Raw genomic sequence first — 230,686 nt, forward strand, 5'->3', positions numbered from 1 at the left:
GAACTGTGGTCCCGGTGAATTCTTCGGAGCGGGACCAAGCCAAACATCTCCTGCCCCTCGTGCCTGAGGGAAGTGTCTTGCTCCTGGATCGAGGTTACCCAGGATATGAATTTCTCAGCTACCTTTTGGACAAGTTCAAAGGCTATTTCGTGATACGTTGCCCCGCAACGTCCACCTTCGCCACAGTAAAGGAATTCATTCGGAGCGGGAAGAGCGAAGCCGAAATCGTGATTCCTCCGACATCGAACTATCTCAGCCAGGTGACGGCTGAACAACGAAAGGCCGCCAAGCCCATCAGAGTGAGAGTCATCAGACTGTCCAATCCTGACGGAACCCTCTCGGTTCTCCTGACGAATCTTTACGACAAGGTGGAGTTTCCGAGACAGGAGATCACTGACCTCTATTTCAGGCGATGGGAAATCGAGAGCTATTTCCGGGATGAAAAGATTGGGCTCGAAATCGAAAAATTTCATGGCAAAACCTGCAACAGCGTCCTGCAAGAACTCTTTGCAGCTGCGATCATGGCTGTGATCTCAAGAACTCTCATGGCCATTTCCACCCAGTTACTCGGTGGAGAGCTCGGAGAACCTCAGTTCAAGAATGCGGTCATGACGCTCGCGTCTGAAGCCGCCGTGCTCGCCGCAGACGATCCTGAAAGAGCCATCGAAATCTTTCAGGATATTCTCAAAGAAATCTATCGTGTCAAATACTATCGACCAAACAGTCAGCGACCACCCCAACCAAGGGTGAACAAGCAAAGCAAAAACAAATGGCTTTACCGCAGGTACAAAAATGTCCCCGCAGCTTAAGTCAACAGCATTGGGAGGCCGGTGCTACCAATTGCTGGGATCTGTTCTTCACAATCCGTGATTACTTTCGAGAATCGGTATAGGCTACTCAATCGCAGGAGGTTCGTGGAATTTTCGTTGCAAGCGCAATTGTTAAGCTGCATCGTGAGACAATTATTTCTTACAGCGATGCTTCATCGCCCCTTCATCCCATAGCTGAGACTCACTGGGACCACAAAAGAAAAGCCTTGACCGAACTTACTTATTACTGCTATTGCAATATCAAACTTCCTACCGTTAGGCACTTGAGTTAAATCTTCTAACATTGCTTATTCTTATGTGGGAGTATGGCATGAGAAAAAAAACTGTTCTTGTGGCACTCTTCTGCCTCTTGGCACTCGCTCAAAATCCAGCCTACACCTGGGAATTCAGTATGAAAGGGGAAAATGTTGTCCGTTACCGTTATTGGTCCAGGGCTGGAGATGAGGACATTTTTGGTCGCATGAATTCCGGCGTCAATTTGGGTGTTAATCATCTTGTTACACATCCATCGCCGAGTCGTGATAATCCTCCTACATCATTTCGCGGTGTTTTGGCCGGTGAAAATCGTTTCGGTTCGGATATGAACTATACCGATATGCGTGTTACTTTTATTCCAAAAGTAACAGTAAACCCAGCAATTACTCTGGAAGGCTCTTTGAATTTAACCTCGCTAGGACTGCACGAAGGGGGACGTCCTATCGGTAATTGGGGGTTGCCGGGAGAAGTGAATCAGTTGTATGTGCCCATAAGTAACAGGCCTGCAGCAATCGATGTTCCCAATACCATGGTGACAGTGCAGTGGTGGAAAATACAGCTTCAGTTCCCAATTTTCACTCTCACACTCGGCTATAGGCCCAGCGCGCTTGGAATGGGACTGTGGAAAAATCCCTGTCAGAGATCTTCCTCGTCAATCAGTATGGTTGTACCATATGGGCCGCTTACAATTGGGATCACCCCATATCTCGGAAGATCGGCAACAAATTGGAATCAGTATCCCCGTGACTCAGGCACTGCTGCAACATATCGTAAAGATGATGACCGTAATTATTTCGGAGGAGTATATGGAGATATTGTATACAGAAATGGTCCCCTGGTAGTCGATTTAAGTTCTACGGCTTACCGGGACAATTCCTCCCAACTTGTCGACATGCGTAATGCTGCAACCGGCGTTCCAGCTACGCTGACTCCTGTGATCACACCGATACCGGATCGTCTGGTTTATGAGTTGACTCTCGCAGTAAAGTATTTCAACGGGCGCTTTTTCTTCAATGTCGAGGGCGACTATTACTCGCATTACAGATCGGGACTTGGGGCAACAGAATTGCGAGGTGGTACGCGCTATCAACTTCTCGATTCCGACGTTAAAGCTTGGATTTATGGAATCGAAACGGGAATATTGGTCGGACCGGCAAAATTATCCTTCTCATATGCGAGGGCCACAGGAGACGATCCTAACACGAGGAATGACGATGAAGATGTTGCAAGAGGTTCGACAGGCCTTAATAATTGTGCCATGAGGTACTGGGCTTTTCTGATGTACCACATGTATGGAACAGGAACAAATTGGAATGCTTCTGGCGACGGTCAGCCCACGAATGTTCATCATGTGGGAGCGAGACTTGATTATGCAGTGGCTTCGAACCTCAATGCTTTCGTCACAAACTCATGGGCGTGGCGAGATCAGCCCAATGCGTTCATACTGGGCGGCAATTATTCGCACACCCTTGCACGTTTTACCAATGACACGATGGCTCAACAACAAGGGATTCCCGGTTTTGGAGCGCCTGTGCCCGGCCTGCAAGCCGTGCCCGATCATGCGCGAGATGTGGGTTGGGAAGTGGATTTCGGCTGGAACTGGAAGGTCCTGGAGAATCTTACGTGGAACAGTGTTCTGGCCTTTTGGCAACCAGGAACATGGTGGTCGTACGCCTACCCGAATACTGCCGAGATCTACCGTAGAAACGGAGGTACAGTCCCGCAAGCACCATTGGATCAAGTGGGAGCAACTTCCGGTGTCGGTCGCAAAATCGATCCATTGATTGGATTCGAGAGCAGTCTAATTGTCGATTTTTGATTCCCATTCATGAACCCGTCGGAACATTTTTCTTGACCCAATTAGTAAACTAGTATCTAATGGAATTCAGGAGACTTGTTGGCACGGCAATATCGCCCTTTCTTTGCCGATCTCCCACCTTGACGAAACATTTGTGAGTAGAAGAGTGTAAAACTCTTCTGAAGTCGTCAACGGGAGCCAATATGTGCTCCCCACAATCCTAGTCCGTAAGGACTTTTTTTCTCTCATCACTGAAAAATCGTTCTGGATGCAATTCGCGGGAACCCCCATCTTCTCGTGGCATCCGGCACTCAGATCCGTCGAATAAGAAAAGTCGCTCTGTGGATGGCACGCCTCTCTCTCTACCCTATGGGATGGTGAGTGAGAATGATCAAGCGGTCCCGTGCTTCGAACAATCCTTTGGGAAACCTGTCCTCTCATTGGGCCAAGTGTAGGGCTGTAATCTTGTTCTTATTTCTCGTGTTTTCATGGATCCCATCATCCGCTGCCCTTCCCGAAATTCTCGGACTGCAAATGAACATGACGAGGTCTGCGGTGGAAGAAATTTTCAAAAAGAACAGCATTCCTGCTGCGGAGTTGGATCGGCAGAAGATTACTGCCGCTAGGCTGCCGGTTTCATTGGAAGGCATCCGTGAAGTGAAGCTTTCCTTTGATGGAGACAGCTTGAAGAAAATCGTCATTGTCTTTGAGATACCGCCGTATGAATCCACCGCCGACACGCTTGTCGCAAATTATCGAAGGGAAAAAGAAAGAGTGAAGAAACTATTCGGCACTCCAGCGGGGGATGTGGCCGAACTCAAGTCACCGACTCCTGAAGAACGTTACCAATGGCTTGCCCGGGGACGCGGCTATTGCCGAACGATCTGGAAGATTCCCGAAGCCACCATAACCCTGTGGCTTTACGCTGAAGATGATGGACTGGTTTTTCAAGAAATATACGAGAGTCAGTAATCAAGCTCATGTCTTAGAGGTCAACTTTGCCCCGCAACTTCACGAGACCAAAGAGGAGGATCGAAATGGCACGCAGATGGATCTGGATTATGGCGATCTTGGCTGTATGCATTCTCGTCAGCACTGGTCTTGTTTCATGTGACAAAGGAAAGCCGCTCTCCCAAATGGGCCCGGCAAAATATGTGGGATCTGACAAGTGCGCTGAATGCCACAGCAGGATCGCTATCACCTTTCGTAACACACTACATCAAAAGGTCATACAGGATACAAGAAAGAATCCAAGGGCCATTCAGGGCAATTTCGTACACCCCGATCCTTTAGTGGATTTCAAGCCTGATGACGTTGTCATGACTCACGGGGTCCAGTGGAAGCAACGCTATGTAGATAAAGACTGGCGTACGCGTGTTGCTCAATGGAATTTCGAGACTGAGAAATGGTCCCCTTACAATGCCGCTGGTTGGAAAGAAGCGGACTGGCGCAAAAAATGTGGCTATTGCCACGTGGTGGGATTTGACTATGACAAACTCACCTGGAGTGAACTGAGCGTCGGATGCGAAGCGTGTCACGGTCCTGCCAGCAACCATATTGACTCCAAGTTGGAAGACAAGATCAAGACCATAGTAAATCCTGCCACGCTGCCGTTCCGTGCAGCTTCAGACATTTGCGGCCAGTGTCATACGCGAGGCAAAAGTCCAGATAAGAAATGGGATTCTCCTGTAGGCTTCAGAGTGGGAGATTATCTGGGGCCGCAACATTTCACCGTCGCGGAAAAGTCAGATATGTCGGCCTGGTGGCCCAGCGGACATGTAAAACAGCACCGTCAACAGTACCCGGAATGGAAAGGAAGTCAACACGCCAAGGCAGGTATTGGTTGCAGCACATGTCACAGTGTTCATGAGGCAAGAACGAAGTTCGCAACAACCATGAATCCCAATAATTTGTGCCAGAGTTGCCACGGAAATGTAAGTACCGATTCCATCAGGGGACATGCTCCAATCGCAGGAGCACCTCAACATTCCGATTGTATCGGCTGCCACATGCCTCCAACCGGAGCCAGTTCAACCCGTGGCGATGAAAGAAGCCACCAGTTTAGGACCATTCCGCCGAAAGTTACTGTGGAACTCGGAGCCGGAGATCCTGCCAAACAGCCCAATTCTTGTAATCATTGCCATTCGCACAAAAATCAGAAACCCGAACAACTTCAGAAGGCCTTGGATGACGGCAAAAAATTGTTGGAAAAGATCACGATCACGAGTGTGACTCAACAATGAAAGAGGCTGTGAAATGGCAATAGCGAAAACTCTCAGCATAATAATCATTGTTGGGATTCTGATCTTCATTGGGGCAGTCACTTTGGGCGGGATGGCGGTTTATTCCAAACAATCGAGCTTCTGTGCCAGTTGCAAGATCATGCAGACTCGCTATGTTGCTTGGGAGAGATCGACCCATGCGCGTTCTGTCCACGCGAAAGCCGACTGCATAACTTGCCACTCCGAACCCGGCATTATTGGCGAATTCAAAGCACATCTAAACGGTGCCCGTTACGTTTTCGAACGCGTGACGGGCGCGCACAAGGGTGCAATTCTCGGTGCCAAAGTGTACACGAGATCCTGTCAGGAATGTCACAATGTACGCGAAATCAGAACCAAGAATGCAGGACATGAAGTGAATCATGTGGCACATTTGGGTCATAACGTGCAATGCGTCCAATGCCATCCGGACCTGGCCCACGGCACTCTTGTTGGAGACCCGTCTATTCACCCTATGCGAACGTGTGTTGCATGCCATCGCCAGCAGCAATACCAAATGGCCAACTGCGTAGTATGTCATCCAAAGATTATGATCACTAACCTGTTTCTTTCAGCAAAGCCTATGCGGAATCCTTTGTGACGCCGGGAGGAGTTCTCATACCGATTCGCTTTTGCTCTTATAATCTGGCAGGCTTGAGGTATCCTTCGCTCCGGACGACGCAAGGCCGTCCAATCACTCCGCTCAGAACACCTCAGCCTTCGCCATCTTATATGCACAATTGCGAAATGGTATCAGTACCATACATTCCATGCAGGAACACAGGCTGAATAATACACAACATTGTTTCCTGAAGGAGCACTTGCCGCTTGTGCCGGCTGGTTCCACGTAGAATTTTGCGTCCCCTGCTGCACTGGTTGATTCGAGGCTGCGGATCCCGCTGCGGCGGGAACTCCCCATTGAGTCCAGCATTGGGGTGCAGGGTTGTAACACACTGTATTGGGATAGTAAAAACACATCGGTTGAGTCGCTACGGACCCAGTTTGCGGAGTCTGCATCGTTTGGCTCTGCACGGGAGGAACCGGCGGGTATCGTCCCGTATTATCGCTCCCCGCACCGGCAGATGTACCCCACGAATTGCCGTTTGCGCCGGGAAGATAACAAACCGTTCCCGGAACAGAGTACACAATCTGCGAGGTCGTCTGGGGCGCAGGCTGAGTGACAGCAACTCTCGTGCTAGGTGCAGGCTTTACCATTGAATGCCTTACTGGCGTAATATTCGTCTTTTTTCGGTTGGCTGCATGCACCGGCGAACTCCAGACAGTGGCGCTCACAATAGAGGCGACGAGGAGAAGAACTAAGTAACAGATTTTCATAATTAAAACTCCTTCTGCTCATTCTGTATCAAACAACGACGCATCAGTGATTCGATCATAAAATCTGAGCATTATGTACATAAGATGCTCATGGATATATCAAGATTCCAAAGCCGTAAAGTGAGCGTATGAGCGTATTTTTTTGCACAATGTATGTTTGTCGTTCCGTATGTTGGACTTGCAGATTTCCTTCGATTGAGCAATAATTCGGGTCCTGTCAACATTTGATTCGTCCGTAGTCTGAGTCCCTCGTTTTGTTAATGCAACCAAGTTTACTCTTTGCAAGGCTCTTGTTCCTACGGACTTCTTTGGGAGGCGCTATGTTACGTCTTTATCTGCAAAAAGTTCTGCCAGTCTATTGTATGGTGATTTTGCTGAATATGAGCGTTTCGGCTGAAGCTCGAGCTCCAATATATTGGGAAGTCATGCTCTGGCCGACTCCTCAGGAAATTACCGTCAAAGTAGTTCCACGAACTCGGGTCAGAGAAGTAACATTCCAAGTGGAATTTTTCGATGAATCAGGTAAGTCAATTGCTGTGCAGACATTGCCGTTCACGGATTCGGAGCAGGCCGAATTGGATTCAGGGAAGCAGTATTCGAAAAAGTTCTCTCATTCGGTGAGCAATGCGAAGGAAGTGAAAGGAAAACTTATGTTTGGAAAAGCCGCCCTGAGTTCTCCGAAAGCAGCAGCCGATTCTGCAGTGAACGAACTTGATAAAGGAATACCACCCTTATCTGAATAGATCCCCGTGGTGAATTCACAAAAATGGCCTCGCACCAGGACGAGGCCATTCTTGTATCCATCTTTTATAGTCAGTGCCAAAAATTCTGTCGTTTATCCCTCGTGTGAATTACAGGATATTGGTAGGGACCGGCGTCCCTGCCGGTCCATTCTATCGATATCATTGATCATATTGAAGATGTGCCGGCACGGAGGCACGGCACCCACCAATATTCCTAATCTTCAATCGGTCACTAATTTTGGTAACTTATATGATAGATATAAGGTGTTGCTCTTTTCAGAAATTGTAACCGGCTTCACCATGAATCGCCGTGTCCAGGCCCTCCTCTTCTTGATCTCGAGGAACACGCATGTACAGGAATAAATTGAGCACGAACATCAGTATAAAAGTTGCCGAGAAGGCGTAGATCGATGTGCCTACCACCGCAATAATCTGTGTGGTGAACTGTCCCACGTTTCCGTAGACAAGTCCGTCCACGCCGCCGATTTCTTTTGCCGCAAAAATTCCGGTGGCAATGGCACCCCATGCGCCTCCCACAGCATGGATTCCAAAAACGTCCAAAGAATCGTCATATCCCAGGAATTTTTTGGAGTAGCAGGCGAAGAAACAGAGTGCTCCCGCGACCAGCCCCAGGACCAGAGCGGAGACCGGACCCACGTACCCGGCCGCGGGTGTGATGGCAACCAGCCCCCCAACAGCTCCGGAAGCCATACCGAGAGTTGTCGGCCTGCCTTGAACGATCCATTCCGAGCAAACCCACGACAGGACAGCAGCCGATGCAGCGATCTGGGTCACCAGAAAGGCCATCGCAGCACTTTCATTAGCTTTCAGCGCACTACCGGAGTTGAAGCCGTACCATCCTATCCACAGTAATCCGGCGCCGACCAGGGTGAGCGTCAGATTGTGCGGCATAATGGGTTTTTCTCCGTAGCCGTCACGTTTGCCCAAACTCAAGGCACATGCCAACCCGGCCATACCCGCGCTGATATGGACTACGGTCCCTCCCGCAAAATCGAGAGCACCCATATTGGAGAGCCAGCCATCGGGTCCCCACACCCAGTGCGCCAATGGACAGTAAACGAAAGTTGACCATAACGCGATAAAGATGAGGAACGGGCCGAAGTTCATTCTTTCTGCAAAAGCACCGGTAATAAGTGCCGGAGTGATGACTGCGAATCCGCACTGGAATACTACGAACGTAGCCGCGGCAATGGTAGAGCCCGTCCACAATTCACCGGCTATATGATTCAACCCGAAGTACTTCGTTCCCCCGAGAAACCCATGAAATACATCCGGGCCGAATGCCAGGCTAAATCCCCAGAGCATCCATACTACGGATACCAATCCCATGACAATAAAGCTTTGCATAATGGTTGCGAGCACGTTTTTCGTTCTCGTCATGCCTCCATAGAACAATGCCACTGCAGGAGTCATCAAGAAAACCAGCGCAGCGGAAGCCAAAACCCAGGCATTATCTCCGGTATTCATATCGCTGTACCTCTCTCACCTGACATAAAATTGAACACGATTTCTACGAGCAAGAGATGTACCAGCAGAACCAGCCCCTGATGCGGCTTCGATCAATCCCCACAATATTGAAGAATTGCACAAGATATAAGAACAGTCGAAGCTTCAGAAATGTATGTATTAAATGTAAAACGTACATACTTGTACTAGTCTTCCTTTATCTGAGTGACTCTTTACAAAAGGACCTTTATGCCTCAGCCATAAGGTGTAAGCACTGAAATGAGATAGCAGATTATAGTTTCTATTACTGAAATATGAGTATTATGCAAAGAAGCCAACCATAGAATTTGGTTGACAAGTAAAAGCTGCTTTGGCAGGGTTTATTGTTGGGGATATTTATTTCTCTAGAGCTTTGTATTGGTTACTGAGGGGGACTCCGTCAGAATCCAAAGAAGGTAACTGGTGCCGACGATATCAAGGCTCAAGCACCTATAGTGCTCGCTTGGGGGATGGTGCGTTCTCTTTTCGCCTTGCCGAAATTGCATTTGAATGGAGGTTTATATGTTTCAGGGACAATTCATGCTCGAACAGTTGGAAGAACGGATTGTCTTGGACGGAGCAGTCGCAGACGTGCAGGATGTTCAAGACCAAACATCGGATGCGAATTCCGTAGATAGCCTCGGTTGGGTCTATGTTAATGACGGGTGGTGGTACGAGGACACGGGTTCGGGCTGGTGGTTCAACGAGAATTCCGGTTGGTGGTGGAATGAGAATGATGGATGGTGGCTCAAATCAGAAAACGGGTTCGATTTCTGGTACCGCGGCGAGCACCAGTACTGGGCCAATGAGATTTCCACGGGGTTGTGGTTCTGGTGGGATGACATAGACGAACAGTACTGGGAACCTGCATTTAAGTGGTTCGCCGATCAAATCAATTCGGAGTGGACATGGGTCTATAACGACTGGAACGGAACTTTTTATCAAACGAATATTGAACATTATTATTATGAGGACCATGCGACGGGTGATCGCTGGCAGTGGAATAGTCTAAGTTCCATCTGGAAACCTATACCGAGCCTCGTGGCTGACATCAACGCGGGTGATTATAATTCTTTTCCTGAGTACATGACCGTCTATAATGGTCAACTCTATTTTGCAGCCGATGGCGATTCTCATGGAGAGGAGTTGTGGAGATACGATTCAGCGACAAATACGGTAAGCCTTGTGGCTGACCTCTACGCGGGATACATTGACTCCGATCCGCATGAGTTGACCGTGTACAATGGTGAACTCTATTTTGCTGCTGACAGGGGGCTTTACGAGACAGAGTTATGGAAATACAACTCAGTTTCAAATACTCTGACCTTCGTGGCTGATATTCACCCTAACTATGGGTCTAATCCACAGTTCTTAACTGTGTACAATGGCGCACTCTATTTCGCTGCTACTGATGGCGTCCACGGGAACGAATTATGGAAATATGATTCAACTTCAAATACGGCAAGCCTGGTGGCTGACATACGGCCTAATTCGGACTCTGACCCCGCGCATCTTACTGTTTACAACGGCCAACTGTATTTCATTGCTAATGATGGCACTCACGGAGATTCTCTGTGGAGATATGATTCCGCATCGAATGTCACGACTCTCGTGACCGATCATCTCTGGAGGGGCGGTGGCCTGATCGTCTACCACAATCAACTTTATTTTTCCGCTTATGATGCAGGACCATACTGGAAATACGATCTCTGGCGATACGATTCAGTATCAGGATCAGTTCTTGCTGCTGGTCGCAACCCGTCCTTTCTATTTCCCTGTAATCTGACTGTGTGTAATGACCAACTCTATTTTCAAGCGACAGGCGCTCTAGGGGACGAGCTATGGAAATATGATTGGGTAACTCAGTCAGCAAGCCTGGTAGCTGACATTTATCCTGGAGACGGCCACTCAAACCCAGGTAGTTCGGATTATTGGCAAGGCATGGTGGAATATAGGGGGCAGTTGTATTTTCCCGCTGATGACGGGGCTCATGGAATCGAATTGTGGAAATACGATCCTCAATCAAATACAGCTACTCTTGTATACGACTTGCGCGAAGGCATGTACGGCTCGTATCTCTTGCACCTCGTCGTATATGATGACGAACTTTATTTTTGTGCTTACGACGACATTCACGGCCGGGAGTTATGGAAATACCACGCCTAGATCTAAACGGGGCAAAGGCGGATTCGGATTAGCTCATTGTCCGAATCCGTTTCTGTTCAAGATCATGAAATATCGGCCCCACAGAGGTAATCTTTACTGTGGATGTGGAGTCCAAAAATCGTGTTACACATACAGGTTGTCACCTCAGTGGTTTGAGATTTTCAGTCTCATCATGCGAAAGCAGACATTGGCATTCACTTGTCTCATGGACGCTTTGTAGTTGAAATTTACCCTGGCTGACTGTTTTTCAAGACATGCTCGATTCCACTCCAAAAATTACCGGCTGCAGAGCAGGACAGGCGATAGAAGGGGATAGTTTTGGCCAAGCCAATTGCAGCGTTCAAGAGTTCATTGCGTACTTCAGCGATGCGGGATTGAGATCCTGAGAATCCCTGCAACGAGACGTATGCTGCAGACTGGGCGAGGGCGACCGCTCCCCGGGACCGATCCAGAGGAACAATCTCGTCCGCATCTCCCTGGACAAGAACCGCGACAGCGCAGAGCGGGACGGAGCGGCTGATATCCCAGCTTTTATCGAGATTTCGGAGCACGAGATCGCTCCAGGTGGGCAACGGATGAGCCTCAAAGCCAGCCGCGGATACCGGCAGAATGAGTGCCTGATCGTCAGAATATACAGTCCACGAGCCGGGCAGCCGGGTACAGCAAGTGGTCTTGCCTGCTCCGCTGCTTCCCATGAGGAGCACTCCTTTTCCTTTCCATGCTACGAACGCTGCATGCACCGGCATGCCACCGATCCTGCGAAGCACATAGTACACCGTCGAAAGAGCCTGATTCATCGACAGAAGGATCTCTGTTCGGTCAGAAGACGGATCGATTTCACACCACAGTTCGCTGGCTCTCGGATGAAACCAGAGCTGCACGCGCCCGAATCGATCGGTTCCCCAACCTTTCTTTGGAAGACGATCGCTGTCGATCGCTGAGCAACTCGATACAACTTTTTGCCAGCACTGAAAAAAAGAACTCTGGACAAAATGGATACGATACTGGAAATACGGGTGATTCTCCTCATGCAGCATCATAATCCGGCTGAATTCTTGGAGCCAGCGGGACATTTCCGGAGCTGCCGACAGCCCAATTGCCAAATTGCCGGGAAAAGTAAGCGAATACGTCATTGGCAAGGCGCTTTAAGAACAGGATGGGGAAGAGGGGCAAGGAACATATAGTGTTTCTCAAAAGCTTTGAAGCAATCCGATACCAGCACTGAAGAGTATCAGTAGCGCCCGGCGTCGCTGCCGGGCAAAACTAGTTGATTTGTTTGCATATTGTCCACCGGCACGGAGGCCGGTGGCTACCAAATTCGAGGAATCGCTCTTCGCGATTACTTTTGAGAATCAGTATAAGCGCCAACTTTGTCCAATTCTTTGTCCCAAAGGGACTAAAGAAAATAGCCCGGTAATTCATTGCCGGGAATTTGTATATCAGTCGTCCCTCCAGGACTCTAAAATCACTAAGTTTTTCCTTAACCGGCGATGAATCGCCGGCCTATTTCCAGTTGTTCCTTCAGAACAACGACTCTAAGTTAGCACCTGGAGGGCAGGGAAACACCTTGCTGGAAGGTTCTCCCATTCCGGTCAACCCTTCCTGAGAATAAGGCATCCGTATGGGGGCAGTGTGAGTTCCAGGAATTGGCCGTACCCGTGCTGTCGGCCTGAAATGGTACCAATTCTGCCGGAATTGCCTATGTTGGTGCCTCCGTAAAATTCCGAATCGGAGTTGATTACTTCAACATAATCTCCCGGTTCGGGCACTCCCACTCGATATCCGTTTCGTTGGACGGGAGTGAAATTCAAGGCAATTACCAGAAAACCTTCAGGTCCTCTCCGGATGTACGCCAACACGCTGCTCATGTAATCGTTGCAGTCTATCCAGGAGAAGCCCTCGTGTTTGGCATCCCATTTCCACAGGGAACTGTCTTCCAAATACAATTTTCCGAGATCCGAAAGAAAACGCGAAATCCCTTCATGAACGCTATATTGCAACAGATGTCTTTCCAGGGAAGATTCGTGATCCCATTCATTCCACGTGCCAAATTCTGCACCCGCCATGAGCAGTTTCTTTCCGGTATGCGTGAACATGTACCCGTACAAGAGACGAAGATTCGCGAATTTCTGGAGATCGTCACCGGGCATTTTTCTCAAAAGGGACCCTTTGCCGTATACCACCTCATCATGGGACAACGGAAGAATGAAGTTTTCACTGTAAGCGTACATCATCGAAAACGTGAGATCGTTATGATGAAAGCTCCTGTGGATAGGATCTTTTGAAAAATACTTCAAAGTATCGTGCATCCAGCCCATGTCCCACTTGAAACCGAATCCCAGTCCACCGAGGTACGTAGGAGTCGTCACTCCAGTCCATGCGGTGGATTCTTCGGCTACCGTAAAGCAACCGGGAAATCGACCGTACACTGTCTCGTTAAATTCTTTAATAAATTCAATAGCCTCAAGATTTTCATTGCCGCCGTACTTGTTTGGAATCCATTCCCCTTCGTTCTTGCTGTAATCCAGGTAAAGCATGGATGCAACCGCATCCACTCGTAATCCGTCTATGTGGTACTTGTCCAGCCAGAACAGTGCATTCCCCAGGAGGAAATTGCGCACCTCGTTTCTTCCGTAATTAAAGATCAGCGTTCCCCAATCCCGGTGTTCGCCTTGCCGAGGGTCCGCGTGTTCGTACAGCGCGGTCCCGTCGAAAAAACGCAAGCTGAAATCATCCCTGGGGAAATGGGCTGGAACCCAATCCAGAATAACGCCTATTCCGTGCTGGTGAAGAAAATCTACGAAGAATTTAAAATCGTCCGGAGTGCCGAATCGACTCGTGGGAGCAAAGTATCCGGTCACTTGATAGCCCCAGGAAGCATCGAAGGGGTGTTCCATAATCGGCATCAGTTCGACGTGAGTAAACCCGTACGTTTTCATGTGCTCTACAAGAAGCGGCGCGATCTCTTTGTACGTGCCCCATCGGTTGTTTTCCTCATGGAATCGGAGCCACGATCCGAGATGTACTTCGTAGATATTCATGGGAGAATTGATCAAGTCTTTGGCTTTTCGTTCTTCCATCCACGCGTCGTCGGACCAGGAATATGCATTCATGTCCCAAGTGACGCTCGCCGTCCCGGGCCGTAGTTCCATGTAGAACGCATACGGATCGGTTTTGGTTCGTAAATGGCCTTCCGCGGTCTTGATCTCGAATTTATACAGCTCGTCAGCATCCAGGTTAGGAATAAACAATTCCCACACACCGGAAACACCCATACTTCTCATGGGGTACAGCCGGCCGTCCCAAAAATTGAAATTACCAATCACACTCACGCGTTTTGCATTTGGGGCCCAGACTGCAAACGACACCCCCTTGACTCCATCGACCTCTCGAAGATGAGCCCCCAATTTTTCATACAAATGTAAGTGCCTGCCTTCGGCAAAGTAATAGAGATCCTGCTCCCCCAGAGTGGGCATGAAGCGATATGGGGTATCGGATTCCCATATTGTGCCGTCAGAAAAGTGAAAAGCGACCCGATAGGTGAGGGGAGGCTTCAGTTCGGGTAAGAAACACCAAAATATTCCGAGAGCTTCTGAATTGTGCATTGCAACGCGGCGATCTTCAAAAACAATTTCCGCGGAGGTAGCATCCGGATGGAAGGCCCTGAAAATAGTGCCATCCTCGTTACCAATGTTGGCCGGATGTGCCCCCAAAACACTATGAGGGTCGGAGTGTTCGGTGTTGATAATTCGATCGATATCATTTGAAACGATACCGAAGAGCAATTCCTTGGAATATTTTTGCTTTTGATCTGACATGAGAATCCTCGGCAACGCTGTCACTATACGTATTGCGTGATACTGGCAGATTACCGGGCGGGCCGTCAATAGTCCGACCCCCGAGAGTCTCCCCAAAAGTCACAGAGATTTTCCGCGATTATCTCGTCGAACGAGAATGCATCCCCCGGAGGGTAAGGGGTCTTTCCAGAGCAGACCCCGGGAAACAGAATTCTTACGATTCTAACCGATTGGAAGTCGGGATATTTTCCGGTTTCACGTACAATATTCGATGACAATTCGGGCATGCGATCATCTCTTCCTGCTTCAGCAATCGAATATGCAACTGCGGTGGTATCGCTATATGACACCCTGAACATGACCCGTTCTGCAGCTCGGCAACGGCATACCCTTTGGCTCTCTTTACGATCTGATATTTCTTGAACAGATCAGGGTCGAGAGATACCACCAGGGTTTCCTTTTCCGCTTTTAGTTGCTCTAAGACTTGATTGGCTTCTTCTGTGGAGGCTTCCGATTCTGCCTTTTTTTCGACAAGTACCTGTTCTGCTTCCTGGTATTCCTTTTCTTTTCTGTCAGAGATCTTCTTGAGAGTCTCAATCTCTGTCATAAATCCGAGAATCGCATCTTCGATCTCGCCTGCGACTTTTTTTCCGAGTTTCACTTCTCTCGAAAGGGCATTGTATTCCTTTTGATTTTTGATGCTGAGAAGCCGACGTTCGGATTTCTTGATCTTTTCCTGCTCTGTGGCAAGATCCTGTTCTTTACGACGAAGATCCTTCTGCAGAGTCTCGTTTCGTTCCGCGGCGTCCGACATTTCTCTTCTGAGTACCACCAGGTTTCTGGCGATTTCCTGTATCTGCAACGGCAGGCGGGCCAGGTTTTGCTCATGGCGATCGATCTGGCCATCGATTTCCTGAAGCCGTTCAAGAAGCAGAAGTTGTTCTTTCAAGGTGAAAACCTCCTGGGGTTGTATATGTTTGAAATGGGTCGGCTTCCATCGGACAAGCCACACATCGGACCGCAAGACCCATTTGCGTAAATTCCCGATCGAATGCGGATCGCATAATGCTGACCGCATCCTTTTCCAAACCGAAATGCCCTGCATCAATGACGGGTAAGTCCAATTCCAGAGCTTCTCTTGCCGCATGGTACCGGACATCTCCCGTGATCATGAGATCGGCTTTCCAAGCAAGCGCATCTTTGAGGTAACCCATGCCGCTGCCGGAGACGCAGAAAACCGTCTTCACAAGCCTGTCTTCCCTTGCTATTATCCGCAGAGAACGAACATTCAGCTTCTCAGCCAATCGATCGGCCACCTGTGAAATTCTGAGGGAGCCCGATAAAATACCCAGCCGCGCAGCTCGAGCAGGAACAGGAATTCTTACTGTCTCCAGACCGAGCACCTCTGCCAACCAGTCGTTCAACCCGCCTTCAGCGCAATCCAGGTTGGTGTGCAGACTCAGTATTCCTACATTACTTCTCGCTGCATGTAATAGGGTACGGCCTACCAGGGATTCCGGGGTGATTCTACGGATCGGCTCCAGGATTGCAGGGTGGTGAGTGATGAGAAGCCCGCAGGCATTTTCCGCGGCAAAGGCAATGGTTTCAGGAAGAGGATCGAGACTGAATGCGATGCCATCTACAGTTTGGGAAGGATCTCCTATCTGTATGCCGCAGTTATCCCAGTTCTCGCACTCGGAAAAGGGGAACAGCCTATCCGCAATCTCAACGATCTCTGCTAACGTAACATGTTTCACCCGATCTTCACTCCGGCCGTGCCTATCCCCGCTGTGCCGGCTCTCAGGCCCTTTTCGGTCTGTTCGAAACAATTACGGGGAGCCTCGTGAAGCTCCCCGTGAAGAACGTGCATCGTGGTATGTGTTACAAGGGGGGGTTGCATGGCCTTACTCACAGAATGGTGGGCCCACCTGGATTCGAACCAGGGACCAACCGGTTATGAGCCGGGAGCTCTACCAGCTGAGCTATGGGCCCCCTCTTTTCGCCGACAGCATGAGTATCACGCATGTACCGGACTTATTTCCGGAAGATACACTGCGGCTTCCAATAACTTTTCATCCTAATGCGATTACAAAAATCTGTCAAGAGGAGGCAAGAAATATACGGTTTATTGACCCCACCATCTCCTGTACATCTGCTGATAATTCTGCCAATAATTATTCACGCTTCTCGCATAGGGATCCTGATCTCTCATGGCTTCCGAATAAGGAATCGCAGTGTCCTTGCCTTCCACTTCCTGAACTTCGGCCAATGATACCTGGACCTTGTCTATGAACGACTGACGTTTCTTCGCCAAGGCCTTCATCTCTTTTTCCTTCAATTGGCCGGATTGTACGCATTCCTGAAACTGTCCGAACACTCGTTCTTCCGAAGCCGCAAGATCTCGGCATTCTCTTCGCTTGGTATTGAGTAATTCATCTTTCTGCTGAAGCGCCTCAAATACCTGTCTGGCTATGGATTTGTTCTCTCCTTTGTCCACAAGCGGCCTTTGGATGATCTTCTCCACATGCGTCTGCTGGAGCCCCTGAAATTCCTGGAGCCTGATTTTCAGCTCCTGGAGCATGCTTTCCCACTCAGTCTTTATGGCTGAGCAGTCGGAGACGCCGGCTGACCATCCCGGCACTACGTACGAGAAACAAAGGAGAAACAGCATGAACCCGCAAAATAGGTATCGAGACCCTAATCGTCTACTGACCAATTTTCTCTCCTTTCAGCAACAGAAGCGTACCAGCTTTCTTATTATAAACCAATTAATAAGATTACTCCATTAAATATTCTGGATCAAACACTAATCCAGCTAGATCAGCTATGTCGAGAGGCAACCTCATCCATTATGGCGGAAATCTTCTCCGCCAGAAGATAATTAATGCCGCCTTTCTCAAAGGAATCCCTGACGAGCTCGATAAACTCGTCGAAAACCCCCGGCTTTTCCAGAATCAACCGGGCATTTCGAGCCTCTTCTTCGGAATAACCTTCGCTGTTCCGGGCCATTTCCTCGAAAGTCTCTCGATATTCTCGTTTGCCTCCCCAGAAGACGATCACGTTATCCAGGTACTCATTCATCTCTCGAATATAAGCAATCAGCTCCTCACGGCTCATTGTATCCAAGTCCATTTCAGCCTCCATGAATGTTCCCGAATTATCCTCCGCAAATCGTCTACGGTCAAAAAGCCAGAGGAAGCTTCTTGATTTCCCGCATGTCCTCGCTTTCCAGGTTCCGTGACATAGTTTGTTCCCACCTGAAAAACTTTTTCGAAAGATGTTCCACGCGAGACAGTACGTCTTCCAGTTCCGCGATCAACTCACGGTTTTTGTCACGCTGTGCTCGCTTCAACTGGTCCTGCAAGTGCTGAATCAGTTTCCGCGCCTGCTCGGGCGTCTCAAGGAAAAGCACAGGGTCATAGTTGCTCCCGCGTTTCTCCCTGGGATTCCACCTGATCCGTATATCATTCAAGTGCTCTCGTAGCATTGTGAAAACTATCCAATCAAGAATAACCCAACTCGCTCGCATCAAGAGGGGTTTGCCTCGTGAGAGGCGGGATCCAATCCAAACCGGAAATTTCTCCCCAAATCAAAGGAGTACTTGTAGGCCACTATACAAGAGTAAGAGCCGAAATTCAATGGTGAGAAGTCGTTCTCCGGCCGATACCTTAAAACTTATAATAATCATGAGAGCACAGCTAGGTCGTGTGAGAATAACATTCGTTATCTACTTGATTTACAATAACTTATTAGATCTACAACAAAGATATTTCCAAAAATCAAGAAATTAAAGCAAACAAGCTCAAAATTACTTTCTGATTATGATTGACTAGATTGATTTAATTATGTTATTATTGCAGCACAGTCAGCCCCAGGAGGTTCAAGGCTAACAATGAATAGGTTGCGTAAACTGACTCTATCCTTCGGGATCGTATCTTTATGTATTTTGCTCCTTGCCAACGTCGCAAGTTGTTGGCAGGCTCCTCCCATGACCCCTATGGGACCACCCATGGGACCCCCTATGGGGCCTCCAATGATGGGACCGCCTATGGGACCGGGAGGTGTCAATGCGAGCAGTTGTGCTCCTCCGTGTCCACCCCCTGCCTGCGGTCCGCCGCTCTCGTGTGCTCCTCCGGCCTGCGGCCCTCAGGAATGCCAATTCACTTGGGAATTGGGGTCTCGTCTCATCTATTTCGATAATGCATTCAAGGTGAAGTTCTCTGACACCAGGCAAGATATTGATTTTGTCAGGGATCTGAATTTTTCACCCAGTTTTCTTACTGGAGAAGTGTATGCAGCGCTCAGAGTTGCACCGAGATTCGCTCTGACGTACACGTTTATGATTCCTCGCACGGACGGTGGCTGGGGGGTCTTACCTTCAACCTTGAATTTCAATGGAACTACAATCCTTGCCGGTTCAACGACTAATTGGAAGGTTACCCCTTACATCATCAGGCAAGAGGCAGAGTACTATTGTTTCACGGGATGCAATTACCGAGTTGGGCCGATTTTGGCGGGTGAAGTAGTCATAAGCGATACTAAAGTGGATTATTTGGATCCGCAGGGACTCGCGCATCATAGAAAAAGCACCGAGGTTGTCGGCTGGCCGTCCGTTGGCGGTATTGGAGAATTCTCTCCGGCAAATGGGGCTTTTCTGAGATTCAAAGGGCTCTACAACTTCATTCCCAGCAAGCTTAGCGGATTTACGCTTGAAGGCGATATTCGCTTCTTCCCGGATCTCGGATCTTCATGCGACGGGGCTCCGCCAAGCCAGTTCCGTCCGTACCTTGGTGTGGGGTATCGGTACACGAACATCTGGGCCAACATAAGTGATAACGAAGATGTTACACACTCTCTCTACGGACCCTTTGGAGAGTTCGGCGTAATCTTCTAGTCCAACCAACCCACCTTACGCGAACCACAGGACCTCCGGAACCTCTCCGGGGTGGCAGGCCCGCTCTCTTTACGAGGGAGCGGGTCCAATTGGCTCGCTATCATCGCATCGCTCGTGGAAAACAGAGGTTACTTCTATATCCAGGCTTTTTCTTCGGTTCCATTCGTGATAATTTACGATCGGATAGCGGGATTATCGTTTGGAAGAACGAGTAAATACTGGATCGGCTGATGATCATTCCTAATGAAGACGCCTGTTTCAGGCTTCTGGAAAAATACGGAACTCCTCATCATATAGTCCTCCACTCCGAAAAGGTGTGGCAGGTGGCCAGAATACTGGCTGAAGCCTTGCTCCGCAGAAATCATGCTCTCGAACTGGATCTTCTCAAAGCATCCTGTCTGTTGCACGACATCGGTAAATATCCTTGCATAGTCGACGGCTCGAAATTTCACGATATTCGAGGCGAGGAAATTCTGATTTCAGAAGGCTACCCTGCAGTGGCCCGCATCGTCGTGCAGCACGTGATTTTAAGAACGGAGATTCCTCCGATAGCTGAAGAGCACGTGCTTTTTTATGCTGATAAAAGAGTCGTACACGATGAGGTCGTGACTTTAGAGAACCGCTTTCAATACCTGCAGGATACGTACGGAAAAACAGCGAAAGCCGTTGAGCGCCTCATGATCATGAAGCAAAACACGGTTCAACTTGAATCCGAAATCTTTAATCTTCTGGATTTTGCTCCTCAAGACATTCCGCAGTTGCTTGAGGAATACTCTCGGAAATAGATTATCATCGCGCAAACTGGCAATAGCTTTGTTGAGCTTGTTTCCTCAGACAATGGTTGTATTTCTGTCGCTTGTCTGCTATAATGCTTTCGTAAATCTGTTTTTTATTAGTTATTTCAGCTTGTTAAGCTGTGTTTGGCCATTTTGGTTGAATTCAAATTCGGACCGAACAGCAAGTGGTCCGGGTTGATGCCGATTCGCAATCAAAGAAGCAGTATTTTTAATTCTTGCCGATTTGCCTGCGTATTGGTATGACGTGCGGATTCCGCCGTAATGAAGATTTGGTTTGGAGTTACAATGTTTTCGGGTATGTGGAAACGTGTTTCTTTTCTGGTTGGCTTAGTTCTCGTCTTCTCAACCCCAGGATTCACACGGGATTTATCTTCTCCCCTTTCCGTTCACGCTCGCATTTCCGATTATGCAGTAGAAGAATCCGGATCCGACAGCAGGCAATCCGAACCCAGCCTGAAATGGTTGGAAGAGCTGTTGACACGAGTGCCTGAATACGAGACGCCTGAAAACGTCCGGAGTGAAGCTGGTACGGCCGTAGATGCTGGTACGGTTACGGATGCCGATAAGGTCGTGGACGCGGATATCATTGAACCCGCCGAGGTAATGCAAACGGAGATCGCCGCACCACCCGGTCAATTGCGGCTCAATCGAATTCCGCCGCTCTACACGTCGCCCGTAATCGAAGGCGAGGGAGAGTGGATCTCGGAAGACATGCCTCATTCACCAGACGGTCAGCCTCTTGTGTACAAGACGGTGTACCGGCCGAGTCTGGAATTTCCCAATGCGATCGCGTACATGGCCGTTTTCAATATGGATCGCTTGAAAACGCGCTTGTTTATAGGACAGACAGAGCCGGGAATCTATCAGATTTCACACAACCCGGATCGAGAAAGCCTCAATAAAATCGTGGCGATAACCAATGCCATGTGGATGCAGCAACACGCTCGGGGTGCAGGAGCGATCTTCAGAGGCCAGGTTGTGTATCCGATGGTTCCGGGTATGGCCACGCTGGTGGTGTACAACGATGATTCCGTGGACATCCTGGAATGGACCGATGAGATTCCGTTGTCTCTCATCAAGGATGCGCGGCAGCTCCGTCATCTTATGGTAAAGGACGGCAAAGTCGTTGAGGAGGTTGTCAAACACGGGAAAATAGAGGACGCGGAAATCGGGCTCGGAGGGTTCCTCATTGACAATCAGGGCCGCAGCACCATGGGAAACAAATTTTGGTTTCTTGCAAACAGGACGGCATTCGGCATCCGTGAAGATGGAAATCTCGTTTTTGCCATGGGCCACCATATAAGCACAAAGGATCTGGCCAAAGCGCTTGTCCTCGCCGGATGTAAACGGGCAATTCACGGGGATGCGAACATCCACAATATCGTCTGTAACTTTTATTTCAGGAATGAGGGCGACAAAATTGTGCGACGGGACCGGCTTTCCCCTGAGCAGCTCCAGTACACCATGAAGCGTTACGACCAGGGTTATGCCAAAGATTTTTTTGCCTTTTATGAAAAATAGCTAAAGAGCTGGGAGAGAAAAGGGAGGTGCTGGTCTGGTGAGCATCTCCCTTTTTCGTTCTATGATTTGCCCTGAGTCACTCTGAAACTCAATCAATGACCCTGAATTACTGGATTTGTCCGGATTCCACCACGCAATTTGAGGCAGGCCTTCTTAGCGAGAGCACGCCACGTTTTGCCGTTGACGCCCCAATCATGATTCTCGTAGTAAAGTTTCCCTTGATGAGGAGGAACATTGAAATCGTAGCCAGGTGCGAACCGGAAACGCTCCAATTGCAGAGGAAACACTTTGAGAAAACTCTTTTGTGAAACAAACGATTCAACCATGCGCCGTTTTTTCTCAAGTTCCGCAGGGCTCAGCGTTTTGACCAATTCTTGAAAGCCTGGTACAGGCAAAAACTCAAGAAAAGAAGCATGACCGGAGTGATTGTTGTAGGATGGGAATTCGATCAGAGTGGGACCATACCCATCGTTGTGCTTCAGCATACGCAGTGCCATGTGAATTCCGAATGCAGTGGAATCGTGATCGGGATGGCCCCCTTCGTATGAATGCGAAAGCACGAGATCGGGTCTGACTGTCTCAACAATATCCAACACTTTTCTGGTGATTTCGCTCAGATTGAAAGCCGCTTCTTGATCTACATAGCCGAGACACGAGCAATCAAGAGACTCTCCTCTCGCCAAGCGCAACGCCTGAAACAGTTCCATTCTTCTGGCATTCGCATAACCGCTGCGGCTGCAATAGCCCGCATGGAAAGCATCTTTCATGTCTCGCGGGGCGCCATCGGTAACATGCACAATGGAAAGTCGCCGAAATGTGGGCATGAGACTACCCGCACCTACTGTTTCGTCATCCGGGTGGGCGGCGACTATAAGTGCGGTCATATTCGATAGTGTTTTTGGATTCAACAAATCTTTCAGATGCTTTATCAATCCTTAGGGTCCTCATGGTTACTTCGATCTTAACGCTCGTCATTGCGAGCGAAGCGAAGCAATCGCCTTAGATTAAGCGCCTGATCCCAGGCGATTGTCCCCCGAAACGCGGGATCGCTTCTCTCCTCGCAATGGCAATATTTGGTGGAACTGCTGAATGGACAATCGCGATACTCTTTCCGAACACATGCTCAAACCTGTGCGCGTGCCCGATGCGTGGCAGTCACGGCGACGCCTTGAATACATAAATCCTGGATCGATATTCTGAGACACTTTCTCTCTACCAGTCCATTCTACTGATGCAATTACTATTTTTGAAGATGTGCCGGCACGGAGGCCAGCAGCTACCAATACCTCTTCTTCAAATCGGACACTAATTTCGGCAATTACTCTACCTGCATAAACAGTTACCTGTACGAGACAAATTTTCTTGACACCTGAATACGACCCATCATAACATTCAAGCCTCTACCTTGCTTTTCTTCCCGGCTGATTAGGTTTGCGGGCACAAAAGCAAGTTATTCAAGAGTTCAGGGTACCACCGCTCGTGCCTCAGTTGCTCGTGTTTTTCTTTCCGTTTCTTCCCCAGGGACAATCAGTTGTTTCGCTTTCGTACCACTTGTTACCGGCAAGGGTATTACTACCAAAGGAGTGATGAAAGTGGCTTCTATCAACATCTATGTAGGCAACTTGTCCTTTCAGACCAGTGAGGACCAACTCAAAGAATTGTTCGAATCATTTGGCCAGGTTGAATCTGCGACTATCATTTCTGATAAAACGACGGGCCGTCCCAGGGGTTTTGGATTTGTGAAAATGCCGGAACGCGAAGAAGGTCTCAAAGCAATTCAGGAATTGGATGCCAGAGATTTTATGGGACGAAATTTGAAGGTAAACGAGGCTCGCCCCAAGACAGATCGGCCGGGCGGCGGCGGTGGAGGAGGAGGAAGACAAGGATTCGGAGGAGCGGGAAGAAATCAGCGCTGGCGCTGAGCCTTTCCTGCATATTCAGTCACTTCAAAGAGATGGCAATCCATGGGCGGGGAATGTATACCGCCCGTGGTATGACTAAGCATGCCCTTTGGAACCAGCCCGGGATGACTGTTGGGGATGTTGCTGTCCCACCATTGTCCACATCGTTTAAATTCCCTCCAAGTAATTACCTGGAAAAAAACGTATGATAATCCTCATGACTGGTGCCGAGATGTTTTTACATTCTGTAAAAAAGGCCGACATACTCATTTCAGTAATGCATTTTTCGTCGAACTATGAAAACCTTTCATACTTCTGTATGTAATCGCGTGCTATAGAAGTGAGATCTGGCACAATGCTTGCGTATGCTTTGTCTTTGGCCGGATTCCGGGTTTACTTCTGTTCAAAATTCGGAATCACCAGAATTTCTGGAGTTAGAAATGCTTGATGAAATCGAAGATTTCGTGCGCGCCGCCGGGGCGGGAAATTCGGAAGCAGTAGAACGATACCTCTCTCGAGGCATGGATGTGAACGTGCAAACCGATTATGGGGTCACGGCGCTTATCGAAGCATGTCGTCACGGTCACGCAAAGCTCATCAAAATGCTACTGGAAAAAGGAGCGGACGTTCGACTTGCCGATAAGAAATTGAGGAACCCTCTACTCGTGATTTCTTCTCTCGGCTATGAGGACGTAGCAGAACAGTTGATCGAAGCGGGTATCGATATCGAATCTCGGACAATCGAGGGGGAGACGTCTCTTATTATCGCTTCCCGTATGGGGCAGATCGGTATTGTAGATGTGCTCTTATCTGCGGGAGCCGACGTTAATGCTCGAGACCATGCGGGGAGAACTGCTCTGATCAGGGCATCCGAGACCGGGCGTGCTGAAGTGGTGAAGCGGCTTCTCGAATCCGGAGCTGATCCTGAATCCCGCTGCGATGAAGGGTACACTCCGCTCATCTGGGCATGTCGAGAGAACCACAAGTACACTCTGAAACAACTCATAGAAAAGGGAGCTGACGTAAACGCACGAAGCAAGGCCGGCTGGACCGGATTGCTCTGGGTATGCTCCATGGGGTATGAGTCGGCAGCAAGAATACTCCTGGAAAACGGAGCCGATCATGGGGCAAGAGATCCATACGGAGCCACCCCTCTTATGAAGGCCAGCAGACGTGAACATTTCGATCTCGTTGAGTTACTGCTCGACTATGGCGCAGACGTGAACGCCCGGGACGAATTCGGATGGACCCCTTTAATGAGGGCCTGTCGAAAAGGCTCGAGGAGAATAGTGGAATTGCTTCTGGCCAAGGGAGCCGATATGGATGCCGTCGATCTCTATGGTGCTACGGCGTTGATCATAGCCGCTTCAGAGAGAGATGTGAGCACCGTGGAGTTGCTCTTGAAAAAAGGAGCGAATGTGCATGCAAAGGACAAGAACGGCTGGACGGCTCTCATGTGGGCGTCATCCACCGGACACACGGAACTGATGGAGATTCTTGCCTCGTACGGCGCGAAATAATTCTGAGAAATCTGCATTTCACTGACCTGAATGTCGGAGGAAAGTCATGAATAGCAAGCTTCTCGATGCAGCAGCTTCTGGGGAATTATCGGAGATTCAGTTACTTTTGGATGCAGGTGCGGACCCTGACAGCAAAGATGCATTCGGATGGTCTGCGCTTATGTGGGCGGCCTCAATGGGCTTTCCCGATGCGGTCAAACTACTGTTGGATCATGGCGCCAACCCGGATGCACGGGATCAGTATGCAGCGACGGCTCTCATGAAAGCATGCAGGAGAGGATTCGGTCACGTAGCAAAACACCTGTTGGAATCGGGTGCACAGGTTAATGCGAAAGATGAATTCGGTTGGACGGCGCTCATGCGCGCGTCACGTAGAGGATATGTGGATTTGGTGCAACTGCTCCTGGCTCATTCAGCCGATATGGAGGCTGGCGACCAGTACGGAGCTACGGCTTTGATCGTAGCAGCGGCTGAAGGCCATACAAACGTAGTCAAGGAACTGCTCGACAACGGAGCAGATCCGGAAGCCCGAGATAGAAATGGCTGGACAGCGCTGATGTGGGCATCGTCGATGAGGCATGTGGCCGTGGTAGATCTGCTCAAATCCGCACACATAAATCGAAGGAATGAAAATTAATATGGATTTTTTCGTTCTCGCGACTGACGAGAACCCACAGCATTCTTTGTCGGACTTCTTACCGAAGTAATCCACATTCTGATAGTCTTTTTCGCGGTTATAAGCGATTACCAAAAATTCTGACGTTTATCCCATGCTCCAATACAAGATACTAGTGGGGACCGGCGTCCCTGCCGGTTCATTCTATCGATATCATTGATCATATTGAAGATGTGCCGGCACGGAGGCACGGCACCCACCAATATTCCTATTTTCAATCGGACACTAATTTTGGCAATTGCTCTCACGCAAATGCAGTTCCGCGGAGGCATTTTCGGCTTCCTTGACAATTTCAGCTCCCGGTGGAACAGTAGATCTTAAGGAGGCTTCACTATCACAGAGAGCTGGACTGTCATAAATTACTGTGGATGCTGCATATCGAGGCTCTTGTTCGAGCAAACCCGTAAGCAAAACCAGACAATCAAGGGGGTGTTGTCATGAAAAAACTGGCTATCGTCTTGACGATCATTGGAGTCACTGCGGCCTTTGCAACGCTTGCCACCGGTTTTGGATGGGCGCCGTACACGTACTGGGGTAGCGGCTGGGGTAGCGGCTCCAGCAGCTCGGGGCTGTATTATGGGAGTTCGGGAGGATATTACGGCAGTTCCGGCGGTTATCTCAGCAGCACAAGGATGTCCTATTGGCCAAGCAGCTCCAGTGGATATTCAGGCTACATGCCGAGCTCCACAACAGGGGTTTACGTGGTTCCCGTAGGTTATTGCGGCAGTTCTTTCTATCCGAGCAGCGGATCGTATTATTGGCCTTCGAGTTCTCGTAGACGCTTGATGAGACGCACTTATTGGTAAAAAAGGCACTTGTGAAAATTGGGTGAATAAATCGGAAATTTCCTTTTTACTCGTCCTTTCAGCTAAATGAACTCGATGGCGGTCTTGAATTCTTGCCGCCTTTTTCTTTGTACTCGCTTCGGAATTATGACGATGTGCTTTCATGGAGGGAATATTGAGAGATCTGTTTTTGGCCGGTCCCGTCAAATCTCCTCCGCTACAAACGGCACGGCCTGACTTCGCGTCGGAGACATGCCGGGACCGGATTTGCTCCCGCCGGTAGCGGGATTACTTCTTTGAACGCACATCGGTATTAGTCATGAGCTCATGGATACAAGAAATCCGGCACTCAGGATCGCGATCGACACCAGGCCGCAGCACAGTCCTAATGGCAACAGTAGTGCTGCTATGGCTCTGCCGTTCGAGATCCCATGTACCTCTCTCAAACCCACCACAGTTATATACAGTTTCCAGATCAATGAAATTATGCCACCAATTACCGGAATGATTCCAAATAATTCTGGTCCAGATGTGTAACAAACGATACGAAATGTTGCCTCGAAATCCCTCTGAGCCCCGCCTACCAAAAAGAGTGAGGCGTGAAGTATCACTCCCCAAAGGAATAATCCCAAGAAGACGAATAACGGTATGAGCAAAGCAAAGAGAATCGGAGTCTTTGACGAGAATTCAAAAAGTCCCTGACCGCCTACTGCTGTCGACCACAGGTATGCCGCCATGCTCCCCACGGTTTCAACGATAATTCCAAAAAGCAACGGCAGGAGAACCCCACCGCGTACGGGCATTTTTGAGAAAAACTGGGCCGGAGAAAACATACTTGCTTTAATCGTCTGGACCAATGCAGTCCCGAACCCGAGATTCTCCTGGTCTTCCCAGGGACAGTAGCCGCTTTGCTCCTGCTCGAAATCGCTTTCGAAGCGAATGTCCGGTTCATCCGGGCTGTCATCATATCCTGTGTAGGAAGAGTCGCCGAGCGCTCTTCCACAGAACGGACAGAAACGTTGCTCCGGATCCTGCCCAATTTCTCTCCTGCAATGCGGGCACTCCACAATCGACTCCTTTCATAAGAGACCCGGGGAAGCGTTCCTATCAATTTGCATTAAAATCCCCCCATTCCCCCCTTTAATAAAGGGGGGGTAGAGGGGATTTTTGTCTAACTTTGAAAGCAAATTGATATCACAGGTCCTCCAAGGTTCCATTCTCTGAGGCACATTACATTAAATCAGGTGCTCGGATAGCCATTCCTCGGAAGGCAATCCCGAGGCTTGTATAATTTCGGTTTCGCACTGCGGCCGTTGTAGAGTGAACATATCACCACGACGGATTGGTTTCGCGTACCGCCTGATCACTCGGCAGACCAGTTCCTTTTCTCCCTCGTCCGGATTGCCCAGCACCAGTACTGCCGGACCTGGGAAAACGAAAGGCATTATGAAGTTCCTGCTCTGTGCCAATTCTTGCAGTTGATTATTCTCTTCTTCACTTCTTCCCACAACGATTTTCAGACCGGGGCGTACGCGGAAATGTCGCCCGATCCGCAGGGCTGCCAATTCCTCACAGGAAACGTGCTCTGAAGATGTGAGGAGATCTTTCAATCTTCGTGAGAAATTCCGGTCCGTGAGAAGACAACCTCCTGCGGGAGAAGAAAACCCTCTGAGATTGAGGTCGGCAGCCAGATCCAGTTGCATCTTTCTCCCGCGTCCCGCAACGCCCAGCAGCAGGTCGCGATCGAGGATTCCGGCTTCCTCAGGCCCGGTCGGAGGTAGTACTTTCGCGGAAAGCGGTCTAAGGACTATCCCTCTGCAGTCAGCCTGTTTTTCGATAAGCCGCAGGGTATGGCGGCGCTGCGACATGGGGCGTTGTCCAACCACTTCGCCGGTAACGAGAAACGATGCTCCGATGGATTTCATATATTCCCGGGCTTTTACAAGCGTGTAGATGCGGCAGTCGATACAAGGATTGAGATTCTTGCCGTACCCGTATCGGGGATTCCTCAGGAGTTGAATGAAATCTTCTCCCCGTTGGATAAACTTCACTGGGACGTCAAGTTGCTCGGCAGTCACGCGGACCGAAGAATCCTTCGCCTCCGGATCGTCAATTGAAAAAAAAGAAGTAAAATGGATCGCTGTGACATCGATTCCCTGCTGTTTGACCAAATGTATGGCCAATGCTGAATCCAATCCTCCGGAGATCAGCGCAACTGCTTTCTTATTGAAGACGGTCCCGGTTGCTGGTTCAGAAAACGTCAGCCGAAAAGACATAAATTTTGGTCTCCTTGTCTTGCCACGCGCTTCTTGATAAGCCCGCCTTCTTGCACGTTTCCTCCAAGAAAGTGATGGTATCCCAATTCCTGTCGGCGGCTACCTGGGGAAGCAACAGTCCGGAATAATTACCTTTGCGTATCATGAGGCCGTGAATGCCAATCTGAATATCTGCCGTATCTTCAATTTCCACGAATGGAGTCAATACGGATATTTCCAGTTCCAAGTGCGGCAATTCCTCTGTTTGCACAGGCGTGAAACGAGGATCGCGAAAGGCTGCCGCTTCAGCCATTTCTTCCACTGTCCGGTGGAGAGCATCGTCAGCAGTGAGACACCCGATGCAGCCTCTCAGCATTCCTCTCTTGTGAATGCTCACAAAGGCTCCGAACTTCTCTGCAAGTCTCGGAAAAGCCGGAACGATGCGCGGCACAGGTTTCCCGGCGGCTCTCGATTCGATCACTGTTCTGGCGATTCTGTGGAGTTCTCTCTTTTCTTCGTCCTGGAGTCCCAGATCGGTTCCCACACTCCTTTTTGCAGATTTCATTTCTCTCGCTCCCTCATTGACAAAAGGTTCCGTCAGGAATCATGGAAACAAGGGCAGTCCGGACAAACCCGAACTTTCCTCCAGTCCGGTCATGAGATTCGCATTCTGCACTGCGGCTCCGGAAGCTCCTTTGACCAGATTGTCAATCGCGGACATGACAATAAGCCATCCTGTGCGCTCGTCAACTTCGATTGCCAGGTGGCACTGATTCGACCCGCGCACGAATGCGGTATCCGGAAATTTTCCTGCAGGCAACACTTTTACGAACGGTTCCGATCGGTAATGCTCAATGTACAGCTCTCTGATTGACACGGCTGAGAGGGGTTGGATGAGGCGGACGTGTATAGTGCTCACCATCCCTCTGCTCACCGGTATGAGATGCGGAGTAAACCGGACTTTCACCGGTTTACCTGCAACCTTGGAGAGTTCCTGTTCCATTTCCGGTATGTGCCGGTGACGAATCACTCCATACGGTTTGAAGCTCTCTCCGGCTTCACAGAAACTGGTATTGAGCTTCGCCCCTCTTCCGGCTCCGGAGATTCCGGATTTGGAATCCACCACGGGACAGCTTGTATCCACTTCCGAAAGTTTCATCAAGGGAACCAGGGCAAGAATCACCGAAGTAGGATAACATCCGGGATTTGCCACAAGGTCGGCCTTTCTGATTTCTTCACGATAAAGCTCCGGCAATCCGTACACCGCGCGGGGAATTAACTCAGGATCTTTATGAGGCCCATACCAATCCTGGTATACCTCGGCATCGTTGAGACGCAAATCCGCAGAGAGGTCTACGACTTTGAGACCCGCCTCCAGGAGCGGACGGATCACCGCCATGGATTCGCCATGTGGAAGAGCCAGGAAAGCTATGTCCGCCTGTGGATCTTCAAGCAAATCTTCGAGAGTGCGAAGTGGAAAATCCTTTGCGCGATTAACAAATGGGAGCGCTTCCGATGCCCTCTTTCCTGCCCACGTTCGGGAGCTTCCGGCCACTATGAAGATCTCCGGGTGTGTCGAAAGTAGGCGGACAAGCTCAAGGCCCGTGTACCCGGTCACGCCGAAAACGAGTGCTCGTATCATGATCGTTGTATCCTTCGGAAGAGCGCAGCGCAGTTGACGCACACTTCCGGATAGTGTCTTTTGCGAATCAAACGCCGAAGTGGGACACCGTCATGCACAAAGGGTCCCATGTTTGTTCTATTTCGATGCGAATCGGGATGGGCGGCTGACCTGTGCGACGGCCGCGCCCCTCGAGTACTCACATGGACCTCGGAATCTTCACACAGGAGAGTATTGTCCATGTGAAGAATCCGAATGGACGGTTCCATTTGTCAACGAGGTTCCAACCGATAGTTGGGGGCTTCCTTCGTGATGACAACGTCATGCACATGAGATTCCTTCAAGCCTGCAGCGGTTATTCTCAAGAAGCGCGCCTTTGCTCGAAGCTCCTCGAGATTATGGGCCCCCAGATACCCCATGCCAGCCTTGAGACCGCCGATAAGCTGATTGATGGAATGCGCCAGAGGACCTTTTGCAGGGACCATGCCCACGATGCCCTCAGGGACAAGTTTATTCTCCGAGACTCCCTCATGCTGGCCGTATCGGTCTTTCGATCCCTCGCGCATTGCTTCCAGAGACCCCATGCCTCTATAGGATTTGTATGAGCGCCCCTGGTAGAGCACCATTTCTCCGGGACTCTCATCCGTGCCTGCAAGCAAACCGCCGATCATGATCGTGTGAGCGCCTGCAGCAAGAGCTTTCGTAATATCGCCGGAAAACTTTATTCCTCCGTCAGCGATCAGCGGGACACCCAATTTATTGGCAGCCTTCGCACAGTCTAAAATGGCGCTTATCTGCGGCACGCCCACTCCTGCAACAATCCGAGTGGTGCAGATGGAGCCCGGTCCGACACCGATTTTTATCCCGTCCGCCCCGGCCTTCACCAGATCCGTTACCGCTTCCCCGGACGCGACATTGCCCGCCACGACCTGAACGTCGCTGTAGCGTTTCTTTATGAGCTTCACGGTTTCAATGACATTCTTCGAATGCCCGTGGGATGTATCCACAACAATGACGTCAACCCCTCTCTTTGTCAGAGCGGATACCCTTTCGTCACGATCCGGCCCGACCCCCACTGCTGCGCCAACCCGAAGTCGACCCAGCGGGTCTTTTGCAGAATCAGGAAACATGATGGCTTTTTGAATATCCTTAATAGTGATCAAGCCCTTTAGACGATTATTCTTGTCCACTACCAAAAGCTTCTCGATTCTGTGTTTGTGGAGAAGAGCTTTGCATGTTTCTATATCGATTCTTTCGTCCACGGTGATCAGGTTTTCTTTGGTCATGACCTCTTCAACTTTGAGATCGAGATTTTCCACAAACCTGAGATCGCGGTTTGTCAAAATACCTTTCAAATACCCGTTGACCGTCACAGGAACACCGGAGATATGATATTTCTTCATGATCTGCAGTGCGTCGGAAATGCGTTGATCCGGGTTAATAGTAATAGGATCCACAATCATTCCGGATTCCGACCGTTTCACCCGGTCAACCTCTTTCGCCTGATCCTTCACCGCGAGATTGCGATGAATGATGCCGATGCCACCCTGCCGAGCCATGCTAATAGCCATTTCGGACCCGGTAACGGTATCCATGGCAGCACTGACCAACGGGATATTCAATGTAATTTCTCTGGTAAGTTTCGTTTGGACATCTACTTCGGTGGGCAAAATTTCTGAATAGCACGGTTGAAGTAACACGTCGTCAAACGTAAGAGATTCTTTGATCTCCATAAGGCCTTTCTCCGTTCAATGTATGGTGATTATTTCACGAGAACCGATATTGTTCTCCGTTTGACGGATTAGTGTTTCCCGTGAATAAAAAAACGGTTCATTGAATCGTCGGTGCTTGTAATGCCCGTGTGCGTTCCACCACCTTTACGACGGCTGAAGCCGCTGATTCCATGAACACGTCCAGGAGGTTATCCCATTTTTTCTTGGGATAGACAAGTTCGGGCTCTGTTTTTATCTTACCTAATTTCGCGGCGACTTTCACTGCATCATAGAAGTTGCCGATATCATCGACAAGCCCCCATTCTTTTGCTTTTTCCCCCGTGAAAAATCTTCCGTCCGCTATCTCTCTGAGCTTCTGTTCTTCTATTTTACCTTTGCGTCCTCGGGCTACATCCGAAATGAACTGTTCGTGGATTTCAGCCGCGAATCCGTTGAGAATTCCACGTTCCTCTTCAGTAAGCGGTCTGGTGATCGAACCGATGTCTTTGTATTTTCCCGCCTTAATTATATTCACATCCGCTCCGACTCTTTGGATGATCTGGTGAATTTCGGGCAGAATCATTATGACCCCGATGCTGCCGGTTATGGTTCCCTGGGAACACACGATGGCATCGGCGTTACTTGATATATAATATGCTGCCGAAGCCGCAACGGTTTCCATAGAAACGACAACGGGTTTCTTTTCCCGCAGACGAGCTATTTCCCGGTATATTTCCTGAGCCGGCGCTACGCTTCCCCCCGGAGAATTCACTCGCAACAGCACTGCCTTGATCGATGACTTCTTCCGGTATTTTCTCAATTGCTTCAAGATGTCATCCGAAGACATGATAGTGCCTTCAATAGTTACGATTCCGATTTTGTTACCACCCTCGAGAATGCTGGACCAGGTGCCCGTTTCCTCTTTTTCATTGGATAACATAGACAGAGTCATTATCAGGGCGACAAACGCCACTATGAGAAAACCTATAAAAAGGACTGCAACTCCGGTCCTGGACTTCTTCATAGAGATACTCCCGAGACAGGTACATGGAATTTATGCATACACTGCACATCCAATTCCTTGGATAATATTACAACGTAACAGAATTCCAGTTCCCCCGCAAGGTTGGCTCCAGCCATTCTGACAAACCGCTCGCACGAGTCGTCCGTTGGAGAATGAGGGAGTCTGTACCTGAATTCCAATGCGACCTTCCTGTGTTCGAACAAGGATTTCGAATAATGTACGGCTTTTCCGACCAAAAATCAAAAAGTCATCTCAAAATCGTCTCTCAATTCGGTGATATGTAAGGCATAGGATTAGGCATGGGAGAAAGAGGTGATCATTCATTCAGCGATATTGAACGACAAAATCTGATAATGGGTTGTAGGAAAAGATCCGACAACCCATTTGGAATCTACTTTAATTTTCGTTTCCTAGGTTTCATCTCAAGATCCTTTATACGATCCAATAGCGGGCGCTTCGCCACATGGAACCTAGCTATCTTGCCCTCTGTAGTTCGTACCGCAATTGTCACCATATTAGGGCTATCTCCAGCGGAAATGTCTTCTAGCCAGTTTCCGGAATGAAGAGCGCTATAATCTCTCATAGCGTTTCCTCCTTGTTGATGCGATCGTCCATTTCCTTCAGCAGGACGTACAGAGTGTCGGCGACGGCCGCTCCGATAGGAAAATCCGAGTCTATCACAAAAACGTGTGGCCGTATACTGTCAATGCAGAGAAATCCCCACGTGTCGTGGTCTCCTCCCTCCAGGATCTTACGAATAGGCCATACAATGGTGGATCTATAGCTGTTATCGAAAGTCTTGACGGAATCCAATGCCTGCAATGGGAAGAATCAGTAGCGCCGGCGTCCCTGCCGGCGATAACTTATTGCTTTGTTTGGTGAATTGTTCGCCGGCACGGAGGCCGGCGCTACCAATTGCTGGGAACTGCTCTTCACAATCCGTGATTACTTTCGAGAATCGGTATATAGTCAAATTTCCCCTCTCTGATTCTTTCAGGAGTCCAGTGAGAATTCCGGTATCCCTTCTCTCCTAAGAGATTGTTGGAATAGAAATAGTTTCCAGGGGTCTGTCGAAACAGAACAAGGAAGTCAGTATTGTCGGAGACATAATCTTGTTCATGGTTAAGTCCTGGATCCGGTGTGCTGGGGAATCGACAGAATGTGGTAACCTGCACTGACCGTGGGTTATGTTCACCAGCCCTCCCCGTACATGACACCTGCTTAATGCACGCTCGGCATGGTGATCCAGCTAACAGGCTGAAAATATTTGCGAAGCTTGCAAGAGATTCCCTGATATGTTCCATCACAGTTGTGGGTGTATCTTGTGTCGCAAGGGAAAAGTAGGCATCTCTTATTTTGTGAAAAGTATTATGAATGCTCAGGCCAGCCGAGGCCAACCGAGCTTCCCTGCTCTTGAGAAACGCCAAAGCTAGAGCAAAAACCAACAATATGCATAACCATATTGTCAAGAGGATCTGATGAATGTTGCTATTAGGGGCATTCAAGGAAGCCCACAATATTCCGATAATAGTAATCGTACCGGCGCCGCCCGTGATCAGTTTGTGAATCGACAGCCATCGCGTTATTTGAAAACCAAGATTTATTAATCGTGGGAATGCCACCGCTGCCAAAACCTCCTGAATCACAAGATGCGCAAACATATCGTCGTTTACTGTAGAAAGCAAATGCAATCTTCAAAGAAACAAAATAGCTAAAGGACCTATTATCCAATAATTATGTGTGCTTGCCCACAATGTAAACGTGTGTTTAGAGAGACTTCGTTGCCATTCTTCACCCAATATTTGCCAGACCCAGACTTCCTTTGAGGCCATCCACTTCGTCATGCCCGGTAAGCTTAAGAAAAGCTTTTTCCAGGTTACCCCCGGAAATTTCAAGCGTACTTTTTATCCCTTGTGGAGTATCGGACGCAATGAGTTTGCCCTTGTGGATGATAGTGATGAACGAGCATATTTCCTCTGCAACTGCCAGGGTGTGCGTGGAAAGGAATACGGCCATCCCCCTGGATTTTGCCATTTCGGTAAACAAATTTTTCACCAGTCTCACGCCTCTAGGATCGAGACCGACCATAGGTTCATCTATAATAAATACCTTTGGTTTGTGAAGCAGAGCGGAACTGATGATCAGGCGCTGCTTCATTCCATGTGAATAACCTTCTATGAGCTCGTCCTTCCAATCCAGCAACTCGAACAATTCCAGATAGTACATGCCGAGCCGATCCAGCTCTTTGCCATTCACCCTGTAAAGGCCCGCGCTGAACTGCAGAAACTCCCATCCCGTGAGCTTTTCGTACAGATACGGTCGATCCGGAACGAATCCCACCATTGCTTTGGCTTTTTCAGGCTCATTTCCAAGATCGACCCCGCCTATCCTGATCGTGCCGGTATCAGGCCTCATAAGTCCTGCCAGCATGCGAATCGTCGTTGTCTTGCCGGCTCCGTTGGGCCCGAGAAAACCCATTATCTCGCCTGCCGGAACATCCAAATTGATGTGATCGACTGCCAGTACTTTGTTAAATTGCTTGGAAAGATTCTCAATGTGAATCATCTGCTTAGAGACACCTCTTTACCCGGCATAACCGTGATATCCAGTACCTTTAATTTTAACTCCCCTAAAAACGCCATAACGTTAACGTGCTTGTCCACGTCTCCATGAAGGAGCGCAATGTAAAGAGGAGGAATAGGGGCTTTATCCATCAATGGATCGGCAGCAAGCCACGAGCTTCCGGTCCAGTATTCCACCCACGCATGGTAGAAGAACCCGCCTTCCGAGTAGATCAGCCCGACAGCTATCTGAGCAGGCAGACCTATTGCCCGGGCGAATGATGCAGCAAGTACCGCATGTTCGTTGCAATCGCCCTGACCCATCTGCAGCACGCTGAATGCGTCGGGAACAGCAGGAGTGGGGACTTTCTTGAGATTCTTAAACACCCAGGAATTAACGAGCAATGCAGCCTTGACAGGATCTGTTTCATTTCCGACGATTTCCTGGGCCTTGCGGATAATTTCCGGTGAATCGCTCCTGATGAATCTGGACGGCATGAGATATCTGCCCATTCTGGGATCTTTATTCGGGAGCGCATAACTTGATACGGGCAAGTCTTGTCGGGTCAGCTCGATTTCTGTGCCGGAAATCTTCTGTCTCGAATCGGAAGGCAGAGCAACGCCGGTAATTCCTTGTATTTGCAATTTAATCCGCTGAAGCTTATCGGGTTCCGGAATTGTGCCCTCCAGAGGAACCGATGTCATTGCGACAAGGTCCGGGAGGTCGCGGGAAGCTCTCAGTTCACGCTGAATTTCGTTTTTGTCGGAGCGGACTACCATAATATTGAGCGGCATTCTGCCTTTCAGGAGTCGACCCTGATCGTCGATCCACATAATGACCTCCACAGATCTGAAGGTTGCCCGAACTCTCCATGCGGGAATCTTCTTGTCTCCGATTTCCACGTCCGCTTTCTCGAGAACTTTTATAGCAGCATCCCATTTGTTCCCGTCCAAAGGATCGAAAATCGGCAGTCGTATGTCATCACCCACCTGCAATCCGGTGAGTGGGACAGGCAGTCCGAGGGAACGCGACATTCTGGGGACCTCTGCAAGTTTGATCTTCTTTGTGCCCCCACCCTGGAACTTCGGAATATCGATGATGAGATCTCGTCCGGACATGTAGCCTTTTTGATCGAACGATACAATTCCCGACGACACTCTGAGACGAAAGGATATCAATCTGAAATCCTGGTCCACTTCAGCTTCGTTGCTTATGCGAACGGGTTTGACCTGACCCTGCAAATTGAGAGAGATATTCAAGTCATCGCGTATACGCCATCCTGAATCGCCTTTGAACTGCCTGGACCGACCGAAGCCGCCGAACGCGCCGGCGATCCGTATGATGAACCAATCATCTGTTTCTACCGTGGAAAAACGGAAAGAATCCGATACCGTTGCGCTTGCCTCGAGAAACTGGTCTTTCACCAGATATCCAACGAGAATAAGCCAGCACGCTACGATAATACCGGTAACATATGGATTAAAACGATTGCTGGGCCGCATTGAGAAAAAAGGCATGCGTCACTGATCCATGAAATGAGGTCGAATCGTCACGACAATCTTTGTTTGAGGGTTTCGAGGAACTGTTCGTTATTGTTGAAAGACGCTCCGGCCTGAGCCTCGGTCATACCGGCTCCAATCAAAACCTGCATCGCTCTTGCGCGGGTTATCATGTCTCCGGGAGCATGAGCATCCGTGTTGATCACGAGTCGCGCTCCGGAAACCGACGCGATTCTGGCAACATGGCCGTTCGTGAGATTATGACCGGATCGGGCGGTTATTTCCAGGAAGACACCGAGTTCCGCTGCCAGTCTCGCCTCATCGGGAGTTATGAATCCGGGATGCGCGAGGATATCCGCTCCTGATTCTATGCCCGCACGGTTCGTCCCCGGAGCCACAGGTTCAGCCGGGGTTTCTCCATGCACAACCACCAGAACTGCGCCCAACTTTTTCGCAGCTTGTACCAGCTCGCGTATCTGTCCAGGCGGAGCATGGGTGATTTCCGCACCGGGAATAGTGAGCACTTCTTGAAAGCGGTTTAGTTCTTTCGCCACCTTTGCGATTCGCGGGACTACATCTTCCAGATTCGAACCGTCCACATGATCCGTAAGTCCTATCGCTCTATAACCAATGTGGGCTGCTCTCCGTACCTGTTCACTCGGTATGAGTACTCCGTCGCTCAGCAGCGTGTGTGTATGAAAATCGATCACGAGGGCCTCCCATGCATCGGCAGTCCATCAACATCTCTGTTTAACATACATATGCTTTCGAAAAAGTCCAAGTGAGGAATTGCTTAAATCGGGTCACAAAAATTGCTTTCCATAATTGGGCGTTTGTTGGTAACATCTGTTTCGGAAAAATTCGAAACTGAGTCGTATTGCGGGATTTCAGATTGTTCTTTGTCGTTTCAGCTATACGACTCCGTTTTGCGCTCTAAGGAACGTGCGGGAGAATCATGGAAAAAAAAGAGGCCAGAATTAAATGTAGCGGCTGCGGGACCTCCTTCAAATTGAGAATTCCCGTCACGGACAAGCCGGTGAGCTTCAAGTGCAAGAAATGCGGAAAAGTGCTCAAGATCAAAGTTGTATCAAACGAAGAACCTCCTCCTCCTCCGGAAAAGCTTGAATTCGAAACCTCACAATTGCCTGAACTTGAAAATTACCATGATACCCCGTCACCACCTACTAATCTCCGTCCGCCCAGCTTAGTGGAAAGCCATTTCTTCGCTCAGGCCGTCGAACATCCACCGCCATCCGCGGATTCAAAACGCCGTTGGTTGATGCTTGCCGATGAAATGGTCAAAGGTCCGTTCACTGACGAGGAAATCCTCGACATGATCAGGGAAGGCGAGATAATTGCCGAGACATCTCTGCGTTTGGGCGAACGTCCCTGGGTGAAGGCGATCGAAATTTCCAATTTCAGAGAGTTGTTTCCTCCGAGTCAAAGAGGATTGCGTCCACCACTGACTGCTATTACACTCCTGGATCAAGAAAAAATCTCCTCCTCCTCGCCCGCGCAGTCCTTTTCCATAGATTTTCAGAAACTCCTGGGATATCCCGTGTCTGAGGGAAAATGGCAAGGCATAGTTGTGTTTGCCGGAATTGCATTCGTCCTTGCATCGGTCCTGTCGTTTAATTTTCTGATTGGCGTACCACTCAACCTGATCGGTTGGAGTATTTTATTCGGGTACCTTTTTACTGTGATGGAACAAAGCAAAACTGCTCCTACAACTCCTCCGCCTGCATGGGATTTCAAAAAAGCCAAAGACCTGATACTCTCGGGTGCGAGAGTATTGGCGGTTTTTGCAGTGTACTCGCTTGTGCCTTTGACAGTGCTCGTTTCTCTTATGATAGCCTTTTTCCTGAACGATATGGCATTATTCGGTTACCTGTCCTTTGTTGTCCTGGTATTGGTGTATTCAGGAACGCTCCTTATCGTTCCCGCCGCGCTCCTGGAATTAGGCAACTCGAAACAGTTGGTTACGGCACTGAATCCAATGAAAGCGATAACTCTGATCAAGAAATCCGGAAAGCCATATCAGGCAATTGCTCTCGTCTCTTTGGCTGCGGGTCTGGCATGCATGATTGCGTCTCTGGCTGCAGTATTTTTGACGGATGTTCCTGTAGCAGGTTTTCTTGTAGCAGGTCTCATTATGGCAGCGGTTTTCTCATACGGTCATTTCATATGGTTTCATATGCTTGGGCGTTTTCTCAATGAGAATTCCAAAATGCTTGTCAGTACGCCTGCTTCTGCATAGCGCATTTCAAAGAATCGGTTGGATTAATGAGGTTCTCCTGCAGATATAGATTATTGGTTACTCCCGTTTTCTTGTGCTCGATTTTCCTTTTCGGACTGGCTGTCCACTGCCGTGCCGAAGGATTTGAGGTATTCGATCTCGTAACCGGCGTGATCGATTCGCCCCACTTCAAAGGCAAAGACCCATTGACAAAATTACGATTGGCAGCAGATCTGCTCCGCAATAAAAAATTGAGACATTCGGATATGACGTTCCTGGTCCTGGACTGGGGCGATCGATATCTTCGAGAGCCCTCCGATCCCATGGAGCGGCTGAGACGGTGGGCGGAGCTCAACAGTGACGACCAGTTGAGTCACCTTCGTATCCCGAGAGACGTGCTCAACCGCATTCTTCTGGCGGAATATCTGGTGGGCCAACCGCAATATATGAATGGCGGTCCGCTTCAGAGACTGGAGATCCTGAAGCAGTTGTCTGAAAGCAATCTGGTGGATTGGTCCGTTTCCCTCGCGTACGCGCGTTTGTACGCCGGAGGTCTCATCAGTGGTGGAAAAACGTACCAGCCCGTCACGCCTCTGGAAGGGCTCACGGCTTTGAAGCAACTCAAAGATAACGGCCTGGTGGGATGGCATTACAAAGTGCCGACCGAGGCAATCCTCGTGGCCGAAGCATTGGCTATGGATAAGGGTTTTCAACAAGCCTCTCCTTACGATCAGCTTTTGAAACTGCGGGATCTCGAACGTAAAGGGCTCATAACCATGCTGACGAAGAAGGAGTTGGAGAAGCTTCCCGCATGGCGAATGTTAATTTCCGAAACGCAATTTCTCAAATCCGATCCAGCAGTGAAAAAGACACGTTTGTCCGAGCTGAAATCTGAAGGGCTCCTTTCTGCATCGACATGGTCCGACCTCGCCACCATTTTTCGACCTGTTCCCCTTGCTACCAACAACGAACATCGGCCAATGCCCCTCCCGGAAAAAACACAGATTCCCGCGAATTAATACTGCACACACTTCCGAACTCAGAGTATAAAGCTGGCGGGCCCACGAAACGGGGACTTGCACTATTCTCTGAATTGAACCTCAGAGCGGAGTTGCTATTTTTGGTCAAACTCGCCAGAATGAAAGAACTCCGTTGGTTTGCAAGCGGGCTCTTAATTATGAGAAAAGGATTATGAGAAAGGAGTCTGAAAGTGTGCGGAATTGCCGGATTTGTCAGTAATCATGAATGGCAGCAGCCGTCAGATTCGTCGTGGCTCGATTCCATTTCACGAGAAATTGAACAATCAGTAGCAGCTCAAAATTGGGAAAACTTTTCTAAGCCGTTGAAGCATATGCTCGATCGATTCGATCAATTGATGTCTTTCGGAATTCATATGCAACTCGTCGAGCAATCACCCGCTCTGCAAAAATGCCGACAGTTGGCCGAAACCCTCGAAAAGGCCTTAAAGGGTATTGAGAGTGTAATGGAACTGAGCGGTCGCTCGGATTTCCTGGAACAAAGGGCAGAAGAAACAAGAGATCTGCTGTGGCAAATTAAGCACGAATTGCTGAACAATGTGGAACGTACTGTCAATTTGCTTCCGGACGATGTGCGATCTTCGGCTCCCCAACGCGCGACTCACTTTGTAGCCTGGGCGATAGAACAGGTCATGGAAAACCTTGACCGTTTGGAAGTCCGGGGCAGGGATTCGGCTGGAATCTCCATACAATGCACTGTGCTCACAGACACGGTCTTGCCTTTTGTTTCCGGACCGTACGCGGGCGACCAGAATAAGGTGAAGAGAACCGTTGAATCCATGTTTTCAGGGGACGGGCGCTTCGTATGCACGTTCATCTACAAAGTTGCAAATTTGGTCGGCAGACTCGGAGACAATACTGCAGGACTGAGAGACGCTATCCGCAACGACACGGATCTCTGGAATATCGCTTCCTTAACCGATCAGGTGAACATCATAGCTCACACCCGATGGGCGTCAAATGGGATCATCAGCATTTCCAACTGTCATCCCGCTGATGGGGTGCTGTGCGGAAAGGAACACCAGGCAACAGTCCGCGACGCGGCGGCTCAATTCGTTCTGAACGGAGACGTAGACAATTACAAAACTCTCGTGGAACAGGTAGTCACTTGCAGAGGATACCAAATAGAGTCTTCAATAACGACAGATGCAAAAATTCTCCCGGTTCTGTACAGACTCGGTACGGATTGGCGTCAAGAGCCTGATAGCCGGTTCGCAGAGGTGATCAACACGTGTGACGGATCGCTCGCCATTGCCATGCAACACCCCCTTCACCCGGAAAATTTGTTCCTGGCACAAAAAGGCAGCGGTCAAAGCCTGTTTCTCGGTAAAGTTGAGGATGGATTGATCCTGGCTTCCGAAGTGTACGGCCTCGCTGCTCGAACAAGACAATCCTATGCGCTTTCCGGAACGGAGAGAGGGGGAACTCTCGTTACCGTCTCTGTCGAAAACCGAGACAACGGAATCGGAGCAGGACGTTTTCTCGATGACGGCAGTCCTTTTATGCTTTCTGCCGAACCCATCTATATTCACAGTAGAGACATATTCCGTGGTTCCTTCAACCACTATTTTGAAAAAGAGATTCATGATGCGCCTTCCAGTGTTCGTAAGACGATCAAGGACAAATACCGAAAAACAGCCAATCGGATAGATTTTGAAATGGACGGTCGAGGAAGCTTCAACCGGCTCCTTTCAAGACTGCGGGACCCGGGTCTTCCTTTGATACGCAGAATTCAGGTTATCGGACAGGGTACTGCTTCTGTTGCAGCCAAAGGCGTGGCATATCTCATCGAACGCGCTCTGGCAAAAACGAGAGTAACCGTCGGCTCGTGCAAGGCCTCGGAAATGTCGGGGTTTCTCTCGGAAGAGCCTCTTGCGGACATGCTGCTGATCGCCATTTCCCAGAGCGGCACAACGACCGATACCAACCGGACCGTTGATGTCGCCGGCGCTCAAGGCGCGTGGATTCATGCGATCGTCAACAGGAGAAACTCTCCACTGGTCTCGAAATCCAACAGCCATCTGTATACGAGCGACGGACGCGATGTGGAAATGGCTGTGGCATCCACAAAAGCATTCTATTCTCAAATTGCCGCGGGGAAACTCACCGCTCTGCTATTGGCTCAGGAATTCGGGAGCATGCCTGAAGAGGACATCTTTCAGGAAATACTCGAACTCGAGAGACTTCCGTTGGAAATCGAATGGGTGCTCAAACAAACGGATTTCATCCGAGACTGCGCCGAAAAATATGGTCCCAGCAGCCGGAACTGGGCACTCGTGGGGAATGGACCGAATAAGATCGCGGCTGATGAGATTCGTATAAAGCTGAGCGAACTCTGCTACAAATCCATACCCTGCGACTACACAGAAGATAAAAAACATATCGATCTCTCGACAGAACCACTCACCCTGGTGGTCGCCAACGATTTGCCGGACCGACTGGTCCAGGATACTGCGAAAGAAGTGGCTATTTTCAAGGCACACAACGGTAAACCCATCGTGCTTGCCGCAAAGGGTGAGGGACGATTCAACTCCTATGCAGAGAGGGTCATTGAAGTTCCCACAATGGATGCAGGTCTGGCCTTCGTCCCCGCAACGGTTGCGGGCCATCTCTGGGGATTCCACGCAGCCCGGGCGATCGATTCCAGAGCCGACGAACTCAGACAGGTGCGCTCTTTGCTCACGGAATTTCTGGAGCAACCGGAATCGTGGAATCTGGCTTCGCTCCGTTCCAGGATGAATAAAATATTGGCACTTATCGCATCCGAGGAGATGAATGCTGCACTGCCGGCTTCATCTGTCGCTGGTCTGGCTGCATACATGGCCAGGTTGGATCCGCTGACCCAGTCCGGTGAATATGTGCGGGAAGAAATCGAAAACGGTATCCTCATCCTCAACAAAGCTATAGAAGAATTAACCCGGCCTGTTGACACTATTCGGCATCAGGCAAAAACGGTTACTGTTGGTATTTCAAGACCATTGGAATTGCTGCCGAGATTGATAACCAAAGCTTTGGACAAACTGGCTGCATTGCCGGATCAAATTCGTGAGCAGGATCGTCGGATTTTACGCCTCGTATCCCCCATGATTTCCCAGATTATCGGGGGAATGCATTACAAAATCGTAAAGACGATCGATGGCGCGCCGGTGGGGCTGGCAGGGAGTGCTCCGTGGATTCAGGCAATGGAAAAATTCGGTTTTTGCAGTGGAAGATCTTCCAGGTACGATACTCCCCGCGCTATCGGTGGTAGCAAGAGAACCACCCTGCGAATGGAGCGTTTGATCTGGAACTCGGGCTCCGACGGTCAGGAGAATCTTCTGCTCTTGCCCTTGTTCAATGAAGAACTCGGGGATTGCACAGGGATTCTGCTGTTCCATCTGGATTTTGTGCCTCAGGCTTCTGTGAAGCAAAAGCTTGCCGTTCTTCAGGGCATGGGAAATCGATATCACGACTTTATCGAACGCTTGGAAGAATTGTCTTCGCCTGCAGATCTGGAAGACGTGCTTGAAAAGATTTCTCCTCGAGACCTGATACTTGCACCCGTTGAAAAGGTGCTCGGTCCTATGACGATTCCTCATGTGAAAGTTTTGACCTGATACAAGGTAATCAGAGAATAAAATCGGGGATGAATTTCTTGTACGAAGTTCGTCCCCGAACCCATCTGCAGAACTTTTCTCACTCGCCTGAACCCAATTACCGCATAATTGGCCAACTAGTACAAATGCACAATTCCTCCGTAAAGAAGTAGTCCCGTCCAATCCTGAGCTTTGAAAGCGCATTCCTACGAATTGATTTCTTCCTTCTTGTCTTTGCTTTATGGGGTTGATGTCTGCGGGTAAAACGCTTGACAATTTTATGAAAAAAATATATAAGAAACTAGTAGCTTAATGAACAACCTTCAACCATTTTATAGAAAATAGGTTGCGGAGGCCGTTGATGCTGAATAAATTCAGATTCCTGACACTGTCGGCCGTCGTCGCGCTCTCACTTACCCTGGGATACAGCGCTCAGGCTTTCGAGATCTTTCCGCGGCCAGAAGATCAATATACTGTCCAAAGAGGCGATACTCTTTACGGACTGGCCGAAGGCTTCTACGGAAATTCGGCATTGTGGCCCTTCCTGTGGAATCAAAATCCGGCAATCCACATACGGGAAGGCAGCGCCGCGCCTGAGAATCAGGCCCTGGTCCCGGGAACAAAGGTGAATCTTTTCCACAAGAGATATCCCTACGGAGCCATGAATCAAACGTATAATCCACCAACCGGTGTGCCGGAAGAAGTGAGATTTGTCATCCGAAAAGTACCACTGGAAGGTATTCCGTACGACAAGAAGTATTTTCGGTACAAGCTCAGCCCTCGGCCCATCCAGTTATGGGGATATATTGTCACATCTCCGGACGAAAACAAAACCTGGTACCTGGAGCGAGATCTTGTTTACATCCGTTTCCGTCCCAGCAAGAAGCAGGCTATTCTCGTAGGAGATAGGTTCGGGGTGTATCGTGATACAGGGCCCATAACTCATCCCATCAACACGGAGCGGAACATCGGGTGGCTAACCCAGTTGGTGGGCGAGGTCGAAGTCATCAGCACGGGCCATGATCTTGTCACTGCGATCATTCTCGAGAGCTATATGGAACTCGCCAAGGGAGACAAGATTTGTCTGTTCACCCCTCGTGACCGCCAGATCGTACCCTCAAAAACTCACCGGTTGCTAACGGGAACCATTCTAACTCTCGCAAGGCACGAAACCTGTTCGCTTATGGTACCCGGCGGATTGGAAAACGATGTGGTGTTCATCGATCGAGGCGAATGCGACGGAATGAAAGAAGGCATGCTTTTAAGCATTTATCGTCCAGCATTGCCGGTTCCAGATCCCTATTTTCCCAATCGGCGTGTCACTACTCCGGACGCATTTGTCGGAGAGGGAATGGTCCTCAAAGCTTTCGAGAAGAACTCCACTGTTCTGATTACCCGTTCGAGAGAAGAAATCTGGCCGGGACAAATCATCAAAACTGTTTCAGACTGAAAAATCCCTCGAATCTCGTCTAATACCGATTTGGTTTCAAAGTTAGACAAAAATCCCCTCTAACCCCCCTTTAATAAAGGGGGGAATGGGGGGATTTTGAATGCAAATTGATATAACATCAGGATTCCTGAGACCCATGAGGGTTTGAGGAATCCTTTTGTTTTTAATGCCGGATCGAGTAGGGGTCCCGCGACACGCGGGATGGGTGCCTCGTAGCGACCGGCCTCCGTGCCGGTGATTCCGGGCGAGCTACAATTTAATCCTAGTTCTCACGGTTTTACCTCTTTATTTGAGGCAAGAGGGCTTTTTCATATACTCTGTAAAGCTTTGTCTTGGAGATTCCGTGGTCGACCGTGTCCCACGGGAAAATCTCGCCCGATTCGCGTTCTCTGAATGCAAGAAAGTCCAGTTCCGTGCCACGTCCGATGTTTTTCATGACCGGTCTTTCCGATGACTCTGCCAACAGCATATCAGCAATACGCCTATCTCCTCTGGAAAGGATAGCCTGAATACGGGCATCACGGACAGATTCCTGCCGCAGCACCACATTGGGCACTTTCGCAAGGGCTTTCCGGAGGCTGTCGATTCGTTTCTTGAGCACCGATACTGGAGCCATTGCCGCCCATTGAAATGGAGTCCAGGGTTTGGGCACGAATGGATTCACTTGTACCGCGATGGTACCGATCCTTTTGAGAGGTTTGGAAGCCTCGACGAACACTTTTCGGCATTCAAGCACAAAATCGGAAATGAAATCAACATCTTCATCAGTTTCCGTCGGCAATCCGATCATAAAATAAAACCGGATATTGGGAATACCGGCCGATACCAAAAGCTCTACCAGCTCCAGAAAACGTTCGGACGGGATTTCTTTACCTATTACGCTCTTTAGTCTCGGAGAAGCCGTCTCGGGTGCAAGTGTCGCTGTCTTTTGTCCGGTACGGGCCATAAGTTCCGCTATTTCACGTGAAACACCCTCAGGTCGTATGGAAGATAAAGAAAATCTGCCGCCGGCATCCACTATGGTTCGCAGCATGTGTTTCAGCCTCGGATGGCCGGCCAAATCCGATCCGACAAGGCCGATTCCTTTCCCTGTCGCAAGGGCTTCATCAATTTGATTTTTCAATGGGGTAAGTTCTGCATAGCGGACAGGAAGATGAATCCATCCGGACGCGCAGAACCGGCATCCTCTTCCGCACCCTCGGTTAGTTTCAATCAACAGATCGTTTCCAAATTCCGCTTCAGGCGAGAATAGCACCGACACCGGCACAGAGGATTCTTTGCCTCTACGCTTCACGGCTGCAACTCGTTCGGGAAATCCGGATTCGACCACGATTTCTTCTATCGATCCGTCGTTGCGAAAGCGATAGTGATAAGCCTCCGGCACATAAGCTCCCGGAACAGTGCGAAATACCTCACGAAATTCCCGTGCGTCGGGAATACCATTGGTGAAGAGATCTGCTATTGCGGATGCCAAGCCATTTTCCTGTACGGTCTCGTCCGGTATCTCACCTATGAAGGCCATATCCAGGAACTCTGCCAACGGCTCCGGATTCATGGACACTGACACTCCGCCGGCAATCACAAGAGGATCGCCTCGAGTTCGATCTTTGCGCAACGGTGGAATCCCGGAAGCACGCAGCATATACGGAACATATGGATAATCGTTTTCAAACGGCACACTAAACGCTATCAAGGGATAATCCCTCAGAGGTCTGCCGGTTTCTTCAGATAGGATGCGAGACTCGGGCTTTCTGCTGTCCGGCGGATCAGGGACAAAGAAGCGCTCCGCAGCAATCAGCGGGTGCGCATTCATCACGTGATATACATGCTGAAACCCGAGATTACCCATGCCCACCCGGTATGAATTCGGATACACGAGCGCAACAGGGATTGCCTTCCCTCTCGGTTTGCGTACGGCTCCTCGTTCTTGTGATCTGGTCATGCTTGAAGTGTAAACCAAACAGTTAGCGTGTTAAAGCTCAAGAGATGGTCTAAAGTCTACCTGGCTCAAGATATCACGGGAACCATGCAATCTGTTTGCCGATCAGCTTGTTTTTGGTCGGCATGCAAAAGAGTGAAAAACCGGAAAGTTAAGAAGAAGATATTGTAACACAGACCTTCGTGGCACGGTATTGACAAGAGCGCGCGGTATGATAAACTGTAACAAAAGAGGGAAAGCTTGACAGTAGGCGTCTTAATTGAGATAATTTTCATTTTCTATGTCCAAAAAATCCTGCATTTTTGAAATTCCATCAGCGGGTACTCTAAAAGGTTTGAATTGTGCACCCAGTAATAGAGAATTGGAGCATTGTTGTCGCGGGTGTCTGGAACACAGCCATCTTCTCTCCTCCGTGGATGGGGGGGAAACTCAAAGAACTGTTTGGGTACACACACGTCAGCTTGGAGTTCATGACAGACCAGCGTGGCACACAGGTGAATTTTTCAACTGACCATTTTATTGTGAATCCACAGCCATCTGCTCTTATAGTTGCCATGAAACAGATCGACGACAAGAGTCTGTTGTGGGCGGAGCAACTGGTGGAAGACCTTCTGCGGACGCTACCCCACACACCCGTGAGCGCCTTTGGTCTTAATTTTGCCTTCACGGATGAAGCACTCAACTCGGAGTTGATTTCCCTTTTTCGACTCAGTGATGCTGATCGATTGGCAGAGAATAACTACAGGACCACAAGTCTTTCCATTCAACGTTCATTACAACTGGATGACGCAAAACTGAATGCAATGCTAACTATGACTGAGGACGATTCATTGTCCGTTCGCCTGAATTTTCATCATGACGTGGCGAATGCAGAAGAAGCGTGGACGCGCTTAACTGGTCGTACGCTTCTGTACAAAGCTGACGGTTTGAATTTTCTTCAGAATGTCTATGGATTGAGAGTAAAGGGAACGCTATGACTACTATACCAGAAAGACACACAACCGGTACTCTGCAGGAAAATCCGCGAAAGAGCGTGAGTTGTTCCAAGACTATTGATCTTGAAATATTCCAAAAGCCAAGCCTTCTGAGTTCCTGTACTACGCGAACAGTCGGAGTTAATGACAAAGCAGTAGCGTTCACCGTAACTACTCGGAAAGATCGAATTGCTGTTCCGTTGGATGTGAATTGGGAGATTCAACGTGCAAAAAATCTCATAGCAAATAATGTGCATCTGGCCGTTGAGACCACCCACGAAGAGAACGTTTCGACAGAAGCAATCTGTCAGTATCCGATAGAATAATCCTCTGTTAAAATTCTTGAATCCAATGATAGAGCAACTCGAAGGAAAGGCAAAACGTCACTGGACATACCGTGAACTTGCTTCACATGACGATTTGGGCCAAGGTGACATTGTGCCTAAGACTTCGAAGTTGGCATCAATATTAGGCCAAAAATGTTCTGAGCAATTAGGAGAAGAGATTACGCATGTGCTAGTGCTGACGCAATCTTGCGATCTTGTGCGCCGGAAATCTAAATCCTGCAAGGCGCCAGTCATCCTTGTCGCACCGGTCCGTCCTCTTTGGAGTGTTATAATTGATCAAATAGCGACTTATCAATCTGATATGGAAGCTTATGCTGGGATATGCCGACAGAGTGCCAAAGCTGAACTTAGGGCATTTTTGGAGAGTCTTATCAATAACAACAAAGAAGACTATTTTTACCTTCACCCTGACGCAGATGTGGGCATAGCCGACCACTCTTGTGCATATCTTCGTTTGTGTTTCGGGCTTAACGCTGACGAGTATTATGACCATCTGAAAGAAAACAGGACGGTGAGTCTGACCGAACCTTTCGCAAATAAGCTTGGATGGCACATGGGATGGCTTTATGCGCGTGTAGGTACAGAAGACCGGGTGCCTGATCACTCCACCAAGAACGAGTTCGGAAAAATAATCAGCACCTTGCTCCCGAGTGCGTATCCTTGGGTCGATGATGCTAAGCTTAATGAAGCGATAGAGATGATATCTAATGCGTGCATTAGTGAATGTGGCCTGCCCTCCGCTCCAGAAGAGTTGCTTCAACTGATAGAGATTATGCCAGGGAAGTCATCGAAAGACAAGGTGCTCGACAGCATCCGGGCAGTTCTGATGCGCTCTCCAGCCTTCAATGACAACGCGATCATCCAGTTAATTTCTAATACGTTGAAGAAAGACTCACGAGTAAAACAACTTGCTAATTCCGAGGAACTTTGTCGGAGCATAACTGATCACCTTACACAAAACCGTGTTTTCTCCAATGACATTATTATTGAACGGATCAGTAGTCTCCTTAACGCTCACGACCAGTTTGCAACCCTTTCCATTAAGGATGCTTTACTAGAAAAAATATTGTCACAACTCAGAAATACTCGCTTCTTGGATAACGATGTTTTTGCTAACAAGCTCTGTAACTTAGTATCTGGGGACCCTCAGTTCAGAAGAGCTATGAAGGAATCATAACTGCGGATCTGCCAGTCCCGCATATACATGATCCGCCGTTTCCCATTCCAATTACTCTCTGTGGTTTTATGTATCTCGAGGAACCTACTGAATCAGCCGAGTTTTCGATTCGCTGTGGACAGACCGGCTATGACCGGCTATTCTAGCGTGCATCTTTCATTCGGCAGGTCGCGGTGATCGAAAGCAATCTGACCCCCATGATGCGGCAGTACAGGGAGAACAAAGAGCGTCATCCTGACGCGATTCTGCTGTTCCGCATGGGAGACTTCTATGAGATGTTTTTCGATGATGCGATCAAAGCGTCCAAGATCCTGGAGATAGCACTCACCTCGAGAGACAAGAACAAAGAGGAAAGCGTCCCTATGTGTGGCTTTCCTCATCACGCTGCGAGTGGTTACATTTCTCGATTATTGGCTTCCGGAGAGAGAGTCGCTGTATGCGACCAGATGGAAGACCCAAGAAAAGCGAAAGGCATTGTCCGTCGGGAAGTCACCAGAGTTCTGACTCCCGGTCTTCACGAAGAATCCGAGATACTCAAAGCGGATGAACATCATTTCGTCGTTGCTCTGGCTTTTCAGGGAAAGGACCTCGCTCTTGCCGCGTTCGATCTTTCAACAGGTGACCTCCTGGTCACTGAACCTCCTGGAACGGCTCTCGCGTTGCAGGAATTGCAGCGACTGGACCCCAAGGAAGTTCTCGTAGCAGAGCGTCAGGCGGAAACACTTCAAGCATTCCTGGACAGCTCCCAGTTCTATGTCCATTTCGTTGAGGAATGGATGACTGAACCTCGCTCCTGCAGCGATGTCCTGAGGCAGCAATACGAAGTGCAGAATCTCGAGGGATTCGGGTTTTCAGATGACTCTGCACCGGCAGTGGCAGCAGGAACGATAATCAACTATGTCAGGCAAACGCGATACGAAGCGCCGATCCATCTGAAACCGCCTCGAGTTTATCATCTCGGAAATTACATGGTGCTGGACCGATCGACGACACGAAACCTTGAGATTTTCACCAATCTCAAAGATGGCGGCACTTCCGGAACATTGCTCAAGCTTCTCGACAGAACTCTTACCGCTATGGGGGCACGTACCATCCGTTCCTGGACTGCCTATCCGCTGCTCGACCTGAGAGAAATTCATCGGCGGATCGACGCAGTTTCAGCATTTGTGGATTCCACCATAACCAGAGGTGAACTCAGGGACGCTTTGAAAGGTATTGGCGACCTTGAGCGCATTGCCGGAAAAATAAGCCTGAGAAGCGCAAATCCACGAGATCTCGTATACTTGAGGAATTCCTGTGAAAAAATCCCGGTAGTACTCAAACTCTTATCGGGAGTAGAATCGGAACTGGTTGGTGAGCTGCGTAATGCAGACGACTTGAGCTACGTAGCCCACGCAATTGCTTCGGTTTTGGTGGACGCTCCACCGGTATCGCTGAAGGACGGGGGACTGATTAGAGACGGGTACAATCAGGAATTGGACGAATTGCGCAGCATCAGTCACAAGGGGAAAGAGTGGATCGCTGCCATAGAGGCGAGAGAAAAGGAAGAAACGGGAATTCCCAATCTGAAGGTGGGATACAATCGCGTGTTCGGGTATTACATAGAGGTAACCAAAAGCTATCAGAGCAAAGTGCCCGCCTCTTATATCCGAAAACAAACCCTGGCCAATGCCGAACGCTACATTACGGACGATTTGAAAGAATACGAAAACAAGGTGTTGAATGCGCAAGAACGAATAGTCGAAATTGAAGAAGAAATCTTCAACCTGCTCAGGACACGCCTCCTCGAAGTAATTGGAAGAATTCAGGCAACCGCTTCGGCAATCGGTACTCTGGACGCTATCCTTTCCCTTGCGGAAACTGCAGCAGTGCGAGGGTACGTTCGACCTACCGTTCATGAAGGCGATGAGATCAAAATTCTGGATGGAAGGCATCCGGTAGTGGAAACCTTCGATTCCCGCGAGACCTATGTTCCGAACGACGTCATTCTGAACCGGACCTCAGACCAAATATTGATTATTACAGGTCCCAATATGGCGGGTAAATCGACGTACATGCGGCAAACGGCGCTCATAGTGATCATGGGCCAAATGGGAGGATTCGTCCCGGCATCCGAGGCTCAGATCGGGCTTGTGGATCGCATCTTCACCAGGATTGGCGCTGCCGATTACCTGGCATACGGTCAGTCCACATTCATGGTGGAAATGAATGAAACCGCGGATATACTTCACAATGCTTCAGTCCGTTCCTTGGTGCTGCTGGACGAAGTAGGGCGAGGAACCAGCACCTTTGACGGACTATCCATCGCCTGGGCGGTTACCGAGTATCTTCACGATCGCGCGGACGGTGGACCCAGGACACTGTTCGCGACGCATTACCACGAACTCGTAGATATTCCTCTGGTAAAAGAACGGGTCCGCAATTTCAATATTGCTGTAAAAGAATGGAAAGATCGCATAGTGTTCCTCAGGAAAATCGTCCCCGGAGGCTGCAGCAGATCGTATGGGATTCAAGTAGCCAAACTGGCAGGGATACCCGATGCAGTAGTCGGTCGGGCTCAAGAAATATTGTCGAACCTGGAAAAGGAAGAATTGGATCCCGGGGGACGACCGAGAATTTCTCGAAAACGTGAACCCAAGAAAAAGGCGAATGGACCGCGCCAGGGCGAGCTGTTCGGGTACGCCGGAGACGATTTGATACGAGAGCTTGAAAAGTTGGACCCGAATACTTTGACCCCTCTGCAAGCCCTTACTCTCCTTTCGGATTGGAAGTCTCGGTACTCATAAAATTGTCTGTCTTGTATAAAGCTTCACGTTAAATATCTATTAGTTATATTCTTATCTTGACCAAATACTTTCACTATGCTATTCTTGCGCAGAATATTAGGCGTAAACCCGGCATAAGCTAGCGGTTTTCATCAAGGAGACATGTTATGCGATATCAATCATCAAAGTTCGCTATGTGGCTCATTTTGCTCATGCTCATGCTCCCGGTGAGATCCGTGCTTGGAATATGAGGAGGAACGAATGCTGGCGGGCTCCAGCAGAGCTATCATAATTCCGAAGCATTCGCTCAAGCGCTTACAGGGGATCTGGTTAAACTGCTCCCCAGAGCTATGGGCACGTATATTTATCAGAATCGGTATGATTACTTCCGAGGGATAACGTTCACGTTGCGGAATATTATGGAAAATCCTGGAAAACAGAAGGATTTGGAAGAAGTTCGCAATCAGGCGTACGCGAGACTCATGCGAGACATTCCTTTCTGTATCGAAGCGCTCAAAGGCGGGGAACTCAAACTGGATACTACTCCGGGAAACGTTGCGGGTAGACTCGGTCTTATTGCGTACAACACGATTCTGGTTTCCATGCCGGCTTTTCCGGATCTCAAATATCTGGAAGGTTTCGGAACCGCGTTGGCAGCAGCAATAAACGATAGTCAGATTGATATATGGATGTACTACGACGGGTACGGGAATTTCAATTCTCTCGGAGAGTTGATGGAACGGCTACGCGTCCGGGACATGCCGACCTTCATTCGCACTCGCAACGAGACTTTCGCAACCTCCCTTAAAGAAGACATTTTTTCAGTCTTTCGGGCACCCAACCGTTTTGAAAAACAAATTATCATGTCCGATGTTGACATGAATAACGTGTACAGTACTGCGGTGAACAATCTGCTGGACGTTTACATGTACATCTGGAAATGCTCCGGAATGGACATGTCACACCCTTCCTATAGCGCTCCACCGGGAACCGTGATTGCCAGGCCAAGCAGGCGAAGGATTCTTGTAGGCGGCGGTGGATCCAGGATTTCGGCTCCAGCGGCGGCACAGGTAGCGGAAACAGTGTCTCAATCAATAGAGGTATCGCCTGCCGAAGCGGCACCAGTAGCGCCTCCACCACCTCCACCACCTTTACAGCCCTAATAAGGGAAGCCACTTAAGGAAAAAACGCGGTCCCGGATTCAAAGGGCCGCGTTTTTTCGTTCTCATGCCAATTTGCTTTCAAAGTTTGACGAAAATCCCTTCTAACTCCATCGGTGCTAACTTATAGCGCTTTTGCTCGTTTGTTCCAGAGGAACAACTGACAATAGGCCGGCGATTCATCGCCGGATAAGGAAAAACCTGATGATTTTAGAGTCCCGGAGGGACGGCTGATACACAAAATCCCGGCAATGAATTACCGGGCTATTTTCTTCAGTCGCTGCGGGACAAAGAATGCAGAGAAGTTAGCGCCGATGCCCTCCTTTATAAGGAGGAATGGGGGGATTTTGAATGCAATTGGTGTTAATTTCTTAACCCCGAGGATGACAGTCGGTGTGCAATTGCTTTAGTCTGTGCCGTGCGACATGGGTATAGATCTCGGTGGTAGAAATGTCAGCATGACCGAGCATGACCTGAACCCACCTGAGGTCTGCATTGTTTTGGACCAGGTGCGTTGCGAACGAATGTCGAAGGGTATGGGGAGAGATTTCTTTTGTTATCCCTGCCTTTAGAGCATTCTTCTTTACTATTTTCCAAAAACTCTGTCGGGTCATGGGCTTTCCTCGTCGAGTAACAAACAGAGCGTTGTGTCGCCTGGGCCCCAGCAGACGCGGTCTGACGTGATCCAGGTAATTGACGAGCGCCTTCAGGGCAGGAATTCCCATGGGAACGATTCGCTCTCTGGAACCTTTTCCCATAACAGTAACGCAGCCGATTTCCAGATCGATACGATGTAGTTCCAGCAAAACCAATTCCGAGACGCGAAGACCACATGCGTAGAGAAGTTCGAACATGGCTCGATCGCGGGATGTTTCAGGGGTGCCGGTGTCTACCACTGCAAGCAGGGCATCCACTTCATGTATTTCGAGATACTCGGGAATCCTCTTTGGCAGTCGCGGGGTATCCAGATGAAGGGTAGGATCTTCTTTGAGCAAGCCTCTTTCCGCACAATACTTGAAAAAGGATTTGACGCAGGAGATTTTTCTGGCGCGCGTACGCGGACTGTAGCCTCGTGCAGCCATCATAGCCAAAAAGGTGAGGATATTCTCGCGACCGATATCCTTGGGATCGGCTACATTCTTTCTGGTGAGAAAGTCCGCAAATCCTTTCAGATCGGAGCTATAGGATTCAACGGTCAACTGTGCAAGCCCCACGTCAACGATTAAATGATCCAAAAAACCTGCTATTATGGTATGAAGCACGGATGTGTCTTTAAATCTCATTGTTTGCCCCGGGAGATCTTACTTGAATAGCTATGCTCTCCTTTCCGAACCCAAGAAGATAGAGCGAAGGGAATCTACCTCAAGCAGACCTGATGTCAATCTTTCTGTTCAGGCCTGCGAAATGATACCATTTCGCAATTATGCATATAAGATGTCGAAGGCTGAGGTGTTCTGAGCGGAGTGATTAGACGGCCTTCCGTCGTCCGGAGCGAAGGATACCTCAGCCTCCCAGATTATAAAAACAAAGGCGAATCGGTATGAGGATGTTATCTTGTTGAAGCAGATGCGGTTATCACATCTTGTCCTGGGGCTATGTGCGCTTGTTCTGCTCTTTTCTGAGACGCTTTTGCCTGCAAGAGTCGAAAATCACTACAAGATCGTAATATGGAAGGCAGATCGAAAGCTCGAATTGTACGAGGGAAATCAGTTAGCAAAGACCTACAGGATTTGCCTTGGATGGAATCCTATGGGGGCGAAGCAGATGACTCAGGATGGTAAGACTCCTGAAGGAGATTATTTTATCTGTTACAAAACCGAGGCCAGCAAGTTCTACCGATTTCTCGGAATCAGCTATCCCGGAGCAGATGATGCAGCTCGGGCATTCGAAACCGGTATGATCTCACGAGCAGTCAAGAATGTCATCGATGGATTCAGGATGGGAAACAATCCTCCGTGGGATACCGCGCTCGGTGGGTGGGTCGGCATACACGGATACCCTACAAAGTCGTATGACAAAATGTGGACAGTGCTCCTCTACCCCAAACCTCATGATTGGACAAATGGCTGTATCGCACTGTGGGATTTCGAGATAGAAGAACTCTTCTCAAAAGTCACTGTCGGGACTCCGATATCTATTCTCCCTTGAATCGCTTTCAAAGCAATAAAATCGGGGAAACCCTTCTTGTAAGAAGTGTTTCCCCAAGCCCCTTCCCAAGAACTTCTAATATTCGCCTAACTCATGGGTTTTTCAAAAGAAAAACTCCAGGAGTTAGGCGAGTGTTAAAAGTTTTTTGGAGGGTCTCGGGAACCTTTTTTACAAAAAAGGTTCCCAGGTCTTACTGCTTTGAAAGCGAATTGAAGTTATTTGGGGCGTGATGTTTTGGCTAGATCTTTTTCGTTCTGTTCGAGGTATTTTTCTGCTTGTTTGATCAGATTCTTGAGATCCGGCACCGACATGGAATGCAGGTAATCGATTTCACCCTGAATTTCTTTCAGAATATTCGCAAGTTTTGCCTGACGTTCCTCTACTACCACGAGGGTGGCAGCCACTTCCTGGGAGAGACCTGACAATCCCAGAAGCCGCTTCTTGCTGATAAGCCAGATGGTCAAGGGAAAGATGATTGCTATGGCAATGAGCACTCCCACGGTGATACGTACGTATCCGACCAATTCCCGTGCAAGCATTTTAGTGTAGTAGCTGCGGTCTTCCGCTTTTTCACCGGTATCCTTGATTTGCCGGAGCATTTGTTCTATTTGCTCGATGCGTTGTTCGGTTGTGAAAACACTGGCCGATGTCTGGACCTGGGTGACAGCTACAGGATTTTCGGAAGTCACAGGATTTTCAGAAGTAAGAGGATTTTCGGCAAAGCCCTGAGTGACCCAGGCTGCGACCGTCAACAGTGTGCAAAAGATAATGGCAATAAAGGCCAATTTCCTACCGGAAGTATTTCGAGAGAAAAACATATCTCAAATCTCCGTGCGTGTTTATATGATTCCGATTTCTTTACCAACGCGAGTGCATATTTCGACTACTCTTTCGAGATCTTCCATCGTGTGAGTAGCCATTAGGCACATGCGAATTCGTTGCTGACCGTCGGGGACTCCTGGTGCCAGTACACAGTTTGTGAATATTCCCTCATCAAAAAGTCGTTTCCAGAAGAATAACGTGCGAAAATCGTCGCCTACGATCATGGGCACGATTGGACTTTCTGTAGGTCCTGTCTCGAATCCGGCTGCGACGATATTTTCCCTCAAGAAATGAGTATTCCTCCACAGCGTCTCACGGATCTCCGGTTCCGTTTCGATGACTTCCAGAGCGGCTTGAACTGTGGCAATTGCGGAAGGCGGCATTGCAGCCGAAAAGATGAGCGCCCTCGAATGATGTTTTATGTACGAGATTACCCGTTCGTCTCCTGCTATGAATCCGCCCAATGAAGCCAGAGATTTGCTGAACGTACCCATCACCAGGTCTACTTCGTCAGTCACGCCGAAGTGTTCCAGGGTTCCCCTCCCGGATTTTCCCAGTACGCCCAGACCGTGCGCGTCATCCACCATGATACGCGCATTGAATTCCTTTGACGTTGCCACAATTTCAGGAAGCGGGGCCAGATCGCCTTCCATGCTGTAGACCCCGTCAACCACCACAAGAATCCCCTGGGAGTCTGCGCTCGCTTCCAGATTCTTCCGCAAGGATTCAATATCATTGTGGCGAAATCGTCGAACTTTACCGAATGAAAGACGGACTCCCTCCACGATACTCGCATGGACGAGCCTATCGATAACAACGGTATCCGATCTGGAGAGGAGTGGAGCAATGACCCCCTGGTTGGTCTGAAAACCGGTAGAAAAAACCTGGGCTGCATCTTTTCCGACAAATCGTGCGAGAGTGGCTTCCAGTTGTTCGTGAAGGTCAATAGTACCGTTTGCGAAACGGGAACCCGAACAGCTCGTGCCGTATTCTCTGAGCGCCTCCATTGCAGCTTGTCTGACTTTCGGATGAGTCGTGAGCCCAAGATAATTGTTGGATCCCACCATGATCAGGTCCCGGCCGTCAACCGTAACGTGAGGGCCGTCCAGGCGGGAGATGGCCTTAAAAAAAGGATAGAAACCGGCTTCTATGGCTTCTTTGTCACGAGTGAATGCGTAGCATTTGCTGAAAAGATCTGACATGATGGAAAAAGTACCGTCCAGGCGCTGCACATGCGCCTAATCTTGACTTTAATAGAAGGCTGAGAGATTCCTCCAGCTCCAAAATGAGTTTGGCTATTTCGAAAAAGAATCCCAACCGCGAACAGTATTCTTGCCAAAAGAGGATTGTGCGTCAAGGGGCATGCACCAAGTCCTTTGTGCAAGCGTGCAAAAAGCCCGATTACCAAATAGTGGCGACCGGGCTTGACCTGCTATCGAGAAATACTCTCACGGATACATGGTCCGAAACGGCGCTTTCGAGCCACAACTGAGATTAGCATTCATTTTCGCACATCGTAGCCATTGATGTCAAAAAATACCTTCATAAGCACTGTGTTCTTCTGTGAATCTCCTGCGATTTTGTAATCTAAAGCAAAAATATGGAAGAACAATTTGCAGGTAGCTACACCGCGAGCCTACTCAGGAATTTTCAAATACTGCTCGATGAAGTGGGTATCATAAATCGATTTCCAGCCCGTCCCACGCGATACTGGCTTGCACATTCCGTTCTTCTCCAAGTGCTGCAACACGCGCTAGAGATTCAGCGGGGTCGGACGACACAATTTCCGTTCCGCAATGAGTAAAAATCGCCTGAGGTACGGCCTCTTTTTCGCACCATCCTATTTGCGTCCGGATAGGAGTGTGCCCTATCACGTATTCACCGCTTCGCCGCACAAGCGAACGTTCGATAGTAGCTCCATCACCTATGTACAGTTGCACCTGTGATAGAGCTGCAGATCTGTCTACAATGGCAACGATATCCGGAGCGTAGAAAAAGGATTTTTTCCCTGCAGTGACTCGAAATCCAACTGCAGGGCACCGTATGGAATGCTCGACAGCAAATGCTTCAACGGAAAATCCGGCGATGCGGAACGCACGACCCGGTTGCATGATGTGCCGGTCGCGAATCTCAAATTCCGAGATAACCTTCCATGTCGCCTCTGTGGCGTACACAGGACATGGAGCTCCGCGCTTGAGGCCCCACGCGTGATCGGGATGTCCATGAGTGAGCACGATTGCATCAACGTGAAGATCTGCTGCATGTGGTAACCAATCTTCACCAAAGTCTATCAACAATCGTTTGCCTCGAAACCTTACTTCAAGCGAAGTATGCATAAAATGCAGCTCTGTTCGAATCTTTATATTTCCGCGGGTTCCTTTGAATGTCAGCTTCATGCGCTTACTTTCGGAGTAGATCGGTTCACGAAATCACGGTAGACATTGACGTCCTCCTGTTCAGCGTCATTATAGCCAACAAAGACTGAAACCGCGATTTCTTGTTGGGCTTTACGTTTTTCTATGCAAGAAAAGCTGACAGCACAATCATGTTCCGTGACGGAGGACGAATCAGCAGATGGGGCAGTGACTCTCCAAGACTAATCGATTATGTCAGTTCGTATCTGGATCACTTCGACTTCTTAATTGAGTCTTTAAGAGACTTGGATGCTCTGAACCGAGGTGCTTTCGTAGGTAATATCTTTATCTTAATTCCAGTCCTGAAATCAACAATCGTTCGTCCGGTCCTTTGAACAACCGAGAAAGTTCCCAACTCGGGAATCCTTATCTCTCTGTTTTCTTCAAGGGTGCGGCGTATGGTTCCAACCAAAGATTTCAAAACCTGATCGACTGCTTTCTTGGAAACCTTCGTTTTATTCGAAATCTGCGATATTAGTTCCGCCCTTGTGAGATTCCGCGTCTCGTAGGATTTTGATTGCGCTTCGATCCAATCGGTGCAAACATCAATGCCATTAGGCCACTGAACTCCTCCGAACTTTCGATCGATCTCAACCTGACTAAATAAAGCTTTATCCATGAGCGGCTGAAAACTCTTCCGCTTCATAAGAGGCTTCATATCTACGATGGTTCTTTCGCCGTCACCGAATCCGATCTCCAGTCGGTAATCGTCTATGGGTACGACCTCAATTATCTCTCTCATAATCTGCACCACATTTCAGTAAATTACGGTGAATTAGTGATTGCATCCCACTGCCTCAGCAGGTGCTCTCTGTTATCTCGGATCCATTTTCTTAGTTTCTTCATCTGATTCGGAGGAAGTCCGCCACTCTCGATGCCTAAAGTTTTAATGAAGACTTTCACTTTTTGACCCTGGTACCAGGCATGGATATGCGGATTACCATGCTCGGATAGCTTAATGCTGATCTCTATCCCTTCGACCTCAGCTATCGTAGGACTCATATTACCTTTGTTTTAGACACTTTTGGACACTATTCGGTTCGACAAATCTAAACTACGTTGCAAGAGGATACATGGGAGTCTCGAAGAGAGTCACGAAAAATCTTCTGCCAAGTTACAGAAAGATGCAGTTTGCACCATAGAACTCATTACATTGCATAAATAAATCGGCTGTGCTGCGGCTGTTCGCGCTTGCGAGTTTCTTGTGGATAACGTAAGATTAAAGAATAATTGACATAAAGGAGCAGCGAATCATGCAGGAATTTGTGATATTAGGTCTATCGCTGGTTATAAGTGTAGGGGCGGTACTTGCAGCAGTGGCCCAAGACGGGGTGCCGAGGATTTCTAAAGAAGAATTGAGGGCCATGCAGGGAAGCCCGGAGTTGATCATCATCGACGTGAGGAGCCCAAGGGACTGGGAATCCTCTGACATGAAGATCAGAGGAGCGGTTCGAGAGGATCCAATGAACATTCCGAACTGGATCAGGAAATACCCACCGGAGAAAATACTCGTTTTTTACTGTGCCTGACCGGAAGAAGCTACAAGCGCTCGTGCAGCGCGAACTTTCATTGAAAACGGTTACGGCAAAGTATACGCTCTAAGAGGTGGGTGGAACGAATGGGAGGAGACAAAGTATCCCATTGAAAAAAAATGATCCATGCTCCAGAGGAAATCCTCGCCGAACCGGGTCGGCGAGGAGCAACTTATGGATTGCGATGTCCCAGCATGATCATTTTTGATTCAATTGCATCTTCAAGCTTCTGCTCCCACTCTTTCCATTGCAGCCGCAGGTCCTCCAACTCGGTTGAAAGTTGTGTGAATTCCGGGAATACTTCGTGAGACGATTCTCCTACTGTGTTTTGCAATGCCTTCATTTTCAAAACCAGCGGTCGAACCTGATCTTTGAGTTCACGCATTTTTGCTAAGATGGCTTCTTCCTGACCGGTAACGACCTGGGCCAACCCACAGCCACAGCACTCTTCACCTTCAGCAAAAATAAACGTTCCATCCGATTGTTCACCGGGAACTTGTAAACCCATCATGCACCTCCATAAGACGGCAATCGTATTCAATAAGTAATCACGCTGCGCACGAAGTCAAACCGACATACTTCGGAAAAGTATATATTATACCGATTCGCTTTTGTTTTTGTAATCTGGCAGGCTTGAGGTATCCTTCGCTCCAGACGACGCAAGGCCGTCTAATCACTCCGCTCAGAACACCTCAGTCTTCGCCCTCTTATACGCATAATTGCGAGATGATATTAGAGCGATTACCAAGAATTCTGAGGTCTATCCCACGCTTCAATCAGGATATTGGTGGGTGCCGGCGTCCCTGCCAAAGAATGTTCGGACGGTTCTTGCAATTTGAAGAGATTTCGCTCAGACTTGCATTCAGCGCAAGGTAACGGATATTGTCTGGAGCCTGTGCGGAATGGAATGACTTGAAATGCGAGGAGATTCTCTTGAAGTATCTGACTCTTGCAGCCCGCCTGTTTATAGGTGCGCTGTTCGTATACGCGAGCATTTACAAGCTGACAAACCCGGCTGAATTTGCCGTGTCTATCCGGAACTATTTGATTGTTCCTCCCGAATGGAGCAATTTCATTGCCTTGACCCTGCCGTGGGTTGAAATCGCTGCAGGTGTGTTTCTCATTCTTGGGGTGCAAACCAAGCCTTCAGCTCTGTTAACTACGTGTATGTTGGGGATCTTTCTGGCTGCCCTCGTGTATGCGTTTTCCATTGGGCTTGATATTGACTGCGGTTGTTTCAGTTCGGGGGGGGCGTCGTCAGGGAAGATCGGTCTCTATCATCTCACGCGGGACAGTGCTCTGTTTCTGACGTCGTTGTTCATTCTCTTGGCAGACAAAGGCGATTTCAGCTTACCAAGGTTGACTTCCGCTCGATCCGCGTGAGTCGGATTTACTCCCCACCATTATCTTCACGAACGGGAGGTTGGACTTCACTGACTTTCCTTTCGTGATCCCATGCATTCATGATTCCGAGTGTTATTCTTCTGGCCAGAGAAGCTATCACAGCAGTATTGTTCAAGCTCGCATATCGATCGGGATCGTGACTTCCCAGACAAAGAACCCCGATGCTCCGGCCTTCATAGATGAGATCCGCAATTGCTGCGGAAACAACCAGCTCGGACACATCTCCAAAGAACAGGCAGCGCTCTTTCTCATGCGAGAGGGTCAAAATACGTACTTGTTGTGGAGAAACGCAATGTTCGGGTGAAATTACTCCTCCACCTTGCGGAGCACTCTCGAACAAGAACGCCGGTTCCTGATTTTCAGCAATCAAGACCCGCACGGTGATCAGATCGAGAGTATCCTCCAAGTACCTGGTCACGGATTTCAGCAAGGATTGCACAGACCTGGATCGCAACATCATGCAATCCACATTTTCCAGATTCAGCCTGATCTGCTCGAACCTGCTCTGGGCTCTCAGGATTCTGGCAAGCAGTTCAGTTGTTCGGTCCAGTTGCGATTTCTCATCCGAATCATCGCAATCATCCGGTGCATAGTCATGGAGAGTTTGATAGATGGGGTTCCTTGGGTTCGGAGAATCGCCTGAGTTCATTGCTGCCGATTCAGTAAAATCATTCGGAATATTCATAGGGACCCCCTTCCGTTCAGCTCAATTTCCGGAAGGGCTATATCATCGCTGGAAAAAGAAGCAAGACAATTTTAAAAGCCGCTTAAAAAATTGTAGATGTCGCGTTCGAGAATGCGCTGACGGAAGCTTGAATGCGATCTCATACGAATACCCGTATAATCTGCGTTGCGCCGTGACCTGCCATTCCCGGCGTAGGTTGAAATCAAATCCGCGTCTCTCTTCCAGCCCAATACGGTTCCCGCATGACACGCTTCAACGTCTTTCCTGCTGTGCTTCTGGGAAAATCATCCATAATAACAACGGAGGATACTCGTTGATAACGAGCTTCTATGCGCTCGTTTATCCAATCCTTCAAATCTTCTTCGGCCACTGACGCTCTTTCGTTCAGGATTACCGCACACAAAGGCGTTTCTCCCCATTTTTCGTGGGGGATTCCAAAAACAGCTACCTCGCGGACCGCGGGATGCTGAACGGCTATTTCTTCTATATCCCTTGGATACACATTTATGCCTCCGGAAATTATGAGGTCCTTTTTCCGGTCCACGAGATAGAGAAATCCGTCTGCATCCATGTATCCCATGTCTCCACTATGGAGCCATCCATCAACAATAGCCTGAGCAGTCAGATCCGGTCGCTTGTAATAGCCGGGCATGAGAATAGGGCCTCGGCCTACGATTTCACCGACCTCGCCTGTGGGAACTGTCTGACCCTGTTCATTGACAATTTTCATCTCGAAAAAAGGAGGTGGAGTCCCAACAGATGCGGGTTTGTTCGGAAAGTCATACTTGTCGAGAATCGTCACGAAGCCTTCTGTAAGGCCGTAAAGTTCGTACAGCCGACCCGGGAGATGCCGATTCAGCTCGTCCTTGTGCTCCTTATGCAAAGGAGCCCCCAAGGAAAGGATCATTTCCAGCGAATCCAAGGCCTCAGCCGAAAAATTCTTTGCATGGAGCATCCCCACAACCTGGGAAGGCACCATCATGGTATGAGTCACCCGTTCCCGGCGAATAGCTTCAATGAACGTTTCCGGACTGAACATGGGCTGAAGGACGTACGTCGCCCCCAGATAGAAGCATGGCATCAACGTTACAAAAGCGCCGTTGAACACAATGGCTCCAGCATGAAGCACCACGCTTTCCGGAGTCATGCGATATGCAGATGCCATGTGGGTGCAATACATGCTCCGTACATAATGTGTATGCACTATTCCCTTGGGATCTCCAGTGGTTCCGCTCGTATACATGATGTTGAATACGTCGGAATCGTCGATTTCTATCCCTGTAGGATCGGTATCGGATTCAGCAGCGGTAACTGAGGCATAGTCTCGATAGCCCTCCATAGGATGGCCGCCGGTGACGAGATATCGGTCTTCCGGAATGTTCAAATCGCCTCTCACCGCATTGAGATGGCCCGTAAACCCCGGCTCGGTTATCACACAGACGGAATCGGAATTCGTGAGCATTGCGACGAGTCCCCTGCCGCGCGTCAAGGAACTGAGCGGTACCACAGCGGCTCCGATCTTCGCGACCGCCCAGTACGTCTCCAGCAGTTCCACTGAATTGGGAAGGATCGTGGCAATCTTCTCACCCTTGGATATGCCCATACTCAGGAAAGCACGTGCAAGTCTGTTGACGCGTTTGTTGAATTCGGTCCAGGTGAGACGCTGCTCTTCAAAAATCAGGGCGAGATGATTCGGACGACATTTGGCATGGCGAGTCGGCAGGGTTCCCAGATTCACGATTTCCCTCCTCTTTGGTCAAAAGATGACACAGATAGATCACACCTTCGGGATTGACTGTGGAGTGGGAGCAAATGCTGTGCCAAGCCTGTGAATTGAATTCGATGACGGTGCTGCTTCGCTGAGAAAAAACCATAAGTGTAGCAATTGCAAAAAATTCTGACGTTTATTCCATGCTCCAATACAAAGATACTAGTGGAGACCGGCGTCCTGAGGCTGTCTCGAAGGTCGAAATTCATTCCAGATCGTGGCACGAAGTTCTCATCATCCTCACGGCCTGATTGTAGGGGCGCCCCTCGTGGGTGCCCAAATAAAGGGTAAACACAAGGCCTACCCCTACAAAGATATCGAATCGTGGCACGATTTGTTGTGCATTCGAGAATATTGAGACAGTCTCTTCCCGCGGGCCCATTTTTTTGATATCATTGATTATATTGAACATGTGCCGGCACGGAGGCACGGCACCCACCAATATCCCTAATCTTCAATCGGACACTAATTCTAGCAATTGCCATAATCGCGCCTCGACACTTCGATTGCCTCGACAATAGCATTTTCCCGCACCCCACTCCACGTGTAGCTAAAAGGCTACATTCTCCCTGAGCCTACTCTTGCGGTAGATGATGTTTTTTCATTTTCTTGTAGAGCTGTGTCCTGTGAATTCCGAGAAGCCGCGCAGCTCGAGCCTTGTTATTTTTTGCCAGAGTCAGTGCCGAACGAAGAATATCTTCTTCGGCACGCAGGAGTGCCTCACGCAAATTAAGGTCTTTCGAAGCCGAAGTCACTTTTGGAAAGTTGGACAGGCGGAAGGGAAGATGTCGCGGTTCTATGGTATCCCCATCCAGGGAAGAAACGATCCGTTCCAGCACATTTGAGAGCTCCCGTACGTTTCCCGGCCAATCATGGTTTTGAAGCATAGTTTCGCTCCGTGCGTCGATTTTGATGTAGAGGCCGGGAGCATCGCCCAGGATTTGATCGAGCACATGACGCGCAAGAAGAATAATGTCCTCTCTGCGCTCTCGCAGAGCAGGCACGCGTAATGGAATAACGTTGAGCCTGTAGAACAAATCTCTCCTGAAACGCCGGTCATCGACCATTTGCTCAAGATTCTGATTTGTCGCGGCTATGAGCCGGAAATCCACGGGAATAACGGAATTTCCGCCGACGCGCTCAAATTCTTTTTCTTCCAACACCCGCAGGAGTTTTGGCTGCATGTCCAACGGGAGGTCTCCGATTTCATCGAGAAATACCGTTCCGTGATGCGCAAGCTCGAATTTACCAGGTTTGCCTTTCGATAAAGCACCAGTAAACGCTCCTTGTTCGTACCCGAACAGCTCGGATTCCATGAGATCTCGCGGTATGGCTGCGCAGTTGATCCGTACAAAGGGATGGAGTCGTCGAGCGCTGGCATGATGAATCGCCTGAGCGAACAACTCTTTGCCCGTACCGGATTCTCCCGTGATCAGGACAGGCAAATGCGTTGCTGCAGCTTTGAGAGCCTCTCTCTTCAATTCCCGCATGGGATCGCTCATGCCGATAATACTGTCCATGGTATAACGGGCGGACCTCAGGACCATGAGCTCGTGCTCGTACAGTTCCACTTTCGATTCCAGCATGGTGAGCTTTTTGGCGAGCTTGCTTACCTCCCGAACGTCCTTGAACATGACCTGACCGAATACAGCGATGACTTTTCCATCCCTTTTGATGGGGATACGCTGCACAACCATGTCATGACCTTTGATCCTGTGCGGATAGTTGATCTCAGGTCGTCCGGATTGGGCCACGAGATGCATACGCGAATTTTCGACAACCGCAGTACAGTGCTTGCCCAACTGATCGGCAGGTTCGACTCCGAGAAACTGCCCGTACGGCTTGTTGAAGTGGGTTACGAACCCTTCACTGTCCGTAACCATGATACCGTGGTAAATGTTGTCGATAATGAGTCTGAGCAGATCTATCTCACTCTGACGTCCCGCGTTCCCGGATAACGCGGACCGGTTTTCTGCAGTACGGGGTCTTCCGGTTCTTGGCCGTGGGGTCTGCATGGCGGCCTCCTGTATCCGATAGGCTACACGATGTAGGCAAATGGCTACAGTAACTCTATCGCCGTTTCAAATATTATGCAACGTGTACATTTGAATTGGGGGCACTGCTGAGGACAACCCCTCGGAACTCATCATAATCCTCCATGGCTTATGACTTGAAAGCGCAAACGTTCCCGCTTGGTATCGAACTTGCTTACACTGGAGATAATCCTGCCGAGGAGTTTTCTCTATGAAGATCGATCTTTCACAGCCGACCAGGGGCGGAATTACCGAGCCAAAAATAAAGTCAGAAGAGATCCTGATCTTACTCGATGACGATTTCAACAGCTCGAACGTGTGTATCGTTACCGGTGCAGCCAGTGGCATCGGAAGGGCAACTGCAGTTGCAGCCGCGGCAAACAACCTGACCACGGTGGGGCTGGACCTGAACGAGGAAGAAGGAAAACGGACTCAGCAGATGGCCAAGGAGAAAGGCGGCCGCATGGTCTTCCTCAAGACCGATCTCACCCGTGACGATGAAATTGAAGGAGCCGTCCAGGAAGCAGCCAAGCTTGGCTATATCAAGTTTCTCGTCAATATTGCTGGCTTTCAACATATCGATTCGATTGAAAATTTCCCTATGGAAAAATACGATCTCATGCAACGAATTATGCTAAGGGCGCCTTTCTTCCTGTCAAAGCTCTGCATCCCTCACATGAAGAAAGGCCCTTCCGGAACCGGCGTAATCGGAAACATGGCAAGCATTCATGCACATATCTGCACTGTGAACAAGCCGGTGTACAACATCACCAAATTTGGTCTCAGGGCATTATCGCAATCAATCTCTGCTGAGGGAAACGGCAAGATCAGATCGTTCACGGTAAGTACCGGATTCGTAAAGACGCCTTTAGTACTCAACCAGATTCCGTCTCAGGCCGAGCAACGGAGCATCTCACAGGAAGAGGTCGTGCACGACATCATGATGGGGAAATCGAGAGTAAAAGACATGATGGCTCCCATTGAAACAGCGAACCTCTTTATGTTCGGTTTTTCTCGATACGCACGGTATCTCGTGGGGGGGGATTTACTTTTTGATGGCGGCATAGTGCTCACTTACTAGTGTTACGTTCCCTGAAGTAAGAGCTTTTTTCGAAGAAATCAGTTGTTCGGAAGTATCAAGCGCTTTGTTTCGGGAACATGACACTAACCCATTTCCGACGATTAGCGGCGCAGGCTGCACAACGATCCAGGGAGGGTGTTATGAAGTGGAAAACCTTGGCTGCGGGCACAATGATTCTCTTCTTTTGCTTGGTAGGCGGAGTAATCACGGGTGAAAAGGCAACGGCCCAGGAGACGATTCGTCTGGGTTTTGTGGCTGACGTATCGGGAGTCGGTGCGACTTTCTACAAAGGCCAAAAGGCTGCCGTCGATCTCTTTATTGAAGAGATAAACGCTGCAGGCGGCGTGATGGGCAAAAAGCTGGAAGTAGTGGTGCGTGATGCTCAGCTTAAACCGGATATCGGGGCCAATATGGCTCGGGAACTCATCCTGAGCGAAAAATGTGACTTTCTCATCGGGCCTACGAGCAGCGCGGTTGCTCTTGCAGTTACAAAGGTAGCCAAAGAATTCAAGAAGATTGTGTACTTCCACACCTCTAATGCCGAGGCCCTCACCACGACGGATTTTCAGCCCTACATGTTTCAAGTAGTGCCGAATACCGGTATTGAAGGACGAGGAATAGCCAATTACATGGCGCAAAAGCCGTACAAAAAATACGGGTACATAGGGCCGGACTATGCGTATGGACACGATCAATTCAACGCATTCAAGGGTGAACTGGCCAAGCTGAAACCCGATGCGGAGATTGTTGAAGTGGTCTGGGTGAAGTTGGGCGAGACTAATTATTCTCCGTACATTCCCACGCTGATGGCAAAAAATCCGGAGGCCATTTTTAGCAGCCTGTGGGGCGGCGGCTTGAGCACGTTCATCAAGCAGGCAAAACCGTACGGTATATTTGGTAAAGCCGCTCTGTGCTCATTGTTCGACCTGGATATGCTTCGGGTTACCGGTCAGGACATGCCCGAAGGTTTGCTCGGATATGCGCGATGCCCCTTCTATGCGGTAGATAACCCTGAGATGAAGGCTTTCGTGAAGAAATATTACGACAAGAACCAGGAATGGCCTGCAGACTGGGCCATTATGGCGTATGACGGTCTCATCGCTCTCACCGAGGCCATTAAGAAAGCCAACAGCACCGATTCCGACAAGGTGGTGAAAGCTCTGGAGGGCATGAAGTTCAAATCCCTTCGAGGAGAACGCTACATCAGAGCTGAAGATCATATGGCGAACGTAGGGATTTACGTAGGGGTCACAACCAAGAGTCCTGACTACAAAGGCTTTCTCATCATGAAAGACGTCGTGGAAGTCCCTGCAGAAAAGATCTGGCTTCCCGTGGAACAGGTCAAGAAACTCCAGGAAGGCAAGAAGTAGCAGCCTGCAGGAAGTCTCATTGACTTTCCTGTGCGTTGTGCCAGTGCTCTCGGCAGGTCGGTGGGCGAGAGCAAGAAGGTCCGAACTTGATGCTGCAAAGCAGTCAAGCTGAAAGCGAATCGGCTTTTCCGAAGTCGCCGGGGGCTTCCATGATTCGGACCTTCGTTCCTCTTAAACGGAGATAGTCAATCCTTAGAAAAGGCTTTGCGGGAATATGCGTCTCGCGTGGGCGCCAATTTGCCACATCCTTATTTAAAACCACTCGTTTAAATTCCGGCCGGAAAAAACCTTATGAGCGCTCAATATTATCTGTTCATGCTGGTCAATGGGTTAACCCAGGGAATGCTCCTGTTCATCATCGCTTCAGGTCTTTCCCTGGTGTTCGGCGTGCTGAGGGTCATCAACTTCGCTCATGGATCGCTGTACATGATTGGGGCCTTTGTTGCGTATTCTCTGTCCACATTGCTGGCAGGGACGACCATGCTGAACTTTCTGTTGTTGCTCCTTATCGTTCCACCGGCCATAGCGCTCCTGGGCCTTCTCCTTGAGGTCTCCATGTTCCGGCGGGTCTACGGTGAGGAACATTTACTCCAGCTCCTGCTCACGTATGCATTGGTCCTGATTCTCGACAATGTTGTCCGGCTGATTTGGGGAGGCGACCCCCGAAACGTTTCGCGTCCGGATTTTCTCGCGGGATCGGTGGATTTCCTGGGAATGGCTTTGCCTAGCTATAATGTTTTTATCCTGATCGTCGGACCTGTAATTGCACTCGGTCTCTGGCTGCTGTTGTATCGAACCCGGGCGGGAAACGTCATTCGGGCAGCGGTTTCGTATCCCGATACGCTTGGGGCGCTTGGGGTCAATGTCTCATGGGTAATGACCGCGACCTTTATGTTGGGGTGCTGGTTGGCGGGCCTGGGAGGCGTTCTCATGGCCGCTCTGGCGAACATCGATCTCGGGATCGGCATGGAAAAGATCATCGAATGTTTCGCTGTGGTGGTCATTGGCGGCTTGGGCAGCGTTGGGGGGGCACTCCTCGGATCTCTTATCATTGGAGTTGGCGTCACCTTTTTCCAATTGCCACTTGGTCGGTGGGCTCTTGTATTTCCGTATTTCATGATGGCGCTCGTTTTGATCGTCAGGCCCTGGGGCCTGTTCGGAAGACCGGAACGGTAGCGGGGAACCATGAAAAACCAGGCTGCTCAAGCTTCATTCAAGACCGGCAACTGGATTGCCGGAGGAATTGTGACGGCGCTTCTTTTTGCACTCCCTTTCGTACTGGCGCAACTCGGTCGCACGGGTGAGTACTGGATCTGGGTTACCACTGAGATGATCATCAGTGCGCTGTTTGCCATGAGTCTCAACCTGATACTCGGGTACGGAGGCATGGTGAGCTTCGGGCACGCAGCATTTTTTGGTGTCGGGGCTTACACGGTGGCTCTCTTGATGAAGAAAGCGGGGGCGCCGCTATACCTTGCACTCTTGGCTGCACCGCTCGTATCGGCTTTTGCCGCGGCAATCATTGGCTGGTTCTGTGTCAGACTCATAGGGCTCTACTTTGCCATTCTCACTCTCGCTTTCGGTCAGCTTCTGTACATGGTGGCTTTTCAGTGGTACACGTTCACGGGCGGTGATGACGGCATCCACGGTGTTCCGCGACCCGAATTTCTCGGACCTGTAAACTATTATCTGTTGTGCCTGATACTTTTTCTCGTCTGTTTACTCATCATGCGAATGATTATCAACTCGTCCTTCGGTCTCAGCATTCGATCTATCCGGGAGAATATGGATCGAGCGAATTTCATCGGGATCAATGTCAAGAAATACCAGTGGATTAACTTCATCATAGCCGGAGCGTTTGCAGGACTGGCTGGCGGACTTCTCGCAGAGCTGAATCGTTTCGCACAAACAGAGTTTCTCCATTGGAGCAAATCCGCGGAACCGATTCTTGCGAGCCTTGTGGGAGGGATGTACTCCATACTTGGCCCGGCCATCGGCTCGACGGTTCTGATCTTCCTCAAAATTGTTCTCCAGCAGCTACACAAGAGTATGGTGGACCTGTGGGCAATAATTCTCGGAGGAATATTGCTTCTCGTGGTGCTTTTCGCTCCTGGGGGACTGGTCGGAATCTACCAAAGAATTTTCGGCAGAAGCGAATCTTGAGAAAGCGCAGCGGGTGAACTCGACCATGACCGATTACGTACTTCGGATTGAGCACTTGTCCAAGTCGTTTGAAGGAAGTCAGGTCTTCAACGATGTAAATTTTGCAGTGGAACAAGGCGAGCTGAGTTCCATAATCGGCCCGAATGGTGCAGGAAAGACCACGCTTTTTAATTTGATCACAGGGTATCATGTGCCGGATGCAGGGCAGGTGGTCTTTCGAGGTCAAAATCTTGTGGGTTTGCAGCCGTACGATATTGTTCGCCTCGGCATGGCACGGGCTTTCCAAAGAACAAACATCTTTCCTCGCATGACGGTTCTGGAAAACGTCGTGGCATCGGTGATCAGTCGTAACCAGGGTAATCTGGACATGGTCAAACCGGTGGATAGTCTGAGATCCGTGCATAAGAGAGCATTCGAAATTCTCGACAGCGTAGAGCTCGCTGACATGGCTCACCGGCAGAGCGGCATCCTTGCACACGGTAACCAGAAAAGGCTCGATATTGCTGTTGCTCTTGCTCTTGAGCCTGCGCTTCTCCTTCTGGACGAACCGACTCAGGGGATGAGTCCTGACGAACGATGGCAGACCGTAAACCTGGTGAAGCAATTGTGGGAAGATTTGAAGATAACTATGGTCTTTATCGAGCACGATATGGACATTGTCTTCGGTATTTCCCAGAAAGTGCGGGTGCTCTGTTACAAGTCACTTCTCGCGGAAGGAACCCCAAGCGAAATATCGGCCAATCGTCAGGTTATTGAGGCCTATTTGGGGGAAGAGGTCTAACCATGCTGCTTCAGGTCAAAGGAATCAACACGTATTACGGGTTAAGCCACATCCTTTTCGATGTGTCGCTGGAAGTGGACCGAGGTGAAGTGGTGGTCCTGCTCGGCAGGAACGGAGCGGGAAAAACTACGACCATGCGCAGTATCATGGGGTTGACTGCACCGAAGAACGGCACTGTCACGTACCACGACCAAGACATAACAGGGTTGTCTCCGTACAAAGTAGCGCGACTCGGCATGGGGTTTGTTCCCGAGGATCGCCGCATTTTTCCCGACCTAACAGTACGGGCAAATCTTGAAGTAGGATTGAAGAAATCCAGGAACAACGACAACAAGTGGACATTCGAAAGAGTTTTCGATCTGTTCCCGCGGCTGAAAGAACTCTCAAGGCGACGTGGAGGAACTCTGAGTGGCGGCGAACAGCAGATGCTTACCATTGCTCGGACACTCATGGGAAACCCCGATCTGCTGCTTCTGGATGAACCATCCGAAGGGCTGGCTCCTATTATCGTCAAATCGCTCGGTGAATTTATCGATCGCATCAAACAGGAAGGAATGACCGTGCTGCTGTCTGAACAGAACGTCAAGTTTTCCCTCAAACATTCCGACAGGGCGTACATCGTCGACAGCGGTCACATAAAGTATCAGGGGTCCATAAAAGACCTGGAAAAAGATGAAGACGTGAAGAAACGCTATCTGGCGGTATGATGTGCAGATTGGTAGTAGCAGTTGACATGATTTCTGAACATTGTTCTTTAAGAAAACGGTGGGGGTCGGCGTCCCTGCCGACCCGAACCAATTGATTTGTATTGAAAAACGTGCCGGCACGGAGGCACGGCACCCACCAATTGTCGAGAAGCGTTTTTCGCAATCGGACACTATTCTATAATTCGCTATAACTTGACCGGCCGAGCGGCTCGAAATCGACACCCACAGGTATGCATTCAGTTATTCGTGGGGAAAATTCCCCTTGCCCCTTACCCCCTTTATGAAACAATCTTGTGAACTTACTTCTATGTATCAGCGTCCGGCTTGACGAGTTCACCTGATCGCGAAATGGAAAGTGCCACGAGGTCCAGCGCCTGCATTGCCCACAACGCACGTTCTCCGTGGACAACAGGACATGAGGAACACTGCACGGCATTGAAAAAATCCTCTAACTCGCTCCGAAGCGGCTCGAGACGAGGCACTGAAATCTCTTCAGATCGTATGTCCCCCATGAGGCAAATACCCGACTCCATAGCAGGAAGCCGATCCGCTACATGCATGTGTAGTGTGTTGGCAATGGTATCGGCCACAAGGTACCGCCTGGGGGTAGTGACAGTTATGGTCCGCACTTTTTTCGGAGAACATTTTCCTGTCCAGAATGCTGCGGTGGCTCCATTACGAAACAGCATTCTCGCATTCGCCACATCGGTTTTGTCGGAAAAAACCGGTCTACCCGATGCGGTAATACTCTCAATGGGTGAATCTGCAATTTCAAGAGCCAAGTCAACATCGTGAATCATGAGATCGAAGAGCACGTCTGCATCGATGCAACGAGTCCCGTCAAAGGGAGCAAGTCTGCGACAATCGATGGAGATTATTTCTTCGCGTGCTTCGGCCAGTGTGCTCATCATTGCGATGACAGCCGGGTTGTATCGTTCCACATGTCCGACCATGAGAATGACGTCGGCTTTTCGGGCGATTTCGACGAGCTGCGATGCTGAAGCCGCATCATGGGCCAATGGTTTTTCCATCAAGACGTGCAGCCCGTGTTCCAGGCACACGGTTCCAAGCTCAAGATGGGTAACGGTGGGAGCAGCAATGCATACCGCGTCACTCTCTTTGAGAAGGTCGTTCAGATCGGTAAAACAGACGCATCCGTGGCGTGAGCTTATTTCCGCAGCTCTTGCAGGATCGGGATCGTAAATTCCGGCCAATGTAATTCTGGATGTCTGGGAAACGATTCTCGCATGATGTTGCCCCATGGTGCCCACGCCGATGACGCCGATTCTCAGATTGGCCCGGTTTTTGTCAGTCATTGATTCCACTCGTCGTTATGGTATGCTCAAGGCGTTCATTGTAGCGAATTTCTGAAACTCTTCTCAGACCAATTTGCATTCAAAATCCCCCCCATTCCCCCCTTTATAAAGGGGGGGTAGAGGGGATTTTCGTCCAACTTTGAAAGCAAATTGGTATCGGTCTGTGGAGCCGAACATACACCTCAGAAAATGTTTCGTCAAAGGATAAGCGTTTACTTTCCATTCGGGTTTTGTTTATATGATGACGCTTTGCGCGGACTTGCCGTTCGCGACTTGACATACCGCACATAGTGACTTTCGTCAGACCAATCTCCGGCCTGTTCTAAGAAGCCAGAGACAAAACTCTTTTACACGAGGTGAGCATGGGAAGGATACTGTTTGCGATTATGGCGCTTCTTATCGCTGCAGCTCCAGCAATTGCCGCGGATCCGATTGTTCTGGGCGCGTACTTGTCCATGACGGGAAATGTTGCCGCGTACGGAGGAATGGGCTGGGACGGCATTACCATTGCAAAAAAGATGGAGCCTGAAGTCCTGGGACGGCCGGTGGAAGTCAAACTTGTGGACACCAAGTCCGATAAAGTCGAGTCTGCAAATGCCGTATCCAGGCTCATAGAGAAAGAAAAAGTGGTTGCCATTATCGGAGAAATGATCTCCGGGAATACCCTCGCGGGCGCGGATCATGCCGAACGACGGAAAGTGCCCATGGTGAGCCCAACTGCTACGAATCCGCTGGTAACTCAGAATCGCAAGTACATCTTTCGGGTGTGCTTCATCGATACCGAACAGGGTGATGTTGGAGCCAAGGTAGCTGTCGACCAGTTCAAAGCCAAGACTGCGGCGCTGATCTACGACATTCAGCAAGACTATTCCGTCGGACTGGCCACCTTCTTTAAGAGAGAGTTCACGAAGGCCGGAGGAAAGATCGTTTCCGAAACGAGATTCAAGAGCGGCGACAGGGACTTCACTCCGCAATTGAGTAGCATTCAGGCCTCAAATCCGGACGTTATCTATGCCCCCATTTACTACACGGAAGCAGCGCTTCTCGCGAAGCAGGCCAGGGAAATGGGACTGAAGGCTCCGATTCTTGCAGGGGATGGAGTTCAAGCTCCAGAATTGATTGAACTGGGAGGACCCGCTGTAGAAGGGATCTATTTCACAACGCACTACCATAAGGATATGGTTGACAATCCGCGGGGAAAGAAGTGGCTTGAATTGTTCAAGCAGGAATACGGGAAGGAAGCCGACGCATTCACTGCAATGGGCGCTGATGCCTACTTCATTGTGCTCGACGCGATCAAAAGAGCAGGTTCCACCGATCCGCAGAAAATACGTGATGCTCTGGTGGAAACAAAAGATTTCGAAGGAGTGAGCGGCAAGATTACCATGAAGCCGAACGGCGATCCTATAAAAGCAATGGTGCTCAACAAAGTTCAGGATGGTAAATTTGTCTTCGTGAGAACAATACCTCCCCAGCAGTAGCACTCATATATCCGCTGATTCTCCGGGGAGCCTGGAATCGCAGCTCTCCCTGGAGATCGGTATTCGACAGGCAATCTCGTGGACGCCGGTTTCTTTGTACAACAAATGGTTTTCGGACTTACGCTGGGGTGCTTTTACGGGCTTCTGGCCATAGGATACACTATGGTGTACGGAGTCCTCCGCCTCATCAATTTCGCCCATGGCGATTTGCTCATGGTCTCGGCGTATATCGCTTACTTCGGCATCGTGGTTTTCTGCATTCCTTGGCCAGTGGGATTCGGTATTTCAGTGGTGCTGACAGCTCTTTTGGGTATCCTCATAGATCGTGGCGCTTACAGACCTCTTCGTCGCAGTCCGAAAATAAGCGCATTGATCACTGCCATAGGAATATCTTTTCTGCTGGAAAACCTCGCGCTCGTAATCATCGGAGGCCGTCCCAAAACCTTTCCCACGCCTTCCTGGTTCGAGGGAGCGATCTCATTTGCGGGTCTCTCTATTCCGCGGCTCTCCATCTGGGTGGTGTTGGTGACCGCAGCGCTGCTCATGATGTTGATGTGGATACTCCGGTATACAAGAATCGGCATGGCCATGAGAGCGCTTTCCAGGGACGTGGAAACCGTTCGGCTCATGGGGGTGGATGCGGACCGGGTGATCGCGTTTACCTTCGCACTGGGATCAGCCCTTGCGGCAGCCGGCGGGATCATGTGGTGCATGAAATATCCTGCGCTTGAGCCGTTCATGGGTGTCATTCCGGGCCTGAAAGCCTTTGTCGCTGCAGTCCTGGGAGGCATAGGCAATGTCATGGGGGCAGCTCTGGGAGGTCTGATCCTGGGGCTGGGAGAAATACTCATCGTGGCGATTTGGCCCGACTGGTCAGGTTACCGGGACGCTACCGCCTTTTCCATACTCATTATTATTCTTCTCACCCGCCCTACCGGCATAATGGGCGAAGATCTTCCTGACTGATCCCAATTTGCCATTAAGAAATACTGAAGGGACCTTCTTTGTAAAGGATATTTCCCCCCAAACCTTCCAGGAACTTTCTCTTTCGCTGGAATGCAATTTCCTGTAGGGAAATTGCATTCCAGCGAGTATTAAAAGTTCTTGAAGTGGGGTTCGGGGAGGAACTTCTTGCAAGAAGTTCCTCCCCGATTTCTTTGCTTTTAAGCCACTTTCTCGTGGGGTGATGAATGTGACATTTCCTTGTCCAGGTCCAGATGAAATCTCACCGGCCCGCGCTGTCCGTTTTGAAATCGTTTGTGCAAAGCGTACTCGGATTTCGGATCTGACCACGAGGTGAACATCGCGGCATGGCCTTTGGGAAATTCCGTCTTTTCTCCCGGAATGTAATCCAGAGGCGCCAATGCTGAAGGCGGTTCCACGAGCTTATCGTCTCTGCCGTAACAGATGAGCAGTTTTATGTTCTTCTCCGTGAGAGAATGCAAATTGAGCTTTTGTCCGAACAGCTCAAACGGCAAATCTCCCGATCGGGAAATGGGTTTGGAGTAAGAAATCTTACTCAATTCTGTTATCGCCAGCGGTAAATCTGTTCGATCGTATAATAGCCAATGACCGACTGCAGCCGTGGTCTTCGAAATCAGCTTGATCCCTTTCCGAATCTTCTCTTGAAACGTATCCAAATCCCGATAAAAAGAGACCAGCGGAAACTCGGACTCGATACTCTTCAGCTTATACACCCAGCTCATCACTTGCCCGTCAACGACCTTATTTCCGTTGGGCAACGTCTTCAACGAATAGCCGAGAGTACGGAAATCCCTGGGAATCTCATTCAGGAAACCCTTGAGGCCCGGGCTCCTGGTCCCATCGGCAGGGGATGCTGCAGTAATCAGAGCATCAACCAATCCGTCCAGCCGACCGGTTAAAATATCAGCGAGGAATATGAAACCGGCCTGACACACGCCATTCAGGGTCACCGGCTTTCCGTGGCGCTTCACGAGGATGCGAGCGAAATAACGAGTGTCCAGCGCATCATCCTCGCCAGTCATGGTCTGCACTGCAGGGTTTTCGTCTATATTCTTTATGATTCTCACATATGTCGGGATACCCTGGTTCGCAAAACTGTGGACATAGCTCTTTCCTTCTCCCGGCAGAAAAGCAAGGATATTTGGTCCCAGTACGTAAGGGTGAGCGATCATAACCGGTTTCATTGAGGGATCGACCTTTACTCCTCGAGCATTAGGTAGCACCTGGTACAGCTCCATACGTTCGGTTTCTGCTACTTTGACATATGCATCACTCTCGAGATGAAAGCCGTATTCTCTTCTGATATCTTTCACGGCTGCGGGCATGTCGATTACTTCCGTTCTCAGGGCCTGCATCAATTCACTGTAATAGGCGTTCACTGCATTGCCGTTGCCGTTAATTCCAAGACTCAAAGAAAGATAACGAAATAATTCCTTCGTGTGATAAGCCCACGCTTTTTCCATTACGGCTTCCCACGCAGCCATAGCACGATCTGTGCTCATTTTCACGAGTGAAGCGTAGCTCGCCGGATTACTCACTCGACCCGAGTTGAGCTTTTCCATTTCTTCTCGAAGAAAATAGCTATATGCAGTTAACCACGGATTTACAAAATCGCGGTTGGAATCAAGAACGCCTCTCCAGTATAAAGAGGCTGCATTTATACTGTTCAGAAAAGCCTCCCAATTCCGTATGGTTAGTTCGAGTGGTTTAAACAACAGACTAGTTAAAGGATACATCCTCCGTCTCCATCTCTGGGTGAAAACGCACCAATCCTAACGACTTACGTCGGATCAGCCCTGCGTTTTCAAATACATCAAGGTTGATTATACGATGTGCATCGAATCCCCGAAAAGGAAGATTAACAGCTCCCTTTCCTGTTTATATTAGACAATTAGTTCATGTTGGAGTTCGTACGAATACGGCTTCATCATGAACAAACGCAATCAAAATGCATTGAGATCCAAAGAAGAGAATGGCTTACTGAGCGTACGTACGGTGGAGTGCAGAAATCAAATCGCTTTGTACTCACAAAAATGCTGCTATAGTTGAAATTCGGAACTAAATTGTATCCGGTGCGAACAGACACTACGGGGCACACACATGAATCCAAACATACTGGCTATTCACGGCAGTCCAAGAAGACAAGGAAATACTTCGACGTTGCTGAAACGAGCAGTTGAAGGTGCAATGTCCATGGGAGCCAATGTTGAAGAAATAACCCTACGCGATCTCAAGATGTCTCCATGTCTTGAGATATACGGGTGTAAAGAACAGGGCAGGTGCGTCATACGGGACGATTTTCAGATGGTGTACGATAAGCTCATAAAATGCGACGGCCTGATGCTCGCGTCTCCTATCTTCTTCTACACTGTGTCCGCGCATACCAAAATATTCATGGACAGATGCCAGTCTCTCTGGGTGAAGAAATATTGGCTGGCTTCCGAAACAGCAGCAGCACCCAACTTTGAAAACAATCCCAAGAAAGCACTATTTATTTCAGTGGGAGCGACTCGCGGGAAAAAGCTCTTCGAAGGTACGCTGCTCACGGTCCGGTACTTTCTGGATACGCTCGACATGCAATTGTGGCGGAGTCTTCTATATCGTGGGCTCGATGGAGCTGGCGAGGTCCTCGGCTTTCCGGAATATTTGGATGAAGCCTACAATTCCGGAGCAGACCTGTGCCGGGCCTTAAAGCAGAAGTGAACCTCAGGATTGGAAGAAAACATCATTTCGTCTGAAACACCAGGAGATAAGGAATAGCCGGTTTTCCGTCAGTATCTTTGAAATTCGTGAGTTTTCCCGTGTTAATCCATACAACGTATGTTTTTCCAGGCTCGAGTTCCACGTCGACAACACAAGTTTTGGGATCGATATAACGTGGTTGTCCGATGATTTTCGGAAACGAATCAGCCGAAACCTGTCCCCAGGACCAACTTCGATCAAGCATATCCTTGCTGAACGTTACCGAAATCTGCTTAGTCGCTGCTGCATCGACACCAATTTCACCGCACTGAGGACTTGTCTTTACCACTGACGGAGGAAATTCCCGAACAGACTGTCCCTGAGCGAACGAGAAAATAGGTAAAAGAAGGAAAACACAGACGAATACAGCCCTCTTCATTGAAACGATCTCCTCATCGGATTGAAGCACCCACACAATGGAGCAAGCGCGAATTCCGGTCGATTATAACCTATCGGCAAACAGCCGGTCCGCAAGGCGCAGGAGCACACGCGGGCGGCGGGGGACACGGCGCAGGGGGAGTGCACCTATAATCAGCGGCGGTTGGAGCAAACCAACTGCACACCACTATAGCACACGGCGGCGGTCCGACCATTTTCCTCGGGTAGCATTTCACCGGAGGGGGGCAAGGACCGCAGTGTGGTGGGGGAGGTGGAGCAGCGCATATAGGCGGCGGAGGAGGCGCATAGGATATGGGGGTGAGCTCGCACGGTCCAAGTGACGTAGAATAAGCGGAACTGTTCAACGGAAAAGCGAAAATGACCATACCCAAAGCAATAAGCATTACAGCATAACGCCGCATATTCAACTCCCGTGACCCGATGGGCCAGGTTTTCTTCCAAAATCTTTAGACAGACGAATACCATGACAATACTAAATGACTAGCCTGCGGTCAAGCATTTTCATTATCCGGCAAGCAAATAGTGAGAATATGCTTAAAAGAGTTACGTTAACATACTGGTTTAATATGTGATGTTCCGTCATGCATACTGGATAGTTTTTTGCGAATGGATTATATCATCAGCTCAACTATTGGCGCTCGTGTGGCAGAGACGTGCCGGCTGGAGCCCCAACGGGGCGATACAAATGGTAGCCATGGGTGCAACCCATGGAGAGAATTATAGCCAAAACCGAGCAGTGAGGACCCTGGCGGGGTCGACCACCGTTCAACTTGAACTCAGATGGGCGCAATCGTGGACCCCTTTCAGGGTCCAAGCCTTTATAATGTGGCGCCGCTGCCCCACGGGTTTGCGAAACTGTCTCAAAACTCCATTTTGGGCTCGCGATTTGCCAAGAGATGTACTAGAAAGGAGAGGAATTCAACAACCACGAGGCTGTCATGGGCAAACAGATCCGGGCCGATTACGAACAGATCTTGATGTTTCCGCCGTCAGTGGAAGACTGGGTGGCTAAGGATCACCCGGCGCGCTTTATCCGAGATTTCGTGGATTCCTTGGATCTGTCCGAGTTGGGAATCGAGGTTCCCGACAGCGATACAGGACGTCCTCCGTATGCGCCAGATCTTCTGTTGAAGGTGTGGCTTTTCGGATACTTCAATCGGATCAGGAGTACCCGTAAGCTTGAGAAGGGTTGCCTTGAGAATATGGGGCTGATTTGGCTGACGGGGATGAATGCTCCGGATCATAATTCCTTATGGCGATTCTTCAAGGCGAACAAGAAATCATTGAGGCATCTGTTCAGACAGTCGATTCGTGTTGCTCTGAAGGCCGATCTGATCGGTCTAGCTCTTCATGCCGTGGACGGGACCAAGATCCAAGCCGTCTCATCCAACGACAAGGCTCGGGGTCGTGAGCACCTGGAGAGGTTTCTGGAAAGTGTTTCGGAGAGATTGGACCGCACGATTGCCGATGCGATGACTGAGATAGAGAGAGCCGAGCGGGAAGAGACCGGTGAGTATCGCCTTCCGCAGTCCATGCAAGACGGATTGAAACGGAAACAGCGGATACAAGAGGCTCTGAAGGAGTTGGATGAATCGGACAAGAAGTCAGTTCACCCTTCGGAACCGGAAGCTCGCTTTATGAAGAATCGCCGGACCAAAGACTTGTCGTACAACGCTCAGGCGGTTGCCGACCAAAAGAGCGGCCTTATCGTGGCCGCAGATGTGGTCACGGATGGGGCCGACAACGGGCAATTGGTCCCCATGCTCGACAAGGTGAAAGAGAATCTGGGCGCTGTGGCAGAGGAAAATGTGGCGGACGGGGGATATTTTTCCTCAGGGCAGATAGGTCTGGCCCATGAGCGAGAATACGGCATTCTTATCGGGAAATCGTCAGGGGAAATTGTTTCCGAGAGAGGTGCGGATGAGGATCTCTATCACCGATCCCGGTTCGTCTTTGATCAGGAGCGTGATTGCTTCATATGCCCTGAAGGGCGCTTGTTGCCTTTTCATCAGCGGAAAATTAACGGCAAGAACCACAATGAGGTTCGCAGGTATCACTGCAAGGATTTTCTAACGTGTCCCAATCGCTGGAAATGCTCCAAGAGCAAGAACGGACGCCTCATAGACCTCAGCGTTTACGAGGCGGCCCTAGAACGACACCGCAGCAAGAGGGAAAAACCAGAGAACAAAGAGCGCCTGAAGACTCGAAAGAAGATTATCGAGCCACCGTTTGCCTGGATCAAGAGCGCATTAAGCTTTCGGCGATGGACCGTGGCCGGAATCGACAACGTAAAGGCCCAGTGGGACCTTATTTGCACGACCATAAATCTCAGGAAGCTCTACCACCATTGGGTATCCGGCGAGGTGGCATTCACGTAAGCAGCCGGAGGGAGACCATGACCTTATAACGGACAGTACACTCGGATCGAACCTCGCCTGATCTTCACTTGACGGGACTGCTTTTTTCCCAGAAGCAGGTCCTCCCGTCCGGCTTGCGTGATTCGCCGCAGTGCGCAGGTTTTGAGACGCTTTCTTGCACCCGTGGCTACACATGGTTCGTCCCTTCGGGACTTTCGAGCCTTGAGCCGAGTGGCGCCTTTACGAAAAGCATGCTGCAGCAAGATCGTTGAGACCTGTTTCTATGCAATCCCGCATAGCCGGGGAATCAAAGCTCTCCCTGTATGCAAATTCCAAACTGCCGAGTATGCGTTCTACGGGAGATTTCGATTCTATGCAGCTATCCCGCTTTATGTAATAGGCGCTCCTGCGAACATGAGAACAAGGTGCTCCTTGCCAGTGTTGTTTCCACAAAAGAACTCTGCGAAAAGCCGATAGCGCTTTATTATTGAGCACTTCTGAATCCCATGAGTCCGTACCTGCCACAACATCCAGGAAGTCGAAAATGGCTCTGACGAAATGTACATCAGTTGCAACCAAACCATACAGATGCCAATCCTCAACGGCACTGCAAATCACTTTTGTCATTCTGGACGGTAGCTCTTTCCATGCAGGGCAGTAGAACGCTTTGCATGCCATACTGCCGTAATGGCACATGCCTCTCAAATCAACATTCCGGTTATCGGGAGCTGACGGATGAAGCATGCATCCCACAAGACTGTGCTCTGTATCCAGAAATCCTGCGAACTCGCACACATGAATTATGGAATCCAAAGGCTGAACCGACTCCGCTCTTCGCACCGCATGTTGAAAGCTCTCGAGACTGTCGGCTGTTCGCTCGGTAGTCGCAAATAAGATTGTCCGCTCGGCAAGATTGCGTTCCAGATGTTGCCGCGTACCATTTGTCACGTTGTACAGGCCGCAACATGCTGCACAGGATTTTTTGGAATCGGGGACACAGAGGTTCATGAATCAACTAAATTCGATTTTTGTATCTACAGAATGTATAGCATGTCCCTCGGGCAACGTCCATGTAAAGCGGTTCTCGTGAGAATGCCTCATTGACAGGGTTTGCAGTCAAGATAGTTAACACGGACCTGCCATGTAGGTCCGTGGCACCCAAAGATTGACATTTAGGCACGGATATAGGGGTGCCACTGACCTGCAGAGCAAGGTCAGTGTAGTTAGCACATTGAATGCAAAATGGTACGAGGTCCTGGAGCTCATTTCCAGCCGGAAAATTTAACTCCGGAGAATGGCAATCTTCCTTGAGCGTATGGACAGCACTCCGCAATTCGATCCGAGCGCACGCACTCCTTCTGAACCCAAAAAAGGTATTGAACCGTGACACGGAATGTAGAAATATGCATTGTCAAAAGTGCAGGCACTCTCCTTCTTACAACTCCTTCTAACCCCATCGGGAGCACACAATAATGGAACACAGCCAACCCAAGATCACTGTCGTAGGCGCAGGAGCCATAGGTGGCGTTACCGCGGCCTTCTTGAGCCGAGCCGGGTGGAACGTGGAAATTATCTGCAAACGCCAGGAAATAGCGAAACAATGCTCAGATCCCGGGCTTCTCATAACGGGTCTTCGAGGAGAAAGCCGTACGCCGCTGCATGCGGTTGCGTCGATTAAAGAGCTTTCAGGGCCGCTTCAAGTGGTGTTACTTGCTACCAAAGCAACCGATTGTGTGTCAGCCGCGCGAGAGCTGTTGCCCATGCTCTCCGATGACGGCTTTGTGGTGTCGCTCCAGAACGGTATCTGCGAAGAAGCGCTCGCGGAAGTGCTGGGACGAGAGCGTCTCATAGGCTGCGTAGTTGCCTGGGGTGCCACAATGCTGGGGCCGGGCCGGCTGGAGGTTACTTCTCCCGGGGAGTTCGTTATCGGAAATCTCGACGGCAAAGTGGACCCTCGCCTCGATTTGCTGAAAGAGGCTCTCTCAAGCGTGGCTCCCACGAGAATATCCGAGAATATTATGGGGGAATTGTATTCCAAGCTGATTGTCAACTCGTGTATCAATACACTGGGCGCTTTGACCGGCATGACTCTGGGGAAGCTCCTGGCAAGTGCACAGGTAAGGAACATTTTCATGGGCCTTATGACGGAAGCAGTTGCCGTAGCGAATGCGATGAACATCAGAATTGAGCCTGGAGGCGGCGGAAAACTGGACTACTACAAATTTCTTTCAGGCGATGGATTTTGGTCCAGGCTGAGAAAGCATGCAACAGTTCGAGTGATCGGATTCAAATATCGGAGGATAAAATCTTCCAGCCTGCAATCGCTGGAACGGGGAAGACCGACGGAAATAGATTACCTGAACGGGTACATCTGCAACAAAGGGAGAGAATTCAGCGTCCCCACTCCTTTGAACGATGCGGTAACCGGAATGGTAAAGGAGATTGAATCGGGACAAAGAATGATATCCCCGGAGAATGTGACAGATCCCCGGTTGAGATTGTAGATCTTCTTCTAATACTGATTGCATAAAGAGATAAGATTTGGTAAACCCTTCTTGTAAAAGTGTTTCCCAGACTCTTCCCAACTGCTTTGACAGGCCCGAATCTCATTGCCGAAAGGTGACTTGGCATCCAAAGCAAGCTACCTTCCCGTTATCATCTACAGCCTCGAGTTTCACATGGACCCGATTCCACGATACAGCAGACACATGCTCTTGCGAGTGATCGGAGAAGACGGCCAGCGCAGGATCGAGCAGTCTCGCATTCTTGTCGCCGGTCTGGGCGCACTGGGTTCTGTTGCCGCTCTGTTGCTTGCCCGAGCGGGAGTAGGATTCATGCGGATTGTGGACCAGGATGCTCCGGAACTCCATAACCTCCAGCGACAAGTGCTGTACGACGAGGCGGACGTGCACAGGGGTTTGTCAAAGGCGGAAGCTGCCTTTGCTCATTTGAAGGCAGCGAATTCCTCAATTAAGATCGAGCCCGTGAACGCTGAAATCGGACCGGATAATGTGGATGCACTCGTCGGGGGCGTGGATCTGGTGGTGGACGCTCTGGATAATACCAGAACCCGATACCTTGTGAACGACGCCATACTGACCCGGGGGATTCCGTACGTGTTTGGCGGAGCAGTGGAAACCGTCGGGAACATCATGACGATTATTCCTGGCAAAACCCCGTGCTTGAGGTGTTTGTGGCCGAACCCCGAAGCAGTGGAGAATCACGCCCGTGCGTCCACGGTGGGAGTCCTCTCTTCCGGGGCTGCGACCGTTGCTTCTCTACAGGTAACCGAAGCGCTCAAGATTCTGTCGGGTCATGAAGATCAGGTTCTTTCGGGTTTGCTGGTGCTGGACGTATGGCGTGGCTGTTTCCATGTCGCGCCTGTCCGGAGAAATCCTCAATGTGTGTGCCGGAAATTCGAATATGCAACCGAAGCCTAGCGATCTCCCCATTTCGGCATTCATCCTGGCAGGCGGCCTTGGACTTCGGCTCCGGGAGGTCGTCTCCGACCGCCCCAAACCCATGGCTGACATAGGGCAGACTCCTTTCCTGCACCTGCTCATTGAACTGTTGAGCGGCAAAGGAATCCGTGAGTTTGTCCTCTTGACCGGGTTCATGGGAGAAGTTGTCGAAGAATACTTCCATGCGCAGAGATTCCCCGGCGTAAGCATTCGTTTCTCCAAAGAGCCTAATCCTCTCGGCACAGGAGGTGCGGTTAAATTCGCGGAACGCTTCGCCGCTGAAACCACGTTGCTCGTCAATGGCGACACCTTTTTCGATGCCGACGTGGAAGCGCTCTATCGGTTTCACCGGAAAAACAACGCTGATGTTACGCTTTCGCTCTATGAGGTTGAAGACGTGAGCCGCTATGGATCCGTCCAGGTGGACTCTGCCGGAAAAGTAACCGGATTCACGGAGAAGAACCGTGTCGGAGGTATCGGACTTGTCAACGCAGGGTGCTCTCTGCTGAGCGCGGATTTTATCCGGCAGCTTCCGGAGGGCGCATATTCCATGGAAGAAAGAATATTTCCGGAACTGGTCCGGATTGGAACCCTGTACGGACTGGTCCAATCAAAACCGTTCTTCGATATCGGCACACCGGAGAGCTACGAAGAATTCCGGAGTTTTTATGGAAGCTGCAATCTGAAATCTCGGTAAACGGATCGTAGCCTGGACAGAATCGGTCACCTGCATTAACCTAGACAAAATAGCTGCCAGTGTGAGGTATCCATGTGTGTTGACGGTGTGAGTCATCTGGTCATGAATGATGAGACAATTCAAGCGCTCATGGCGAACCCCATTCTCGACTTAGTCCACAAGCAGGTGGTCATGAGCCTGTATGCAATGGACTCGAATCATGAGTTAAGCACGTACAAGGAGATGCTGCCCCTGTATCTCGGCACTGACTGGGAGTCATGTGAAGCAATACTGAAAGCTATCGAAAAAGCCGGTCTCCTGACTCGAACCCCCGATGGAATCGCTCTTGTGCATCCTGTGAAACAGGACGTGTCTGCAAGTTGCGGCTGCGCAATGTGAAGAATGTGAAAAATATCGGGGAGGAACTTCTTGTAAGAAGTTCCTCCCCAAACCCCTCCTCAAGAACTTTTGGAAGGACATTCTTTACAAGCAAGGTCCCATGAAATTGCTCAGTCGCTCTCTTCCTGTGCAATGCTCCTGAAAAAGAATGCCTATAGCTGGATCAGTCATCTCAGTCTGGAGATTGCCACGGGCTTCGCCCTCGCAATGACAACCATCAAAATCTACTCCGTGATACGAGAACGTCAGTCTTCCCGAAACATGGATGCGAATAATCTCGCGGCAATCGAGTTTCAGACGATTCGTCTCGTTTACTTGTATGGTTATAATATTAAGAGTTTTTGGGGAGGGGGCCGGGGCAATGCTGTTGAATTAAGGAAAGGGTTCTTGATTTTTCACGTTTAACCTCCGAGAATTCAGAAGGAATTGTGTTGACATGCGGGTAGTTACGCGCGATAAATTCTTTCAAAACAAGCTGCTGAAAGGATTTTATTATGGCACGCATTATGCTTTGAAGAACCATGCCAACTTAGCGCGTACGCTGAAAAATTTCTTCACATTATTCCCGGACAAATCGACCCTTCCAAGAAACGCTCGCCTCAGGACTTTACTCGAAACAGAAAACTCGCCTTTGGAAAGCTTATCACCTTCATCTTGTCCATTGCCGCCAGTGGAAAGGGTAAAGGAGTGGACATGAAATCCGGTGAATTCTTTCGACATGCCAGAATTCTTGGCCTTTGGCCTGACGCCGAGGCGATCCATCGAAGCGCGCTCACCAAGGCGCGCAAAAAGGTGGATTGGAGGATCTTTCGGCAAATACTCGATGATGCGGTTGGTCTGGCTTATGAGTGTTGGCCTAAGAGCCCGAAGGACGAGTGGCATGGTATGTCCACTCATGCGATAGATGGCTCCGACTATACGCTTCCAGCCGCCGATGAGCTCAGGGCCGAGTTTGATCCTGAGAGCGGACTTGGGCAAGCGGGCAAAGGACATTATCCTCAGTGTCTTGTATGCACGCTCTATGACGTCTTCAGACGTCTGCCCATCGCAAGAACTGTGGTCCCGGTGAATTCTTCGGAGCGGGACCAAGCCAAACATCTCCTGCCCCTCGTGCCTGAGGGAAGTGTCTTGCTCCTGGATCGAGGTTACCCAGGATATGAATTTCTCAGCTACCTTTTGGACAAGTTCAAAGGCTATTTCGTGATACGTTGCCCCGCAACGTCCACCTTCGCCACAGTAAAGGAATTCATTCGGAGCGGGAAGAGCGAAGCCGAAATCGTGATTCCTCCGACATCGAACTATCTCAGCCAGGTGACGGCTGAACAACGAAAGGCCGCCAAGCCCATCAGAGTGAGAGTCATCAGACTGTCCAATCCTGACGGAACCCTCTCGGTTCTCCTGACGAATCTTTACGACAAGGTGGAGTTTCCGAGACAGGAGATCACTGACCTCTATTTCAGGCGATGGGAAATCGAGAGCTATTTCCGGGATGAAAAGATTGGGCTCGAAATCGAAAAATTTCATGGCAAAACCTGCAACAGCGTCCTGCAAGAACTCTTTGCAGCTGCGATCATGGCTGTGATCTCAAGAACTCTCATGGCCATTTCCACCCAGTTACTCGGTGGAGAGCTCGGAGAACCTCAGTTCAAGAATGCGGTCATGACGCTCGCGTCTGAAGCCGCCGTGCTCGCCGCAGACGATCCTGAAAGAGCCATCGAAATCTTTCAGGATATTCTCAAAGAAATCTATCGTGTCAAATACTATCGACCAAACAGTCAGCGACCACCCCAACCAAGGGTGAACAAGCAAAGCAAAAACAAATGGCTTTACCGCAGGTACAAAAATGTCCCCGCAGCTTAAGTCAACAGCATTGGGGGGCCGGGGAACCCTTTTTTGCAAAAAAGGGTTCCCCGGAAAACTCTTCCAAATCGCTTTCTTCTTAATTGACCTGTTCTTCGATAATCTTTCTGACTGCAGGCGGGATGAATATTCCTTCAAGGTTGACCCGGTTCAGGGACCTGGCGAGTATAGTAACTTTGCGTCTGGGTGAATCCTTGCGGTTGATGAGAATCATGTCCTTGCCCGCGAGCCGGCAGTAGCCGCCTTCACTGCGAATTCCACTCATCCCGAGATTCTCGTATCTCAATTCTATCCCCAGACGCTGGGCTATGGTTTCAAGATGTTCCAAAAGCGTCAAGTCGTTCATGAGCGATACGCCTCCGTACTACCGTCCGCCCCCATAGTCTGTTCGCAGCGCGTTGTCAAGAGTAAAAATTCCTAAATCGTAAAGCTTCAGTTTCGAGCGGTAGTTTGAGAAGAATTTTATTTTTGGGGTTAAATGGTTCTCGCGTTCGGGTTTGAGATGGGGTATAGGCTTGGTGGGTGAAACGCTTGTTCAGGTGATGATGGGATGGGCATAAACGGTTGTCCGGTTTGTTTGGAAAAACAGCGTTGCATTGACGAGTTAAAAGAAAGATCCAGAGCCTGGAGGCTAAACTGCGCTATCAAGAGCGCAAGGCTCAAGAAGGATACTTCGGCTCTTCCACTCCCTCATCCAAAATACCAATCAAGAGGAACAGTGAACAGAAGGAGAAAAAGCCCAAAGGTGCGCGGCAGGGACACAAAGGTTCCGGTCGCAAGAGCCACGAGTGCGAGTTTGATTATGCGGTAGAAGTGGAGGCTCCAGATATCTGTCCCGAATGCGGGGGTATTCTTGAAAAGAAAGGGGTGGAAGAGAGGAGTGTCCTGGATACGCCTTCTCAAAAACCCGAACGAATAGTATTTCGCTTACCCAAAAGGTATTGTTATCGTTGTGAACGCACGTTTACTCCCCAGACTCCCGGGGTGCTTCCCAAGAGTCTTTACGGAAATCAACTCATTGCCAATGCCATGACGATGTATTACTTCTATGGTCTTCCCATGGGACGAATCTGTGAACAGACTGGAGTAAGCGAAGGAAGCCTGATGGAGGTATATCATCGAATGGGGCGACTTTTTGAAAGAGTTCCCCAGAAGCTCATTGAAGAATATCGACAAGCTCCTGTGAAACACGCAGATGAGACGAGCTGGCGCACTGACGGCAAGAACGGATACGTTTGGCTCTTCGCCACTCCCGATTTGAGCATTTTCCAATTTGGCAAGAGTCGCTCGTCCCAAGTAGCTCATGCAGTCCTCGGCAAAGATCGGCTACCGGGCGTTTTGGTTGTGGATCGTTACCGCGGCTACAAGAAAGCTCCATGTGAGATTCAATATTGTTACGCTCACCTTCTGCGAGATGTCCAGGATTTGGAAAAAGAGTTTCCCGAAGAAGCAGAGGTCTCAACTTTTGTGGCTGTTGTGGCTCCTTTACTTGCACTCGCTCAGGGACTTCGCAGCCAACCGATTACGGATAAGCAATTCTATCGTCGAGCGGCTAAGCTTCGGACTGAAATTAAGGCCGCAATGGAACGACCGGCCCGCCATATGGGCATTCGCCGGATCCAAGGTATCTTCCGTGAAAATGAAGAGAGGCTCTATCACTGGGCTCGAGACCGAACGATTCCGGCAGAAAACAATTTAGCCGAAAGAGATCTGAGACCCACTGTTGTGGCAAGGAAGGTCAGCTATGGATCTATTTCTGATAACGGAGCCAAGACGCGCAGTATTCTCACAACCGTCCTCACCACCCTCAAGAAACGAGGTAACGACCCTGCAGAACAGATGAAGAAAACTCTCGATCAATTAGCAACGAATCTTAAGCTGGACCCCTATGAACTCCTCTTTCAAAGAAACGGCCCTCAAGAATAGCTATATCCATCACAATTGCTCCCGCGAATAACTGAAGCTTTACCCTAAATCTAATCCATTTAGTTATCCGTCGGGAATTCGCTCCTGCTCTTTGTCCCAAAGGGCCGAAGGAGAATAGGCGGGTAATTCATTGCCGGGAATGTGTGTATCAGCCGTCTTTCATCGAAGTCGGGGGGATTCAGACAGCAAAAAGTGGCACGATCGCTCGATGAATGCATGCCTGATCTCTTTTTCTTATTGAGACGCGTGCATCAATCAGGATTGTTGATCTTGTCAATTTGTCTTGACAAATCACCAGAGTAGAACTAACATTCTGCATCTTTACATCTTTTTTGGTTTTTCATGCATTTTTCCCGTGTTAGGAGGGTACCATGACCAAGGCTGAAGTTGTTAACCGCATGGCCGAACAGGCCGGCATTTCAAAAAAAGCCGCGGCCACAGCGCTAAACGCTCTTGTTGGAGCCATTCACGAGTCGCTCAAGAAGAAGGAAGGCAAGATCCGGATCGCCGATCTCGGCACTTTTCGCGTCCTCAAGAGGAAGGCTCGTAATGGAGTAAATCCCCAGACCCGAGAGAAGATTAAAATCGCTGCAGCCAAAGTTCCTCGGTTTGCTCCGTCCAAAAGCCTGAGAGACCTAGTCAGAAAGGCCAAGTAAGTGAAAAAGGAAGATGCCATGAACAAGTCAGATCTTATTGCGGCCTTGGCCAAGGAAACGGACCTTCCCTTGAGAAAATCGGAAGAAATCGTCAATCTCGTCTTCGACACTATGTCGGTGGCACTCGTGGAGGGTAACCGGATCGAAATACGAGGATTCGGCTCCTTTATGGTAAAAGAGTATCAGGGCTACACAGGGCGGAATCCGAAAACCGGTGATAAAATTGCAGTAAACGAAAAAAGACTGCCTTTTTTCAAAACTGGAAAAGAATTGCGCGAGCACGTGGACGAACCGGAATAATCCCGAATAACAGGCAAGCGGTCAAATCTGCATCGCAGGCTCATCATATTTTCGCTTGCCTCACATACCTTCTTGATTCAGGTCCCCCCAGTCATTATCATGCGTACTCGTGATCAGGCACGACAATGAAGTGGTCTGTACACCCAATCATCATACTTGGTGTTGAAAAGTGCACTTGTACGACGACATTCATCTGATAGCTGAAATACTCTATTCAAATGGTTATCTGGATGATAACGGTTTGCTCAGATTACAGGAAGCCGAGCTTTACATAAAAGACCGTCTCGCGCAGGAACGCGCCAAACAGGTGCGGGAATCGGTTCCTCATGCTCATCAGACAACCGCGCTGGAAATTATCGTTGAAATGAAACTCTCCGGGCCCAGGGGCACCCTGGAGGAACCAGTTCTTGTGGAAGCCATGGCGAACTACATGGGCTATCCCTTCATGCGCCTGGAATCCCTCGAACTTGACCCGGATTTCGTGACTCGCGTGCTCCCGCAGAAGTTTTCCGACCGGTTTCTCATCATTCCTCTACAGGAGACTAATGGAAAACTGAAGATTTCCATTTACGACCCTTCCCAGCGTGAAGTGCTTGAAGATGTCTCCAGAGTCTCGGGGAGAGAGCTCGATATCGTGATATCGCCCAAAACCGATATCATGAAAATTATTCTCGAATTTCACGGGTTTCGAGGATCGATCAAGGCTGCTGCCGAAAAACATGTAAAGTACTTCAAGGAATTGTCCGACCTCGAGCGTCTCGCTGAAGTCAAGAGCCTTGAAGAAATCTCCCACACTGACAAAAATATCCGTACCGCTGTGGACGCCATGTTTCGCCGGTCCCTGTCACTCAGGGCCAGCGACATTCACATCGAGCCGAAGCGAACCAAGACCCTGATCCGGATGCGCATCGACGGAGTATTGCACGATGTGGACTGGATACCTGCAGCTCTGCATCAGGCTTTCACCTCCCGCGTAAAGACCATGTCCCAGATGGACATCGCGGAAAAACGACGTCCTCAGGATGGCAGAATAAAGTTAGACACTCGGACGTACGAAGTCGAGGTCCGTGTCTCCACGGTTCCCACTGCTTTCGGTGAAAAAACGGTGTGCAGAATACAGGACCCGGAACTGTTGTTCATGGACCTCGAAGAACTGGGATTCAACCCATTCGATCTCACCACATTTCAATCGTTCATAAACAAGCCTTTTGGAATCATACTCGTCACCGGTCCCACGGGCTCGGGTAAAACCACAACCCTGTATTCCGCAATGAAGGTGCTTTCCACATCGGAAAGAAATATTACGACCATCGAAGATCCTGTGGAAATGGTGTACGAAAAATTCAACCAGATCGCCGTCAATCCTGCAGTGAGCATGCTGCACAATCCCGAAGAAAAGATGACTTTCGGGCCCATGTTGCGGCACGTCATGAGACAGGACCCGGACGTAATCATGATTGGTGAAATCCGGGATGAGGAGACTGCTTCCCTGGCGGTTCAAGCAGCTCTGACGGGGCATCTGGTCTTTACCACGGTGCACACGAACGATGCTTTGAGTTCCATCAACCGCCTGTTGGATCTCCGTGTACCAAGTTTCCTCCTTGCGGGAACCGTTGTGGGAATGATTGCTCAAAGACTGATAAGAAGGGTCTGCCCCTACTGCCGTCAGGAATACTCCGTCAGCATAAAAGACCTGAACAAAAGAGGATTCAACTTTGAAGGTCCGGAGAAGATATTGCTGAAACGCGGGAGCGGGTGCCACGAATGTCGCGATACAGGCTATTTTAAACGGGAAAGTGTCTATGAAGTAGTGGGAGTCGATGACGACATCGCAAAATTGATTGTGGATGAACCGGATATGCTCGCGTTAAAGGAAATGGTACGAAAGAAAAAGTTCAGCACCTTATGGGAAAATGCCATAAGAAAGATGCTGCACGGAATCACCACGCCAGAAGAGGTTTTGAGAGTTGCACAAGCCGATCCGCATTTTCGGGAACCGATCCACCTCCGCAAGACTATGGAATGGTCTGATTAAGGTTCCTCTATGAGCGACCACGAAGCAACGCCTTTCCCTCCTTTTGTATTTCGACCCCCCAGAAAATCCTGGACAATCCATATTGTACTGTTTGTCCTCACGGTACTAACGACTACGTTTGCCGGAGCGCTGATTTTTGTGGATCAGCAGCAGTCTGACGGGTGGCTGCTTTCTTTTCTGAGAGGTTTCTATTTTTCCATACCGCTTATGTCCATACTGCTGGTTCATGAAATGGGTCACTATCTGGTGGGCAAGCGAAGGCTGCTCGACGTGACGCCGCCTTATTTTATACCGGCGATTCCGCCTCTCGGTACTTTCGGGGCCTTCATCAAGATTCGATCGGTGATTACCAATTTGCGGGTGCTTGCGGAGGTGGGAGCTTCCGGTCCCATTGCGGGTGCTTGTCTGGCTATTCCTCTTCTGTTTCTTGGACTCTGTCTTTCGGAAGTCCGCCCTGGTGTTGCTCCCGCGTCTTCCGGGCTCGAATTTGGATCTTCGATTATTCTGGAACTACTCTGTCTGCTCCGATTCGGAGATTTTTCTTTTAATACGACGATTATTCTGCATCCTACGGCTGTTGCCGCGTGGTTCGGACTATTTGTGACCGCGATGAACCTGCTTCCCATAGGCCAGCTTGACGGCGGTCATGTCGTCTTCGCGCTGTTCGGACCCCGGATTGCCCAGCGCATTTCCATAGCGGCCTTTTGCCTGCTGATTCCTCTCGGCATTCTCCTGTGGCCGGGCTGGTTGATGTTTGCGCTGCTCACATTGATTCTTGGGTTGAAACATCCGCCTCCTCTCGATCCGTACACTCCTCTGGATGCCGCAGGCAGAAAGCTAGCCTGGACCGCAGTAGCCCTCTTTGTGCTGACGTTCATCCCAATTCCGGTGAATGTTATTGAATGATGGGAGATTTTCCGAGTTTCTTGCATTCTTCGGTGAATCGCAACTCGGCTTTTGACATCTAAATTTACGGGAAGACCTTGCGGGTACTTCACCGTGCTGTGAACTGTTTTCTTCGTAAACTACCTTGAAACGACTGGGGGTATCGTATGAAAGCCAACTCCGAGAAAGACGCTTCTCCTGTAGACACGGAATCAAGACTCCGCGCGGAAATCGATAGATTTGTGCTCTGCCGTACATCTACCTGTGATTGCCGCATAGATCGCGGAAAGTGTGAGGAAGGAACGGAAGTAAGATCCTTCCAATCCGAAAAGGAGGCTCATGAAGCTCTCGTCCACAGATGGGAAAAGGGAACTTGTTTTTAGTTTTTATTGGAGAAAGAACAATCCCGTGCGGCTGTTCAGCGACTGCCAAAAATTCTGACGTTTATCCCATGCTCCTACAAATATACTAGTGGTGACCGGCGTCTCTGCATCTCGAAACTGTCTCAAAAGTCTCGAACGCACAAAAATCGTGCCACGATTCATCATCCTTGTAGGGGCAGGTCTCGTGCCTGCCCTCCCGCAATGACCGGCACGGAGGCCGGTCACTACCGGGCACCCACGAGGGGCGCCCCTACAATCAGGCCGTGAAGATGATAAGAATTTCGTGCCACGATCTGGGACAAATTTCGACTTCTGAGACAGTCTCTCCCTGCCGGTCCATTCTATGGATGTCATTCATTATATTGAGGAGGTGCCGGCACGGAGACACGGCACCCACCAATATCCCTATTTTCAACTGGACACTAATATTGACGGTGATGGCAGATTATGAAATTTGATCAGGAGATCGGCTGTTACCTGTTCAGTGCCTTTTTTCCTATATCTTTGCGGTAATGCACTCCATCCCAGCAGATTTTTGCCACGGCTTCGTAGGCTTTTTCTATGGCAACGGAAATTCCTGCTGCGCGGGCAGTTACTCCCAGCACGCGGCCTCCTGCGGTGACGAAACCATTCGGACCGTTTGCCGTTCCCGCGTGAAATACTTTGACTCCATCAAGGGAATCCGCTGCTTCGATTCCGGTAATAACTTTCCCTTTTTCGTACGATCCCGGATATCCTCCTGAAGCCATGACAACGCATACTGCATCTTCGGGGAGCCACTCGATGGTCTGCCGGTCAAGGGTTCCTTCCAGGGCAGCCACCATAAGCGGGATCATGTCGCTTTTCATACGAAACAGGAGAGGTTGCGCCTCAGGGTCTCCCATGCGTGCATTGAACTCCAGGACTTTCGGCTGTCCGTTGTCGATCATGACTCCCGCATAAAGAAAACCCATGTATGGGATACCTTCTTTATCCATAGCCTGCACCGTCGGGATCATGATCTGATTCATGATGAGGTCGTGGATTTCACGAGTAACCACCGGTGCAGGTGAATAAGCTCCCATTCCACCGGTATTAGGGCCGCTGTCTCCGTCGAATATCGCCTTGTGATCCTGAGAACTGGCGAGCGGCAGAACATGCCGCCCGTCCGTAAACGCTATGAATGATGCTTCTTCTCCCTGCAGGCAGTCTTCCACGATGACCAGATCACCGGCGGAACCGAAGATTTTGTCCTTCATGATAGCCGATAATGCGGAAAGAGCCTCTTCTCTGTCGCGGCACACGAAAACACCTTTACCTGCAGCAAGGCCGTCGGCCTTCACGACAGTAGATCCGGTTCGTCCTTTGATATAAGATTCTGCTGCATCGAAGGTGTCGAAAACCTCGAAATCTGCGGAAGGGATATTGTACTTGGCCATGAGACGCTTGGTAAAAACTTTGCTTCCTTCCAGCGCCGCAGCTCGAGCTGTAGGACCGAAAACTCTCAGACCGGCTTCGCGGAAAGTGTCGGTTATGCCTGCGACAAGGGGGGCTTCAGGTCCCACTATGACCAGATCCACTTTCTCGGACAGTGCCAGATCCTTCAAAGCAGGAATATTTTCAGCCGAAACATTTGCAAGGCGGCATTTAGGTTCACGGCTGATTCCCACATTTCCGGGGGCTGCGATTACTTCGGTCACCAGGTCCGATTGAGCCGCTTTCCACGCCAATGTATGTTCTCGACCGCCTGAACCGATTATCAGAATCTTCATAGTCATTTCGCTCCCGAACCCGGCTGACTCCACATGCCCCGCTTTTCCCGTTTTGCTTCCTGCTCTAATTCGATGTACGGCCGGATGTCAAAGGCCGTTTCTTCCCTATCGATTTCGGCCAATCCCATTCTGATCATGCGAGCATTTATTTCTTCGCCGGAAATAAACACAAATCCTTCTTTCAGATCTTTCCCTTTATCCCTGATGGGCTTGAATCTGACCCATTTAGTTTCCAATGTTTTTGTGAGGTAATCTTTTGCAGCGGCTTCCTGGTTTTTCGGTATTTTCAGTCCGATCAGCCTCATATGAATCTCACTGCCGCTTCCACGCGCAAGGATCGTCTTGTCATCTTCGACCTTTTCCACTCGCCACAGGTATTCGCCTCCTTCCATGGGAGGCCTGCTCGCGAAATAAAGATATAAGACCACTCCGAGCAGGAGAATCCCGATTCCTAACCACATTTTCCATTCGCCTTGTAAGCGCAACTTCGCCATACGTACTCCTTGGCTATGACGGTCCTCGAGGAAACGTTTCTCGGTCGAGGACTTGGTTCGCGATCAGCTTAGAACCGACGAGTCACCGGACAATTCGTGCCGTATTCTCTTTGGGTTCACGTAGCTGAGCGACTTCGGCCTCAAAGACATCCTCCGCTATGGAAAGATCCGGACCAATGTAACGGTTATGGAGTCTGACGTCTGAAGGGAGCCGAACAATCACCGCGAAATCTTCCGAATCGAGTTGCACGAGTCTTACAAATCCGCCGTTTTCACCCAGCACTTCTTTGGTCACGTTGAACATCCCGCCAATATACCACAGGACCGAAAAAAAAGGAGGAAATTCGCAAGTCGCTTGCAGAAACAGGACCAAAATGGTTATTGTAAAGTATCCTTTGTGGGGTGCTAATCGCTAAGGAGTGTTGTGGCCGGTATGCAGAATCACGTAATTATCGAAACCGTGGACCTGGTGAAAGACTATGTAGATGGTACAAATCTGATCCATGCGCTCAGGGGTGCCAATATCAAGGTATATCAGGGTGAAATGGTCGCCATAATGGGACCTTCAGGATCGGGAAAATCTACTTTGCTTTATGTGCTGGGATTATTACAGCCTCCGACATCCGGCACGTACCTGTTCAAAGGACAGAATATCCTTGAGTATTCCCGTGAAGAGCAGGCAGAGTTCAGGAACAAGGAATTGGGTTTTGTTTTCCAGAGCTGTGATCTGCTTCCCAATTCCACAGTCTTCGAGAATCTGGAATTACCACTCATCTATGCCGAATCAGACCGCCGGGCGCGAAGAAGAAGAATTCTCGAGGCACTTGATAGAGTAGGTCTTTCACATCGGGTGGATCATTGGTCCAATAAGCTGTCCGGAGGAGAGCGACAAAGGGCTGCTATCGCCAGAGCACTCGTGAATAGCCCTTCCTTGATCCTTGGTGACGAACCCACAGGCCAGCTCGACCAGAAGAACACGGAAATTGTGGTGAACCAATTGAGAGCAATAGCCGGCCAGGGATTTACCGTTGTGCTCGTCACTCATGAAGAGGATATCGGCCAAGCTTGCGATCGTATCATCAGGATACGCGATGGATCTGTCGTCTCCGAAGGATTCGAGACAGGATACGTTCCGGCAATTCTGAGGGGTGTGTTACCGGATACACACGCATTTGCCAACCAACAACTCTGACCCGCGACCGCGAATGCACGGCAGAAAAATTCCGAGACTCGGCTGTCAAACAGGAGCCGTAAAGGTACGTCTTCCCGAAAAAGAATACGCGCGCATTTCTCCATTTTCTTTATAGTCAGTGCCAAAAATTCTGTCGTTTATGCCGCGTGTGAATTACAGGATATTGGTAGGGACCGGCGTCTCTGCCGGTCCATCATAGCGATATCATTTATTAATATTGAAGATGTGCCGGCACGGAGGCCGGCACCTACCAATACGCTTTTTCTGAATCAGACATTAGTTTTGGCACTTACTATAAGTCCGGATGTATATTATTTTTCAGTATTCTCCCAGTATCCGGGGATAAGCCGAACAGTGTAATTTCAGGAGGGCGAAATGCTCAACGGGGCTGAGGATGTACTCGACCTCAAGCTCGATTCCAGGCTTGCCGAATATGAATTGTTGGAACGAAGACGGTTCGAAGCTCATCGGCTCGCAATTGCCTTCTTGTGGAAATCGACACTTCCTGCAGGTTTTCCTTTGATTTTGTGTTTTATGGGCGGCACGGGCACGGGAAAGAGTACGCTATTCAACTCCGTTGTCGGTCGTGCCATCAGTGAAGTCGGCACCAGAAGACCCTTCACCTTCAATGCTGTAATCCTTGTCAACGAATCCTGGTTAGAAACCCTCAAAACATGCCCCTTTCTCTCCCAAGATATTGCGGATGCGAGGATTGTCGTGGATTCCGGGACGCATCCATACAATGAAATAGTAATAGACACCCCCGACTACGACAGCATCCAACTTTCGAATAAACGCATTGCAGAAGACTACTTCATCATCGCCGATCTTATGGTGTTTGTGACTTCCCAGGAAAAATATGCGGACCTCGCGGGGCGACGTATAACGGAAATGGCCCGGGAATGGAATAAACAAACCATTTTCATCATGAACAAAGTTGTTTCCGAAACAGCATATAAGGACTTCACCGGCATGCTCGCGGCCAACGGTTTTACTCAAGTCCCACTGAGAGTGGAGCGTGTCGAGCCGGCTCCGCAATTCATCCCTGGTTTGCGAGAAAGAAAAGGTTTTGCGGAAGTATTCGCACCGCCGGATCTCAACCAACTGGAACTCATAAGAAAACAGGAGATTGGACGATTAAAAGAACAAACCGTCGAGAGCATTCATGCATTTCAGTCTTCTCTTGAAGCTCATGTCCGGAGAGTGGATTCAGTAACAGTTCAGATCCGGGACATGCAGAAAAACGTTTCCGAAGAAATGGAAGCGCAGTTGGACGCCTTGGTGACCGAGGACGTTCAGGCTAAAATCCAACAGCGATTGCAGGGGCTTCTGCGCAAGTACGATGTCCTCTTCGTTCCCAGAATGATGGTCCGAAACGCTATTCTCGGAGTATTCGGCTCCCTTGCCAAAATTTTCGGAGATTCCTACCCCGAAGGGGCCCAATCCACAGAAAAAGACATCAGGAATGAAGACTTGGAACAGGCACGCTCCGCGGTGAGACTCAGGCCGCTTGAATCCGCGATTGCCGACCTGAATTTCCGCATTGCGCGCTTGTTGTCAGCGGATCGATCGCTCCAGGATCTTCGTTCTGCAGCACAGACAGGCGTTCCGCGATTGGGGACTGTAGAAATCGGCGAGCTGTACGATAAGGCGTTTCCTGGTATCGAGCATCTTCTGGAAGAGGAGTTCAATCGATTCAAGGATGGATTGTCGCGTAAAGACGAACTGAAACTCTACAGTTCGTATACTGCGTGGGCATTGTTTATCATTACTGCGGAAATAGTAATGGGAGGCGGCTTTACTTTGTTAGATGCATTACTCAATACGGTAATTGTACCGTTTATACCGAAATGGATGGTCAATCTGAAAGTACTGGATGTATTGAGAGACATAGGTGAACGGGTGGACAGGAATCATCGTGCAGTCCTGGAAGGCATTCTGGAAAAGCAAGCCAACCTGTACGTTGAATTATTTCGGGGTCTGATTCCGGATAATGAAACACTCAGGCAACTTGAGACTCTAAAGGAAAAGATCGAATCCCATCACGTCCCGTGAACTCACCGTAGTTCCCGGCCAGATATCTTGCGGATTTTGGTTTCAGGAGTATATTTCGAGAAATCATTCTATGGAGATGATGATGGCTTATTTTGCAAAAATCAGGTTAACTCAGGCTTGGTTGATTGGGCTGTTATTTTTGTTGATTTTGCCATGCAACGTTTATGCCCAGGAGGACGATTTGAAACATTTTACGCTCCCGAATGGCTTGGATGTCTTCGTAAAAGAAGATCACGCCAGAAAAGTCGCCACTATTCAGATTTGGGTCAAAGTGGGCAGTGCTGATGAAGAGCTATCCGAACTTGGAATCAGCCATCTTATCGAACATATGGCGTTCAAAGGCACAGAAAAAAGAGGCGTCGGGCAAATTGCATCGGAACTGGAAGCCTTGGGGGGAGAAACCAACGCATATACCAGTTGGGACGAAACCGTTTTCCATGTGACTGTTCCCTCCACCGGCGTTTCTCAAGGATTGGACATCCTGACAGATGCAGTCTTCAGGCCGAGCATCGATCCCGATGAACTGAACAAAGAAAAACAAGTTGTTATTGAGGAAATCCTGGAAGGTGAAGAACGACCGGAACGCAAAGCATCAAAGTTGCTCTTCCATACCGCGTACGAAGTGAGTCCGTACAAATACCCGATAATCGGATACAAAGATGTCGTGGCAGGTTTTACCCGCGACAACATCATACAGTTTCGGAAGAAATGGTACGTGCCTGAAAACATGTTCATGGTCATTGTTGGAGACATAGATCCCAATCAGGTGCGCACAGATCTCGAAAAGTATACCGCTGATTTGAAGCAGACCGGTTTTTTCAGACCTCCTCGGCCGAGCGAGCCCGTTCAGAAGGAAATCCGCGGTGCGGTGCTCAGGGACCGGAATTCTCGTGAAACCAGACTTTACGTGGCGTTTCATATTCCTTCCCTTTCGAGTCCGGATGTGAATGCCATCGATCTGATGGCAGATATACTCGGCGCTCGGGACAGCTCGAGACTCGTACAGACCCTCAAGAAAGACAAAGGTCTTGTCAACTCGATATCGGCATATGCGCTTACGCCTAAGAAGCCGGGCCTTTTCGCGATTTCCGCCACATTGGATGGAAAGAATCTCGAGACTGTCACAAAAGGCATCATGGAGGAAGTGGCAAAGCTCCAAAAGCAGCCTCCCTCTGCCGAAGAATTGGATCGCGCAAAGACTCACATAGAATCACAGCATATCTATGCCAGGGAAACGGTCCAGGGCATGGCGAGAAGTATCGGAAGCTTTGAGGCTGATCTTGGGGATGCATCGTACGAAGAAAAGTACCTGAACCTCAACAGACTTATTACTCCTGAACAGATTTCTGCCACAGCCAAGAAATACCTTACCCCACCGAACGTTACTGTCACCGTGCTTATACCGGAAGACGTGGAACAGGATTTCCAGATCGAAAAGCTGACCGGTGTCGTCAAACATTTTGGTGCATCTCAAACCGCACAGACTGCAGCAGCCGGAAAGGAAGCCGCCGCAATTGTGCGTACGTTTCCCAATGGGCTTAAGGTGGTGCTCCAGCCCGATAATTCCAATCCTGCGGTTTCCTTCAGAATCGCAATGATGGGTGGAAAACGATTCGAGACCAAGGAAACTGAAGGCATCATGAATTTCATCTCTCAGATGCTGGATAAAGGAACCTCAAAGATGTCCGAGCAAGAAATTGCTCAAAAGGTGGAGGACATGGGGGGACGCCTGAACGGATTTTCCGGGTACGATTCCTTTGGCGTATATGCGACTTTCTTCAGCAGGAACACTGACGAAGGCCTCGAAATGCTGGCTCGCATTTACACGGATCCTGCATTTCCCGAGGACAAGCTTGAAAGAGAGCGGAATCTGATTATAAATCGGATCAAAACCGAACCGGACAGACCAGTTCAGTACACGGTAAATGTCCTGAATCAGACGGTATTCAAAGATCATCCGTACGGCTTTGTAAAAGAAGGGACTCTTGCGACTGTCGCGGGATTCACGGCAGACGATCTGAAGCAGACGTACGAACGGTTCGCGGTTCCTGCAAATACGGTCATCACAGGCGTTGGAGCGCTCGATCCCGAAAAGACCATGGCTCGTATCGAACAGCTTTTCGGCAAACTGGAAGCCAGGCAATTCGTTCCTCCTGTAGTGCCTGCTGAAGAGCCGATCGCCAAAGTCCGGGAGAATGTGGTTCAGATTCCTCGGGCCAAGGCTCATATTGCAATCGGCTTCAGAGGCGTCAGCGTTTCGGATGAGGATCGATATCCTCTTGAAGTGCTCAACAACATCCTGGCCGGACAGGGAGGTAGACTTTTCCTGCAGCTCAGAGACAAAGAATCTCTGGCCTATGTAGTGACTTCTTTTGTGCGTCCGGCTGTTGAACCGGGTCTGTTCGGTTTGTATATCGCCACCGAACCCTCGAAAGCGGACACGGCTCTCAAAGGATTGTTCCGGGAACTGGAGCAGGTCAAGTCTCAGCCGGTAAACGGAGCGGAACTGGAGAGATCTATTACCAATCTTATCGGCAATCACTTGATTTCGCTGCAAAGTTCATGGAATCGAGCGGAAAATTCGGCCTTGAATACACTCTATGGCTTGGGCTATGATTATGATAAGGAATATATCGCTAAAGTATCCAAAGTGACTTCCGATGACGTTATGAGAGTAGCTCGCAAATACCTGGAGTTGGACCATTGCGCGATCGTGAAGATCATGCCCGAAAAGGACGCATAGATGATGTAATACTGCTTTTAAGCACATTGGGATGAGACGTGATGGAACTGCTGCGGGACCGGCAATATTCGCAGATAGATGGGTCGGGCCCGCGCAATCTCGCTCAGGATAGTCGACACCATATTAAAGGATGGAACGGAAGAAAGATCGTTCAACGCAATGCGCGAAACAAGAGCTAAGGCCGGAAAAGAATCCGGGTTGCATGCGGTTTACGGGTTGACCCGCGGGTTGAAACACTCTCAAAAAATCCGACTGGAAAAGTTGGCTCTCAGGAGAATTCCTGCCAATCGTGTAATCACACAGGAGATGGCCAGGCATCTCACGGAGATCAGTTCCGAAATTCGTCGTCAAATCGGTATCCTGGTAGACAGGCAAGGAAACATATATAGAGTTCTCGTGGGAGATGCCCGATCGATTCTCATTCCCAGACTCACGGGATGGCGTGTGGGTGTAGGCAGATTACGAGGTCTGCGACTTATTCACACGCATTTGAAAGACGAGCACCTGACCGAGGAAGATCTGACCGACCTGGCGTTGCTGCGTCTGGATCTGGTTGCCTCGGTAGGAGTGGATTCCCAGGGACTGCCCACAGTTATCCACATCGCACATCTGCTCCCCGATAATCCCATGAAACAAATCTGGCAGTTGCTGGATCCCACACCACCTTCACTTTTGGATCTGGACTTCAGCGCATTCATCCGGTCGCTCGAAGACGAAATCTCGCGGTCTATAAGTACGCGATCCGTCAAAGCAACACAGGATCGGGCGTACTTGATAGGACGCACTGTCGGCAAAGATTGGGAAATCGAGGAGTCTCTGGACGAATTGAACGAGTTGGCCAAATCCTGCGGTGTAGAGGTGGTGGGAACCTCGATTCAGAAACGCAATACCGTAGATCCGCATTTTCTCGTGGGAAAAGGAAAACTCAGAGAAGTAGTCATCGATGCGCTGCAAAAGGGGGCGGATCTTCTGGTTTTCGATGCGGAATTGAGCCCAAGTCAGGTCCGCAGCATTGGTGATTTTACAGAATTAAAAGTCATAGATCGCTCCCAGCTAATCCTGGACATTTTTGCGCAACGCGCTAAATCCAGGGAAGGAAAGATCCAGGTAGAATTGGCTCAGCTCAAGTACGCATTGCCGCGGCTGGCGGAAAAAGATGATGCGCTTTCGCGGCTTACCGGTGGAATCGGCGGAAGAGGCCCTGGAGAAACCAGGCTGGAAATAGATCGAAGGCGTATTCGAAGCAGGATCGATTTCCTTGAAAGGCAAATCGGACAACTGGGCAAGCGTCGGGCGCTTCGACGACAACTTCGCAACAGACGTGAGGTGCCGATCATTTCTATTGTAGGGTATACCAATGCGGGCAAATCGACATTGCTGAACAATCTGACCAAATCGGATATTCTGACGGAAGACAAATTGTTCGCCACCCTTGACCCTACAAGCAGAAGATTGCGTTTTCCCCGGGAAACGGAAGTAATCATTACGGATACCGTGGGATTCCTCAAGGATTTGCCGGAAACTCTCGTTGCAGCGTTTTCTGCCACACTTGACGAATTGGCGGATGCGGATCTTCTGATCCACGTCATTGATTGCTCGAACGAGGCGTTCGAAGCGCAAATGCAAGCGGTGGAAAAACTGCTGGAACAATTGGGTTTGAATCTCATTCCCCTTATTCGAGTATTTAACAAACAGGATCTCATGAACCCCGAAATGGTGCGAAATATCTCCGCAAGCTACAATGGAATCGGAATCTCTGCGAACGATTCCAAGAGCTTTCCCCCGCTCATACGACGCATGGAGGACGAAATTCTGACTGCCCTCTCGAACAGAATGAACGATGCTCCGCAACAGTCATCCGGCACCGTGACTGGAGTGACGGCATGACAGAACTGAGCCGGGAAGACTTCCGTAAACTCGTTATATCTCTGAGTCTGATCGTCATTTTGACAATAGCTCTCGTGGTATCATGGCTAATGGGGTGGCTGAATCCCATCGTGTCAACTATGATTGCTATGTTTAGCGGTCGCGAACAGCTCAGATCTTACGTGGAAAGCTGGGGCTCATGGGCTCCTGCGATCTTCATGAGCATCCAGGCGCTCCAGGTGGTCTTTGCGCCTATTCCCGGCGAGTTGACAGGAGTGGTTGGCGGGTTCATCTTCGGAGTTGCGCCCAACATACTCTACTCCACCATAGGACTCACGGCGGGATCGATGCTTGCGTTTACGGCATCCAGGTTGATAGGGCTTCCTCTTGTCAAGCTGGTGGTGCCGAAAGATTCGATGGAGCACTTCGGTTTTCTCACGCGAAGTCGAGGAATATTTCTTGCCGCGGTCTTTTTTATTTTCCCCGGATTTCCCAAGGATATACTCTCATATCTTCTGGGACTCAGCCCCATGGGGTATGTAACGTTCTTCCTGGTGTCCGGTTTAGGGAGAATTCCCGGCACTATTATGTTGAGTTACAGCGGTGCCGCGGTTTATCATGAAAACTGGACATTGGTCATCGTCCTGTCGGTGTTCTGTGCCGTACTAGTGGGAATAGTGTATTTTCGGCGCGAGAGGATTGAGCGTTGGCTCCGAACAAGGAGCAACCAGCCTGTCTAGACAACGCGACCGTTCCTTTTCTCACATGAAACTCTATGAGTGCCACATTGGAGCATCTGTGGAATCGGGCTTCCATGCAGAAGAAGAGTATCGGGTAGATAGTTTTTTTCACAGAACTATAGATCTCTTCGATGCCGTGGACCGGCACGAAAAGCTGTTTCCAAAAGTGTGTAGGGCCTGTGGCAGGACCTATCCCGATTTGTCTACATATATTAGTGAGACCAAGCCCAAAGGTCATACGATGGACGATTGCAGTGAAGTCATGGGAAAGCAGTTCACCATGCTTTATCGACATTGTCTTTGTGGAAATACGCTGGTCCTTACTTTCACGGACGACATATTTCCTCTCTTGGCCGTCTTCTGGTCAAACATGAAGGAAGAGGCTCGTTCTTGCGGAATGACGTTGAAAGATTTCACTGCTGAATTTGTGGGAAAATGGGAACTACTGATACTCTCCCGTAAGCCCTTGAAGTAGAGTTTTTTCATGTCCGCAATGGAACCCTCCGACAAAACCTTGTTGATCGTCTACCATTCGCAGTCAGGCAATACTGATCGGCTTTCCCGAGCAGTAGAGCGAGGCGGCTCACGCGAGAATGCAGTCACGGTCAAGAGGCTGCAAGCCGCATCGGTCGGAAAGAACGATTTAGTTCATTGCAGGACTCTGGTGATATGCAGTCCCGAATATTTCGGGTACATGGCAGGAGCAATCAAAGACCTGTTCGATCGAACATATGAAGACGTGCGCCCCATGATGGCCGGCAAAGCTTATGCAATTGTGATCGCAGCCGGAAACGACGGCAGGGGGGCACTCCAGAGCATAGAACGTATCCTGGCGGGATTTAAGCTGAAGAAAGTGCAGGATCCCGTCATTCATTGCGGTCCCGTTACCCCGGAAGTCATATCCCGATGTGAGGAATTGGGCCAAACCCTTGCTGCCGGCATGGAGTTCGGGATCTATTAAAAGCAGAGAGCGTCGGATTCCAGAAAGACCGACCATTAATACGGACTTGCAGTCAAAATAGTTTTTACTGAGACGGAAGCACGGACCTGCCCCACAGGTCCGTGGCACCCAAAACCGTCGTGGGGTTCGGTACGGGGGTGCCACTGACCTAGCTCCGCAGGTCAGTGGCATAAGCACCTTGAATGCAAGGTATAAATCGACTCTGCAACAGCATTCCAGTTTCACGCATTTCTCCCGCGCATGGAACGATTGCCAAAAATTCTGACGTTTATCCCGTGCTCCAATACAAGATATTGGTGGGGACCGGCGTCCCTGCCGGTCCATTTTATTAATATCATTGATCATATTGAAGCTGTGCCGGCACGGAGGCCGGCACCTACCAATACTGCTACCCTCAATCTGATCACATTTTAGCAATTCCTGTAATCGATTCTTTTCTCGATGATACTTTTCGCAATATGGTTCCGGCTGTGCTATTACTGCACAGATGAATAGGCCTATTAACCAGGAGGGTCTTATAAATGGAAGTTAAAGTGTTTGGTGTGATTGGGGCCGGACAAATGGGCAACGGTATAGCACACGTGGCTGCTGCTTCCGGCCTGCAAGTAATCATGAACGATGTAAAAGATGAATTCGTTCAGAAAGGTCTTTCATCGATTCGGAAGAATCTTGAACGAGCAGTTTCTAAAGGAAAAATGACCGAGCAGGAACAGTCCGACATTCTGGGACGCGTAAAAGGCAGCACCAGCCTGGAAGATTTTAAGGATGCGGATTTTGTGGTAGAGGCTATTATAGAAAGCTTCGATCTGAAGAAGACTGTCTTCGAAGCACTCGATACTATCGTCCCCAAAGAATCCATACTGGCGAGCAACACTTCATCGATTTCCATCACCAAGCTTGCTTCCTGCACGAAACGTCCAGATAAATTCATCGGCATGCATTTCATGAATCCTGTACCGGTAATGAAGCTGGTAGAAGTCATAAATGGTGTTGCAACATCTACAGATACAACCGAAGTAACGGTGGAACTCGCGAATAAATTCGGGAAGACTCCCGTAGAAGCCAACGATTACCCTGGATTCATCGCTAATCGCATTCTGATGCCCATGATAAACGAAGCAATTTACGCCTATTTTGAAGGTGTGGGGACCCCCCAGGCAATCGATGAAGTGATGAAACTTGGTATGAATCACCCTATGGGGCCGTTGACATTGGCAGACTTCATCGGGCTGGATACCTGTTTGGCAATCATGAATGTTCTGTTCGAAGGATTCGGAGATCCCAAATACAGAGCATGCCCTCTCCTGAAAAAATACGTGGAAGCCGGCTACCTCGGAAGGAAGAGCGGTCGCGGCTTCTATGATTACTCCGGCCAATAAGACGCAAGATCGGCACTGATGAGGAGTTTGCGTACAAATGGGCACCCCCTACCATTAAGAAGGCCATCAAAGTCCCCCTTTTCTAAAGGGGGATTCAGGGGGATTTCATGGACTCAACTCAAAATCCCTCCTTGTATGTTGGGTTACAGGTATTCCCTGTTTTCTCAGGGATGCAGCGAGAGTGAGGGGACGATACTTGTACTTGCCAGGATAAGTACCGTTGGACAAAGGGGACTGGCACGGGCGTGACACCTGTCATTGCGAGCGAAGCGAAGCAATCGCCTGAGATGAAGCGCCTGAGTCAGGAAATTTTCCGACAATATTCTTCCTTCAAAGCCCGGGCACTTCGTAACCCACGAATCCCCGATCGATCAGATCTTTAATAAACTCAGCTAGATGAGCACTTGCATCCGCAGGCACTGATTCAAAATGTTCCTCGATATGAGCGAGGATCTCGTGTTCCGTGTGCTCGCCGTCCAGCAGTTTCCAGACAAACACCCCTATAGGATTCATCCCGAAGCCGTCACCGGTGTCGGGATCGAATAATATTGCCCAATCGTCGAATTCTTCCCTCAGAACCAGTTGCGAGTTTGCTATGGGTTTTGCGTTCTTATCCACAAGAATTCTTTCTATCGTGAGATCTAATCGAGGCTGTCGGGCGACTTGAATCAGATCTGCTCTTCGTTAGCGATCATGCCCTATTGCGGATAGTGGAAGATATTCCATCAGACTGCCCATTTATGTCAAGGAAGAAAATGATCCGGAAAATTCAAGGCTTGACGTAAGTAGTCTTTATCAGCGTTTGTTGGTGAAAAGGTTTCTGAAGCTCAGCCACTTGGACTTTACATATTCCAGGGGATCGCTGGTACGGAGCACAGCCATACGGTATTCCGCGGAAGGAAACAGCCTGAGCTTCACGAAATGCAGTTTACTCGCCCAGTCAGGTTCTTGGAGTATTCGGGCAACTATTCGCCACACGTAACGAAACCGGTTCTGCGCAATTCTCTTTTCCATTGCAGACGGTCTGTACGCGGCAAAGGACTTCAAAACGGCTGCCGGCACTTGAGCACCCCAGGCACTCGCCAATTCCTGCATCATAATCCCCACAGGATAGACCACACCGAGATTCTCACAGAGAGACAGGATCTCGTTCCAATCCGTTTGTAGTCTTTCCAGCATTAGCATGAGATCCAGATAGTCTCTGAAGCGTGTGGCAGAGCTCAAAGCATGGATCGCCACATTGATTGTGTTCAGTTCAGGCGAGAGAAATCGTATCTTGCAACCAAAGATCTCAGTGTCGTAGGAATGTGCCCATACATCGCTTTCAGGTAAACGGTAATAATCAAGAAGCCTCAGCTCGGAATGGAGGTCCACCACTTCAGGCCTGATTCCGGGCCGCATATAGGGACGGGATGGGTAAAGGTGCGGTTTGAAAGATTCCGGGACATCGATCATGAGGACATATCCGAGGGTTTTCAGGATCTCCTGCACGACCGCAAGGTCTTTTCGCAAGACCATTACATCTACGTCGCACATGGGTCTGATAGCGGGATTCTTGTACACGAATGTGCCGAGATATGCTCCCTTGAGGAGAACCAGTGGAACGTCCTGTTGAGAGCATGCTTCTGCGATGCGACGCATACACGATTCGTGTATGAGGTTTTCTAAACAGCTTTGGTGGTAATCTTTCCGTAATGCGTCGAGAAAAGGTTCCGAGAATCCCAATTCAGGTCTGGTGTGAAGAAAAGCATAAAGCCAGGGAGCAAGGCCATGCAGCCGTATCGAACGTAAGTGTCTTTCGTCCCAGTGGGCGCACCAGTCTTCCGAGGGTACTCTGTCGAATACCGATTCCCGGCATAAAAGGCGGACCTGTTCCTGAATATCAACCGGATTCTGAATCATGAACACCAAAAACTCTTTACATAACGGTTACGTCTCAACACATCCGAGCGTTGCGGAATTAATGCTTGCCTTTCCGTACGCTGCCATCCATAATCACCGATAACACCAATCCGCTTTCAAAAAGGTTCCTCGAGTATTACCGGATTCCGCGGCAATGATCCACAGTTATTGTTTGACTTGAATGCTCACAATAGAGCATAACAATCGTTCTTCGTCGTAACGATTGATTCTTGCGGCCGAATATCCCCCAGCCTAAACAGAACAGTCAGCAATGGGGAGACTGACAGACAATGACTTCCACCGAGCTTCTCAAAATCATTCTCAGGAAAGGTCAGCTCATCGTTAAGGTCCTGGGAAAGTACATCAGCTTTAACCAGTGTCTTTTTGCGGCGGTCTTCCTTTTGTCTGCGGCAAGCTTTTGGCTCTCCTATGAAATCCGTTTCGATTTTAACGTGCCGCACCACTTTGCCGGACAGCGCCTTCTTTTGCTCCTGTATGTTTCCCTTCTCAAACTGACCTTCTTTTATCTTTTGCGGGGACATGGCAGTAACTGGCGGTATGTAGGTATTAGCGATGTCCCGAATCTCTTTTTTCATTGCGTGCTCTGCAGCACCACATTGTTTGCTGTAGGGTACGTGTCGGAGCGTCTGTGGATTCCACGCGGCGTAGTGCTGATCGATTTTTTCATGAGCATCGTCTTTATTGGCGGAAGCAGAGTAGGATTGCGCGTTCTCAGGGAAAAAATACGGCTCATACTGCGGACACGCTCATCCGGTAAAGAGACTCGCGCAGTGATTATAGGCGCTGGCGATGCAGGAGAGATGATCGTTCGGGAAATTGCGCGAGATACCGGCTCAAGAATCAAGATTGCTGCTATCTTCGACGATGATCCGAAGAAGCAGGGTCATACCATACATGGAATAAGAGTAGTGGGAGGAGTGGACCACATTTCCGCTTACGCCCAGGACAACAAGTTCGATACCGCTATGATAGCAATTCCTTCCGCACGCAATGCAGACATGCGGCGGATACACCGCATCCTCAAGACTCTGGATATCAAGGTCAAGACATTGCCGGGTCTCAATGAGATTATTCATGGATCGGCAAAGCTGACCCAGTTGCGGGACATTACCATTTCCGACCTCCTCGGCCGCGAAGAGATCAATATAGATACCGAACTCCTGAAAAAACTCATTTTCCGGAAAACTGCTCTGGTTACCGGAGCAGGAGGGAGCATCGGCTCGGAGCTTTGCAGACAGATACTAAAACGCGAGCCTGAGCGGTTAATTCTCTTGGAACGGACAGAGAACAGCCTTTTTCATGTGAACAGGCAGTTGAGAGAAGTGCACCCGGACATCCCCATTGTCCCTGTCCTGTGTGATGTGAGGGACACGGTAAGAGTGGAGGAGGTGTTCCAAGAATTCAGACCTGAATTGGTGTTTCATGCCGCGGCTCATAAGCATGTTCATATGCAGGAACTCAATCCCTCGGAATGCGTCAAGAATAATATTGCAGGAATGCAGACATTGGCACGCACGTGCGATCGACACGGAGTCTCCCGTTTTCTCCTCATTTCCACGGACAAGGCGGTGAATCCCACGAGCGTAATGGGGGCCACCAAGAGAGTCTGCGAGCTATACTGCCAAGCATTCGGCATGGTCAGCGACACAAAATTTCTCTCTGTTCGATTCGGAAATGTGCTGGCATCCGAAGGGAGTGTCGTCCCAATCTTCATGGATCAGATCGCCCGAGGCGGTCCAATCACGGTGACTCACCCGGAAATGCGCCGTTATTTCATGACAATCCCTGAGGCCGTGACATTGGTGCTCCAGGCGGCTGCTCTCGGAAACTCAGGCGAAATCATGGCCCTGCAAATGGGTGAACCAATCAAAATCATGGATTTGATACAACATCTGCTTATGCTCATGGGAAAAGAGCCTGATGAGATTCCCATCGTATTTGTAGGGCCCAGACCGGGTGAGAAGCTCTTCGAAGAATTGACCGCGCCTTCAGAGAGCAACATGGCCACCACACATACAAACATCAAAATATTTAATCGAGATAGCGTCGATCCAGGGAAACTGATCGCTTCCATTGACAAGGCTGTGGAACGCGTCATGAGAGGGGTCGATGCAGACACAGTCCGGCTGATATTGCAGGAGCTTGTCCCGGAATACTCTCCGGCTGAAGGCTCCGAATACCCGAAGCTTTCTGCATATGCGGGATCGAGATCGAATTAACGCTGTTCAAAGCAGCAGCATACGGGAAATTCTCCTAATGGCCGTCTGTGGTCCGGTGGATCACGACAATGCAGATCTGGTAGGGGCATCTCTTGTGGGTGCCCGGTAGAACCGGCCTCTGTTCTGGTCATTCCCCAGAGGCAGGCCTCCGTGTTTGAGGACCCCTGTCGCTGGCTGCAGCCGCGATTCCAACACTCCGTACGCCAGGGATAAACCCGACATTTTCGATTCAGAGCTGAGCCCGATTCTTAAAAGATTTCTCCAATTCGTAATCATTCAGTTTTGAGCGGGCATTAGGGAGTTCTGCGCCCTGGAAGGGCGGCTCAATACTAGCCACGGGTGTCAACCCGTGGACAGCGCCAAGTCCATGAGTATGGTTCAACGACCCTGAAAGGGTCGACCAAAAGGCAATGATTTCCAAATCCATTGGTGGACCCTTTCAGGGTCTTGAAGGCAAAAGACTTCCCGTCGCTTCCGTGGGTTTGCACCCACGGCTACTATTGGGTAGCCCCTGTGGGGCTGCAGAAACCTTTTCCATACATAACTGAATGGTTACTCCAATTTTACCTGTTCGATTGAATATCCGAATAAATCGTTTTCGGCGTCCCGAGATTCCCTCCATCCTTCAGCCAAAGAAAAAGCATTCCCAGATATTCGTGGATCGCCGTATTGCACTCGGCCAGGGCGTTCGCTCGAGGGAAAAGGCGCGCCACGGTAGGCACGAAGGTCTTCCCTTGAAAATCGCATGGAGCCGGAATAGGATCCAATCCAACCCGCCTGAAATTCACGAGTGCTCGGTTCATATGACTCGCGCTTGTTACCAGGGCAAACTTTTGGTTTTCGAGAAGTGGTTTCAGCAAGCGAGCTTCTTCTTCAGTGTCCAGAGAACGGCTTTCCAATATGATCGCATCTCCGGGAATACCCATTTCATGCGCAAAAGCAGCCATTCCTTCTGCCGTAGTTATGACCCCCGGACTATCGCTTCCTCCGGAAAAAACCAGCTTGGCTCCGGGAATTCTTTTCCACAAACGGATACCCTCGAGCGTTCGTATCAGGGATGTGCTGGCGATCCGATCCGCTGGAGTCAGGCTGCCGGCCCTGACGTCTCCACCAAGCACAACTACATACCGGACGTCCAGCCGCGAAAGCTCCGATGGATCGGCATAGGTTCCCGCTTTGCTTTCAAGATTACGGAACAGATTGAAGGATGTTATCGGCAGAGACATGATCAACAAAATCGCCCCCGATCCCGCGAAAAAAGCGAAGCAGATCTTGTTCTTTTTTCCGGCAAGCCACAGCACCATTCCCATGAGCCACAGGAGGAGAGAAAACCCGACCGGATAAACAAACACACTTACAACCTTTTTGAGAGTGTACGCCAAAAAATCCATTCAGTTATCCTTGAAATATAAAATCGTGTTCCGCGTCCGGCATCGATTACGGTTTGGAGGCATTCGTTCAAAGGAAAAATGTGCCTCTTTACCCCAGTCGTGAGAAGAAAATCTCCCGATTCCATCGGCATTTGAAAACCGATTATCACCGCATAGCAAAATAAGATGCATTTTTCAATGGTTGAAGCAAATGTCTCGATTTTCTTCATGCATATTTGTGTTGACATCCCTTGGAAAAAAATGTATCCATGGAGCATCAATCTGTCGGAAAGTAAGCCATGAAAAAGAAGATTCTGGTACTCTTAATGATTTTGAGCCTATCCTATCCGGCTGCATCCCATGCCTTCGGGATATTGAGATACACGTTTGATGCAATTGCGAATCAGCTCGGTCTGGATAGGGGACCCGTGCCTAAAGTATTTCCTCAACTGCCTCCGACCGGTTTCGATGCCCACGGAAAGCCGTTGAGCAATCATCCCGACGCCAATCGAATCTATATTCAGGCCGAAGGTTTCTAGTTCGGATACGATTGCCGGTCTTCTTCTGTTCCCCTTTTCTTATGAGTGCGGTTCCACTTGAATGTGGTTCTGCGGCACGTAAGAGCCATTCATTCCCATCGCGAAATCCCTTCCACTCGCCATACGTGTAGATTCTATAATAGAAAGCGTGCTATCTGTTCAGGGAGCTGTTGAGTATCGGCAAGATGTCGTCCAGAGTCAAAGAAGAAGGCGATTCGGTTCCGCCATAAAGAGAAAGCGGAAGTGAAACGAGCTTTCGAGTCTCCACCGCTTGCAACATTGCAGGAAGATTATCGGCAGTCTTTCCTCGATCGTGCAGGAGGACAACATCCCGCGGTTTCGCTCGATACATCGTTCCGATAACTTGCGCGGAAGAGCGCGCATACCAGTACAGTTCCATGCGCCAATCATTCGTGTCCAAGTCCCACCCGGCAATTTGGTAACCCAGATCCAATAATACTTCGTCACAGGCTTGTCTCGTGCTCTGCGAACCTGAATCGCCGTATGGAAATCGGAAGAATCTGTTTTGATTTGTGGGCGAAACTCCGGATTCCTCGATTACCTCTTCAATTAGCGCATGAGTGGCAGTAATTTCTTTCTGTGCCCGCTTGGTGGAAATCCAGGAAAAATTGGGATGCTCGTATGAGTGATTGGCTATCTCATGGCCTTCATGTAATGCTTTTACAGCCAGGTGCCGAAGCTTGGGATTAGCCAGATTCCGCCCGATCACAAAGAAGGTGGCCTTGTGTTTTCTCGCTGCAAGGTGCTCCAATATGTGCGCAGTGCAGAACATGGGGCCGTCGTCGAATGTGAGAAATAACGGCTGCTGGACATCGCCGGTATCATCATGCACTTTATTTTGTTGCTGTTTTTTCGGAGGCGACATTTCGCCTCGTCTGGGTTCTATGTAATCAGGATGCGAATACAGGAGAGAAGTCAACTCATCCACAAGAGAAAAGCCCGGTGAATTGGTCACGACAATTCCACTAGTACTCAGTGCAAGGAAACGTCGTCTGGTCAAACGAGTTTCTCGACTCCTGGATTCGGCGTGAATCTTCACAGTGAACGATGTCATTGCAAATCCGAGAAAAGTTGTTCGGAAGCGCTATTATATAAATAACAGGTTCTAAAGTCAAAAATATAGTGCTATTTCATGCAAAACACGCCTAATCTTTCTTAGAGATTGGCGCCGGCGGATGTTGCAGCCTAATGAGTTACAATTTCCAACATATGGCTGAATGCAGAGAGATGCATTATACTCTCTGATGAAATGGTCAAGAATCGTTAAGGAAAATCGAACCCATCTGTGTGGATTAGGAAGCACGTGATTGCAGAACAGAAACCAAAGATTATCATTGTTGCAGGCCCCACCGCTGCGGGCAAGACCGATATAGGAATCCGACTTGCCGAGCGCATTCAGGGAGAAATCGTATCCGCCGATTCAGTCCAGGTCTATCGGCACATGGATATCGGGTCGGCGAAACCTTCACCGGACGAACAAGCTATCGTGCCCCATCACATGATCGACATAAAGGACCCTGATGAGAGCTTTTCAGCGGGCGAATACGTTCGTGAAGCGCGGAAAATAATACAGGATATCGTGGAGCGAGGACGTGTTCCTCTTGTTGTGGGAGGCACAGGACTGTATATTAAATTATTACGGGCGGGAATGGCTGACCTTCCGTCTGCAGATGAGAACTTGAGAAATATGTTGCGTGAATCCGAGCAAAACGAGCCGGGCTCTCTTTTCACGAAACTTTCTGCAATCGATCCGCAGACTGCCATTAAGACCGGCCCCCGCAATCTGACCAGAATCATCAGAGCTCTGGAGATTTATGAAATTACCGGGAAAAAAATGTCTCAGATTTATGAAGAACATGCTTTCAGAGACATGCCGTACACTTTTCTTTATATCGGATTGACACCCGAGAGGTCACATTTGTACGAACGGATTGATAACCGGGTTGACAGTATGATAGAGGGTGGATTATTGGATGAAACGGAAACGTTATATGAGCTCGGCTACGGCCGGGAGCTAAAATCCATGCAATCTCTCGGATATCGACATGCCGGGATGATTCTAGCCGGAGAAATGGATCTCCAGGCGGCAACGGACCTGCTGAAGAGGGATACCCGACATTTTGCAAAGAGGCAGTTTACTTGGTTTCGTTCCGAACCCGATGTCTTGTGGTTTGATCCTAGAGAAATCAAGGGGATCGGATGTGTGGTTACAAATTTTCTCGGCGCATAGCTTGTGACCGGGATTTTTCCCCCGGATCGGCTTGATCTGCCGTTACCTGGGGATGAGTGCACGGGGGTGCGGAAATGCCGAAGACTCATTTCAATATTCAAGATCAGTTTCTTAATCAAGTTCGAAAAGCACGTATAGAAGTGCAGGTGCTTCTCGTGTCGGGCGAATCCATTAAGGGATATGTCCGCAGTTTCGACAGCTTTTGCATAATCATTGAAGACAGGGATGACATCAGGCTGGTGTACAAGCATGCTCTCAGTCTTATTCAGGCTGCGGAGCCCGGTGCCAAGATACCTGGGCTTGTATAAAAACATTCGGATCGGATTCGACAAGGGTGGGGTTCCGGTTGAACAAGGAACTCCGCCTGTCCGTAATACCGATTCGCTTTTCTTCTCATAATCTGGGAGGCCGAGGTATCCTTCGCTCCGGACGATGCAAAGCCGTCTAATCACTCCGCTGAGAACACCTCGGCCTTCGCCATCTTATATGCATAATTGCGAAATGATATAAGATCGCTCCCTGGAGGGTACCGTCCTGCGTACAGCGGGGTGGGCGCTTTCACAATCAAAGATGATCCCCACAAGGTTCTTTTAGAAATGATGGGAATCTAAGCCGTTTCCAAATCGACGCCGACAGGACAGTGGTCGGATCCCATCACTTCCGGCATGATGTAGGCTCGCTTCACGGAGGGTAACATTTCTTTCGTGACGAATACGTAATCGATTCTCCAACCCACGTTCCTCTTTCTCGCCCCTGATTTCAGATCCCACCAGCTATACTCAACCGCATCAGGATAGGCATGGCGAAACGTGTCAACATACCCCTCCGAGACCACCTTATCCATCCATCGACGTTCTATCGGCAAAAAACCGGAAACTTTCTCGTTCGCTTTGGGGCGGGCCAGGTCTATTTCGTTGTGAGCGGTATTCACGTCCCCGACAAAAACAAGGCGAGGCTGCTCTTTTCGTAATTCCTGAAGCATTGAGAGGAATGCATCATAAAATTCCATTTTGTACTGCAGTCTCTCCGGCCCCATCTTCCCATTGGGGAAGTACACATTGAACAAGATGAAATCAGGAAAATCCAAACGCAAAAATCGGCCCTCCACATCGAATCGATCGATACCCATAGTCAGTCCTACGCTTGTAGGCCGCTCTTTCGTGTACACCGCCACACCGCTATATCCTTTTCTCTGGGCGCAATTCCAATAGGAAGTGTAGCCGGGGGGCTCTGTCAGGCATATTTCGAGATTATCCGGTTGAGCTTTTATCTCCTGGAGACACAGGATATCCGGAGACTCTCTCTCCAGCCATTCCAGAAAGCCCTTCTTTTGAACTCCCCTGATTCCGTTTACATTCCAACTGAGCAGTCGCGTGATCCTTGACATGATGGTCCTCGCAACCGATAGACGGCGTGTTTTTGTACCAAAGTGCTTTCATAGAAGGAATATTGAGAAACCTGTTATTTGCCGATCCCGGCAAATCTCCTTCGCTACGAACGGCACCGCCTGACTTCGCTTCGGAGACATGCCGGTCCGGGATTTGCTGGACGTTACTTCTTTGAACGCACATTTGTATAGTAGGTCCCAAAACTAAAAAATCCGACCATGGGGCCGGAATCGTTTTCTGGTGCCGAAGGCCGGACTCGAACCGGCACGAGCTTTCGCCCGCCACCCCCTCAAGATGGTGTGTCTACCAAGTTCCACCACTTCGGCACATGGGTAGTGTATCTATCGAGTCCGTTTTCGTCAAGCCCAAAACACTGATTTGTAGTTACCTTTCACTCATGGACGGAAAAATTGAATTCCGAGCCTTTGGACGAACCGTCCATCGCAATTGTCAAAATGAATGTCCGATTGAAGATTAGGAATATTGGTGGGTGCCGTGCCTCCGTGCCGGCACATATTCAATAATCAATGATATCGAGAGAATGGACCGGCAGAGACGCCGGTCCCCACCTGTAGCTTGTATTGGAGCATGGGATAAACATTAGGATTTTTGGCAATCTTATAAAGACACACAGGTGTAATCCTAAAGATGCATACCAAAATTCGTCCTGAATAACTCTAACGAGATCGTCTGTCGATGCCGTATCGTGCTTCTTAGTCCAGGAGCCTGAAACCGATTGATTTTTAAATGATGCGCTCAAAAAAACCATGTATTTTAAATATTAATTCACAAAAAGACAAGCAAAAAATAGCTTGACATTGGAAGGTTCCGGTTATAGTGTTTTTTTAGAAGATCCGGAACCATCGACCGCCGGCCCGTTGCTGGAAATACGCAAAAGCCCCCAGAGGATGGTGGCGCGGTTCGGGGTCCTTTCTTCCGGCGAGCCTATACTCCCTCTGGAGGTCAACTTGCATGTCCCCGTGCTCCTGCGAGAGGTCCTGGAGGCCCTCAGTCCGAAATCAGGCGGCATCTATTTCGATGGTACGCTTGGCGGAGGAGGGTACGCGGAAGCAATTCTCGAGGCATCAAACCCCGATGGGAGACTTGTGGGAGTCGATTTGGACCGGGAAGCTGTCGCAAGGTCTGCCAAGCGCCTGGAAAGGTTCGGGGAAAGATTCACGCCCGTTCACAGCGGCTTTCATCATGCCCGAACAATTCTCGCAGAGCTGGGAATTGCCGCTTTAGACGGAGCAGTCCTGGATTTAGGCTTGTCATCGTATCAGTTGGAAGATGCCGAGCGCGGCTTCAGTTTTCAAGGAACAGGCCCTCTTGACATGAGATTCGATACTACCGCGGGACAATCGGCACTCGAGTATTTGCGCAAGATTTCCGTGAAACAACTTGAAGAAATACTTGCAACATATGGTGAGGAGCGCTATTCAAAGAAATTAGCTCGATCGTTGATCGTCGCCAGAGATCGTGGAGAGCTGGTCACGACTCAGGATTTAGCCAGAACAGTCTCCCGGACTCTGGGTGGGAGGAGAGAAAAGATACATCCGGCAACACGGACTTTTCAGGCGCTCAGGATTGCAGTCAATGCCGAACTGGAAAATCTGGAGACGGCTTTGGAGCAGATTCCGCTCCTCCTGAATAAAGGGGGGCGTTTTTGCGTCGTATCGTATCACTCACTGGAGCACCGGGCCGTAAAGCATTCCTTTCAGAGGAAGAAACCAGATGTCCAAAACTGGAGGATTTTGACTCCCAAGCCGATCAAACCTTCGGCTGAAGAATCCAGGTTGAACCGCAGATCCAGATCTGCCCAGATGCGGGTTATCGAAGCACTGTCCGATATGACGGCAGAGTTGGGGTGACAACGTGAAACGACCTCAGGCAAAAGGGCTGTTTTCCAGATTATTCTCCAGTGTTTTCTTGAGAAACGCTCTGGATAATTCAGGCATTCGCCGGGCAAGCCCTGCCATGGTAATGGCGCTTTCCGTGGCCATCCTTTTTGTCGGACTGTTCTATGTGTGGACGAGAATGCAACTGGTCCAGATCGGATACCAGATATCGAGCGCAGAAAACAAGAACAATGACCTGAAAAAGCGGAAACGGGAACTTCTCCTGGAAATTGCCTCTTTGCAGTCTCCAAGGGAACTGGAAAACAAGGCATCGAAAATCGGTCTCGTATTTCCCTCCGTGGGAAAGGTGATCCATGTACCGTAAGCCAAAATCCGTAAACTGGGAAGTGTATCGCATACTCCTGGTAGCAGTTTTTTTCGCAGCGGGAACGCTCTATCTCGTGGTGCAGGCTTACAAGCTACAGATCGCAGATGCTGAGTACCTTCAGAAACTTGCCGAAAAACAGCGTACCATGGTCATCCATCTGGAGGCTCGAAGAGGCATGATCCTCGACAAATCCGGAGAACAGATGGCCGCAAGTTTGGAAGTAAATTCAATTTATGCAAAACCCAAGAGGGTGACGGATAAAAAAGTGTCGGCAAAGACGCTGGCAGAAATTCTGGAAATCAGTGAAAAAGAAATCCTGCAAAAGCTTGACGACGACAGGACTTTTGTGTGGATTGCGCGGAGGGTCTCTCCTATTATCGCGGAAAAAGTCATTAAAGCTCATCTGCCGGGGATTGAGACAAGTACCGAATATCAGCGCTTTTATCCACTCAAGAGTTTTGCAGCTCATGCCATAGGTTTCGCAGGGATCGATTCCAAGGGGCTGGAAGGGCTGGAACTGAACTATGATGATGATCTCAAGGCCGAGCCCATCCCCATCACTGCTCAGAGGGACGCTCTGGGACGGCCGGTAATGTTTACGTCTGTAGGTCAGGATCCTAACAGACGCGATCTGCACCTGACCCTGGACCGCAACATTCAGTATATCGTCGAAAAGGAATTGGATCAGACGGTTGAAAAAGAGCAGGCCAAGAGCGGAACCGTGGTGGTCATGAATGCCGACACGGGCGAGATTCTGGCTTTGGCTGTTCGTCCGACGTACAATTTGAATGTCTTTCAGAAAGTGCCCGCGGAAGTTCGGCGAAATCGTGCTGTTGCGGACACTTTTGAACCGGGATCGACCTTCAAGGTTTTCCTGGCAGCCGCGGCACTCGATTTAGGAAGAGTTACGGCGGGCGAGATGTTTGACTGCCGGAACGGCATATACAAATATAACGGAGCGGAAATTCACGATATTGTTCCTTACAAAAAACTGTCCTTTGAAGATGTGATCATTCACTCGAGCAATATTGGTGCAGTGCGAATTTCGGAACAGCTCAAGAAGACTGAATTTTATGCCATTCTGGCAGCTTTCGGTTTCGGCAGTCCTACTGGAGTAGATCTCCCCGGAGAACGGCCCGGAATGCTGGCCATGCCGGCAAAATGGTCGGTGTTGACTAAAGCTAATATCAGCTTCGGCCAGGGAATATCGCTCAATGCGGTGCAATTGGCTTCGGCATTTGCTGCAGCAATCAATGGTGGATCGCTGTACCAGCCACATCTTATGAAAAGCGTAACGAACGCGGTTGGCGAGACTATCAGAGAGAATTCGCCGGTTCTGGTCCGGAAAGTAATCAAAGAGTCCACATCCGAGAAGATCGTCGAGATTTTGCGAGGTGTTGTGGATCGAGGAACCGGACGTGCCGCAGCAATACCGGGAGCTGACGTTATCGGGAAGACCGGCACCGCGCAAAAGGCGGATCCTGCAGGAGGTTATTCTCCGGACAAATATGTGGTATCGTTCGTAGGCGCGCTTATGAGCGTAAAACCCAGGCTGGTAATTTACGTGGTAATTGATGAGCCTGCCGGCAAGAACAGAACCGGCGGGAAGGTTGCTGCTCCATTATTCCGCAGAATTGGCGAAGCAGTGCTGTCTTTGTGCGGCAGTAAACCCAGTGCTCCGGAAATCATCCTTGCATCCTCATCAGGTGGCTTCCAAAAACCGGTTTCGCTGCCGAGGAGTGTGCACGTGCGCAAAGGGAGCAAACCCGGCGAATGGATCGTTCCGGACTTGAAAGGTCTGGACATGAGACAGGCGCTCGAGGTTTGCGGCAAAATGAAATGCGACGTCACGTTTCAGGGAACCGGTCAAGCAGTAAAGCAAAGCGTAAAACCCGGTCAAGCTATCAAGGAAGGGGCGCCTTTCACCGTATTTTTTGAAGGGCAGCAGTCGTAACGATGAAACTGTCTGAAATTGCACATGCTCTCAATAATGCCCAGATTGTGGGAGATCCCTCGGTAGAGATTACCGCGGTACACCATGACAGCCGGAAGAGTCTTCCGGGCTCTCTGTTCGTAGCCATGCGCGGCGAAGTTGTCGATGGGCACAATTATATCGGTGCGGCACTAAAGGCCGGGGCGTCTGCAGTAATGGCAGAGCGCCGGTCCATACAATCTCAGGAAGTGCCGGAGATACTAGTTCCGGACACGAGGGCTGCTCTGGGTATTGCTGCAGCGGAAGTCTACGGCAGACCTACGGAGAAACTGTCACTCACCGGGATCACGGGTACAAACGGAAAAACAACGCTGACGTTTCTCCTCGAATCCATTGTCAAAGCAGCAGGCGGATATCCCGGTGTTGTGGGCACTATTTCGCATCGTTGGGGAACGGCTGAACAGGCCGCAGCACATACCACTCCGGAAGCGTCGGATCTTCAAATGCTTTTTCGCGATATGGTCCGAGACTCGGTCACCCATGCTTTCGTGGAAGTGTCCTCACACGGGCTCCATCGCGGCAGACTCGAGGGCTGCGAGTTCGACCTGGGAGTCTTCACGAATCTGACTCAGGACCATTTGGATTATCACGGCAGCCTGGAAGAGTACTATCTGGCCAAACGCATCCTGTTCGATCGGCTCTTGCCGTCCAGCTCCAAATCCAAAAAGGCGGCGGCGATCAACTGGGAAGATCCATACGGATTGCGATTGATCCGGGAAACTCAAGGGTACCCGATTATCGGTTACGGCATTGGCGAAGATTCCGAGGTTCGGCCTCTGAACATCACCGTAGATCCCGACGGTATTCGCGGTACGATAGTGACTCCCAGAGGCAATGTGCGAGTGGAATCCGCACTCGCGGGTTCATTCAATCTCATGAACATTCTTGCTGCTGTCGCGGTATGCGAATGTCTGGAGATACCCATTGCTGCAGTACAACAAGGACTGGCTGCAGTTCGCGCTGTCCCCGGCAGGCTGGAGCGAGTGGAATCGGAACAGGGAATAATATTCGTCGATTATGCTCATACGCCCAATGCCTTGAAGAATGTCCTCGATGCGCTTCGAATCATGAAACGGTCCCGTATCGTTACCGTGATGGGATGCGGCGGCGACCGCGATACCGCGAAACGGCCGCTCATGGGAGCCGAAGCTGCTGCCGGAAGCGATTTCGTGATTGTCACATCCGACAATCCGCGTTCTGAAGATCCGCTCGATATCATTCGTCAAGTGGAAGTTGGAGTGCGGGATTCCGGGTACAAACTTTTGCCCGCGGATCTGAATGGAAAAACCCTGCACCCCGGCTGCTACAAAGTGATTCCCGATCGCGGGAATGCCATAGCATGGGCGATTGACCGCCTTTCCCGAGACGATATTCTCCTCGTGGCAGGAAAGGGACACGAAACGTACCAGGAGATCAAAGGAGTTCGGTATCCTTTTGATGATAGAGAAGTGATACGGAAAGAATTGAGAAAACACGCATCCGGAACAGGTCCGAATGGAGAAAGGAAAGGCTCGTTATGAGAGCATCCAGCGGACCTTATATTGCAGCCGACGTTGTTCGGGCATGTGCGGGGACGCTTTTGTGCGGATCTCCGGAGACGGCTTTTGCTGCAATATCGACGGATTCAAGAGATATAACAGCCGGAGATCTGTTCGTTCCTTTGAAAGGAGACAGTTTCGACGGCCATGATTTTGCCCTTCCGGCCCTGGAAGCCGGAGCCCGAGGATGTCTGTGGAGCGGCGATGATACCAGGGAAAACCTCAAACGTTTCCCCAATATTGTCCTGATCCAGGTTCAGGACACTCTCCGATCGTTGTCTGACCTTGCATCAGCCCACCGTTCGAAAAGTCACGTCCCCCTGATCGCCGTCACGGGTTCCTCGGGCAAAACTACAGTCAAGGAGATGATAGCCTCAGCAGTGGGGCGTTCCCATAGGCCTTTGGTTTCCAAAGGCAATCTGAACAATATGATCGGTCTGCCCATGACCGTTCTGAACCTTGGCCCTCATCACACCTTGGCAGTGGTGGAAGCAGGGATAAACACCAATGGTGAAATGGAACATTTAGCTCGAGCCGCTCTGCCGGATGTAGCCGTGATAACCACTATAGGTCCGGTTCACCTTGAAGGACTCGGCACGATCGAAAACGTGGCAGCGGAAAAGTTCAAGCTGGTTCGAGCACTGGCCGATTCCGGTACAGCGGTGCTTCCCCACGGGAATTCGTATTTGGAGAGTCTGACTCGAGAAGTCTCCTGTAAAATCGTGAGGTTCGGTATCGAATCAGGAGATTTCAGAGCTGAAGATATCGTGTCGTTGTCGGAAAGAACCGTTTTTCAGCTTCGGTCGCCTGGAGGCAAGGCAGAGATAAGCCTTCGGGTACGGGGAAAGCACAATATCAGCAATGCGCTTGCTGCTGCGGCAGCGGCATATGCAGTGGGAGTCACTCCGGACGACATCGCGGAAGCACTGAGCAACTTTGCTCCTCCAGCTTTACGCATGGAGATCGTTCAGCTTTCCGGCGGTCGAATACTGATCAGAGACTGCTACAATGCAAATCCGCAATCCGTACGAGCTGCACTGGAAGTTCTGGCGTCAAGACCCAATCATGGGAAACTTGCGCTTTTAGCTGACATGAAAGAATTGGGCAGCCAATCGGAATTGCTCCACAGCCAAATAGGAGAGGAAACGGCACGGTTGGGCATCGATCGAATAATCTTTATCGGCAGCTTCGGACAGGCTTTTGCTTCGGGTTTTCAAGCTGCGGGCGGAAGCGCTGACAGACTGATCTTGGCCGGGGACAAGGATGAAGCCTGGAGCATAATCGGTTCTGATATTAAGCAGTTCGGTTCTATTCTGGTCAAGGGATCACGTGCTATGAAGATGGAAACCATGGCCGATCGGATTCTGGAGGCGCAATAGCCATGTTGTATCATCTGCTCTATCCCTTGAGTTCACAGCTTATCTTGTTTAATGTATTCAAGTACATAACGTTTCGAGCGATCATGGCTACGCTCACCGCACTTATGATTAGCTTTTTACTCGGTCGTCCACTTGTGGATTATCTTCGAGCGTTCCAGATCGGCCAAATGGTACGGGATGACGGCCCAAAGAGTCACCTTGAAAAGAGCGGCACGCCAACCATGGGCGGACTCCTGATAATTTTCGCCATGACTTTCTCGTGTTTGCTTTGGACAAGGCTGGATAACCTGTATTTCTGGATTGTCCTGCTGGTTGTCCTTGGATATGGGGCAATCGGTTTCTTTGACGATTATCTCAAGATAACCCGCAGGAACCACAGAGGACTCTCAGGAAAACGGAAACTCCTGTTTCAGTTTCTCATAGGCGGTATTGTCGGGTTCGTGCTATGGCTCGATCCTGCATTCAAGACAACGCTTGCGGTTCCTTTTTTCAAGAACGTAAACCCCGACTTGGGAATTCTGTATATCCCGTTTGTTGCCCTGGTTATTGCCGGGGCTTCTAATGCAGTCAATCTGACTGATGGGCTGGACGGTCTGGCAATCGGTCCTGTGATGATCTGCGCGGCCACATACCTGGTCTTTGCTTATATCGCAGGTCATTTGAAGCTGGCGCATTATCTCCAGGTTTCTTACGTGCCTGGAGCCGGAGAGCTGACAGTCCTCTGCGGCGCTATGCTGGGCGCAGGTCTGGGATTCCTCTGGTACAACGCATACCCTGCGGAAGTGTTCATGGGAGACGTGGGGTCGCTGTCACTCGGAGGATTGTTGGGTGCCGTGGCAGTGGTAACCAAACATGAAATTCTTCTGGCGATTGCAGGCGGCGTATTCGTTATTGAAGCGGTGTCGGTGATTCTGCAGGTAGCGTCTTTCAAGACCACTGGCAAACGAATCTTCAACATGGCGCCCATTCACCATCATTTTGAGCTGAAAGGCTGGCCCGAGCCCAAGGTGATTGTACGATTCTGGATCATATCCGTGATCTTCGCTCTCTTGGCATTGGGAACCTTGAAGCTCCGGTAAACGAACTGGAGGGGAAATCGCAGTGAAAGGAAGAAAGAAGAATTATTACGGAGTTCGATTAGGAAACGTCGATCGAATGTGCTCCGTTTCCTGCTCGATCTTGCAGTCCGGCAATGCGAACCTTTGCGGATCTACCGAGAAAAATCCTCAAACGAGAAAGCTTCCCGGAAAATTTCCCGGGGCGGAATCGTATCAGCCGCTCAGACGTATGGTCTGAGAATCTTTCCGAGAGTAACGTATGGAACCTGCCCTGACCCCGCAAATCCCAGGAAATTCCCCCGCACGGAGAATGTTGGGACCCGATCCGTTTCTTCTGGCGCTGGTGGTTGTGATTCTGACCATAGGAATCGTCATGGTTACCTCCGCGGGGTATATGATTGCGGTTGCCAAATTCGGAGACGGGTTCTACTACACGAAGAAACAGGGCCTGGCCATGGTGGTGGGGCTCGGAATAATGTACCTGGTCTCTCTGATCAACCCGGACTTCTGGAAACGAACTGCCGTGCCGCTTATGGTTCTCGGCATGTTGGCCCTCATACTTGTGTTCGTTCCGGGAATCGGGGCCAAAATGGGCGGCTCTAACAGATGGATCAGTTTGCCTTTGGGTTTTTTCTTGCAGCCTTCGGAGTTCATAAAATATGCGCTGATCATATTTCTTGCCCGGTCTCTTGCCAAGAAAGGCGACGGGATACGAGACTTTGCTGTGGGATTCCTGCCTCACATCCTGGTCATGGGAGTAGTGGTGTTCTTCGTGCTTTTACAGCCGGATTTCGGTACCGCGGTGATCGTGACCATAGTTGGATTCCTCATGCTCTTTGTCGCCGGCGTGCGGCTGCAGCATCTGGTGGGCAGCGCAATCCTGTGTTTACCCTTTCTCATATATGTGGCTGTGAGTGCTGATTACCGATGGGCGCGATTAATGGCCTTTCTGAATCCGTTCGGGGATCGCCTGAATACGGGCTTCCACATCATTCAGAGCCTGATAGCGTTCGCGTGTGGGGGTTGGACAGGAGCCGGGATCGGGAAAGGAATCCAAAAGCTTTTTTACCTTCCTCAACCTCACACGGATTTTATTTTCTCCGTTGTGGGGGAAGAGTTGGGTCTTCTCGGTGTCCTCTTCATGATTCTCTTGTTCTATCTCCTGATCTGCCGAGGACTGGTTGTTGCGATCCGAAACACCGATAAATTTCAACGGCTGCTTGCATTCGGCATCACTTCACTTATTGGATTGCAGGCTATGGTCAATATGGCAGTCACCATGGGACTGCTTCCCACGAAAGGATTGCCATTGCCGCTGGTTTCGCTTGGCGGCACCTCTTTGGTCATGAACCTTGCCGGAATAGGAATTCTTATGGCAATAACCCGGAGCGCACAATCGAAAGCTCGTGAGGAGAAGCCATGAGATTAGTTATTGCCGGAGGCGGAACAGGCGGACACTTATTCCCGGCGCTCGCAATCGCCCGTGCGCTGAAATCCGAAGATCCCGGCGCAGAGGTTCTCTTTGTGGGAACAAAAAACGGTATCGAAGCCAGAATTATTCCGACAACCGAATTCCCCATCAGATTCATCACCGCTCGGGGAATGATGAAGACCGGCATAATCAACAGCATATTGTCAGCCGTGGAAATACCTGTAGGAGTGCTTCAGTCAATATTTCTTCTCAGAGAATTCAAACCGGGATGCGTTTTGGGCGTGGGCGGCTATGCGTCAGGACCGACGGTGTTTGCCGGCAGAATCATGGGCATACCCACGGCGATTCAGGAACAGAATTCTGTCATGGGAACAACGAATCAGGCCCTTACGAAGATTGTGGATCGTATTTTTATATCATGGCAGGACACCGAGCCTGTTACTCCATCCAACAGGACGATCCTGACCGGCAATCCTGTGAGACAGGAAGTCTTGCTGAGTAGCAGAGAATTTCCGAAACAGCAGGATGAATTCAGGCTTCTCATCTTTGGAGGTTCCAGAGGTGCAAGGAGTATTAACCAATCCATTATCGATAATGTGTCGAGTATCGCGGAATTTGCGGATCGCCTCAGAATTCTTCATCAGACCGGCCGTGATGCGGTGGAAGAGGTGAAATCGGCGTATGAAGAAGCAGGGATTCAGGCTGAAGTAAAAGAATTCATCAATGATATGGGATCCGCGTATCATTGGGCGGATCTGATCGTGTGCCGAAGTGGAGCTGCCTCCCTGGCGGAAATCACAGCACTCGGAAAACCCGCTATAGTGATCCCGTACCCGTACGCAATCGGCGATCACCAGGCTCGAAATGCAGCGGTGCTCGAAGCGATAGGGGCTGTCCGCGTGGTGAAAGATTCGAATTTGATGAATGGTACACTGCTCAAAGAAATAGGAAAATTAATCGATAACGGAGAATTACTGGCACAGATGGCAGAGAATGCAAAACAAGCAGGACGTCCTTATGCTGCTCGAGAAATCGCCCGGGAACTTCTCAACCTGGAAAGGAGCCCGAGATGATCGGAACGCTCTTCAAACAGGTTAAAGACGTTCATTTCGTCGGCATCGGCGGTGTGGGCATGAGCGGGATTGCCGAAATCATGCTGGCGCTTGGTTTTGGCATAAGCGGATCTGATGTTCGTGGTTCGGGCATGACCGAACGACTGAAAGAACTCGGGGCTCGCATCTGGATCGGTCATCACAGGGACCACCTGGAAAAGGCAGACGTGGTGGTTTTTTCATCAGCCGTTTCTATGGATAATCCCGAACTTATGGCTGCGCGGGAACGCATGATTCCAATTATTCCCCGTGCTGAAATGCTTGCCGAATTGATGCGCATGCAGACGTCCGTAACGGTTGCAGGAATGCACGGCAAGACCACGACCACTTCGATGATTGCATCGGTCTTGTCTGCAGCGGGACTGGACCCCACCGTAGTCATCGGCGGAAAACTGGATACCCTGGGCAGTGGTGCACGGCTCGGTGCAGGAGATTTGCTCGTTGCCGAGGCTGACGAGTCGGATCGATCGTTCCTGAAACTGTTTCCCACAATAGCAGTGGTCACGAATATGGATCTGGAGCACCTCGATTGTTACAGCTCCATCGAGGAGATCAGGTCCGTATTCCTGGAATATATCAATCGCATTCCCTTTTATGGATATGCCATCGTGTGCCTGGACGATCCGCAGGTTCAGAACATTATTCCGCATATCGAGAAGCGATTCATCACGTATGGATTGTCGACCCAGGCAAATTTTCATGCTCGCAGACCGGTCTTCGAATCCGGGGTGACAAGCTTTGAAGTGTACAAGGAACACACGCGACTCGGTGAAATTCGTCTTCCTATGCCGGGTATCCACAATCTGGTCGATTCGCTGGCAGCAGTAACAGTGGCGGATCTCTTTGATGTTCCTTTTGCATGCACCCAGGAAGCTCTTGAGAGTTTCCCCGGTGTTCAGCGTCGCTTTACGGTTCGGGGAAAAGCTGACGGGATTACGATAATCGACGATTACGGACATCATCCGACGGAAATTCGTGCAGTGCTCCAGGCGGCACGTCAGATTGCCCCCAGCAGGATCGCGGTGTTGTTTCAACCCCATCGGTACACGCGAACCCAGGCGCTCTTTCAGGATTTTCTGACGTGTTTCCACGATGCGGACTTGCTCTATGTCATGGATATTTACCCTGCGAGCGAAAAGCCGATTGAAGGCGTAACAGGCTGGGCCTTGAGCCAGGGAATTCACAGCAGGGGTCATAAAACAGTGCGCTTTCTCCCGGACAGGCAGGCAATACCTGCAGAGGTGGCAAAGGATCTCAAACCCGGAGACATGCTGATAACCCTCGGAGCTGGTGACGTCACCCGGATCGGACCGGAAATCCTGGAAGAATTGCGGAAAAGAGAGGAATCCCGGAAGTAATGCTCGTGGAACGCCACATCGAAGAAATCCGAAACATCATCAGAGGCAGACTGCTGCAAAACGCTGCCCTGAGCGGGTTTACTTCGTTCAAAATCGGCGGACCGGCCGACCTTTTGGTGGAACCGACAAATTCCAGCGAACTCGGGAACTTGCTCCGTTATCTGCACGAAGAACACATCGATTACCTCATCCTGGGGGCAGGCACGAACGTGCTCTTCCATGACAACGGCTTCCGGGGTGTGGTCATCCGGACCGCGGCACTGGATGAATGGGAAATTCACCAGAACGGATCGGACCGCTGTCGTGTCACCCTGAGCGCCGGCGTGCCTTTGCCGGCCGCAGTTTCACGTGCGTGCAAAGCCGGGCTCCATGGAATGGAAGCTCTTTGGGGTATTCCCGGATCTTTCGGTGGAGGCGTGGCGACAAATGCAGGAGCCGGTGGTATTTCCATAGGAGATCTTCTTGAAAGTATTTCCCTCGTAGATCGCGCAGGTAAGGAAATTTTGATACCGAAAGAAGATCTGAACTATACGTATCGAACCATGTGCCTGCCTGCAGGCTCCGTGGCCATCAGGGGCATCATCAGGCTTGTTCGTGCAGAACAGGGCTTTATCGAAGAAGAACTGGAATCGGCTCGGTCCCTCCGCAGGAAAAAGCAACCTACTGACAGGCCGAGCGCCGGATGCGTATTCAAGAACCCGTCGCCCGACCTCCCGGCAGGTTCGCTCATCGATCGATTAGGATTCAAAGGAATGCAGGCAGGTGGGGCACAGGTCTCCGAAGTGCATGCGAATTTTATCGTCAACACTGGAAACGCTACTGCTGAAGATGTTCTTCGGCTCATAGAAACGATCCGGAATGAAGTGTTTCGGAGAGAGCATGTAGATCTTGAACTCGAGCTCTGTGTTATAAGCGAGGGTTCGACCCATGAGTGAAATGCGACGTCCTCTGATTATTGAAAATAGGCTTCCGAAACCAGGTCAAGACGATCCTTCGGCAAAAAAGAACCGTAATCGCAAGCTCCTGAAGTATGCTCTCTTCACCTTTCTCGGAATTGACGCTCTTCTCGCGGCTGTGCTTATCTATATTCTGTTTCTGCACGTTCCCTATTTCAATCTTAAACAGGTGGATGTGACCGGCAATCGTAAGCTCTCCAGAGCCGAAGTTGTGGAAGCTTCGGAACTGGAAGGGAACATCAATCTGCTTACCGTAGACCTGAGCGCCATTGCGGCTCGCCTCAAGAGACATCCGTGGATACGATCCGCGTCCGTTTACAGGCGCTTTCCCGGGCAGCTTATAATCGAAATCGAAGAACGGACTCCCAGGGCAATTCTGGTGGCGGGGAATCTGTACTACGTCGATGAACAGGCGGAGCCCTTCACAAGGCATCTGCCCGGAGATCCCCTTGGTCTGCCGCTGTTCACGGGTGTCCGACCGGAAGATCTGAAGACCAAGGGTGCCGAAATTCAGGAAATGATCAGGATCGGTCTTTTGCTCCTGGACAGTGTGGAAAGATCGGGTGCGGAACTCGATCCTAATGGCATATCCGAAATCAGAATCGATCCGGATGAAGGACTGACACTGCAAACAGGTTCAGGAAAAACCATTGTACTCGGCAAGAATGATTTTGAAGGCAAACTCCAAAAGTTCGGGCGACTCAAAAGATTCTTGACGCAAAAGGGAGAATGGAATAACGCCCGAATAATAAATCTCGACTTCGAGGACCGTGCGCTGGTCCGATGGGACAAGGCACACCTCCAGGGGTAGAAAAATATGTTACGAAGCGAGAACACCGTTGTCGGCCTGGATGTCGGAACCACCAAAATTTGCGCCATAATCGGCCAGGTGAATAGCGAGGGTCTGATAGATGTCATCGGTCTGGGCACTGCTCCCTCCAAAGGATTGCGCCGAGGCGTGGTGGTGAATATCGATCAGACGGTATCCAGTATCCGCAAAGCTGTTGACGATGCGGAACTTATGGCGGGCTGCCGGGCGGAGACCGTGTTCGCCGGGATTTCGGGAGGCCACATAAAAGGTATCAACTCCCACGGAGTCATAGCCATCAAGAACAGGGAAGTGACCGCCGTCGATGTGGCGAGAGTAATCGATGCAGCCCGGGCCGTTGCCATTCCCATGGATCGGGAAGTGATCCACATTCTACCCCAGGAATTCATGGTAGACGACCAGGAAGGCATAAAAGAACCCATCGGAATGGCCGGGGTTCGCCTGGAAGCAAAAGTACACATCATCACCGGTGCGGTCTCTGCTGCCCAGAATATTATCCGCTGCGCCAACCGCAGCAACTTGAGGGTCAATGATTTGATCCTTCAGCAAATGGCTGCAGCAGAAGCTGTTCTCTCATCCGACGAAAAAGAACTGGGAGTGGCTCTTGTGGACATAGGCGGTGGAACAACCGACATAGCGGTGTTCTCCGAGGGGTCCATACAGCATACCTCGGTGATCTCGGTAGGCGGAGAACAATTGACCAACGACATAGCCGTGGGGCTCAGGACACCCATGGTGGAAGCGGAAAAGATAAAGAAACGCCACGGTTGCGCACTGGGCTCCATGGTGAGCAAGGATGAGACCATTACCGTTCCGGGAGTAGGCGGACGACAGCCTCGCGTCCTTTCGAGAAGCGGGCTGGCAGACATCACGGAACCAAGGTTGGAAGAGCTTCTGGGGCTTGTCCGCAGAGAGCTGGAACGATTCAACCTGCTTCCAACCATTGCGTCAGGGATTGTCCTGACAGGCGGCACCGTCGCCATTGAAGGAATTTGCGAGCTCGCGGAACAGATTTTCGATATGCCCGTGCGCCTGGGATACCCTGTGGGGATAAGCGGACTTGTGGACGTAGTGAATTCACCTGTCTATGCGACCGGAGTCGGACTGGTACTCTGGGGGGCACGGAACAAGAGCGTAGACATCACGTCCTACCAGGCGGGCAACGGAATGTTCGACCGGGTAATGGGGCGCATGAAACAATGGTTTACCGAAGCATTTTGATGAAATACATGTAATGCAATATGCCGGCACGTCGGAGGAATTCGGCATTGTCTGGAAGGGACGAAAGATTTCTAATGTGAGGAGGTACCGGCTATGCTGGACTTTGAAGTCCAATCCGATCGTAACGCTCTGATTCGAGTAATAGGTGTAGGCGGCGGAGGCGGAAACGCCGTAAACAACATGATACGGTCAGGTTTGACCGGCGTGGAATTCATTGCCGCCAATACTGACGCTCAGTCCCTCCAGAATAATTTGGCGGAAACAAAGCTGCAAATCGGAAATCAGCAGACAAAAGGGCTTGGAGCAGGAGCAGACCCTGAAGTTGGAAGAATAGCGGCAAATGAGGATTACGACAATCTCCGCGACTTGCTGGAAGGCGCCGACATGGTGTTCATTACCGCTGGTCTCGGTGGTGGAACAGGTACCGGCGCTGCTCCCATCATTGCACGCATTGCCCGGCAGGAAGTAGGAGCACTCACTGTTGCCGTCGTGACCAAGCCTTTCTTGTTCGAAGGCAAGAAGCGGATGCGTCAGGCCGAAGAAGGGATCGAAATGCTCCGCCGCGAGGTGGACACGTTGATCATCATCCCCAATCAGCGGCTCCTGTCATTGAAAAAGGATATCTCCTTTCTCGATGCATTCCGCAAGGCCGACGACGTGTTGCTCCAGGGTGTACGCGGAATTTCGGATCTCGTAACCGTGAACGGTTTGATCAACCTCGACTTCGCGGACGTGCGGACCATTATGCAGGAAAAAGGCATCGCACTTATGGGGACTGGCTCGGCAATCGGCGAAGGTCGTGTCGAAGAAGCCACTCGCATGGCGATCAACAGCCCGCTCCTGGAAGATATTTCCATGACCGGCGCACGTGGAGTTCTCATCAATGTGACAGGCTCTTCCAATATGACCTTGTCGGAAATCAACGACGCTGTCTCTGTTATTCAAAATGAGGCCCATGATGATGCAAACATCATCTTCGGTGCAGTAATCGACGAAGAAATGGGCGATGCCGTCAACATCACCGTGATTGCCACCGGATTCGGCAGAGACTGCATGGTTCAGCAACCCGAGCAGGTCCAGGTAAGTCCTCGAACCCCCGCCTCTGCCGCTCATGTCGACGAACCGAAGGTCGAGCGTTCGTCAGCTCGGACTATCGTTCCACCGGAACCGAAAGATTCCCACATGCCTGCATTCATTCGACGCACCCAGCGGGAAAAGAACAGCAGGCATCTCACCGTTGTGGATGAGTTTGGCATGGAAACCGAAGAAGATCTGGATATCCCTACCTTCCTGCGCAAGAGTTAAGAAAATTGGGGGAAACTTCTTGAAAGAAGTTTCCCCCAAACCCCCTTCAAGAACTTTTATCATCCCCTGAAACCGAATTTCTGAACGAAATTCGGTTTCAGGGGATGATAAAAGCGCCTTGGAGGAGATTCAGGGACACACTCTTGTCAAGAGAGAATCCTCCACTATTCCCTCTTCAATGCAAAGTAGTATCGGTAGCGGTCGGCCTCCGTGCCGACCGACATACCATTTCGCAATTGTGCATATAAGATGGCGAAGGCTGAGGTGTTCTGAGCGGAGTGATTAGACGGCCTTGCGTCGTCCGGAGCGAAGGATACCTCAAGCCTGCCACATTACAAGAACAAAAGCGGACCGGTACTACTTGATAGGGCGGATTCGTTCAGTGTATTCTCAATATATTTCTCGGAGGCTACACAGCGTTGTCGCTGAAATCTTCTCTCAAAGATGTTGCGAGTACCTTGAAAGCTCGCCTCGATGTTTACCGGGCCGTGTACCGGCATCCCAAGACTCCGAGAACGGCAAAGGTGCTCTTATGGCTCGCGCTGGCTTATCTCATGTCTCCCATCGATTTGATTCCCGATTTCATCCCGATAATCGGCCATCTGGACGATCTGGTTATTGTGCCCGGACTGATTCTCCTTGCTTTGTGGCATATTCCTGAGAATGTTCTTTCGGAATGCGGGTACAATTATACCTGAACGAGGGGATAATTCTGTTCCCCGAGTCCCAAAACGGAATTTCCGACATGAGAAATCAAGCTCTGGTTTGCTCCAGCACATGGATAATGCTCAGTACAACTTCGTTTGCAGGTGTCGGTATTCCGTGGATTTTGCCCAGTTCAACCATTTTCCCGGCGAATGACTCTACCTCCGTTTTTCGTCCTGCTTCAATATCCTGGAGCATAGAAGTCTTTCCCTGAGGGGACAGGGAATTAAGAACTTTAGACCACTCGTTCAGGTCCTGCTCAACGAGGTTCACCCTGAGACGATGTGCTAATGCCAAGACCTCCCGCATTAACATTTCCATTAATTTTTGGGCATCCGGAGAAGTCTGAAAGACTCCGTAGGGCACCCGCATGACAGCAGACGCCTGGTTTATCCCCACGTTGATCATGAATTTCCACCACAGCATGCGCATCATATCGGCAGGTATCTCAGATGCGAGCCCGGCTCGTTCGAATGCATTCCGAACATTCAGGACTCGTTCGTTGGGAATCGTATTGTCGGACTCCCCAAAATAAATCTTGCCCGGATTGGTGTAAGTGATTTCGTTTCCTTGCCGAAGAGCATCAATGCCAACGGCTATGGCATAGAGCACTTTATCCATGCCATAGATGGAGCCGAGATATTCTTCGCTGTCCAGGCCGTTCATTACGGAAATGAGAGTTGTTCCCTCACCGACCAGATTCTTCAAATCGTGTGCCGCTTCTGGAAGATGGTGGTTCTTAAGGGCCACGATTATAAGATCGGCGGGTGAAGCAGTTTCATCCGGGTGTACCACGGGTATGGAATAGTGCTTTCCGTTGACCGTCAGACCTTCAGCTTTCAATCGATCGTGTCTTGGATTCCGGGCAAGCAGCACGGTAGAAAATCCGGATGATTCGAAAAACCTGGATGCATAGTATGCACCCATAGCGCCTGCTCCGAAGATTGCTACGTTTTTGATCTCTTTCACCAAATCCTCCAGTGTTTTTGTGTCTGTTTCAGATCTCTGTTCTGGCATGCATTGGGAAACGTTTCAAGCCGGAAATCTTCTATCCATTCACGTATAGAGCGATTGCCAAAAACTCTGACGTTTATCCCATGCTCCAATACAAGATAATTATACCGATTCGCTTTTCTTTTCATAATCCGGCAGGCTGGAGGTATCCTTCGCTCCGGACGACGCAAGGCCGTCTAATCACTCCGCTCAGAACACCCCAGCCTTCGCCATCTTATATGCATAATTGCGAAATGGTATTAGTTCGGTTGAGAGTCAGTGAGAAATCCTGGTGATGGTTCTCCCTGGTCCGGCGGATCAGGTAAGTGCCCGGTAGCGACCGGCCTCCGTGCCGGTCATTCGGGACGGACAGGCACAAGGAAACTGTCTTGGAATGCCGATCCAAGGTTACTGGTGTTGAGGTTGTTCCCCCATTTGAACCGATTCATAGGAAATACGTCTTCCTGATAATCCTCTCCGGCTATCTCCCTTTCGACCTGAATTGCTACCGGCGTTCTTCCACGAGATGGAGCCAGTAGGATGCGACAATCCCCCATATGGCATTGACTAACAACACAAACAGTGGTGTCGCAGTCCCGAGTGGAAGACCGAGCATTCCATTGGGAACTCTCGTGGGGAATATGATGAACAGCGTAACAAGGGATGGAAGGATGCTGTAGACAACGCCTCTGAGAAACAGGGATTTTTTCAGAAAAGGCAAGAGAAACAAAAACCCCCATAGCCCTCCCCACACAAGTCGAGGATACAGCATGGCGGCGGTCAGGGCAGGAGCAATTTTTACACCTATTGCTGCCGTTATCCCCAGATATCCGAACAGCCACACAGCGAGACCGTTGGCTAAACCGCCAGCGCTACCCGCTGCATAAGCCAACGACAATCTTCTTAACGTGTTCATCTGCATCTAGTCCTCCGTTAGTTATACAGGATGCATGATGAACCGTTTCGGTTCCGCCGGAGATCTCACTGTACTTGTTTGATATACGAGCGTACCGCTTTTGTGACAAACTCTGAAAAGGAATCCTCCCCGCGATGCTCGTCTATCAGTTCGATGACGCTGACAGGAAAATGTACTGCTTTGTACCGCAGAATCTCCTGAGCAACTGCGGTAACAACTACAGGATCTGCTTCGCGAGCTTTTTCACGTACTCTTGGGACGAATTCCACAGGGATTTTAGAATCGATGGCAAAATGTGGAATCAGAATTTTAAATTCTTCGTCACTGAGGGACAGATTGCCGAACCCGACATGATATGTACCGGAATCGTCTGCTTTCACCCAGTCAATGGTTCCATGGCAGGTCATCTTCTTGGTCCCGCGGTTTACGACTATCCTCAGTTTGACATTGCGTCCTACCTCGGGGCCTGAGTATTGTCCCGGTTCTATGAGGCAGGGCGCCTGAATTCCGTATTCCGAGGCAGACTCCGAATTGATGATAGGAGGGCTCAGGGCGTAACGCGAATATACCGCACCGTCAATGTTCTTGTATTCCATTAAAGAGCCTTCTTTCAAAAGCATGTGACAGAAAAAAATGCGTCTCATGCTCATTCAGCAGAGAGAAGAACACGTTGCTTTTGAGGTCGCGCTGGCCGCGATAAAGTTGAACTCGGTGAACCTTCTTTCGAGAAAGCAAGGTTCAAGGAGAGAAATTATACCGTATTGTCTACCATAAGATGATCCACAAGACGATTAAGCATAGTGCTGCCTTTCACTTCAGTCTCGAATAGAGGAACTATGGCACGGACTCTGTTATCAAAAATCGTCCATATCTCCTCCATATGTTCCTTCTGCATTTGCACCCGATTTCGGACGAATTCCGCGGAACCCGCTTCCAACTGGTTCTCGGGGATTAACCCGTTTACCACGACTCCACCCACGGGAATGCCGAATTCATAGAACCAGTTCATGAATCTTGTGATAACCGCTATGGGAAGGCTTTCCGGGAGGGTCACGAAGAAGAAAGCCGTGAGAGCTTCATCCGTGAGCAGTTCTTTGGCGTGAGCCATTCTTTCCCTGAACCCCAGAAGATAATCCATGAGCGGGTCTTTTTCCTGTTTCTTGGAAAAGGAGAGCAACTCTCGTAAAGATTTTGCTTCTTCCCGGCTTTTCACCATTTTTTCCACCCAGAGGCCGTACACTTTGGACATTCCCAAGAGCCGACGGGCATTGGCAGTGGGAGCAGTATCGAAGACGTAAAAATCGTATTCGTCTTTGAACATGAGATCCATCATGTTTTCAAACATGGCGGACTCTTCAAATGCAGGATTCATGGTCGCGGATTCGATGAACTCTTCGGCATTGGTCGTTATATCTGCGAACTTGAGAAACCAGTTTATCTTTTCCCGGATCTCTTTCTTGGAACGTTCGATTGTATCCCGGGTGTCAATTTCGAAAGCGTAACAGTTCGCCTCATCACAAACCGTAACAGGTTTGCCGAATACGTTCTGCTCGAACAAGTTCGACAGGCTGTGCACCGGATTGGTCGATGCGAGCAAAGTCCTTTTGCCCTGTTTGGCAGACCAAAGTGCCGCGGCCGCTGCCATTACGGTTTTGCCTACGCCGCCTTTGCCGCCGAAGAAGATGTATTTGAGACGGGGACGATCTCTGAAAAAATGCTTCATGTCTATGGATATTTCGTTCACAGTTACCCCCTCTCTTGCTAAAAGTCGCCAAACATGGCGCGAGCCATTTTTTCGATCATGGGCAAGCCTGTCACGTCTCTTTCCATTTCCGGGACCGATGCGAGGATCTGGCCTGAGAAATCCCTGTCGATCACCTTGAGATAATGCTCTTGCATGGAAAAGCGATTCTTCAGGTACTCGGGGATGTTCTGTGCTTTCAGCTCCTCAGGCAGCACGCGATTCACGATATATCCGCTAATGGGCACATCGAACTTTGAGAAGAGCTCTGCCGCTTTCATCGTGTCTTTGATAACCATTTCCTCTGCGGTGAGCACGAAGAAGAATGCTGTTTTGGCTTTATCCGTGAGTATGCTGGATGATTTGTTTATACGATCTTTAATGAAGAGCAGCTCGTTGAGAATGGCATCTTCTTCCATGTCCTTTTCGCGACGGATAACAGCGGCAACCTGATCGTATTCTCTCATTTGCTCGCGAAGAGCAGTGATCTTGTCTATCCAGGCATCGTACACCGAAGCCATGCTCAAGTAGTAGAGCGCGTGGCCCAGTGGAACGAGATCATAGATGTAATAATCGTAACCACCTCTCACTACGATGTCTACTACTTCATCGAAAATAGCGCTCTCTTCCATTGCCGGCTCGGCTGCTGCCGCCTGGATATAACTCTCTATCTCCTCGGGAATGGTTTCCATGCCGTACATGTCGAGAATCTTCTGACGTATTTCTTGTTGGTACTCTTTTACCCTGCGATCGGCATCGATTTCTTGCGCATAGAGATTGGGCATAATCTCGGTGGGCCCTTTGCCGAAAATATCTTTCTGAAAAATGTCCGTCAGCGATGCCTGAGGATCCACAGAAAACACCAGGACCTTCTTTCCATTCTTCGCCAGATAGTAGGAAGCGGCTGCGGAAAAAGTCGTTTTCCCTAATCCGCCCTTACCGCCGAACATGATGTATCTTCGATCGGGATATTGTTCAAAGATTTTGGCTAGAGACATTCCAATAGCTCCTCCAGGAGTTTCGCACTTCATTTACATCCGCGGGAATGCCGCAAGATTATCTTGTACCAATGCGCTTTCATACGAGTAACATCGGGAAGCCGATCGGTTGCCGGCTCCAGCGGATCTCCTCCGCTTCAGACGGCGCAGCCTGACTTCGCTTCGGAGACCCACCGGAGCCGGCTTCAGCATTGTCACTTCTTTGATAGCGCATCGGTATTACCGGTGTTCGTCAGCCGCCGGACGGGTTTCCGGCGGCAATTGTGTGCGGGCTGTGTTTTGGCCTTTAAGCCAAGGCGTCTGTCAAGTCTTTCTCTCTCAACATCCTGCGCTTCCATGTGGAGATCTGGGGAACTACGTAGGGCAAGAGTCTGAGAGAATAGTACGGCGGTAAAATGGGAACTCCCAGCATGTCCCCCATGGTAATCAGAATGAAAAGATGTTCCATGCTCGCCCGGGTCTTCAGCGCAAAACGGGCTGAATCATGGGCCGCTACTCCGTAAACGAATTCCTTGATGGATTGGAGAAACTTAAAGCGTCGCTTTTCTTCTTCTGACATACAGTGAACTCCTTAATGAGAGAACCGAGGAACAGATCCTCGGTATTCTATTTCCATTACGCTCTGGAAGGGGCTCCTGCGGTACGAATCGCACGGAATCTACCGAAAGCCTTAAGACCTTCAACGGCAAGGATGAGAGCGGCAACCACGAGGAAAAGTGCTGCAAATCCCATTACTCCATTGCCGATGATTTGCTCGGTTGCCTTGAATGCTCCTCCGAAAACCTGCGAGAGGAGCCTATACGAAGTGACGAGCAGAGCAGCTATTGTGGTTATGAACATGAAAATCATGGGATAAAATGTCCAGGCTGTAGGCTTGCCTTCGGACATGAGCCATGCAGTTGTCAACAGCAAGGCAAGTGAGGCCATAAGCTGATTCGCCCCCCCGAAGAGTACCCAGAGATACTGCCACCAGCCGGTCAAGACGAGCAAAATTCCAAGAGCACTCGCGATCAATGTCCCTACGTGCGGATTCCTGAATACGGGGCTTACATCGCTGAGGAGTTCCGAAGTCGCAACCCGCATGAATCGGACAACCAGTTGCATGATGGTGATGGCAAGAACTATCATCATGACCGATCCGTAAGCCTGTCCCAACTCCAGAGGCAATCCCAAAGCATTGAGGAACTTGGCAACACCCGCGGCAAACACCCGGGCAGGTCCGGCCGCCACCGCTGCAGCATATTCGTTTGCAGAAGCATAAATGGTTCCTGCTATAATGAGAGCAAAAAGGGCGAGCATCATTTCCAGGAACATGACTCCTGCGCCGACAGGTCGTGCGTCAAGCTCGTTTTCAAGCTGTCTGGCCGTCCCGGAGCTGGACACGATGCTGTGCCATCCCGAAATCGCTCCACACGCTATGGTCACGAACATTATCGGCCAAAGAGGGCCGATTTTGATGTCGAAACTGGTGTAAGCAGGAAGCGTGAAATCCGGTCTCAGTACGAAAATTCCGATTATGCCGAACAACAGTCCGAGGAAGACTATGTACGCCGCCACATAGTTGATGGGAAGCGCGAATCTCCAAATGGGGAGCACAGCCGCGAAATAACAGAATACGAAGGCTGCAATTGCCCATAAGACCCGGCTGCCTGCCAGATCGGCTCCCAAAATGCTGTCGGAAGGAATCCATCTGCCTAAATAGATACCTATCATGGCGATCAACACAGTGACTACTGTGGTAAGTATGATGTCCCGCTTCCACCTGTAAATCATCTGACCGCAAAGGACACCTGCTATGGTCAGGAACAACCACGCCATGGGAGCAGCTTTCAAGGTTACCGCGGTGCTCACGACGACGTTTCCGAAAGCTCCGACGATGAGCAAAAGGTAGAAGTAGATAAACGAGAGCAAAATGAGCCTCGCCCTAGGTGAAATCAAGCGGTGACTCAATCCGCCGAAAGATGCCCCGTCATTTCTCATTGCAATTACTGCGCTGGAGTAATCATGCACCCAACCAATAAAGAACGTTCCTGCCAGAATCCAGATGAGAGCAGGAAGCCAGCCCCACTGTATCGCTATTATGGGGCCTATTATCGGGCCGGCGCCGGCGATTGATTTGAATTGGTAGCCGTAGAGGATATTTTTGCTGGTCGGCATGAACTCCACGCCATCCATGTACATCCTGGCAGGCGTCATTCTCTTTGAATCAGCCTGAATCACCTTGCTGTCGATGTACCTGGCATAGAATCGATAGCCGATTACAGCAACGACGAAACCCACGATGAGAACCACCATCGAATTCATGTTGACCCCCTGTTTTTATGGTCACATTAGGTTCCTTGGAACCGTATATTCGTTGGAAGATCATCGTATGCACCTGGAAAGTCCGATTGTCGGCTTTCCAATCAGGCGGGGCGGGTAGCAAAACCAAGCTGGCGGAAACCGGGTTTAAACGCGTCGACTTAACTCTTGAAGTAATATGGACCACGGCATCCGGCCCAGTTAGCTAGCATCCACGTTTACGCGCTTAAATAACCTATTTTGCAGATTACCATTGAGGATTGCTGCGAGCAAGACTTATTTTTTCATCTATAGTAAGTGCCAAAACTAATGTCTGATTCAGAAAAAGGAGTATTGGTGGGTGCCGGCCTCCGTGCCGGCACATCTTCAATATTAATATATGATATCGCTATAATGGACCGGCAGAGAGAGACCGTCTCAAAAATCGAAATTTAACCCCAGATCGTAACACGAATTCCTCATTGGCTTCCCGGCCTGATTGTAGGGGCGGACCTGCGAGTCCGCCCAAATGTGGGTAGGCACTAGGCCTACCCCTACAATGATGGTGAATCGTGGCACGATGTGTTGCGTATTCGAGAATTTTGAGACAGCCTCGAGACGCCGGTCGCCACCAATATCCTTGTAATTCACACGCGAGATAAACGACAGAATTTTTGGCACTGGTGTAAATGGGAATGAGGGACGATTCGAGGGATCAGACTTCTTTGCAGATGGCAGCCGGGGTCACAGGGAGTACTCCGGGAATCGAGTGAAGGGCATGCGTACGTTCCTTTACCAAAGGCGAAGCCTCCGCTTTCACAATGATGTTCCAGCCGAGCCGGTTGTAAGGGAATATTCCTCCAAGAATGCGATCTACTTCGCTGAGAACATCAATGCGGAAGAACTCTTTGCCTGACCCCGGAGGTGCCGGAAGCTTATACGGGATGAGGTATACCGACCTCCAATCAGTGCAGGAGAAGCCTGCTCTCTTGAGCTTCCGTTTCAGGGACATAGAAGTGTAAAAACGCACGTGGGTCTCATCCCATCCGTACCAATTTTTGTTACCCAACCACCATCGATGATACGTACCTTGAATCAAGTAATTCACGGAGAGTGCGTTCTGGGTGCTCACGATGAGCTGTCCTCCAGGGACCACGGCCAAAGCGGCTTTATCGAGCAGTGCAGCATCGTCCAGGACGTGTTCGATGACGTCTTTCATGAGAATGACATCAAAGCGTTCACCATTGGGAAACGTGGGAAATTCCTCGTGCACCATGAACGTGCACATGGATTCGACACCCTCACGCATGGCAAAATAGCGTGCCGTTTCCAGAGCGGATTCCTCGGCATCCACAGCGATAACGCGAGCAGCGCCGTTCTTTGCTGCATGAACCGCGAAAAGACCTCCTCCGCAGCCGTAATCGAGGACCCGCTTACCTCGCAGGTCTCCCAGCAATTCCTGCACGAACCCGTTCTTCGTGCGGCTGTAGGCCAGACTCTGTTGCCTTAGGTAAGTCTCGAGAGCCTGCTCAGGGTTTTCGGACCTGAGCCAATGGTTTTCGGGATACGGTCTTCTATTTGAGCCCATTCAGAACTCCAGCAATTCTCTATACAATTCACGCCATGCATAAAACTCCCGGTCTGAAGAAAATTTGCGCATTCTTTCACGGCCGGCCAAACCCATGTTTCGTGCCAGTTCAGGATTCTGCATCATGTGTGACATTGCTCCTGCAAGAGCTTTGGAATCCCCCCATGGCACGATCAGTCCGGATGTCCCGTTCTCGATCAGTCCGCCGATTGCTCCGGTGTTCGTGGCAATGGAAGGCACTCCCGAAGCCATCGCTTCCATGAGAATATTGGGGCACCCTTCCGATACTGAAGGGAGCACAAAGAGATCCAGGGAATCCATCCATTCCGAAATCCGTTCGTGAGTCACAGGTTCCAGGAGATGCACATGTCCGCTCATTCCGGTATGTTCCAACATTCTGTCAAAAACCTGGGTCTCCGATTCTCGCAAATGTCCCCGGAGCTCCAAGACAAATCCATACTCGTGTTTCAGTAAGGCCGCAGCTTTTAACAGGTATGGCAATCCTTTGGCATACTTGAATATTCCCGCACACCCGATCCGGGTCATCCCCTGTTTCGTGACTCTCTCGTTCCTATAATAATCCGGAACCCTTACAGAATTGTATATAATTCTGGATTTTTCTTCAATGCGAACTAACGCGTCGGCCATTTCGACGAGATCTCTGCTCAAGCCGACAATTCGATCGGCATTCTCCAGTCCTATGCGGCAGATGGCAGCCTTTTCAGGACTAAAGGTGTACTTCTTGATATCATTGCCGACAATGGTAACGATGGACGGTTTCCGAAATCGTCGCGACACGAGACCTGCCACATAACCCGCGGGATACAGGAAGAATGAGTGGAACAAATCGAACTGCTCTCTTGCATGGAGTATTTCCAGAGACTGGTACATCATCCGAACAGTATACGTGTGAGGGCAGTCCCAGATTTCCCGAGAAGATTCGTTCATCTGTTGTTTGCCGACTGTAATGTGATGAACGGTTACTCCGTCCAGCGATTCCGACCTGTGGTTTTCGTCGAGCAAAACGAGATTCTCGGGATCGATGGAAAAGACTGCCACGTGGGTGTTCAATCCCATGTCACGAGCATGATAAGAAACGCGCTGCACGGTTCTGGCGAGTCCTCCCCATTGTTCCGGCGGGTATTCGGGCGTGACAATACATACTTTTGGTTTCGCTCTATTCCGTTGTTGCATGTGGACTCCGGTCAGGTGCTCGTTTCGTTACCGTTCAGTTACGCGGGGTAGAGAAGATCTTCTCCTGTGATCATGATACCACTGACTTTCAAAATCCCCCCTAACCCCCCTTTATTAAGGGGGGATTGGCATGTGTCTTTTTCACCCCCCTTTTGTAAAGGGGGGGAGGGGGGATTTTTCCCACGCATAACTGAATGGATACCTCGTTTCTTCCCCTACCATTTTGGGTCTGACTAGTTTAACGTAATCGCGTCCCAATACCGGAGATGTTTCCATGCGCATCGGAATAGTTTTCCACAAAAACCCTTTTCTCCAACCCACCGGAATCGACCTGGTGAGATTGAGAGCCATTGCAGGCGGTCTTATCCGGAAAGGAGTGCACGCGGAAATCATAGCCCCGGTGCAGCAGGACGGCAAAATCGACGGATCTATCCCGGTGCGACGAATCGAAGTTCTCAACAATTCTTCTCAGTACGATATTCTCAAGACTTCGTATCATTATTCCATCGAGCTGATCCGCGAGTACTCAGGGCCGGTGGTCTCTCGGATCGTCAGGGTGGTTGACGCGGAACTCCCGGAGCGAGACGAGCCATTCAGAGCGCGGCTTCTCGCGTGTCAGGAGCTGATCCGTAATCGTGCATCGGCTCTTGTGCTCAATAATCAAGAAAACGCCGATCGCTGGCACACTCTCTACGGAGACCAGCCGCATACTGAGCTTATCCCTACGGGTTGCCCGTCCGAACTACCGTCCGAACAGGGGAATCCGTTCAGCCACGATCGACCCGTCTTGCTGTTTCTGGGGAGTCTCGCTGCCCCCCGCATGGTCAACATGGTGAACCGCGTTGCCGAAATGATGGCGGGCCGGTGCAAAATCCATTTCATCGGTGCGAATAAAGCTTGCATGTACGGAGGGGACGAATCATGTTCGCTCAATCCGTTGATAACAGATCACGGCGAGCTTCCCGAACCTTTGATCTGGGACTATGTGCGTCACGCTTCCATTGGGCTTGCCCTTGCCACCGGGCCGTATCCATTCGATAACGACGTATCCAAAATTCTCAATTATCTGCGCGGAGGCCTTCCGGTGCTCTCGGAAGAACCTATCGTGAACAACGGACTGGTGCAAAAGATGGAATTTGGCGATACGTTCCGCTTCGACGATGTGGAAGACCTGGTTTCCAAGGCTGAAAACATGTTACATCACGATTTTAGACGTACGCGACAAAAAGTAATGCACACTATGGCTTCAGAGCATTCCTGGGACAGGCGGGTGGAATCATACATCCGCTTGTTCCGCACTCTTGTCTGAGAGGATTCCCCCGAAATGAAAGCTGTTCTCGTACGGCCCCCGTTTTACGCATTGTTCGGGGTCACGACTCCCAAAATGAAGACGTATCCTTTGAATCTTCTCTATCTGGCTACGTACGCAAAAAACCGGAGCCAGCACGACATTGCTGTCATAGACGGCGAGAACATAAGCGTCCCCGGGTTAGAACCTCCGCAGGGCGAGACGGACCCTGAAATCATCATGAATAACGGCATACCCCGGATGATCGAACTCCTTGAAAGCGCTGACCATGCTCTTTGGCTGGAAATCGAAAAGAGAATCCTGGCAGAGAATCCCGGATTGGTGGGCATCACTTGTAATTCCGGAAACATGGATACGGTGAAGTTGCTGGTCCATAGATTGAAGAAAGCAGGACTGCCCGTGGTGCTCGGAGGAAGTCACCCTACGGTGCTCCCTGAGCAGAGCATGCAGTACACCTCTGCAGATATGGTTATAATGGGAGAAGGCGAGGAGACTCTCGTCGAACTGCTCCACAAATTTGAGAAATCGGAATCGTACAAAGATGTTCCCTCCCTCGCGTGGAGATATGATACTTCCATAACAGTCAATCCGCGGGGAAAACTCATTGAATCCATAGACTCTTTGCCCATTCCGGACCGGTCTCTCATTCCCAGGGAAGACTACTTTGGCGAAGTCATCATGACCGGGCGAGGATGCCCTTTCAACTGCGGGTACTGCGCATCCAGAAATATCTGGGGCAAGAGCGTTCGGCTGAGATCGACGGATTCAATTGTCCAAGAACTGCACATGCTGGCGAGAAGTGCAGAGTCACGGCCTGATTATCCCGGCAGGTGGGTCGTCAAAGTCGTGGACGACACGTTTACGGTAAACCGCAAGCGTACGATTGCACTCCTGGAAAGAATCATTGCAGAAAACCTCAATCGATTCGAGTTCACCGGTGGAGTTCGAGCGGACACTCTGGATGAGACCCTTGTTGAAAAAATGCACCAGGCAAATTTCAAAAGGGTCACCCTGGGAGTGGAAAGCGGCAGCCCGAAGATACTGAAATCCATCCGTAAAGGAGAAACGAACGATCAGGTCAAGAGGGCGTTGTCGCTCCTGCGGGGTGCAGGAATCCGTTCCCACGCCTTCTTCATGATCGGTTTTCCCGACGAGGGACCGGAAGATGTGGAACTCTCCAAAAAGCTGATTGAAGATGCAAAACCGGATCACGTGGAAGTCAATATGGTAACTCCGTATCCCGGGACAGAGCTTTTTGAAAAGTTGATCGACGCGGACCCTATGTCCATAGATCGCTGGTACAGATGGTTCCATCAGGGCCTGGCAACCCATTCTCACAAATTAAACTACGATCTGGATACAGCCTACGCCGACTTCTTGAAGTTTGCAGGAGATTACAACAAAACTCGACTGTAAAACAAATGCGCGCTTTCATAGCAGTAATATGTTGGAATCGTCTTTGAAAATGGATTGTTCCTTTAGTTAGGCTATTAAGGCTAGTGTGGCTGAGACGTGCTGACCGGAGCCCTAGTGGGGCGATCCAAAGGTAGCCATGGGTGCAACCCATGGAGAGAATTATAGCAAAACCAAGCAATGAGGACCCTGGCGGGGTCCACTATTGTTGAATTTGAACTCAGATGGATCCAATGGCGGACCCTTTCAGGGTCAGAGCCCTTATAATGTGGTGCCGCTGCCCACGGGTTTGCACCCGTGGCTATTCATGGTTCGTCCCTTTGGGACTCTCGAGCCTTGAGCCGAGTGGCACTCAAATGCAAAGCCAGGAAATTGGCTGAGGCAAGAGCATATTATAATTCATCTGTAAGAAGGTTCCCAACCCATCCAAAAAACTTCTAATACTCGTATAGCGAATGCTCCGCTATACCCGCGATTTGAATGCTGCTGCAGATGCGGCAGCCTGACTTCTGGGGTATTCGCTCAAGAGTTTCTGGAGAAAGAACCGTGCTTTGGGTTTGCGACCCTGAGCGATAAAGGCTTTGACATTCCCCAACATGAGAGCTGGTATGAATTCTTCCGGCGGCAGAAATCCCACAGTTCGATCTTGTTCTCTGCCTTCTTCATCCAGCGTGAGTACAGAAGGTGTGTACTGAATTACAAAGCGGCTTGCCCAAGGTGGAGCGGAGGAGACATTTACTCGAAGGGGGATCATGAAATCGTGGACAAATGCAACAGTTCGCGAATTGGAATACGTAACCGCATCCAGTTGTTTGCACGCGCCTCAACCGGGATTGAAAAAGTCGAGGAGTACGTTTTTCTCCTGGACTCTGGCCATGGACAGCGCCATTTCAAAATCGTTTTCCCATCGAATGCGTGTTTCCATTGTGATGATCTCCCCAACTCTGGACAAATCCTAATATTGTGAAGCAAAGGCGAAACACTCTCTTGTAGGAAGTGGTTTACCATTCTTTTTCGCCCAGTTCCTTCTTTGTTCATGAGACCGCATACGGAATTAATGGTTCGTTCCGGACATATTTACACCGATTACGCCTATGATGATGAGAAGAATGGAAACAGCTTTCATCAGAGTCATGGATTCTTTGAAATACACTGCTCCGATAATGGCGATCAAGAGCGTTCCCAGACCCGACCAGACGGCATACGCTACGCTCACGTCTATATACTTAAGACATATCGTTAAAGTAGCAAAGGACAAGCTGTAGAACACGAAAATAAGGATGGAAGGCAGCAGTTTCGTGAATCCTGCGCTCAACTTCATGCAAGTGGTGCCGCACACTTCAAGCAGAATAGCCATCAGGAGATATGGCCAGGCTCCCATCAGGAAAGACCTTCAAGTATGGAATGCCGCATTCCAACTTTGAAATGGGCTTCCTCGTATTTGTCAACCAACGTGAGTAGAATCTCAAGTTCATCATCTTCGGGGGTTCCGGGCTCTGCGTGAAAAATTTCGTCGATTCTCCGGCAAGCAGTGTCATAATCTTCATCTGTTCGTATCGGTTTGATATTCATGACTATTGCTCCTTCTCAATCGCACAAACAGTCTGCTTGTTCTCTTTAGCGTTCTCTCCCGGAGTAGGCAGCAAGTCCTCTCCTACAAACAACCGGAAAGGAGGTTTTATGTACCAACCTTCTTCAGAAATCATCTCCCCTATGACTCGTTTGCCAAGAAGCAACTGAATCCGGGGTTTTCCCGAATTCTCGAAGCGGACCACACGCGGCTTCACTGGAAGCAACCGGGCAAATATTCCGGAAACACACTGCATGCGATAGATCGACCGGAAAGAGGCAACGGCAACATTGATCGCTGTCTTCCTGGCTCGTACATAGAGCGCCTGTATGCGACCGCATAACCCGCCCTGAAGCCTTTTGCGACACCCTTTGCGTTCAAACTGCTCCACTTTCCCCAGGATATCGGAAATACGTACCGGAAAAAGATCGGTGCTTGGGTTGTTATCGCCTCTGGTTTTAATTTCGTTTTCGCCAACGGATACGACACGGTGCGCTATTGGCGTATTCTCGCGAGGGCACAGGTAGACTACAACGTCACCTGGAACAACTTTGACGGCAGGTTTAACGAAGAGCGCATCTCCTGCACGCAAAGTGGGATGCATGCTTCGGCCGCGTAGCATCACCATCAAAGGTTCGGTTGAATTCGGAGATGGATTATTCTGCATGATTCCAGAACTCTCTATTAACGCACGCCCTGCTGCCTCATAGGGGTCAACTTCTCGTGTCTTTGGTCGTTTGTTCCAGAGGAACAACTGACAATAGACCGGCGATTCATCGCCGGTTAAGGAAAAACCTAATGATTTTCGAGTCCCGGAGGGACGGCTGATACACAAATTCCCGGCAATGAATTACCGGGCTATTTTCTTTAGTCCCTGCGGGACAAAGAATTACAGCAAAGTCAGCGAGCCTGCGTCCTACAGCCCCAACGTGTCGGCTATCTTGCACATGGAACCGATACTGAGTTCGATAAACTCATCCAAAGGTATTCCGATCTGTTCGCAGAGAAGTATGTGATCGCGGTTGACGGATCGCGCGAATTCCTTGGCCTTCATTCTTTTTTTGACCGATTTCACCTTCAATGACGAAAGCTTCTTGTCCGGGTTGATCAAAGCTGCGGCAACCAGCATGCCGGTAATGGTCTCAGCCGCGGTGAGCGCAATATGTATGGTTTCGGACCTGACCAGGCCCAGATTTTCGGCATTATGATGCTTGATGGCATCGATTATCTCGGGATGTACACCGCGTTTCTCAAGAATAGATGCAGTCATCAACCCGTGCTGATTCATAGTGTCTTTGGTTTCGTTGTAATCCACATCGTGGAGCAAACCTGCAAGCCCCCACATGTCCGGATCGCCGCCGAATCTGGGTGCAAGGTCGCGCATAATCGCTTCCGAAGCCAGACAGTGCTTTCGCATGCTGTCTGTTTCGAGATACTGCTCCATAAGGGCCACAGCCTCGTCCCGGGTGATTCCCCAGGGTGAAGAACTCACGATAATCACCTCCAACGCCGTCTTTTCGTAATGCGTTTGAATTTGTTTATCACGGCCGGATTCTTTTGTGAACAATTCTCCAAAAGCGAGTAGCTCGTTGACAATTGCCGGAACAATAATTTACGTTTGTTTGACGTCTTATATTCCTCTGTCGACATTTAACGGAGGTGGTTCGAATGAAAACCATAAACATGGATCATGTTGCAGCAAGTTCGCTGCTTCCTGAAGTTGTGGAAGCAATGATGCCGTTCCTATCGGAAAAGATGGGGAATCCTTCCAGTATGCACAGTCTCGGAGAAGAGGTCACGGAAGCGCTCGAAGAAGCCAGGGGCCAGGTGGCCGGGCTCATCAATGCTTCGGATCAGGAGATGGTGTTCACTTCAGGGGGCACAGAGTCCAATAACTGGGCATTGAAGGGAATGGTTCTTGCCAATCGGTCTCGAGGGAATCATATTATTACTTCCTCCATCGAGCACTTTTCCATCATGCATGCAATCAAGGCTCTGGAAAAGCAGGGAGTTGAAGTTACACGTCTCCCGGTGGACAAGTACGGTATCGTGGACCCTGATGATGTCCGGAAAGCAATCACACCGCGGACCATTCTCATTTCCGTAATGCACGCGAACAATGAAGTGGGAAGCATTCAGCCCATAGCGGAAATCGGAAAGATAGCCCGCGAACACGGTGTACCCTTCCACACGGATGCAGTTGCAACGGTGGGGGTAATTCCTGTGGATGTAAAGGCCTTGAATGTGGACCTCCTTTCCCTGGCTGCAAACCCGTTTTATGGTCCCCTCGGTACGGGCGCGTTGTATGTCCGGAAGGGCGTCAGAATCGAACCCCTCATCGACGGCGGTATTCAGGAACAAGGCTTGAGAGCCGGTACAGAAAACGTTTTAGGTATAGTGGGGATGGGCAAGGCCGCGGAAATTGCAGCAGGAGAGTTGGAATCCAGAATGGCACACTTGATTCCTCTGCGGGACAGGCTTATAAATGAAATTCCTGCGTCCATCGAAGAAGTTGAGCCGGTCGGTCATCGGACCCAAAGACTTCCCGGGAATGCAAGCGTTTTGGTCAGGTATGTGGAAGGTGAATCCATGCTCTTGTTCCTCGATATGGAGGGGATCAAGATTGCGAGTGGGTCCGCTTGTATTTCTCGTTCGCTGAAGGTCTCTCATGTGATGTTGGCCATGGGAATCGATGCAGGAAATGCGCAGGGCTCGCTGCTGTTCACGTTGGGCAAAGACAATACGAATGAAGACGTGGACGAAGTCGTACGAATCCTGCCGCCTATCGTGCAGAAATTGAGAGATATGTCGCCTCTGTACAAGAGAACAACCAAGTTCAAGGCGATAGGTTGAGCTACTACGGGTTCGGTTTCTCGCTGAGAACCGCAATCCGAACAAAAAAAATCCGGTTCTTATGGGCCGAAGCATCCAGGGGGTGTGCGGTATGTATAGCGATGTGGTGATGGATCATTTCAAGAATCCTCGCAATGTGGGTGAGATTCCGGACGCGGATGGTGTCGGCGAAGTGGGAAATCCAGCGTGCGGCGACATTATGGCATTCTATATCAAGGTAAATAATAACGTTTTGGAAGACGTGAAGTTCAAGACGTTCGGATGCGGCGCGGCTATCGCCGTATCGAGCATGGTGAGCGAAATGGCCAAAGGCAAGACCCTTGACGAAGCGATGCAGATTTCTAACAAATCGGTTATCGACGCGCTCAACGGTCTTCCCAAGAAAAAACACCATTGCTCGAATCTAGGAGCTGATGCCCTTCATCGCGCAATCGAGGATTACAGATCCAAGCAACAGGGAAAGATCGCAGAGAGACCGCTTGACGGCCCCGAAGTGTGCTCCTGCCCGGTTTGCGACGTGAACGATCCGGAAGAAGCGCCGTACTGCAGCTCGGTTTGTGAACGAACCACGGGAAAATAAACCTGTCATCCTGATTTCAAGTTGAGGAAGAGAATCGGAGAGGGATTTTTTTGTGATTCCGCGTTCTAGCGTGAACTCTCCGAATCCTCGCTTGTATGTCAAGTCTGCTCATCGTACAGATTCGCAATCAAAGAGGTAAAACGGGGGAAAACACTTCTTTCAAGGAGGGTTTCCCTAGCTATTATACTGGCTTGCAGCAAGATATTTCTCATTGAGGCGTTGGACTGATTGCCAAAAAATTCTGACGTTTATCTCACACGGTTCAATTCAACATATCGGTGGGGACCAGCGTCCCTGCCGGTCCATTCTATTGATTTAATTTATTATATTGAAGATGTGCCGGCACGGAGGCACGGCACCCACCAATATTTCTATTTTCAATCGGACACTAATTTTGGCAATTGCGGTACCACGGACCTACAGGGTAAGTCCGTGGTACCCAAGATTGACATTTGGGCCCGGATACAGGGGTGCCACTGACCTGCGGAGTCAGGTCAGTGCGGTTAGCATCTTGAATGCAAAATGGTGATACTGCTTTTGAAAGCGCATTTGTATCAGTTCCTCTACACAATTACCGAACTGATACTCCGCAATTCTTTGTCCATGCTTGAGCTGCCATCTGAATCGGATCCCAGGGGCTACTCAGAGGCGGAGTATAGCTCAAATCGAGATCGCTCAACTGCTCGACCGTCAAGTTACTGAAAAGCGCTGCAGCAACTATATCAACTCGTTTAGATATCTCAGACTTGTAATGTCCGAGAATCTGAGCACCCAGCAGCCTGTGGGTGTTCCGATCGCCGGTAATGCGGATAATTATCTTCTCAGCACCGGGATAGTACACCTTGTGATCCCAGGTTTCGAAGTAATCGGTGAAGGGATCGAATCCTTCGTCTCGAGCTTCACTATCACGAAGCCCTGTGCGAGCCGCCACCAGATCGAATATTTTAACAGCCTGGGTGCCGAGAGAGCCAGCGAACTCACGATTGCCGCCCGCTGCGTTTTCACCTGCTATGCGCCCCTGTTTGTGAGCTGTAGTTCCCAGCGGAAGATACGTGTACTTCTTTAGAAGATTGTGCCAGGTTTCTACACAGTCCCCGGCTGCATAGATGTCCGGAACATTGGTTTCCATGCGCCGATTCACTTTAATAGCGCCCTTCAGCCCTGTTTCAATACCGGCTCCTGCAGCCAGTGTAGCGGAAGGTCTGCATCCTACCGCCACAAGCACCATATCGGCATTGGTGCTGAATCCTTTTGAGCCTTTCACGGTTAAGCTCTTTCCGCTGGCTTCGATGGACTCTATTCCCACTCCGGTGGCGACATTTACTCCGTGCCGCTCCAATTCTGCAGCGACTTTTTCCCCCAATATCTCGTCCACGGTCGTGAGGACCGTACTTGCAAACTCCACAACCGTCACGGATAGTCCTCGAAGAATCAGTGCATCAGCCATTTCCATGCCGATGTAACCGCCACCGACGACGAGTGCTGACTGCGGATGGTGTTCTGTCAGCCACGCATGGACTGCAAAGCTGTCGTCCATCCATCTCAGGAGAAAGACACCCGGTAAATCCATGCCTTTAATATTGGGTTTAATGGATTCCGCACCGGTCCCTATAACGAGCTTGTCGTAGTGCAGCTCTCTCGTTTTTCCATCAGTATCGACGACCTGAACAAGCTTCTTTTTCGGATCTATTGTCTCAGCCCGGTGATCCATAACGAGTCGAATTCCCGCCTGTTCGATTTCCTCTTTTGTTCTGTGGGCAAGATTTCGCCAATCAGTCACTTCTCCACTCAAGTAGAAGGGCAGACCGCAAATGCTGAAATTGGGATACCTGTCGGCAATAATGAGAGTCGGCTCGATTTCAGGGTCTATTTCGCGTGACCTGAGAGCCGCGCTGATTCCTGCATCGCTTCCACCAATGATGATGAGGTTTTTCATTCTTTCCTCTTCTGATACTCTCAAATCCTCAAATCACCGAGAATGAAAGTCTTCGTCTGAGGCGCATATTCAATCATATAAGGATTAGCTTTTGGCTAATGCTCGCGCACTATGAAAAAACTTTGTCTCTGAATTTGAAAGGCACATTTACAGAACTTATTCAGACACGAAATTGGATGGACGGATCGAAACGTCGATCCGTTCAAGTCCTGCAATATATGAGATCCTAAATGTAGCACGGCTCAGCATTCAAAGAGATAAGATCTGGAAAAACCGTCTTGCAACCCCGCGTCTGGGAGGCCAGAGCCTCCAGGAACCTTTCTTACAAATGGATTGTGCCCTTAAGCTCGGCTAGTATCTCAGCTTTGCATTTGACGCCAATCGGCTCAAGGCTCGGAAGTCCCGAAAGGGACGAACCATGAGTAGCCACGGGTGCAAGAAACTGTCTCAAAAGTCGAAATTTGTCCCAGATCGTGGCACGAAGTTCTCATCATTTTCACGGCCTGATTGTAGGGGCGCCCCTTGTGGGTGCCCGGTAGTGACCGGCCTCCGTGCCGGTCATTGCGGGAGGGCAGGCACGAAACCTGCCCCTACAAGGATGATGAATCGTGGCACGATGTGTTGTGCATTCAAGATTTTTGAGACAGTTTCGCAAACCCGTGGGCAGCAGCGCCATATCATAAAGGATTGGACCCTGAAAGGGGCCCACCATTGGTCCCATCTGGGTTCAAATTGAATGATGGTAGACCCCACCAGGGTCTTCACCGTTTGGTTTTGCTATCTTTCTTTTCCATGGGTTGCACCCATGGCTACCATTTGGATCGTCCCGCTGGGGCTCCCGGTCGGCACGTCTCAGCAACACGATAGTTGAGCTAAAGGAACAATCCTTTTACAAAAAAGGTTCCCGGATATTACTGCCTTGAATGGGAGTTGGCATGAAGCAGTATGGCAGGATACTATTGTGACCGCTTGCCTGACGTTCCATTCCAGAGTATTTTTTGCGAACGATCGGCGACCGCGAAAGATTGCATCGTCTCTTGGGAGGGCAAAATGACTGAACCCAAATGGAATGTGGAAAAGATTCACAAGGAAGTCTATGACGCACGAACAAAGCTGTTCGTCATCTTGAAGGTGCTGGAGACAGGAAGCATCAATTTCAAAGAGCATGCGGAATGGGCTCTCGTTGTGCGGCCGCTGCTCAAAGAAATCTCTGAGTTTTCGGGAAAAATAGAAGAATTGATGGGTGACCAGGAATCCATGGTGGTGGAAACGGAGATTACCGAGACTCAATAGGGCTGGAGAACTGAAAAAGGGGAGCCATATTGGCCCCCCTTATGCATCCATTAAAACCGTGCTATTACCTGCCCCATTGAAACTTCTTCTGGCCTGATTGGGACTCGGATTCAGCCTGGCTACTGATGGTCGGTCGGGTTGAGGATCCCTGGAACGAGCCCGGTTCCGCACCGATAGATGCCGGTTTTTCCTGTTTTCCCCATTTCATGGCAGGTGTCTCTTCAGGTGCATCCTGTTTTCCCCATTTCATGGCGGGACGTTCAGCAGGAGCATTTCCTGAGCGCAGGTTTGCGCTGGATTCCTCTTTGCCCCACTTTATTCCTCGACGTTCAGGCGGGGGAGGAGTGGCTTCAGGAGACTGACGGACTATATTGCGTTTCACTCTCTTGGGAGTTTGAATCGCCATAGATTGACCGCCATTGGGCGCTCTTCTTTCCTCTTGTACTCCGGGATTCATGGGAGCAGCAGCTCGAGGAGCAGGAGCCGGCGCCGCCTGTTGGGTTCGTGTCTCTTCCGGATAGCTTTCACTGCCATCCCAGTAGATCTCGCTTTTCACCAGTTCATTGTCAGAAGGCGTGATGGACGGCCGCGCGCTGGTTGTATACTGTCTGGAATTGACCTCAGGGGTGCCGTATTGGACCGCTTCAGCTCGGCCTCTCCGGGCGCCCGGTCGACCTTGGACTCCAGGGCGCGGAACAGCACTACCGTAAGAAGAATAATCAGGATAGGCTCCGTACTGGCCGTAATTCTGGTATGCCGCCTGATTCTGATTGGCGGGTTGTCCGTACTGCTGTCCATACTGCTGACCGTAATACTGCTGTTGTTGAGGAGTGAGATACTGCTGCTGGCCGTATTCCTGTCCGTACTGCCCATATTGTCCGTATTGCTGTTGCCCGTACTGCTGTCCGTATTGACCATAGGAAGGTTGCGTCTGACCGTACTGTCCATAGGCGGCCTGTGGATTGTAACCCTGCCCTGGATACGATGTGCCGTAATACCCTTGCCCAATAGCCGATCCAGTAAAGCCCGCGAGAAGAACCGCTATGGAGAGCGCGATAACCAAACCTTTCATTCTGACTCCTTTGCTCCATCCGCTACATTGGCGGAAAAAGTTGAGCTAAAACCATGATATGAAGAAACTTGGAGAATTTTCTTGAAATTTTAAAGAATTCAGCCGAAAAAATCAAGCTGGAATTTTGAAAGCATTGCAGGATTGACTTATCCTGGTTTCGAGGTTAGGTTCGCCTCTATGAAAATCGCGCATGTCTCGGACCTGCATTTCGGCCGAAGGACTTCCCTGGAGAAGCTCCAGTTCTTGCGACAAGATCTTCTTGAGCAATCGCCGGAACTGCTCGTACTTACCGGTGATATAACCGACAGAGGCACAATATCTCAGTTTCGTTGGGCTCACGATTTCTTGCAGTCACTGGAAATCCCTTATATCAGCATACCGGGGAATAGAGAAATCGGCATCTCTGCTGTGTGGGAATGGATGTTTCCATTTCTGGGCATGAGGCGCTATTCCAAATTTTTCGGTCCGGCAGATCGCGTAACGCACTTCAAGAACGATCATAACATACTGTTTATAGGTATCAATTCCGTTCACTCGTTTCCTTCATGGCCCGGTAAAATAAACCGGGACACGCGATATTGGCTAAAGGCTTTTGCAGCGGAGCACGCGGATTATTTCAAGGTACTCTTCCTTCATCATCCGGTGATTCCTGTCATACGTGCTTCGTCTTTTTGGGCTCATGCGCTTTCGGATGCAGGGGAATTACTGAACATCAGTACTCAGGCCGGGATAGGATTAATTTTGCAGGGACACAAGCACAGATCCGCAGTAGTGGAACTTGGGTTTCCTCAGCGACAAGCAAAAGTCGTAGTCTCCTGCGGGGGAGCACCACTCATGTCACAATGGGACCCTTCATATCATCTCATAAATATACTAAACGGTTCACTGATAGTGCATGTGCGGGAATGCACGGAGTCAGGATTCTCGGAATCGGGAGTGTATCACTTCAACATGAATGAGAATCCCGGTCTCTGAGCAAATCCCGTTTCTCTTCTGCATCAGACCTCCGGATGTACACCGGGACGAGGGAATGGACCCGGTCCGCCTGTCCTCTTCGCAACCGTTCGCATGCAATGAGAGCACAGGCGGATGCCGACGGATTAACGATTACATGCTGCGCATCCTTCCGGAGAAGGGCCATCAATCCAGCCGCAGCGGGTTCTCCCACGATCGCGGAAATGTTGGGTATTTCTGAGATGAGTGTCTCCACTTCGGAAGACTTGATCAACGCCGGTCCGAAAATATATTCCAACAATTTGTTTTTCTTGTGAAATACGGCGACATACGTTTCGGCACGTCGTGCATCCAGCAAAGATATGCCCGTTTGATCTTCCTCCAAAACCTGCCATGCCTGAATTTCCAGGCTTGATACCCCCACAACGGGCATTTTCAGGACCGTGGCCATTCCCTTGATGCAGGCTATTCCGATGCGAATGCCTGAAAAGGAACCCGGGCCTGTGGCAACAGCCAAGCCGTCAAGCTGCCTGACGTCAATATGTAAACGGTGCAGCAGGTCGCTGATTATGGGCACCAGGTTTTCCAGGTGCTCCCTTCCGGGAGGCAACACTACTTCTTCCAGGACGGAATCGCCCTGAGTTACGGCCACGCCCAGAGATGGGCTCGTGGAATGTACAGCCAGAATTCGCACGTCAGCCGCCGGTTATGGTGCCAAAGTCCAGCCTTTGGTTATTATTCTGCTAATATCGTTATAGAAAACCAGCACCATGAGAAACACGATGAAAACCAGACCCACCTGGGTCGCGTATTCTCGCACTTTTCCTGTCACAGGGCGACGGATCACGGCTTCAATAATGAAGAAGAAGAGGTGTCCCCCATCCAGAATGGGAATGGGAAGAAGATTGATGATTGCCAGGTTCACGCTGATGTAACTCAAAAGAAAGACAAAATTGAAAAACCCGGCCTTGAGACTTTCACCAGAAGCCTGGGCGATGGTTATGGGGCCGCTCAGCGCCTTTGCACTGATTTCACCTTTGACGAGCTTTACCAGCGTAATGCCCACCAGTTTGGTAAGATACCAGGTAAAGTACGCTCCCTCGGAAATAGACTCCAGAACCCCAAGTTTGGCGCTCGCGCCAGATGGAGAAACGCCTATCTTCCCCGTGGGTTCTCCGAATAGGTCTTTTTGCTCGCCCAATGATGGCGTTACAGGAATCTCAAGTTCACGGTCACCTCGTTCCACGGTCAAGGTGACCTGTTTTCCGCCATTCTGCTCGATGATGGAGCGCATGTCGTCCCAGCGCCACACTTTTTCACCATTTATCGCCGTTACCTTGTCGCCTGTTTTGAGTCCGGCCTCCATAGCCGGGGTTCCCTCGATGACCTTGCCAACTTCGCTCAGGAGAACAGGCCATCCGGCCATATATCCGATACTGATCAGAACAAAGGCCAGGAGATAATTTGAAAGCGGACCTGCCAGGATTATCGCGGATCGTGCAAAGAGGGACTTGCTCGTGAAAGCTCTATTTTTTTCTTCAGGGGCAATTTCTTCCTCTTGTTCCGGATCTTCTCCAAGAAGCTTTACGTACCCGCCCAGAGGAATCCAGCTCAACATGTATTCCGTTTCGCCCCATTTCCGTTTTATGAGGGAAGGAGGAAAACCCAGCGAAAATTTCAGGACTTTAACCCCGGCCAGTTTGGCTATGATAAAGTGACCAAACTCGTGGACGAAAATCAACACGCCGAGGAGTATGATGAATCCGAAGAAGTAGTACAATTGATGCCTCCGTGCCGGAATGTCATTAAGATTGAATTCCTAAGACAATTCCCTTTCCAAATCGTTCATATTCAATATAGAATCTTGTATGGTGAAAACAAGCTCTTTCTTCCAAAAATCCGATATTCAAAGGGTCGGTATCCTGGGCGGCACATTCAATCCGCCACATCTCGGGCATCTCCGACTTGCAGAAGAAGTAGCGGAATTGCATGAATTATCCAGAATTTTATTCATGCCGAGTCTCATTCCGCCTCATAAGTACCACCCCGAGATTGCATCACCGGAACACCGATTAGAGATGACCCGCCTGGCATGTCTCGGCAACGACCGCCTCGAGGTCTCGGACCTGGAAATCCGTCTCAAGGGACCTTCTTACACTATTAATACACTAAAGGCATTAAAGGAACAGAACCTGGAAACGTTTTTCATCATGGGGACGGACTCGTTGAAAGAAATTTCCACATGGAAAGATTATCAGCAGCTTTTTGAACTATCTCATTTTCTTGTGGTAAAACGTCCGGGTACTGATTTCTTCTCAGCATGGAGGGAGACTCCGGAAAGCTTTAGGAATAAATTTACTCTATCCGGAGAATGCTTTGTGCACGAATCGTCCGGTATTCTCGTTCATTCGACGGTAGAAGGGCTCAATGTCTCGTCTACGACTATCAGAAATCTGTTGAAACAGGGAAAGAGTATTCGTTATCTTGTTCCCGAATCTGTCAGATCATACATTTTAGAACATCGTTTGTATGAATCTCCAAAAATAGGGGTTATATGACCACACACATTCCAGTTGGCGACTCGAAAGAAAAAGCTGAAACGCTTTTGCGCGCCGCCCTGTCCAAGAAAGCCGTCAATCCGGTGCTGATAAGACTCGCAGAATTGACTACCTTGACGGACTATTTTCTTATCGTTTCCGCAGGATCCGGAAGACAGGTCAAAGCAATTGCAGAAGCCATTCTAGAAGATGCGAAACACAAGGGGATCGACAGGTTCTCGGTCGAAGGTGTCCATCAGGGGAATTGGGCCCTCCTCGATTATGGAGACGTGATTGTCCACGTTTTTCAGAAGTCCGTTCGAGAGTTTTACGATCTCGAAGGGCTCTGGGCCGAAGCGCCTCGGGAGAAATTTCCCGACGATCTCACGCAAGAGATTGAAGCCGCAGCAGAACCCATAGCGGAAGAGGACGAAGAGTGGCCTGAACTGTAACTACTCGTTTCTCTTGACTATTTCTTAAAAAGTGCCTCTAGCTTGCGCCGTGCTTCCGCAGCTTTGTCTGCGGACCTGGAAGAAGCGGGCCCTTCACGCAGGTTGAAATACTCGCAAAAGTTTCGTCTATCCTTAACGGACACTCTTTCCGCCTGTGACTCTCGACACTGATTGTGCGCAGATTCGTCATAATCCGAGCAGTTCAGACAGCAGTGAACATCGGAACCGCATTTCGGACATGTTTCGTTGCGAAAAACTCTCTCCGCATATTCCAGTGAATTCCCGCAGTGGTGACAAGCTCCTTTTTTCATGAATACCTCTTGCGTGATGTGCTCCGGGAGAGCTATCCTGCACATTACAATGTCCCGTCGCCCTCGTGCTTGTGGATTCAATTGCCGTACCGGATGTTAAACCGGATGAATTTAACATTTTAACATATTCGGTTTTGAGGGCACAGGGGGTGAACGCAATAGACCGGAAGGAGATGAAACATGTCCGAGCCTTTTTTTGCTCGACTCCCAAAAGACGCCGACCTTCTTGACTCTATTACCGGTGCATTTAAAGAGCGGTCGATCAGCAAAGCTTCCTTCACCGTGATCGGCGCAGTTGAGGGAGCAGTCTTGGCATACTACGATCATCAGGAAAGAACATATAAGAGCAAAGAGTTTTCAGGTCTCATGGAGATAACTTCCTGTTCGGGAAACGTATCCTTCAAAGACGGGCAGATCTTCGTGCACGCCCACATCATTCTTGCCGGACACGATTTCCAGTGTTATGGCGGTCACTTGATGCAAGGTGCAAAGATCTTTGCCGCGGAGCTTCACGGCGTACCAATCCCTGGAGAGACTCCCGAGCGCAGGTTCGACGATCCCACCGGATTGTTCCTGTGGGCTGAAAAGTAGCGCACGATTGCCAGGATTAATGTCCGATTGAAGATAGGACTATTGGTGGATGCCGGCCTCCGTGCCGGCACTTCTTCAATATAATTAATGATATCGATAGAATGTGCGGCAGCTCACGTAGGATGTGGTGAGCGAAGCGAACCGCATCGGTCGCGAAAGACCTCGACTGATGCGATTCCCGTCGGTCATCGCATCCTACATTGGCTACGCTGTCTGCCCAACAAAGATAGGAGAATTGTGGCACGATTTGTTCTGCATTCGAGAATTTTGAGACAGTCTCAGGACGCTCGAGATGCCGGTCCCCACTAATATCTTGTATTGGAGCGCGGCGAATGGTTTCGGGAGCCTGAGACTTGAAAGCAAGTGATTTCATCCTCTTTTTTGTAGTATTCGGGTCGATTGCGGTTGCGGTGTGTTGTCCCGGTCTGGGGACTATTTTTCAGCCGTATTTCATGTACTGCATGATGCTGCTGCTCTTCTTGAGCTTTCTCAGAATCGATTTTCGTGCATTTGTGGACGCTTCCGCTTCTTCACTGCTCGGATTAACTGCTCTGATTCTCGTGAAATTAATCATCCTTCCTGGCGTGTTGTACTACGTGGCTTTACTTACACTTCCCGACTATGCCGTCCCCGTGCTGCTGCTTTCCGGAATATCCACAGGAGTAGTTGCACCGTTCATTGCCATGGTGGTTTCTGCCGATGTTGCCGCGGTGCTGAGAATGGTAGTGATCACATCCCTGATCGTGCCGTTTTCACTCCCGACTCTCGTTAAATTGCTGGCTGGAGCCGAGATTCATATTCCGCTCGGAACAATGGTGCAGTTACTTGCGATAGTGATTTTCATCCCCGTTTTCGCTGTCCTGGTACTACGTCGATTATGGCCGGCATTGCTGGAAGCGATTTCCCGCAGGCAATTTCCTTTGTCTCTGACTCTGTTTGCGCTTATCAATCTTGGGGTATTTTCGAAGTACTCATCGTTCTTTTTCCAGAATCCGGGAAGCATTCTCGTATCGACTATCGTGGCCTATATCCTGGCAATAATCTATTTCACGAGCGGATGGTTGGTTGCTGCGCGTTCGAACCCGGGGATGAAAGTCGCTGCCGGGATCAGTCTCGCGCTCATGAACAATGTTCTGGTAATCGTGTTTTCCTCGCAATTTTTCGGGCCCCTCTCTCCTATGCTTGCGGCCATGTACATGTTTCCGTTCTTTACGCTTATTGTACCGATGAAACTCATCGCAAACCGCCTGCAAGCCAGGTAGATCCGCATTTCAGCAATTCTTCTTTGGATTATGGCATTGATTTCAGGCAGTTTTGTAGCCTTGCAGTTGGGCATTGTACGGAGTTGCGATCAAGATAGATCTCATTTGTGACTACAGCACGGACCTGCAGGGCAGGTCCATGGCGCTCACAACCGTCATCGATCCTGGATGCAGGGGTGCCACAGACCTCCGCAGTCAGGTCAGTGCATTGAATATTGGTAGGTGCCGTGCCTCCGTGCCGGCACATTTTTCAAATACAAATCAACCGGTAGGGGGTCGGCAGAGACGCCGACCCCCACCAGGAAAGCTGGAAGTGGATGCTCTTATTTTAACGCTTATGCCTCTAACCCCCCTTCATTAAAGGGGGGAATGGGGGGATTTTGAATGCAAATGGGTATCAACTCTGGTCTTCCAAAGAAACCGCCCACTCCAGTCCCCAGAGCCGAGCAGATCCCTCACTATCACCTGAAGCAATTAAAGAAAGATTCGAGAACAATGCCAGGGACCGCACAGAGGATGAATGTCCCTCCAAGACCGCGGAGCATTTCTCAGCAGGTACGTCCCAGAGTCTTATGGAGCAATCGTCCGAAGCAGTGATCCAAAGATTGCCTTCCGGATTTGACACGATAGTGCGTATGGCCGCGGCATGCCCTCTCAGAGTGGCGACATTGACCCCAGAGCCTCCGACATAGACCGTCAGGTCGCCTGATTCCAGGCCGGCGACAATCTTATCCTCGTGAGTAGCAGGCAAAAGAGCGGTGATTCTTATTCCCAAATCCCGAAATGCTCCCTCATTACGGCCGGTGGCAAGCGACCATCTTTGAATTCTTGTGCTGTCCCGCAAACTGAACACGCTCTCCAGATTTTCGGAAAAACAGATGAATTCGGACCCAGGAACAGCGGCGCCTTTGTAATGTATCTTGCCGGTGTTCAGATCGAGCAGTACCTGCATCTTCTCCGGACACATTGCAGTAATTTCGTGTCCTGAGGGCATCATCCTGAGAGGTGGTTCGAGTTTCGGGAATTCCTGCACCATTTTTCCGTCCTGATCCCACACACGAAGCACGCGATCCTGACTCAGCGTCACCACACCCTGCATCCGAGGCAAGAAGAACACTTCTCGAATGGGATTTCCCGCGACAAATTTTCGGATACAGCGCCCGGTAACCACATCCCAAATGGCTGCAGTGCCGTCAAGACTTCCGGTCAGGAGCAGCAAATTGTCCGGGCTTGCCTTCATGGCAACTACCCCATCCTTGTGACCATGAAATGCGCGAATAAAGGATGTGGATTTCAGGCGTCCCCGAACAACCACATTATGCAGTACGTTCCTGATTAGCACCGCTTCCCTGGACCAACAAAACCCGGGAATCGCACGAATGCGCTCGAAAGCTTCCAATGCCTGCGTTTGATGAGCTTTCCGCCACGCACGGTTAAACTCTTCGACAGTAATCTTAAACAGAGCATGCAAGCCGGCCAGTTCTCTGAACGTTCGCGGCCTGCAAAGAGCAGGTTCCAGATAATCCTGTGAGAACCACCCGGTATCGATGCTCCAAAGTCTTACGGAACCTTTGGAGGAACCGGTAAGCAATCTTTTGCCATCCCTGGAAATAGCGCACCCGGTCAAGTCTTCTCCGGCTATCGTGATGGTTCGGTAACATCTCCCGCTGGAACCGTCCCATATCTTTATACATCCATCGGCAGAAACGGAGACAATGTATCTATCGTCCGGCAACACCGCTATTCCGGTCAATTCTTTTCGATGTCCGGTAAACCGAAGGACCTCCGAGCCGGATTGCGCTTCCCACAATTTCATCAGTTCATCATCACCGCCGGTGACGATGACTTCGCCATCCGACGTGGATTCAACTGCAGTAACAGCTCCCATGTGAGCGCCTGTTTTAAAGAGTTCCGTGCCGGAACGGAAATCCACCACAATCAGAGAACCATTTTCGCAACCAATGGCAATCCGTCCCGTGTTTCCCAGAAAAACCTGTGATGAAACCTTTGAGCCCAATTTCCGTGATTCCCACACAACCTCTCCAGAAGGGATTTCGAGAATGCGGACAGCGCCTTCCTGGTCGTAGCACGAGAGGTACTGGGAATCCGGAGAAAACCTGACGCCAAAAATGCTCATGCCGGGGAATTTCTTGATCAGCCGGCCTTCGCGAAGGTCCCACAAATCCAACGTCTTAAAAGCCGTGCCGTAAGCCGTCGCTGCGAATTCATCATTCTGGGAGAAGGCTCCGGTAACGGGCATGAAGGTAAAAGTACGGAAATTTTTCAAACATCTACCGCTATCCGTATCCCAGATTCTGATTGAACGATCTTCACCGACTGAATACGCTCGTCTGGCATCTGAAGAAATCGCGACGGAGCGGACACTCTTGATGTGACCGGCATACGAGATCAACTCGCCGATTGTCGAGAACCCCAGAGAGTTCACAAAATTCTTTGGATCGTTATCATAGGCTTTCCAGCGATCCTGATACCATGAACCGTCATGACAGGCCTTTTTCAGAAATGATACAGCTCGAGCCGGATCTCCCCTTTGCAGCGAAAGCAACCCCATAAGGTACGAGTAATCGGGTGTTTCTCTGACCTCAATTTTGAGGGCCTCCATCCTCTGGATAGTCTCGCGGTCGGAACTTTCGGAGTTCTTCCAGCGCAGCATGTGAAGATTGTATACTGCTTCCAAATGGTCGGTATTTGCCGAATGAGCGTCCTCAAGAAGTCTTCTTGCGTCGTCGTATCTTTTCAAGTCCAGGAGTGACACAGCCTGGTTGTTCAGAGAATCCGCCTTGAGACCGACCAGGTTGGGGCGATTACGGGGTTTTCGATCGGGTCGCAATTCCCTGGAGAGCGACTCGAGAGCGTGACACACATCCTGAAAAGATTTGTATCGATTATCGGCCTTTTTCTGAAGACACGTTAGCATGATGTCGGCCAGGGATCCGGGAATATCGGGTCTCAGCGAACGAGGATCGATAACCGGAGCTTTCAAATGGCTTCGCACTAACTCCGGGAGAGAATAGGTGAGAGGGAGCTTGAACGGCATTGAGTCGAGAACCAGCTCGTACAACATGACGCCGAACGAGTAAATGTCGGATCGAATATCCTCTTTCCCTTTTTCTCTGAATCTTTCAGGCGCCATATATCGCGGGGAGCCCATGACTCCGCCTTCAAGCAAAGTGACGCTAGCGTTCGAGATTCTGCCGCTGGAAGTTGTGTCCGCAATGTGTTCGTCATCAGGGCGGTTCATATGTGCGGGGTCATCCACTCGTTTTACTAAGCCGAAATCAGTGATCTTGACTATTTTGTCTCGCGTGATGAGGCAATTTGCGGGTTTAATGTCACGGTGAACCATGCCGTTTTCTTCCGCATACATCATTCCGTGGCAGAACTGGAGCATGAGATCGGTCAGAAGTCGCAAATCATGCAAGAGGTTTTTCTCTGCCCATTCTTCGAGTGCGCCCCCATCAACGTATTCGATAAATAACCTGGGAAGTCCTCGTATCACGCGAGCGTAATAGCAGGTCGCAATATTCGGATGCAGCCCCAGTCCGACCCAGAGTTCCGCTTCTCTGAGAAATCTCAGCAGGTGTGTTTCGCTCTTTATTGCAACCTTTTGCGGCGTCTTTATCGCAATCATCATCTTCCAGAGACGATGGAATGCAAAATACACGGTTCCCATACCGCCGGAAGCCGAACCGTGCACTTCGTACAATCCTTCGATAAGATCGCCTTTTTTCCATTGGCTTTCGGCATCGGATTCAGCATAAGGCAGGCCGAATCCTGTCGCGCTTTTCCGAGGAAGACTGAGCAGCGCCCGATCGGTGACGTCGCTTTCGGCCAAACCCACTTCAACGGATAAGCCGTTTCTGCGAAATACCCCGATAAGCCGTTCAAGATCTCCGCCAAGGTGAACTTTTTTCAGTGTGATGGTGCCGATTTCGAGAGAAGCTCGCACGCTCGCTGGTGTACGTTTGATCAGTTTTGCCAGCGCATCGAAAATCTTGGCCGGAACCTCATCGAGGTCCTGACAAGATATTGTGAGCGAAGCGTACGTTGACTGCGATTCCATTTCCGGGAAATTACCTGAATGGAGTTGTTAAGGGCAAGCCCCTCCAAAAAAGTGTACAGTCTGAATCTGGTTCTTGCATAGAAAAACCAGAATTTATACGAACGGAAGAAATTTTTCGAGGTGGGGTCGGGAAGCCCGTTAAAAACGGGATTGTCGGAACTCCCCGACTCTCATTGTCCTGCGACTTTCGCTTTGCATTCAGGACACTGATAGAACTTGCCTTCTTTCTTGGAGATCTTTTCTTCCATGATAGGTGAGGAACAAGCCTCATTGGGGCAGCGGATGTCCACAGGTTTGTTCCATAGTGAAAAATCGCAGTCAGGGTATCTGCTGCAGGAATAAAAGATCTTTCCCTTCTTGGTCTTGCGTTGGGCAAGTTCGCCTTCTTTGCATTTGGGGCACTTGATACCCATGGACAGGGGCCGGGTGGTCTTACACTCGGGGTACCGCGAACAGGAAAGAAACTGACCGGTACGGCCTTCCCGCATCACCATAGGCGCTCCACATTCGGGACATTTTTCATCGGTCGGTACGGGTTCTTTGGTGGCGACAGCCTCTGTGGCAATCTTTCCGGTGTATCCGCACGCGGGATACGCGGAACACCCGATGAACAAACCATAGCGCCCTGACCGAACAAGTAACGGTTCTCCGCATTCAGGGCACACCTCGCGGGTGGGGATACCTTCCCGCTTGATGTTCTTCATGTTCTTCTTGGCGGTATTGAGATCTGTCTCGAACGGTCCGTAGAAGCTGGTCAACGTTTCTTTCCAGGAAGCGCTGCCTTCCTCGATCAGGTCCAGGGACGATTCCATTTGCGCGGTGAATTTCGTGTTCACCAGATCAGGAAAGCTGTCCACGAGCAATCGAGCTATTATTCTCCCCAGAAGCGTCGGGCTGAATTTCTTGTCCTGTAATTCCACATACTTCCGTTTCTGAATAGTGCTCACCGTTTCCGCGTACGTTGACGGACGGCCGATGCCCTGTTCTTCCAACTCCTTGATGAGCGATGCTTCATTGAACGCGGGTGGAGGCTGCGTAAAATGCTGCCTCGGAAGCACTCGTCTCAGTTGGAGCTTGTCACCCGGTCGGAGGGACGGCAGTAGTCTGTCTGCGTCATCCTTGTCACCGTTGGATGAAGCCTGATCTTCTTCCTTGTCTTGCGAGTAAATCTTTGTGAAGCCGTCGAACTTCATGATGGAACCGGTGACTCTGAACAATAAACGCCCTGCCTGAATATTTGCCGTGGTCATGTCAAAGACTGCTCCTGCAGTTTGACTCGCAACAAATCTATTCCAGATGAGCGTGTACAGCGCAAGCTGCGCCTTATCGAGGAACTTTGCAACCTTTTCAGGGCTGAGTTCCATAGATGTGGGGCGGATGGCTTCGTGAGCTTCCTGAGCAGTTTTCCTGCCCTTGTACTCGTGCGGTCGGTCGGGCAGATACTTTCGTCCGTATTTCTGTTGAATGAAGTCTCTTACTGCTGACAGAGCTTCAGCGGAAATCCTCGGTGAATCCGTCCTCATGTAGGTGATGAGTCCTACTGCTCCCTGATTCCCCAGTTCTATACCTTCATACAACTGCTGAGCTATACGCATGGTACGGCTGCCTGAAAACCTGAGCTTGCGGGAAGCTTCCTGCTGGAGCGTCGATGTGATGAAGGGCGGAGCGGGTTTTCGAGTACGTTCCCGTCGTTTGACTTCCTTGACGATGAATTCGGCGTCCTGAGCCTCTTTCACCAGCGCAGACGCGGTTGCTGTGTCCGGAACTTCGATTTTGGTTCCGTCCTTCTCCACCAGTTTGGCTTCAAAAGGCGGCGGGTCCATAGCTTCCAGGAGCACGGTCAGAGACCAGAATTCCTGCGGCACAAACGTATCGATGGCATTTTGTCTGTCAACGATGAGTCTTAATGCTACGGACTGGACCCGACCCGCGCTCAGGCCGTACTGCACTTTGTCCCAGAGCAACGGGCTAAGCTGGTAACCGACGATTCGGTCCAGAATGCGGCGGGCCTGCTGCGCGTTGTACTTGTTTTCATCCAACCGTAACGGATGGGCCACCGCTTCTTTGATCGTCTTTTCCGTGAGCTCGTTGAAGAGAACACGAAAAACCTTCTCCGGAGGCTTCTTCAATTCTTCCCGGATATGCCAGGCTATCGCTTCCCCTTCACGGTCGGGGTCTGTTGCAAGCAGTACTTTGTCAGCGTTCTTGGCAGCAGTACTGAGCTCCTTTACAATTTTCTCTTTGCCTTCAATTACTCTGTATTGTGGAGCAAACCCCTCGTGTACCGTGACCCCAAGCTCTTTTTGAGGAAGATCTTTTATATGGCCGATGGAGGCCTTGACTTCAAATCCCGAACCCAAATACTTTTTTATCGTCTTTGCTTTGGCCGGTGATTCAACGACTACCAGCGTTCTTTCCATACAGTACTCACCCCTTCGCGGAATATCCGCTTGCAATAACATTGGTTCAGCCCAACAAAAAGTCAAGCGGTTCGGACCGCCTATGGTCGCGGGACACTATTTCAGTATCCGTGAAAACATTTTTCCTGGATGCTGTTTCACCAGCCCTTGCAACTCGAGTTCCAGGAGTATCCCCGAGAGCTTGCCCGCTTCCAACCCAACACTTTCGCAAATGAGATCGATGGGCACAGGGTCTAGATCTATAGCTTCCAGGACAGTGAGAGATTCCGGGGCAACATCGTTCGATTCGCGTGTGGCTTGGAACAATCCTTGCTGCTGCATGACAGGTTTTCCGCTCGTGGCAAAGAGCGCATGGAGGACGTCTTGCCCGGATTCCACGAGCGCTGCACCTTGCTTGATCAGATGATGAGGGCCGGAAGATTTGAGATTGCGAACGTTTCCGGGCACAGCGAGAACGTCTCGGTTTTGCTCCAGAGCATGATGAGCAGTGATGAGAGAACCACTACTCTTGGCTGCTTCTACAACGAGAACGCCTTTAGCCAAGCCCGAGATAATCCTGTTCCGCCGGTAAAAATTCGTCGGCAACGGCTCTGTGCCAGGTCGAAATTCAGTGATCACAGCGCCCTGGTGAAGCATCTGTTCCATGAGTTCCCTGTTTTCGCGAGGATACGTCACATCTATGCCGCAACCGAGAACTCCGATGCTCCGCCCGCCAGCTTTATACGCCGCTTTGTGACAGGCTGTATCGATGCCTCGTGCCAGTCCGCTGATAATCGTTATCCCTTCTCGTATCAACTCTTTTGTGATCTGTTCCGCCATATCCAGACCGTAACGCGTCGGATTTCTGGTTCCTACAATACCCACCGCAGCTTTGTCTTCAGGAACGAAATTCCCGCGCACAAACAGGAGAGCTGGGGGATCATAGATCTCCAACAAATTCTGAGGATAATCGGCATCCCAGCGCGTAATAACTTGAACGTCCATTTCTTCGAGAATCTTTATATGCTTCAGGATGCTGTCGGCAGGAATGGAAAAGGTCGAGATTAAGGCGGCAATCTTCTCACCCAATCCTGTGCGCTTGCGAATCTCCTGTGCTCCAGCATGCAGAACGGCTTCAGGCGTGCCGAATGCCTGTATGAGCCGAGCTATTGTGAGGGGACCGACGCGAGGAACTCTCTCCAGGGCAAGCCAGTAAAAAAGAACGTTGCTATCTTGTGAGGTCATGGAGAGCCATGAGTATTTCGCACGAGATTGCGGGGGCCATTGTGTCGCGAAGCACTCCGACGACAGACCGGTTTCCGCAATATCGAAAACGTTTGATAGTAAAATCGGCGCTTTCAACAGATCAGCCTGAATCTGAGCGGTTTATGAGATCCGGGCGGCTGTCAGATGGGCGCGAATCGCTGCTCAACTTAAAATAGCGATTCCAAAAGTGTCAAGGAGTTTCCTCGAGCTTGCGTGGATTCATAGGATTGCGAACTCGTATTTAACAGGAATTCGCAATCAAAGAAGGAAAATCAAGGATGGCCATTGTTCACAGGAAAAGTCCCCCCAATTTCCTTTCTGAAATTGGCGTTAAAACATCCTCCACACGTGATCCAGAGCGCTTTCCGGATTGTAAGGGCTGCGAAGCGTTCGTTGATAATCCTGGTAATAGTTGTTAAATACCCACTCCTGATATTTTCGGGGTGTCGGGCCGATACGATACTGGTACGGACTCCGCGGAACCGGTCTCACATTCTGGGGTTGAGGATATGGTGCGTAGTTCGGATAATAGTAATACCCGTAGTACTGGGCATTGCATACTGCTGCTGCCGTTAAGAAAAGAAGAGTCAAGACAAGAACGATTGATTTCCTCATAAATGCTCCGTGGATTGTATTTCAAATGTGCAGGTTGATTGGTGCGAGAGGGGGGACTCGAACCCCCATGGGTTGCCCCGCCGGATCCTAAGTCCGGTGCGTCTGCCAATTCCGCCACTCTCGCGTCCGTGGATGACGGCTGATGGACGATTCTCTAGTATAGCCGGGTAGAGTTGTCAAGTTAAGGTCTAATACCAACTTGCTTTCAAAGTTGGACGAAAATCCCCTCTGACCCCCCTTTATAAAGGGGGGTCAGAGGGGATTTTGAATGCAACTTGGGCTAAAGCTAAAAAACCGGAAAAGTAGCCTGAAGCAGCTTGATGAGCGGACCGGGATAGGTTCCCAGCCAGATCAGTGCAGCAGCGAGAACGGCAAAGACAATTCCGGAACCTGCATGCAGCGGCTTCGGAACATCAAAGTCCGGAGTTCGCGTCACAGGCTGAACGTACATGGCTGCCACAATGCGCAGATAGTAGAATAGTCCGATGACGCTGTTGACCACAAGCACAGTAACCAGCAGCCACAGGGCTGAACCTACTCCTGCAGCCATGACATAGAATTTTCCCAAAAAACCCGCAGTTAACGGAATTCCGGCAAGGGACAATAGCATGGCCGTGAAGAAGGCTGCCACCAGAGGTCTTCGCCAGATGAGACCCTGATACTGTTCGATTTCTCCTGCTTCATTCTCGCTCGTGGAAAGAACGCTCACTACGCCGAAGGCTCCCAATGTCGTGACAAAATATGCCGTTAAATAGAAGCCTATTGCCAGGAATGCGCTTTCTTTCGCTGCCAGGAACGCAATCAGCAAATATCCGAGGTGTGCGATGGAGGAATACGCGAGGATGCGCTTAACGTTCTTCTGTAATAACGCGAGGATATTCCCTGTAAACATGGAAGCGACCGAAACAGCACTGAACATCCAGAACGCTGCACTCCCCTCCTGAATCTCTGCCTGCGCGAAATACCGGAACAAAAGTGCGAAAACAGCTCCTTTGGATACTGTTGCCAGAAACGCCGTAACCGGTGCCGGAGCTCCCTGGTACACATCCGCCACCCACATATGAAAGGGAACAACTCCCAACTTGAATCCTATGCCTACGAAGATAAGACCTGCACCAGCAAGCAGTAGAACCTGCGGGGCTTCGGTGCCGATCTCCCGGAGGGCGATGAAATTCATGATGCCTGTTTGGGCGAATACCAGCGCCATGCCGAAAAGCAGGAACGCGTCGGCAGTCGCAGTAAGAACAAGATATTTAAGTCCTGCTTCAACACCATCGCGAGTCAGTCGCTTGTAAGCAACCAGGGCATACAATGAGATACTCAGGATTTCCAACCCCAGAAAGAATGAAGCAAAATGGCTGCTGCACGTAAGAACTGCTGCACCTAAACAACCCAGAAGCAGAAGCACGTAGAATTCTTCTTCAGGCTCGGTATATTCCTGAAAGTAACCGTGCGCGAGAACCGCAACCGCCAAGCCTGCGGCAAATATCAAACCCATGTAATATGACGCGAAGCCGTCCACAAGGAACAGAGGCGTAACCTGCCTGGGAATGGAATGGGACACGGCAACAACCGCCATGAGAGAAGCTGCCAGACCAGAACCCGCAATCACGGCCGAGATTACATGGCTGCGGTGGAACGCAACAAAAAGCATGAGCAAGACTGCTGCTGCAGATAGGATCAGAAAAGGCAAAAGCATGAAAAGATCGAAAAGATTCATTACCGATTTCCGGATTCAAAAGCATTCGGAACGTTTGCTGACTTGATTTCAGAAGAGGAATCTTGCCGGGAAGCATCCCGACTCGCTTCCTCGCTTGCCTGGATTGCCTCGACTGCGGGGCGGGTAACACTCAGAAGTGGCTGGGGATGCAATCCTAACCACAGGAGCCCCACAATCATGCTTGCGGCCATTGCGGTTTCCCTGAGCGACAGATCGGGCAATTGCCATCGTTCATTGCTCTGCCCGTAAAATGCCTTTTGCACCAACCAGAGCGAATAGACTGCGGCAAATACAAGGCCGAAAACAGCGGGAACCGTATAAAAGGGATTCGCCTGATACACACCAACGAGTATTAAAAACTCTCCCACGAAATTTCCCAGCCCCGGCAAGCCGAGTGATGCCAGAGCAAAGAACAGGACCGCTCCACCCATTCTGGGCACTGAGGCCCACAATCCGCCCATACGGCTCATCTCACGAGAATGGATCCTTTCCTGCAAAGCGCCCACGAGGACGAATAAGGCCCCTGTGCTGAGTCCGTGTGCGACCATCTGCACCACCGCCCCCTGGAGAGCCCATTGGTTGCAGGCAAAAACACCCAAGAGAACGAAACCGAGGTGGCTTACGCTAGTGTACGCTACCAGCCGCTTCAGGTCGGTCTGTGCGAAGGCCAAAACAGCACCGTACAGTATGCCCACCAGTCCCATTATCATTGCCACCGGAGCGAATGAAGCAGAGGCTTCCGGAAACAGGGGCAAGATGAACCGCAAGAGACCGTACGCTCCTGTTTTCAGGAGAAGACCGGCAAGTATGACGCTTCCGGCTGTAGGCGCTTCAGTATGTGCATCAGGAAGCCATGTGTGGAACGGCACTGCCGGGAGTTTCACCGCAAAAGCGGCGAAGAACCCGAGCATTAACCAGAAAGAAAACGGTCCTGTCACAGGATTTTCAAGAAGCTGAAAGTAATCGAACGTGTATGTGCCGGTGCTGCCGCCATTCACAAAATACAGGCCCAGCATGGCAAAAAGCATGAGAAGTCCGCCGGCCTGGGTGAAAATGAAGAACTTAACTGCGGCATATATTCTGTTTTCATGGCCCCAAATTCCGATGAGAAAGTACATGGGGACAAGCATAACTTCCCAGAAAAAATAGAAAAGAATCAAATCGAAGGCCAGAAACACGCCGAGAATTCCGCTCAGAACCGTCATCAGCAGAAAATGAAAAAAGCCCGCATTCTCCTGAATTTCCGTCCATGAGCACGCGACGGCGATGATGCCGAGAAAGAGCGTCAAAAAGACCAGGACAAGGCTCAGTCCATCCATCGCCAAATGGAAGCTTATGCCTAATTGAGGCATCCACTCTAACTGAATGTCCGCCAGCCACGTCCCCGGAGAAGACCACGCAATGAACGCAAGATAGACGGCACCTGCCAGATCTATCGCGAGGGCTGCCAGAGAGATCCAACGAGACCATCGAACCTCTCTTCCCGCCAGTATCCAGGTGACGATACCGCCGAGGAACGGAATCAAAATGAGCAGAACCAGAATCATAGAAACACCATGAAAGCAGCAGCCAGGATTGCTCCGACAGCAATGCCGACTGCATAATGTCTCACGAGCCCTGTTTGGGTTCGACTCAAGACACCATTGAGCCATCCTGTCACTTTAGCAATTCCGGCGTACAGGGAGTCGACAATATCCGCTCGGTTTTTCGAGGAAATCCATACAAACGGCACGATGAAGACACGCCTGTAAAGCCAGTCAAACCCGAATCCCGCATACCAGTACTCGTGGATCACGGATCCGAATCGGGTAGCTGCGAGACGATCCAAAATTGCGGAGGGCTCTATATACAGGAAAAATCCCACAAGAACACCCGAGAGAGAAACAATCGCCGCAGCCAACGCCAGAACAGTCTCCGTGCTCATGCTCATGTGCTGACTCTTCACAGCAGGCAGAGCGGTCTGGAGAAAATCGGTGAACAGCGTGACATGACCCAAAACCCTGGGGGTCTCCAGAAATCCTGAGACAACGGACAAACCGGCCAATACCGCGAGAGGTATTACAATCGCAAGTCCGGGCTTTTTCGGAGATCCTGACTTCTCATGTCCGAAAAACACGAGGAAGACTACTCGAAAGATGTACAAGGACGTGATGAACGCTCCGAGAACTCCTCCCAGCCACAACAATGGATTCCCCTGTTCTGAAGACCATGTGAAGAGCAGAATGGCATCTTTGCTGTAGAATCCCCCTGTGATGAGAGGAATGGCGGCCAGCGAACCCGATCCTATGAGAAAGGTCCAAAATGCCACCGGTAGCTTTTTCCGCAGACCGCCCATTTTGAAGATATTCTGTTCATGATGCATGGCAGTAATGACCACACCCGCGGAAAGAAACAAAACAGACTTGAAAAATGCGTGGGTAAAGAAATGAAAAATAGCTGCGGACCATGCACCGACTCCCAGAGCCAGAAACATGTACCCTATCTGGCTCATGGTGGAGTATGCCAGGACCCGCTTTATATCCGTTTGGACCAGGGCGCTGAAACCGGCAATCAGAAGCGTAAGCAATCCGATGGTAGCCACCGTGGTCTGTACGGGCGGCGCAAGAGAGAACAGGACGTTTGTCCTCGCGATCAGATAGACTCCGGCAGTGACCATGGTAGCTGCGTGGATGAGGGCACTCACCGGTGTAGGACCTGCCATTGCATCGGGAAGCCATGTTTGGAGTGGCAATTGAGCAGACTTGCCCAAGGCTCCGATCAGGATAAGGGTAGCTGCGAGCACGGCCGTTTGTGATCCGGGATACCATGCGATCGAAGCACGTGTTATGATTTCCTGTATCTGAAGAGTGCCCAAGTGGGCGAAAAGGAAGAAGATGCCCAAAGCGAGAGCAGTATCCCCAATACGGGTTATGACAAAAGCTTTTATTGCAGCGTAACCGTTCTCCGGGTTCTTGTACCAGAAACCGATGAGAAGGTAGCTGCATATTCCCACTCCTTCCCAGCCAAGGTACAGAAGGAGCATGTTGTCAGCAAGAACCAGAACCAGCATGAATCCCACGAAGAGATTCATGTACGCAAAGAACTTCTGATAATCTTCTTCATCAATCATGTACTCTGCAGAGTACAGATGAATGAAAAATCCGACCACCGTCACCACCATTGCCATGGTCAGCGAAAGCGCATCGAAGTAAAAACTGATCCTGGGTGCAAATCCGGCAACGTTGAACCATGACCCCACGGAATGTACGTAGAAGGTCTGCTTGGATAACGGAATCATGAACTCGAACATTGCAATGAGTGCGACAATTGCGGAGACACCTACCGAACCCACGCCGATTGCGGCAATCACCCGTTTCTGAAGCCTCGATCCGGTGAGGGCGAGTATCAGGAATCCCAAAAACGGCAGAGCTGGAATGAGCCAAACTTTGGTAAACATTTATCCTCTCATGGTATCTGCCGCGTCAGTGTTCAGAGTTTTGAAACGATGATAGAACTGAACGACCAGAGTCAACCCTACAGCTACTTCAGCAGCCGCCATGGTCAGCACGAAAATAAACATCACCTGACCGTCCGGTTGTCCCCATCTTGCGCCTGCGATTACGAAAGCCAAACCTGCAGCATTGAGCATCACCTCAATTGACATGAGCATGAATATGATGTTTCTCCGCACGAGAAGACCGATCAAACCAAGCGAAAACAGTATTGCGCAGAGAATCAGCCCGTGCTCCATGGGTACGGAAGCAGTCACGATCTACCTCCTCCCGGCGACCTTCGACCGAGATGATACGCACCCACAAGTCCCGCCAGCAGCAGTATCGAAGCCAGTTCGACTCCCAGCACGTACGGACCGAACAGAGCTATTCCCACCTGTTTGGGACCCACTTCCTCAACGGCTGAAGGAATTCCTCGATTCTGAAGAAAGACGTATGCCAATTCCAAAAGGAGAATGGTCGCAAGTACGGAAGGCCCGATCCATGTCTTCGGGTTGAACAATTGCTTATAACGATCCTCTTCCTCGGACCCGGGATTCAGCATCATGATCACAAATACGAAAAGCACCATTATCGCCCCGGCATACACGATTATCTCCAGTGCCGCAGCAAACGGTGCTCCAATGGTAAAAAAGACAAGAGCGACAGCGAGGAGTGAAAGAATCAGGTACAGGAGCGAATGTACCGGATTGCGCAACGTGATCACGAGCACGGTGGCCACAATCGCGACAAGTCCCGAAATATAGAACACAATATTCAATGCTATCTCCTCAATCGGAACTAGAGCATCAGATCGTTTACATCAACCGGGGGTTTTTGATTCAGCGATTCTTCATCCTTTTCTTTTTTTCCCACGGCAAGCCCTGAAACTGCATAGAAATTGTAGTCCGGATATTTTCCCGGACCGTCAATGAGCAAGTGTTCTTTCTCATATACGAGATTGTGTCTCTCGTATTCCGACATTTCGAAGTCATTGGTCAGTTGTATCGCATATGTAGGGCACGCCTCCTCGCAAAATCCGCAAAAAATGCATCGCGAGAAGTTGATGCGAAAGAATTCAGGATATCTCCGTCCTTCCGGTGTCTGGGTTGCTTGAAGAGCAATACAATCTACCGGACAGGCTACAGCGCAAAGGTAACAGGCTACACAGCGCTCCTGGCCGTCAGGGTCTCTCGACAGGATGATTCGGCCGCGCCATCGAGGCGGAATATAAGGCTTTTCCTCAGGATAAAGGATAGTCTCACGCTTGCGAAACGAATGCATGAGAATAGTCCACATGCTTTTCAGAAAAGCGAACATCGCGTTACCTCATACCAATGCGCTTTCAAAGCAATAAAATCTTATTCTTTTGATTGCGAGCCGATTTCAAAACCCACCCGCGAGCACAATGCCGCCCAGCACAACGAGGTTGAGCAATGAAATCGGCAGCATTACTTTCCAGCCGAAGGACATCAGTTGATCGTACCTCGGGCGAGGAAACGTAGCCCGGAACAGAATGAACAGTATAATGAACACGAACGTTTTCAGAAAAAACCATATCACCGGCGGAAGAACAGGGCCGTGCCATCCGCCCAAAAAAAGAATCACCGTCAATGCCGAGATGAGGACGATGCCAAGGTACTCGCCCACAAAAAACATGCCGAATTTCATACCGGAATATTCTGTGTGAAAACCCGCAACCAACTCGTTTTCCGCCTCAGGGAGATCGAAAGGGAGACGCCTGGTTTCGGCCAGTCCGGCTATGACAAAAACTATAAATCCTGGAAATTGCGGAATAACGAACCAGAGATTCTGCTGAGCATCCACGATCTCACGCAGATTGAAACTGCCGGCCAGCATCACAACGCCCATGACTGACAGTCCCATGTAGATTTCATAACTCACCATCTGGGCCGCTGCTCTTACCGCTCCTATGAGCGAGTATTTGGCAGCCGACGACCAGCCGCCCAGAGCCACACTGTACACACCGAGGGATGACATGCCCAGTATGAACAGCAGCCCTATGTTTAGATCGGCAATGAAGATTCCCGGAGCAAAAGGCACCACTGCAAAGGAAACCAACACCGTGAACATGATGATTGTGGGTGCGATGACAAAAACCCATTTGTCCGAAAATGGCGGGATCCAGTCTTCCTTGGTGAGGATTTTGACCATGTCCGCCAATACCTGAAGCAAACCGAACGGACCTGCCCGATTGGGGCCGTACCGATCCTGCCATAGCCCGAGGAGGCGACGTTCCACCCAGATCAGGCCTGCTGCTAGAGCCAGGAGAACAACGAGTACTGCCACTATGATCAGAATCGGTTTCAAAACGGCTTCCATATTAGGTTCTATCTCTCTCGACTGCTCTGATACCAATTTGCATTCAAAATCCCCCACATTCCCCCCTTTATTAAAGGGGGGGTAGAGGGGATTTTTCGTCTAACTTTGAAAGCAAATCGGACTGATCTCTCCCCAGGCCGGCAGATCTATTCCTTTCAAGCCGGGAAGTCCCACGGGTAGTCCGGCCACTCCCTGAGCCAGTCCGGGGATGATTCTTAACGGAAGCTCGTACACGCGATCGAGCTTCACCTCCATCAAATCTCCTTCGTCTGATCCAAACAAGGCCGCATCTTCCGGGGACAGCCCTACATAGGGTTTCGGTGATCGTTCCGCGATACCGGGACTGAGCACACTGAGTTCTTCAGATCCAAAAATGTGATACAGCGTCACGAACTGCCAGGCATCGGGTCTGGACTCGAAGGACTGAGGCACATCGTTGAAATAGTCTCGAATCGGCTCAGTCCGAGGTTCGATGAGACGAACTCCCGGGTTTCCTCCCACGAGCGGACCGGCGATTTCACTCTGGAATTTGTTTAGAGACTGTATGGAATTCCAGCCCGGCCACCAGAACCGAGGAATGAGCGGCAAATCCGGTGTGCTTTGCGCCCCTTCCATGGAAAATTCCAAGGGAGAATCCGGATCGATCGGGGGCGGCGGTTCATGCATCGTAACATCTGCTGACATTGCGGTCCGACCGCTGTATCTGTGGGGTTGTCGGGCAATCTTCATCCAGTGTTGCCTATATTCTGCAGGCGGCCCGGTATCTTTTACTCCTGCAAGTGCGGGTAGACTGTCTGTTAGTACATCCAGGACATCGTCAAGGCTGGAAAATCGGGTCGCATCCGATCCGGCCTGAACTGCCATTACGCGTCCAATCCATCTCCAGCTTTCGAGAATTTCGTCCTCAGGAACAAGCACTTGAATGAAACGCTGAGCTCGGCCCTCATTATTTATGAACGTGCCGTCGGATTCCGCAAAAGTCCCTGCAGGAAAAACGAGATGTGCCAGATCGGTTGTTTCTGACGTTATATGGTCCAGCACCACCACATTCCGAGCGGCTTTGAACAGGCGATCCGCCTCATCCCGCGACACTCGTGCAAAAAGGTCGTTTTCCAGTACGACAACCGTGTCAGCCTGTTTCATCTCCACTTGCGCGATAGCTTCATCCAGGCAACGTTCGCTCAACATTGCCATTCCGAGACTGTTTGCTTCCGGAAGCACATAGGAAAGCTCCGCTTTTCGACCTGTGGAATCGAGTGCCCGGACTATATTGCCGGCCGCCTGAATCACAGCTTCAGACCCGCAACCTGTACCTGATATGACGAGAGGGCGTCGAGCTTTTCTGAGAAATTGGGCTATCACCGAGGCTCGGATTTGCACCTCCTCGGGTAAATCGGCAACGGCTGGCGCTTTACCATCGATTTCGTTTGCAACGGCAAATCCCAATCGTGCTATGTCCTGAGGAGCTGCATAGTAAACGCTGGAAGCTATGTCATCCAGTCTGCCCGGACTCGGAGAAGCGATGGATAAGGGACCCAGTTTCTCCTGGATAAGTTGTCGAACAGCCAATTCGTTCCATACAGGGATACCTTGACGGTGACACATTTCCATAGGCTGAACCTTGACTGCCTGCCGCATTGCCAAGGCCATCATGGGAGCCGAATTCGTGAGGTCCTCTCCGAGAATCAACACTGCGTCAGCCTGTTCCATGTCGTGGAGAGAAGGCGATCGTGCGAAACCGTTTGACAGCTCGCTGAGCACGGCACTGAGAAGCCGATTCTGCCTTTTCGACACTCCTGAAAAAAATCGCTCGGGACCGACAAGGGTCCGAAGCATGAAATTGCTTTCAAGGGATGCCCGCGGTGAGCCAATCCCGATTACCCCCGAGCTTTCCGAAAGAATTTGGCGAAATCGGACCAGCGCTTCCTGGGTCGTGAGGAATTGGGGTTGTCCATTCCCGTTGGAACGGACAAAAGGTTTTCTGATACGTCTGTCGCTGTTTACAAATTCATACCCGTACCTGCCCCGGTCGCAGAGAAAATATCCGTTTACCTCGCGATTGTATCGATTTCTGATTCGCCTGAGCGTTTTATACCGCTCGCCGGGAATGGTGTTGCAGCCTACCGAACAATGTACGCACACGGACGGAGCGGTCTGAAGATCCCATTTTCGCGTATAGTGTTTGCGAAGCGTCTTGTCCGTGAAGACCCCTGTCGGGCACACTTCCACAAGATTGCCGCTGAACTCGCTTTCAAGCGGGCCGTCCTTGAATCGTCCAAAATAGATTCGCTGATGGATTCCGAATACGTCGAGATCTCGTCCGCCCGCGTAATTGCGATAAAACCGTACACATCGATAACACTGGATACAGCGGTTCATCTCGTGTTCGAGAAACGGACCGAGGTCCTGGCTGGTATAAGTCCGTTTCTTGAACCGAAATTGTCTTCGCGTATGACCGGTCATGACCGTCATGTCCTGTAAGTGACATTCTCCGCCTTCATCGCAGACCGGACAGTCGTGCGGATGATTCGTCATAAGCCACTGGATAATTCCTGCGCGAAACTGCTTCACTTCAGGATCGTTGATGGAAATGCGCATACCATCCAGAGCATCACTCACGCAGGACATGATTATCTGACCGCGAGTGTCTTTTTCGTCTCGAAACAGTTTTACCGCGCACTGCCTGCAAGCGCCTACGGAATGCATGGCAGGGTGCCAGCAAAAGTACGGAATATCGAAACCCAAGGAAAGGCAGGCGTTCAGAAGATTCTGACCGTCTTCAATCTCATAGGGTTTGTTGTCGATGTAAATGATCGCCATATCATCTCCAGGGACAACGGCGTTCGGAAATGTGTCGTTCGAAATCTTCCCTGAAAAATTTCAGAGCGCTTCCAAGAGGTTCGACGGCTCCGGGCGCAAGTGCACAAAACGTTCGGCCCGGCCCGAGATGTTTTACGTGAAATTCGAGAGTCTCCAAGTCTTCAGGCTGGCCCTTGCCTTCCTCCATGTCCTTGAGAATGGAAGCCACCCAGGGCAGACCCTCGCGACAGGGAGTGCACCAGCCACACGATTCATGAGCAAAGAAATGTTCCAGATTATGAACCATTCCTACCGGGCATGTTTTGTCGTCCAGAACGATCATGGTCCCGGTGCCCATCCTGCTGCCTGCCTTCTGGACGGAATCAAAGTCCATTCTTGTGTCGAGGTGTTCCTCCAGTAGAAAATCCGTGGAAGCTCCTCCGGGCAGAAGACCTTTTAATCTCAGACCTTCCTGCATGCCGCCCGCATGTTCATAAAGAATTTCACGTATGGTAGTGCCCATGGGCAACTCCCAGAATCCGGGCTTCTTCACTTTGCCGCTGACGCCGTAAATCTTGCTGCCGCCATCCCTCGACAGGCTCAGACTCTTGAACCAATCGGCTCCTCTATTGATGATATGCGACACGTTGCACAATGTTTCGACATTGTTCATGAGTGTAGGTCTTCCCCAGAGACCTGACTGAGTCTGGCGGGGCACTTTTGAATGAGGGACAGCGCGACTGCCTTCCAGAGCGCTGGTGAGCGCGGTTCCTTCACCGCACATATATCTGCCTGCGCTCATATGCAGATGCATTTCAAGATTCAATCCGCTGCCGAGAATGTTCTTTCCCAGATATCCCGCTTGCTGAGCCTCAGCCAAAGCCGTCTTGAGTATATCTCGGGCACGAGTGTACTCCCACCTGAGAAAGAGAAAAGCCGACTCGCACTCGTTCATCAGAGATCCGATGATCATGCCTTCGATCAATTGGTGAGGATCGCCTTCCATGAGAATCCGATCCTTGAATGTTCCAGGCTCCATTTCATCGGCATCCGTAACGAAATAGCGAGGTCCGGGGTTATCCTGGAGCGAAGGCATGGATTTCCACTTTGTTCCGGTCGGGAATCCTGCACCTCCTCTCCCTCGTAAACGGGCATCGGAAATCTCGTGGATTACAGCGTCCCTGCCCATTTTCAAGGCTTTGCGCAAAGCCTGGTACCCGCCGGCCTTTTCATACTCCTTCAAGGAAAGCGGTTCACCATGAGGTCTGAAATTGGCGGTGAGGGGCCGTTCCATCAAGCTCTCTCCCGATATTTCTCGAGTATTCTATCGAATGCATTCTCATCCAGATGCGTGTAAAGCTCCTCATCGATCATAAGCGCAGGGGCCTGCTCGCACACACCGAGGCATTGGATCGGAAGAAGGGTGAACATTCCGTCCGCCGTTGTCTGCCCCATTTGTATGCCTAGACGCTGACAAATGTGATCGAGCAGTTTTTCGTATCCCATAATCCAACAAGTCACGCTGGCACATATCATGATTCTGTGCTTACCGACGGGTTTTCGATAGATATGATTGTAGAAGGAAGCAACTCCTTCCAGTTCCGCCGGAGTCATGTCGAGAAATTCTGCTATTTCCACGAGCACTTCGTCAGAAATCCATCCCAGATCCTGCTGCACTATCTGTATGGCCTCTATACAACCGGCTTTTCTCGTGCCGCTTCTCTCGACTTCCTCCTGGATCTGTTTCTTCATTTCATCCGTCAACATACTGACTATCCTCACCGATCCACATCCGACATAACGAAATCGATACTCCCCAGATAAGCGACAAGATCGGAGACCGTCGCTCCTCGTATTACATCGGGTATCATCTGCAAGTGCAGAAACGAAGGAGTGCGTATACGGGTCCGGTACGACATGGTGTTTCCGTCACTGACAAGGTAATAGCCGTTTGCCCCTTTCGTCGCCTCGATGTTTACGAAAGATTCGCCCGGCGGAATGACCGGCCCCCAGCTCACGTGCAGAAAATGAGCGATCAATGTCTCTATATCGAGCAAGGTTCGATCTTTCGGAGGAGGCGTTGTCAAAGGATGGTCCGACTTATAAGGACCATCGGGCATGTTTCTGAGACATTGATCGATGATACGTAAGCTTTGACGCATTTCTTCCACGCGAACGAGACCTCTGTCGTAGCAATCACCGTTGTGGCCGATGGGGATTTCAAAATCCAGGTGCTCGTACCCTGAATATGGTTGCGCCTTCCGAAAATCCCAGGGCAGACCGCAAGCTCTCAAACCGGGGCCTGTTACGCCCCATTCTATGGCTTCATCCAGGGTATATGAGGCGATACCTTTTGTCCGGCCCTTGAATATTGGGTTATCGAGCACCAGAAGCTGGTACTCGTCGAGCCTTGCGGGAAAATAATCGATGAAATCTTTTACCGGTTTTTCCCAACCGTGTGGCAGATCTTGAGCAACTCCTCCGATTCTGAACCAACTCGGGTGCATTCTGCCCCCGCAAATTGCCTCAACAATCTCAAATACCCGTTCCCGGTCGTTAAACATGTAAAACACCGGGGACATCATGCCCAGATCCTGGGCGAACGTGCCGTAGAAAACCAGGTGATTGGAGATCCGGAAAAACTCCGACATCATAATGCGTATCATCTTGGCCTTATCCGGGACGTTAATCCCTGCGAGTTGCTCCACAGCCAAAACGTACGGAAGATTGTTCATGACTCCGCCCAGGTAATCCACTCGGTCGGTATAAGGTATGAATGTATGCCATGACTGTCGTTCGGCCATTTTTTCGGCGGCTCGATGGTGATATCCGATGTCCAGCACGGTATCCACAATCTGTTCGCCATCCAAAGCCAGGATAAGCCTGAAAACTCCATGCACGCTCGGATGTTGCGGTCCCATGTTCAAAAACATCAGATCCGAGTCGCCTCTCTGCCTGGGAATTCCCCAGTCATCCGGGTTGAATTGAAGAGCCCTTTCTTCCTCAACTGCTTTGGATTCCGGAAGCTGAAACACCCCTGCTTCCGTTGCGCGAGCGGGAAATTCCTTGCGAAGAGGATGCCCTATCCAGGTGGGGGGCAGGAGAATACGCCGGAGGTTGGGATGATCGTCAAATACGATGCCGAAAAGGTCCCACACCTCCCGTTCGTGCCAATTAGCGTTCCTCCATAATTTCGTAACAGTCGGGATGGAAGGTTGATCGCCTTTGAGCGGCACTTTGATGCGTATAAATGCATTTCGGTCAAAGGAAAGTAACGAGTAGAAAACCGTGAAATCCGCGTCGGGCTGACCGTCACGGTGTGAACGAACTCGTTCGTCAATTGCCGAGATGTCGTAAAGCATGCGGTAAGGTCGTTCTATATCGGTTTTCAAATAGCGGAGAACGTCGAGAAAGCCGTCTTTCTTCAACCATATGGTTGGAATCAAGTCCAGAGTGGATTGAAGACCCAAGACCGTGTCGGGAAACTTATCCTGGAGGTTCTGAAGAATGGCTGAATTATCACTCATGAAAAGGGACGCCCTTATATTTCAATGCACATTGCAAAAGACAACCGTTTCACAGGTCATTCCAGGCTCAAACCTCGTCCGGAGACCGCAATCTACCCATCCGCATTCTTGACTCCTGTTTAGCATCCCGCATGGAGGGATGTACCGGCTTTATTACTCCTTGCGGTCCCACAACCCAACTGAGGGGCCTTCGTTCGGAGCCTACGAGCCCCTGCAAAAGTAACAGCCCTTCAAGCAGCGCCTCGGGCCGGGGGGGACATCCCGGCACGTACACGTCCACGGGAAGGAACGTGTCCACCCCCTGCACCACGCTGTAGATGTCGTACATTCCGCCGGAATTGGCGCAGGATCCCATTGAAATAACCCATCTGGGCTCCATCATTTGTTGGTACAATCGCCTGATTACCGGAGCCATCTTCATGAAGACCGTTCCGGCAATCACGATGAGATCGGATTCTCGAGGCGATCCCCTGAGCACTTCGGCGCCGAATCGCGCAATATCGTACCTGCTCGTGAATGCTGCCGCCATTTCGACGTAACAACATGAGAGACCGAAGTTGAACGGCCACATGGAATACTTACGACCCCAGGAAAGGAGATCCTGCAGCCGGGTGACGAGGACGTTTTGCCTCACCAACGTTTCTTCATGGGCCGCTCCGGAAGCTGACTCGATCGTATAGGCGGATTGTTCACGCGAACCGAACATCATTGTACCTTTCTATGACCATAGCTCGTTTTATCCACCAGTTCCAGTGCCCCGATCCTCCACAGATAAACCAGCCCGGCCAAGAGCACTCCTATGAACACGAGTATTTCAATGTACCCCGGCCACCCTAATTCTCTCACTGCTACTGCCCATGAAAAGATGAATACCGCCTCCAGATCGAAGATAACGAAGAACACTGCTATGAGATAGAATCGAACGTCAAAGAGGGTTCTCGCCGATCCTGTGATAACCATCCCGGATTCGTACGGCTGGTCCGTTGCTCGTTCCCGGTGCCGTTGTCCCAAAAGAAACGATATCCCGATGATCAGCCCGATAAGACCGATTATCGCAAAAGTGTAGACAATGAAAGGCCACAATGGTGATTCGGGTGTTACACTATTCACGAAGCAATTCCTCCCGAGGTACTCTTCAAATAATGCCAAATCGAATCAAAATATGCATGTATAAACCAACGTCACAGTTCAGAACTCTTTAGAGAATTGTTTGTATCCAGCCAGAACTTTTAAACAACCGCATTAACGAATTCAATGCCTTTGCCGAAGGACCGGCTCCAATTACCTATTAACTTGGGTTAGACAATCGTCTCCTTAGTTTCTCTCCGGAAAACTTGTTTACTATAATACATTCTTCCTGATTGATCTCTTCATGGTGGATTGAGGAGGGAGTTTGCCGAATTCGATGTTGCCTCGCAAATGAAATGGTTCCGCATGCTTTCGTTTCTTTTACGTGAAATTGAAGGTATCATGTGCCCGTTCGTCCTCACGGAAGATTCGCGATCAGAATCCAAGGGAAACGCTTGGTACGCGTTGGAGTCGAAAAGACAGTGCATACGATGGAACACGAGATCACTTTAATCATATGCTCGGAAAACCCGGACGCGGTGATGGACAGTATCGAGTTTATGGGAAGTTTTGGGGAGTATCGCCTTGTCCCCTCCAGCGCCAGTCTCATTGAAGATCGCTATTTCGATACGCGAGCCCGCGTTCTGAGATCCGCTCATTGGGCTCTTCGACTGCGAAAGACTCAGGGCAACCATCTCTTGACACTGAAAGGGCCTTCCAGAACTATCGGAAATGGCATCCATGAGCGATTCGAGCTTGAATTGAGCTGGTCTCGCAAAGCCCTTGAAAAGGTTCTCACGGAAATAGTGAGGAATGGACTGGCTTCACCGGATTTGTCACGAATAACGTCGGATCCGGTTCAGGCTATGGAGGCGGCCGGGTTCGAAATAGTGCAGACTCGTGAGACTTCGCGACGCATCCTTAATGTGCGGAAAAGCGCAGATTCCGAAGTGCTGGCGGAGTTGGTGCTGGACAAAGTCCTGTACCAGTTTGAAATAGGAACTATCCTGCACCATGAGATGGAATTAGAATCCAAATCCGAATCGGGTATCCTCGTGATAGGCACCATCATGACCCATCTGACAAAAATCTTTCGCAGAGAAATACGCGAGTGGCCCCACAGCAAACTGGCCACAGGATGGGCCTATGAGAAGCTTCTGAAACAGGAACCGTTTGCTCCTGCACGTCTTAGCCCCGCCGAACGATGTGACAAATTAGATGCTACGCTCCGGTTGAATACGTAATCTCCTTGTTCAGGAGCGGCATTCTCATAGAATCGATTTTTAAAATGCTGCATCTTCATATTTAAGTATGACGGATACGTCTGGAGAAAGGTCAAAACAATGCTAGGTTTAGCTGTGACATTATTGATAATAGCTTTGATTGCCGGACTGCTCGGTTTTACCGGAATTGCCGGTGCCGCCGCCGGTATTGCGAAACTCTTATTTCTGATTTTTCTGGTACTGTTCGTTGTCTCACTTATTTTCGGACGACGCACTGTTCTCTAGCTCTCTTTCCAAGCCTTGGAACTCCGAGGCTTGGATCGAGGCTCTATGCTCAGGGCTTCACTGCTACGTCTCCCAGCGAGCTCACAGCATGCCGAAATAGGCCATTATATCTTCTTGGGCTTCGAGGTGCTCCGGATTATTTGAATCAAGAGGTCCTGGAAACAATTCGATAAGGACCCCTTCACAGAATCTTACAACGCGCCAAGCCGGAGCTTGCAAGCAGTATTCAATTCCTCCAATGGATTCAGCCATTTCCTCGTCAAGATAGTGGAACCCTCTTATGATGGCAGGTTTGGAGAATCCTGGAAGAGCCTGTTGGCGATTGAATGCATCAAGTCTAGATTCGTTTTCAGTTTCAGCAAGAAATGCTTCGAATGGTCGAAATATTTCGATGGATTTTTCAAAATAATCGAAATCCGGAAGCTTTTTCTTGTCGTCCATTGAAATATTGTAAGTGTCAATGAAGGGCTCGCCGGGATGAGTCCCGGTGTGAATCTCAGCAGCAACTGTGTTATCGTCCCGCTTTCGCGGCGGAATCGTATAGAAATACTTTGTCGCTCCTGTGCGCGGGAACAGTTTATCAACTCTCTTCTGAAAAGTTCTCCGAAGTCCTTCTTCGGTCAAATCCATGGGTCGGTTATGGGAGTCGTACAGAGTAGAGCATCGAAACGCTACCTGCACTAGATCGAGAAATTCCACGATTTGCTGAATTCTGAAATCGCCTCGGGCTCGACAACGTTGTCGGAAGATGTAACCGCTCATTCAAAAATCTCCCTTCACGGAATAATGATTAATCCCTTGATATCACCTACAGCTTTCTCGAAAGCCTTTACTTGGTCTGCTCCCACCTTCCAGACCACAGGAATCCAAGGTCGTTGCGAAGAGGCTAACAACGTGGCAATCTCTAATTGAAATTGTACAGTAACCAATGTGCAGTAACCAAGAATGAGGTCCTCTCGAATGCGTAGTATAGCGATAATGCTCTTTCTCGCCACCTTCGCTATGATGATGAACTCGGAGATTCGGGCTCAAGCACTGGATCAAGAGCTGCTGGAAGCTGCTGAGAAAGGTAATCTGAAGACTGTCACGGATCTTCTCCAATCCGGTGCTTCTCCGAATGCCAAACGGCAAAATGAGGGTTCGTCCGCGTTGATTTTGGCCTGCGGCAAAGGCCACAAGGAAGTAGCAAAGGCGCTCATCGAAAAAGGCGCGGACGTGAATGCAGCAAGCCAGAACGGTTGGACAGCACTCATGGGAGCTGCGTCATCCGGTCATCTGGATATCGTCAAACTTCTTGTGGAGCGAGGAGCCGATGTGAACGCGAAGCATGCATACGGACATACAGCGCTCAAATTGGCAAAAGGCAAGAACCATAAACAGATTGCGGAATTTCTCGTGAAAAGCGGTGCAGTGCGTTAGTCACCAAGTGCTTTCACAATTAATAATCACAGCATGTTGTTACTATTTCTTGCGCAATTCACGAATTGAGAATATAATTCCCTTATGAGCCTAAAAGAACTTGATATTGTAGTCATTCTAAAACTTGTCGCCATTGGTGAGCGTAGATGGTCTTATCCGGTTCTCGCCGAAGAACTCTTTCTGAGTCCGTCGGGTGTACACGGTAGCGTAAAAAGAGCTGTCGAATGCAAACTTCTTGATCGTGAGAAGAAAAAGCCCCGACGAACTGCATTGGAAGAGTTTCTTATCCACGGAATTAAATATGTCTTTCCTCCGAAACGCGGCAGTCTAACTCGTGGAATGCCCACCGGTTACGCTACTCCTCCCTTGAACACCCTCATTGTCCAGTCGACCGAGCATCCTCCTGTGTGGCCTTACGCCAAAGGCACCATCCGGGGGTATGCCTTCTCACCATTACACGAATCAGTTCCCCTATCTGCCCAAAGAGATGCATTCCTGTACGAACTATTGGCTCTTGTGGATGCTATCCGAGGAGGACGGGCCCGAGAAGTCTCTATTGCTGTCCAAGAGATCAGGACTCGGTTGGGGCCACGCAAGAAGCCGGGGAGTTTCGCTGAAATGGCTCGGCAGATTCTGAAAGGCCATGAGAACTCCTAACTCAGTTAATCTCGGAATGCTGATACACGTAGCGAAGCGACTGGACCAACTGCATGATGCTTCTTAAGCGGGTTCGTGCTATCGCTTCAATAGAGATCGAAAATCTGTAATTTCAGTAGGACACCTTCAGCTTAACGAAAAATGCTGACCCACAGTTGCAGGTCAGCATTGCGAAATCAGAAGAGCTCTATTAATTCCTTTGCCTTCCTGCGAGGGGGCCGCCCCCGCCTCTGGGAGCGCCTCCTCCCACGCGTGGACTGGAAGGCATTCGTGGTGCAGACATCCGGGGGCTAGACTGCATCCGCGGCGCGGACATCCTCGGTGCTGATTGCATTCGAGGCGCAGACATCCTCGGTACACTCTGTCTTTGAGAAAAGCTGGGTGTACTCGGACGAGAAAAACTCCGTGTTTGTGGCTGAGATCGTTGAAACGATGGCTGCTGAAAAGACCGTTGTCTGAATTGCTGTTGTGACCTCTGTTGCGGCTGTATCCGCGGGGTCTGAGGTCTGGCAGACTCAAACTGTCTTCTCATACGTTCAGAGCTTGCACGGTTCTCTCTTTGACTTCTGAGCTCTCTCTGCTGTTGCTGCGATTCTCTCTGCCTCGCTGCTTCCTGCGATTGACGCCTTAGTTGCTGCTCCATCCGGGCTTCAGGTCTCTGTTGCTCTCTCAGAGCGCGGGGGGCTCGGGTATCGCTGCTCGGTCTTTGGATCTGGGGCTCGGTCCTCCGTTCGAGTTGTCTACCCGGTTCCTGTGCCCTTCTTCTCAATTCCTGTCCCGGACGCGGTTGAATTCGCTGCTCCTGAACTGCAGGCGGTCTTTCTGCGGACCGTCTTTCAGTGGGAGTTTGAACTCCTGGAGCCGCTCTCCTGTCAAGGGGCGTGAGAGGAGTTCCCGGTCTGCCTATATCTGCAGAGCGGGTGCGTTCCAGAAGGTTGGATTCGCGCTGCTGTGGAGATCTGATCTGTCGCTGAAGCTGAGAAATCTCGTTGGAAAGATCACGTCTTAACGACGGATTGTTCAGCCTGCCTATTTCGGAGCGAAGTGAACTCAGTTCTTGCCGCTCGGAAGGTCTCGCATCTCTTGCATCCGCGGTAGCCCTGTCCAGTCTATTCATCAACTGGGACTGGATTTCCCTTCGCTGCGAAACATCCTCAGTCTGAGACATGCGTTGAGCAAGTTGAGAAATCTGTCCCTGTTGTGGACCGACCGGGATTCTTCCCTGCATGAGATTCTGCCTGAGAATAGCAGCTTCATTCCTCAGTGCCAGTCGCTGAGAAGGGTCTCTCACACTGCTCAATCTTTCAGTGAATTGATTGACCTGATTTTGTCCGAGGTTGGAAAGCCGATTCTCCATGCGCGATTGATTTAACAGTTGATTTTCAAAGTTTCGAGCCACCTCGGTATTGCGGTTCGATCTGAACGATGCGTCGAGAGTCCTGCCAAGATCGGACCCTCGCGGCAATTGCCGGTTGAATCTTTCGGCAGCGGACTGCACATTGCCCAATCTGTCCTGCATGCGGCCCAATGTCCGGTTTGCAAGTCTTTCCTGTACCCGAAGCGCATCCAGTTGATTCTGTGTCCGTGCGAGAGTCCTCAAATCTCCCGCCCTGCCGCTCACGTCCATCAGACGTCTCAAATGGTGGCGGCGATCCCGTAGGTCGGCCAAGTGATGTTCGTGAAATCGAATTCCTTTTCTGTAGAGATAATTACCGATGTAAATCTTCAATATGGCCGGACTGATAGGATAGTAGTACGGAATGAACCACGATCCTATGCCCGGAAAGAGGGCCACGTATCCGCCGGATTCATAAGGAAGCACGCTGAAATCATCATACGGAAACCAATCGTAGTAGATATTCTCGATATATTGAGGAGCATAGCTCCGCAATTCGGTTATCACCGATTCTCTCGGTTGTGTTTCCTGAGCTACTGCAACGGGACACGTGCCTGTGAACGGCAAGGTTCCCGCTATGGTGGTCATTGCTACAAGATTCTCTGCGTCTCCTGCATAGATGCTTGATGTGTCGGTTTTCTTGTCTTTGGTCAGGTAAACAGTCCTGCAGGAATCGTACGTTGCTGTTGTTGCTGAATCTCCCGTTCGAGACTCTATTTCGACCCGGCCGGACAAGATAGATACGATCGTTGTCGTCGGACTGTATATTTCCACAATGTAATCAATAGGCTGATTGGGATCGACGGGCCGTACTGTAGCCAGGGGAGTACTCAACACGTGGTCTGATTCGCTGTTCGAATGGAGTCCCGAGTTCGTGATTCTCGCTAATCCTTCGATCAGTTGTACATGAGGAACAGCTTTTCGATCCTGGAAATCGAATGATAGGGAAGAGTATTCAGCCAACGAGGCGTACAATCGGTCGGTCCACAACAGGAGCACTTTGCTGTCTTTGTTCGTGCTTATGATATCTGAAGGTTTAACCCGAGCGCCTTGCTCCAGTTTTGCGCTCTCCTGAAAATCCGCCGGAAGCGCTTCAGCCTGTCCTTGAACAGCCTGCACCACGGCTGGTGCTTCCTGGCCGAAACTTAAACCGGGAAGAAAGATCACGGAGCACAAGATTGCAAGTCTCCCAAGGAACCTTATTCCTGAAAAGATTCGTTCTCTCATCGTATATCCTGTTTTCCACACAAGGTGCGTTTGATGAGCGCCTTTCACTGAGAATTACATGTTGCACAGATGACCGTTAAGTATAGCTACTAAAGAAATTAGACTGAATCGACCTGTAACAGTTCCATTTTTTGCGCTTGTAAAGCAGGAACACAGCGTGATCGTTTCTGTATTGTACTTCGTGGTGCCGATTTCGTTCTGACATGCTTCACTCAAAATTAATACTTTTCCCGAATTCCAGGATTTGGATGAGGCAAGAAAAATGGAAGAACGTTCAAAAAATGTTTTGACACATCTAGAGGACTATGACACTATAAGACTACATCACTTGAAGGCGGCGGCAACTCACCCGGGGAGGCTAAAACCAATGATCGTTATTGGAGAAAAAATAAACGGAACGCGAAAACAAGTCGCGCTGGCAATCCAGGAAAGGAACAGCGCTTTCATAGCAGATCTGGCTCGAAGACAGTTTGAAGAAGGGGCGAAATATCTTGATGTAAACGCCGGAACCCTGCCTTCAAGGGAGCCCGAAGACATGGCATGGCTGGTGGGTGTCGTTCAGGATGCCGTGCCGGAGGCTGTTGTGTGCCTTGATAGCGCTAACCATCGCGCTCTACGCGCAGGCATAGAGAAAGCCGTGAGAGTCCCCATGCTCAATTCTTTGAGCGGGGAAAAATTTCGAATCGACGGCGTGTTGCCTCTGGCATGTGAGTTTCAAACAGAGCTCATCGTCCTTGCCCTGGATGACAAAGGAATTCCGAAAACCAGTGAAGGGAGGCTCGATATCGTGCGTCGCCTCCTGGAGATGACCCGCAGTGGAGGCTTGCCGGACGAAAAACTCTACATCGATCCTCTGGTGATGGCTATTTCAACGGGAACGGAGAACGGGAACGTTACATTGGAGACGTGCCGCAAGATTTTGGAAGAGTTCCCCAAGGTCCATCTCACCTGCGGCTTGTCGAATATTTCTTTCGGGATGCCGCTGCGTTCTATTCTTAACCAGGCTTTTACGGTCTTGCTCGTACAAGCAGGAATGGACAGTGCAATTATCAACCCCGAAGAAAGAGAACTTCGAGGGGTCATGCTGGCTGCGGAAACACTTCTGGGTAAAGACCGTCACTGTCTCAATTTCAACCGAGCCTTTCGGGCCGGGAAAATAGGGCCGAAAACGGCTTTCTGATGGAACTTCGCAGAAACTAGGATGAGAACAGCCCATAAAGGAGGCAGCATTATGCAGGATCTTGTGAATGCGATAGCAGACATGATGGAAAACGAGGCTATGGCTCTCACGAAAAAATACTTGGAAGACGGAGCATCTCCCCTGAAGGTTTTCGATGCGTACAAGGATGCTCTGATAATCATCGGAAAACGTTTCGAGCAGGGGACTTACTTTGTACCCGAGTTGATTTTGTCGGGAGAGATGATGAAGCAGGCCTCGGAGATCATCAAACCGTACATGACGGGCATCCAGGAAACTAACGAAAAACCGAAAATTGGCAAGTTTCTTCTCGGGACGGTCGAAGGGGATATCCACGACATAGGCAAGGACATGGTCCATATGCTCATGGAAATCAATGGGTTCGAAGTGAGAGATCTCGGTGTCGATGTTCCGGCACAGCGTTTTTGGGATGAATACAAGGAATTCCAGCCGGACATTATCGGAATGAGCGGTCTGCTGACACTGGCATACGATTCCATGAAAGTAGTGGTAGACGGGCTAAAAGACATGGGCGTACGGGATCGGGTCAAGGTGATCATTGGTGGCGGCCAAGTGGATGAGCACGCCGGGAAATACGTGGAGGCAGACGCTTGGGTCACAGACGCCGTGGCCGGTGTAAACTACGCTCTCAAGTGGGTACAAGCCGAATCATAGGGAAGGAGGAGAGTCATGGATGCAGCTTGGGAGAAGATGTCCTCAAGTCAAAGACAGGAAGCCTTCCTGGCAAAATGGGCTTCTGGAGAGGGAATAGAGTTCGTCAGCGATGAGGCCAAGGCTTCATACCAGTATCGTGCCGGACTCATCAAGGATGCCGTCACGCTAAAAAAGACTCCAGATAGAGTCCCAATAGTGCCGCTGGCCACTTTTGCGCCGGTCAAGCTGTATGGTTATTCTGCAAAACAGGCCATGTACGATCCCCATATCCTCGGAAAGGTTTGTCTTGCTTACAGCAAGGACTACGACGTTGACGCGACGATGATTCCGCCCATGGTAATGCACGGCCCAGCCTTAGAGGCGCTGAACTACAATCTCTACAAATGGCCGGGACACGGTATCACCGACGAGCAGGGCTACCAGTTCCTTGAAAAGGAATACATGAAAGCCGAGGAATACGATCACCTCATCGCAGACCCTACGGACTACTGGTTGCGCGTTTGGTTGCCTCGGACCCACAACTCTTTGAAACCCTTCGCCGAATTGCCACCGCTGTACGGTACCATGGAACTGCCTATGGCCGGACCGTGGCTTTGCACTCTGGGTGCTCCTCCAATCCAAGAAGCATTCAAATCACTTTTAGAGGCAGGCAGAATCAGCTTTGAGTGGATTCAGGCATTGGGGCCGTATCTTGGCCAGATATTGGGCTCAGGTTATCCGATGTACGCCGGTGGCGCCACCAAGGCTCCTTTTGACGTGCTGGGCGACTCCTTTAGAGGCACTGCGCAGTTGATGATGGATCTATACCGAAGGCCTGAGAAAGTGCTGGAGGCGGTAGACAGGATTGTGCCCCTGATGATCACTATGGGCGTGGGAGGAGCCTTGGCGAACAACAATCCGTTGATTTTTATCCCTCTGCACAAAGGGGCCGATGGCTTTATGTCGAACGAACAGTTCAAGAAGTTCTATTGGCCGAGTCTGAAAAAGGTAATTATTGGTTTGGCTGAAAACGGATGTGTGCCCTGCTGCTTCGTGGAGGGAGCATATAACCAGCGGTTGGAATATTTGGCCGAGGTTCCAGAGGGCCAATGCGTCTTTCTCTTTGACAGAACCGATATGGCCAAGACCAGAGAAGTGTTGGGTGGGAAATCATGCATCGGAGGAGGGTTCCCGGTTTCTCTGATCATCGCCGGGAATGCGCAACAGGTGGAAGACGAGACCAAGAGATTGCTGGATGTGGCCGCTGGTGACGGAGGTTACATTCTCAGCATCGGGTGCGCCATGGACGAGGCCCGAGAACACACACTCAAAGCGTTTATTCAGACTGGAAAGAGATACGGCAAGTATTAGGATTTGCCTCGTGTTCGCCTGTCTACCGATGGAACAGGAGAAAATGCAGTGATCTCCTGCAGTGCGTTCGACTGCAGGAGACTGTTGGAGAGAAACGCTCAAATACTCTCCAACGTGCCGAGCGGACCGACAAGTGCCTGGCATGCTTACACAAATGTTGGGCCTCAGCCCTGGAAACCGACACATTTCATCGGCGTGAAGCACGCCCCCCAATGGATGGAGAAATACTCGGAGAGGGAACTTGAGATGAATAACCCACAACAGTTGTTGCAAGAGCGGGAAAAACGCATCCAAGACGCGACTGCTCTCAAAAAAACCGATCAGGTCCCAATTGCCTGCATGTGGGACTTTTTCCCGGCAAAGTGGAAGGGTGTCACCGTGAAAGAGGTGATGTACAACCCACAGCTCATGTTCGATTTGTGGGTGGAATGCATGGAACACTTCAAGCCCGATCAAGGCGACAACCCGTATGCCCTTCGCGGTTTTGGCAGAGTGCTGGATATACTGGATTTTCAACATCTCAAATGGGCCGGGCACGGCGTAGGAGAGAACCAGTCCTATCAGTTTGTAGAGCTGGAGGCTATGAAAGCGGACGAGTACGATCATTTCCTTTTCGATCCCTCAGATTTCATGGTGCGACGATTCTGGCCGAGAGTCTACAAAGCTTTTGCTCCTTTTGAAAAACTGCCCCCACTAAATCAGGTAATTTCGTACTTTTGGGGCCTCTACAATGGCGTCTTTCTTCTCTCCCCGGAGATGGAAGAAGCCCGAACGGCCATGATCGAAGCCGGGAAAGCGTCTGCTGAATTACTGAAATGGATGACCGCCTATGGCAAGAAAATGGCGGAGTTGGGTTTTCCTCCTTCTTCCGGTGGATACAGCCAGGTGCCGTTCGATACATTGGGCGATGTCTTCCGGGGGACCAAAGGCGTCATGATGGATTTGTACAGGCGTCCGGACAAAGTGATGGCCGCATGCGAAAAGCTGCTGCCCATCATGATTGATTCGGCCATTGCCTCCGTGAAACGTTCCGGAGTGCCAAGAGTCTTTATCCCTTTGCATAAGGGTCTCGATGGCTTTTTGTCTCCCCAACAATTCAACAAGTTCTATTGGCCGCATATGAAAGAACTTCTCGAGGCACTCATCCGGGAAGGCATTACTCCATGGGTTCTCGCCGAGGGCGTGTGTAATACCAGGCTTGATGCTTTTCGCGATGTCACCCCGGGCAAGGTAATCTACCATTTTGAAGGGACAGACATGTTCAAAGCCAAGGAGATGATGCGGGACCGTTGTTGCATCCGTGGCAACGTGCCGGCAAGCGTTCTGGCGGTAGGCACCCCGGATGACGTTAGATCTTACTGCAAAAAGCTTCTTGATGTGTGCGCACCCGATGGCGGCTTTATCATGGATGCATCATGCCCTCTGGCCGAGGCAAAGCCCGAAAATGTTCAAGCCATGTACGATTTCACTCGTGAATACACGGGCAATTGACTCTTTAGCGCGGCGGAGCGCGTGAGTCGTGATGCCGCCTGAAGAATATTCCTGTTTCCTTTCCAGTGCCGGGAAGACGTTAACCGTTTGGCACGCAACGCTTTACCGTTTCAAACAGTAAACCGCACGTGAGATGGTTCAGCCGGCTCAGACTTGTGCTCGAGCCGTTCGATTGAGAAACGCCGAAAGGCTGACGAATCGTTCGGTCGGAGCTATGGGAGGCGTTCCTCCAATAGTGGAGTAAATCTGAAAGGATGGAGTGCATGACTGACGATCTGCTACGAAAGCGAAAGCTTTACCTGATAATCGGTTTCCTCATGTCGCTGGTAATGGGTCTGGTTTACGCATGGTCGATTTTCGTGCTTCCCCTCGAGAAGCAATTCGGCTGGACAAGGGCCCAGACCCAGCTCACGTTTACTCTTGCTATTATGAGTTTCTGCGTGGGGATGATCTTCGGGGGCCGTCTCGCAGACCGCTTTGGCCCTCGAATCGTAGCAAGCGTAGGCGCCATTTTGTCGACAATAGGCTTCTTTTTGGCGTCGTACACAGAATCCCTGGGGATGCTCTATTTCTCCTATGGGATCCTAGTAGGTTTGGGAATCGGAATCGCGGATATCGTTGTGCTGTCCGCCGCGGCCCGGTGGTATCCGGACAAAAGAGGTTTAGCCATCGGAGCTATGGCGATGGGGTTCGGGCTGGCCGGTTTCTTCTTTGGCGGTCTGATGGGGCAATTCATTGGCTCTCTCGGTTGGCAATGGGCCTTCCGCACGCTTGCGTTGGCCAGCCTGGTGGTGCTCGTCGGTGGTGGACTCCTGATGCTCTACCCACCTACAGGGTGGGCTCCACCTCTGCCGGGCGGATCAACCGGAGGCGTTGCTCCTGCGCCGCTGAGGAACTTCGAGTGGTACGAAATGTTCAGGACTGCTCCATGGTGGCTGTGGTGGGTTTGGGACTTGGTTCTTTGTATCGCAGGAATGATGGTGCTCGCTCATGTGGTGCCTCTTGCCGTTGAAAAAGGCCTGGACAAGGCTCGAGCCGCATGGGCCATGGGGCTTTTCGCTCTCTTCAACGGTCTGGGGCGACTCCTCTTCGGTTGGCTATATGACCAATTGGGGCGCAACAAGACTATGGTTCTCAGCGCTGCGGTCATGGCATTCGGCGTGTTCGGGATACGTTATCTTACTCAGTTTATGGGATTTCCAGGTCTTTTCGTCTCCATCATGTGCACCGGTCTAGCATACGGGGGACTTCCGGTGATCAACAGCACGTTCATTGTGGGCTCCTACGGTCCTAAAAACGCGGGTCTCCACATTGGATTGGCTACTACTCCGCTGATGGTCGCAGTGTTCATCGGACCATACTTGGGTAGTTTCGTACAAATGTCTTTCGGCTATGATTTGACAATTGTTCTCGGAGGATTGGTGGCAGTACTCGGTGTCATTGTTGCCTTCTTTATCGGGGATGCCCAAAAGTTGTATCAGAAATCATGATGTCTCACCCTTCGCGGCGTCTCCGTCACGGCCGGGCTGTTGGGCCCGGCCCTTGCCTATTGCATGAGCCGGTCTTACGTGTAATGATTGGTTATCCAAGGGCTTTCAGAATCGAGTTTGAATAGTCATGCGTCAGCGAATTGATAAACACCGCTTTGAACCGGCGTACGCCCAGTTGGCATCAATCCTTCGCAACCAGATTGCAGAAGGTGTATATCCGCCGGGAGAGAAAATACCTTCCGAGTCCACTATCAGCAAGGAATACGGAGTCTCTCCAATGACAGTGCGCCAGGCTATCGGCGTATTGACCGAGCAGGGACTGCTGGACCGAATTCAGGGCTCCGGAACGTTTGTCAAGAAATTGAGCATTACCGAATCCCGCTTTGAATTGAACAGTCTTCGAGAGATCTTTCAGGATTCCGCGGGAACCCAGATTAAAGTTCTGCAACTCTCCCTCGGGAGAGCCGATGCGAGAACAGCGGAAAAGCTGGACCTGTCCGTGGGACAACGCGTTATTTTGATCCGCCGTATCCTGCTGCGTGCCGGTCGTCCGGTGATGTTCCACGAAGGGAACGTCCGATGCGATCCCACTCGGCCGGTGGTAGAGGCGGAACTGAGCATCGGACCTCTTTCAGAATTGTTTACAGGACACTGTGACGGTTCTGTGAAAAAAGGTGAACTGGAGTTGATCCCGACAGTCCTGGGTGAGACGGAAGCCGGCCTCCTGGGACATGCTCCGGGTACACCGGCTTTTCGTCTCGAGTATGTGGTGTATGACTTTGATAACGCTCCGTTTGGTTGGGGATGGTTTGTGGCCCCGCCGGAAGTTTTCAGGTTAAAGACGCATCTAGGGTTATGGGAATGATGTCGAAAGGCTGTGACGCTATGGTAAGCGAAAAAATTGAAGAGCCTTTGGCCCCGGAAATGGAAGAGCTGGCAACCCTCGTGGCGGAACTGAGAGAGCAGGAAGCCTTGTCTTCTATCGAGAGTTATCTCTCTGCAAACACTTCTCCCGAAGAGATATTGTCAGCGTGCGAGAAAGGTATGCGTTTGGTGGGATTGATGCACGAGGAGGGGCAGTATTTTATTTCCGGTCTCATTATGGCAGGCGAGATCATGCGCCAGGCCGTTGACCTTTTGCGACCCGTGATGATTAAAGAACGATCCGGAAGAAATCGTGGGCGAGTGCTGTTGGGAACCATCGAAGGAGACATCCATGACATCGGCAAGAATCTTTTCCGGGATCTTCTGGAGTGTCACGGTTTCACAGTCCTTGACCTGGGAGTAGATGTGTCGCCAGAGGAATTTCTTCGCGCAAAGGACGAATTCAAACCTCATCTGGTTGCCGTGTCCGTGCTCATCACCGACAGCTTTCCTCATTTGCAGAAACTGATCGGATTGTTCAAGGAAAGGTCTCTCGCCAGCCAGGACAGACCGGTAATCCTTATTGGCGGAGGCCAGGTAGACGAGATGGTCTTCAATATCACAGGGTCAGATTATTGGGCATCGGATGCATTTTCCGGGGTCTGCCTGTGCCAGAAGCTTATTCCGGAGTGAACACGTGGACTATGATGATGCCGATTTGCATTCAAAATCCCCCCATTCCCCCCTTTACGAAAGGGAGGTAAGAGGCAACATCTTGATTCCCCCCTTATTAAAGGGGGGTCAGGGGGGATTTTCGTTTGATTTGAAAGCAGATTGATATGAGGCTTCTGGAGAGCCTAGCAGCCTCTCGAACAGAATTGAGGATTCCCGGAGCTTCAGCTCGCAATTCTGAACAAAAGTACGAGAAAGGGTCCGAGTATGCAAACAGTCGTGCTCGCATGTCATACCATTCATGACGAGCTTGAAAAGGCCGCGCGTGAAACGAACTGCCATTATCCTTTTATCTGGGTGGAGTCAGGTCTTCATCTCAGGACTGAAGTGTTGCGCCGTCGACTGCAGGAGGAATTGGACAAGATCGATGGAGTGGATAGGGTCCTGTTTGGCTTCGGCTTCTGTGGGAACTCGGTTGTCGGTCTTACTCCAAGAAATTTCGAGCTCATTTTCCCCAAAGTCGATGACTGCATTACCTTGCTGCTGGGATCTTACGAAATGAGAAAACGATATACAGAACAGGGAGGCGTTTATTTTCTTACAAAAGGATGGCTTGAAGGGGAACTCAACATCTGGAAGGAATATCAGTCAGTCCTGGAAAGATTCGGGCCTGAAAAAACAGAAAGAATATTCCGGATCATGCTGTCTCATTACCGCTCGCTCGGACTCATTGACACCGGAGCGTACGATCTGGCCGGCCTTGTCCCCCATGTGGAGGAAATTGCAGCGACGCTCAATTTGGAGCACAGGATTTTGCCCGGTACTATCGACCGTCTCAAAAGCTTCCTTTCAGGCCCGTGGAATGAAGAGGATTACGTAATTATTCCACCTTTCACCACTATCGAGATATCTCATGTATGCACTGGTTCCACAGCCCCCATGCTCCAGGGTCTCACGTCATAGACATGTTCTTTCTCGGAACCGCTCTTCGTAATCAGCGATTACTTTGGGGAGTCAGTAAACAAACCTGGTGGCCCAAAGCGAGACCTCCCGTTCCGGCTCATGGATGAGCTCGGCGTCGCTTTAGGGCCATCCTTTTTTATTTATATATAGCAGATTGACACAATTTCTGTCCTTGAACACTCTACTATTTATCGCGATTGCCGAAAATTTTGACGTTTATCCCATGCTCCAACACAAGATACTGGTGGGGACCGGCGTCCCTGCCGGTCCATTCTATCGATATCATTGATCATATTGAAGATGTGCCGGCACGGAGGCACGGCACCCACCGATTTTCGAGAACCGCTTTTCGCAATCGGACAACCGACATTTACTAATATCCGTCGAAATAGCAGCAACGCTGCATTGCGTGAATGCGTTTCTAGAGCTTTTCAGAAAGCAGCATCGGGAGGGCTTGGTTTGCTACTACCGCGGTCACGTTTCTTCGTTGAAAAAGAGCGGCGACAAAAGTTATTTGCTATTGGCAAAGGGGAGTCTGGAAGATGCCTTATGAGGCATAAAAGAACTTCATGATAGTTACTTGCATACAATTTTCTGGAATAGCCCGTAAGCATGCGGGTAGTATCGGTTTTCTTTTTGGGGAAATGTGTCAGCGAAGTCAGGCTGCGCCGTCCGTAGCGGAGGAGATCCAACGGAGCCGGCAATCGATCGGCTTCCCGATCCTATAGGATTTTGCGTTCAAGATGCTAACTTCACTGACCTGCCCTGCAGGTCCGTGCTTTCGCCTTAATGAGAACTATCTTGATCGCAGTCCTTATTACTCGTATGAAAGCGCATTGGTGTCAGCCATCCCTGGTAAACGTTTTGATGCAGGCTCTATCTGTTTTCATGGACTACTCTTAGGGAGAAGAACGTGGACATAAAACTAATCGGGACCGTTGTCTTTGCAGTGATTGGATTGCTTGTCGGCCTGTTAGAGCCCATTGCCGCGCTGGCCCGCACTGGCAATCTGGTTGCTGCGACAATCATCATTTCCCTCGGATTATGGATTTTCCGACCGGGCAATATCCCTTACGCGGCCGGTTGTGCTGTTTTTCTCGCCGGATGTCTCATAGCCGGGTTGAAATATCCTGTGGTTATGAATGGGTACAGCAGTTCGGCCATCTGGGTTCTTATTCCTGCCCTGTTCTTCGGTTACGCCCTTCAGAAGACCGGGCTGGCGAAGCGGATAGTATATTGGACCCTCAAAAGCATCAAACCTACATACCTGACAATAATTTTGGCGTGGGTATTCGCAGGTGTAGTCCTATCACTTCTTACGCCTTCGGCCACGCTGCGCATACTAACTATGACACCCATCGCTTTGGGCACGGTCGAAGCATGCGGACTCAAATTCAGAAGTCGTGGAGGGAGCCTTATTTGTTTGACCGCTTTCGGGATGGCTCTTCTCCCGGGGACCGGCTGGTACACGGGCAGCTTGTGGGGACCGATCTTCATCGGTATGTTTCCTGCCGAGTTAAAAGTACTTGGAACTCCTGGTGCCTGGCTTCAAGCCAATGCTCCGTATTGGGCTGTCGTAACGTTGCTATACATTGTAGTGCTCAACATTTTGCTGAAACCGGAACAACCGTTAAAACTCGAACGCCATACATTCAGAGCGCAGTACGACGAGTTGGGTGGCATGTCTCGTGATGAACGGATAGTCATGGTTGTTCTGGTCGCAGCTTTCGCAATGTTTTTTACGGAAAACATCCACCACATACCAACTGTGCCTATCGCTTTGGCAGGTTTTTTCCTTCTAATAGCATTTGGTGTGATTAAAGCGCCCGACATCAACATTGGGGTAAACTGGGACATGATCCTTTTCTTGGGCGCACTTATCAGTCTTCCGGCAATTTCTGTAGAGTCCGGCATTGCGAAATGGATGGCCGGATTCCTGGATCCTTTCATATCTGCCTGGGCTGGAAGTCCGGTACTATTCCTGATTGTGTTCGCATTGATTTACTGGTTGATCCGTTTTGTCGATGTAAGCTGGGGACTTGCCACTGCAGCCTTGATGGCACCGATAATGGTTCCTCTGTACAATGATTTCGGGATACATCCGGTGATAATGGGCTTATTGTTTACCGTTGCAGGGGACAGTTTCTTCTTTTCCTATCAGCAGCCTTTTGTCGTGATGTCGGAATCGGTGACCAAAGGAGACGTGTGGAGTCCCCAGAATCTCAGCAAGGGAGGTCTTGCGTACGCTGCAGCTTGCCTTGCAGCGCTCTTGATTGTTGCACCGTACTGGAAAGCAATAAAATTTATCCCTTAGGAATACTGTTTGATACGGACTTGCGATCGAGATAGTTCTCATTAAGGCGAAAGCACGGACCTGCAGAGCAGGTCTGAGGCACCCAGAACCGCCATCAATCCCGGATACAGGGAGTGCCACTGACCAGCGCAAACAACCCCTGACTTCAAAGACAGGCGAAAATTGTCTAAAATTTTAGACTCGTGGGCAGAATTCGCGGAGCTAGCTTATGGAAACGAACGGATCAACAGGGGTCTTTTTCGGAATAGTGCTAATCGCCTTGTTCGCTATAAGCTTCCTCGCAGGAGATATCGCTGGAATCATAATAGAACGGCATTCTGCCCGAAAATGGCGAATCGCCGCCGAAAAAATGGGATTTGAGTTCGATGGCCGAAAGAGAAAGGCTCATTCTCTGTCCGAGATTTTTCTTCCGAAATTGCTCTTCCCGGAGGCTCAAGAAACAGCCTTTTCATTTTGCCAGATAATGAAATCCCTGAGCGGCCGATCGCAGAGGTTTAACATTTCCATCAACGATCTTACAGTCTGGGATTACCATACCAGAGGTCCGATAATTTATCGGTCTGTCGTCTGCATGATCAAGGGTTACGATTTCGAGATCATCGGCCCGATAGGACTCGTGAGAATCGGAAGCATCTTGTCTTATGGATTCGGTCAGGACAAGACCCTTAAAGAGTATACTCTGTCTGAAGAAGATGACTTTTCAACAACGTATAGAGTCTTTGGGCGCGGAGGTTCGTCGCTTTCGATTTTCACACAAGACCTTAGGCGATTCTGTATGGAACACAGGCGCGCAATTGACTGCCTCCTGATTAACGCAGAGGAGATGATTCTCGTGTGGACCAGCGACAGCCCCGAATATTTCCCTCACCTAGTCGATCTTGCCATGGGAATTGTCTCGCGGGTTTTGGGGCCGGCTCAACAGATTAACTAACAAGGCATCAGCCTGGCGACAAGTACGAAAGAGAGACCGCAAGAAAAAGACCTGCTAAGAAATTATAGTCAGTGCCAAAAATTCTGTCGTTTATCCCTCGTGTGAATTACAGGATATTGGTAGGGGCCGGCGTCCCTGCCGGTCCATTCTAGCGATATCATTGATCATATTGAAGATGTGCCGGCACGGAGGCACGGCACCCACCAATATTCCTAAATCTTCAATCGGACACTAATTTTGGCAACTGTTATGCGTTTTTGCTGCTTAATAAAAGCTGAGGTTATGGCCAAAAGCCACTGTCTCCGGAGACACGGATTTTCCCGAGGCAAAATCGTTCTATGACAGACTGCAAATTCGGCGGTTGCCCTGGAATAGTTTGGCAGGGCATTTCCAGGATGCTTCCCAGGGCAACCGCGTCATCAGCGTGCCTTGAACTGCCGCACAGCGGATCGGCAAATTGGAGATATCGTGCGGCTGTTGCCGATCAGAGCTATTTGAAGACGCCAAAAGCGAATATAAATACGATGAGTAAGGCAACTCCCAATGCTAGTGAATAAGTGATCAGCTTCTTTTCTACAGGCAGGAGGTCGAACCATTCTTCCTCTAAACCCGATTGTTGCGTGGGAGATGTCGTCGACATCTGAGAGTCCTTTGTCTGTGACATTGTTGTCTCCTTTTCACAGAATCCGTTATATCGACATTATTGGGCTAGTGGCGGTGTTATGCCGTGGTAGAAGAGCCAGGAAATGAAAAGACCGACCCAGAGGATAAAGGCAAAGAGAGCAATCGCGTAAACCCACACGATACGCCCCATACCCTCTGCCCACAATTTGCGGACATTGGTGATCAAACCTATGGAGAAGAAACAGAGAGCAAAGAATAGGGTCCTCAACAAGTTGGCGTGACCGGCTCCGGTTTTAGCAGCTTTTACCGCACCGGGATAAGCTAAGCCGATTACCAGCAGTATCAGGAGCGTTGCAGCGAATCCGATGACAAACTTGGGAAAGCGATGCCAAATCTCTATTGCGGAAACGGGCGCGCACGCCTCGCCATCGACCGCAGGTCTTCGAGTGTCGAGTCCGCAAACCGTCCATATCACGGCAAGAATGAATGCCCATACCCCAATGAAAATGTCGATGAAAACCTTGGTTGTCGTAGCCGCCATCAACATCCAGCCCTTTTCCCATTTGATGCCCAGCTCAATAGCGGCTTTATTGAGGATCAAGGAGTCTACCAATTGCCCGCTCGCGACTGCACCGCCGTCACTTTTAACCGCCAATCCCATCCAGGCGCCGGCTACCATCGGTTCGTTGTACAGAAGTTGAGTGGCCAACGGTGGCAGCAAGAGCAGTTCTACTGCCACAAAAACAATGATAACTGCAGACAAGATAACGGGAACCACGGGGCGAGCGCGAATGGCTCCGCCCGTCGCAATTGCAGCGGACACTCCACAAATGGATATGCCGGATGCCAAAGGAGCAGCCCATTCGGGCGTGAATTTGAACCATTTTCGAGAGATGAAATACACAACCGGCCAGTAAATCAGATAGGCTTCCACAACCGCACAGATCCCGCGGACAATGACCGTTCCTGCCAATCCAGCGGCTTCAACGGTTTTTATACCGATGGCTGCTCCTAGAATGACAATACCGGTCTTGATGAACCATTCGGGTTTGGCCGCTTCTTCCAGGAATTTGGCTAAAGGTAGGACAAAATTCCCGATCACGAGACCGAGAATCATGGCGAGAATAAACCCCATTTCCCCCAATCCCAGTGACCATGCAATTTTGAATGCAGCTCTCTTGTCCGGAGTAGCTGCAATGTAAGCGTTATTCCCCAGGATCATGCAAAAAAATACAATCCAGTAAATGATGGTAAATCCGATAATGTACTTTTTCACATTGCCGCCCATCCCAATAACGCCGACGGTAGTAATAGCCAATATGAAAAAGAAGGTCAGCAAACTCGATGTGAGACCGGACATTCCTTTGTATCCGGCTGAGACCGGGGCCGCAGATTTGGCAAAATCTATCCAGACCGGGGTTTTGACCACCCATCCCAGGATATCCAGGTTGACAATCGGCCCCAGTCCCAGCAGGAACACAAAGCCGCCTAACCAGACCGCCCACCAGTCCTCACTTTTCATGACGCTTTTCTGTTGATAGAGAGCACTCCCTTGTTCAACCATGTCCAACTCCTTTTATTTCCAATAAGAAAAATACGAGTCGCTTTTTCGGCTACTCGGAGAGCCTGCTTTGAAAGATTCTTAGTGTCCGGAACAAATGCTGAGATTCTCGAAAGTTTTCATGCCACCGGTCTGCACGTGATACCGATGTGTGTCCAAAGAAGTGACATTGGATGAAGCCAGCCCTGGCAGATCTCCGAAACGAAGTCAGGCTGCGCCGTTCGTAGCGGAGGAGATTTGCCGGGACCGGCAAATAACAGGTTTCTCAATATTCCCTCTATGAAAGCACATCGGTATGAGTCGTCACTGTTCGAGAGCTGCAAAGTGCATTGCGAGACACTTTCGAGCTCAGTAGCATTGATTGTGCCAAAACGTGCTTAGATGAAGTATGTGTAATTACTGAGGATTAAATCGAAGCAGGAGAGTCTGTTGGCGAGGAAATCAAAATCTTGTCGGGCTCAAACCAGTGAGGAGCTTGTTTTTCCGCTATTCATTCAATTTCCCTGAACTGCAATCCAGAGTTGCACTGCAACTCCTGGTTGCACTCAGTTCGAAATACGTCCGGCTTTACATTACATTTTCTCATGAGCTTCTGGAAGTGTTGGCGTTCGAGACCGCTTTCTCGAGCAGCCGCTGAGACATTCCCGTGATTTCGTGTTAGCGCGTCTACCAAATAGCGTCTGGTAAAATCTTCCAGAAGTTCGTCTCTCGCGACCCGAAACGGCTGACGGACCCCCGACGTATCCAGATGAGGGGTATTCACTTTTCCTTGTTCATCAAGAAAATCACTGAGTTGGAGCACATCCCCTTTGCAGAAAATCATCGCCTTTTGCATGGCATTGCGAAGCTGTCGGATATTTCCCGGCCACGGCTGAGTCATCAGGTGGTGCATTGCCTCTTCAGAAATAGATTTCGGCGGAATCCCGTATTCCAAAGCTGCTTGTTGTACGAACCTTTGGGCCAGTATAGGAATGTGCTGGGGAAATTCTCTCAAAGACGGCATAAAAACGGTCACAACGTTCAGTCTGTAAAAGAGGTCTTCTCGAAAAGATCCCTCAGCCATTTTTGCTTCGAGATCGCGATTTGTGGAAGCAATAATGCGTACGTCCACCAACTTTGAATGAGGGCTTCCCAGTGGCTTTATCTCTCGTTCCTGAATCAGCCTGAGGAGTTTGGTTTGCATTGCAGGAGTAATGTCACCGATTTCGTCAAGAAACAGCGTAGTGCCGTCGGCTTCATGAATCAGTCCTTCTTTATTTGTGCTTGCGCCGGTAAAAGCGCCCTTTGCGTATCCGAATAACTCGGATTCGAGCAAAGATTCGGGCACCGTGGGGCAATTCACGGTGACCATAGGGCGCTCTCCCCTCGGACTCAACATATGGATAGCCCGAGCAGCGAGTTCCTTCCCTGTGCCGGATTCACCTCTGATCAAGACTGTAACGTCAATTGCCGCTACTGTTCGAATTGTCCGGAGCACATGGGTCATTCCGGGATGGTCGGAAAGGAACGACTCGAGATCGGGCATACCCGTGAGCCGGCTCCGAAGACGAATATTTTCTCGAATAAGACTGTTTCGTTCCAAGGCTTTTTTGAGAATTCTGTTTATCTCATCAGGTTTAAACGGCTTTTGAACAAAATCGTAAGCCCCTTTCCTGATCGCATCCACAGCTATGTCGATAGATCCATATGCAGTCATAATTACTACGGTAACCCACGGATCCCTCGATTTTATCTCATCGAGCAGTTCAATGCCGTTCATGTCGGGCATCCGAATGTCCGTAAGAACCAGCTCGACAGGGTTCGTTTCCATCAGAGAGAGAGCATCGGCAGCTCGCCTGGCAGTGAGAACACGGCACGAGATCTCTTTGGGTATACTCCTGGCCAATCCCCTGAGAAAATCAGGTTCATCGTCAACGATGAGCAATGTGGGCGAGTCATTCATGAACGTCACATCGGTCATCGTATTCAAATCCCTTCCTCTTCTCCGGCATTGATACCTCGAATGTCGAACCTTCAGAGAGCTTACTCCGGACGGTAATGTCTCCTCCATGTTCTCTTATAATTCCATAACTTACCGACAGGCCGAGACCGGTACCTTCTCCCACTTTTTTTGTGGTGAAGAAAGGATCGAAGATCTTGTGAACGATTTCCGGGGGCATGCCTTCTCCGTTGTCTGCAATTGTCACGTACACAATGCCTTTTGCTTCATCCCGTGTTGTGGTCACCGAAATCAGACCTTTTCCATTCTTGAGAGACTGTTTGGCGTTTAACAGGAGATTCATCCAGACCTGCTGCAATTTACTCTCGTCAAAGTGAATCATGGGCAAGTCGGGATCGAAGGATTTTTCCAACTGAATTCCTTCTTTCGTGAACTGCTTTTCGAGAACTGAGATCACCCTTGCAATATTGTCATTGAGGTGACCGCGCACTCGCACGGTCTCTACGTTTCTTGAAAACGCTAGCAAGTCTTGTACCACTGACCTGCAGGTTTCGGCATGTCTTTCAATGACTTCAACATCGGTGCGGTGCTCGGATGTCGGAGGAAGGTCGTTTTTCAAGAGCTCTACATAAAAGAGTATCAGTCCGAGGGGATTGTTCAGTTCATGAGCGACCCCTGCCACCAATTGACCGAGAGAAGCGAGCTTTTCCGCCTGCATCATGTGCTGTTCCATCCGTTTGGTTTCCGTAATGGATTTGCAGTAGTGAACGACATTTTCCACATTACCCGTATTTTTGTTCAAAATAGGGTAGAAATGGGCGAGATACGTTTCGCCCTCCGGCAAAGATAGCTCTCCGAAAATCGGGATTTTCTCTCGAAGCGTCTTATCCAACAGGCAGCCTTTACATGGAGTATCCATACCGTGGATCAGCTCATAACATCGCGCTTCTGCCGAGGAAGCTCGTCGGCCGCTCATTGACGCAGAATTTGCCATAAGAACCTTAAGGTCGGGAGTTATAAGCATAAGTTTATCCGTAATGCCGTCGAAAATGGATCGCATCTTTTCGCGCTGCGAGATGGAATCCAAAAGAAGATCGCTCCTCTCTCGCATGAGATCGTTCAGTTTGTCTGCCATTTTATTAAAAGCTCGACAGACAGCTCCGATCTCATCCTGCTGCACATCGTTGATTCTGCGGCTCAGATCGCTCCCGTGGGAAACGAACTCGGAAAAGAATGTCTTGAGCAAAGCGATTCTGTTCACAACGAGTCTTCTGAAAAACGCCATAACCAGGAACAAGGCTACCATCATGGCGACTATTGCCGGTCCGACAATAGCGATGGCTCGCTGTCTCATCTGATTCATTGCGCTTTCCACAGGGAAAGACAATACATCCATCCCGGCTACATCCCCGACGTTTCTCCCGAATCCGCCATCTGCCCCATAAAGATCGAGGAGCCTTGCAGGAGCGTTATGATGTTGTCCATGACACCGGAGACATGCCGCTTCCATACGAATGGGAACCATTCGGACGAAGAACCGCTCGTTTTTGCGATTCGTGACCAAGCCTTGCCAATCCGTCAGGCTGGGGTCTTGTTGGAACCGCGACAGAATCTCAGCTTCAAATTTGTCGGCTTGATTCAAATGAGCGCGCGGCCTCACCGCCGCTCTTTTGTAATGGAATTCGGGGAAGGTCTTTTCGAACCGCTCCATTATTTGCCGAGACACATAACTAGTTGACATTGCTTCTAGTACAAATTCATCCCCGGGAATCAATGAAGAGACTTTGGGCCTCAGTATATCGGCAACGTACTTACGGGTGGCTTCAAGCTCGGCAAGAATGACTTCCGATTTCTCGTACACATTCCTGATGAGAGATGCTTCAAGCTGCTTATACAATCCGTACGAGAGCAAACCAGTGAATAGTCCCATTATTATGATGATGCCGACACCGAACTTGGTCTGCAAAGAAAAGCCGCGTGCGGTGGCTCCAAGAGGCTCGTCTTGAGCATTCATGGCTTCTCATCCTTCAAATCGCGGTAAAAGCTTTCTTTGCTTGTACCATGTTGAGATGGATTTGTAACCAGGCAGGCGGCCCAAGCGCGGATTCGTAAACGACTCGATCAAGATATGGTATTCGTTAAGACTTATGGTCCCGCCGGGCATGAGAAAATGCGTTTTTTCAAATGGCCCACCCGGATAAAATGTTGGAAGTCGAAAAGCGGGGATGTGTTGAAGTAGTGCAAGTCCGCAACCTTGATCCGAGCATTGTTGCTAACCCCCCTTTATAAAGGGGGAAATGGGGCATAAGCGTTAGAATGAGAGCATCCACTCTCAACGTTCCTGGTGGGGGTCGGCGTCTCTGCCGACCCATGTTGATGGAAAATGCTCGCGAACAGCTAGGAATCCACTATTCAGCAACTAGCTTATAGTCAGTGCCAAAAATTCTGTCGTTTATCCCTCGTGTGAATTACAGGATATTGGTAGGGACCGGCGTCCCTTGTATGTTTCTGTCCATGAAGTACTGAATCTCTGGAACCGGTACCGAGCTGAGGGGAGGGGCTGATACTGGATCAATGATACGAGGTACTTCAAAAAATAGGACTCTTGGTTGCCAAGATATAAGAGTCCTGATAGAGGGGGGATGCACGTCTGTCAGACTCTCTGCAGGAGTCGGGCAGAGGCACCGGTAGATCGTTCGTCCCTTGGTCCTCTGAGACTGCCCGGCAGCTGGATCACCGGAGGCCTTCGTGTAAAAAGCCCGAACAGTCGCCTGGACTCGTTGAGAAGTCCGTATCCACAAGGGTGGGATGTTACACATGCATGAAGAAGTTTTTGTTGGCATAGATATCTCTAAAGATCAGTTGGATGCGCATGTGCTGCCAAAAGGCATGCACACCACCGTCAAGAATGACACTCAAGGCATCGACTCGCTGATTGAGATCCTCCACGCAGAGACCCCCATGGTAATCGTGATGGAAGCCACCGGAGGCTACGAGATAACCGTTGCGGCCCAGTTAGGTCTCGCCGGCCTGCCGATCGCTGTCGTCAACCCTGGTCAGGTGCGGGACTTTGCTAAAGGCATCGGAAAACTCGCCAAGACAGACGCCATCGATGCTTATGTGCTGGCACGCTTTGCCCAAACGGTTAGGCCCATACCGAAGCCGCTGCCAACGGAGGACGAAAAGCAAATCAAGGAACTCGTAACACGTCGAAAGCAGCTTGTTGATTTGCGTGCATCAGAAAAGAATCGCCTCCATCGAGCCCGTTCCAATCGCGTGCAGCGCAGCATTCAAACGGTCATAGCAGCCCTAGATAAGGAAATCGAAGACATCGATAAAGATGTCGATGACCTTATCAGGAAATCGCCTCTGTGGCGTGAAACAGAGGAACTCCTCCGAACCTTCAAAGGCGTGGGCCCCATAACTGCCAGAGTGCTCATGGCAAAACTGCCCGAACTGGGACATGTCAGCCGTCATGAAATCAGTCGCCTCGTCGGCCTGGCGCCTCTCAACAAAGACAGCGGAAAGAAGAAAGGCAAGCGCGAGATTTCGGGTGGACGGGCGGATGTACGCTCAACCCTGTATATGGCTGCAGTCGCGGCCATAACGTCCAATGTAGTCATCAAGCCTTTCTATCAACGCCTCATTGAGGCTGGAAAACCTTTCAAGGTTGCCATCACGGCTTGTATGCGTAAGATGATCGTCATCCTAAACGCAATGCTCAAGAAAAAACAGCCTTTCCAGGTAGTTTTTCCTTGACAAGAAACACAGTCGCTGCCGGTCCATTCTATCGATATCATTGACCATATTTAAGATGTGCCGGCACGGAGGCACGGCACCTACCAATCTTCTTAATCTTCAATCGGTCACTAATTTTGGCAACTGATATAATCCTTGTCATTGCGAGGAGTGCAGCGACGTGACACGAAACCGGGAAACTGATAAGTGGTCTCAATTGCCGTTGTTTGTGACGAAAGCGTCATGCAATAAGCGCATGTTCTCTTCCATGACGGCCACGTAACTGACGTTCGCGGGTTCTGTGTCGTCGGCCATTGAAGAATCCATAGGATTCAGGACTACAAGATGGGCTCCGGCTGCATGAATTGCATCGAGGATGTTCTTGGCAGGCCTCCACTTGTGAATGACAACGCCGATCTTTCTGTCGCGGAGAAGACGGGTCAATTCCTGACAGTCCACGTCAGACCAATAAATTTCCGGTTTTGGTTCATAATCGAGAACATCGATCTGAAACTCGCCTGTGAGATAGATGAAATCCGGGCAAAGAGTCACCGCCTCCAGGACCTGCAATTCAGCAAATTTCGCGTTATAGGTGGAGCGAATCGAGAACAACGCGCGCTTCAGGCGTGCAAGGTTCTCATTGATCTTTGCTGATTCATCCGGTGCAATGCGAATCAGATCTTCGCTGATGATTTCTGCCATCCGAGTGGCGTTCGCAAGACTCAGCCATACGTAGGGAATCGATTTGGCGTCAGTGTTTTCGGATGTCTTCCTGGAAACATCGATGAGAGCTACACTTCGACGCTCAGGCTCCACGGGACAGCAAGCGTCGATCTCAACAAGGCGGATGTTCTGAGCCCGAAGTGCCGCAAATAAAGGGTCCTTCGACCAGACACTGCGGATCGTAATTGCTGCGGCCGATTGACTCGCTATCCGTTTAATTACAGGCGTATTCTCGCCCAAGTAGCGGGTTTGTGCGAACATCGGAACTCTCTCCGGAAAGACGGAAACCACTCTTATCTCGGTTCCTTTGCAGAGTTCGCAAGTGATGGAATATGTTGCCTGCAGTCCGGTCAAGACCTGTATGGGCCGGGTGTTTTCAGGAGGAGCAGTCGGTTTTTCGGTACAGACGTGAGCACGTGTACGCAGGTCGTCCTCTGGCGAAAAGCTCGTAAGCGACGAAGCCGGCATGCCCAACAAGACTGCCGCGAACACGCCACCGGTGAACAGGACCATGAGGAAGATGACGTGTGCAGAAATGCTTCTCAACAATATCCCTTAATCGATTTTCGCCAGAAGCGGTTGAATGGCAGCAGAAATAAGGAAGAATACTGCCCCCACGATTATGATCGCACCGCCTGAAGGAACAGGAAGCCGCAATTGCATTGGAAGAAAAATGCCGATCAGACAACTCAGAGTGGCTATAACAACACTGCTGAAGAAAAAGCCCCTGACCGATCCGCTTATATTTCTCGCCGCAGCCGCAGGGATGAGGAGAAGGGCCTCGACGAGGACCGCTCCGATGATCTTCACCGACGCCACGGTAATTATCGTTATCATGAAGATGAACACGTAATCGAGGAACACTGGATGAACATTCCGCACTCTGGCGAGGCTCGGGTTGAAACTCACCAGAAGCATTCGGTTGTAACTCCGGAATCCGAGGAGTACACACAGAACTGAGATGACTACCAGGATTGCCATATCCACATTATCAACGGTCAGGATTGACCCGAACAGGACTTGATCGAGCACGTGCATGTTGACCTTGCCGGTCACGAAGAGCAAGAGACAGGCGCCCACTGCTATCGATATGGAGAGATAGACCCCGATCAACGTGTCACTGGCTATCTTCGTTCGATTACGTGTGAAGTTCATGACCAGTCCGAAGAGTATGCAAAACCCGAAGAGAGATACGTATGGCGACGTGTACGGTTCACCAAGCAAGATTCCGAGTGCAACACCGGTAAGCGCTGCCTGTCCCACGGCTTGCGAGAAGAAAGCTAATCGTTTGATGACGACAATGGTTCCAATGCCCCCTAGCAGCGGACCGATCAACATTGCACAAAGAAGAGCGTTCACCACGAACGCGTATTTAAGCGATTCGGGAAGCCATCCCGCCTCTGCCGCTTGGGCACAGGCCGCTCGCAATATCTCCAGCCATTCGATCATACCGGGGTCTCCGTTGCAGAGTGAGCCGAGAAAACGTCGAGTATGCGTTCCTCGGTCAGCACTTCCGCAGGCTTACCGGAGAATATGGAGCGACGATTTACACACGTGACCCAGTCGGCTGTTTCTCGCACTTCTCTGAGATTGTGGTGCACCCACACAATGGTAACGCCCTGTTCTTTCAGCTCGCGCACAATGCGTTGAAATATCTCCGCACCGGTCTTGTCCATTCCCGAAGTCGGCTCATCAAGTATGAGAAGATTCGGGGCAGGCAGAAGAGCCTGCGCCAGTATTACCCGTTGGCGTTCACCACCGGAGAGTTCCCCCATGAGGCGATTGCGTTTCTCACCCATTCCCACTCGGTCAAGCAATGGTGCAAATGCATTGCGCATGGCTCTTCCCGCTCCGAGAAACGCTGGTCGATCCTGGCACAGGATAGCCATCAGATCGTTTACCGTAATGGGCAAGTTCTGGTCGAAATCTAACATTTGGGGGACGTACCCGATGGTTCTTCCTTCTCCCCAATGAATCTCTATGCAGCCTGTGTGCGTAGTTTCACCCAGGAGCGATTTGATCGTGGAAGTCTTGCCTCCGCCATTGGGGCCGATCAAAGCATGGAGAGTCCCCGGTGCAACTGTGAAGTTCAGATCCGAAAGCACTTCAGTGTTGCCGTACCGCAAGGAGACATTATGAAAGACGATTGACGGACCGCTCATGTGCTCTCACCGTTGGTCAATGATGTGCTCCTTGCCGTGCGCCTCGAGTAAGGCGTTTGTCAGGTTTTCCAGGTTTCGGCGCATTCCCTTTTCGAATGCATCCGGTTCATATTCCCCTGCGGTGAGGTGGGAAAGGTAACGTACGCGGATCCCTGTTTCCTTCTGGATGGTCTCGATCACCTTGTCAGGAAAATCCATCTCCGTGAAAACGACATTGATGTGATGCTCTTTGATCTCGGCAATAGTCTCCGCAAGTTCGATGGCGGTGGGTTTGAGACCGTGCTTTGGTTCTATTACTGCCGCGACCTGGAGTCCAAAATCCTGGAGCAGATAATCGTAACCTCCGTGCAGAGTTGCGCAACGGAATTCCAGGTCGGGCAGATTTGCCAGTCTCTTCATGTAATCTGCTTTCATCTTTCTCAAGCGATGTGCATAAGCACGGGCATTATTTCGATAGAATGCTGCATTTGCGGGATCGATATTGCCCAGTTCTTTTGCGATATTGTAGACTTGCTCGATGGATGCAGTTATGCTCACGAAGGTATGGGGATTGACAATCTTTTCGCGTTCGTTTGAACCCGCGATGGGGATCATTGCCACCCCCTTGTTCGCATAGATGAGCGGCAGCTTCCCATCCAGTCCCGCAGCCTTGAGAATTTCGAAAGCAAATTCGTCATGGCCGACACCGTTGACCACAAGCGCATCCAGTTTGGTTTCAGGATTGACAAGGCGCTTTATGTCTTCCGGCTGAGGCCGATAATTGTGCGGATTGAAGCCCGGCTGAATGAGGGGTACCACTTCCGCTTTGTCCCCGACAATATTTGCTACGTAGCTGTAATAGGGGTGGAGCGTCACGCCAATACGGAGGAGTCGCATGCTTGGCTCACCGGTCGCGACGTTCTCTTCGGCAGTGGACAGAACAGGCGCAAGTATCAGGACAGCAATCAACAAGAGGCGCTTCACTGCTTGATTCCTTTCAATCGACGTACCTCATCCTCTCCCTGGTACGCGACAATTTCCTTCCAGCCAGTCTGCACAAGCGAATTCCAGTTGACATCTGTGGGCGATTCAGGCCGGCCGGGATGATGCCAGACCCGGTAAGGTGGACCGTCCTGGTCGACTTGCCTGTGGTGATGGATCTCCAGAAGAAACGATCCGGTCGTTCCCGAATCGGATCGCAAACCCAAATAGATAATCCTGTCCAGGCCACGTTCATCCTCCAAACGATCGCTCCACTCGATCTTGCCCCGGTTGCGCCAGGCTTTGTCCTGCGTAAAAGGAGCGATACCTTCCGCCTGCAAGGTGTCAACTCGGGGCCAAGTACCATTTTGATCGAGGTAGGCCTGATGAACTTCTTCTGCAGCGACCCGCAAATCTCCAAAGAGTCCCTGCTCGGCAGTATTGAGATCTCGAAATGCGCCTACTTGCCATGCCTCCAAGCCGACTCTTTCTTCATGATGCGATCGACAGTGAATAAGACCTGCCCATGCAACAACAATCACCAGCAGAGCTATCAGAAGGCCGTATTTTTCGCCTCTGGCGTTGGCAGGACGAACTATTTCGATGTTCGGCTTTTTCATGTTGGATCTTTGGTCGAATTTTTTGTGTCGTCGCTATATATCCACAAAGCGATCCAGCGATCTATTAAACAATAGATGACTCGCAATTTATTAGTCATGTCTACTTCTACTCGACGGGCTGAATTTCTGTCAAGTTATTTTTTGCGGGGGAACCATTAATATTCCCGGGCGAGATGCAGAGAAGCCGAACTTAACCAGCCGGTATTATGGAATAACGATAATTGTCAACGAACAGAAGTTTTGCTCGGGACGAACAACTCAGATATGAGCTATACCATTTCACTAATAAATGAGTTGAACCGGGAGGTTCGGCGCCCCATGGTGAGCCGGTAGTGGGCGGCTTCCGTGCCGCCGAGATTAATTTTATAAGAGCGATTTCTTATTCCTCGGTTCGAAGTGAAAAACCGCCGAGAGTAATGAACTCAATCGGCGGTTTGTTTTGGCTTGATACGCTTATCAGGTCAGTATTCAATGTCTGCCCGTTCTAAATTCGGTTGATGGTCGCCTGAGAGGAGAAACTGATTGACAGTCAAATTGATGAATAGTCCTCATTGATCTTTTTGCCATGATCCTCGATTAACTGTGAGTTATGGTTTGCAGACAATCTTGCTATCTGTCAGTAGCTCCTTTAGTAGTTCAAGCGATTCGTGAGCCATACGGGCTCCAACTGATTTGAACCCCCCAGTGTCCAGAGGATGTATTTCTTTCTTGGGATAGATTTTCTTCATGTAATCGTCAAACGAGGTATATTCCTCAATCGTATTTTGTTCTTTCATTTTGGTTACTCCATTTGGTTAGAATGTCACTGAAATAGGTGCTATAGTGCCGAAGATTTAAGTGAGGTTCAAAATAAGACTTCCGTTTGACCCAAACGAACCCGTCTCCTTTTGATATTACAGCCACATCTACAGGCCCTCCAACTGTCTCAGCATCAAGGGTGAATTTTCTTTTGATAGAGGTTAAGTTCACCAAGGATTCTGCCATAGAAGCCAATTCGTCCTTCGGCAATACTGCTGTAGCTTGAATTACCGGATTGATGTATCGCTCGCGCAAAACTTGTCCGACTCTCTGGATAAATCGTGTCGATACTTCAGCGCCAGCCTTTCTTAACTCAGTCAGAATGTCTGACTTTGCACTATCTGGTAAACCATCGATTTTGGAAACAACAATTTCTGGGTATTCTTCAAACACCTCAGTCACGTAATCATAAATGTCTTCTCTTAATGTTGGTTCGATTCCTTCCATAAAAGTTCCAACCATTTCTCCTTGGGCAAAAGGAACTAAGGTAACACGATTCTGAGGGGAGATTTGTGAGCACTGAGTAATTCGCAGTTTAAGTTTGTGATCAATGAGTCCCTCTATCATGCATGAGCACAGCGAAGGAAAGGTCTCTTTCTCTCCGAAACCAGCTATTACAACCCCTGTGTAGGCCGATCCAAAATAATTCTTGGCAAATAGCATGCCCGCTATTTCTTTGAGTTGACTGAGAGTTTTGAGCGATAGAGAATGATTACCAAGAACCTCTTTTAAAAGGGCGTCAAGATTATCCTCCTGTTGCCAGATGAAATCCTCAAGATGAAAGGGACTCCAATCAGGCACAAAATCAAACGATTTCCACTCTTGATGATGTTCGGCAACAATTTGTTCAACAAGTTTGTTTATCTCTGTTTGACTGATTTTATTCTGTGTATCGAAGACTTTCTTTACTTCTTCATTAATATCTCCCTTGATTAGCTCAAAGTAGCTTCGAACAGCACTATCAACATAATCCTGTTGTTGCTGTCTATTGAACAAATCTTCCGCATTACGCAAATATAGAAGAAAATGATCAAAATATTCTTTAAGGGTTGCAAAGCTTTCATTAATAGCAATATCTCTGTAAATTTTAATGATAGATTCCCACGGAACCCCGAGAAAATCGGCATAATTATAAAACATTACTCCAACAGGTTGAGTCTTTGATAATGCGAAGAGCTTGTTAACAGAACTGTAAATTTTGCTTCCGCTCGTTACGGCGCTATCAGCAGCAAGGGCTACAGCACTCTTATTCATGATGACGATTTCAGCGGTCATTGATTCTGCCGACTTCCAGAGTGAGATTGAAGGGACAATTCTTCCAGGATACAAAAAGATAACTATATTATCGTGCAATTAGCGGGATTGTCAAGCAGTCGTTCACAAACCCAGATATAAATCTGTGAGCCTCTTTAACACATCGCGCGCTTTTGTCAATGGTGTGGCACGATGTTTGAAAATCGTGTTCGGTTCACGTGTGATGTGAAGTGCATATTTTTGCTTGCAGAATTCTGTACGGCAGGCCCATGTTCCGGAACCGGAATCTGGATTCAAAACAGCATGGTGTTGAACCCAAATTCACATGGGTGCGAGCAGACAGGGTGAAAACCGGACCGTAAACCTGCCGTGTCAGACGTCCGACATATCTCGAACCTCGCCTCAGGTGAGTAGATCGATGAAAGCCGGCAAACGTGGATACAGGCGCCCCCACATGTCAAGTTTCTTCCGGAAAAGGATAAACGAAAGCCTTACCCATTATCATGAAAAGAACAAGACAGTCTGTTTGGGAAATTGCCACTATTTCTCTCACAAATGTCAAATATTCAAATCAATGGCGGTTGCCGCGAAAGTGAGGTGTGCGCTTTACGATGGAAATGGGAAATCCCGTATCCGGGACTCAACACATCAGTCTTCGTCATCCCTGGTGAGTTTGTAAAAAACCGAGATGACAGGGTTGTGGTTTTAAACAGAGTCGCTCTATCTGTAATAGAAGAGGTGAGAGGGGATCATCCTGAGTTCGTATTCTCGTACAAGGGAAGACAGGTGAAGAAAATGTATGGTCGCGCGTGGCGTAAAGCGAGACAAAAAGTTGGACTATCTGAGTGTCGCGTTCACGACCTGAAACACACTTTCGGCCGTCGTCTCCGGGGGGCCGATGTTCCAGAGGAAGATCGCAAGGATTTGATGGGACATAAGCACGGTCGTAGCATCACAACTCATTATTCAATGGCAGAGATTACGAAGCTCATAGCTTATGCCAACAGGGTTTGCGACGATGAGCGTCACAAATCTGACACAATAGTTTTCTTAGAAAAAAGAAAACGCCAAGCTAATGGAGCTTAACTTGGCGAATCCATTATGTTTTTCCTGGTGGAGCTGGACGGGATCGAACCGACGACCTCTTGAATGCCATTCAAGCGCTCTCCCAACTGAGCTACAGCCCCAGAGCTTTTTAGTTTACCAATAGGACATCGGCCTTGTCAATTCCTTTTACGCTTTTCCTTTTCAATCTTCTCTCACGCTCGAAACAGCCGCTATCCGTTGAGATTGAGCGTGAATCCCAGGATTTCCAATGGATCCGAAACCCTGATCACTGTATTCGGCGGTTCGGACACAACGTCTTCCTGCTTCACGCGATGCATCACGGCCTGGAGCTCCTGCACAGTAATGGTTTTCTTTTCCTTCAAATCATCAAGATCGGAAATTCGCCTCATCGAGAAGAAGACGAATATCATGTCGCCACGATTCGCAGAATCGAAAACGAACCCTTTTTTCTGGGCTATGGGAATCTCTATTGCTTCATGAGCCGCAACTTTTCCGCCTGTATCGCTCACTGAAGGCGGTTCCTCCGGTTTTGCCTGTCTTGCGCGTCTGCCTGCCGGCGGCTTTGGTTTGGCAGGTTTGGCCGGATACAGGAGAGTGACAGCCTTGAGTCCCTGGCGAAACACATACAGGTATCCGTCCGCATTCGTTTCGAATCTCATTTTGTATTCGTCGCCCTTATTCAGCTCCGTGTTGAAGGGGGCCGGCGGGCCGAATTCTTTCGTTCCCTTACTCTTGATCAGAAGCTTACTGCTCACACCGATGATGGGATATGGAATGACAATCTTTTCGCCGGGCACAACAGCACCGCGGATTTCGTTATATTCGCCGAGCGGACCTGCAAGCGCTTTGTCTCCCATTTTGGCTTCAGCAATAGATTCCAGAGTGTCTCCTTCTTTCACCGTGTACACTTCGGTGTTGAGTTCCGGTTCATCCTTGCGTACGGGTGAAAGCTCATTCCAGGGAAACTTTGCAAAGTGCTCCGCTTTGACTTTGAATGGCGGCTTGATCTTTGTTTCAACAGGCGGGAGCGGCGGGGGCACATCCGGTTTCTGTAAATAGGCACAGCTCGTGATCAGCCCCAGAGTAAGTATGAGGCAGCAGGCAATAAAGCTTCGTTTCATAAAATCCTCCTGAGTAGGCTATACCGCCCGAACTCACTTGGCGATCGCGGGGGGAGCACTCGGTGCCTTCTGTGAAGGAGCAGTTTCTCGCTGAGGCAGCACAGAACCGGGCTCCTGGGTGCCCTTCCATTTGGTTATGAGTGATTGCATCCGATCTTTTGCCTGCTTCGGGGCATAATCCATGCCCCTCACGGCAAGCTGATCAACCGGCCCAATAAGTTTCGACGTCTTAACGAGCGGCCAATCCGGGATTCCAATAAGAATGGCCTGGACCACAGCCGCTGAAATAAGCAAACCGCCGGCAAGCCCCATTGCAGCGCCACATACCCGGTCTAACCAGGTCAGCCTGGTGAGATCGAGCAGCGCGTCCAAAATCCAGCGGAGTATCACAAATACGATCTGAACAAGCACGAAAATGATAACCATGGAGAGAATCATGGAAATATGAGGGTCCAGCGACGAGACCTTACTGAGATATGGCTGAATGACCGTATGATATCTCATTGCCCCCAGCACTCCGATTGCTAGACTGGCAAGAGCTGTAAGTGACCGTATAAACCCTTTCCACAAACCAAGGGCAACGGTGACCAGGAGCGTGCAGAGTATGCAGATATCTATAATATTGTAGGATTCCAAAGCATTCATTGTCTTACCTTATCCAGGACACAAAGCCTCGATGCTTTCCGGGCTCTGTAAACCTGAATCCGGAGCTTTCTTCTGCTCCATTCCGAGCGAGCCACCCGTCATTCATTTGGGCGAGGATTAATCTTGATGCCAACGACTTTTCAAGAAATATTTGGCCAAATATGGGCAGCGTCGTCAAGCCCGCAAGGATCAGAGTGTCGTTCATGCTCTTTTTTGCGGCAATGAGATCGTCCAAATCCCGAAATCGTAGAGGTCCTATGCCGTTGAATCCCCAGTGCGCAGGATAATCCGTTTCGATCATCTCATCGGCATCGCAATCAAGGAATAACATGCCGCCTCTCTGTATTACTATTCGAGCCAACTCCTGGCAATATTCCCGCAAGAAAGGATCAAGTATCCGGGACATTCCCCATGATTCGGGAAAACCTGCCGGATGCTCTCTCAGGACAATCATCTTAAGTCCTGCATCTAACATGGCTCCGGCTGCAGCCGCGTGGAAAGAGCACCAGTATCGGAAGATCATACGAGCAGCTTCAGGGTCCATAGACAACATTCTAACTGCAGTGGGGAAATCGAAGCTCATCCACAGAGCATCCCACAACCCGAATCCCACGGTTCCCGCCAGTGCGATTCTCTCCTGAGTTGCAGCGCGCAGGCTGTTGAAGAACGATCTGATATTGTCAGTATCATCCGGGATCTTGGCAACTTTGGACCGCCAGTCCTGAATCGTGCGACACGTCCCGCCCTGGTACAGGAGTTGAACCGGGCCTTCATCAGCGTGCAGGAGCGAGAACGTTCGACCCGCTCCATCTGACAGAACACCTTGTCCCAAAAATCGAAATCCATATGGATAGAGCGCAACGGATATATCGTAACCGGCATCAGCCTCCACTTTGATTTCCACTGCCCTCTCAAGAATCTTCTGGATGGAATCTCGTGAAAAGAAACGGTTCGCGGGCGATCGCAGGAAACGGCGTTTGAACGATCGGCGCAATGCATCGGCTCTCGAAAAGCTTACTACATCCGGCATGATCGGATTGTAGAAAGGCGAAAGGAGTCTGGGCCGAATTTTTTCAGAGTCCTGTACAAATGAGTACATCTGCACCGCCATTTCTTTCCCGTACGCATGGAGATCCACTCACGCTTCTTCTAGTATTCATAATCCAATTTGTCAATAGAAATCAAATTGTTCTTCTATTTTCTTAAAGAAATACTCAATGGATGCGTTGTCAGGTCAGCTTACGGACTACTTCTGAGGCGATTCTCTATATAACCAGATATGTCAAATCGCGGAATACGGTTTGGAGAACCCGCGAGAAAACCGCTTTGGCAAAACGATTTATCAGCTCTCGCTGGTTTTGTTCATTCAATCTATGGATGAGAGAAGTTCGTTGCTTCTCGATGGCACGTCATGCTGCCAGTCGGCTGTTTAAGGTAGTCATTTTGATACTGTAACCGTAATTTTGTACAATGCTAGTCCAGTTACATAATCTGCTACAACAATGAGGATGAAAGGGAATGGCGATTCGAGGAGCCATGCTATCGGATCCTGGTAAAAGCTCACCTTAATCCATCCCTCCAGGGCGGAGACTATTGCAAGATCCGACATCATAATAATACCGAGAAATCCGATAAAACTATTGAGGAGTAAACCCCACACCGCAGTCCTTCTGGAGAGGAACAGCACGGTTACCACTATCGCGTCAGTGCCGGAGAACAAACTGGCCCACAAATGGCTAAGAAATTGTTCCGGTGGATGCATTTTGAAATGCAGCATCAAGGAAGCAACAGAAAGCGCGACCAACCCCACCAACAACTGAACTCGCTGCGATTCCATAAGCACCTCAGGTGAATCGTACCGACCAGCCCAACAGAAAAACGAGAATTACGGCTATCGTATGAAGAATGAACCAACCCCGTTTGGGAAACATTATTGCTGCGAGCATGCTTACACTCCGAAATAATGAGCGGCCAGTCTGCCGGCCGTATAAACTGCACCAAATCCGACAAAGTGCACCAACCACCACCTGACTGTCAGAAAACGCCATTTCTTATTCACGATGGGCACTCCCACATAATTCCGGGTAAGTTATTGTAAACATAAGACAGCCATCATACCAAACGGTTCATACAAGACCGTTTTGTTTGTACATGAAACTGTACATAGAAACAGGATACTGATAACAGAAGAGATGTTTGTTCTTCTTGCGCCGAACGTTGAAAAGAGGACTGCAATGTTGATGGCACATGAATTGGCTTCTTTCGTAGTAAACACTTCGTACAAAGACATGTCCGATCAAGTCGTAAATGCGCTGAAGATCAGAGTTATGGACTCCATCGGGTGCGCAATCGGAGCTATCGGTTCACCGCCGATAAAAATGATTCTGAGTCAAATCGATGATTTTGAGAGTACCGGACATTGCACTCTTATCGCCGCCGGTAAAGCCTCTCCCGATCGGGCTGCATTCTATAATAGCGCTCTGGTCCGTTTCCTGGATTTCAATGACAGCTTTCTGGCCTCGAACGAAACGTGTCATCCCAGCGACAATTTGGGCGCAGTTCTGGCCGCCACAGAATATGCAGATGGAGACGGAGCTGATTTTCTCCTGGCTCTTGCGGTCGCCTACCAGGTGCAATGCCGGTTGAGCGAAGTCGCGCCCGTAAGAAACAGAGGCTTCGACCATGTCACCCAGGGCGCTTTTGCTTTGGCTGCAGGGATTTCAAAAGCTTTGGGGTTGGATGAGGCGCGTACCACAAATGCCATTGGAATCTGCGGGACAGCTTTCAATGCCTTACGTGTGACGAGAACCGGAGCCTTGTCCAACTGGAAAGGGCTGGCGTACCCTAATGCTGCATTTTGTGCGACTCACGGCACTTTTCTCGCGATGCGCGGCATTACCGGACCCATGGAAGTGTTCGAAGGCAATAAAGGCTTCATGGATTCCATAAGTGGGAGATTCGAAATCGAATGGAAACACGAACAGTTGGATAGAGTCCTGAAAACCATTCTGAAAAGGTACAATGCGGAAATCCATTCACAATCGACTCTGGAGGGAATCCTTGAACTGAAGTCCGAGAATGGCTTCACTGCAGAAGACGTAGACAGAATTGAAATAGAAACCTTCGATGTTGCCTACAATATTATCGGCGGTGGCGAAGAGGGGGTTAAAACCGTGGTCAGGACAAAAGAGCAAGCTGACCACAGCCTCCATTATATGATTGCTGTTGCCATTCTGGACGATCAGGTGTTGCCGCCTCAGTACGCAGACGAACGAATCTTACGCGACGATGTCCAGGGACTGCTCACCAAGATTGACGTGTTGCCTTCGGAAGCATTCAGCCGACGTTTTCCCGAGGAAATGCCCTGCAGGATGAGAATCGTGCTTAAAAACGGCGTAGTGCTGATCAAGGAGAAAAAGGATTACGAAGGATTCACCTCAAGACCCATGACGTGGGAAGCGGCAGCAACGAAATTTCATGGCTTAAGTGAAGGCAGGGCTAATCTCGCGCTCAGGACGGAGATCCTACAGGCTATCAATCAACTGGAGTCGATACGAATCCGTGATTTTATGAGACTGCTATCGGAGGTTCGGAGCGGCTAGCTCAACCTTCCCTGAGGAAAGGACTGCATATGAACGATCGGGAAATGAATGGCGGAAGAGCTTTTCCTTTTATCAGCCTCAATGAACGACAGCCCAAGCCGCGTTCTGTGGGAATAACCGAAATCAGGGGGCCGTATTATACGCCAATGGGCAAGCGTTATCTTCAAGACATATTCGAGACCGTAGGCGCTTGGGTCGATTCCCTAAAATTTGCCGGAGGCTCTTTTACGCTTATGCCGCGCAAAGCGTTAAAGGAACTAATTGAACTGTGTCATTCCCATCAAGTAATGGTGTCAACCGGAGGCTTTATCGAACGAGTCCTCACATTCGGCAGAGATGCCGTGGATCGATACATCAAAGAATGCAAGGACGTAGGATTCGATATCGTTGAAATTTCCAGTGGGTTCATAACTGTTCCCACCGACGATTTGTTGCGCCTCGTCGAAAAAGTCCAAAAGGCAGGGATGAAGCCCAAGCCTGAAGTGGGAATACAGTTCGGTGCGGGCGGAGCTTCTGCAGCAGAGGAACTGGCAGCCGAAGGAGTGCAGGATCCTGCATGGATGATCGCCAAGGCTAAGAGATTCATCGATGCAGGAGCGTACATGATTATGATCGAATCAGAAGGAATAACAGAGAACGTCGCAACATGGCGTACCGGGGTAGCAGCACAGGTGATCAATGCTCTCGGTCTCGAGAAACCCATGTTCGAAGCCGCTGACCCGGAAGTCTTCGGATGGTACATAAAGAATTACGGACCTGAAGTTAACCTTTTCGTAGACCACAGCCAAATCGTACAGCTTGAATGCCTCAGATCCGGCCTGTGGGGCACCAAAGACGTCTGGGGACGAGTCCTTACCTATAAAGAAACCGAATGACCCCGAGACTCTCCACGTCCGATGCCCATTCGCTTCAAGCAGTAAATACAATCGATTCTTGATTTCAGTCTGCCACACAATCGAATAATTGCTATTCCACTGCGGCTTACGTTGACAGTGCGGCTAAAATCGTGTAAGCAGACTGCATTGTGTACTGTTGTCGATGTGAAGGAAGGTAATGGATAAAGGGCTCCAGATCGTTGTGGTTCTTTGCGCCCTTTTCACAATATCATGTTCCGGGACCTCCGGGCTCGTGAAGAAAGACTCTTGCCTTGACGGCAAGAATCTGAAAGCACAGGCTGTGGAATCCCGATGCGTTGCTCTGGGCGCTCTTCCCCCGGAAGCGGAGCTTTGTACAGGGACTCCAGTTCGCAAAGACCGGAACTTGACTTCGCGCCTCAAAGATCTGGGATCTGACCTTGCCAATCTTCTCAACGGAAAAAAACATCCCCGTATTCCCGAGCTTCAGTTTCCGATAGAGTCGGGAGTTCTTTCTTCACCATTCGGTTATCGCAGAGGCATCTTCCATAGCGGCGTAGACATCTGCGCGAAAAAAGGTGAACCGATTCATGCGTGCGCAGATGGAACCGTGACCTTCTGCGGAACCAGGAAAGGCTACCGCAGTTACGGCCAGACGGTGCTCCTGGATCACGGAAAGGACGTGTTTACCCATTACGCTCATATGAGCGCAATTCACGTGCGAAAAGGGCAAAGCGTCAAAGCCGGCCAGGTTATCGGATTGGTCGGCAGCACCGGGCGATCCACAAGTCCTCATCTCCATCTGGAAGTAAAGGTCGCGAACCAGCTTTATAATCCTATGGCGCACTTCGCCAAATCGGAACTCAGAAATGTGGAAGTAGCAAAGAGTTTTTCCGATACCCCCATGGGCCCGGTCCCGTCCCGCCGACGATTACATTCTCGAGACTGATATTTTTTCTCACACTATCTATACATGAGAGTTGTGTCCGGCAGTGACGCCAGTCGCTACCAATACTTCTTCATATAGGTGTGGACTACTTTATACCGTTTCTCTTACAGGCATGTACTGTCGAAAAAGAAGAAGCACTGACTTGAGAACCAAGTTATAGCAAACGACATAATTTCTGACCTTTTGAACACATTGTCCTTTAATAGTACGGTAGGGGCAGGCGTCCCTGCCGGCCCGAACCGGTTGATCTTTATTTGAAAAATGTGCCGGCATGGAGGCACGGCACCTACCAAATTGCCGAGAAGTGCTTTTCGCAATTGGACACTGTTTCATACACTTGCTATAGTGTGGAGCACCCAACTAATGTAAGATTTTGAGAAACACTTTTGTGTCAGAGGTTCAATGACTTAGCTATTTGTGCCGGTAGTCCAATGCTGCGCGTACGGCGGCAAGAATCTGTTTGAAATTGTATGGCTTGGAGACGAATCCGACCGCACCGAGTTCCAGAATCTCCCTTCCTTGATTGGCCGGGGAATATCCGCTCGCGATGAGCACCTTCACATCCGGATTCACCTTCAAGAGCTCTTCCAGACACTCCAAGCCACTCATATCAGGCATCACGAGATCGAGAATCACGAGTGAGACGCCTTCCCATATTTCCCGATATATCCGGAGTGCTTCCTGTCCGGAACCTGCTGTCAATACATTGTACCCTGCCTCATTGAGAAGCTCTTTTCCCAGGTTCCTGATCGATTCCTCATCGTCAATCATGAGGAGCGTTTCTGAACCGAATGCCGGCATCTGTTGAGTAGTCTCGGCGAAAGACTCGAATTGCTCTTTGAGTAACGGAAAATAAAGTTTGAAAACTGTGCCCACTTCGGGCTCGCTGGAGCACGTAATATGTCCGAGATGGCTTTTCACAATACCGAATACGATGGACAATCCTAATCCCGTTCCTTCGCCGGGCTGTTTTGTCGTGAAAAACGGCTCGAAAACACGGTCGAGAACGTCCTTGTCCATCCCTTTACCCGTGTCGGAGACCATGAGCATCACGTACTTGCCGGGTTTCGTCTCCGGGCGAGTGCGGCAGTAGTCGCGATCGAGGTCTACTGTACGGGTTTCCAGTACGAAATTTCCCCCCTTAGGCATTGCTTGTTTTGCATTGACCGCAAGATTGAGCACAATCTGTTCTATCTGAGTAGGGTCTGCCTGGATCATGACTGGATTTTCGGCCAACTGCAGCTTTACCGCAATATTCTTCGGCATCGTACTGCGCAGAAGGTCTTCCATGAAGCGCAATTCCTGGTTCAGGTTTACCGGACGAAGCTTTGTCTCGACTTTTCGACTGAAGGTGAGAATGCGCTGAACGACATCACTTCCTCTTTTGGCTGCAGTCCTGATTGCCAGTATTCGTTGATAATCCGACTCTGCTTTATTCTTTCCGAGCAAAAGCAAGTCTGCGTATCCGAGCACTATCTGCAGGAGATTGTTGAAATCGTGCGCCAAACCTCCTGCAAGCGTTCCGATTGCCTCCATTTTCGAAGCCTGCCGGAGTTGCTCTTCCAGATGTCGACGTTCCGTCACGTCCCGGAGATGTACGATGACTCCTTCAATTTCACCACTCGACTCCACTACTAAAGGAAAGGTGCACACATCGAGCCAACCGGTAATACTATTTGCCGGCCCCCCTTTGGGAATGACAAAGGAAGTGGCTTGACCTGTTTTCAAGGTCTGCAGAGCCGGGCAGGATGGGCATACCTCATCAATACCCTGATATGCTTCGTGGCATTTTTTTCCAATCAAAGGCTCATCATGTTTGTACCATTTCTGCATGGTAGCGTTTGTACGAATGATTCGCAGATCTTTGTCCATGATACTGAGCCCGTCCTGAATGCAGGAGAATACGCTTGCAAGAAACCGTTCACGTTCCTGAAGAGCCTTTTCGCCTTGGATACGGTAGGTAATGTCCTCACAGCTTACAATCTGATCTCCCGTAGAGAGCTGCACAGGAATGAAGTGGATCAGCTTGTCAGTTCCATCCTTGCAGCGTACCTTGAAGGTTCTCGGGCGCTGTTCTCCTGTCGCACCCTTCCTCATATCCTGCATCCATGACGCAATCACCTGCTTGCGATAAGCTGACTCCGGAAACGCTTTCCGCAGCCACTCTCGGCCGTTTGGCACTTCCTGCAGGTCGTACCCGAAGAGCTCTTTGAATTTGGGATTCACATAGGCGAGGTCGTTGGATTGAGATAGCATCATAAGCGCGAAGGGAGCATTATCGACAAGAATCTGGAATTTCTTGCGCTCGAGATCAAGTGCAGTTTCCACGTGTTTTCGACCGCTAATATCTTTCATGATACCGAGCACGCGAAATACGGAGCCGCTCTCGTCTTTTTGGCAAAGACCTTTATCTTCTATCCAAATATAGGTGCCATCCTTACGTTTGAATCGATAATCGATCTGGAAACTGACACCTCTCGCCACGGCTCTCTCAAATGCGGCAACGGCTTCGAAGCGGTCTTCGGGATGTATCAGCTTTCTCCACCCGCGAGTATCCGAGACCAATTCTTGGATCGTGTAGCCTGTTGTGGCTTCGATTGCTCCTGACCATTTGACTTTTCCCGTTGCAGGATCGTATTCGTAAATGAGTTGCCCGGTTTGTTCGGTAACAATGCTATACAGTTCCTGGCTTTCATTCAGTCTGTCCTGAACAAGTCTGCGGTCTGTCACATCTCTGGCTATTCCGTGTATTCCAATCGGTTTGCCCTCCTTCAACATCAAACGGCTGGTAATTTCCATCCACACGGGTTTACCTGATTTCGATCGGACGAGAATTTCGTAGGGCCCGGTACATTGGATTCCCTGCTCAACTTTGAGACGAAGATTCTCCCGAACAAGCGGCAGAGATGAAGGTGCAATGAAATCTTGATATCTGGATTTGAGGAACTCCTCCCGTTCATAACCGAGAATGCGGGTTATCGCGTCATTTACCGATAAATAGTTGCCTTTAAGATCGTGAGTGTAGATGACGTCATTTGCATTTTCAAACAGGTCTTTGTAGCGCCTTTGACTTTTCTTCAGCTCATCTTCAGCAAGTCTACGATCCGTAATATTCCTGGATATCGCTTTGAATCCTATGATTCGATCCGTCTCGAACAACAATTGGACGTTTTGCCCCAGCCACATGATTTTACCGCTTCGATCGATCACGGGCACTTCATAATAAGTCGTGGCCTTTCTCTTCGCGAACTGAGTTGAATAGAATTTTTCGGCTCTCTTCCGGTAAGCAGGATGGACCAGATCGAAAAATCGTGTCCCCAACAACTCTTCAGCGGTACATCCTATTAATTTGAGACCGGGAGGATTTACGAATGTGAAGCATCCTTTTATGTCCGTCGTTACAATGATGTCGCTAACGTGAGCTACAAATTGTTCAAATCTGGTTTGGCTTTCAGCGAGAGCCCGTTCCGCTTTCTCCCGTTCTTCAATTGCTTTCTTGACTACTTTTCGGGCATGTTCTTTTTCCGATGCAAGACTATCGATTACCAACAGAACGAAATTTCGCTTCTTTTGAGAAAATCGTCTGCCAGTTAAATCCACCCGCATTTCACGATCGGCGATTCTGAGATGTGCTTTGCATGTACGTATCTTGCCGTCGCTTATTATGTGTTCGAGCATATTTTGCACGAGGGAAGATTCTGAAGGATCTGGAAAAAGGTTTGAGAAGGGAAGCCCCCGCAATTTCGCAAGTTGCGATCCGAGCGATTTACAGGCTGGATTGACTGTGTTTACGGTGAAATTTGCATTGAGCAGAATGGTAGGAACAGGTAATATTCGGGCCCATTCACGAAAAGTGAAGGGTTCTTCGTCCTGCAGCGCGGTTCCGAGGTCCCCCTCAAAAGGCATGTTG

General features: G+C 50.0%; 199 protein-coding genes, 4 tRNA genes and 2 pseudogenes (1 of these 205 only partly in view). 102 read left to right on the plus strand and 103 right to left on the minus strand.

The features are described 5' to 3' along the window. The 5 genes from DESTI_RS22735 to DESTI_RS22755 all read left to right on the plus strand — a co-directional run. A protein-coding gene (locus DESTI_RS22735) for an IS4 family transposase (RefSeq protein ID WP_237671475.1) crosses the window boundary here: on the plus strand, positions 1-809 show its 3' portion. 409 nt of this gene lie to the left of the window's left edge; 809 of the gene's 1,218 nt are visible here — the last part of the coding sequence; its start codon lies off the left edge, out of view; the stop codon is at positions 807-809. Between the two features lie 331 nt (positions 810-1,140). Further along, positions 1,141-2,904 (plus strand): hypothetical protein, encoded by a 1,764-nt coding sequence (locus DESTI_RS22740; RefSeq protein ID WP_014812325.1) that lies wholly within the window; start codon positions 1,141-1,143, stop codon positions 2,902-2,904. A 534-nt stretch (positions 2,905-3,438) separates the two neighbouring features. After that, the gene (locus tag DESTI_RS22745; protein ID WP_157212248.1) at positions 3,439-3,855 is read left to right on the plus strand and encodes a hypothetical protein; all 417 of its coding nucleotides are present in this window, start codon (positions 3,439-3,441) and stop codon (positions 3,853-3,855) included. A 65-nt stretch (positions 3,856-3,920) separates the two neighbouring features. After that, entirely contained in the window at positions 3,921-5,126 is a 1,206-nt protein-coding gene (locus DESTI_RS22750) for a cytochrome c3 family protein (RefSeq protein WP_014812327.1), read from the plus strand. Positions 5,127-5,139: 13 nt separating this feature from the next. Then, complete coding sequence (locus tag DESTI_RS22755) at positions 5,140-5,745, plus strand: NapC/NirT family cytochrome c (RefSeq protein WP_014812328.1); 606 nt, start codon at positions 5,140-5,142, stop codon at positions 5,743-5,745. A gap of 152 nt (positions 5,746-5,897) precedes the next feature. Here the strand turns inward: DESTI_RS22755 and DESTI_RS22760 are convergent, their stop codons facing one another. After that, positions 5,898-6,479 (minus strand): hypothetical protein, encoded by a 582-nt coding sequence (locus DESTI_RS22760; protein ID WP_014812329.1) that lies wholly within the window; start codon positions 6,477-6,479, stop codon positions 5,898-5,900. Positions 6,480-6,799: 320 nt separating this feature from the next. Here DESTI_RS22760 and DESTI_RS22765 point away from each other — a divergent pair, with 320 nt between their 5' ends. Continuing rightward, positions 6,800-7,222 (plus strand): hypothetical protein, encoded by a 423-nt coding sequence (locus DESTI_RS22765; RefSeq protein ID WP_014812330.1) that lies wholly within the window; start codon positions 6,800-6,802, stop codon positions 7,220-7,222. A gap of 276 nt (positions 7,223-7,498) precedes the next feature. On the opposite strand, the gene DESTI_RS22770 is transcribed toward DESTI_RS22765, so the two are convergent. Beyond that, positions 7,499-8,710, minus strand: a complete 1,212-nt coding sequence (locus tag DESTI_RS22770; RefSeq protein ID WP_014812332.1) for an ammonium transporter — start codon at positions 8,708-8,710, stop codon at positions 7,499-7,501. Positions 8,711-9,250: 540 nt separating this feature from the next. Between DESTI_RS22770 and DESTI_RS29320 the strand changes: the two genes are divergently transcribed. Further along, a complete protein-coding gene (locus tag DESTI_RS29320; RefSeq protein WP_014812333.1) occupies positions 9,251-10,894 on the plus strand; it encodes a hypothetical protein in 1,644 nt (547 codons plus the stop codon). A gap of 227 nt (positions 10,895-11,121) precedes the next feature. Here the strand turns inward: DESTI_RS29320 and scmC are convergent, their stop codons facing one another. The 8 genes from scmC to DESTI_RS22815 all read right to left on the minus strand — a co-directional run bounded on the left by scmC (position 11,122) and on the right by DESTI_RS22815 (position 18,163). Further along, positions 11,122-12,027: a SynChlorMet cassette protein ScmC gene (gene scmC, locus DESTI_RS22780; RefSeq protein ID WP_041286418.1), complete on the minus strand. Its 906-nt coding sequence runs from the start codon at positions 12,025-12,027 to the stop codon at positions 11,122-11,124. 459 nt (positions 12,028-12,486) lie between these two features. Next, a complete protein-coding gene (gene glgB / locus DESTI_RS22785; RefSeq protein WP_014812335.1) occupies positions 12,487-14,712 on the minus strand; it encodes a 1,4-alpha-glucan branching protein GlgB in 2,226 nt (741 codons plus the stop codon). 193 nt (positions 14,713-14,905) lie between these two features. Next, entirely contained in the window at positions 14,906-15,640 is a 735-nt protein-coding gene (locus tag DESTI_RS22790; protein WP_014812336.1) for a zinc ribbon domain-containing protein, read from the minus strand. Further along, positions 15,615-16,448, minus strand: a complete 834-nt coding sequence (locus tag DESTI_RS29325) for a Nif3-like dinuclear metal center hexameric protein (protein ID WP_014812337.1) — start codon at positions 16,446-16,448, stop codon at positions 15,615-15,617. The genes DESTI_RS22790 and DESTI_RS29325 overlap by 26 nt, the downstream gene beginning before the upstream one ends. Before the next feature lie 159 nt (positions 16,449-16,607). Next, positions 16,608-16,683, minus strand: a tRNA-Ile gene (locus tag DESTI_RS22800). Between the two features lie 133 nt (positions 16,684-16,816). Then, positions 16,817-17,407, minus strand: coding sequence for a hypothetical protein (locus DESTI_RS22805; RefSeq protein WP_014812339.1), 591 nt, complete (start codon positions 17,405-17,407; stop codon positions 16,817-16,819). Between the two features lie 104 nt (positions 17,408-17,511). Next, on the minus strand, positions 17,512-17,823 hold the full coding sequence (locus tag DESTI_RS22810) for a hypothetical protein (protein ID WP_014812340.1): 312 nt from the start codon (positions 17,821-17,823) through the stop codon (positions 17,512-17,514). A 49-nt stretch (positions 17,824-17,872) separates the two neighbouring features. Next, a complete protein-coding gene (locus tag DESTI_RS22815; RefSeq protein WP_157212249.1) occupies positions 17,873-18,163 on the minus strand; it encodes a hypothetical protein in 291 nt (96 codons plus the stop codon). Between the two features lie 420 nt (positions 18,164-18,583). On the opposite strand from DESTI_RS22815, the gene DESTI_RS31305 reads away from it, so the two are divergent. The 3 genes from DESTI_RS31305 to DESTI_RS22830 all read left to right on the plus strand — a co-directional run bounded on the left by DESTI_RS31305 (position 18,584) and on the right by DESTI_RS22830 (position 21,903). Further along, positions 18,584-19,585, plus strand: a complete 1,002-nt coding sequence (locus DESTI_RS31305; RefSeq protein ID WP_014812341.1) for a hypothetical protein — start codon at positions 18,584-18,586, stop codon at positions 19,583-19,585. A gap of 230 nt (positions 19,586-19,815) precedes the next feature. After that, positions 19,816-20,370: an HD domain-containing protein gene (locus DESTI_RS22825; RefSeq protein WP_014812342.1), complete on the plus strand. Its 555-nt coding sequence runs from the start codon at positions 19,816-19,818 to the stop codon at positions 20,368-20,370. 297 nt (positions 20,371-20,667) lie between these two features. Further along, complete coding sequence (locus DESTI_RS22830; RefSeq protein ID WP_014812343.1) at positions 20,668-21,903, plus strand: phosphodiester glycosidase family protein; 1,236 nt, start codon at positions 20,668-20,670, stop codon at positions 21,901-21,903. Positions 21,904-21,995: 92 nt separating this feature from the next. On the opposite strand, the gene DESTI_RS22835 is transcribed toward DESTI_RS22830, so the two are convergent. Continuing rightward, positions 21,996-22,835, minus strand: coding sequence for a PIG-L deacetylase family protein (locus DESTI_RS22835; protein WP_014812344.1), 840 nt, complete (start codon positions 22,833-22,835; stop codon positions 21,996-21,998). Between the two features lie 654 nt (positions 22,836-23,489). Here DESTI_RS22835 and rbp point away from each other — a divergent pair. The 4 genes from rbp (at position 23,490) to DESTI_RS30980 (ending at position 26,806) form a co-directional block, all read left to right on the plus strand. After that, positions 23,490-23,825, plus strand: a complete 336-nt coding sequence (gene rbp / locus DESTI_RS22840) for an RNA-binding regulator (protein ID WP_052316088.1) — start codon at positions 23,490-23,492, stop codon at positions 23,823-23,825. Positions 23,826-24,244: 419 nt separating this feature from the next. Next, complete coding sequence (locus DESTI_RS22845) at positions 24,245-25,324, plus strand: ankyrin repeat domain-containing protein (protein WP_014812346.1); 1,080 nt, start codon at positions 24,245-24,247, stop codon at positions 25,322-25,324. 46 nt (positions 25,325-25,370) lie between these two features. Further along, entirely contained in the window at positions 25,371-25,961 is a 591-nt protein-coding gene (locus tag DESTI_RS22850) for an ankyrin repeat domain-containing protein (RefSeq protein WP_014812347.1), read from the plus strand. A 476-nt stretch (positions 25,962-26,437) separates the two neighbouring features. Continuing rightward, positions 26,438-26,806 carry a hypothetical protein gene (locus tag DESTI_RS30980; RefSeq protein ID WP_014812349.1) on the plus strand — a complete coding sequence of 123 codons (369 nt, stop codon included), beginning with the start codon at positions 26,438-26,440 and terminating at the stop codon, positions 26,804-26,806. A 296-nt stretch (positions 26,807-27,102) separates the two neighbouring features. Here the strand turns inward: DESTI_RS30980 and DESTI_RS22855 are convergent, their stop codons facing one another. The 11 genes from DESTI_RS22855 to DESTI_RS22915 all read right to left on the minus strand — a co-directional run bounded on the left by DESTI_RS22855 (position 27,103) and on the right by DESTI_RS22915 (position 38,168). Continuing rightward, entirely contained in the window at positions 27,103-27,852 is a 750-nt protein-coding gene (locus tag DESTI_RS22855) for a YIP1 family protein (RefSeq protein WP_014812350.1), read from the minus strand. Between the two features lie 168 nt (positions 27,853-28,020). Continuing rightward, positions 28,021-29,061: a putative tRNA(5-methylaminomethyl-2-thiouridylate) methyltransferase with PP-loop ATPase domain gene (locus DESTI_RS22860; protein ID WP_014812351.1), complete on the minus strand. Its 1,041-nt coding sequence runs from the start codon at positions 29,059-29,061 to the stop codon at positions 28,021-28,023. Beyond that, positions 29,036-29,605, minus strand: coding sequence for an AmmeMemoRadiSam system protein A (gene amrA / locus DESTI_RS22865; RefSeq protein WP_014812352.1), 570 nt, complete (start codon positions 29,603-29,605; stop codon positions 29,036-29,038). Before amrA ends, DESTI_RS22860 begins: the two co-directional genes overlap by 26 nt. A gap of 39 nt (positions 29,606-29,644) precedes the next feature. Next, positions 29,645-30,682 (minus strand): N-acetyl-gamma-glutamyl-phosphate reductase, encoded by a 1,038-nt coding sequence (gene argC / locus DESTI_RS22870; RefSeq protein WP_014812353.1) that lies wholly within the window; start codon positions 30,680-30,682, stop codon positions 29,645-29,647. A 251-nt stretch (positions 30,683-30,933) separates the two neighbouring features. Further along, positions 30,934-32,394 (minus strand): IMP dehydrogenase, encoded by a 1,461-nt coding sequence (gene guaB, locus DESTI_RS22875; RefSeq protein ID WP_014812354.1) that lies wholly within the window; start codon positions 32,392-32,394, stop codon positions 30,934-30,936. 97 nt (positions 32,395-32,491) lie between these two features. Then, complete coding sequence (sppA, locus tag DESTI_RS22880) at positions 32,492-33,397, minus strand: signal peptide peptidase SppA (RefSeq protein WP_014812355.1); 906 nt, start codon at positions 33,395-33,397, stop codon at positions 32,492-32,494. Positions 33,398-33,788: 391 nt separating this feature from the next. Next, entirely contained in the window at positions 33,789-33,980 is a 192-nt protein-coding gene (locus tag DESTI_RS22890; protein WP_014812356.1) for a hypothetical protein, read from the minus strand. Beyond that, positions 33,977-34,219, minus strand: a complete 243-nt coding sequence (locus DESTI_RS22895) for a hypothetical protein (protein WP_041286424.1) — start codon at positions 34,217-34,219, stop codon at positions 33,977-33,979. The genes DESTI_RS22890 and DESTI_RS22895 overlap by 4 nt, the downstream gene beginning before the upstream one ends. 969 nt (positions 34,220-35,188) lie before the next feature. After that, positions 35,189-35,962, minus strand: a complete 774-nt coding sequence (locus DESTI_RS22905; RefSeq protein WP_014812358.1) for an ABC transporter ATP-binding protein — start codon at positions 35,960-35,962, stop codon at positions 35,189-35,191. Further along, positions 35,959-37,476: a transglutaminase-like domain-containing protein gene (locus DESTI_RS22910; RefSeq protein WP_014812359.1), complete on the minus strand. Its 1,518-nt coding sequence runs from the start codon at positions 37,474-37,476 to the stop codon at positions 35,959-35,961. The genes DESTI_RS22905 and DESTI_RS22910 overlap by 4 nt, the downstream gene beginning before the upstream one ends. 32 nt (positions 37,477-37,508) lie before the next feature. Next, positions 37,509-38,168 carry a histidinol phosphate phosphatase domain-containing protein gene (locus DESTI_RS22915; RefSeq protein WP_014812360.1) on the minus strand — a complete coding sequence of 220 codons (660 nt, stop codon included), beginning with the start codon at positions 38,166-38,168 and terminating at the stop codon, positions 37,509-37,511. Between the two features lie 245 nt (positions 38,169-38,413). On the opposite strand from DESTI_RS22915, the gene DESTI_RS22920 reads away from it, so the two are divergent. From DESTI_RS22920 to DESTI_RS22935, 4 genes are all read left to right on the plus strand, one after another. After that, on the plus strand, positions 38,414-39,715 hold the full coding sequence (locus DESTI_RS22920) for a DUF4013 domain-containing protein (RefSeq protein WP_014812361.1): 1,302 nt from the start codon (positions 38,414-38,416) through the stop codon (positions 39,713-39,715). 53 nt (positions 39,716-39,768) lie between these two features. Next, on the plus strand, positions 39,769-40,713 hold the full coding sequence (locus tag DESTI_RS22925) for a hypothetical protein (protein WP_041286426.1): 945 nt from the start codon (positions 39,769-39,771) through the stop codon (positions 40,711-40,713). Between the two features lie 191 nt (positions 40,714-40,904). After that, positions 40,905-44,327, plus strand: coding sequence for an SIS domain-containing protein (locus tag DESTI_RS22930; protein WP_014812363.1), 3,423 nt, complete (start codon positions 40,905-40,907; stop codon positions 44,325-44,327). A 340-nt stretch (positions 44,328-44,667) separates the two neighbouring features. Further along, the gene (locus tag DESTI_RS22935; RefSeq protein WP_014812364.1) at positions 44,668-45,756 is read left to right on the plus strand and encodes a LysM peptidoglycan-binding domain-containing protein; all 1,089 of its coding nucleotides are present in this window, start codon (positions 44,668-44,670) and stop codon (positions 45,754-45,756) included. Between the two features lie 277 nt (positions 45,757-46,033). On the opposite strand, the gene DESTI_RS22940 is transcribed toward DESTI_RS22935, so the two are convergent. Next, on the minus strand, positions 46,034-47,698 hold the full coding sequence (locus DESTI_RS22940; RefSeq protein WP_014812365.1) for a radical SAM protein: 1,665 nt from the start codon (positions 47,696-47,698) through the stop codon (positions 46,034-46,036). Between the two features lie 467 nt (positions 47,699-48,165). On the opposite strand from DESTI_RS22940, the gene DESTI_RS22945 reads away from it, so the two are divergent. The 5 genes from DESTI_RS22945 to DESTI_RS22965 all read left to right on the plus strand — a co-directional run bounded on the left by DESTI_RS22945 (position 48,166) and on the right by DESTI_RS22965 (position 54,121). Then, positions 48,166-48,672: a hypothetical protein gene (locus DESTI_RS22945; RefSeq protein WP_157212250.1), complete on the plus strand. Its 507-nt coding sequence runs from the start codon at positions 48,166-48,168 to the stop codon at positions 48,670-48,672. Further along, a complete protein-coding gene (locus DESTI_RS22950) occupies positions 48,669-48,995 on the plus strand; it encodes a hypothetical protein (RefSeq protein WP_014812367.1) in 327 nt (108 codons plus the stop codon). Before DESTI_RS22945 ends, DESTI_RS22950 begins: the two co-directional genes overlap by 4 nt. 25 nt (positions 48,996-49,020) lie before the next feature. Beyond that, positions 49,021-50,193 (plus strand): hypothetical protein, encoded by a 1,173-nt coding sequence (locus DESTI_RS22955; RefSeq protein ID WP_014812368.1) that lies wholly within the window; start codon positions 49,021-49,023, stop codon positions 50,191-50,193. A 197-nt stretch (positions 50,194-50,390) separates the two neighbouring features. Then, positions 50,391-52,979: a DNA mismatch repair protein MutS gene (gene mutS, locus DESTI_RS22960; protein WP_041287505.1), complete on the plus strand. Its 2,589-nt coding sequence runs from the start codon at positions 50,391-50,393 to the stop codon at positions 52,977-52,979. Between the two features lie 329 nt (positions 52,980-53,308). Continuing rightward, the gene (locus DESTI_RS22965; RefSeq protein WP_041286428.1) at positions 53,309-54,121 is read left to right on the plus strand and encodes a hypothetical protein; all 813 of its coding nucleotides are present in this window, start codon (positions 53,309-53,311) and stop codon (positions 54,119-54,121) included. Between the two features lie 368 nt (positions 54,122-54,489). Here the strand turns inward: DESTI_RS22965 and xerD are convergent, their stop codons facing one another. After that, positions 54,490-55,401, minus strand: a complete 912-nt coding sequence (gene xerD, locus DESTI_RS22970; RefSeq protein WP_014812371.1) for a site-specific tyrosine recombinase XerD — start codon at positions 55,399-55,401, stop codon at positions 54,490-54,492. A gap of 271 nt (positions 55,402-55,672) precedes the next feature. Between xerD and DESTI_RS29330 the strand changes: the two genes are divergently transcribed. After that, positions 55,673-56,266 (plus strand): L,D-transpeptidase family protein, encoded by a 594-nt coding sequence (locus tag DESTI_RS29330; protein WP_014812372.1) that lies wholly within the window; start codon positions 55,673-55,675, stop codon positions 56,264-56,266. A gap of 215 nt (positions 56,267-56,481) precedes the next feature. On the opposite strand, the gene DESTI_RS22980 is transcribed toward DESTI_RS29330, so the two are convergent. From DESTI_RS22980 to DESTI_RS23000, 5 genes are all read right to left on the minus strand, one after another. Continuing rightward, positions 56,482-57,084, minus strand: a complete 603-nt coding sequence (locus tag DESTI_RS22980) for a hypothetical protein (protein ID WP_014812373.1) — start codon at positions 57,082-57,084, stop codon at positions 56,482-56,484. 21 nt (positions 57,085-57,105) lie between these two features. Further along, positions 57,106-58,290 carry an aminotransferase class I/II-fold pyridoxal phosphate-dependent enzyme gene (locus tag DESTI_RS22985; RefSeq protein ID WP_041287507.1) on the minus strand — a complete coding sequence of 395 codons (1,185 nt, stop codon included), beginning with the start codon at positions 58,288-58,290 and terminating at the stop codon, positions 57,106-57,108. 474 nt (positions 58,291-58,764) lie between these two features. After that, positions 58,765-59,484 carry an MBL fold metallo-hydrolase gene (locus tag DESTI_RS22990; protein ID WP_041286429.1) on the minus strand — a complete coding sequence of 240 codons (720 nt, stop codon included), beginning with the start codon at positions 59,482-59,484 and terminating at the stop codon, positions 58,765-58,767. Positions 59,485-59,713: 229 nt separating this feature from the next. Continuing rightward, positions 59,714-60,244 carry an HU family DNA-binding protein gene (locus DESTI_RS29335; protein WP_014812376.1) on the minus strand — a complete coding sequence of 177 codons (531 nt, stop codon included), beginning with the start codon at positions 60,242-60,244 and terminating at the stop codon, positions 59,714-59,716. A 23-nt stretch (positions 60,245-60,267) separates the two neighbouring features. Next, complete coding sequence (locus DESTI_RS23000; RefSeq protein ID WP_014812377.1) at positions 60,268-60,504, minus strand: DUF4160 domain-containing protein; 237 nt, start codon at positions 60,502-60,504, stop codon at positions 60,268-60,270. A gap of 251 nt (positions 60,505-60,755) precedes the next feature. On the opposite strand from DESTI_RS23000, the gene DESTI_RS23005 reads away from it, so the two are divergent. Then, a complete protein-coding gene (locus DESTI_RS23005) occupies positions 60,756-61,157 on the plus strand; it encodes a rhodanese-related (seleno)protein (RefSeq protein ID WP_336884480.1) in 402 nt (133 codons plus the stop codon). A 49-nt stretch (positions 61,158-61,206) separates the two neighbouring features. Here the strand turns inward: DESTI_RS23005 and DESTI_RS23010 are convergent, their stop codons facing one another. Further along, positions 61,207-61,542, minus strand: a complete 336-nt coding sequence (locus DESTI_RS23010) for a hypothetical protein (protein WP_014812378.1) — start codon at positions 61,540-61,542, stop codon at positions 61,207-61,209. 425 nt (positions 61,543-61,967) lie between these two features. On the opposite strand from DESTI_RS23010, the gene DESTI_RS23015 reads away from it, so the two are divergent. Continuing rightward, positions 61,968-62,417 carry a MauE/DoxX family redox-associated membrane protein gene (locus DESTI_RS23015; protein WP_014812379.1) on the plus strand — a complete coding sequence of 150 codons (450 nt, stop codon included), beginning with the start codon at positions 61,968-61,970 and terminating at the stop codon, positions 62,415-62,417. Positions 62,418-62,424: 7 nt separating this feature from the next. On the opposite strand, the gene DESTI_RS23020 is transcribed toward DESTI_RS23015, so the two are convergent. The 3 genes from DESTI_RS23020 to DESTI_RS23035 form a co-directional block, all read right to left on the minus strand. Continuing rightward, the gene (locus DESTI_RS23020; protein ID WP_014812380.1) at positions 62,425-63,123 is read right to left on the minus strand and encodes a hypothetical protein; all 699 of its coding nucleotides are present in this window, start codon (positions 63,121-63,123) and stop codon (positions 62,425-62,427) included. 202 nt (positions 63,124-63,325) lie between these two features. Then, the gene (locus DESTI_RS23025) at positions 63,326-64,861 is read right to left on the minus strand and encodes a class I adenylate-forming enzyme family protein (RefSeq protein WP_014812381.1); all 1,536 of its coding nucleotides are present in this window, start codon (positions 64,859-64,861) and stop codon (positions 63,326-63,328) included. Positions 64,862-65,466: 605 nt separating this feature from the next. Continuing rightward, positions 65,467-66,906, minus strand: coding sequence for a sigma-54 interaction domain-containing protein (locus DESTI_RS23035; protein ID WP_014812383.1), 1,440 nt, complete (start codon positions 66,904-66,906; stop codon positions 65,467-65,469). Between the two features lie 229 nt (positions 66,907-67,135). Here DESTI_RS23035 and DESTI_RS23040 point away from each other — a divergent pair, with 229 nt between their 5' ends. The 6 genes from DESTI_RS23040 (at position 67,136) to DESTI_RS23065 (ending at position 73,026) form a co-directional block, all read left to right on the plus strand. Next, positions 67,136-68,005, plus strand: coding sequence for an SDR family oxidoreductase (locus DESTI_RS23040; protein WP_014812384.1), 870 nt, complete (start codon positions 67,136-67,138; stop codon positions 68,003-68,005). Between the two features lie 140 nt (positions 68,006-68,145). Beyond that, positions 68,146-69,375, plus strand: a complete 1,230-nt coding sequence (locus DESTI_RS23045; protein WP_014812385.1) for an ABC transporter substrate-binding protein — start codon at positions 68,146-68,148, stop codon at positions 69,373-69,375. A 291-nt stretch (positions 69,376-69,666) separates the two neighbouring features. Further along, positions 69,667-70,551, plus strand: coding sequence for a branched-chain amino acid ABC transporter permease (locus tag DESTI_RS30255; protein ID WP_014812386.1), 885 nt, complete (start codon positions 69,667-69,669; stop codon positions 70,549-70,551). 9 nt (positions 70,552-70,560) lie between these two features. After that, the gene (locus DESTI_RS30260; RefSeq protein ID WP_083846858.1) at positions 70,561-71,538 is read left to right on the plus strand and encodes a branched-chain amino acid ABC transporter permease; all 978 of its coding nucleotides are present in this window, start codon (positions 70,561-70,563) and stop codon (positions 71,536-71,538) included. A 25-nt stretch (positions 71,539-71,563) separates the two neighbouring features. Next, complete coding sequence (locus DESTI_RS23060; RefSeq protein WP_014812388.1) at positions 71,564-72,319, plus strand: ABC transporter ATP-binding protein; 756 nt, start codon at positions 71,564-71,566, stop codon at positions 72,317-72,319. Between the two features lie 2 nt (positions 72,320-72,321). After that, positions 72,322-73,026: an ABC transporter ATP-binding protein gene (locus tag DESTI_RS23065; RefSeq protein WP_014812389.1), complete on the plus strand. Its 705-nt coding sequence runs from the start codon at positions 72,322-72,324 to the stop codon at positions 73,024-73,026. 305 nt (positions 73,027-73,331) lie between these two features. On the opposite strand, the gene DESTI_RS23070 is transcribed toward DESTI_RS23065, so the two are convergent. Beyond that, complete coding sequence (locus DESTI_RS23070) at positions 73,332-74,342, minus strand: Gfo/Idh/MocA family protein (RefSeq protein ID WP_014812390.1); 1,011 nt, start codon at positions 74,340-74,342, stop codon at positions 73,332-73,334. 362 nt (positions 74,343-74,704) lie between these two features. Here DESTI_RS23070 and DESTI_RS23075 point away from each other — a divergent pair, with 362 nt between their 5' ends. Continuing rightward, entirely contained in the window at positions 74,705-75,823 is a 1,119-nt protein-coding gene (locus DESTI_RS23075; protein WP_014812391.1) for an ABC transporter substrate-binding protein, read from the plus strand. 105 nt (positions 75,824-75,928) lie between these two features. Then, positions 75,929-76,789: a branched-chain amino acid ABC transporter permease gene (locus DESTI_RS23080; RefSeq protein ID WP_041287514.1), complete on the plus strand. Its 861-nt coding sequence runs from the start codon at positions 75,929-75,931 to the stop codon at positions 76,787-76,789. Between the two features lie 197 nt (positions 76,790-76,986). Here DESTI_RS23080 and DESTI_RS23085 read toward each other — a convergent pair whose 3' ends face one another. Next, positions 76,987-78,369 carry a metal transporter gene (locus DESTI_RS23085; protein ID WP_157212251.1) on the minus strand — a complete coding sequence of 461 codons (1,383 nt, stop codon included), beginning with the start codon at positions 78,367-78,369 and terminating at the stop codon, positions 76,987-76,989. Between the two features lie 538 nt (positions 78,370-78,907). Here DESTI_RS23085 and DESTI_RS23090 point away from each other — a divergent pair. After that, positions 78,908-79,510 carry a flavodoxin family protein gene (locus tag DESTI_RS23090; protein ID WP_014812395.1) on the plus strand — a complete coding sequence of 201 codons (603 nt, stop codon included), beginning with the start codon at positions 78,908-78,910 and terminating at the stop codon, positions 79,508-79,510. Between the two features lie 22 nt (positions 79,511-79,532). Here DESTI_RS23090 and DESTI_RS23095 read toward each other — a convergent pair whose 3' ends face one another. Further along, complete coding sequence (locus tag DESTI_RS23095; RefSeq protein ID WP_041286432.1) at positions 79,533-79,928, minus strand: Ig-like domain-containing domain; 396 nt, start codon at positions 79,926-79,928, stop codon at positions 79,533-79,535. A 958-nt stretch (positions 79,929-80,886) separates the two neighbouring features. Here DESTI_RS23095 and DESTI_RS23100 point away from each other — a divergent pair. After that, positions 80,887-82,326 carry an IS1182 family transposase gene (locus tag DESTI_RS23100; RefSeq protein ID WP_014808019.1) on the plus strand — a complete coding sequence of 480 codons (1,440 nt, stop codon included), beginning with the start codon at positions 80,887-80,889 and terminating at the stop codon, positions 82,324-82,326. A gap of 219 nt (positions 82,327-82,545) precedes the next feature. Here DESTI_RS23100 and DESTI_RS29345 read toward each other — a convergent pair whose 3' ends face one another. Continuing rightward, complete coding sequence (locus DESTI_RS29345) at positions 82,546-83,313, minus strand: hypothetical protein (protein ID WP_014812396.1); 768 nt, start codon at positions 83,311-83,313, stop codon at positions 82,546-82,548. A 464-nt stretch (positions 83,314-83,777) separates the two neighbouring features. Here DESTI_RS29345 and DESTI_RS23110 point away from each other — a divergent pair, with 464 nt between their 5' ends. The 5 genes from DESTI_RS23110 (at position 83,778) to DESTI_RS23140 (ending at position 88,701) form a co-directional block, all read left to right on the plus strand. Beyond that, positions 83,778-84,809 (plus strand): ketopantoate reductase family protein, encoded by a 1,032-nt coding sequence (locus DESTI_RS23110; protein ID WP_014812397.1) that lies wholly within the window; start codon positions 83,778-83,780, stop codon positions 84,807-84,809. A gap of 120 nt (positions 84,810-84,929) precedes the next feature. Continuing rightward, complete coding sequence (locus DESTI_RS23115) at positions 84,930-85,745, plus strand: HesA/MoeB/ThiF family protein (RefSeq protein WP_052316091.1); 816 nt, start codon at positions 84,930-84,932, stop codon at positions 85,743-85,745. Next, on the plus strand, positions 85,729-86,463 hold the full coding sequence (locus tag DESTI_RS23120; protein WP_014812399.1) for a nucleotidyltransferase family protein: 735 nt from the start codon (positions 85,729-85,731) through the stop codon (positions 86,461-86,463). Before DESTI_RS23115 ends, DESTI_RS23120 begins: the two co-directional genes overlap by 17 nt. 72 nt (positions 86,464-86,535) lie before the next feature. Continuing rightward, complete coding sequence (locus DESTI_RS23125; RefSeq protein ID WP_014812400.1) at positions 86,536-86,841, plus strand: hypothetical protein; 306 nt, start codon at positions 86,536-86,538, stop codon at positions 86,839-86,841. Between the two features lie 642 nt (positions 86,842-87,483). Then, a complete protein-coding gene (locus DESTI_RS23140; protein WP_237671475.1) occupies positions 87,484-88,701 on the plus strand; it encodes an IS4 family transposase in 1,218 nt (405 codons plus the stop codon). Between the two features lie 79 nt (positions 88,702-88,780). On the opposite strand, the gene DESTI_RS23145 is transcribed toward DESTI_RS23140, so the two are convergent. Continuing rightward, positions 88,781-89,047: a hypothetical protein gene (locus DESTI_RS23145; protein WP_014812402.1), complete on the minus strand. Its 267-nt coding sequence runs from the start codon at positions 89,045-89,047 to the stop codon at positions 88,781-88,783. A gap of 204 nt (positions 89,048-89,251) precedes the next feature. Between DESTI_RS23145 and tnpC the strand changes: the two are divergent. The 5 genes and pseudogenes from tnpC to DESTI_RS23170 all read left to right on the plus strand — a co-directional run bounded on the left by tnpC (position 89,252) and on the right by DESTI_RS23170 (position 94,524). Continuing rightward, positions 89,252-90,627: pseudogene (gene tnpC / locus DESTI_RS23150) on the plus strand (IS66 family transposase). A 371-nt stretch (positions 90,628-90,998) separates the two neighbouring features. Continuing rightward, a complete protein-coding gene (locus DESTI_RS23155; RefSeq protein ID WP_014812403.1) occupies positions 90,999-91,283 on the plus strand; it encodes an HU family DNA-binding protein in 285 nt (94 codons plus the stop codon). A gap of 18 nt (positions 91,284-91,301) precedes the next feature. Beyond that, entirely contained in the window at positions 91,302-91,583 is a 282-nt protein-coding gene (locus DESTI_RS23160) for an HU family DNA-binding protein (RefSeq protein ID WP_014812404.1), read from the plus strand. A 175-nt stretch (positions 91,584-91,758) separates the two neighbouring features. Further along, the gene (locus tag DESTI_RS23165; RefSeq protein ID WP_052316092.1) at positions 91,759-93,618 is read left to right on the plus strand and encodes a GspE/PulE family protein; all 1,860 of its coding nucleotides are present in this window, start codon (positions 91,759-91,761) and stop codon (positions 93,616-93,618) included. 9 nt (positions 93,619-93,627) lie between these two features. After that, complete coding sequence (locus tag DESTI_RS23170) at positions 93,628-94,524, plus strand: site-2 protease family protein (protein ID WP_014812406.1); 897 nt, start codon at positions 93,628-93,630, stop codon at positions 94,522-94,524. Between the two features lie 835 nt (positions 94,525-95,359). Here the strand turns inward: DESTI_RS23170 and purD are convergent. From purD to DESTI_RS23190, 3 genes are all read right to left on the minus strand, one after another. Next, complete coding sequence (gene purD, locus DESTI_RS23180) at positions 95,360-96,637, minus strand: phosphoribosylamine--glycine ligase (RefSeq protein ID WP_014812408.1); 1,278 nt, start codon at positions 96,635-96,637, stop codon at positions 95,360-95,362. Between the two features lie 2 nt (positions 96,638-96,639). Then, positions 96,640-97,131: a thermonuclease family protein gene (locus tag DESTI_RS23185; protein WP_014812409.1), complete on the minus strand. Its 492-nt coding sequence runs from the start codon at positions 97,129-97,131 to the stop codon at positions 96,640-96,642. Positions 97,132-97,213: 82 nt separating this feature from the next. Beyond that, complete coding sequence (locus DESTI_RS23190) at positions 97,214-97,426, minus strand: hypothetical protein (RefSeq protein WP_014812410.1); 213 nt, start codon at positions 97,424-97,426, stop codon at positions 97,214-97,216. Between the two features lie 138 nt (positions 97,427-97,564). On the opposite strand from DESTI_RS23190, the gene DESTI_RS23195 reads away from it, so the two are divergent. The 8 genes from DESTI_RS23195 to DESTI_RS23230 all read left to right on the plus strand — a co-directional run bounded on the left by DESTI_RS23195 (position 97,565) and on the right by DESTI_RS23230 (position 108,067). After that, on the plus strand, positions 97,565-98,323 hold the full coding sequence (locus DESTI_RS23195; RefSeq protein ID WP_014812411.1) for an ABC transporter ATP-binding protein: 759 nt from the start codon (positions 97,565-97,567) through the stop codon (positions 98,321-98,323). A 375-nt stretch (positions 98,324-98,698) separates the two neighbouring features. Then, the gene (locus DESTI_RS23200) at positions 98,699-100,378 is read left to right on the plus strand and encodes a GTPase (protein WP_014812412.1); all 1,680 of its coding nucleotides are present in this window, start codon (positions 98,699-98,701) and stop codon (positions 100,376-100,378) included. A gap of 181 nt (positions 100,379-100,559) precedes the next feature. Further along, entirely contained in the window at positions 100,560-103,121 is a 2,562-nt protein-coding gene (locus tag DESTI_RS23205) for a M16 family metallopeptidase (RefSeq protein WP_169316392.1), read from the plus strand. A gap of 78 nt (positions 103,122-103,199) precedes the next feature. Beyond that, positions 103,200-105,008 carry a GTPase HflX gene (hflX, locus tag DESTI_RS23210; RefSeq protein WP_014812414.1) on the plus strand — a complete coding sequence of 603 codons (1,809 nt, stop codon included), beginning with the start codon at positions 103,200-103,202 and terminating at the stop codon, positions 105,006-105,008. Next, positions 105,005-105,727, plus strand: a complete 723-nt coding sequence (locus DESTI_RS23215; protein ID WP_014812415.1) for a TVP38/TMEM64 family protein — start codon at positions 105,005-105,007, stop codon at positions 105,725-105,727. The genes hflX and DESTI_RS23215 overlap by 4 nt, the downstream gene beginning before the upstream one ends. 58 nt (positions 105,728-105,785) lie before the next feature. Continuing rightward, on the plus strand, positions 105,786-106,202 hold the full coding sequence (locus tag DESTI_RS23220; RefSeq protein ID WP_014812416.1) for a hypothetical protein: 417 nt from the start codon (positions 105,786-105,788) through the stop codon (positions 106,200-106,202). Positions 106,203-106,211: 9 nt separating this feature from the next. Continuing rightward, complete coding sequence (locus DESTI_RS23225; protein WP_014812417.1) at positions 106,212-106,688, plus strand: flavodoxin family protein; 477 nt, start codon at positions 106,212-106,214, stop codon at positions 106,686-106,688. Between the two features lie 521 nt (positions 106,689-107,209). Continuing rightward, positions 107,210-108,067 carry a 3-hydroxybutyryl-CoA dehydrogenase gene (locus tag DESTI_RS23230; protein ID WP_014812418.1) on the plus strand — a complete coding sequence of 286 codons (858 nt, stop codon included), beginning with the start codon at positions 107,210-107,212 and terminating at the stop codon, positions 108,065-108,067. A gap of 330 nt (positions 108,068-108,397) precedes the next feature. Here the strand turns inward: DESTI_RS23230 and scmD are convergent, their stop codons facing one another. Both scmD and DESTI_RS23240 read right to left on the minus strand, forming a co-directional pair. After that, a complete protein-coding gene (gene scmD, locus DESTI_RS23235) occupies positions 108,398-108,685 on the minus strand; it encodes a SynChlorMet cassette protein ScmD (protein WP_014812419.1) in 288 nt (95 codons plus the stop codon). A 177-nt stretch (positions 108,686-108,862) separates the two neighbouring features. Beyond that, positions 108,863-109,969: a nucleotidyltransferase family protein gene (locus tag DESTI_RS23240; RefSeq protein ID WP_014812420.1), complete on the minus strand. Its 1,107-nt coding sequence runs from the start codon at positions 109,967-109,969 to the stop codon at positions 108,863-108,865. A gap of 290 nt (positions 109,970-110,259) precedes the next feature. Between DESTI_RS23240 and DESTI_RS23245 the strand changes: the two genes are divergently transcribed. Further along, positions 110,260-112,209, plus strand: coding sequence for a polysaccharide biosynthesis protein (locus tag DESTI_RS23245; protein ID WP_014812421.1), 1,950 nt, complete (start codon positions 110,260-110,262; stop codon positions 112,207-112,209). A 563-nt stretch (positions 112,210-112,772) separates the two neighbouring features. On the opposite strand, the gene DESTI_RS23255 is transcribed toward DESTI_RS23245, so the two are convergent. After that, a complete protein-coding gene (locus tag DESTI_RS23255; protein WP_014812423.1) occupies positions 112,773-113,600 on the minus strand; it encodes a YdcF family protein in 828 nt (275 codons plus the stop codon). A gap of 278 nt (positions 113,601-113,878) precedes the next feature. Between DESTI_RS23255 and DESTI_RS23265 the strand changes: the two genes are divergently transcribed. Beyond that, a complete protein-coding gene (locus tag DESTI_RS23265) occupies positions 113,879-114,118 on the plus strand; it encodes a hypothetical protein (RefSeq protein ID WP_014812424.1) in 240 nt (79 codons plus the stop codon). A gap of 151 nt (positions 114,119-114,269) precedes the next feature. Here DESTI_RS23265 and DESTI_RS29350 read toward each other — a convergent pair whose 3' ends face one another. Further along, on the minus strand, positions 114,270-115,193 hold the full coding sequence (locus DESTI_RS29350) for a polysaccharide deacetylase family protein (RefSeq protein WP_014812425.1): 924 nt from the start codon (positions 115,191-115,193) through the stop codon (positions 114,270-114,272). Positions 115,194-115,442: 249 nt separating this feature from the next. Here DESTI_RS29350 and miaA point away from each other — a divergent pair, with 249 nt between their 5' ends. After that, a complete protein-coding gene (gene miaA / locus DESTI_RS23275; RefSeq protein ID WP_014812426.1) occupies positions 115,443-116,369 on the plus strand; it encodes a tRNA (adenosine(37)-N6)-dimethylallyltransferase MiaA in 927 nt (308 codons plus the stop codon). Positions 116,370-116,443: 74 nt separating this feature from the next. Further along, positions 116,444-116,677, plus strand: a complete 234-nt coding sequence (gene hfq, locus DESTI_RS23280) for an RNA chaperone Hfq (protein ID WP_014812427.1) — start codon at positions 116,444-116,446, stop codon at positions 116,675-116,677. 299 nt (positions 116,678-116,976) lie between these two features. On the opposite strand, the gene DESTI_RS23285 is transcribed toward hfq, so the two are convergent. Both DESTI_RS23285 and DESTI_RS23290 read right to left on the minus strand, forming a co-directional pair. Next, positions 116,977-117,756 carry an exodeoxyribonuclease III gene (locus DESTI_RS23285; RefSeq protein ID WP_014812428.1) on the minus strand — a complete coding sequence of 260 codons (780 nt, stop codon included), beginning with the start codon at positions 117,754-117,756 and terminating at the stop codon, positions 116,977-116,979. A 239-nt stretch (positions 117,757-117,995) separates the two neighbouring features. Next, positions 117,996-118,083 (minus strand) — tRNA-Leu (locus tag DESTI_RS23290). Positions 118,084-118,725: 642 nt separating this feature from the next. Between DESTI_RS23290 and rsmH the strand changes: the two genes are divergently transcribed. The 15 genes from rsmH to DESTI_RS31470 all read left to right on the plus strand — a co-directional run bounded on the left by rsmH (position 118,726) and on the right by DESTI_RS31470 (position 134,862). Further along, the gene (gene rsmH, locus DESTI_RS23295; protein WP_014812429.1) at positions 118,726-119,628 is read left to right on the plus strand and encodes a 16S rRNA (cytosine(1402)-N(4))-methyltransferase RsmH; all 903 of its coding nucleotides are present in this window, start codon (positions 118,726-118,728) and stop codon (positions 119,626-119,628) included. Between the two features lie 4 nt (positions 119,629-119,632). Continuing rightward, positions 119,633-119,980 carry an FtsB/FtsL family cell division protein gene (locus DESTI_RS23300; protein WP_014812430.1) on the plus strand — a complete coding sequence of 116 codons (348 nt, stop codon included), beginning with the start codon at positions 119,633-119,635 and terminating at the stop codon, positions 119,978-119,980. After that, positions 119,970-121,937: a penicillin-binding protein gene (locus DESTI_RS23305; RefSeq protein ID WP_014812431.1), complete on the plus strand. Its 1,968-nt coding sequence runs from the start codon at positions 119,970-119,972 to the stop codon at positions 121,935-121,937. Before DESTI_RS23300 ends, DESTI_RS23305 begins: the two co-directional genes overlap by 11 nt. A gap of 2 nt (positions 121,938-121,939) precedes the next feature. Next, on the plus strand, positions 121,940-123,496 hold the full coding sequence (locus DESTI_RS23310; protein WP_014812432.1) for a UDP-N-acetylmuramoyl-L-alanyl-D-glutamate--2,6-diaminopimelate ligase: 1,557 nt from the start codon (positions 121,940-121,942) through the stop codon (positions 123,494-123,496). After that, a complete protein-coding gene (locus tag DESTI_RS23315; RefSeq protein WP_014812433.1) occupies positions 123,493-124,893 on the plus strand; it encodes a UDP-N-acetylmuramoyl-tripeptide--D-alanyl-D-alanine ligase in 1,401 nt (466 codons plus the stop codon). The genes DESTI_RS23310 and DESTI_RS23315 overlap by 4 nt, the downstream gene beginning before the upstream one ends. 2 nt (positions 124,894-124,895) lie before the next feature. Continuing rightward, complete coding sequence (gene mraY / locus DESTI_RS23320; RefSeq protein WP_014812434.1) at positions 124,896-125,972, plus strand: phospho-N-acetylmuramoyl-pentapeptide-transferase; 1,077 nt, start codon at positions 124,896-124,898, stop codon at positions 125,970-125,972. A gap of 22 nt (positions 125,973-125,994) precedes the next feature. Further along, complete coding sequence (locus tag DESTI_RS23325) at positions 125,995-126,189, plus strand: hypothetical protein (RefSeq protein ID WP_014812435.1); 195 nt, start codon at positions 125,995-125,997, stop codon at positions 126,187-126,189. 21 nt (positions 126,190-126,210) lie between these two features. Continuing rightward, positions 126,211-127,374, plus strand: coding sequence for a putative lipid II flippase FtsW (gene ftsW / locus DESTI_RS23330; protein ID WP_014812436.1), 1,164 nt, complete (start codon positions 126,211-126,213; stop codon positions 127,372-127,374). Beyond that, positions 127,371-128,456: an undecaprenyldiphospho-muramoylpentapeptide beta-N-acetylglucosaminyltransferase gene (murG, locus tag DESTI_RS23335; protein ID WP_014812437.1), complete on the plus strand. Its 1,086-nt coding sequence runs from the start codon at positions 127,371-127,373 to the stop codon at positions 128,454-128,456. The genes ftsW and murG overlap by 4 nt, the downstream gene beginning before the upstream one ends. Continuing rightward, positions 128,453-129,853: a UDP-N-acetylmuramate--L-alanine ligase gene (gene murC, locus DESTI_RS23340; RefSeq protein ID WP_014812438.1), complete on the plus strand. Its 1,401-nt coding sequence runs from the start codon at positions 128,453-128,455 to the stop codon at positions 129,851-129,853. The genes murG and murC overlap by 4 nt, the downstream gene beginning before the upstream one ends. After that, positions 129,853-130,788 (plus strand): UDP-N-acetylmuramate dehydrogenase, encoded by a 936-nt coding sequence (gene murB / locus DESTI_RS23345; RefSeq protein WP_014812439.1) that lies wholly within the window; start codon positions 129,853-129,855, stop codon positions 130,786-130,788. Before murC ends, murB begins: the two co-directional genes overlap by 1 nt. Continuing rightward, complete coding sequence (locus DESTI_RS23350) at positions 130,781-131,620, plus strand: cell division protein FtsQ/DivIB (protein ID WP_014812440.1); 840 nt, start codon at positions 130,781-130,783, stop codon at positions 131,618-131,620. Before murB ends, DESTI_RS23350 begins: the two co-directional genes overlap by 8 nt. A gap of 6 nt (positions 131,621-131,626) precedes the next feature. Then, a complete protein-coding gene (gene ftsA / locus DESTI_RS23355) occupies positions 131,627-132,859 on the plus strand; it encodes a cell division protein FtsA (protein ID WP_014812441.1) in 1,233 nt (410 codons plus the stop codon). A 93-nt stretch (positions 132,860-132,952) separates the two neighbouring features. Beyond that, positions 132,953-134,164, plus strand: a complete 1,212-nt coding sequence (gene ftsZ / locus DESTI_RS23360) for a cell division protein FtsZ (protein WP_014812442.1) — start codon at positions 132,953-132,955, stop codon at positions 134,162-134,164. A 419-nt stretch (positions 134,165-134,583) separates the two neighbouring features. Beyond that, the gene (locus tag DESTI_RS31470; RefSeq protein ID WP_014812443.1) at positions 134,584-134,862 is read left to right on the plus strand and encodes a YkvA family protein; all 279 of its coding nucleotides are present in this window, start codon (positions 134,584-134,586) and stop codon (positions 134,860-134,862) included. 55 nt (positions 134,863-134,917) lie between these two features. Here DESTI_RS31470 and DESTI_RS23370 read toward each other — a convergent pair whose 3' ends face one another. The 9 genes from DESTI_RS23370 to DESTI_RS23410 all read right to left on the minus strand — a co-directional run bounded on the left by DESTI_RS23370 (position 134,918) and on the right by DESTI_RS23410 (position 144,579). Beyond that, entirely contained in the window at positions 134,918-135,838 is a 921-nt protein-coding gene (locus tag DESTI_RS23370) for a ketopantoate reductase family protein (RefSeq protein WP_014812444.1), read from the minus strand. A 529-nt stretch (positions 135,839-136,367) separates the two neighbouring features. After that, positions 136,368-136,784, minus strand: coding sequence for a hypothetical protein (locus DESTI_RS23375; protein WP_014812445.1), 417 nt, complete (start codon positions 136,782-136,784; stop codon positions 136,368-136,370). A gap of 59 nt (positions 136,785-136,843) precedes the next feature. Then, positions 136,844-137,374 carry a YlcI/YnfO family protein gene (locus tag DESTI_RS23380; RefSeq protein ID WP_014812446.1) on the minus strand — a complete coding sequence of 177 codons (531 nt, stop codon included), beginning with the start codon at positions 137,372-137,374 and terminating at the stop codon, positions 136,844-136,846. Between the two features lie 155 nt (positions 137,375-137,529). Beyond that, positions 137,530-138,522 carry an ArsA family ATPase gene (locus DESTI_RS23385; protein WP_014812447.1) on the minus strand — a complete coding sequence of 331 codons (993 nt, stop codon included), beginning with the start codon at positions 138,520-138,522 and terminating at the stop codon, positions 137,530-137,532. 17 nt (positions 138,523-138,539) lie between these two features. After that, entirely contained in the window at positions 138,540-139,517 is a 978-nt protein-coding gene (locus tag DESTI_RS23390) for an ArsA family ATPase (protein ID WP_014812448.1), read from the minus strand. 286 nt (positions 139,518-139,803) lie between these two features. Then, positions 139,804-140,076, minus strand: a complete 273-nt coding sequence (locus DESTI_RS23395) for a DUF7990 family protein (protein WP_014812449.1) — start codon at positions 140,074-140,076, stop codon at positions 139,804-139,806. 56 nt (positions 140,077-140,132) lie between these two features. Further along, positions 140,133-141,821, minus strand: a complete 1,689-nt coding sequence (locus DESTI_RS23400; protein ID WP_014812450.1) for a carbon starvation CstA family protein — start codon at positions 141,819-141,821, stop codon at positions 140,133-140,135. A 691-nt stretch (positions 141,822-142,512) separates the two neighbouring features. Then, positions 142,513-143,385 (minus strand): class I SAM-dependent methyltransferase, encoded by an 873-nt coding sequence (locus tag DESTI_RS29355; RefSeq protein ID WP_014812451.1) that lies wholly within the window; start codon positions 143,383-143,385, stop codon positions 142,513-142,515. Beyond that, on the minus strand, positions 143,386-144,579 hold the full coding sequence (locus tag DESTI_RS23410) for a glycosyltransferase (protein WP_014812452.1): 1,194 nt from the start codon (positions 144,577-144,579) through the stop codon (positions 143,386-143,388). Positions 144,580-144,853: 274 nt separating this feature from the next. Here DESTI_RS23410 and DESTI_RS23415 point away from each other — a divergent pair, with 274 nt between their 5' ends. Both DESTI_RS23415 and DESTI_RS23420 read left to right on the plus strand, forming a co-directional pair. Continuing rightward, on the plus strand, positions 144,854-145,888 hold the full coding sequence (locus DESTI_RS23415; RefSeq protein ID WP_014812453.1) for a glycosyltransferase family protein: 1,035 nt from the start codon (positions 144,854-144,856) through the stop codon (positions 145,886-145,888). A gap of 15 nt (positions 145,889-145,903) precedes the next feature. Continuing rightward, complete coding sequence (locus DESTI_RS23420; protein ID WP_014812454.1) at positions 145,904-147,304, plus strand: B12-binding domain-containing radical SAM protein; 1,401 nt, start codon at positions 145,904-145,906, stop codon at positions 147,302-147,304. A gap of 460 nt (positions 147,305-147,764) precedes the next feature. Here DESTI_RS23420 and DESTI_RS23425 read toward each other — a convergent pair whose 3' ends face one another. From DESTI_RS23425 to DESTI_RS23445, 5 genes are all read right to left on the minus strand, one after another. Beyond that, a complete protein-coding gene (locus DESTI_RS23425) occupies positions 147,765-148,055 on the minus strand; it encodes a hypothetical protein (RefSeq protein WP_052316094.1) in 291 nt (96 codons plus the stop codon). Between the two features lie 300 nt (positions 148,056-148,355). Further along, positions 148,356-148,682, minus strand: coding sequence for a DMT family transporter (locus DESTI_RS23430; RefSeq protein ID WP_014812456.1), 327 nt, complete (start codon positions 148,680-148,682; stop codon positions 148,356-148,358). Further along, a complete protein-coding gene (locus DESTI_RS23435) occupies positions 148,682-148,873 on the minus strand; it encodes a transcriptional regulator (RefSeq protein WP_014812457.1) in 192 nt (63 codons plus the stop codon). Before DESTI_RS23435 ends, DESTI_RS23430 begins: the two co-directional genes overlap by 1 nt. A gap of 2 nt (positions 148,874-148,875) precedes the next feature. Next, positions 148,876-149,538, minus strand: coding sequence for a signal peptidase I (locus tag DESTI_RS23440; protein ID WP_014812458.1), 663 nt, complete (start codon positions 149,536-149,538; stop codon positions 148,876-148,878). Positions 149,539-149,787: 249 nt separating this feature from the next. Further along, positions 149,788-150,363, minus strand: a complete 576-nt coding sequence (locus tag DESTI_RS23445; protein ID WP_014812459.1) for an HDIG domain-containing metalloprotein — start codon at positions 150,361-150,363, stop codon at positions 149,788-149,790. A gap of 176 nt (positions 150,364-150,539) precedes the next feature. On the opposite strand from DESTI_RS23445, the gene DESTI_RS23450 reads away from it, so the two are divergent. Together DESTI_RS23450 and nifU are read left to right on the plus strand one after the other, a co-directional pair. Further along, complete coding sequence (locus tag DESTI_RS23450; RefSeq protein WP_014812460.1) at positions 150,540-151,724, plus strand: cysteine desulfurase family protein; 1,185 nt, start codon at positions 150,540-150,542, stop codon at positions 151,722-151,724. 91 nt (positions 151,725-151,815) lie between these two features. Continuing rightward, positions 151,816-152,181, plus strand: a pseudogene (gene nifU / locus DESTI_RS23455) (Fe-S cluster assembly scaffold protein NifU); the annotation flags it as partial. Between the two features lie 694 nt (positions 152,182-152,875). Here nifU and DESTI_RS23460 read toward each other — a convergent pair. Next, positions 152,876-154,240: an FAD-dependent oxidoreductase gene (locus tag DESTI_RS23460; RefSeq protein WP_014812462.1), complete on the minus strand. Its 1,365-nt coding sequence runs from the start codon at positions 154,238-154,240 to the stop codon at positions 152,876-152,878. A 1,050-nt stretch (positions 154,241-155,290) separates the two neighbouring features. On the opposite strand from DESTI_RS23460, the gene DESTI_RS23465 reads away from it, so the two are divergent. Continuing rightward, positions 155,291-155,533 carry a hypothetical protein gene (locus tag DESTI_RS23465; protein WP_014812463.1) on the plus strand — a complete coding sequence of 81 codons (243 nt, stop codon included), beginning with the start codon at positions 155,291-155,293 and terminating at the stop codon, positions 155,531-155,533. Between the two features lie 64 nt (positions 155,534-155,597). Here DESTI_RS23465 and DESTI_RS31315 read toward each other — a convergent pair whose 3' ends face one another. Then, on the minus strand, positions 155,598-156,605 hold the full coding sequence (locus tag DESTI_RS31315) for a hypothetical protein (RefSeq protein WP_014812464.1): 1,008 nt from the start codon (positions 156,603-156,605) through the stop codon (positions 155,598-155,600). A gap of 177 nt (positions 156,606-156,782) precedes the next feature. Between DESTI_RS31315 and DESTI_RS29360 the strand changes: the two genes are divergently transcribed. Beyond that, on the plus strand, positions 156,783-157,580 hold the full coding sequence (locus DESTI_RS29360) for a metallophosphoesterase family protein (protein ID WP_014812465.1): 798 nt from the start codon (positions 156,783-156,785) through the stop codon (positions 157,578-157,580). Here DESTI_RS29360 and tsaB read toward each other — a convergent pair. Further along, complete coding sequence (tsaB, locus tag DESTI_RS29365; protein WP_014812466.1) at positions 157,552-158,253, minus strand: tRNA (adenosine(37)-N6)-threonylcarbamoyltransferase complex dimerization subunit type 1 TsaB; 702 nt, start codon at positions 158,251-158,253, stop codon at positions 157,552-157,554. The genes DESTI_RS29360 and tsaB overlap by 29 nt on opposite strands. Positions 158,254-158,265: 12 nt before the next feature. Further along, entirely contained in the window at positions 158,266-159,339 is a 1,074-nt protein-coding gene (rseP, locus tag DESTI_RS23485) for an RIP metalloprotease RseP (RefSeq protein ID WP_014812467.1), read from the minus strand. An 88-nt stretch (positions 159,340-159,427) separates the two neighbouring features. On the opposite strand from rseP, the gene nadD reads away from it, so the two are divergent. Both nadD and rsfS read left to right on the plus strand, forming a co-directional pair. After that, positions 159,428-160,117, plus strand: coding sequence for a nicotinate-nucleotide adenylyltransferase (gene nadD / locus DESTI_RS23490; protein ID WP_014812468.1), 690 nt, complete (start codon positions 159,428-159,430; stop codon positions 160,115-160,117). Continuing rightward, positions 160,114-160,548: a ribosome silencing factor gene (rsfS, locus tag DESTI_RS23495; RefSeq protein WP_014812469.1), complete on the plus strand. Its 435-nt coding sequence runs from the start codon at positions 160,114-160,116 to the stop codon at positions 160,546-160,548. Before nadD ends, rsfS begins: the two co-directional genes overlap by 4 nt. Before the next feature lie 17 nt (positions 160,549-160,565). Here the strand turns inward: rsfS and DESTI_RS23500 are convergent, their stop codons facing one another. Beyond that, on the minus strand, positions 160,566-160,859 hold the full coding sequence (locus DESTI_RS23500; protein WP_014812470.1) for a hypothetical protein: 294 nt from the start codon (positions 160,857-160,859) through the stop codon (positions 160,566-160,568). Positions 160,860-161,039: 180 nt separating this feature from the next. On the opposite strand from DESTI_RS23500, the gene DESTI_RS23505 reads away from it, so the two are divergent. Continuing rightward, positions 161,040-161,450: a PPC domain-containing DNA-binding protein gene (locus DESTI_RS23505; protein ID WP_014812471.1), complete on the plus strand. Its 411-nt coding sequence runs from the start codon at positions 161,040-161,042 to the stop codon at positions 161,448-161,450. A gap of 353 nt (positions 161,451-161,803) precedes the next feature. Beyond that, positions 161,804-162,712, plus strand: coding sequence for a bile acid:sodium symporter family protein (locus tag DESTI_RS23510; RefSeq protein WP_014812472.1), 909 nt, complete (start codon positions 161,804-161,806; stop codon positions 162,710-162,712). Positions 162,713-163,109: 397 nt separating this feature from the next. Here DESTI_RS23510 and DESTI_RS23515 read toward each other — a convergent pair whose 3' ends face one another. The 18 genes from DESTI_RS23515 to ndhC all read right to left on the minus strand — a co-directional run bounded on the left by DESTI_RS23515 (position 163,110) and on the right by ndhC (position 185,985). Then, a complete protein-coding gene (locus DESTI_RS23515) occupies positions 163,110-166,796 on the minus strand; it encodes a serine/threonine-protein kinase (RefSeq protein WP_014812473.1) in 3,687 nt (1,228 codons plus the stop codon). A 170-nt stretch (positions 166,797-166,966) separates the two neighbouring features. Continuing rightward, the gene (topA, locus tag DESTI_RS23520; RefSeq protein WP_014812474.1) at positions 166,967-169,216 is read right to left on the minus strand and encodes a type I DNA topoisomerase; all 2,250 of its coding nucleotides are present in this window, start codon (positions 169,214-169,216) and stop codon (positions 166,967-166,969) included. Between the two features lie 96 nt (positions 169,217-169,312). Then, a complete protein-coding gene (dprA, locus tag DESTI_RS23525) occupies positions 169,313-170,440 on the minus strand; it encodes a DNA-processing protein DprA (RefSeq protein WP_014812475.1) in 1,128 nt (375 codons plus the stop codon). Between the two features lie 351 nt (positions 170,441-170,791). Then, positions 170,792-171,076, minus strand: coding sequence for a hypothetical protein (locus DESTI_RS23530; protein ID WP_014812476.1), 285 nt, complete (start codon positions 171,074-171,076; stop codon positions 170,792-170,794). A 39-nt stretch (positions 171,077-171,115) separates the two neighbouring features. Then, positions 171,116-171,200: transfer RNA gene (locus DESTI_RS23535), tRNA-Leu, on the minus strand. A 162-nt stretch (positions 171,201-171,362) separates the two neighbouring features. Beyond that, on the minus strand, positions 171,363-172,796 hold the full coding sequence (locus DESTI_RS23540) for an NADH-quinone oxidoreductase subunit N (protein ID WP_014812477.1): 1,434 nt from the start codon (positions 172,794-172,796) through the stop codon (positions 171,363-171,365). Then, on the minus strand, positions 172,796-174,343 hold the full coding sequence (gene nuoM / locus DESTI_RS23545; RefSeq protein WP_014812478.1) for an NADH-quinone oxidoreductase subunit M: 1,548 nt from the start codon (positions 174,341-174,343) through the stop codon (positions 172,796-172,798). The genes DESTI_RS23540 and nuoM overlap by 1 nt, the downstream gene beginning before the upstream one ends. After that, a complete protein-coding gene (nuoL, locus tag DESTI_RS23550) occupies positions 174,340-176,232 on the minus strand; it encodes an NADH-quinone oxidoreductase subunit L (protein WP_014812479.1) in 1,893 nt (630 codons plus the stop codon). Before nuoL ends, nuoM begins: the two co-directional genes overlap by 4 nt. Further along, positions 176,233-176,526: an NADH-quinone oxidoreductase subunit NuoK gene (nuoK, locus tag DESTI_RS23555; RefSeq protein WP_041287542.1), complete on the minus strand. Its 294-nt coding sequence runs from the start codon at positions 176,524-176,526 to the stop codon at positions 176,233-176,235. A gap of 14 nt (positions 176,527-176,540) precedes the next feature. Continuing rightward, a complete protein-coding gene (nuoJ, locus tag DESTI_RS23560) occupies positions 176,541-177,047 on the minus strand; it encodes an NADH-quinone oxidoreductase subunit J (RefSeq protein ID WP_014812481.1) in 507 nt (168 codons plus the stop codon). Positions 177,048-177,067: 20 nt separating this feature from the next. After that, complete coding sequence (gene nuoI / locus DESTI_RS23565; RefSeq protein WP_014812482.1) at positions 177,068-177,586, minus strand: NADH-quinone oxidoreductase subunit NuoI; 519 nt, start codon at positions 177,584-177,586, stop codon at positions 177,068-177,070. Between the two features lie 66 nt (positions 177,587-177,652). Then, a complete protein-coding gene (gene nuoH, locus DESTI_RS23570; RefSeq protein ID WP_041287543.1) occupies positions 177,653-178,609 on the minus strand; it encodes an NADH-quinone oxidoreductase subunit NuoH in 957 nt (318 codons plus the stop codon). Positions 178,610-178,708: 99 nt separating this feature from the next. Next, positions 178,709-181,429 (minus strand): NADH-quinone oxidoreductase subunit NuoG, encoded by a 2,721-nt coding sequence (gene nuoG / locus DESTI_RS23575; protein WP_014812484.1) that lies wholly within the window; start codon positions 181,427-181,429, stop codon positions 178,709-178,711. Between the two features lies 1 nt (position 181,430). Further along, positions 181,431-182,702, minus strand: a complete 1,272-nt coding sequence (locus DESTI_RS23580; RefSeq protein WP_014812485.1) for a complex I 51 kDa subunit family protein — start codon at positions 182,700-182,702, stop codon at positions 181,431-181,433. Then, entirely contained in the window at positions 182,702-183,175 is a 474-nt protein-coding gene (gene nuoE, locus DESTI_RS23585; RefSeq protein ID WP_014812486.1) for an NADH-quinone oxidoreductase subunit NuoE, read from the minus strand. The genes DESTI_RS23580 and nuoE overlap by 1 nt, the downstream gene beginning before the upstream one ends. Positions 183,176-183,186: 11 nt before the next feature. Then, the gene (nuoC, locus tag DESTI_RS23590) at positions 183,187-184,935 is read right to left on the minus strand and encodes an NADH-quinone oxidoreductase subunit C/D (protein ID WP_014812487.1); all 1,749 of its coding nucleotides are present in this window, start codon (positions 184,933-184,935) and stop codon (positions 183,187-183,189) included. A gap of 67 nt (positions 184,936-185,002) precedes the next feature. Beyond that, complete coding sequence (locus DESTI_RS23595; RefSeq protein ID WP_014812488.1) at positions 185,003-185,644, minus strand: NADH-quinone oxidoreductase subunit B; 642 nt, start codon at positions 185,642-185,644, stop codon at positions 185,003-185,005. Beyond that, the gene (ndhC, locus tag DESTI_RS23600; RefSeq protein ID WP_435051220.1) at positions 185,641-185,985 is read right to left on the minus strand and encodes an NADH-quinone oxidoreductase subunit A; all 345 of its coding nucleotides are present in this window, start codon (positions 185,983-185,985) and stop codon (positions 185,641-185,643) included. Before ndhC ends, DESTI_RS23595 begins: the two co-directional genes overlap by 4 nt. A gap of 509 nt (positions 185,986-186,494) precedes the next feature. Between ndhC and DESTI_RS23605 the strand changes: the two genes are divergently transcribed. Both DESTI_RS23605 and DESTI_RS30275 read left to right on the plus strand, forming a co-directional pair. Then, a complete protein-coding gene (locus DESTI_RS23605; protein WP_237671507.1) occupies positions 186,495-187,247 on the plus strand; it encodes a CYTH domain-containing protein in 753 nt (250 codons plus the stop codon). Between the two features lie 99 nt (positions 187,248-187,346). Next, positions 187,347-187,511 (plus strand): DUF1328 family protein, encoded by a 165-nt coding sequence (locus tag DESTI_RS30275; RefSeq protein WP_014812491.1) that lies wholly within the window; start codon positions 187,347-187,349, stop codon positions 187,509-187,511. 81 nt (positions 187,512-187,592) lie between these two features. Here the strand turns inward: DESTI_RS30275 and DESTI_RS23615 are convergent, their stop codons facing one another. After that, entirely contained in the window at positions 187,593-188,273 is a 681-nt protein-coding gene (locus tag DESTI_RS23615; protein ID WP_014812492.1) for a hypothetical protein, read from the minus strand. A gap of 198 nt (positions 188,274-188,471) precedes the next feature. Here DESTI_RS23615 and DESTI_RS23620 point away from each other — a divergent pair, with 198 nt between their 5' ends. Both DESTI_RS23620 and DESTI_RS23625 read left to right on the plus strand, forming a co-directional pair. Then, positions 188,472-188,930 carry an ankyrin repeat domain-containing protein gene (locus DESTI_RS23620; protein ID WP_014812493.1) on the plus strand — a complete coding sequence of 153 codons (459 nt, stop codon included), beginning with the start codon at positions 188,472-188,474 and terminating at the stop codon, positions 188,928-188,930. An 84-nt stretch (positions 188,931-189,014) separates the two neighbouring features. Beyond that, on the plus strand, positions 189,015-189,587 hold the full coding sequence (locus DESTI_RS23625; RefSeq protein ID WP_014812494.1) for a hypothetical protein: 573 nt from the start codon (positions 189,015-189,017) through the stop codon (positions 189,585-189,587). A 190-nt stretch (positions 189,588-189,777) separates the two neighbouring features. Here DESTI_RS23625 and DESTI_RS23630 read toward each other — a convergent pair whose 3' ends face one another. Continuing rightward, entirely contained in the window at positions 189,778-192,210 is a 2,433-nt protein-coding gene (locus DESTI_RS23630) for a FecR family protein (RefSeq protein WP_014812495.1), read from the minus strand. 367 nt (positions 192,211-192,577) lie between these two features. Between DESTI_RS23630 and DESTI_RS23635 the strand changes: the two genes are divergently transcribed. The 10 genes from DESTI_RS23635 to DESTI_RS23680 all read left to right on the plus strand — a co-directional run bounded on the left by DESTI_RS23635 (position 192,578) and on the right by DESTI_RS23680 (position 204,158). After that, positions 192,578-193,390, plus strand: a complete 813-nt coding sequence (locus tag DESTI_RS23635; protein ID WP_041286440.1) for a dihydropteroate synthase — start codon at positions 192,578-192,580, stop codon at positions 193,388-193,390. Positions 193,391-193,441: 51 nt separating this feature from the next. Continuing rightward, positions 193,442-194,083 carry a cobalamin B12-binding domain-containing protein gene (locus tag DESTI_RS23640; RefSeq protein ID WP_014812497.1) on the plus strand — a complete coding sequence of 214 codons (642 nt, stop codon included), beginning with the start codon at positions 193,442-193,444 and terminating at the stop codon, positions 194,081-194,083. Positions 194,084-194,098: 15 nt separating this feature from the next. Beyond that, the gene (locus tag DESTI_RS23645) at positions 194,099-195,433 is read left to right on the plus strand and encodes a uroporphyrinogen decarboxylase family protein (protein ID WP_014812498.1); all 1,335 of its coding nucleotides are present in this window, start codon (positions 194,099-194,101) and stop codon (positions 195,431-195,433) included. A gap of 48 nt (positions 195,434-195,481) precedes the next feature. Next, positions 195,482-196,924, plus strand: a complete 1,443-nt coding sequence (locus DESTI_RS23650) for a uroporphyrinogen decarboxylase family protein (protein ID WP_014812499.1) — start codon at positions 195,482-195,484, stop codon at positions 196,922-196,924. A 263-nt stretch (positions 196,925-197,187) separates the two neighbouring features. Then, positions 197,188-198,414, plus strand: a complete 1,227-nt coding sequence (locus tag DESTI_RS23655) for an MFS transporter (RefSeq protein ID WP_014812500.1) — start codon at positions 197,188-197,190, stop codon at positions 198,412-198,414. A 127-nt stretch (positions 198,415-198,541) separates the two neighbouring features. After that, positions 198,542-199,279, plus strand: a complete 738-nt coding sequence (locus DESTI_RS23660) for a GntR family transcriptional regulator (protein ID WP_014812501.1) — start codon at positions 198,542-198,544, stop codon at positions 199,277-199,279. A gap of 20 nt (positions 199,280-199,299) precedes the next feature. Beyond that, a complete protein-coding gene (locus DESTI_RS23665; RefSeq protein ID WP_169316393.1) occupies positions 199,300-199,971 on the plus strand; it encodes a cobalamin B12-binding domain-containing protein in 672 nt (223 codons plus the stop codon). Between the two features lie 246 nt (positions 199,972-200,217). Beyond that, on the plus strand, positions 200,218-200,913 hold the full coding sequence (locus tag DESTI_RS23670) for a DUF1638 domain-containing protein (protein WP_014812503.1): 696 nt from the start codon (positions 200,218-200,220) through the stop codon (positions 200,911-200,913). A 913-nt stretch (positions 200,914-201,826) separates the two neighbouring features. Next, entirely contained in the window at positions 201,827-203,227 is a 1,401-nt protein-coding gene (locus DESTI_RS23675) for an SLC13 family permease (protein WP_014812504.1), read from the plus strand. A gap of 208 nt (positions 203,228-203,435) precedes the next feature. Beyond that, positions 203,436-204,158: a hypothetical protein gene (locus DESTI_RS23680; protein ID WP_014812505.1), complete on the plus strand. Its 723-nt coding sequence runs from the start codon at positions 203,436-203,438 to the stop codon at positions 204,156-204,158. Positions 204,159-204,648: 490 nt separating this feature from the next. Here the strand turns inward: DESTI_RS23680 and DESTI_RS30990 are convergent, their stop codons facing one another. From DESTI_RS30990 to DESTI_RS29370, 4 genes are all read right to left on the minus strand, one after another. Continuing rightward, positions 204,649-204,822, minus strand: coding sequence for a hypothetical protein (locus DESTI_RS30990; protein WP_014812506.1), 174 nt, complete (start codon positions 204,820-204,822; stop codon positions 204,649-204,651). A gap of 36 nt (positions 204,823-204,858) precedes the next feature. Continuing rightward, positions 204,859-206,346: a putative sulfate exporter family transporter gene (locus DESTI_RS23685; RefSeq protein WP_014812507.1), complete on the minus strand. Its 1,488-nt coding sequence runs from the start codon at positions 206,344-206,346 to the stop codon at positions 204,859-204,861. 487 nt (positions 206,347-206,833) lie between these two features. Beyond that, positions 206,834-208,303 carry a sigma-54-dependent transcriptional regulator gene (locus tag DESTI_RS23690; RefSeq protein WP_014812508.1) on the minus strand — a complete coding sequence of 490 codons (1,470 nt, stop codon included), beginning with the start codon at positions 208,301-208,303 and terminating at the stop codon, positions 206,834-206,836. Next, positions 208,278-210,296, minus strand: a complete 2,019-nt coding sequence (locus DESTI_RS29370; RefSeq protein WP_014812509.1) for a c-type heme family protein — start codon at positions 210,294-210,296, stop codon at positions 208,278-208,280. The genes DESTI_RS23690 and DESTI_RS29370 overlap by 26 nt, the downstream gene beginning before the upstream one ends. An 803-nt stretch (positions 210,297-211,099) precedes the next feature. On the opposite strand from DESTI_RS29370, the gene DESTI_RS23700 reads away from it, so the two are divergent. Beyond that, a complete protein-coding gene (locus DESTI_RS23700; protein ID WP_014809154.1) occupies positions 211,100-212,041 on the plus strand; it encodes an IS110 family RNA-guided transposase in 942 nt (313 codons plus the stop codon). Between the two features lie 192 nt (positions 212,042-212,233). Here the strand turns inward: DESTI_RS23700 and DESTI_RS23705 are convergent, their stop codons facing one another. The 7 genes from DESTI_RS23705 to DESTI_RS29380 form a co-directional block, all read right to left on the minus strand. After that, positions 212,234-213,289, minus strand: coding sequence for a metal ABC transporter solute-binding protein, Zn/Mn family (locus tag DESTI_RS23705; RefSeq protein ID WP_157212255.1), 1,056 nt, complete (start codon positions 213,287-213,289; stop codon positions 212,234-212,236). A gap of 9 nt (positions 213,290-213,298) precedes the next feature. After that, positions 213,299-214,192, minus strand: coding sequence for a metal ABC transporter permease (locus tag DESTI_RS23710; RefSeq protein ID WP_014812511.1), 894 nt, complete (start codon positions 214,190-214,192; stop codon positions 213,299-213,301). Beyond that, the gene (locus tag DESTI_RS23715; protein ID WP_014812512.1) at positions 214,189-214,905 is read right to left on the minus strand and encodes a metal ABC transporter ATP-binding protein; all 717 of its coding nucleotides are present in this window, start codon (positions 214,903-214,905) and stop codon (positions 214,189-214,191) included. The genes DESTI_RS23710 and DESTI_RS23715 overlap by 4 nt, the downstream gene beginning before the upstream one ends. Positions 214,906-214,911: 6 nt before the next feature. Continuing rightward, on the minus strand, positions 214,912-215,868 hold the full coding sequence (locus DESTI_RS23720; RefSeq protein WP_014812513.1) for a metal ABC transporter solute-binding protein, Zn/Mn family: 957 nt from the start codon (positions 215,866-215,868) through the stop codon (positions 214,912-214,914). Next, a complete protein-coding gene (locus tag DESTI_RS29375; protein ID WP_014812514.1) occupies positions 215,865-216,485 on the minus strand; it encodes a DUF6162 family protein in 621 nt (206 codons plus the stop codon). The genes DESTI_RS23720 and DESTI_RS29375 overlap by 4 nt, the downstream gene beginning before the upstream one ends. A 587-nt stretch (positions 216,486-217,072) precedes the next feature. After that, positions 217,073-217,261, minus strand: coding sequence for a hypothetical protein (locus DESTI_RS23730; RefSeq protein ID WP_014812515.1), 189 nt, complete (start codon positions 217,259-217,261; stop codon positions 217,073-217,075). Continuing rightward, complete coding sequence (locus tag DESTI_RS29380) at positions 217,239-218,558, minus strand: hypothetical protein (RefSeq protein ID WP_014812516.1); 1,320 nt, start codon at positions 218,556-218,558, stop codon at positions 217,239-217,241. The genes DESTI_RS23730 and DESTI_RS29380 overlap by 23 nt, the downstream gene beginning before the upstream one ends. 534 nt (positions 218,559-219,092) lie before the next feature. Here DESTI_RS29380 and DESTI_RS31835 point away from each other — a divergent pair. Then, positions 219,093-219,623, plus strand: coding sequence for a tyrosine-type recombinase/integrase (locus DESTI_RS31835; protein WP_052316097.1), 531 nt, complete (start codon positions 219,093-219,095; stop codon positions 219,621-219,623). Between the two features lie 25 nt (positions 219,624-219,648). Here DESTI_RS31835 and DESTI_RS23745 read toward each other — a convergent pair. From DESTI_RS23745 to DESTI_RS23765, 5 genes are all read right to left on the minus strand, one after another. Continuing rightward, a tRNA-Ala gene (locus tag DESTI_RS23745) sits at positions 219,649-219,724 on the minus strand. A gap of 90 nt (positions 219,725-219,814) precedes the next feature. Further along, on the minus strand, positions 219,815-220,726 hold the full coding sequence (locus DESTI_RS23750; protein WP_014812517.1) for a LysM peptidoglycan-binding domain-containing protein: 912 nt from the start codon (positions 220,724-220,726) through the stop codon (positions 219,815-219,817). 33 nt (positions 220,727-220,759) lie between these two features. Next, positions 220,760-221,371 (minus strand): CvpA family protein, encoded by a 612-nt coding sequence (locus DESTI_RS23755; protein ID WP_014812518.1) that lies wholly within the window; start codon positions 221,369-221,371, stop codon positions 220,760-220,762. Positions 221,372-221,375: 4 nt separating this feature from the next. After that, positions 221,376-222,509: a hypothetical protein gene (locus DESTI_RS23760; RefSeq protein ID WP_041286442.1), complete on the minus strand. Its 1,134-nt coding sequence runs from the start codon at positions 222,507-222,509 to the stop codon at positions 221,376-221,378. Positions 222,510-222,809: 300 nt separating this feature from the next. Continuing rightward, positions 222,810-223,208: a hypothetical protein gene (locus DESTI_RS23765; protein ID WP_014812520.1), complete on the minus strand. Its 399-nt coding sequence runs from the start codon at positions 223,206-223,208 to the stop codon at positions 222,810-222,812. Between the two features lie 397 nt (positions 223,209-223,605). Here DESTI_RS23765 and DESTI_RS23770 point away from each other — a divergent pair, with 397 nt between their 5' ends. From DESTI_RS23770 to DESTI_RS29385, 3 genes are all read left to right on the plus strand, one after another. After that, the gene (locus DESTI_RS23770) at positions 223,606-224,973 is read left to right on the plus strand and encodes an MmgE/PrpD family protein (protein WP_014812521.1); all 1,368 of its coding nucleotides are present in this window, start codon (positions 223,606-223,608) and stop codon (positions 224,971-224,973) included. 29 nt (positions 224,974-225,002) lie between these two features. Further along, complete coding sequence (locus tag DESTI_RS23775; protein WP_014812522.1) at positions 225,003-225,848, plus strand: phosphosulfolactate synthase; 846 nt, start codon at positions 225,003-225,005, stop codon at positions 225,846-225,848. A 178-nt stretch (positions 225,849-226,026) separates the two neighbouring features. Next, a complete protein-coding gene (locus tag DESTI_RS29385) occupies positions 226,027-226,776 on the plus strand; it encodes a M23 family metallopeptidase (protein WP_014812523.1) in 750 nt (249 codons plus the stop codon). A gap of 411 nt (positions 226,777-227,187) precedes the next feature. On the opposite strand, the gene DESTI_RS29390 is transcribed toward DESTI_RS29385, so the two are convergent. Further along, complete coding sequence (locus DESTI_RS29390; RefSeq protein WP_014812524.1) at positions 227,188-230,682, minus strand: PAS domain S-box protein; 3,495 nt, start codon at positions 230,680-230,682, stop codon at positions 227,188-227,190. Positions 230,683-230,686 lie beyond the last annotated feature (4 nt).

Origin of the sequence: Desulfomonile tiedjei DSM 6799 (assembly GCF_000266945.1) — a bacterium.
Classification (GTDB): domain Bacteria; phylum Desulfobacterota; class Desulfomonilia; order Desulfomonilales; family Desulfomonilaceae; genus Desulfomonile; species Desulfomonile tiedjei.

Coding starts and splice junctions, on each gene's coding strand:
- DESTI_RS22740 (WP_014812325.1), top strand. CDS start 1,141: ATGAGAAAAAAAACTGTTCTTGTGGCACTCTTCTGCCTCTTGGCACTC.
- DESTI_RS22750 (WP_014812327.1), top strand. CDS start 3,921: ATGGCACGCAGATGGATCTGGATTATGGCGATCTTGGCTGTATGCATT.
- DESTI_RS22755 (WP_014812328.1), top strand. CDS start 5,140: ATGGCAATAGCGAAAACTCTCAGCATAATAATCATTGTTGGGATTCTG.
- DESTI_RS22760 (WP_014812329.1), bottom strand. CDS start 6,479: ATGAAAATCTGTTACTTAGTTCTTCTCCTCGTCGCCTCTATTGTGAGC.
- DESTI_RS22765 (WP_014812330.1), top strand. CDS start 6,800: ATGTTACGTCTTTATCTGCAAAAAGTTCTGCCAGTCTATTGTATGGTG.
- DESTI_RS22770 (WP_014812332.1), bottom strand. CDS start 8,710: ATGAATACCGGAGATAATGCCTGGGTTTTGGCTTCCGCTGCGCTGGTT.
- DESTI_RS29320 (WP_014812333.1), top strand. CDS start 9,251: ATGTTTCAGGGACAATTCATGCTCGAACAGTTGGAAGAACGGATTGTC.
- scmC (WP_041286418.1), bottom strand. CDS start 12,027: ATGACGTATTCGCTTACTTTTCCCGGCAATTTGGCAATTGGGCTGTCG.
- glgB (WP_014812335.1), bottom strand. CDS start 14,712: ATGTCAGATCAAAAGCAAAAATATTCCAAGGAATTGCTCTTCGGTATC.
- DESTI_RS22810 (WP_014812340.1), bottom strand. CDS start 17,823: ATGGACTTGGATACAATGAGCCGTGAGGAGCTGATTGCTTATATTCGA.
- DESTI_RS31305 (WP_014812341.1), top strand. CDS start 18,584: ATGAATAGGTTGCGTAAACTGACTCTATCCTTCGGGATCGTATCTTTA.
- DESTI_RS22825 (WP_014812342.1), top strand. CDS start 19,816: ATGATCATTCCTAATGAAGACGCCTGTTTCAGGCTTCTGGAAAAATAC.
- DESTI_RS22830 (WP_014812343.1), top strand. CDS start 20,668: ATGTTTTCGGGTATGTGGAAACGTGTTTCTTTTCTGGTTGGCTTAGTT.
- rbp (WP_052316088.1), top strand. CDS start 23,490: ATGAAAGTGGCTTCTATCAACATCTATGTAGGCAACTTGTCCTTTCAG.
- DESTI_RS22845 (WP_014812346.1), top strand. CDS start 24,245: ATGCTTGATGAAATCGAAGATTTCGTGCGCGCCGCCGGGGCGGGAAAT.
- DESTI_RS22850 (WP_014812347.1), top strand. CDS start 25,371: ATGAATAGCAAGCTTCTCGATGCAGCAGCTTCTGGGGAATTATCGGAG.
- DESTI_RS30980 (WP_014812349.1), top strand. CDS start 26,438: ATGAAAAAACTGGCTATCGTCTTGACGATCATTGGAGTCACTGCGGCC.
- DESTI_RS22860 (WP_014812351.1), bottom strand. CDS start 29,061: ATGTCTTTTCGGCTGACGTTTTCTGAACCAGCAACCGGGACCGTCTTC.
- amrA (WP_014812352.1), bottom strand. CDS start 29,605: ATGAAATCTGCAAAAAGGAGTGTGGGAACCGATCTGGGACTCCAGGAC.
- argC (WP_014812353.1), bottom strand. CDS start 30,682: ATGATACGAGCACTCGTTTTCGGCGTGACCGGGTACACGGGCCTTGAG.
- guaB (WP_014812354.1), bottom strand. CDS start 32,394: ATGGAGATCAAAGAATCTCTTACGTTTGACGACGTGTTACTTCAACCG.
- sppA (WP_014812355.1), bottom strand. CDS start 33,397: ATGAAGAAGTCCAGGACCGGAGTTGCAGTCCTTTTTATAGGTTTTCTC.
- DESTI_RS22890 (WP_014812356.1), bottom strand. CDS start 33,980: ATGAGAGATTATAGCGCTCTTCATTCCGGAAACTGGCTAGAAGACATT.
- DESTI_RS22905 (WP_014812358.1), bottom strand. CDS start 35,962: ATGATTCACATTGAGAATCTTTCCAAGCAATTTAACAAAGTACTGGCA.
- DESTI_RS22910 (WP_014812359.1), bottom strand. CDS start 37,476: ATGCCTTTTTTCTCAATGCGGCCCAGCAATCGTTTTAATCCATATGTT.
- DESTI_RS22920 (WP_014812361.1), top strand. CDS start 38,414: ATGGAAAAAAAAGAGGCCAGAATTAAATGTAGCGGCTGCGGGACCTCC.
- DESTI_RS22935 (WP_014812364.1), top strand. CDS start 44,668: ATGCTGAATAAATTCAGATTCCTGACACTGTCGGCCGTCGTCGCGCTC.
- DESTI_RS22940 (WP_014812365.1), bottom strand. CDS start 47,698: ATGACCAGATCACAAGAACGAGGAGCCGTACGCAAACCGAGAGGGAAG.
- DESTI_RS22945 (WP_157212250.1), top strand. CDS start 48,166: ATGACAGACCAGCGTGGCACACAGGTGAATTTTTCAACTGACCATTTT.
- DESTI_RS22950 (WP_014812367.1), top strand. CDS start 48,669: ATGACTACTATACCAGAAAGACACACAACCGGTACTCTGCAGGAAAAT.
- DESTI_RS22955 (WP_014812368.1), top strand. CDS start 49,021: ATGATAGAGCAACTCGAAGGAAAGGCAAAACGTCACTGGACATACCGT.
- mutS (WP_041287505.1), top strand. CDS start 50,391: ATGATGCGGCAGTACAGGGAGAACAAAGAGCGTCATCCTGACGCGATT.
- DESTI_RS22965 (WP_041286428.1), top strand. CDS start 53,309: ATGGGCACGTATATTTATCAGAATCGGTATGATTACTTCCGAGGGATA.
- xerD (WP_014812371.1), bottom strand. CDS start 55,401: ATGAGATTTAAAGACACATCCGTGCTTCATACCATAATAGCAGGTTTT.
- DESTI_RS22980 (WP_014812373.1), bottom strand. CDS start 57,084: ATGTTTTTCTCTCGAAATACTTCCGGTAGGAAATTGGCCTTTATTGCC.
- DESTI_RS22985 (WP_041287507.1), bottom strand. CDS start 58,290: ATGTCAGATCTTTTCAGCAAATGCTACGCATTCACTCGTGACAAAGAA.
- DESTI_RS22990 (WP_041286429.1), bottom strand. CDS start 59,484: ATGAAGCTGACATTCAAAGGAACCCGCGGAAATATAAAGATTCGAACA.
- DESTI_RS29335 (WP_014812376.1), bottom strand. CDS start 60,244: ATGAGAGAGATAATTGAGGTCGTACCCATAGACGATTACCGACTGGAG.
- DESTI_RS23000 (WP_014812377.1), bottom strand. CDS start 60,504: ATGAGTCCTACGATAGCTGAGGTCGAAGGGATAGAGATCAGCATTAAG.
- DESTI_RS23010 (WP_014812378.1), bottom strand. CDS start 61,542: ATGGGTTTACAAGTTCCCGGTGAACAATCGGATGGAACGTTTATTTTT.
- DESTI_RS23020 (WP_014812380.1), bottom strand. CDS start 63,123: ATGAATATTCCGAATGATTTTACTGAATCGGCAGCAATGAACTCAGGC.
- DESTI_RS23035 (WP_014812383.1), bottom strand. CDS start 66,906: ATGCAGACCCCACGGCCAAGAACCGGAAGACCCCGTACTGCAGAAAAC.
- DESTI_RS23040 (WP_014812384.1), top strand. CDS start 67,136: ATGAAGATCGATCTTTCACAGCCGACCAGGGGCGGAATTACCGAGCCA.
- DESTI_RS23045 (WP_014812385.1), top strand. CDS start 68,146: ATGAAGTGGAAAACCTTGGCTGCGGGCACAATGATTCTCTTCTTTTGC.
- DESTI_RS30255 (WP_014812386.1), top strand. CDS start 69,667: ATGAGCGCTCAATATTATCTGTTCATGCTGGTCAATGGGTTAACCCAG.
- DESTI_RS30260 (WP_083846858.1), top strand. CDS start 70,561: ATGAAAAACCAGGCTGCTCAAGCTTCATTCAAGACCGGCAACTGGATT.
- DESTI_RS23060 (WP_014812388.1), top strand. CDS start 71,564: ATGACCGATTACGTACTTCGGATTGAGCACTTGTCCAAGTCGTTTGAA.
- DESTI_RS23065 (WP_014812389.1), top strand. CDS start 72,322: ATGCTGCTTCAGGTCAAAGGAATCAACACGTATTACGGGTTAAGCCAC.
- DESTI_RS23070 (WP_014812390.1), bottom strand. CDS start 74,342: ATGACTGACAAAAACCGGGCCAATCTGAGAATCGGCGTCATCGGCGTG.
- DESTI_RS23075 (WP_014812391.1), top strand. CDS start 74,705: ATGGGAAGGATACTGTTTGCGATTATGGCGCTTCTTATCGCTGCAGCT.
- DESTI_RS23080 (WP_041287514.1), top strand. CDS start 75,929: ATGGTTTTCGGACTTACGCTGGGGTGCTTTTACGGGCTTCTGGCCATA.
- DESTI_RS23085 (WP_157212251.1), bottom strand. CDS start 78,369: ATGGAAAAGCTCAACTCGGGTCGAGTGAGTAATCCGGCGAGCTACGCT.
- DESTI_RS23090 (WP_014812395.1), top strand. CDS start 78,908: ATGAATCCAAACATACTGGCTATTCACGGCAGTCCAAGAAGACAAGGA.
- DESTI_RS23095 (WP_041286432.1), bottom strand. CDS start 79,928: ATGAAGAGGGCTGTATTCGTCTGTGTTTTCCTTCTTTTACCTATTTTC.
- DESTI_RS23100 (WP_014808019.1), top strand. CDS start 80,887: ATGGGCAAACAGATCCGGGCCGATTACGAACAGATCTTGATGTTTCCG.
- DESTI_RS29345 (WP_014812396.1), bottom strand. CDS start 83,313: ATGAACCTCTGTGTCCCCGATTCCAAAAAATCCTGTGCAGCATGTTGC.
- DESTI_RS23110 (WP_014812397.1), top strand. CDS start 83,778: ATGGAACACAGCCAACCCAAGATCACTGTCGTAGGCGCAGGAGCCATA.
- DESTI_RS23120 (WP_014812399.1), top strand. CDS start 85,729: ATGCAACCGAAGCCTAGCGATCTCCCCATTTCGGCATTCATCCTGGCA.
- DESTI_RS23125 (WP_014812400.1), top strand. CDS start 86,536: ATGTGTGTTGACGGTGTGAGTCATCTGGTCATGAATGATGAGACAATT.
- DESTI_RS23145 (WP_014812402.1), bottom strand. CDS start 89,047: ATGAACGACTTGACGCTTTTGGAACATCTTGAAACCATAGCCCAGCGT.
- DESTI_RS23155 (WP_014812403.1), top strand. CDS start 90,999: ATGACCAAGGCTGAAGTTGTTAACCGCATGGCCGAACAGGCCGGCATT.
- DESTI_RS23160 (WP_014812404.1), top strand. CDS start 91,302: ATGAACAAGTCAGATCTTATTGCGGCCTTGGCCAAGGAAACGGACCTT.
- DESTI_RS23170 (WP_014812406.1), top strand. CDS start 93,628: ATGAGCGACCACGAAGCAACGCCTTTCCCTCCTTTTGTATTTCGACCC.
- purD (WP_014812408.1), bottom strand. CDS start 96,637: ATGAAGATTCTGATAATCGGTTCAGGCGGTCGAGAACATACATTGGCG.
- DESTI_RS23185 (WP_014812409.1), bottom strand. CDS start 97,131: ATGGCGAAGTTGCGCTTACAAGGCGAATGGAAAATGTGGTTAGGAATC.
- DESTI_RS23195 (WP_014812411.1), top strand. CDS start 97,565: ATGCAGAATCACGTAATTATCGAAACCGTGGACCTGGTGAAAGACTAT.
- DESTI_RS23200 (WP_014812412.1), top strand. CDS start 98,699: ATGCTCAACGGGGCTGAGGATGTACTCGACCTCAAGCTCGATTCCAGG.
- hflX (WP_014812414.1), top strand. CDS start 103,200: ATGGGTCGGGCCCGCGCAATCTCGCTCAGGATAGTCGACACCATATTA.
- DESTI_RS23215 (WP_014812415.1), top strand. CDS start 105,005: ATGACAGAACTGAGCCGGGAAGACTTCCGTAAACTCGTTATATCTCTG.
- DESTI_RS23225 (WP_014812417.1), top strand. CDS start 106,212: ATGTCCGCAATGGAACCCTCCGACAAAACCTTGTTGATCGTCTACCAT.
- DESTI_RS23230 (WP_014812418.1), top strand. CDS start 107,210: ATGGAAGTTAAAGTGTTTGGTGTGATTGGGGCCGGACAAATGGGCAAC.
- DESTI_RS23240 (WP_014812420.1), bottom strand. CDS start 109,969: ATGATTCAGAATCCGGTTGATATTCAGGAACAGGTCCGCCTTTTATGC.
- DESTI_RS23245 (WP_014812421.1), top strand. CDS start 110,260: ATGACTTCCACCGAGCTTCTCAAAATCATTCTCAGGAAAGGTCAGCTC.
- DESTI_RS23255 (WP_014812423.1), bottom strand. CDS start 113,600: ATGGATTTTTTGGCGTACACTCTCAAAAAGGTTGTAAGTGTGTTTGTT.
- DESTI_RS23265 (WP_014812424.1), top strand. CDS start 113,879: ATGAAAAAGAAGATTCTGGTACTCTTAATGATTTTGAGCCTATCCTAT.
- DESTI_RS29350 (WP_014812425.1), bottom strand. CDS start 115,193: ATGACATCGTTCACTGTGAAGATTCACGCCGAATCCAGGAGTCGAGAA.
- hfq (WP_014812427.1), top strand. CDS start 116,444: ATGCCGAAGACTCATTTCAATATTCAAGATCAGTTTCTTAATCAAGTT.
- DESTI_RS23285 (WP_014812428.1), bottom strand. CDS start 117,756: ATGTCAAGGATCACGCGACTGCTCAGTTGGAATGTAAACGGAATCAGG.
- DESTI_RS23305 (WP_014812431.1), top strand. CDS start 119,970: ATGTACCGTAAGCCAAAATCCGTAAACTGGGAAGTGTATCGCATACTC.
- DESTI_RS23310 (WP_014812432.1), top strand. CDS start 121,940: ATGAAACTGTCTGAAATTGCACATGCTCTCAATAATGCCCAGATTGTG.
- DESTI_RS23315 (WP_014812433.1), top strand. CDS start 123,493: ATGAGAGCATCCAGCGGACCTTATATTGCAGCCGACGTTGTTCGGGCA.
- mraY (WP_014812434.1), top strand. CDS start 124,896: ATGTTGTATCATCTGCTCTATCCCTTGAGTTCACAGCTTATCTTGTTT.
- ftsW (WP_014812436.1), top strand. CDS start 126,211: ATGGAACCTGCCCTGACCCCGCAAATCCCAGGAAATTCCCCCGCACGG.
- murG (WP_014812437.1), top strand. CDS start 127,371: ATGAGATTAGTTATTGCCGGAGGCGGAACAGGCGGACACTTATTCCCG.
- murC (WP_014812438.1), top strand. CDS start 128,453: ATGATCGGAACGCTCTTCAAACAGGTTAAAGACGTTCATTTCGTCGGC.
- murB (WP_014812439.1), top strand. CDS start 129,853: ATGCTCGTGGAACGCCACATCGAAGAAATCCGAAACATCATCAGAGGC.
- DESTI_RS23350 (WP_014812440.1), top strand. CDS start 130,781: ATGAGTGAAATGCGACGTCCTCTGATTATTGAAAATAGGCTTCCGAAA.
- ftsA (WP_014812441.1), top strand. CDS start 131,627: ATGTTACGAAGCGAGAACACCGTTGTCGGCCTGGATGTCGGAACCACC.
- ftsZ (WP_014812442.1), top strand. CDS start 132,953: ATGCTGGACTTTGAAGTCCAATCCGATCGTAACGCTCTGATTCGAGTA.
- DESTI_RS23375 (WP_014812445.1), bottom strand. CDS start 136,784: ATGCAGATGAACACGTTAAGAAGATTGTCGTTGGCTTATGCAGCGGGT.
- DESTI_RS23380 (WP_014812446.1), bottom strand. CDS start 137,374: ATGGAATACAAGAACATTGACGGTGCGGTATATTCGCGTTACGCCCTG.
- DESTI_RS23390 (WP_014812448.1), bottom strand. CDS start 139,517: ATGTCTCTAGCCAAAATCTTTGAACAATATCCCGATCGAAGATACATC.
- DESTI_RS23395 (WP_014812449.1), bottom strand. CDS start 140,076: ATGTCAGAAGAAGAAAAGCGACGCTTTAAGTTTCTCCAATCCATCAAG.
- DESTI_RS23400 (WP_014812450.1), bottom strand. CDS start 141,821: ATGAATTCGATGGTGGTTCTCATCGTGGGTTTCGTCGTTGCTGTAATC.
- DESTI_RS29355 (WP_014812451.1), bottom strand. CDS start 143,385: ATGGGCTCAAATAGAAGACCGTATCCCGAAAACCATTGGCTCAGGTCC.
- DESTI_RS23410 (WP_014812452.1), bottom strand. CDS start 144,579: ATGCAACAACGGAATAGAGCGAAACCAAAAGTATGTATTGTCACGCCC.
- DESTI_RS23415 (WP_014812453.1), top strand. CDS start 144,854: ATGCGCATCGGAATAGTTTTCCACAAAAACCCTTTTCTCCAACCCACC.
- DESTI_RS23420 (WP_014812454.1), top strand. CDS start 145,904: ATGAAAGCTGTTCTCGTACGGCCCCCGTTTTACGCATTGTTCGGGGTC.
- DESTI_RS23425 (WP_052316094.1), bottom strand. CDS start 148,055: ATGATCCCCCTTCGAGTAAATGTCTCCTCCGCTCCACCTTGGGCAAGC.
- DESTI_RS23430 (WP_014812456.1), bottom strand. CDS start 148,682: ATGGGAGCCTGGCCATATCTCCTGATGGCTATTCTGCTTGAAGTGTGC.
- DESTI_RS23435 (WP_014812457.1), bottom strand. CDS start 148,873: ATGAATATCAAACCGATACGAACAGATGAAGATTATGACACTGCTTGC.
- DESTI_RS23440 (WP_014812458.1), bottom strand. CDS start 149,538: ATGCAGAATAATCCATCTCCGAATTCAACCGAACCTTTGATGGTGATG.
- DESTI_RS23450 (WP_014812460.1), top strand. CDS start 150,540: ATGAAAACCATAAACATGGATCATGTTGCAGCAAGTTCGCTGCTTCCT.
- DESTI_RS23460 (WP_014812462.1), bottom strand. CDS start 154,240: ATGAAAAACCTCATCATCATTGGTGGAAGCGATGCAGGAATCAGCGCG.
- DESTI_RS23465 (WP_014812463.1), top strand. CDS start 155,291: ATGACTGAACCCAAATGGAATGTGGAAAAGATTCACAAGGAAGTCTAT.
- DESTI_RS31315 (WP_014812464.1), bottom strand. CDS start 156,605: ATGAAAGGTTTGGTTATCGCGCTCTCCATAGCGGTTCTTCTCGCGGGC.
- DESTI_RS29360 (WP_014812465.1), top strand. CDS start 156,783: ATGAAAATCGCGCATGTCTCGGACCTGCATTTCGGCCGAAGGACTTCC.
- nadD (WP_014812468.1), top strand. CDS start 159,428: ATGGTGAAAACAAGCTCTTTCTTCCAAAAATCCGATATTCAAAGGGTC.
- rsfS (WP_014812469.1), top strand. CDS start 160,114: ATGACCACACACATTCCAGTTGGCGACTCGAAAGAAAAAGCTGAAACG.
- DESTI_RS23500 (WP_014812470.1), bottom strand. CDS start 160,859: ATGAAAAAAGGAGCTTGTCACCACTGCGGGAATTCACTGGAATATGCG.
- DESTI_RS23505 (WP_014812471.1), top strand. CDS start 161,040: ATGTCCGAGCCTTTTTTTGCTCGACTCCCAAAAGACGCCGACCTTCTT.
- DESTI_RS23515 (WP_014812473.1), bottom strand. CDS start 166,796: ATGGAATCGCAGTCAACGTACGCTTCGCTCACAATATCTTGTCAGGAC.
- topA (WP_014812474.1), bottom strand. CDS start 169,216: ATGGAAAGAACGCTGGTAGTCGTTGAATCACCGGCCAAAGCAAAGACG.
- dprA (WP_014812475.1), bottom strand. CDS start 170,440: ATGACCTCACAAGATAGCAACGTTCTTTTTTACTGGCTTGCCCTGGAG.
- DESTI_RS23530 (WP_014812476.1), bottom strand. CDS start 171,076: ATGAGGAAATCAATCGTTCTTGTCTTGACTCTTCTTTTCTTAACGGCA.
- DESTI_RS23540 (WP_014812477.1), bottom strand. CDS start 172,796: ATGAATCTTTTCGATCTTTTCATGCTTTTGCCTTTTCTGATCCTATCT.
- nuoM (WP_014812478.1), bottom strand. CDS start 174,343: ATGATTCTGGTTCTGCTCATTTTGATTCCGTTCCTCGGCGGTATCGTC.
- nuoL (WP_014812479.1), bottom strand. CDS start 176,232: ATGTTTACCAAAGTTTGGCTCATTCCAGCTCTGCCGTTTTTGGGATTC.
- nuoK (WP_041287542.1), bottom strand. CDS start 176,526: ATGGAGCACGGGCTGATTCTCTGCGCAATACTGTTTTCGCTTGGTTTG.
- nuoI (WP_014812482.1), bottom strand. CDS start 177,586: ATGTTCGCTTTTCTGAAAAGCATGTGGACTATTCTCATGCATTCGTTT.
- nuoH (WP_041287543.1), bottom strand. CDS start 178,609: ATGGAAGCCGTTTTGAAACCGATTCTGATCATAGTGGCAGTACTCGTT.
- nuoG (WP_014812484.1), bottom strand. CDS start 181,429: ATGGCGATCATTTACATCGACAACAAACCCTATGAGATTGAAGACGGT.
- DESTI_RS23580 (WP_014812485.1), bottom strand. CDS start 182,702: ATGGAACGGCCCCTCACCGCCAATTTCAGACCTCATGGTGAACCGCTT.
- nuoE (WP_014812486.1), bottom strand. CDS start 183,175: ATGTTGACGGATGAAATGAAGAAACAGATCCAGGAGGAAGTCGAGAGA.
- nuoC (WP_014812487.1), bottom strand. CDS start 184,935: ATGAGTGATAATTCAGCCATTCTTCAGAACCTCCAGGATAAGTTTCCC.
- DESTI_RS23595 (WP_014812488.1), bottom strand. CDS start 185,644: ATGATGTTCGGTTCGCGTGAACAATCCGCCTATACGATCGAGTCAGCT.
- DESTI_RS23605 (WP_237671507.1), top strand. CDS start 186,495: ATGGAACACGAGATCACTTTAATCATATGCTCGGAAAACCCGGACGCG.
- DESTI_RS30275 (WP_014812491.1), top strand. CDS start 187,347: ATGCTAGGTTTAGCTGTGACATTATTGATAATAGCTTTGATTGCCGGA.
- DESTI_RS23615 (WP_014812492.1), bottom strand. CDS start 188,273: ATGAGCGGTTACATCTTCCGACAACGTTGTCGAGCCCGAGGCGATTTC.
- DESTI_RS23620 (WP_014812493.1), top strand. CDS start 188,472: ATGCGTAGTATAGCGATAATGCTCTTTCTCGCCACCTTCGCTATGATG.
- DESTI_RS23625 (WP_014812494.1), top strand. CDS start 189,015: ATGAGCCTAAAAGAACTTGATATTGTAGTCATTCTAAAACTTGTCGCC.
- DESTI_RS23630 (WP_014812495.1), bottom strand. CDS start 192,210: ATGAGAGAACGAATCTTTTCAGGAATAAGGTTCCTTGGGAGACTTGCA.
- DESTI_RS23635 (WP_041286440.1), top strand. CDS start 192,578: ATGATCGTTATTGGAGAAAAAATAAACGGAACGCGAAAACAAGTCGCG.
- DESTI_RS23640 (WP_014812497.1), top strand. CDS start 193,442: ATGCAGGATCTTGTGAATGCGATAGCAGACATGATGGAAAACGAGGCT.
- DESTI_RS23645 (WP_014812498.1), top strand. CDS start 194,099: ATGGATGCAGCTTGGGAGAAGATGTCCTCAAGTCAAAGACAGGAAGCC.
- DESTI_RS23655 (WP_014812500.1), top strand. CDS start 197,188: ATGACTGACGATCTGCTACGAAAGCGAAAGCTTTACCTGATAATCGGT.
- DESTI_RS23660 (WP_014812501.1), top strand. CDS start 198,542: ATGCGTCAGCGAATTGATAAACACCGCTTTGAACCGGCGTACGCCCAG.
- DESTI_RS23665 (WP_169316393.1), top strand. CDS start 199,300: ATGGTAAGCGAAAAAATTGAAGAGCCTTTGGCCCCGGAAATGGAAGAG.
- DESTI_RS23670 (WP_014812503.1), top strand. CDS start 200,218: ATGCAAACAGTCGTGCTCGCATGTCATACCATTCATGACGAGCTTGAA.
- DESTI_RS23680 (WP_014812505.1), top strand. CDS start 203,436: ATGGAAACGAACGGATCAACAGGGGTCTTTTTCGGAATAGTGCTAATC.
- DESTI_RS30990 (WP_014812506.1), bottom strand. CDS start 204,822: ATGTCACAGACAAAGGACTCTCAGATGTCGACGACATCTCCCACGCAA.
- DESTI_RS23685 (WP_014812507.1), bottom strand. CDS start 206,346: ATGGTTGAACAAGGGAGTGCTCTCTATCAACAGAAAAGCGTCATGAAA.
- DESTI_RS23690 (WP_014812508.1), bottom strand. CDS start 208,303: ATGACCGATGTGACGTTCATGAATGACTCGCCCACATTGCTCATCGTT.
- DESTI_RS29370 (WP_014812509.1), bottom strand. CDS start 210,296: ATGAATGCTCAAGACGAGCCTCTTGGAGCCACCGCACGCGGCTTTTCT.
- DESTI_RS23700 (WP_014809154.1), top strand. CDS start 211,100: ATGCATGAAGAAGTTTTTGTTGGCATAGATATCTCTAAAGATCAGTTG.
- DESTI_RS23710 (WP_014812511.1), bottom strand. CDS start 214,192: ATGATCGAATGGCTGGAGATATTGCGAGCGGCCTGTGCCCAAGCGGCA.
- DESTI_RS23715 (WP_014812512.1), bottom strand. CDS start 214,905: ATGAGCGGTCCGTCAATCGTCTTTCATAATGTCTCCTTGCGGTACGGC.
- DESTI_RS29375 (WP_014812514.1), bottom strand. CDS start 216,485: ATGAAAAAGCCGAACATCGAAATAGTTCGTCCTGCCAACGCCAGAGGC.
- DESTI_RS23730 (WP_014812515.1), bottom strand. CDS start 217,261: ATGAAAGAACAAAATACGATTGAGGAATATACCTCGTTTGACGATTAC.
- DESTI_RS29380 (WP_014812516.1), bottom strand. CDS start 218,558: ATGACCGCTGAAATCGTCATCATGAATAAGAGTGCTGTAGCCCTTGCT.
- DESTI_RS31835 (WP_052316097.1), top strand. CDS start 219,093: ATGTCAAATATTCAAATCAATGGCGGTTGCCGCGAAAGTGAGGTGTGC.
- DESTI_RS23750 (WP_014812517.1), bottom strand. CDS start 220,726: ATGAAACGAAGCTTTATTGCCTGCTGCCTCATACTTACTCTGGGGCTG.
- DESTI_RS23755 (WP_014812518.1), bottom strand. CDS start 221,371: ATGAATGCTTTGGAATCCTACAATATTATAGATATCTGCATACTCTGC.
- DESTI_RS23765 (WP_014812520.1), bottom strand. CDS start 223,208: ATGGAATCGCAGCGAGTTCAGTTGTTGGTGGGGTTGGTCGCGCTTTCT.
- DESTI_RS23770 (WP_014812521.1), top strand. CDS start 223,606: ATGTTGATGGCACATGAATTGGCTTCTTTCGTAGTAAACACTTCGTAC.
- DESTI_RS23775 (WP_014812522.1), top strand. CDS start 225,003: ATGAACGATCGGGAAATGAATGGCGGAAGAGCTTTTCCTTTTATCAGC.
- DESTI_RS29385 (WP_014812523.1), top strand. CDS start 226,027: ATGGATAAAGGGCTCCAGATCGTTGTGGTTCTTTGCGCCCTTTTCACA.
- DESTI_RS29390 (WP_014812524.1), bottom strand. CDS start 230,682: ATGCCTTTTGAGGGGGACCTCGGAACCGCGCTGCAGGACGAAGAACCC.